General features: G+C 72.4%; 172 protein-coding genes, 2 tRNA genes, 2 pseudogenes and 1 riboswitch (1 of these 177 only partly in view). Of the genes and pseudogenes, 81 read left to right on the top strand and 95 right to left on the bottom strand.

Annotated elements, in window-relative coordinates:
- Window positions 1-102: 102 nt before the first annotated feature.
- A complete protein-coding gene (locus ACIGW4_RS05625; RefSeq protein WP_359586797.1) occupies window positions 103-2,340 on the top strand; it encodes a transglycosylase domain-containing protein in 2,238 nt (745 codons plus the stop codon).
- A 225-nt stretch (window positions 2,341-2,565) separates the two neighbouring features.
- Here the strand turns inward: ACIGW4_RS05625 and ACIGW4_RS05620 are convergent, their stop codons facing one another.
- A complete protein-coding gene (locus ACIGW4_RS05620) occupies window positions 2,566-3,030 on the bottom strand; it encodes a GatB/YqeY domain-containing protein (RefSeq protein ID WP_123453154.1) in 465 nt (154 codons plus the stop codon).
- Window positions 3,031-3,104: 74 nt separating this feature from the next.
- On the opposite strand from ACIGW4_RS05620, the gene ACIGW4_RS05615 reads away from it, so the two are divergent.
- The 3 genes from ACIGW4_RS05615 to ACIGW4_RS05605 all read left to right on the top strand — a co-directional run bounded on the left by ACIGW4_RS05615 (window position 3,105) and on the right by ACIGW4_RS05605 (window position 4,907).
- A complete protein-coding gene (locus ACIGW4_RS05615; RefSeq protein WP_398708264.1) occupies window positions 3,105-4,043 on the top strand; it encodes a metallophosphoesterase in 939 nt (312 codons plus the stop codon).
- A gap of 17 nt (window positions 4,044-4,060) precedes the next feature.
- The gene (locus ACIGW4_RS05610) at window positions 4,061-4,795 is read left to right on the top strand and encodes a Pr6Pr family membrane protein (RefSeq protein ID WP_399578668.1); all 735 of its coding nucleotides are present in this window, start codon (window positions 4,061-4,063) and stop codon (window positions 4,793-4,795) included.
- A 38-nt stretch (window positions 4,796-4,833) separates the two neighbouring features.
- A tRNA-Pro gene (locus tag ACIGW4_RS05605) sits at window positions 4,834-4,907 on the top strand.
- A gap of 200 nt (window positions 4,908-5,107) precedes the next feature.
- On the opposite strand, the gene ACIGW4_RS05600 is transcribed toward ACIGW4_RS05605, so the two are convergent.
- A complete protein-coding gene (locus tag ACIGW4_RS05600; RefSeq protein ID WP_359586794.1) occupies window positions 5,108-5,986 on the bottom strand; it encodes a glycosyltransferase family 2 protein in 879 nt (292 codons plus the stop codon).
- A 210-nt stretch (window positions 5,987-6,196) separates the two neighbouring features.
- Between ACIGW4_RS05600 and ACIGW4_RS05595 the strand changes: the two genes are divergently transcribed.
- Window positions 6,197-7,354, top strand: coding sequence for a serine/threonine-protein kinase (locus ACIGW4_RS05595; RefSeq protein ID WP_123453162.1), 1,158 nt, complete (start codon window positions 6,197-6,199; stop codon window positions 7,352-7,354).
- A 97-nt stretch (window positions 7,355-7,451) separates the two neighbouring features.
- Here the strand turns inward: ACIGW4_RS05595 and ACIGW4_RS05590 are convergent, their stop codons facing one another.
- Window positions 7,452-7,622 carry a hypothetical protein gene (locus tag ACIGW4_RS05590; RefSeq protein WP_399578664.1) on the bottom strand — a complete coding sequence of 57 codons (171 nt, stop codon included), beginning with the start codon at window positions 7,620-7,622 and terminating at the stop codon, window positions 7,452-7,454.
- Between the two features lie 116 nt (window positions 7,623-7,738).
- Complete coding sequence (locus ACIGW4_RS05585) at window positions 7,739-9,151, bottom strand: tetratricopeptide repeat protein (protein WP_399578663.1); 1,413 nt, start codon at window positions 9,149-9,151, stop codon at window positions 7,739-7,741.
- A gap of 142 nt (window positions 9,152-9,293) precedes the next feature.
- Here ACIGW4_RS05585 and ACIGW4_RS05580 point away from each other — a divergent pair, with 142 nt between their 5' ends.
- A complete protein-coding gene (locus tag ACIGW4_RS05580) occupies window positions 9,294-10,328 on the top strand; it encodes an Lrp/AsnC family transcriptional regulator (protein WP_398708254.1) in 1,035 nt (344 codons plus the stop codon).
- Between the two features lie 19 nt (window positions 10,329-10,347).
- On the top strand, window positions 10,348-10,647 hold the full coding sequence (locus ACIGW4_RS05575) for a DUF6191 domain-containing protein (protein WP_398708252.1): 300 nt from the start codon (window positions 10,348-10,350) through the stop codon (window positions 10,645-10,647).
- Between the two features lie 93 nt (window positions 10,648-10,740).
- Here the strand turns inward: ACIGW4_RS05575 and ACIGW4_RS05570 are convergent, their stop codons facing one another.
- Window positions 10,741-11,571 carry a bifunctional 2-polyprenyl-6-hydroxyphenol methylase/3-demethylubiquinol 3-O-methyltransferase UbiG gene (locus ACIGW4_RS05570; protein ID WP_123453170.1) on the bottom strand — a complete coding sequence of 277 codons (831 nt, stop codon included), beginning with the start codon at window positions 11,569-11,571 and terminating at the stop codon, window positions 10,741-10,743.
- 62 nt (window positions 11,572-11,633) lie between these two features.
- Here ACIGW4_RS05570 and ACIGW4_RS05565 point away from each other — a divergent pair, with 62 nt between their 5' ends.
- On the top strand, window positions 11,634-13,481 hold the full coding sequence (locus ACIGW4_RS05565) for a prolyl oligopeptidase family serine peptidase (protein WP_399578661.1): 1,848 nt from the start codon (window positions 11,634-11,636) through the stop codon (window positions 13,479-13,481).
- Between the two features lie 153 nt (window positions 13,482-13,634).
- On the top strand, window positions 13,635-14,375 hold the full coding sequence (locus ACIGW4_RS05560; RefSeq protein WP_123453174.1) for an SURF1 family protein: 741 nt from the start codon (window positions 13,635-13,637) through the stop codon (window positions 14,373-14,375).
- Window positions 14,376-14,540: 165 nt separating this feature from the next.
- Here the strand turns inward: ACIGW4_RS05560 and ACIGW4_RS05555 are convergent, their stop codons facing one another.
- The 7 genes from ACIGW4_RS05555 to ACIGW4_RS05525 form a co-directional block, all read right to left on the bottom strand.
- Window positions 14,541-15,815 carry a hypothetical protein gene (locus tag ACIGW4_RS05555; RefSeq protein WP_398708245.1) on the bottom strand — a complete coding sequence of 425 codons (1,275 nt, stop codon included), beginning with the start codon at window positions 15,813-15,815 and terminating at the stop codon, window positions 14,541-14,543.
- Window positions 15,812-16,540 (bottom strand): SigE family RNA polymerase sigma factor, encoded by a 729-nt coding sequence (locus tag ACIGW4_RS05550; protein ID WP_399578658.1) that lies wholly within the window; start codon window positions 16,538-16,540, stop codon window positions 15,812-15,814. The genes ACIGW4_RS05555 and ACIGW4_RS05550 overlap by 4 nt, the downstream gene beginning before the upstream one ends.
- Window positions 16,541-16,792: 252 nt before the next feature.
- A complete protein-coding gene (locus tag ACIGW4_RS05545) occupies window positions 16,793-17,860 on the bottom strand; it encodes an aspartate-semialdehyde dehydrogenase (RefSeq protein ID WP_123453178.1) in 1,068 nt (355 codons plus the stop codon).
- A gap of 7 nt (window positions 17,861-17,867) precedes the next feature.
- A complete protein-coding gene (locus tag ACIGW4_RS05540; RefSeq protein WP_123453180.1) occupies window positions 17,868-19,139 on the bottom strand; it encodes an aspartate kinase in 1,272 nt (423 codons plus the stop codon).
- Between the two features lie 158 nt (window positions 19,140-19,297).
- Window positions 19,298-19,966 (bottom strand): DUF5063 domain-containing protein, encoded by a 669-nt coding sequence (locus ACIGW4_RS05535; RefSeq protein ID WP_123453182.1) that lies wholly within the window; start codon window positions 19,964-19,966, stop codon window positions 19,298-19,300.
- Between the two features lie 47 nt (window positions 19,967-20,013).
- Window positions 20,014-20,613: a recombination mediator RecR gene (recR, locus tag ACIGW4_RS05530; protein WP_123453184.1), complete on the bottom strand. Its 600-nt coding sequence runs from the start codon at window positions 20,611-20,613 to the stop codon at window positions 20,014-20,016.
- A 100-nt stretch (window positions 20,614-20,713) separates the two neighbouring features.
- Entirely contained in the window at window positions 20,714-21,049 is a 336-nt protein-coding gene (locus ACIGW4_RS05525) for a YbaB/EbfC family nucleoid-associated protein (RefSeq protein WP_093878766.1), read from the bottom strand.
- 260 nt (window positions 21,050-21,309) lie between these two features.
- Between ACIGW4_RS05525 and ACIGW4_RS05520 the strand changes: the two genes are divergently transcribed.
- Window positions 21,310-22,014, top strand: coding sequence for an SLATT domain-containing protein (locus tag ACIGW4_RS05520; RefSeq protein WP_260174647.1), 705 nt, complete (start codon window positions 21,310-21,312; stop codon window positions 22,012-22,014).
- Between the two features lie 30 nt (window positions 22,015-22,044).
- Here the strand turns inward: ACIGW4_RS05520 and ACIGW4_RS05515 are convergent, their stop codons facing one another.
- The 6 genes from ACIGW4_RS05515 to ACIGW4_RS05490 all read right to left on the bottom strand — a co-directional run bounded on the left by ACIGW4_RS05515 (window position 22,045) and on the right by ACIGW4_RS05490 (window position 26,249).
- Complete coding sequence (locus ACIGW4_RS05515; RefSeq protein WP_123453188.1) at window positions 22,045-22,695, bottom strand: hypothetical protein; 651 nt, start codon at window positions 22,693-22,695, stop codon at window positions 22,045-22,047.
- Between the two features lie 121 nt (window positions 22,696-22,816).
- Window positions 22,817-23,527, bottom strand: a complete 711-nt coding sequence (locus ACIGW4_RS05510) for a GntR family transcriptional regulator (protein ID WP_123453189.1) — start codon at window positions 23,525-23,527, stop codon at window positions 22,817-22,819.
- Between the two features lie 69 nt (window positions 23,528-23,596).
- Window positions 23,597-24,958: an aspartate aminotransferase family protein gene (locus ACIGW4_RS05505; RefSeq protein ID WP_123453191.1), complete on the bottom strand. Its 1,362-nt coding sequence runs from the start codon at window positions 24,956-24,958 to the stop codon at window positions 23,597-23,599.
- A gap of 103 nt (window positions 24,959-25,061) precedes the next feature.
- The gene (locus tag ACIGW4_RS05500) at window positions 25,062-25,460 is read right to left on the bottom strand and encodes a type II toxin-antitoxin system VapC family toxin (RefSeq protein ID WP_398708238.1); all 399 of its coding nucleotides are present in this window, start codon (window positions 25,458-25,460) and stop codon (window positions 25,062-25,064) included.
- Window positions 25,457-25,735, bottom strand: coding sequence for a hypothetical protein (locus ACIGW4_RS05495; protein ID WP_398708236.1), 279 nt, complete (start codon window positions 25,733-25,735; stop codon window positions 25,457-25,459). Before ACIGW4_RS05495 ends, ACIGW4_RS05500 begins: the two co-directional genes overlap by 4 nt.
- Before the next feature lie 82 nt (window positions 25,736-25,817).
- Window positions 25,818-26,249, bottom strand: coding sequence for a hypothetical protein (locus tag ACIGW4_RS05490; RefSeq protein WP_399578650.1), 432 nt, complete (start codon window positions 26,247-26,249; stop codon window positions 25,818-25,820).
- 157 nt (window positions 26,250-26,406) lie between these two features.
- Here ACIGW4_RS05490 and ACIGW4_RS05485 point away from each other — a divergent pair, with 157 nt between their 5' ends.
- The 3 genes from ACIGW4_RS05485 (at window position 26,407) to ACIGW4_RS05475 (ending at window position 27,922) form a co-directional block, all read left to right on the top strand.
- Window positions 26,407-27,243 (top strand): helix-turn-helix domain-containing protein, encoded by an 837-nt coding sequence (locus ACIGW4_RS05485; protein WP_399578648.1) that lies wholly within the window; start codon window positions 26,407-26,409, stop codon window positions 27,241-27,243.
- On the top strand, window positions 27,240-27,476 hold the full coding sequence (locus ACIGW4_RS05480) for a DUF397 domain-containing protein (RefSeq protein WP_399578647.1): 237 nt from the start codon (window positions 27,240-27,242) through the stop codon (window positions 27,474-27,476). Before ACIGW4_RS05485 ends, ACIGW4_RS05480 begins: the two co-directional genes overlap by 4 nt.
- 149 nt (window positions 27,477-27,625) lie before the next feature.
- The gene (locus ACIGW4_RS05475; RefSeq protein WP_399578646.1) at window positions 27,626-27,922 is read left to right on the top strand and encodes a hypothetical protein; all 297 of its coding nucleotides are present in this window, start codon (window positions 27,626-27,628) and stop codon (window positions 27,920-27,922) included.
- A 22-nt stretch (window positions 27,923-27,944) separates the two neighbouring features.
- Here the strand turns inward: ACIGW4_RS05475 and ACIGW4_RS05470 are convergent, their stop codons facing one another.
- Together ACIGW4_RS05470 and ACIGW4_RS05465 are read right to left on the bottom strand one after the other, a co-directional pair.
- A complete protein-coding gene (locus tag ACIGW4_RS05470; RefSeq protein ID WP_123453205.1) occupies window positions 27,945-28,595 on the bottom strand; it encodes an FMN-dependent NADH-azoreductase in 651 nt (216 codons plus the stop codon).
- A 101-nt stretch (window positions 28,596-28,696) separates the two neighbouring features.
- The gene (locus tag ACIGW4_RS05465) at window positions 28,697-29,647 is read right to left on the bottom strand and encodes an NADP-dependent oxidoreductase (RefSeq protein WP_260174392.1); all 951 of its coding nucleotides are present in this window, start codon (window positions 29,645-29,647) and stop codon (window positions 28,697-28,699) included.
- Between the two features lie 225 nt (window positions 29,648-29,872).
- On the opposite strand from ACIGW4_RS05465, the gene ACIGW4_RS05460 reads away from it, so the two are divergent.
- On the top strand, window positions 29,873-31,402 hold the full coding sequence (locus tag ACIGW4_RS05460; protein WP_399578644.1) for a substrate-binding domain-containing protein: 1,530 nt from the start codon (window positions 29,873-29,875) through the stop codon (window positions 31,400-31,402).
- Between the two features lie 60 nt (window positions 31,403-31,462).
- Window positions 31,463-33,343 carry a serine/threonine-protein kinase gene (locus ACIGW4_RS05455; protein ID WP_399578641.1) on the top strand — a complete coding sequence of 627 codons (1,881 nt, stop codon included), beginning with the start codon at window positions 31,463-31,465 and terminating at the stop codon, window positions 33,341-33,343.
- Between the two features lie 104 nt (window positions 33,344-33,447).
- On the opposite strand, the gene ACIGW4_RS05450 is transcribed toward ACIGW4_RS05455, so the two are convergent.
- The gene (locus ACIGW4_RS05450; RefSeq protein ID WP_399578639.1) at window positions 33,448-34,353 is read right to left on the bottom strand and encodes a LysR family transcriptional regulator; all 906 of its coding nucleotides are present in this window, start codon (window positions 34,351-34,353) and stop codon (window positions 33,448-33,450) included.
- A 101-nt stretch (window positions 34,354-34,454) separates the two neighbouring features.
- On the opposite strand from ACIGW4_RS05450, the gene ACIGW4_RS05445 reads away from it, so the two are divergent.
- Window positions 34,455-35,285: an oxidoreductase gene (locus ACIGW4_RS05445; RefSeq protein WP_123453212.1), complete on the top strand. Its 831-nt coding sequence runs from the start codon at window positions 34,455-34,457 to the stop codon at window positions 35,283-35,285.
- A 52-nt stretch (window positions 35,286-35,337) separates the two neighbouring features.
- On the opposite strand, the gene ACIGW4_RS05440 is transcribed toward ACIGW4_RS05445, so the two are convergent.
- Entirely contained in the window at window positions 35,338-36,621 is a 1,284-nt protein-coding gene (locus ACIGW4_RS05440) for an adenylosuccinate synthase (RefSeq protein WP_093875340.1), read from the bottom strand.
- A 110-nt stretch (window positions 36,622-36,731) separates the two neighbouring features.
- On the opposite strand from ACIGW4_RS05440, the gene ACIGW4_RS05435 reads away from it, so the two are divergent.
- Both ACIGW4_RS05435 and ACIGW4_RS05430 read left to right on the top strand, forming a co-directional pair.
- Window positions 36,732-37,556, top strand: coding sequence for a diacylglycerol kinase (locus tag ACIGW4_RS05435; RefSeq protein WP_123453214.1), 825 nt, complete (start codon window positions 36,732-36,734; stop codon window positions 37,554-37,556).
- 148 nt (window positions 37,557-37,704) lie between these two features.
- Window positions 37,705-39,015: a hypothetical protein gene (locus ACIGW4_RS05430; RefSeq protein WP_399578635.1), complete on the top strand. Its 1,311-nt coding sequence runs from the start codon at window positions 37,705-37,707 to the stop codon at window positions 39,013-39,015.
- Here the strand turns inward: ACIGW4_RS05430 and ACIGW4_RS05425 are convergent, their stop codons facing one another.
- Complete coding sequence (locus ACIGW4_RS05425; RefSeq protein WP_123453217.1) at window positions 39,016-39,519, bottom strand: GbsR/MarR family transcriptional regulator; 504 nt, start codon at window positions 39,517-39,519, stop codon at window positions 39,016-39,018. It lies immediately after the preceding gene.
- 62 nt (window positions 39,520-39,581) lie between these two features.
- Here ACIGW4_RS05425 and ACIGW4_RS05420 point away from each other — a divergent pair, with 62 nt between their 5' ends.
- Both ACIGW4_RS05420 and ACIGW4_RS05415 read left to right on the top strand, forming a co-directional pair.
- Window positions 39,582-40,481, top strand: a complete 900-nt coding sequence (locus tag ACIGW4_RS05420) for an ATP-binding cassette domain-containing protein (protein ID WP_398708221.1) — start codon at window positions 39,582-39,584, stop codon at window positions 40,479-40,481.
- Complete coding sequence (locus ACIGW4_RS05415; protein WP_399578632.1) at window positions 40,478-42,079, top strand: ABC transporter permease; 1,602 nt, start codon at window positions 40,478-40,480, stop codon at window positions 42,077-42,079. Before ACIGW4_RS05420 ends, ACIGW4_RS05415 begins: the two co-directional genes overlap by 4 nt.
- 3 nt (window positions 42,080-42,082) lie before the next feature.
- Here ACIGW4_RS05415 and ACIGW4_RS05410 read toward each other — a convergent pair whose 3' ends face one another.
- From ACIGW4_RS05410 to ACIGW4_RS05320, 19 genes are all read right to left on the bottom strand, one after another.
- Complete coding sequence (locus tag ACIGW4_RS05410) at window positions 42,083-43,279, bottom strand: cytochrome P450 (RefSeq protein WP_399578630.1); 1,197 nt, start codon at window positions 43,277-43,279, stop codon at window positions 42,083-42,085.
- 111 nt (window positions 43,280-43,390) lie between these two features.
- A complete protein-coding gene (locus ACIGW4_RS05405; RefSeq protein ID WP_123453225.1) occupies window positions 43,391-44,053 on the bottom strand; it encodes a response regulator transcription factor in 663 nt (220 codons plus the stop codon).
- Window positions 44,050-45,363, bottom strand: a complete 1,314-nt coding sequence (locus ACIGW4_RS05400) for a sensor histidine kinase (RefSeq protein WP_123453227.1) — start codon at window positions 45,361-45,363, stop codon at window positions 44,050-44,052. Before ACIGW4_RS05400 ends, ACIGW4_RS05405 begins: the two co-directional genes overlap by 4 nt.
- A gap of 83 nt (window positions 45,364-45,446) precedes the next feature.
- Window positions 45,447-47,663, bottom strand: coding sequence for an FG-GAP repeat domain-containing protein (locus ACIGW4_RS05395; RefSeq protein ID WP_399578627.1), 2,217 nt, complete (start codon window positions 47,661-47,663; stop codon window positions 45,447-45,449).
- 98 nt (window positions 47,664-47,761) lie between these two features.
- Window positions 47,762-48,631 carry an alpha/beta hydrolase gene (locus ACIGW4_RS05390; RefSeq protein WP_359586771.1) on the bottom strand — a complete coding sequence of 290 codons (870 nt, stop codon included), beginning with the start codon at window positions 48,629-48,631 and terminating at the stop codon, window positions 47,762-47,764.
- Between the two features lie 93 nt (window positions 48,632-48,724).
- Window positions 48,725-49,963, bottom strand: a complete 1,239-nt coding sequence (gene kynU, locus ACIGW4_RS05385) for a kynureninase (RefSeq protein ID WP_399578624.1) — start codon at window positions 49,961-49,963, stop codon at window positions 48,725-48,727.
- The gene (locus ACIGW4_RS05380; protein ID WP_123453233.1) at window positions 49,956-50,807 is read right to left on the bottom strand and encodes a tryptophan 2,3-dioxygenase; all 852 of its coding nucleotides are present in this window, start codon (window positions 50,805-50,807) and stop codon (window positions 49,956-49,958) included. Before ACIGW4_RS05380 ends, kynU begins: the two co-directional genes overlap by 8 nt.
- 121 nt (window positions 50,808-50,928) lie before the next feature.
- On the bottom strand, window positions 50,929-51,792 hold the full coding sequence (locus tag ACIGW4_RS05375) for a DUF3152 domain-containing protein (RefSeq protein WP_399578621.1): 864 nt from the start codon (window positions 51,790-51,792) through the stop codon (window positions 50,929-50,931).
- A gap of 75 nt (window positions 51,793-51,867) precedes the next feature.
- On the bottom strand, window positions 51,868-52,281 hold the full coding sequence (locus tag ACIGW4_RS05370) for a DUF3151 domain-containing protein (RefSeq protein ID WP_041129967.1): 414 nt from the start codon (window positions 52,279-52,281) through the stop codon (window positions 51,868-51,870).
- A 14-nt stretch (window positions 52,282-52,295) separates the two neighbouring features.
- The gene (locus tag ACIGW4_RS05365) at window positions 52,296-53,771 is read right to left on the bottom strand and encodes an MFS transporter (protein ID WP_359586767.1); all 1,476 of its coding nucleotides are present in this window, start codon (window positions 53,769-53,771) and stop codon (window positions 52,296-52,298) included.
- Between the two features lie 87 nt (window positions 53,772-53,858).
- Complete coding sequence (locus ACIGW4_RS05360; RefSeq protein ID WP_399578618.1) at window positions 53,859-55,835, bottom strand: YncE family protein; 1,977 nt, start codon at window positions 55,833-55,835, stop codon at window positions 53,859-53,861.
- A gap of 107 nt (window positions 55,836-55,942) precedes the next feature.
- A complete protein-coding gene (locus ACIGW4_RS05355) occupies window positions 55,943-57,103 on the bottom strand; it encodes a MalY/PatB family protein (RefSeq protein WP_123453242.1) in 1,161 nt (386 codons plus the stop codon).
- Between the two features lie 72 nt (window positions 57,104-57,175).
- Complete coding sequence (gene fbaA, locus ACIGW4_RS05350) at window positions 57,176-58,198, bottom strand: class II fructose-bisphosphate aldolase (RefSeq protein ID WP_123453244.1); 1,023 nt, start codon at window positions 58,196-58,198, stop codon at window positions 57,176-57,178.
- Window positions 58,199-58,420: 222 nt separating this feature from the next.
- Window positions 58,421-58,969 (bottom strand): orotate phosphoribosyltransferase, encoded by a 549-nt coding sequence (gene pyrE / locus ACIGW4_RS05345; protein WP_041129971.1) that lies wholly within the window; start codon window positions 58,967-58,969, stop codon window positions 58,421-58,423.
- 10 nt (window positions 58,970-58,979) lie between these two features.
- Window positions 58,980-59,765 (bottom strand): aldose 1-epimerase, encoded by a 786-nt coding sequence (locus ACIGW4_RS05340; RefSeq protein ID WP_398708442.1) that lies wholly within the window; start codon window positions 59,763-59,765, stop codon window positions 58,980-58,982.
- Window positions 59,766-59,799: 34 nt separating this feature from the next.
- Window positions 59,800-60,678, bottom strand: coding sequence for an SRPBCC family protein (locus tag ACIGW4_RS05335; RefSeq protein ID WP_399578613.1), 879 nt, complete (start codon window positions 60,676-60,678; stop codon window positions 59,800-59,802).
- Window positions 60,679-60,739: 61 nt separating this feature from the next.
- Window positions 60,740-62,422 carry a polyamine aminopropyltransferase gene (locus ACIGW4_RS05330; RefSeq protein WP_359586763.1) on the bottom strand — a complete coding sequence of 561 codons (1,683 nt, stop codon included), beginning with the start codon at window positions 62,420-62,422 and terminating at the stop codon, window positions 60,740-60,742.
- A 75-nt stretch (window positions 62,423-62,497) separates the two neighbouring features.
- On the bottom strand, window positions 62,498-63,016 hold the full coding sequence (locus tag ACIGW4_RS05325) for a DUF2617 family protein (RefSeq protein WP_123453251.1): 519 nt from the start codon (window positions 63,014-63,016) through the stop codon (window positions 62,498-62,500).
- Between the two features lie 491 nt (window positions 63,017-63,507).
- Window positions 63,508-63,708, bottom strand: a complete 201-nt coding sequence (locus ACIGW4_RS05320; RefSeq protein WP_399578611.1) for a hypothetical protein — start codon at window positions 63,706-63,708, stop codon at window positions 63,508-63,510.
- 190 nt (window positions 63,709-63,898) lie between these two features.
- Here ACIGW4_RS05320 and ACIGW4_RS05315 point away from each other — a divergent pair, with 190 nt between their 5' ends.
- Window positions 63,899-65,077, top strand: a complete 1,179-nt coding sequence (locus ACIGW4_RS05315) for a pyridoxal phosphate-dependent aminotransferase (RefSeq protein ID WP_123453255.1) — start codon at window positions 63,899-63,901, stop codon at window positions 65,075-65,077.
- 84 nt (window positions 65,078-65,161) lie between these two features.
- On the opposite strand, the gene ACIGW4_RS05310 is transcribed toward ACIGW4_RS05315, so the two are convergent.
- On the bottom strand, window positions 65,162-65,710 hold the full coding sequence (locus tag ACIGW4_RS05310) for a YbjN domain-containing protein (protein WP_190155587.1): 549 nt from the start codon (window positions 65,708-65,710) through the stop codon (window positions 65,162-65,164).
- A 150-nt stretch (window positions 65,711-65,860) separates the two neighbouring features.
- On the opposite strand from ACIGW4_RS05310, the gene ACIGW4_RS05305 reads away from it, so the two are divergent.
- On the top strand, window positions 65,861-66,280 hold the full coding sequence (locus ACIGW4_RS05305; RefSeq protein WP_398708199.1) for a hypothetical protein: 420 nt from the start codon (window positions 65,861-65,863) through the stop codon (window positions 66,278-66,280).
- A gap of 1 nt (window position 66,281) precedes the next feature.
- On the opposite strand, the gene clpB is transcribed toward ACIGW4_RS05305, so the two are convergent.
- Entirely contained in the window at window positions 66,282-68,873 is a 2,592-nt protein-coding gene (gene clpB / locus ACIGW4_RS05300) for an ATP-dependent chaperone ClpB (protein WP_399578607.1), read from the bottom strand.
- Between the two features lie 122 nt (window positions 68,874-68,995).
- On the opposite strand from clpB, the gene ACIGW4_RS05295 reads away from it, so the two are divergent.
- Window positions 68,996-69,400: a pyridoxamine 5'-phosphate oxidase family protein gene (locus tag ACIGW4_RS05295; protein ID WP_123453262.1), complete on the top strand. Its 405-nt coding sequence runs from the start codon at window positions 68,996-68,998 to the stop codon at window positions 69,398-69,400.
- Between the two features lie 120 nt (window positions 69,401-69,520).
- Here the strand turns inward: ACIGW4_RS05295 and ACIGW4_RS05290 are convergent, their stop codons facing one another.
- Both ACIGW4_RS05290 and ACIGW4_RS05285 read right to left on the bottom strand, forming a co-directional pair.
- The gene (locus tag ACIGW4_RS05290; RefSeq protein ID WP_041129982.1) at window positions 69,521-69,838 is read right to left on the bottom strand and encodes a (2Fe-2S)-binding protein; all 318 of its coding nucleotides are present in this window, start codon (window positions 69,836-69,838) and stop codon (window positions 69,521-69,523) included.
- Window positions 69,839-69,845: 7 nt separating this feature from the next.
- Window positions 69,846-70,058 (bottom strand): hypothetical protein, encoded by a 213-nt coding sequence (locus ACIGW4_RS05285; protein ID WP_123453264.1) that lies wholly within the window; start codon window positions 70,056-70,058, stop codon window positions 69,846-69,848.
- A 133-nt stretch (window positions 70,059-70,191) separates the two neighbouring features.
- Between ACIGW4_RS05285 and ACIGW4_RS05280 the strand changes: the two genes are divergently transcribed.
- Complete coding sequence (locus tag ACIGW4_RS05280; RefSeq protein ID WP_123453266.1) at window positions 70,192-71,172, top strand: helix-turn-helix transcriptional regulator; 981 nt, start codon at window positions 70,192-70,194, stop codon at window positions 71,170-71,172.
- Between the two features lie 147 nt (window positions 71,173-71,319).
- Here the strand turns inward: ACIGW4_RS05280 and ACIGW4_RS05275 are convergent, their stop codons facing one another.
- Genes ACIGW4_RS05275 through dnaK form a run of 4 tightly spaced genes read right to left on the bottom strand, consistent with a single transcriptional unit; the run spans window position 71,320 to window position 75,441 of the window.
- The gene (locus tag ACIGW4_RS05275; RefSeq protein ID WP_123453268.1) at window positions 71,320-71,766 is read right to left on the bottom strand and encodes a heat shock protein transcriptional repressor HspR; all 447 of its coding nucleotides are present in this window, start codon (window positions 71,764-71,766) and stop codon (window positions 71,320-71,322) included.
- 4 nt (window positions 71,767-71,770) lie between these two features.
- Window positions 71,771-72,940, bottom strand: coding sequence for a molecular chaperone DnaJ (gene dnaJ, locus ACIGW4_RS05270; RefSeq protein WP_123453270.1), 1,170 nt, complete (start codon window positions 72,938-72,940; stop codon window positions 71,771-71,773).
- Between the two features lie 33 nt (window positions 72,941-72,973).
- Complete coding sequence (gene grpE / locus ACIGW4_RS05265) at window positions 72,974-73,600, bottom strand: nucleotide exchange factor GrpE (RefSeq protein ID WP_123453272.1); 627 nt, start codon at window positions 73,598-73,600, stop codon at window positions 72,974-72,976.
- On the bottom strand, window positions 73,600-75,441 hold the full coding sequence (gene dnaK, locus ACIGW4_RS05260; RefSeq protein WP_123453274.1) for a molecular chaperone DnaK: 1,842 nt from the start codon (window positions 75,439-75,441) through the stop codon (window positions 73,600-73,602). The genes grpE and dnaK overlap by 1 nt, the downstream gene beginning before the upstream one ends.
- Window positions 75,442-75,700: 259 nt before the next feature.
- On the opposite strand from dnaK, the gene ACIGW4_RS05255 reads away from it, so the two are divergent.
- Together ACIGW4_RS05255 and ACIGW4_RS05250 are read left to right on the top strand one after the other, a co-directional pair.
- Window positions 75,701-76,315 (top strand): sugar transferase, encoded by a 615-nt coding sequence (locus tag ACIGW4_RS05255; RefSeq protein WP_399578601.1) that lies wholly within the window; start codon window positions 75,701-75,703, stop codon window positions 76,313-76,315.
- A gap of 107 nt (window positions 76,316-76,422) precedes the next feature.
- Entirely contained in the window at window positions 76,423-78,681 is a 2,259-nt protein-coding gene (locus tag ACIGW4_RS05250; RefSeq protein ID WP_359586759.1) for a (Fe-S)-binding protein, read from the top strand.
- Between the two features lie 70 nt (window positions 78,682-78,751).
- Here ACIGW4_RS05250 and ACIGW4_RS05245 read toward each other — a convergent pair whose 3' ends face one another.
- Window positions 78,752-78,952, bottom strand: coding sequence for a hypothetical protein (locus tag ACIGW4_RS05245; RefSeq protein ID WP_398708189.1), 201 nt, complete (start codon window positions 78,950-78,952; stop codon window positions 78,752-78,754).
- Between the two features lie 180 nt (window positions 78,953-79,132).
- On the opposite strand from ACIGW4_RS05245, the gene ACIGW4_RS05240 reads away from it, so the two are divergent.
- Window positions 79,133-79,987: a Yip1 family protein gene (locus ACIGW4_RS05240; RefSeq protein WP_359586758.1), complete on the top strand. Its 855-nt coding sequence runs from the start codon at window positions 79,133-79,135 to the stop codon at window positions 79,985-79,987.
- Between the two features lie 77 nt (window positions 79,988-80,064).
- Here ACIGW4_RS05240 and ACIGW4_RS05235 read toward each other — a convergent pair whose 3' ends face one another.
- Entirely contained in the window at window positions 80,065-80,562 is a 498-nt protein-coding gene (locus tag ACIGW4_RS05235; protein ID WP_123453282.1) for a phosphoribosyltransferase, read from the bottom strand.
- Between the two features lie 13 nt (window positions 80,563-80,575).
- A complete protein-coding gene (gene dcd, locus ACIGW4_RS05230) occupies window positions 80,576-81,151 on the bottom strand; it encodes a dCTP deaminase (RefSeq protein WP_030690788.1) in 576 nt (191 codons plus the stop codon).
- A gap of 443 nt (window positions 81,152-81,594) precedes the next feature.
- Here dcd and ACIGW4_RS05225 point away from each other — a divergent pair.
- From ACIGW4_RS05225 to ACIGW4_RS05210, 4 genes are all read left to right on the top strand, one after another.
- Window positions 81,595-81,665 (top strand) — tRNA-Gly (locus ACIGW4_RS05225).
- 223 nt (window positions 81,666-81,888) lie between these two features.
- Window positions 81,889-82,629 carry a hypothetical protein gene (locus ACIGW4_RS05220; RefSeq protein ID WP_399578595.1) on the top strand — a complete coding sequence of 247 codons (741 nt, stop codon included), beginning with the start codon at window positions 81,889-81,891 and terminating at the stop codon, window positions 82,627-82,629.
- A 46-nt stretch (window positions 82,630-82,675) separates the two neighbouring features.
- Window positions 82,676-82,861, top strand: coding sequence for a hypothetical protein (locus tag ACIGW4_RS05215; protein WP_399578592.1), 186 nt, complete (start codon window positions 82,676-82,678; stop codon window positions 82,859-82,861).
- A gap of 115 nt (window positions 82,862-82,976) precedes the next feature.
- Window positions 82,977-83,351 carry a DUF6896 domain-containing protein gene (locus tag ACIGW4_RS05210; RefSeq protein WP_399578589.1) on the top strand — a complete coding sequence of 125 codons (375 nt, stop codon included), beginning with the start codon at window positions 82,977-82,979 and terminating at the stop codon, window positions 83,349-83,351.
- Between the two features lie 5 nt (window positions 83,352-83,356).
- Here the strand turns inward: ACIGW4_RS05210 and ACIGW4_RS05205 are convergent.
- A protein-coding gene (locus ACIGW4_RS05205) for an IS5 family transposase (protein WP_399578586.1) occupies window positions 83,357-84,165 on the bottom strand; the annotation gives its coding sequence in 2 pieces (ribosomal slippage) (window positions 83,357-83,826 and window positions 83,826-84,165; 810 coding nt in all).
- Window positions 84,166-84,250: 85 nt separating this feature from the next.
- A complete protein-coding gene (locus tag ACIGW4_RS05200) occupies window positions 84,251-84,679 on the bottom strand; it encodes a hypothetical protein (RefSeq protein ID WP_399578583.1) in 429 nt (142 codons plus the stop codon).
- Window positions 84,680-85,149: 470 nt separating this feature from the next.
- Between ACIGW4_RS05200 and ACIGW4_RS05195 the strand changes: the two genes are divergently transcribed.
- From ACIGW4_RS05195 to ACIGW4_RS05185, 3 genes are all read left to right on the top strand, one after another.
- Window positions 85,150-86,403 carry an esterase/lipase family protein gene (locus ACIGW4_RS05195; protein WP_399578581.1) on the top strand — a complete coding sequence of 418 codons (1,254 nt, stop codon included), beginning with the start codon at window positions 85,150-85,152 and terminating at the stop codon, window positions 86,401-86,403.
- A gap of 609 nt (window positions 86,404-87,012) precedes the next feature.
- Window positions 87,013-87,684: a nucleotidyl transferase AbiEii/AbiGii toxin family protein gene (locus ACIGW4_RS05190; protein ID WP_399578579.1), complete on the top strand. Its 672-nt coding sequence runs from the start codon at window positions 87,013-87,015 to the stop codon at window positions 87,682-87,684.
- A gap of 145 nt (window positions 87,685-87,829) precedes the next feature.
- On the top strand, window positions 87,830-89,806 hold the full coding sequence (locus tag ACIGW4_RS05185) for a hypothetical protein (protein ID WP_399578577.1): 1,977 nt from the start codon (window positions 87,830-87,832) through the stop codon (window positions 89,804-89,806).
- Between the two features lie 171 nt (window positions 89,807-89,977).
- On the opposite strand, the gene ACIGW4_RS05180 is transcribed toward ACIGW4_RS05185, so the two are convergent.
- Both ACIGW4_RS05180 and ACIGW4_RS05175 read right to left on the bottom strand, forming a co-directional pair.
- Entirely contained in the window at window positions 89,978-91,252 is a 1,275-nt protein-coding gene (locus ACIGW4_RS05180; RefSeq protein WP_399578574.1) for a M23 family metallopeptidase, read from the bottom strand.
- A 490-nt stretch (window positions 91,253-91,742) separates the two neighbouring features.
- Entirely contained in the window at window positions 91,743-92,132 is a 390-nt protein-coding gene (locus tag ACIGW4_RS05175) for a VOC family protein (RefSeq protein ID WP_398708169.1), read from the bottom strand.
- A 609-nt stretch (window positions 92,133-92,741) separates the two neighbouring features.
- Between ACIGW4_RS05175 and ACIGW4_RS05170 the strand changes: the two genes are divergently transcribed.
- The 5 genes from ACIGW4_RS05170 to ACIGW4_RS05150 all read left to right on the top strand — a co-directional run bounded on the left by ACIGW4_RS05170 (window position 92,742) and on the right by ACIGW4_RS05150 (window position 96,507).
- On the top strand, window positions 92,742-92,945 hold the full coding sequence (locus tag ACIGW4_RS05170; protein WP_335939352.1) for a cold-shock protein: 204 nt from the start codon (window positions 92,742-92,744) through the stop codon (window positions 92,943-92,945).
- 250 nt (window positions 92,946-93,195) lie between these two features.
- Complete coding sequence (locus ACIGW4_RS05165) at window positions 93,196-94,704, top strand: DEAD/DEAH box helicase (protein ID WP_399578570.1); 1,509 nt, start codon at window positions 93,196-93,198, stop codon at window positions 94,702-94,704.
- 109 nt (window positions 94,705-94,813) lie between these two features.
- On the top strand, window positions 94,814-95,143 hold the full coding sequence (locus ACIGW4_RS05160) for a CBS domain-containing protein (RefSeq protein WP_399578567.1): 330 nt from the start codon (window positions 94,814-94,816) through the stop codon (window positions 95,141-95,143).
- 51 nt (window positions 95,144-95,194) lie between these two features.
- Window positions 95,195-95,506, top strand: coding sequence for an SCO5918 family protein (locus tag ACIGW4_RS05155; RefSeq protein WP_398708163.1), 312 nt, complete (start codon window positions 95,195-95,197; stop codon window positions 95,504-95,506).
- A 659-nt stretch (window positions 95,507-96,165) separates the two neighbouring features.
- Entirely contained in the window at window positions 96,166-96,507 is a 342-nt protein-coding gene (locus tag ACIGW4_RS05150; protein WP_123453311.1) for a MerR family transcriptional regulator, read from the top strand.
- A 402-nt stretch (window positions 96,508-96,909) separates the two neighbouring features.
- Here the strand turns inward: ACIGW4_RS05150 and ACIGW4_RS05145 are convergent, their stop codons facing one another.
- Window positions 96,910-97,764: an MOSC domain-containing protein gene (locus ACIGW4_RS05145; RefSeq protein ID WP_399578564.1), complete on the bottom strand. Its 855-nt coding sequence runs from the start codon at window positions 97,762-97,764 to the stop codon at window positions 96,910-96,912.
- Between the two features lie 591 nt (window positions 97,765-98,355).
- Window positions 98,356-98,856, bottom strand: coding sequence for a hypothetical protein (locus ACIGW4_RS05140; protein ID WP_399578562.1), 501 nt, complete (start codon window positions 98,854-98,856; stop codon window positions 98,356-98,358).
- 507 nt (window positions 98,857-99,363) lie between these two features.
- On the opposite strand from ACIGW4_RS05140, the gene ACIGW4_RS05135 reads away from it, so the two are divergent.
- The 3 genes from ACIGW4_RS05135 (at window position 99,364) to ACIGW4_RS05125 (ending at window position 102,586) form a co-directional block, all read left to right on the top strand.
- Window positions 99,364-100,374 (top strand): aldo/keto reductase, encoded by a 1,011-nt coding sequence (locus tag ACIGW4_RS05135; RefSeq protein ID WP_399578560.1) that lies wholly within the window; start codon window positions 99,364-99,366, stop codon window positions 100,372-100,374.
- 54 nt (window positions 100,375-100,428) lie between these two features.
- Window positions 100,429-100,848 (top strand): SRPBCC family protein, encoded by a 420-nt coding sequence (locus ACIGW4_RS05130; RefSeq protein WP_398708154.1) that lies wholly within the window; start codon window positions 100,429-100,431, stop codon window positions 100,846-100,848.
- Between the two features lie 574 nt (window positions 100,849-101,422).
- A complete protein-coding gene (locus tag ACIGW4_RS05125) occupies window positions 101,423-102,586 on the top strand; it encodes a low temperature requirement protein A (RefSeq protein ID WP_399578557.1) in 1,164 nt (387 codons plus the stop codon).
- Between the two features lie 72 nt (window positions 102,587-102,658).
- Here the strand turns inward: ACIGW4_RS05125 and ACIGW4_RS05120 are convergent, their stop codons facing one another.
- The 4 genes from ACIGW4_RS05120 to ACIGW4_RS05105 form a co-directional block, all read right to left on the bottom strand.
- Window positions 102,659-102,871 carry a DUF4287 domain-containing protein gene (locus ACIGW4_RS05120; RefSeq protein ID WP_398708150.1) on the bottom strand — a complete coding sequence of 71 codons (213 nt, stop codon included), beginning with the start codon at window positions 102,869-102,871 and terminating at the stop codon, window positions 102,659-102,661.
- A gap of 65 nt (window positions 102,872-102,936) precedes the next feature.
- Window positions 102,937-103,605, bottom strand: a complete 669-nt coding sequence (locus ACIGW4_RS05115) for a DUF998 domain-containing protein (protein ID WP_399578554.1) — start codon at window positions 103,603-103,605, stop codon at window positions 102,937-102,939.
- A gap of 187 nt (window positions 103,606-103,792) precedes the next feature.
- The gene (locus tag ACIGW4_RS05110; protein ID WP_123453324.1) at window positions 103,793-104,008 is read right to left on the bottom strand and encodes a DUF6243 family protein; all 216 of its coding nucleotides are present in this window, start codon (window positions 104,006-104,008) and stop codon (window positions 103,793-103,795) included.
- Window positions 104,009-104,274: 266 nt separating this feature from the next.
- Window positions 104,275-104,832, bottom strand: coding sequence for a GNAT family N-acetyltransferase (locus tag ACIGW4_RS05105; protein WP_399578552.1), 558 nt, complete (start codon window positions 104,830-104,832; stop codon window positions 104,275-104,277).
- 36 nt (window positions 104,833-104,868) lie between these two features.
- Between ACIGW4_RS05105 and ACIGW4_RS05100 the strand changes: the two genes are divergently transcribed.
- Window positions 104,869-105,081: a hypothetical protein gene (locus ACIGW4_RS05100; RefSeq protein WP_398708146.1), complete on the top strand. Its 213-nt coding sequence runs from the start codon at window positions 104,869-104,871 to the stop codon at window positions 105,079-105,081.
- Window positions 105,082-105,119: 38 nt separating this feature from the next.
- On the opposite strand, the gene ACIGW4_RS05095 is transcribed toward ACIGW4_RS05100, so the two are convergent.
- Entirely contained in the window at window positions 105,120-105,893 is a 774-nt protein-coding gene (locus ACIGW4_RS05095) for a GNAT family N-acetyltransferase (RefSeq protein ID WP_399578548.1), read from the bottom strand.
- A gap of 393 nt (window positions 105,894-106,286) precedes the next feature.
- On the bottom strand, window positions 106,287-107,033 hold the full coding sequence (locus ACIGW4_RS05090) for a CGNR zinc finger domain-containing protein (protein WP_399578545.1): 747 nt from the start codon (window positions 107,031-107,033) through the stop codon (window positions 106,287-106,289).
- A gap of 112 nt (window positions 107,034-107,145) precedes the next feature.
- Here ACIGW4_RS05090 and ACIGW4_RS05085 point away from each other — a divergent pair, with 112 nt between their 5' ends.
- The 3 genes from ACIGW4_RS05085 (at window position 107,146) to ACIGW4_RS05075 (ending at window position 109,308) form a co-directional block, all read left to right on the top strand.
- Window positions 107,146-108,054, top strand: coding sequence for an arginase family protein (locus ACIGW4_RS05085; RefSeq protein WP_399578543.1), 909 nt, complete (start codon window positions 107,146-107,148; stop codon window positions 108,052-108,054).
- A complete protein-coding gene (locus ACIGW4_RS05080) occupies window positions 108,051-108,560 on the top strand; it encodes a hypothetical protein (protein WP_399578539.1) in 510 nt (169 codons plus the stop codon). Before ACIGW4_RS05085 ends, ACIGW4_RS05080 begins: the two co-directional genes overlap by 4 nt.
- 91 nt (window positions 108,561-108,651) lie before the next feature.
- The gene (locus ACIGW4_RS05075; protein ID WP_399578536.1) at window positions 108,652-109,308 is read left to right on the top strand and encodes a VOC family protein; all 657 of its coding nucleotides are present in this window, start codon (window positions 108,652-108,654) and stop codon (window positions 109,306-109,308) included.
- Here ACIGW4_RS05075 and ACIGW4_RS05070 read toward each other — a convergent pair.
- Entirely contained in the window at window positions 109,292-110,197 is a 906-nt protein-coding gene (locus ACIGW4_RS05070) for a LysR family transcriptional regulator (protein WP_398708137.1), read from the bottom strand. The genes ACIGW4_RS05075 and ACIGW4_RS05070 overlap by 17 nt on opposite strands.
- Window positions 110,198-110,363: 166 nt before the next feature.
- Here ACIGW4_RS05070 and ACIGW4_RS05065 point away from each other — a divergent pair, with 166 nt between their 5' ends.
- Entirely contained in the window at window positions 110,364-111,458 is a 1,095-nt protein-coding gene (locus ACIGW4_RS05065) for an alkene reductase (RefSeq protein ID WP_398708135.1), read from the top strand.
- Between the two features lie 106 nt (window positions 111,459-111,564).
- Here ACIGW4_RS05065 and ACIGW4_RS05060 read toward each other — a convergent pair whose 3' ends face one another.
- From ACIGW4_RS05060 to ACIGW4_RS05045, 4 genes are all read right to left on the bottom strand, one after another.
- Window positions 111,565-112,002 carry an iron chaperone gene (locus ACIGW4_RS05060; RefSeq protein ID WP_123453341.1) on the bottom strand — a complete coding sequence of 146 codons (438 nt, stop codon included), beginning with the start codon at window positions 112,000-112,002 and terminating at the stop codon, window positions 111,565-111,567.
- Window positions 112,003-112,031: 29 nt separating this feature from the next.
- Entirely contained in the window at window positions 112,032-112,295 is a 264-nt protein-coding gene (locus ACIGW4_RS05055) for a hypothetical protein (RefSeq protein ID WP_398708133.1), read from the bottom strand.
- Window positions 112,296-112,706, bottom strand: coding sequence for a VOC family protein (locus ACIGW4_RS05050; protein WP_123457366.1), 411 nt, complete (start codon window positions 112,704-112,706; stop codon window positions 112,296-112,298).
- Window positions 112,707-112,775: 69 nt separating this feature from the next.
- Complete coding sequence (locus tag ACIGW4_RS05045) at window positions 112,776-114,173, bottom strand: glutamate decarboxylase (RefSeq protein ID WP_398708131.1); 1,398 nt, start codon at window positions 114,171-114,173, stop codon at window positions 112,776-112,778.
- Between the two features lie 183 nt (window positions 114,174-114,356).
- Here ACIGW4_RS05045 and ACIGW4_RS05040 point away from each other — a divergent pair, with 183 nt between their 5' ends.
- A complete protein-coding gene (locus tag ACIGW4_RS05040; RefSeq protein ID WP_399578532.1) occupies window positions 114,357-115,193 on the top strand; it encodes a class I SAM-dependent methyltransferase in 837 nt (278 codons plus the stop codon).
- A 23-nt stretch (window positions 115,194-115,216) separates the two neighbouring features.
- On the opposite strand, the gene ACIGW4_RS05035 is transcribed toward ACIGW4_RS05040, so the two are convergent.
- Window positions 115,217-115,588, bottom strand: coding sequence for a hypothetical protein (locus ACIGW4_RS05035; RefSeq protein WP_123453345.1), 372 nt, complete (start codon window positions 115,586-115,588; stop codon window positions 115,217-115,219).
- Between the two features lie 137 nt (window positions 115,589-115,725).
- A pseudogene (locus tag ACIGW4_RS05030) lies at window positions 115,726-115,944 on the bottom strand (MBL fold metallo-hydrolase); the annotation flags it as partial.
- Window positions 115,945-116,332: 388 nt separating this feature from the next.
- On the opposite strand from ACIGW4_RS05030, the gene ACIGW4_RS05025 reads away from it, so the two are divergent.
- Genes ACIGW4_RS05025 through ACIGW4_RS05015 form a run of 3 tightly spaced genes read left to right on the top strand, consistent with a single transcriptional unit; the run spans window position 116,333 to window position 119,399 of the window.
- On the top strand, window positions 116,333-117,727 hold the full coding sequence (locus tag ACIGW4_RS05025; RefSeq protein ID WP_399578688.1) for an APC family permease: 1,395 nt from the start codon (window positions 116,333-116,335) through the stop codon (window positions 117,725-117,727).
- Window positions 117,724-118,161, top strand: a complete 438-nt coding sequence (locus ACIGW4_RS05020) for a hypothetical protein (RefSeq protein ID WP_123453346.1) — start codon at window positions 117,724-117,726, stop codon at window positions 118,159-118,161. Before ACIGW4_RS05025 ends, ACIGW4_RS05020 begins: the two co-directional genes overlap by 4 nt.
- Window positions 118,158-119,399 (top strand): threonine/serine exporter ThrE family protein, encoded by a 1,242-nt coding sequence (locus ACIGW4_RS05015; RefSeq protein WP_399578529.1) that lies wholly within the window; start codon window positions 118,158-118,160, stop codon window positions 119,397-119,399. Before ACIGW4_RS05020 ends, ACIGW4_RS05015 begins: the two co-directional genes overlap by 4 nt.
- Here the strand turns inward: ACIGW4_RS05015 and ACIGW4_RS05010 are convergent.
- Window positions 119,390-120,694 carry a hypothetical protein gene (locus tag ACIGW4_RS05010; RefSeq protein ID WP_398708126.1) on the bottom strand — a complete coding sequence of 435 codons (1,305 nt, stop codon included), beginning with the start codon at window positions 120,692-120,694 and terminating at the stop codon, window positions 119,390-119,392. The genes ACIGW4_RS05015 and ACIGW4_RS05010 overlap by 10 nt on opposite strands.
- Window positions 120,695-120,812: 118 nt before the next feature.
- Between ACIGW4_RS05010 and ACIGW4_RS05005 the strand changes: the two genes are divergently transcribed.
- Complete coding sequence (locus ACIGW4_RS05005) at window positions 120,813-121,772, top strand: D-2-hydroxyacid dehydrogenase family protein (RefSeq protein ID WP_398708125.1); 960 nt, start codon at window positions 120,813-120,815, stop codon at window positions 121,770-121,772.
- Between the two features lie 147 nt (window positions 121,773-121,919).
- Here ACIGW4_RS05005 and ACIGW4_RS05000 read toward each other — a convergent pair whose 3' ends face one another.
- From ACIGW4_RS05000 to ACIGW4_RS04985, 4 genes are all read right to left on the bottom strand, one after another.
- Window positions 121,920-122,276 carry a GntR family transcriptional regulator gene (locus ACIGW4_RS05000; RefSeq protein ID WP_398708123.1) on the bottom strand — a complete coding sequence of 119 codons (357 nt, stop codon included), beginning with the start codon at window positions 122,274-122,276 and terminating at the stop codon, window positions 121,920-121,922.
- A 2-nt stretch (window positions 122,277-122,278) separates the two neighbouring features.
- Window positions 122,279-123,238, bottom strand: coding sequence for a DUF1648 domain-containing protein (locus ACIGW4_RS04995; protein WP_399578527.1), 960 nt, complete (start codon window positions 123,236-123,238; stop codon window positions 122,279-122,281).
- A 109-nt stretch (window positions 123,239-123,347) separates the two neighbouring features.
- Window positions 123,348-124,223: an alpha/beta fold hydrolase gene (locus tag ACIGW4_RS04990; protein ID WP_399578525.1), complete on the bottom strand. Its 876-nt coding sequence runs from the start codon at window positions 124,221-124,223 to the stop codon at window positions 123,348-123,350.
- Between the two features lie 96 nt (window positions 124,224-124,319).
- A complete protein-coding gene (locus ACIGW4_RS04985; protein ID WP_359586730.1) occupies window positions 124,320-124,760 on the bottom strand; it encodes a MarR family transcriptional regulator in 441 nt (146 codons plus the stop codon).
- A gap of 92 nt (window positions 124,761-124,852) precedes the next feature.
- On the opposite strand from ACIGW4_RS04985, the gene ACIGW4_RS04980 reads away from it, so the two are divergent.
- Window positions 124,853-125,200 carry a DoxX family protein gene (locus tag ACIGW4_RS04980; protein ID WP_359586729.1) on the top strand — a complete coding sequence of 116 codons (348 nt, stop codon included), beginning with the start codon at window positions 124,853-124,855 and terminating at the stop codon, window positions 125,198-125,200.
- Window positions 125,201-125,317: 117 nt separating this feature from the next.
- Window positions 125,318-126,913 (top strand): annotated as a pseudogene (gene abc-f, locus ACIGW4_RS04975) (ribosomal protection-like ABC-F family protein); the annotation flags it as partial.
- A 550-nt stretch (window positions 126,914-127,463) separates the two neighbouring features.
- On the opposite strand, the gene cobN reads toward abc-f, so the two are convergent.
- The gene (cobN, locus tag ACIGW4_RS04970) at window positions 127,464-131,069 is read right to left on the bottom strand and encodes a cobaltochelatase subunit CobN (RefSeq protein ID WP_399578522.1); all 3,606 of its coding nucleotides are present in this window, start codon (window positions 131,067-131,069) and stop codon (window positions 127,464-127,466) included.
- A gap of 40 nt (window positions 131,070-131,109) precedes the next feature.
- Window positions 131,110-131,245: riboswitch (cobalamin riboswitch) on the bottom strand.
- Window positions 131,246-131,324: 79 nt separating this feature from the next.
- Between cobN and ACIGW4_RS04965 the strand changes: the two genes are divergently transcribed.
- Genes ACIGW4_RS04965 through cobJ form a run of 3 tightly spaced genes read left to right on the top strand, consistent with a single transcriptional unit; the run spans window position 131,325 to window position 134,796 of the window.
- The gene (locus ACIGW4_RS04965) at window positions 131,325-132,644 is read left to right on the top strand and encodes a cobalamin biosynthesis protein CobG (protein ID WP_399578685.1); all 1,320 of its coding nucleotides are present in this window, start codon (window positions 131,325-131,327) and stop codon (window positions 132,642-132,644) included.
- Window positions 132,641-133,303 (top strand): precorrin-8X methylmutase, encoded by a 663-nt coding sequence (locus ACIGW4_RS04960; RefSeq protein WP_398708118.1) that lies wholly within the window; start codon window positions 132,641-132,643, stop codon window positions 133,301-133,303. The genes ACIGW4_RS04965 and ACIGW4_RS04960 overlap by 4 nt, the downstream gene beginning before the upstream one ends.
- Window positions 133,300-134,796: a precorrin-3B C(17)-methyltransferase gene (cobJ, locus tag ACIGW4_RS04955; RefSeq protein ID WP_359586726.1), complete on the top strand. Its 1,497-nt coding sequence runs from the start codon at window positions 133,300-133,302 to the stop codon at window positions 134,794-134,796. Before ACIGW4_RS04960 ends, cobJ begins: the two co-directional genes overlap by 4 nt.
- Window positions 134,797-134,905: 109 nt before the next feature.
- Here the strand turns inward: cobJ and ACIGW4_RS04950 are convergent, their stop codons facing one another.
- Window positions 134,906-135,631: a cobalt-precorrin-6A reductase gene (locus tag ACIGW4_RS04950; protein ID WP_398708116.1), complete on the bottom strand. Its 726-nt coding sequence runs from the start codon at window positions 135,629-135,631 to the stop codon at window positions 134,906-134,908.
- 12 nt (window positions 135,632-135,643) lie between these two features.
- Here ACIGW4_RS04950 and ACIGW4_RS04945 point away from each other — a divergent pair, with 12 nt between their 5' ends.
- Together ACIGW4_RS04945 and ACIGW4_RS04940 are read left to right on the top strand one after the other, a co-directional pair.
- The gene (locus tag ACIGW4_RS04945; RefSeq protein ID WP_398708114.1) at window positions 135,644-136,771 is read left to right on the top strand and encodes a cobalt-precorrin-5B (C(1))-methyltransferase; all 1,128 of its coding nucleotides are present in this window, start codon (window positions 135,644-135,646) and stop codon (window positions 136,769-136,771) included.
- A 41-nt stretch (window positions 136,772-136,812) separates the two neighbouring features.
- Window positions 136,813-137,379, top strand: coding sequence for a GNAT family N-acetyltransferase (locus tag ACIGW4_RS04940; protein ID WP_399578519.1), 567 nt, complete (start codon window positions 136,813-136,815; stop codon window positions 137,377-137,379).
- On the opposite strand, the gene ACIGW4_RS04935 is transcribed toward ACIGW4_RS04940, so the two are convergent.
- On the bottom strand, window positions 137,364-138,044 hold the full coding sequence (locus ACIGW4_RS04935; RefSeq protein ID WP_398708110.1) for a hypothetical protein: 681 nt from the start codon (window positions 138,042-138,044) through the stop codon (window positions 137,364-137,366). The genes ACIGW4_RS04940 and ACIGW4_RS04935 overlap by 16 nt on opposite strands.
- Window positions 138,045-138,137: 93 nt before the next feature.
- Between ACIGW4_RS04935 and ACIGW4_RS04930 the strand changes: the two genes are divergently transcribed.
- Window positions 138,138-138,212, top strand: coding sequence for a 50S ribosomal protein bL37 (locus ACIGW4_RS04930; protein ID WP_099895366.1), 75 nt, complete (start codon window positions 138,138-138,140; stop codon window positions 138,210-138,212).
- A gap of 63 nt (window positions 138,213-138,275) precedes the next feature.
- Here ACIGW4_RS04930 and cobM read toward each other — a convergent pair whose 3' ends face one another.
- The 4 genes from cobM to ACIGW4_RS04910 form a co-directional block, all read right to left on the bottom strand.
- Window positions 138,276-139,025 carry a precorrin-4 C(11)-methyltransferase gene (cobM, locus tag ACIGW4_RS04925; protein ID WP_399578516.1) on the bottom strand — a complete coding sequence of 250 codons (750 nt, stop codon included), beginning with the start codon at window positions 139,023-139,025 and terminating at the stop codon, window positions 138,276-138,278.
- Window positions 139,022-140,257: a precorrin-6y C5,15-methyltransferase (decarboxylating) subunit CbiE gene (cbiE, locus tag ACIGW4_RS04920; protein ID WP_399578514.1), complete on the bottom strand. Its 1,236-nt coding sequence runs from the start codon at window positions 140,255-140,257 to the stop codon at window positions 139,022-139,024. The genes cobM and cbiE overlap by 4 nt, the downstream gene beginning before the upstream one ends.
- 52 nt (window positions 140,258-140,309) lie before the next feature.
- Window positions 140,310-141,515, bottom strand: coding sequence for an RNA-guided endonuclease InsQ/TnpB family protein (locus tag ACIGW4_RS04915; protein ID WP_399578683.1), 1,206 nt, complete (start codon window positions 141,513-141,515; stop codon window positions 140,310-140,312).
- A gap of 203 nt (window positions 141,516-141,718) precedes the next feature.
- The gene (locus ACIGW4_RS04910; protein ID WP_398708106.1) at window positions 141,719-141,859 is read right to left on the bottom strand and encodes a DUF6126 family protein; all 141 of its coding nucleotides are present in this window, start codon (window positions 141,857-141,859) and stop codon (window positions 141,719-141,721) included.
- A 122-nt stretch (window positions 141,860-141,981) separates the two neighbouring features.
- On the opposite strand from ACIGW4_RS04910, the gene ACIGW4_RS04905 reads away from it, so the two are divergent.
- Both ACIGW4_RS04905 and ACIGW4_RS04900 read left to right on the top strand, forming a co-directional pair.
- The gene (locus tag ACIGW4_RS04905; protein ID WP_399578681.1) at window positions 141,982-143,085 is read left to right on the top strand and encodes an LLM class flavin-dependent oxidoreductase; all 1,104 of its coding nucleotides are present in this window, start codon (window positions 141,982-141,984) and stop codon (window positions 143,083-143,085) included.
- Window positions 143,086-143,089: 4 nt separating this feature from the next.
- The gene (locus tag ACIGW4_RS04900; RefSeq protein WP_123453381.1) at window positions 143,090-143,713 is read left to right on the top strand and encodes an FMN reductase; all 624 of its coding nucleotides are present in this window, start codon (window positions 143,090-143,092) and stop codon (window positions 143,711-143,713) included.
- A 393-nt stretch (window positions 143,714-144,106) separates the two neighbouring features.
- On the opposite strand, the gene ACIGW4_RS04895 is transcribed toward ACIGW4_RS04900, so the two are convergent.
- Window positions 144,107-144,511, bottom strand: a complete 405-nt coding sequence (locus tag ACIGW4_RS04895; RefSeq protein WP_123453383.1) for a hypothetical protein — start codon at window positions 144,509-144,511, stop codon at window positions 144,107-144,109.
- A gap of 86 nt (window positions 144,512-144,597) precedes the next feature.
- Entirely contained in the window at window positions 144,598-145,929 is a 1,332-nt protein-coding gene (locus ACIGW4_RS04890) for a PLP-dependent aminotransferase family protein (RefSeq protein ID WP_399578511.1), read from the bottom strand.
- Window positions 145,930-146,007: 78 nt separating this feature from the next.
- Between ACIGW4_RS04890 and ACIGW4_RS04885 the strand changes: the two genes are divergently transcribed.
- The 7 genes from ACIGW4_RS04885 to ACIGW4_RS04855 all read left to right on the top strand — a co-directional run bounded on the left by ACIGW4_RS04885 (window position 146,008) and on the right by ACIGW4_RS04855 (window position 153,308).
- Entirely contained in the window at window positions 146,008-146,784 is a 777-nt protein-coding gene (locus ACIGW4_RS04885) for an alpha/beta fold hydrolase (protein WP_399578510.1), read from the top strand.
- Between the two features lie 37 nt (window positions 146,785-146,821).
- On the top strand, window positions 146,822-147,259 hold the full coding sequence (locus tag ACIGW4_RS04880; protein WP_398708101.1) for a hypothetical protein: 438 nt from the start codon (window positions 146,822-146,824) through the stop codon (window positions 147,257-147,259).
- 10 nt (window positions 147,260-147,269) lie between these two features.
- Window positions 147,270-147,731 (top strand): hypothetical protein, encoded by a 462-nt coding sequence (locus ACIGW4_RS04875; protein ID WP_398708100.1) that lies wholly within the window; start codon window positions 147,270-147,272, stop codon window positions 147,729-147,731.
- A 55-nt stretch (window positions 147,732-147,786) separates the two neighbouring features.
- A complete protein-coding gene (locus ACIGW4_RS04870) occupies window positions 147,787-148,023 on the top strand; it encodes a DUF2630 family protein (RefSeq protein WP_123453390.1) in 237 nt (78 codons plus the stop codon).
- Between the two features lie 523 nt (window positions 148,024-148,546).
- Entirely contained in the window at window positions 148,547-150,502 is a 1,956-nt protein-coding gene (locus ACIGW4_RS04865) for an FUSC family protein (RefSeq protein ID WP_399578507.1), read from the top strand.
- Between the two features lie 249 nt (window positions 150,503-150,751).
- Window positions 150,752-152,227 carry an APC family permease gene (locus ACIGW4_RS04860; protein ID WP_123453393.1) on the top strand — a complete coding sequence of 492 codons (1,476 nt, stop codon included), beginning with the start codon at window positions 150,752-150,754 and terminating at the stop codon, window positions 152,225-152,227.
- 91 nt (window positions 152,228-152,318) lie between these two features.
- On the top strand, window positions 152,319-153,308 hold the full coding sequence (locus tag ACIGW4_RS04855; protein ID WP_123453395.1) for a hypothetical protein: 990 nt from the start codon (window positions 152,319-152,321) through the stop codon (window positions 153,306-153,308).
- Between the two features lie 73 nt (window positions 153,309-153,381).
- Here ACIGW4_RS04855 and ACIGW4_RS04850 read toward each other — a convergent pair whose 3' ends face one another.
- Window positions 153,382-155,442 (bottom strand): PhoX family protein, encoded by a 2,061-nt coding sequence (locus tag ACIGW4_RS04850; RefSeq protein WP_399578505.1) that lies wholly within the window; start codon window positions 155,440-155,442, stop codon window positions 153,382-153,384.
- A gap of 258 nt (window positions 155,443-155,700) precedes the next feature.
- Between ACIGW4_RS04850 and ACIGW4_RS04845 the strand changes: the two genes are divergently transcribed.
- A complete protein-coding gene (locus ACIGW4_RS04845; protein WP_399578502.1) occupies window positions 155,701-157,335 on the top strand; it encodes a VWA domain-containing protein in 1,635 nt (544 codons plus the stop codon).
- Here ACIGW4_RS04845 and ACIGW4_RS04840 read toward each other — a convergent pair.
- Both ACIGW4_RS04840 and ACIGW4_RS04835 read right to left on the bottom strand, forming a co-directional pair.
- Complete coding sequence (locus ACIGW4_RS04840; RefSeq protein ID WP_399578501.1) at window positions 157,332-158,480, bottom strand: sensor histidine kinase; 1,149 nt, start codon at window positions 158,478-158,480, stop codon at window positions 157,332-157,334. The two genes, ACIGW4_RS04845 and ACIGW4_RS04840, sit on opposite strands and share 4 nt — an antisense overlap.
- Window positions 158,477-159,178 carry a response regulator transcription factor gene (locus tag ACIGW4_RS04835; RefSeq protein ID WP_399578499.1) on the bottom strand — a complete coding sequence of 234 codons (702 nt, stop codon included), beginning with the start codon at window positions 159,176-159,178 and terminating at the stop codon, window positions 158,477-158,479. Before ACIGW4_RS04835 ends, ACIGW4_RS04840 begins: the two co-directional genes overlap by 4 nt.
- Before the next feature lie 71 nt (window positions 159,179-159,249).
- Between ACIGW4_RS04835 and metG the strand changes: the two genes are divergently transcribed.
- Entirely contained in the window at window positions 159,250-160,857 is a 1,608-nt protein-coding gene (gene metG, locus ACIGW4_RS04830; protein ID WP_398708088.1) for a methionine--tRNA ligase, read from the top strand.
- 81 nt (window positions 160,858-160,938) lie between these two features.
- Here the strand turns inward: metG and ACIGW4_RS04825 are convergent, their stop codons facing one another.
- A complete protein-coding gene (locus ACIGW4_RS04825) occupies window positions 160,939-161,292 on the bottom strand; it encodes a DoxX family protein (protein ID WP_399578496.1) in 354 nt (117 codons plus the stop codon).
- Between the two features lie 125 nt (window positions 161,293-161,417).
- Between ACIGW4_RS04825 and ACIGW4_RS04820 the strand changes: the two genes are divergently transcribed.
- Entirely contained in the window at window positions 161,418-162,266 is an 849-nt protein-coding gene (locus tag ACIGW4_RS04820) for a hypothetical protein (RefSeq protein ID WP_399578493.1), read from the top strand.
- Between the two features lie 147 nt (window positions 162,267-162,413).
- Here ACIGW4_RS04820 and ACIGW4_RS04815 read toward each other — a convergent pair whose 3' ends face one another.
- Window positions 162,414-162,623 carry a DUF397 domain-containing protein gene (locus ACIGW4_RS04815; RefSeq protein ID WP_399578491.1) on the bottom strand — a complete coding sequence of 70 codons (210 nt, stop codon included), beginning with the start codon at window positions 162,621-162,623 and terminating at the stop codon, window positions 162,414-162,416.
- On the bottom strand, window positions 162,620-163,495 hold the full coding sequence (locus ACIGW4_RS04810; protein ID WP_399578489.1) for a helix-turn-helix domain-containing protein: 876 nt from the start codon (window positions 163,493-163,495) through the stop codon (window positions 162,620-162,622). The genes ACIGW4_RS04815 and ACIGW4_RS04810 overlap by 4 nt, the downstream gene beginning before the upstream one ends.
- A gap of 156 nt (window positions 163,496-163,651) precedes the next feature.
- Here ACIGW4_RS04810 and ACIGW4_RS04805 point away from each other — a divergent pair, with 156 nt between their 5' ends.
- The 6 genes from ACIGW4_RS04805 to ACIGW4_RS04780 all read left to right on the top strand — a co-directional run bounded on the left by ACIGW4_RS04805 (window position 163,652) and on the right by ACIGW4_RS04780 (window position 171,611).
- Window positions 163,652-164,083 carry an ATP-binding protein gene (locus tag ACIGW4_RS04805; protein WP_399578486.1) on the top strand — a complete coding sequence of 144 codons (432 nt, stop codon included), beginning with the start codon at window positions 163,652-163,654 and terminating at the stop codon, window positions 164,081-164,083.
- Between the two features lie 289 nt (window positions 164,084-164,372).
- A complete protein-coding gene (locus ACIGW4_RS04800; protein WP_398708080.1) occupies window positions 164,373-165,224 on the top strand; it encodes a helix-turn-helix domain-containing protein in 852 nt (283 codons plus the stop codon).
- 205 nt (window positions 165,225-165,429) lie between these two features.
- Entirely contained in the window at window positions 165,430-165,915 is a 486-nt protein-coding gene (locus tag ACIGW4_RS04795) for an SseB family protein (protein WP_399578484.1), read from the top strand.
- The gene (locus ACIGW4_RS04790) at window positions 165,912-166,556 is read left to right on the top strand and encodes a hypothetical protein (protein ID WP_399578482.1); all 645 of its coding nucleotides are present in this window, start codon (window positions 165,912-165,914) and stop codon (window positions 166,554-166,556) included. The genes ACIGW4_RS04795 and ACIGW4_RS04790 overlap by 4 nt, the downstream gene beginning before the upstream one ends.
- Before the next feature lie 3 nt (window positions 166,557-166,559).
- Window positions 166,560-171,200: a putative T7SS-secreted protein gene (locus ACIGW4_RS04785; protein ID WP_399578481.1), complete on the top strand. Its 4,641-nt coding sequence runs from the start codon at window positions 166,560-166,562 to the stop codon at window positions 171,198-171,200.
- Between the two features lie 45 nt (window positions 171,201-171,245).
- Window positions 171,246-171,611 (top strand): hypothetical protein, encoded by a 366-nt coding sequence (locus ACIGW4_RS04780; protein WP_123453416.1) that lies wholly within the window; start codon window positions 171,246-171,248, stop codon window positions 171,609-171,611.
- 230 nt (window positions 171,612-171,841) lie between these two features.
- On the opposite strand, the gene aspS is transcribed toward ACIGW4_RS04780, so the two are convergent.
- Window positions 171,842-173,662 (bottom strand): aspartate--tRNA ligase, encoded by a 1,821-nt coding sequence (gene aspS / locus ACIGW4_RS04775; protein WP_123453418.1) that lies wholly within the window; start codon window positions 173,660-173,662, stop codon window positions 171,842-171,844.
- Between the two features lie 171 nt (window positions 173,663-173,833).
- On the opposite strand from aspS, the gene ACIGW4_RS04770 reads away from it, so the two are divergent.
- Window positions 173,834-176,029, top strand: a complete 2,196-nt coding sequence (locus ACIGW4_RS04770; protein ID WP_399578479.1) for a SpoIIE family protein phosphatase — start codon at window positions 173,834-173,836, stop codon at window positions 176,027-176,029.
- Window positions 176,030-176,160: 131 nt separating this feature from the next.
- Window positions 176,161-176,976 (top strand): MBL fold metallo-hydrolase, encoded by an 816-nt coding sequence (locus tag ACIGW4_RS04765; protein WP_399578476.1) that lies wholly within the window; start codon window positions 176,161-176,163, stop codon window positions 176,974-176,976.
- Here ACIGW4_RS04765 and ACIGW4_RS04760 read toward each other — a convergent pair.
- Together ACIGW4_RS04760 and ACIGW4_RS04755 are read right to left on the bottom strand one after the other, a co-directional pair.
- On the bottom strand, window positions 176,973-178,049 hold the full coding sequence (locus ACIGW4_RS04760; RefSeq protein ID WP_123453424.1) for an AI-2E family transporter: 1,077 nt from the start codon (window positions 178,047-178,049) through the stop codon (window positions 176,973-176,975). The genes ACIGW4_RS04765 and ACIGW4_RS04760 overlap by 4 nt on opposite strands.
- 222 nt (window positions 178,050-178,271) lie before the next feature.
- Window positions 178,272-179,234, bottom strand: a complete 963-nt coding sequence (locus ACIGW4_RS04755; RefSeq protein WP_123453426.1) for a pirin family protein — start codon at window positions 179,232-179,234, stop codon at window positions 178,272-178,274.
- A gap of 230 nt (window positions 179,235-179,464) precedes the next feature.
- Between ACIGW4_RS04755 and gcvH the strand changes: the two genes are divergently transcribed.
- Window positions 179,465-179,663, top strand: the 5' portion of a protein-coding gene (gene gcvH / locus ACIGW4_RS04750) for a glycine cleavage system protein GcvH (RefSeq protein WP_398708070.1). It continues 197 nt past the right edge of the window; only the first 199 of its 396 coding nucleotides appear in the window; it begins with the start codon at window positions 179,465-179,467; its stop codon lies off the right edge, out of view.

Raw genomic sequence — 179,663 nt, 5'->3', positions numbered from 1 at the left:
TCGACAGCCCGGCTGCACCTGGATGTCACGGTCTGGTACTCGAACGCTCCGAGAAGCACCCGCGTCTGCGGAACGCTCATAACTACGGATTAGGCTGCCCCCATGGCAAAGAAGCGCTCGGGCGGTGGTCTGACCGGGACCCAGCAGGCCGCCAAGTTCCTCGGTGTCAGTGTGCTCGCCGGAACCGTGCTGGCGGGCATCGCCCTGCCCGCCGCCGGGGCACTCGGACTGGCCGCGAAGGGCACGGTCGAGGGGTTCGACGAGATCCCCTCCAACCTGAAGACCCCACCGCTGAGTCAGCGCACCACGATCCTGGACGCCGAGGGCGGTCTGATCGCCACGGTGTACTCGCGGGACCGGAAGGTCGTGCCGATCGACAAGATCTCCCCGTACATGCAGAAGGCGATCGTCGCGATCGAGGACGGGCGCTTCTACGAGCACGGGGCGATCGACCTCAAGGGCGTGCTGCGCGCCATCAACCGGAACGCGCAGTCGGGCGGGGTCTCGCAGGGCGCGTCCACCCTGACCCAGCAGTACGTGAAGAACGTCTTCGTCGAGGAGGCCGGTGACGACCCCGAGAAGGTCGCGCAGGCCACCCAGCAGACCATCGGCCGCAAGGTCCGCGAGCTGAAGTTCGCGATCCAGGTCGAGGAGGAGCTGGGCAAGAAGAAGATCCTGGAGAACTACCTCAACATCACGTTCTTCGGGCAGCAGGCCTACGGCATCGAGGCCGCCTCCCAGCGGTACTTCTCCAAGCCCGCGGCCGACCTGGACCTGGGCGAGGCGGCGATGATGGCCGGTCTCGTCCAGTCGCCGAGCCGCTACGACCCGATCAACGACATCCAGGAAGCCACCAAGCGCCGCAACGTGGTCCTCCAGCGGATGGCCGACGTGAAGGACATCAGCCAGGCCGAGGCGGACGCCGCCAAGGCCAAGCCGATCAAGCTGAAGGTGAAGACCCCGAAGAACGGCTGCATCACCGCCGTCGACGGCGCCGGCTTCTTCTGCGACTACGTCCGCAAGACGATCCTCAACGACCCGGTCTTCGGCAAGACCTCCGAGGAGCGGACGAAGCTGTGGAACCTGGGCGGTCTCACCATCAAGACCACGCTCGACCCGCGCGCGCAGGCCGCCGCCAACGAGGCCGCCGTCGCGAAGGTCGACAAGGACGACCCGGTCGCCGCCTCGGTGGTGCAGGTCCAGCCCAAGACCGGCCGCATCCTGTCGATGGGCCAGTCCCGCCCGTACGGACTGGACCAGAAGCAGCACCAGACGACGCTGAACCTCGCCGTCGGCAGCAAGATGGGCGGCACCACGTACGGCTTCCAGGTCGGCTCGACCTTCAAGCCGATCACGGCCGCCGCCGCGCTGGAGAAGGGCCTGAGCCCGGCGCAGAGCTTCGACACCCCGGCGCAGATCAACATCAACGAGAGCGACTTCACCCGTTGTGACGGCAAGCCCGCGGGCTACGCCAACTGGGAGGTCAACAACGAGATGAAGACGGAGAAGGGCGTCTTCGACATGACGAGCGCCCTCGGCAAGTCCATCAACACGTACTTCGCCAAGCTGGAGCAGATGGCCGGCCTGTGCGAGACGCTGACGATGGCGAAGAACGTCGGCTACGAGCGCGAGCTGGGCAAGCCCCTCAAGCAGATCCCGTCCGCCACCCTCGGCAGCGCGGAGAGCACCCCGCTCGACATGGCGTCCGTCTACGCGACCTTCGCCAACCGCGGCATCTACTGCACCCCGGTCGCCATCGAGTCGATCAAGGCCGCCAACGGCGACAAGCTGAACGTGCCGCAGACCAAGTGCACGCGGGCCATGAGCGACCGGACCGCCGACACCATCAACCAGATGCTGAAGGGCGTCGTCGAGGACGGCACCGGTACGAAGGCCGGTCTCAGCGACCGCGACAACGCGGGCAAGACCGGTACGACCAACGACCGCAAGGACGCCTGGTTCGTCGGCTACACCCCGAACCTGTCCACCGCCGTCTGGGTCGGTGACGACGTCGGCGAGAAGAAGTCGATGTACGACATCACCATCGGCGGCGAGTACTACGACAAGGTCTGCGGCGGTTGCCTCCCCGGCCCGATCTGGAAGATCGCGATGACGGGCGCCCTGGACGCCGGTCAGACGCCGGGCTTCGTCCCCGTCTCCGTGCCGCGGGCCCAGCAGCCCAAGGACCCGGAGAAGGGCGGCGACGAGGGCCCGAACAAGCCCCGCAAGCCGGCCGACAACAAGCCGGGCGGCACGGAGCCGAACCCCGGCTTCACGTTCCCCACGGACCTGCTCGGCGGCGGGGACGGACGCAACAAGCCGCGCGGCGGGAACCACTGACGCGGTGATACGAGGAAGGGCGCCCCACCTGATGGTGGGGCGCCCTTCCTCGTATCCGCTCCGTGGGTGCGGTGTGCTCTGCGGGACCGGCCCGCGGGGGCTCCGCGGATCAGCCCGTGAGTGCTTCACGGGATCGGGACGCGGATGCTCCCCGGATCAGCCCGTGAGAGCTCCCCGGATCAGCCCGTGAGTGCTTCACGGATCAACCCGCAGGTGCCCCGCCGATCAGCCCGCGAGCCGCTTCTTCACCGCGGCGGCGACACGGCCGCCCTCGGCCTGGCCGGCCACCTTCGGGTTCACGATCTTCATGACGGCGCCCATGGCCCGCGGCCCCTCGGCACCCGCCGCCTTCGCCTCCTCGACGGCCGCCGCGACGATGGAGTCGAGCTCCTCGTCGCTGAGCTGCTTCGGCAGGTACGCGTCGAGGATGAGGCCCTCGGCCTTCTCACGCTCGGCGGACTCGTGGCGACCGCCCTTGGCGAAGGCGTCCGCGGCCTCGCGGCGCTTCTTCGCCTCCTTCGCGATCACCTTCTGCACCTCGTCGTCGGAGAGTTCGCGCTTCGTCGTGCCCGCGACCTCCTCCTTCGTGATCGCGGTGATGGTCAGCCGCAGGGTCGAGGAGCGCAGTTCGTCGCGCTCCCGGATCGCGGCGTTGAGGTCGTCCTGGAGCTTCGCCTTGAGCGTGGTCATGGGGCCCAGTGTCGCAGGTGCCTCCCCCGTACCGCCCGCGCATTTAGGAGCGGCGGGTCTGCGACGATGGGGGGATGCGCGCACGGTACGGCATCCCCCTGAAGATCACGGCAGGCCTCACGGCGACGGCGGCGGTCGGAGTCGCCTACGCGGCCGGCATCGAGGCCCGCTCCTTCCGACTCCGCCGGGTGACGGTCCCGGTCCTCCCGCGCGGCATGCGCGACCTGCGGGTCCTCCAGGTCTCCGACATCCACATGGTGAGCGGCCAGCGCAAGAAGCGCGCCTGGCTGCAGTCCCTCGCGGGGCTCCGCCCGGACTTCGTCGTCAACACCGGCGACAACCTCTCCGACACGGACGCCGTGCCGGAGGTCCTCGACGCGCTCGGACCGCTGATGGAGTTCCCCGGCGTCTACGTCTTCGGCTCCAACGACTACTACGGTCCCCGGCTGCGCAATCCCGCCCTCTATCTGCTGGAGAAGGTGCAGGGTCGCCACGGCCTCAACGGCAACCCGCCGGTGGTCGGCGCCATCCACAACCCGTGGGAGGACCTCCGGGACGCCTTCGACGCGGCCGGCTGGGTCAACCTCACCAACACCCGCGGCCGGCTGAAGCTGCCGCAGGCCGAGCTGGCCTTCACCGGCCTGGACGACCCGCACATCAAGCGCGACCGGTACGACAAGGTGTCCGGCGGCCCCGACGCGGGGGCCGACTTCACGGTGGGCGTCGTGCACGCCCCGTACCTGCGCTCGCTCGACGCCTTCACGGCCGACGGGTACGAGCTGATCCTCGCCGGGCACACCCACGGCGGCCAGCTGTGCATCCCCTTCTACGGGGCGCTCGTCACCAACTGCGACCTGGACACGGACCGGGTGAAGGGCCTCTCCACGCACACGGTGGACGACCGCACCTCGTACCTCCACGTCTCGGCGGGCTGCGGCACCAACCGGTTCACCCCCGTCCGCTTCGCCTGCCCGCCCGAGGCCACCCTGCTCACCCTGACGGCGCGCGCCTGAACGCTTACGGTGAGGGCATGATCACGCCCCGCACCGAGGCCGCGCCGGCCCCCGCCGACATACCCGCCCGCCGCCGCCCCTGGGCGGCGGCCTTCAGGGGCCTCGTCGCCCTCTCCGCCGCCACGGGCCTGGTCATCGAGTGCGTGTACGGCGACGTGCTCGTCGTCCTGAGCTTCTTCACCGTCTGGTCCAACGTCCTGGCCGCCGCCGTCCTCGGCCTCGGCGCCGTCCGCGCCTGGACCCGCCGCCCGCCGCTGCCCGCGCTGTGGACCGGCGGGACGCTGCTCTGCGTCTCCGTGGTCGGCCTCGTGTTCCACCTGGTCCTCGACAACGAGGCGAGCGAGTTCAACGCCGCCGCCGAGATCGCCCGCCTCGGCGGCGGCAGGGCCGTCGCCAACCAGCTCCTCCACACCGTGACCCCGATCGGCGCGGCCCTGGACTTCCTCCTGCTCACGGCGCCCGGCGCCCTCCGGTGGCGCCACGCCGCCCAGTGGCCGGCGGCTCCGGCCCTCTACTTCGCCTTCGCCCTGGTCCGTGGCGCCCTGTTCTCCCCCGGCGCGCCCACCCGCTACACGTACCCGTTCCTCGACGTCACCGCCCACGGCTACGGCGGGGTCCTCGCCAACGCCGTCGCCCTCGGCGCGGCCTTCTACGCCCTCGGTCTGGCGATCATCGGCCTGGACCGCATCCGACCTGCGCCGAGGCCCTCCGAATACCGGATTTCGTCTGAGCGCGCGCGTGGGCTAAAGTAATCGATGTCGCCGCGAAGGAAAGAACACAGCAGCGACATCGGGGTGTAGCGCAGCTTGGCAGCGCGCTTCGTTCGGGACGAAGAGGTCGTGGGTTCAAATCCCGCCACCCCGACAGCCGCAGGACCACTCAGGGGCCTGATCCGCGAAAGCGGGTCGGGCCCCTGAGTGCGTTCGACCCTGAGCGGTTTTCCCCTGATCGCACTGCCCCTGAGTGCTTCCTGGTCGGAAGTTCTCCGGCGGGGCCGTCCCCGCCCCCTGCCTCTCGGGCAGGGGGTCCCGGACGAGCTGTGTGCGGAGGCCGCCGGGCGGGTCCTAGATCACCGGCGGGCGGCCCAGGCGGGTCATGTGGAGGACCGTGGTCCAGCGCATCGGGGAGCGGGGGCCGCCGGAGCGGCGGACGCCCTCCGCGAAGCCGCCGAACCAGGCCTTCAGGCCCGGCAGCGAGCGGGTGCGGGCCAGGGTCAGCAGGGTCCACACGCCGAGGTAGACGGGGACGAGCGGGACCGGCAGGTTGCGCTTGGCCAGCCAGACGCGGTTGCGGGCCGTCATCCGGTAGTAGACGGCGTGCCGGGCCGGGCTGGTCCTGGGGTGCTGGAGGAGGAGTTCCGGCGCGTACAGGACCTTCCAGCCCGCGTCGAGGGCCCGCCAGGCGAGGTCGGTCTCCTCGTGGGTGAAGAAGAAGTCCTCCGGCCAGCCGCCGATCCGGTCGAGCATCGGCATCGACAGACCGTGGCCGCCGCCGAGGAAGGTGGTCACCTCGCCGCCGCGCAGCGGATCCTTCGCCCCGAGGCGCGGGACGTGCCGGCGCTGGGTCTCGCCGGTCTCGTCCGCGATCCGGAACGAGACGATGCCGAGGCGCGGGTCCGCCTCGTACAGGTCGACGAGGCGGCGGAAGACGTCCGTGTCGACGAGCAGGCCGTCGTCGTCGAGGTCCACCACGATGTCGACGTCGCCGAAGGAGCGCAGCGTCTCGATCGCGACGTTCCGGCCGCCGGAGACGCCTCGGTTCTCGGGGAGTTCGACCCCGGTGACGCCCTCGGGCAGGGCCGGGAGCGACCCCGTGCCGTTGCCGACGACGACAATCCGGGACGCGGGCTCGTCCTGCCTCGCCACGGCGTCGAGCAGCGCCCGCAGCTCGGCGGGGCGCGTGCCCATCGTCAGTACCGCCACACCCACACGAGGTCGCGCCACGCCCCACTCCGTCCCATGAACCCTGTGCACCCGAACCTGCTCCGGGCCGCGATGCTAACCGCCCGGGGACACCTTCCGTTCACCCGGACCACGGATGTCGTGCACCCCGGGGAGGCGCAGAGGGGGGAGCGCGGCGAGAGGCAGGGGCGCGCGGCTCTACGCTGGTTCCCTTCCGTCAGGTTGATCGATCTTCGAAAGGGTGGTCTCCAGGTGCTGGTCGCGGACCGATATCGGCTTCATGTGTGTATCGGCCGGGGCGGCATGGGCGAGGTGTGGCAGGCCACCGACGAGGTCCTGGGCCGGCCCGTGGCCGTGAAGCTGATGCTGGCACAGTCGACCGACCCCTCCGCCGGCGACCGCTTCCGCCTGGAGGCGCAGACCGCCGCGCGGCTGAGCCACCCGCACGTGGTGGGCGTCTTCGACTTCGGCACCTGGGACGGAAAGCTGTTCCTGGTCATGGAGTTGGTGGAGGGCGACAGTCTCCAGGGGAACCCGTCCGACCCGCTGGTCCTGCCCGCCGAGCGCGTCGCGGTCGTCGCCGCGCACGCCGCCGCCGGGCTCGCGGCCGCGCACCGGCAGGGCGTGGTGCACCGGGACATCAAGCCGGGGAACCTGCTCGTCGACGCCGAGGGCACGGTCAAGCTGGCCGACTTCGGCATCGCGCGGTTCGTCGACGACCCCTCGGCCGCGCTCACGACGACCGGTCAGATCGTGGGCACGGGGCTGTACCTCGCGCCCGAGCGGGCCCTCGGACAGCCCGCGTCGCCCGCCTCCGACGTGTACTCGCTGGGCTGCGTGCTGTACCAACTGATCACCGGAAGACCCCCGTTCCGCGCGGACACCGCGACCGCCCTGCTGTACCAGCACATCGACACCGCTCCGGTGCCGCCGAGCCGGCTCGGGGCCGCGCTGCCGCCCGACTTCGAGACCTACCTGCTGAGCCTGCTCGCCAAGCAGCCGGAGCAGCGGCCCTCGGCGCAGGCGATCGCGGACTGGTTCTCCTCCGGCGCCTGGCGGGGATCCGGATACCCCGGGGCCGCCCCCGTCGCGGGCCGACCGCCCGTGCCCCACCAGCCCGCCGGTCCCGGGCCCGTCCTGACCCACGCGCCCCACGGCTCCCACCAGCCGACCGGAGCCGCCCCCATGCCCCTGCCCGCGCCGGTGCACACGCCCGCGCCGACCCCGCCGCCGATGAACCGTCCGCCGGTGACCCGCCCCGCGCCCGCCGCCCGGCGCCGCCAGGCCCCGGCGAGCAGCGGCGGCGGGCTCGCGGAGCTCTCCCGGCGCCGTCCGCGCAAGACGGCCGCGGTGGCCGGTGCCATCGCCTTCGTCGTCTTCCTGATCATCGGGATGGCCTGGCTGTCCTGACGGCGTCCGGGGCCGGTTCGGTACGAGCCGGCCGTCCTGACGGCGTCCGGGGCCGGTTCGGTACGGGCCGGCCGTCCTGACGAAGCCGCGGGTCGGCTCAGTACGGTCTCGGTGCCATCACCTGCGCCTCCTCGTCCGCCGCCCCGAGCAGCAGGCAGCGCGGTACGCCGGGCCCCGGGGCCGCGCGTACGGTCACCGGCGTCGGCGGGTCGGTGGGCAGCTCGATCGGGACGGTGACCGGGCGGTCGTCCCGGCCCGTGGCGTGCATGGGGGGCGCGAAGGAGTTCTCCGACCTCGAAAAGGGTGCTCAGGCCTCGAAAGGGGTCCTCAGGCTCCGGGAGGGCCTCAGACCTCGGAAGGGGCCTCAGGCCCCGGAAGGGGCCCTCAGACCTCGCCCGACAGCGTGAACAGGCCTCTCCTCGCGCCCTCTTCGTAGGCCTCCCGCAGGGCCGGGTCGCCGAGTGGCGCCCCGAGCGCCTCCTCTCCACGCGCGCGCGTGACCACGCAGTGCTCCGCCGGGCGGTACGAGGAGTCGAAGGCCGAGGTCCGCAACAGGTCGACCGCACCCAGGAGATGGGCCGCCGCGTCGCGCTGCCCGTCCATCGCCCGCATCTGGGCGAGGAGTTCCGCCGCGCAGGCCGCGCCCACCGCGGAGCCGAGCCGCAGGTGCTCGCGCAGGGCCCGCCTGGCGTACTCCGCGGCGCGCCCCGGGTCCCCGTCCCAGGCGCCGAGTTCGGCCCGCACGTGGTACGCCCAGGCCTCGGCGAACACGTCGCGGCCCACCCACGCCCGCCGGCTCTCCCGGTCCGAATCCGCCTGGTCCAGGGCCTCCTGCGCGCCCTCCGGGTCGGAGCGGCACAGGGAGAGCGCGAGCCCGACCCAGCACGCCCGCCGGCTCGGCCCGAACTCCGGGTGCTCCTCCATCAGCGCGAGGGCCTCCCGGAACTCGTCCGCCGCCGCGCGCGTACGCCCCTGGTGGAGGGCCGTGGCGCCGCGCAGATGGGCCAGGAGCGACAGGCAGCGCTCGTCCCCGTCCCGTACGGCCGCCGCCCAGGCCTGCGCGAGGAGCGGGTCGGCGTCCTCGGGGCGGCCCGACTCCAGCTCCAGGAAGGCCGCCAGCCACAGGGCGCGGGCGGGCGGCGGTCCGTCGTGCAGGCTGAGGGCGTGCCGCAGCCGGGCACGGCCCTCGGCGATCCGTCCGCAGGCCACCCACAGGAACCACAGGGAGACCGCGATCTCGACGGACGTCTCGGCCTCGGCGTTCGACGACAGCGGTGCGGTCGTCGGGTCCATGGCGGCCGCCAGGTCGGGGAGTTCGCGCAGCGCGAGGTCCCGGGCGTCGAGCTGCCGGCCCCGCTGCCACCAGTCGGAGGCCCGCCGGGCCACCTTCGCGCACCACCGGCGGTGGTGCAGGAGGACGGCCCAGCGGTCGCCGCGCGCGGTGAGCCTGCGGGCGCCGACGGCCCGCATCGGGTGCGGCATCCAGTAGCGGGGCAGGCCGTCCTCGCCGTCGAAGAGGTCGTCGACGGGGAGGAGGGCGAGGGGCGCGAGCCGGTCCAGGACCTTCTGGATCGCCCCGGCGGGCAGCGTTCCGGAGGCGCAGACCTCGCGGACGGCCTCCCTGCCGAAGGCCCCCTCGAAGACGGACAGCCGCTCCCACAGGAGCCGTTCGGCCGGGCCGCAGCTCTCGTAGCCGCGCTCGGCCGCCGCGATCTGGTCAAGGGCGACGTGTTCGCCCCACAGGAGTTCGGTCTCCGGTGGTTCTCCAGCCCACATGTGCTCCAGCCCCCGTGTCACTTCTCCGCTCTCTCCTGTGATTCAGGACGGATTCGATGGAAAACGGCCGACGCCGCGGCTTGAATGCCTTTGCCCCGGTCCACATCCTGGGGCCTTCCCGTGCCCGCGCCCAGGGTTTCCCCGGGATCGACCAAGGAGGCACATGCACAGCAGGGAATCCGTCCTGGGAGAGGTGGATCTGGCACTGATCCACGCACTGCAGCTCGCGCCGCGGGCCAGCTGGACGCAGCTCTCCGGCGTGCTCGCGGTGAGCCCGGACACGCTCGCCCGGCGCTGGGAGACCCTCACCGCCGGGGGCTACGCCTGGAGTTCGCTGCTCGCCGCCCGGCGCGGCACGGAGGCCACCCTGTACGCGTGGGTGGAGCTGGAGTGCGTCGCCGGGTCCACCGAGGCCACCGCGCTCGAGGTCGCGGGCGATCCGTGCACCCTCGGCGTCCACCAGGTGACCGGCGAGGCCGATCTGGTGCTGCTGGTCAACTGTCCGGACCTCCACGCCCTCGACGGCTACCTCGCCGGCCGGGTGCGACGGCTCCCCGGGGTGCTCAGGGCCCGCACGCAGGTCGTCACCCAGCTGCACAACCGCCCGTACCGCTCACGGATCGAGCAGCTCACCCCGGCGCAGACGCAGCACCTCACCGAGCTCACCGGCGGCGACCGGCGGGCCCGGTCCTCCACGCGCGCGTACCCGCCCGTCACGGAGCTCGACCAGCGGATCGTCGCGGAGCTGGCGGGGGACGCCCGGCGCAGCGCCGCCGAACTGGCCCGGCAGTGCGGCACCAGCGAGTCGACCGTACGCCGCAGGCTGGACGTCCTCGGCGCGGCCGGCGCCGTCCACCACCACTGCCTGCCGGCCCCGCGCTTCTCCGGGCGGCCGGTGTGGGCGCTGGTCACGGCGGACGTGCCGCCCCTGGAGGTGGCCGAATCGGTGGCCTCGCTGACCCGGCTCCGCCAGACCCGCGTGATCACCTCGGTCACCGGTCCGCACAACCTGGCCCTGGCGATGTGGCTCCGTACGGTCGAGGAGCTCCACGACGTGACGGCGGCGCTGGTGCGGGCCGCGCCGGCGCTGCGGATCACGGGCACCGCGGTGTCCCTGCGCACCCACAAGATCGGCGCGCAGGTCCTCGGGCCGGACGGCCGGCGCACCCACCACATACGTCCTGACGCGCCCGCGTGAGGCGTGTTCTGATGGGCGCATGGAGTTCGCCGTGTTCGTCACGCTGCCCGGCCTGGTCATCCTGCTGACCGTGATCGCCTTCGCCGATCAGTTCCTGCGCATGACCGGTCGCGGCAAGCGCTCCGGGCAGGTCTCCTCGACGGGCTTCGAGCAGCTGCACGCCACCTTCTCGCAGGGCAAGCAGAACGAGCTCAAGGAGCGGCAGAGCGCCCTGGTGCTGCGCGACGACGAGGAGGACGGTGCCCCGCCGCGCCACTCGACGGTGGACCTCGGCGGCGGACGGGCCGTCATCAGGATCGGGCCGGGCGGGACGACCTGATCGACTGCGTCGGGGGCGGTCGGGACGGGACGCCTTGTCCTCCGCGCACCGGCGTCAGGCCGGGCGGGACGCCTCGCCCTCCGCGTACCGGCGTCAGGCCGGACGGGACGCCTTGACCGAGTACATCAGGGGGATGCGGGGGCGGTCCGCGGGGAAGCGGTAGTAGCCGTCCTCGTGCCGGTCGAGGGCGCCGTAGCGGGGGAAGAGCGAGGCGTCGTGCTCGTGCAGGAACTCGATGCGCAGCCCGGCCTTCGCGAGGGCCGTGACGACCTCGCCGACCGGGTGCACCCACTCCACGCTGCGGTTGTGGACGGTGACGGCGTCGAGGTCGGCGTACGTCCCCGGGGTGGTGTCCACCCACGGGTCGCGGACGAAGTAGTCGTGCACGACCCGGCTGCCGGTCTCGTCGTCGAGCGAGTCGGTCAGCGGATGGAACTCGGCCACGTAGAGGAAGCCGCCCGGGGCGACGAGGGAGGCGGCGGTCTCCGCCCAGCGCTCGATGTCGGGCAGCCAGCACAGCGCGCCGCTGCCGGTGTAGACGACGTCGTACGACCGGTCCGGGACGGCCTCGGCGGCGTCGTACACGTCGGCGGCGACGAAGGCGGCCCGCTCCTGCGAGAGGCCCAGGTCGGCGGCGAGCGAGCGAGCGGTCTCGACGGCCGGCTCGGAGAAGTCCAGGCCGACGACGTGCGAGGCGCCGTGCCGGGCCCAGGAGAGGGTGTCCAGGCCGATGTGGCACTGGAGGTGGAGCAGGGAGCGCCCGGTGACGTCGCCGACCTCCGCGAGCTCGAAGTCCCGCAGGGCGTCCTTGCCCGCGCGGAAGGCGTCGAGGTCGTAGAACTCGCTGGCGGCGTGGATCGGGACGCGCTCGTCCCACCTCGCGCGGTTGGTCTCGTGCCAGTCCTCGGGGGTCGGAGAGTACATGTCGGCGAGGTTATCCACAGGCTGCGGGCGACGCGACCCGATTGTCGGCGGCGCGGAGCATGATGGATGCCATGACTACCGAGAGCAAGCACATCGACACCCCTGCCTGGGAGCAGCGCTTCCGGGCGCCCCGGGTCTCCCTGCCCGACTGGGCCGAGGAGGCCCCGGACCGCTCACTCTTCGTGTCCAACGCGACGGGGACGTACGAGCTGTACGCCTGGGACCGGGCGAGCGGCGAGCAGCGGCAGGTCACGGACCGGCCGAACGGGACGACGGACGGGGCGCTGTCGCCGGACGGCACCTCGATCTGGTGGTTCGCGGACACCGACGGGGACGAGTTCGGGGTGTGGATGCGCCAGCCGTTCGCGGGCGGTGAGGACGAGCCGGCCGTGCCCGGCCTCGGTCCGTCCTACCCCGCGGGGCTCGCCATCGGCCGGGAGGGCACGGTCGTGGTGGGCCGGTCCACGGACGAGGAGGGGTCGACGGTCCATCTCGTACGGCCCGGGGGCGGTGCCCCGGTCGAGATCTACCGGCACCGGGAGTCGGCCGGCGTCGGCGACCTGTCCCACGACGGCTCGCTGATCGCGATCGAGCACACCGAGCACGGCGACGCGATGCACTCGGCGCTGCGCGTGCTGCGCGCCTCGGACGCGGGCGTGGTGGCCGAGCTCGACGACACCAAGGGCGGCACGGAGGAGCTGGGACTCACGGTCCTCGGCTTCGCCCCGCTGGCCGGGGACACCCGGCTGCTCGTCGGCCACCAGCGGCGCGGCCGCTGGGAGCCGATGCTCTGGGACGTGGCGACGGGCACCGAGACCGACCTGCGGCTCGATCTGCCGGGCGACGTGTCGGCGGAGTGGTATCCGGACGGCTCCGGTCTGCTGATCGTGCACGGCTTCGAGGCCCGCAGCGAGCTGTGGCGGTACGAGATCGCGACCGGCGCCCTGGTCCGGGTGGAGACCCCGGCCGGTTCGGTGTCGAGCGCGACGGCGCGGCCCGACGGCTCCGTGGAGTACCTGTGGTCCTCGGCCGCCGAGCCGCCGGTGGTGCGCTCCACGGCCGGCGGCGTCGTCCTCGATCCGCCCGGCCCGAAGGCGCCGCCGTCGGTGCCTGTGGAGGACGTGTGGGTGGACGGCCCCGGCGGCAGGGTCCACGCGCTCGTGCAGCGCCCGACGGAGGGCGAGGGCCCCTTCCCGACGGTCTTCGAGGTGCACGGCGGCCCGGCCTGGCACGACAGCGACGCCTTCGCGTCGGGCCCGGCGGCCTGGGTGGACCACGGGTACGCGGTGGTGCGGGTCAACTACCGGGGCTCCACGGGATACGGCCGGGAGTGGACGGACGCGCTCAAGCACCGGGTCGGTCTGATCGAGCTGGAGGACATCGCGGCGGTCCGCTCCTGGGCCGTGGAGAGCGGCCTCGCGGACCCGGCGCGGCTCGTGCTGGCCGGCGGTTCCTGGGGCGGCTACCTGACGCTGCTCGGTCTGGGCACCCAGCCGGACGACTGGGCGGTCGGTCTCGCGGCCGTTCCCGTCGCGGACTACGTCACGGCGTACGAGGACGAGATGGAGGCCCTGAAGGCGCTGGACCGGACGCTCCTGGGCGGTTCCCCGGAGGAGGTGCCCGAGCGGTACGCGGCCTCGTCGCCGCTGACGTACGTGGACGCGGTGAAGGCCCCGGTGCACGTGTCGGCCGGCGTCAACGACCCGCGCTGCCCGATCCGGCAGATCGACAACTACGTCGACCGGCTGGCGGCCCGGGGCGCGGTCCACGAGGTGTACCGGTACGACGCGGGCCACGGCTCCCTGGTGGTGGAGGAGCGGATCAAGCAGGTCGCCCTGGACCTGGACTTCGCGGCGAGACACCTGGGGACCACCCCGCCGCTCCGGGGAGGCGCGACGGGCACGGCCTGACCGGGCGGGGCCGGGGGGGCCGGGGCCGGGGTCAAGGACCAGGGCCACGGCCAGGGACCGGGACCGGGACCGGGGCCGGGTCCGGGGCGTCCAGGGGCGGTCGTCGAAGGGGGTCGTCGTCGGGGGGCCGGGCCGCTTGCGTACCGTGGGGGCGTGTACCGGTTCCTGAGAACGCCCCGCTGGTGGGGGATCAACGTCTTCGTCCTCCTCGCGATCCCGTTCTGCGTCTTCATGGGGACCTGGCAGCTCGGCAAGTTCGAGGACCGCGTCGACTCCCACCGGGAGGCCGAGCGACGGCCCGCCGCGAGCGCGGAGAAGGCCGCGCCGCTGGAATCCCTGCTGCCGGTGGACAAGGAGACCTCGGGCCGCTCGGCGCAGGCGCGCGGCCGGTTCGGGGAGCAGTTCCTCGTGCCGGACCGCGAGCTGGACGGGCGCACCGGCTCGTACGTCCTGACGCTGCTCAGGACCGACGGCGGCCGGTCGCTGCCGGTGGTCCGGGGCTGGCTCCCCACGGGCGCGAAGGCCCCCGCCCCGCCGTCGGGCGAGGTGACGGTGGTGGGTGCGCTCCAGGCCTCGGAGAACCCGGGCACGAAGGGCGTCCACGCGGCGGGCGGGCTGCCCGAGGGGCAGCTCGGCATGATCAGCGCGGCGTCCCTGGTGAACGTGGTCACGGACGACGTCTACGACGCCTGGATCACCCTCGCGGACTCCCCCGCCGGGCTCACGCCGGTCCCGGCGGTGGCCGCGGCGGGCACGGGCCTGGACGCGAAGGCCTTCCAGAACCTCGGCTACACGGCGGAGTGGTTCGTCTTCGCGGGCTTCGTCGTCTTCATGTGGTTCCGCCTCGTACGCCGAGAGGCGGAGGCCTCCCGCGACGAGGCCCTGGGCCTGTAGGACGCGGGCGGGCGGGCCGCCCCGCCTCTGCCCCGCCCAGGGCCCGGTGGCCGGCAGGCCACCCGGCCCCCCTGATTGCCCGGCCTCCCGGTCGCCCAGCCGCCCGGTCACCCCGGCTACCCGGCCTCCCGGTCACCCCGGCCGCCCGGTCGCCCGGCAGTCGGCTCAGGAGCTCGGCAGGGCGCCGGTGCGGTAGAGGGTGCCGGCGCAGGCGTTCGGGATGACGGCCGAGGCCGTGGGGCCGCCCGGCTCCGCGGTGTGGGTGACCACGATGCTGCCGTCCGCCGGGGCGCCGTCCTCGCGGAGCAGCTGGGGCGCCATGCCCGTGTCCGTACCCGCCTCCGTACCGGTGCCGGAGCCGCCGGTGTCGGTGCCGCCCGCTCCGCTCGTCGGGTCGTCCGTCGGGCGGGGCTGCGTCGGGGTCGGGGTCGGGTCCGGCGTGGCGGGCGGTTCGGTCGGGGTGGTCGGCGTGGGCGTCGGGGTGCCGCCGGTCGTCGGGCAGGAGTCGCTCGGCACCCAGACGAACTTCACCTCGTAGCTGCCGCTCGGCTTCAGGGCGATCGCGGACGACTCCTGCGAGGGGTCGGGCAGTCCGCTGCCGTCGCCCGAGGTGTGCCGGAGCACCGTGATCCGGCCCGGGTCCGCCGCTCCCCTGGCCTCGAAGCCGACGAGGCCCGCGCCGTCCACCACGCAGGTCCGGCCGGAGACGTTGGCGATGCGGAAGGCGCCGTAGACCTTGCCCTCGGCGTCGGCCCCGCCCGCTCCTCCGCCGGCGACGCCGAGCTGGTCGGCGGTGCACCGCGGGGCGGAGCCGGGGTCGGCGCCCACTGTCTGGTGGGAGCCGTCGCCGGAGGAGCCGTCGCCCGGCCGCTGCGGCTTGCCGGAGGCGCCGTCGGTCCCGTCGGGGCTCGGGGAGACGCCGGCGGCGGGGGCCTTGGAGCTCTGGCCGCCCTCGACGCCGGTCTCGGTGCCGGTGCCGCCCTGGGACTGCTCGCCGTGGCCGGCGTTCACCGGGTTGGCGGCGGAGAGGCCGCCCGAGGAGGCGACGTGCACGAAGGCGGGGACGGCCGTGCCGATGAGGACGGCGGCGGCTGCGGCGCCGACGATGGCCTGCCGCTTGCGGGCGCGCCGCGCGGGCACGGCACGGCGCAGGTGCTCCAGCGAGCCGTGGGAGGGCTCCAGGCCGCCCACGGCGTCCTGGAAGAGCCTCCGCAGCGCGAGCTCGTCGTCGCCCTCGCCGGATCCGGGCTCGATGTTCACCATGCGCTGTCCACTCAGCTCGTCACGTTCATCCAGGGCGTCGGGATTCTCCGAGGCGGAGGCCGGGGCGACGGGGACGGTGTCGTCCTCGCGCGCCGCCGAGGCGGCACGCCTCTCGGGGACGTCGTCGCCGTCACGGTTCTCGTGGGCCACGCCGTCCCCGCGGGGTGCCTCGCTCATGTCGTCGCTCCCATCGCGACGCGCAGCGCCGCGATGCCCCGCGAACCGTACGCCTTCACCGAGCCCAGCGAGATTCCGAGCGTCTCGGCGACCTGGACCTCGGTCATGTCGGAGAAGTACCGCAGGGCGAGCACCTCGCGCTGGCGCCGCTGGAGTCCGCGCATCGCCTTGATCAGGTCCTCGCGCTCCAGCTGCTCGTACGCCCCCTCCTCCGCGCTGGCCATGTCCGGCATCGGCTTGGACAGCAGCTTCAGGCCGAGGATGCGGCGGCGGAGCGCGGAGCGGGAGAGGTTCACCACGGTCTGGCGCAGGTAGGCGAGCGTCTTCTCGGGCTCGCGCACCCGCTTGCGGGCCGAGTGGACGCGGATGAAGGCCTCCTGGACGACGTCCTCACAGGAGGCCGTGTCGTCGAGGAGCAGCGCGGCGAGACCGAGCAGCGACCGGTAGTGGGCGCGGTAGGTCTCGGTGAGGTGGTCGACGGTGGTGCCGGCGGCCGGGGCGCTCTCGGTGCTCCGGCGGGGCGACGGGATGCCGTCCACGCCGCCGGCACGGGATCCGGTGGGCACGGGGGCGATCACCGGCATGCCGCCGAGCGCGCGCGGACGCCTGGGCGGACGGACCGCGGAGCCGCGCACGGGGACGACGGCGCCGCTCCGCACGGGGAGCACCGCCGTGCCCGCGCCGCGCAGCGGGGCGATGGTTGCGATGTCGAGTACCTCTGCCACGCTTGTTGGACACACTGCCCCCCGGCAGGGTTGTACGCGTACGCCGCCTTTTTCGACGGCGCCCTGTTCGTCCTCATGCGTAACCGTTCTCCCCCGATGCCCCGCTCTCAGCGTGTCCCGCGCCACACGGTCGTGGGTGCACGCAGAGACGCGCCCCGCCCAACTCTGGTTGCAGTACGGGGGAAGTGCATCGTCGACCACGACATCGTCGCAGTTCAAGGGATATCTGACGCCTTTTTGCTCACAGGAAGTTCACAGAACGCGCAAATCCGCGACAAGCGATTCCGCGATCTGAAGCGCGTTCAGGGCCGCGCCCTTGCGGAGGTTGTCGGCGCAGACGAAGAAGTCGAGCGCGTGCTCGTCGTCGAGGGAGCGCCGGACGCGGCCGACCCAGGCGGGGTCGGTGCCGACGACGTCGGCGGGGGTGGGGAAGTCGCCGGCGGCCGGGTCGTCGCAGAGCACGACCCCCGGCGCGGTGGCCAGGACCTCATGGGCGCGGGCGACGGGGACGGGGCGTTCGAAGCGCGCGTGCACGGAGACGGAGTGCCCGGTGACGACGGGGACGCGGACGCAGGTGGCGGAGATCCTGAGGCCGGGGAGGCCGAGGACGCGGCGGGTCTCGTCGCGGACGCGCTCCTCCTCGGAGGAGGCTCCGTCGGCGCCGGGGGTGCCCGACCAGGGCAGGACGTTGAGCGCGAGGGGGCCGGGGAAGGGGCCGGTGTTCTCGCCGACGGCGCGCCGTACGTCTCCGGGGCGGGTGCCCAGGTCGCCGGCGGCGGCCACCAGGCCGAGCTGGGCGCGGAGCGCGTCGACGCCCGCCTGCCCGGCCTCGTCGCCACTGGCGGCCTGCTGGGCGGTGACGACGAGTTCGGCGAGCCCGAACTCGGCGTGCAGGGAGCCCACGGCGACGATCAGCGCGAGGGTGGTGGAGCCGGGACCGGCGACGACGCCCCGGGGGCGCAGCCGTGCGGCGGGCGCGTTGAGTTCGGGGACGACGAGCGGCACGTCGGGGTCGGCGCGGAAGGCGGCGGAGGTGTCCACGACGACGGCGCCCTTGGAGACGGCGATCGGCGCCCAGCGGGCGGCGACGGTCTCGGGCACGAGGAAGAGGGCCAGGTCGACGCCCTCGAAGGCCTCCTCGTCGAGTGCGAGGATCTCGCACTCCTCCCCCCGGACGGCGGTCTTGCGACCGGCCGAGCGGGGGGAGGCGAGAAGGCGGATCTCGCCCCAGACGTCCGCGTGGTGCGTGAGCATCTGGAGCATCACCGAGCCGACCGCCCCGGTCGCTCCCACGACCGCCAGCGTCGGCTTCGGTGTCACGGGCGGATCACCGTCCGGTGCCGCCGTAGACGACGGCCTCGTCCGAGTCGCTGTCCAGGCCGAAGGCGGTGTGGACGGCGCGCACGGCCTCGTTGACGTCGTCGGCGCGGGTGACGACCGAGATGCGGATCTCGGAGGTCGAGATGAGCTCGATGTTCACGCCCGCGTCGGACAGGGCCTTGAAGAAGTCGGCGGTGACGCCCGGGTTCGTCTTCATGCCCGCGCCGACCAGGGAGATCTTGCCGATCTGGTCGTCGTAGCGCAGCGAGTCGAAGCCGATCGCGGCCTTCGCCTTCTCCAGCTCGTCGATGGCCTTGCGGCCCTCGGCCTTGGGGAGGGTGAAGGAGATGTCCGTGAGGCCGGTGGAGGCCGCGGACACGTTCTGCACGATCATGTCGATGTTGATCTCGGCGTCCGCGACGGCGCGGAAGATGGCCGCGGCCTCGCCCGGCTTGTCCGGCACGCCGACGACGGTGATCTTCGCCTCGGAGGTGTCGTGGGCGACGCCCGAGATGATGGCCTGCTCCACCTTGCGGTCCCCTTGCGGCTCGTTGCTGACCCAGGTGCCCCGCAGCCCCGAGAAGGACGAGCGGACGTGGATCGGGATGTTGTAACGGCGTGCGTACTCGACGCAGCGGTGCAGCAGCACCTTGGAGCCGGAGGCGGCGAGCTCCAGCATGTCCTCGAAGGAGATCCAGTCGATCTTCTTCGCCTTCTTCACGACGCGCGGGTCGGCCGTGAAGACGCCGTCGACGTCGGTGTAGATCTCGCAGACCTCGGCGTCGAGCGCGGCGGCCAGGGCGACGGCGGTCGTGTCGGACCCGCCGCGGCCGAGCGTGGTGATGTCCTTCTTGTCCTGGCTGACGCCCTGGAAGCCGGCGACGATGGCGATGTTGCCCTCGTCGAGGGCGGTACGGATCCGGCCCGGCGTGACATCGATGATGCGCGCTTTGTTGTGGACCGAGTCGGTGATGACGCCTGCCTGGCTGCCCGTGAACGACTGGGCCTCGTGGCCCAGGTTTTTGATCGCCATGGCCAGCAGGGCCATGGAGATCCGCTCTCCGGCGGTCAGCAGCATGTCGAACTCGCGTCCGGCAGGGATCGGGGATACCTGCTCGGCGAGATCGATCAGCTCGTCCGTCGTGTCGCCCATCGCGGAAACCACGACGACCACCTGGTGGCCGTTCTTCTTGGCGTCCACGATCCGCTTGGCGACGCGCTTGATGCCTTCGGCATCGGCAACGGAGGAGCCTCCGTACTTCTGCACGACAAGGCCCACGTGCGCTCCTCGCTCAGTCTGTGCCGCAGCCGGCGCTGCGATCGCCTCAGTTTATCGGGGGACCCGGAAACGCCAGCGTGATATCGCATGGTGAGACGCGCTGCTCGCGGAGTGATCAACCGGCCCTGTCGGCGGCCGACCGGCCGCCGGCCGCCGCGCTACTTCCTGAGCGACCGGCTCCGCAGCCCCAGCGGGTTCGCGATCTCCTCCAGCATCACGCGGCCCGCCTCCTCCGCGAGGTCGTCCTCGGTGAGGTCCTCGTCGGTGTCGAGGCCGTCGAGGGCGGCGAGGGGCTGGTCGAGGCGGACGTGGGCGACGAGCGACTGGAGGGCGCGGAGGGTGGCCGACGCGGTCGGGCCCCAGTTGGAGAAGTAGGAGAACTGCCACCACCAGAGGGCTTCGCTGGTGCGGCCGGCCCGGTAGTGGGCGAGGCCGTGGCGCAGGTCGGTGACGATGTCGGCGAGGTTGTCGGAGATCCGGGCCGGCACCGGGGCCTTGCGCGGCTCGTACGGGTCGAAGACCTCGGAGAAGACGTCGACCGGCTCCAGCATCACCGCGAACCGCTCGCGCAGCTCGTCGACGTCCGGCTCGGGGCCCGTGTCCGGCTCGTACCGCTCGTCCGGGACGATGTCCTCGTGCGCGCCGAGCCGGCCGCCCGCCAGGAGGAGCTGGGAGATCTCCAGGAGCAGGAAGGGCACCGCGCTGTCCGGCTCGTCGCCCTTGGCGACCTCGGTCGTCGCGACGATGAAGCTCTCGATCGAGTCGGCGATCTGGACCGCGAAGTCGTCCGGGTCCTGCGTGACGGAGTGCAGTGTGGGATCAGACATCGAGCAGCCTCCCTGAGAGCGCTCGGGCGAGCGCGCCGGCCCTGTCGTCATACATCTAGCAGCCGCCGTCCCTCGAAGGCACGGCCGAGGGTCACCTCGTCGGCGTACTCCAGGTCGCCGCCGACCGGGAGGCCGCTGGCGAGCCGGGTCACCTTGAGTCCCATGGGCTTGATCATCCGCGCCAGGTACGTCGCGGTGGCCTCGCCCTCCAGGTTCGGGTCGGTCGCGAGGATCAGCTCGGTGACGGTGCCGTCCGCGAGCCGCGCGAGCAGCTCGCGGATGCGCAGGTCGTCCGGGCCGACCCCCTCGATGGGGCTGATCGCGCCGCCGAGGACGTGGTACCGGCCGCGGAACTCGCGCGTCCGCTCGATCGCCACGACGTCCTTGGGCTCCTCGACCACGCAGATGACGGTCAGGTCGCGGCGCGTGTCGCGGCAGATGTTGCACTGCTCCTGCTGCGCCACGTTCCCGCAGACCGCGCAGAACCTGACCTTCTCCTTGACCTCCAGCAGGGCGTGCGCGAGACGCCGGACGTCCGTGGGCTCCGCCTGGAGGACGTGGAAGGCGATCCGCTGCGCGCTCTTGGGACCGACGCCGGGCAGCCTGCCCAGTTCGTCGATGAGGTCCTGAACCACGCCTTCGTACAACGGAACGCCTCTCTCGGAGTGCTTGATTCTTACGGTAGTGGCTGGAAGCGAGCCTTAGAAGGGGCTCGGAGGGGACTCGGGCGGGGCCCCGGGAGGGGCTTCAGAAGCCGAGGCCCGGCATGCCGCCCATGCCCTGGGCGAGCGGGCCGAGCTTGGTCTGCTGGAGCTGCTGGGCGTTGTCGTTGGCGGCCTGCACCGCGGCGACGATCAGGTCGGCCAGCGTCTCGGTGTCCTCGGGGTCGACCGCCTTGGGGTCGATCTCCAGGGCGCGCAGCTCGCCGGCGCCGGTGACGGTCGCCTTGACCAGGCCGCCGCCCGCCTGCCCGTCGACCAGGGTCGCCGCGAGCTCCTGCTGGGCCCGTGCGAGGTCCTGCTGCATCTTCTGGGCCTGCTGGAGAAGCTGCTGCATGTTGGGCTGGCCACCACCGGGGATCACGGTCACTCCTCAGGTTCGATATGTCGGTATGCCGAGCCTACGTGGTCGCGGACCGGGGCGCCGACGCAACTCTTTCGAGTGAGAAACTGCGGGCTCCTCTACCTGATCAACACCCTCTTGCGGGCGGAAATCCCGGGATTCCGGGCCCATCGCCCACCATTCGGCGGTAGGAAGGGCAGGCACCACGTGCACCGCACGTCACAGAAGGACACGAGCGCTGAGCTGAACAGAGGAGTCCCCCGGTGAGCCAGCAGCCGGAGATGCAGCCACCGGGGCCCCCCGGGGGAGACGTCCACCGCGATCTGACCGGTACGCCCTTCCCCCTGGGCGACTGGGGCGAGCCGGCCGAGCGGCTCGACGAGCTGTACCGCTGGGTCGAGAACAACGCCCTGCGCACCGCCGAGTGGTACCTCTCCGACCGCGTGTGGAAGCGCCGGGCCGCCCGGATCCTGCGGATCGGCACGGCCGCGGGGGTGATCGCGGGCGCCGCGCTCCCGCTGCTCGACCTGACCGGGGTCGCCGAGGGCACCGCGGGCTGGGGCTATCTGTCGCTGCTGCTCGGCGCCGCCTGCATCGCCTGCGACCGGTACTTCGGGCTGACGTCCGGCTGGATAAGGGACGTGGCGACGGCGCAGGCCGTGCAGCGCAGGCTGCAGGCGCTGCAGTTCGACTGGGCCTCGGAGAGCGTGCGGGAGGTGCTCGGGCCGACGGAGGGGACCGCGAGCGAGGCCGCCGAGCGGTGTCTCGGGGTGCTGCGGCGCTTCTCGGAGGACGTCACGGAGCTGGTACGGGCGGAGACCGCCGACTGGATGGTCGAGTTCCGCTCGGGCCCGGCGCCGCTGGCGCTCCAGTCGGTCGGGGTCGTGCCGGCCAGGCCGGAGGCGGCCCAGCCCTCCGGTCGTTTCCCGCTGCCGCCGGGCACCCGGCCGAACATGCCGCGCCAGCGCCCCCCGGAGACCCGCTGACCGCAGGTCTCCGGAGCGGGCGGACGGCCCTCAGCTCAGGATGATCATCGAGCCCTGGGCGAGGCTGCGGGTCGCCGCCGCGTGCAGCCCCAGCCACACGTGCCGCTCCCGGGCGAAGGGGTGGCCGTCGTACGGCACGGCCGCGGCCGGCTCCTCCAGGGTGGTGGGCCGCTCCGGCGGCTGCGGGGCCGCCGGCGGGTTCGCCGGGTCGATGCCGAGGGAGGGCGCCACGAACTCCAGCTCCCGCAGCAGCCCGTACGAGGAGCCGAGCGGGCCGCCGCCCTCCAGGAGCTCGTCGTTGGCGAGCGGCACGGGGAAGTCCACCGGCACGTACGCGCCCGCGTGGTCGTAGTGCCAGACCAGGTGGGACTGCTGGGCGGTCGTCTCGAACATCTCCAGGAGCTGTTCGTAGTCCCCGCCGAGCTCGTCGACGGGCTCGACCGGCAGCCCGCACATCCGGAGCAGATAAGCGCGGCGCAGGAAGTGCAGGGCCGTGTAGTCGAAGCCGGCGACCGGGGCGACGTCGCCGGAGAGCCCCGGCATGTACGCGTAGACGGGCACGGTCGGCATGCCCGAGGCGGTCAGCACGGCGTCGTAGGCGGCTATCTCTTCGGCGAAGGGATTGTCGGGGCTGTGGCACAGCACGTCGACGAGGGGGACCAGCCACAGGTCACAGGCCAAGGGAGGCTCGCTCTCCGTCAGTTGCAGGGACGGCCAGGGTAGTCGGCCGCGCCGACGACGCCCACCCGCCGGTGACCTGCCCCCGGATGCCCGTCCTCAACCCGACCCGGCCGTTCCGCGGTCATCGGCGGAGGGCCCGCGCCTCCAGGCGGTCGGCCCATTCCAGCGAGTGCGCGTTGTAGGCCCGTACGAGCTCGACGGCCGCCTCCGCGTCGTTGCGGGTGATCGCGTCGACCAGGTCCACGTGGCCGCTCCACAGCCAGCCGAGGACGTCCCGCTCGGAGCGCAGGTAGGGCACGGAGAAGACCCAGGCCTGGACCCGGAGCCGGTGCAGGAAGTCGGCGATGTAGTCGTTGGCGGAGATGAGGCGGCCCAGCTCGCGCCAGTAGCGGATGTCGTAGCCGATGAGGATGTCGAGGTCCCCGGCGCGGGCGGCGCGGGCGGCGGCCTCGCCCCGGCGGCGCACGGAGACGAGCGCGACGCCGAGGCCGAGGTCGGGCTCCGGGGCGGGGGGCGGCGGGGTCGTCGAGTCGTGGCGGCGGAAGATGCCGTCGACGACGAGCATCCGGGCCTCGACCATGCGCCGGTAGTCGGCGATCGAGTACTGGTGGACGCGGAAGCCGCGGTGCTGGTCGGAGTCGAGGAGGCCCTGGGCGCAGAGGTCGACGAGGGCTTCGCGGACGGGCGTCGCGGAGACGCCGTACTGCTCGGCGATCTGCTTGACGGTGAATTCCTCGCCGGGCTGGAGACGGCCCGCGAGCACTTCGTCACGGAGCGCGTCCGCGATCTGCTGTCGCAAGGTGCTGCGGGTGACAGCTCCGCTCGCGGGCATGTGGTCGGTCCCCTCCGTCAGGTTCCGGACACCCTAGTCCAGACGGAGGAGACCTCCTCGTACCAGCTGTTACGCGGTGTGCTCGTCGGCGACCGTGAGGGCCGCGTCCAGGGCCGCCAGGCCTTCCTTGACCTCGGCCTCGGAGACGTTGCAGGCGGGAACGGCGTGGGTGCGGTTCATGTTGATGAAGGGCCACAGGCCGTTCTTCTTGGCCGCCGCGCCGAAGGCGGCCATCGGCGCGTTGGCCTCGCCGGCCGCGTTGTACGGGACGAGCGGCTCGCGGGTCTCCTTGTTCTTGACCAGGTCGAGCGCCCAGAAGACGCCCGTGCCGCGGACCTCGCCGACGGACGGGTGGCGCTCGGCGAGCTCGCGCAGGCCCGGTCCGAGGACGTTCTCGCCGATGTGGGCGGCGTGCTCGACGACCTTCTCGTCCTCCATCACCTGGAGGGTGGCGACGGCGGCGGCGCAGGCCAGCGGGTGACCGGAGTAGGTCAGGCCGCCGGGGTAGGGGCGCTTGTCGAAGGTGGCGGCGATCTCGGCGTTGATGGCGACGCCGCCGAGCGGCACGTAGCCCGAGTTCACGCCCTTGGCGAAGGTCATCAGGTCGGGGACGACGTCGAAGTGCTCGGCGGCGAACCACTTGCCGGTGCGGCCGAAGCCGGCCATGACCTCGTCGAGGATGAAGACGATGCCGTACTTGTCGCAGATCTCGCGGACGCCGGCGAGGTAGCCGGGCGGCGGGGTCATGATGCCGGCGGTGCCGGGCACGGTCTCCAGGATGATCGCGGCGATCGTCGCCGGACCCTCGAAGGCGATCGTGTCCTCCAGGTGCTGGAGGGCCCGCGCGCTCTCCTCCGCCTCGGTGGCGGCGTAGAAGGGCGAGCGGTAGAGGAACGGCGCCCAGAAGTGCACGACGCCCGCGGAGGCGGTGTCGGAGGCCCAGCGGCGCGGGTCGCCGGTCAGGTTGATCGCGGTGGAGGTGGCGCCGTGGTACGAGCGGTAGGCGGAGAGCAGCTTCGTGCGGCCGGTGTGCAGCCGGGCCATGCGGACGGCGTTCTCGACGGCCTCGGCGCCGCCGTTGGTGAAGAAGATCTTGTCCAGGTCGCCCGGGGTGCGCTCGGCGATGAGGCGTGCGGCCTCGGAGCGGACGTCCACGGCGAAGGCGGGCGCGAAGGTCGCGAGCTTCCCGGCCTGCTCCTGGATGGCGGCGACGACCTTGGGGTGCTGGTAGCCGATGTTGGTGTAGACGAGGCCGCTGGTGAAGTCGAGGTAGCGGTTGCCGTCGTAGTCCCAGAAGTACGAACCCTCCGCGCCGGCCACGGCGAGCGGGTCGATCAGGCCCTGGGCGGACCAGGAGTGGAAGACGTGCGCGCGGTCGGCGGCCTTGACGGCGGCGCCGGCCCGGGGATCGGGTTCGACATGAGGGGTCATGGGGTCGAGGGTAAGGAACCGCAGGTGGGACGGGCCATGACCATCTTGTCCATCGAGACCGTGGCGGACCCGACACGTTGCGGGGTGGGGCGGAGCGGGCGGTTCAGCCGCCGATCACGTCCACGGGGCAGCGGATGCCGGACGCACGGGCCAGGCGGCCGTCCGCCGTGACCAGCGCACAGCCGTACAGCTCCGCCGCCGCGACGTAGGCCGCGTCGTAGGCGGTGAGGTTTCCCCGCAGCTCCCAGACGCGGGGCAGGAGCACGCGTGAGCGCGGTACGACGGGCTCCAGCCGAGCGAGGGCGGAGACGGCGTCCTCCGCGTGTTCCTGGGAGATCTTCCCTCCGAGCAGGTTCCCCCGAATCACCGAGAGCACCTCGATCATCCAGTGCTCCGGCGCGATCCATCTGCTGTCCGCAGCGAGTGCGGCACGACTCCGGTCCCCGATGGCGCCCTCGTCGAGCAGCGAGAACGCGAAGACCGACGCGTCGACGACGATCACTCCTCGCCCCCCGGCAGATCTCCGGGTGCTCCGAGCCCCGCGTCCCGCTCGGCGCGACCGGCCCTCAGCACGTCCAGTACATCGGCGGCGGCGAGCCGCGTCTCGTACCGGCCGGCCGAAAACCTCTGGAGTACGGCCAGGTTGTCGCGGCGTCGTACCTCGTCGGCGAGCACGTCGAAGAGGTACGCCTGCAAGGACAGTCCACGCTCACCCGCTATGGCCGCCAGCCGGTCTCGCATCTCCTCGGGCACGTCACGAATCTGCAGTGCAACCATGCATGCAAGTTTGCATGCACAGGTGGGCGCGCGCAACCGAACAGGTCGGAGGAGGAGGTCGCCGGGGAGACACACCTCGGCTTCACCGCGCCCCGGCGGCGTACGGGTCCGCGAACAGTTCCGTCACCGTGCTCCGCAGGAGCAGCGGGTGCACGAAGCGGTCCGGGGTGGTCGGCGGGCAGCGCCAGGCCAGGGGCCAGGTCCGACCGGTGAGTGCCGGGACCGGTACGTAGCTGATGTGCGCCGGGCCCGCGTTGAAGCGCGTCACTCCGCGCGGCCAGGACTTGTGCGCCGTGGTGCCGGGCGGTACGAGGAAGTACACCCCGCGCCGGCCGTTCGCCTCGATGACCACCGGCCCCGGGTCTCCCCCGGTGAGCACCTCCATCCAGTCGGCCAGCCGGCGCCCTTCGTCGCCGTCCACCCGAACGGCGTCGAATTGTACGCCCGCCTTACGGAGTTGGAATCCGGAAACAGGAATCCAATCCACGTTCACTTCCCGATTCTCTTCATTCACGCGACCATGTTCCCGCGTCGGCGCTAGCGTTTTCCACGACTGAGGCGGGCGCGTCGGCAACCCCTTGACCTGCGTCAACGCGGCCCGTGCGCAGTCGAATTCGGCGGGGAGCAGTTGAGACCGGTTGAGATCGGTTGAGTCCGGATGGGGAGCGTGAATGGCACGATCGGAAAACAGGGAAACGGTCGGCCCTGCGGCCCGCATGGCGGCCGCCGTGGCGAAGCGATTGCGTCAGAAGAAGGGCTGGACGCAGGAGTACGAGGGCGCCCAGATGGGCTTCACGGGCGCGGCCGTCAGTGCGATGGAACGGCTCATCCATCCGGTGAGCGACGAGATACTGGTCCAGCTCGAACGGGTCCTGGGCGGCGGCACGGGCATCTTCGAGGAGATGCGGGAGCTCGTACGGCTGGAGAAGCTGCCGGAGCAGTTCCGGGGGTACGCGCCGATTGAGCAGAAGGCGGTGGGCCTTTGCCTGTACGCGAACCACGTGGTGCACGGGCTGTTCCAGACGGAGGCGTACGCACGGGCGTTGATCGCGGGCGGGCATCCGGAGCCGACGCCGGAGCGGGTCGACGAGCTGGTCGCCGGGCGGATGGCGCGGAAGGCGCTCTTCGACCGGAAGCAGGTGTGCGAGATCGAGCTGGTCCTCGACGAGTCGGTGCTGCGGCGGCCGATCGGTGACGAGCAAGTCATGTGCGAGCAGTTGGCGCACTTGGCGGAGTGTGCCCGGAGGAGCAACGTGAACCTTCAGGTGCTGCCGCTGGACGCGGGGTTGGGTGGGGAGTACTCGGGTGACCGAGGCATGATGAACCTCGTCGAGACCCCGGCCCACGACCACGTGACCTTCCTGGAGATCCAGGGGGAGAGCCTGCTGATCTCCGACCGGGCGAAGGTCAGTACGCACCGGCAGCGGTATGCGAAGATCCGGGCACAAGCCCTAGATCCGCGCAGGTCGCTGGGCCTCATCGAGGAGTTGGCGGGAGCACGGAGATGAACGACACCCTGCACTGGTTCAAGTCCAGCTACAGCGACAGCGGCGGCGGGGACTGCGTCGAGGTCGCCTTCGACTGGCACAAGTCCTCGTACAGCAGCGACAGCGGCGGCAACTGCGTAGAAGTCGCCGCCTGCCCCCACGCCGTCCACCTCCGCGACTCCAAGGTCCAGGACGGCCCCACCTTCGCCGTGGAGCCGTCCGCCTGGGCGGCCTTCCTGACCTGGCAGGACTGAGTCTCCGGGGCGCGTCCCGGACAGGATCAGGCCCGTCCGGGACGTGTCCGGGACGGGCCTGATCCTTCCGTCATCGCGGCGGGCGCGACCAGAGTGGCGCCCCGTCGGGACCCGGAGCCCCGGGGCCCTCGAACGACGGAGGATCCATCATGCGTTTCCGTATGCTCGCCGCGGCCGGTGTCCTGGCCGGTGCCGTGATGTCCGCGACGGCCGTGGCGCCCGCCCAGGCGGCCCCCACGGGAGCCACCGGCGAATGGGCGATGTCCCTCGGCGGGCCCATCAGGAGCTGCGCGGCCGCCAGTTGCGGCGTCAAGTACCAGACGTCGTACGGACAGGACGTCTACTGGACGTCCAGCAAGGTCAACTCCGCCGGGAACCGCTGGTACTACGTGACCTCGCCGGCGTCCGGCTGGATCTACTGCGGGAACATCAGCGCCCCCTGCTAGCGCACCCTGCCAGGCCTCCCGGCTACGCGGCCGGCTGAACCGCCAGTTCCTTCGCCAGGGACTCCGCCGTCGCGAGGGACTCCGTGCGGGAGGCCTCGTGCAGCGGGATCAGGTCGGCCATCGCCGGGACGTGCGGGGCGAGGGTCAGCTCGGGGACGATGAAGCTGACGTCCAGGCCGAAGCCGGTGCCGAGGGCCATCCGCAGGTAGCTCTCGACGTAGTCGTTGCCGTGCATCGGCGTGCCCTCGCGGTAGGAGCCGCCGCGGCTGGCGACGACCACGGCCTTCTTGCCGGCGAGCGAGGGGTGCTCGGTCACCGAGGTGCGGCCCACCAGGAAGACGTGGTCGATCCAGGCCTTCAGCGTCGAGGGGATCGTGTAGTTGTACATCGGGGCGCCGAGCAGGATCACGTCCGCCCGCTCGGCCTCCTCGATCAGTTCGGCGCGCAGGGCGAAGGCCGCGCGCTGCTCGGGCGACTGCTCGGCGGGGGCGGTGTTGCCCGCGTAGTAGGCGGCGGCCTCCAGGTGGGGGATCGGTTCCGCCGCGAGGTCGCGGTAGATCACCGTCCCCCCGGGGTGTTCCGCCTCCCAGACCTCGCGGAAGGCGGCGGTGACGGCGCGGGAGTGGGAGTGGTCGCCGTTGAAGGACGTGTCGATGTGGAGCAGCGTGGCCATGGGGATCGTCTCCTGAGTCACAGGGGCTGGTGGGAGAGATCCTTCTTCCTCAACCAAAGTTGAGGTCCAGTCCCACCCGGCCCCTGTGACCCGGATCACTCTCAGATCATCAGGATCATCCGGCCCGGCCTGTGGCCCGCCTCCGCCCTGCGGTGCGCCTCCGCGACCTCCTCCAGGGGCATGACGTCGGCCACCCGGGTGGTCAGCTCCCGGTCCGCCACCTTCCGCAGGCTCTCCGTGAGCCGGGCGGCGTCCGGCCTGGCCCGTACGGTCTCGACGCGGATGCCCCGCTCGGCGGCCGGCACCCGGTCGGGGGCGAGCGCGGCGAACGCGCCGCCGTCCTTGACCACCGGGAGCAGTTCGGCGCCGACGAGCGCCCCGTCGAAGACCGCGTCCACCCCGTCCGGGTCGCCCGCGCGCACCTTCGCGACCACGTCCTCGGGGACGCCGCGCGTGACGACGTGGTCCGCGCCGAGGACCCGCAGCTCGGGCTCGTCGCCCTCGTGGGCGACGGCCACCACGCGCAGTCCGGCGGCATGGGCGTACTGGACGGCCAGGCGGCCCACCACCGCGCTCGCGCCGGTCACGAGCAGCGTCGCCCCCGGCGGGAGGTCGAGCCGGTCGAGGGCCTGCTGGGCGGTGGCCGAGGCCAGCGGGAGGGAGGCGGCCACCGTGAAGTCCACGTCGTCCGGGATCGGGGACAGCCACTCCGGGTCGGCCCAGATGATCTCGGCGTACGTGCCGTCGCCCGTCAGCATCTCGAACCAGGGCACGAAGCCGGCCACCCGGGCGCCGGGCTCCATGCCGGCCACGGGGTCGAGGAGCTTGCCCGCGAAGTCCGTCCCCAGGACGAACGGGGGCCTGAGGTCGCCGACCGCGTCGGCGTACCGGCCCGCGCGGATCCGCAGGTCCGCCTGGTTCACTCCGGCCGCCTTCAGGCGCACCCGCACCTTGCCCGGGACGGACCCGGCCTCCGGCTCGGGCCGGCGGGCCATCCTGAGGACCTCGGGTCCTCCGTAGGCGGTCACTTCGACGACACGCATCGAGCGCATGGGGTACTCCTCACACGGAAGGCCCCCTCGTGGCCATTACACCCACGCTCCAGACCCCCGGCAACCCATGTCCGTCCACCCGGGTGGGCCTCCCTGCGGGCCTCGCCGCAGGTCTCCCCGCAGCCGCAGGTCTCCTCGCGGCCCTCCCTGAACGAAGGGCGAAGTCCAGGTGGCGGCCCGCTACACCGCCCCCGCACTCGTACAGACGTCCGTACCGTCCCGGCCATGGAGTGGATAACCGCAGAGAACGTCATCGCCGTGGGGACGGCCCTCGTCGGTGTCCTGGTCACGCTCGCCGTCGTCTGGATCGACCGGTTCTCGCCGCAGCGCAAGCGGCTCGGCTTCCGCGTGCAGCTCAACACCCCGCTCCATCGCGAGGGGAACCAGGCCAGCGAGGTCATGACCGTGCGGGAGGGCGAGGTGAACGGCATCGCCACGCCCTCCGACGGCTCCACTCTCGTCCTCCTCCGCATCGAGAACGACCGGGAACTCGACATCAGCTCCGAGGACTACGGCTCTGCCGCCGAACCCCACGGACTGAAGATCAATTTCGGTGACCGGGTGGAGGTCCAGGGCGTCGTCGCGACCGTCCCGGCCGGCTGGGACTCCGTACGGGACGACCTGGCACGCGCCCCCCGGCTGGGCCGCCGCGGAAGCGCCGTCCTCGTCCCCAAGACGGCCCTGGAGCGCGGGCAGTACTTCAAGCTGCTCGTCCAGCTCTCCGGCGGCGTCTCCGACGGGGACGTGGAGATCGTCGGCAGCCTCCAGGGCGGCTCCATCCGGCGCAACCGGAGCACCACCCCCGACGAGAAGCCGCCCAGGTTCAGCCCGACCGCCCGCAACGTCACCGTCGTCCTGACCGCCTGCGTCGTGGCCCTGGCCGCGATCATCGTCCGCGAGCAGACCCCGCCGCCCATCGGCTGCGCCCGGGGCGCCCTCGCCCTCACCGGCTCGACGGCCTTCGCCCCCGCCCTGCGGGAGGCGGCCCGGCAGTACGAGAAGGACTGCGAGGGCTCCACCGTGACCGTGGACGTGCACGGCTCGACCGCCGGGATCCGGGAGCTCGCCCAGGCCGGCCCCGGGAAGAAGGCGGTCATCGCCTTCTCCGACGGGCGCAAGCCCGGCGGCTTCCCCGAACTGCGGGAGAACATGGTCGCCGTCTCCCTGTTCACCCTCGTCGTGAACGACGGGATCCCCGTCGACGACCTCACCCTGGACCAGGTCCGCCGCGTCTACCGGGGCGAGATCCGCAACTGGGACCAGCTCGTCCCCGGCCTCGACCGACCGGTCCTCCTCGTCAGCCGGGACGCCAACTCCGGCACCCGGCAGGTCTTCCAGCGCCGGGTCCTCGACCGCAACGAGCCCGCCAACTCCTCGCAGGACTGCCGGACCTCCGACGACCCCGAGTCGAAGGTCGTCCGCTGCGAACTCGACTCCACCGAACAGGTCCTCGCCACCGTCGCCGAACTCCCCGGCGCCCTCGGCTACTCCGAACTCCGCGCCACCGAAGGGCGCAAGGGCCTGCACCGGGTGGCCGTCGACGGACGGCGGCCCCTCGTGGACGAGCTGGGCGAGTCCGGCTATCCGTACCGGGAGACCGAGTACGCCTACACCTGGGGCCTGCCCCCGGCCGACTCCCCGGCCTCCAGCTTCCTCACGTACCTCCGGTCGGGGCGCGGCCAGGACGTCATCCGCGCGCACGGACACCTGCCGTGCGCGACGCCGAAGGGGCTGGTGGTGTGCGGAGAGGGCTGATCTCCGATCTCGTCGTCTCCCCGGTACGGCCGATCTGCTCGTCTGGCATGCTCTGGCGACGTGGAGTCATTGCACGCGGAAGATCCGGTCAGCGTCGGCCCGTTCCGCCTGATCGGCCGCCTCGGGGTCGGCGGGATGGGCCGGGTGTTCCTGGCGCGCTCGGCCGGCGGGCGGACCGTCGCGGTCAAGGTGGTGCACGCGGAGCTGGCCGCCCATGACGAGTTCCGGCGCCGCTTCGCCCGCGAGGTCGCCGCCCTGGAACGGGTCGGCGGCACCGGCACCGCGCCCGTCCTCGGCTCGGACACCACCGCCGACTCGCCGTGGGTCGCCATCGGGTACGTACCGGGACCCTCGCTGCGGACCGTCGTCGGCGACGAGTTCGGGCCGCTGCCGCCCGCGACCGTACGGGCCCTTGGGTCCGGGCTCGCCCGCGCCCTCGACCACATCCACGCCGCCGGGCTCGTCCACCGCGACCTCAAGCCGTCCAACGTGCTGCTGACCGTCGACGGGCCGCGGATCATCGACTTCGGCATCGCCCGCGCCGTCGACACGGTCGACACCGGCGGCAACCTGACCACCACCGGGGCGGTCGTCGGCTCCCCCGGCTTCATGTCGCCCGAACAGGTCCGCGGCGACCACGTCGGCCCCGCGTCGGACGTCTTCTGCCTCGGGTCCGTGCTCGCGTACGCGGCGACCGGCCGCGCCCCCTTCGGCACGGCGGACAGCGGCGTCCACGCCACCATGTTCCGCATCGCCCACGACGAGCCCGACCTGACGGACCTCCCGCCCGAGCTCTCCGGACTCATCCGGGCCTGCCTCGCCAAGGACCCGGCGGCCCGCCCCACGGCGACCGAGATCGTCGAGACCCTCCCGGTCGCCGACCCCTGGCTCCCGGCGGACGTCCTGGCGCGGCTCGGCCGGCACGCGGCGCGGCTCCTCGAAGCGGAGGGGTCCGCCCCGGCGCAGGGCGCCCCGGCCGCCTCCGACACTCCCCCGCCGGCCGGTGGCGCGCCCGGCACCGCCCCCACCGGGCCCGCGGCGCCCGCGCCCCGGCGCCGGGGCCGTACCGCCCTCCTCGCCGCCGTCACGGCCCTCGCCGTCGCGGCGGCGGCCACCGTCGCGTACGCCTACTGGCCCGGCCGGGGCGACGACGGCACCGTCCGCACCCCGGGCGGCAACGGAAAGGGCACCGGCGCCCGCCCCGCCGGGATCGTCCCCGCCGCCTTCCTCGGCGCCTGGGAGGGCGTCCTCAAGGGCACGGCCAACGCGCCCTACGAGACCAGCCGGATCGAGATCACCCAGGGCCCCGCGGGCGCCAAGACCGCCGTCTACACCCATGTCACCGGCGAACTGCTGTGCATCGGCCGGGCCACCCTGATCTCCGCCACCGACGGCGAACTCGTCCTCGGCGAGGCCGAGATCACCGAGAGCGTCCCCGCCCGGCGCTGCACCCCGGCCGCCCGCCAGACCCTCAGGCTGCGCTCGACCGACGTCGTCGAATGGGGCTCCGGCGTCGCCAGGAGCACCTTCCAGCGGGTCAAGGCCGGTCCGGACGTCGTCCCCGCCGCCTACGTCGGCACCTGGAAGCAGGCGCCGGACACGGTGACCCAGCCCGAGCCCGACCGCTGGTCCTACCAGGTCACGATCGTCCAGGGCCCGGTCGGCGCCCCGCTCGTCCGCTTCGAGCAGGCGTACCCGCGCATGGACGACCAGGGGAACCTGCTCGCCGACGACGTCCGCTGCGCGACCACCGCCGTCGTCGGCGGCGCGGGCTCCCTCCTCGTCATCGGCCCGGAGACCCGCGACCCGGACAGCTGGGACCCGGACTGCGCCGAGAACGGCTCCAGCAACCTCCGCATCACCCACTGGCAGGGCAAGGAGCGGCTCCAGGTGTACGGGATGACCAGCGACGGCGAACCGGCCGAGTTCGTCAGGGAGTAGCTCCCGGCCGAGTTCGTACGGGAGTAGCCCCCGGGGCCGGTCGACGGCGCCGGCGGTGGCGGCGTTCCCACAAGCGCCCGACGCCCCGTCGGTGCGAGGCGGGTTCAGGCCTCGCGGGAGACGACTTCGGACGCCGCGCGGGCGTAGTCGTGGACCAGGGGGCGGGGGTCGGTCGCGCGCCAGGCGAGGGCGAAGCGGCTCGGGGCGACGCCGTGGACGGGGCGGGTGACGACGCCGCCGCGGGTGAGGAGCGAGGCGTTCCCGGCGGCGACCAGGCAGACGCCGAGGCCGTCGACCAGCGCCTCGTACGCCTCGTCCGCGCTGGCGATCTCGGCGCCGACGACCGGCGGCCGGCCGCCCCGGGCCTCCACGGCCAGCCAGTGGTCGCGGAGTTCGGGCCCGGTGGCGGGGAGGGCGAGGAAGGGCTCGTCGAGGAGCTCGGCGAAGTCCAGGCACTCGCGGGCCGCCAGCGGATGCGCCTCCGGGAGGGCGACGAGCCGGGGCTCGGTCGCGACGACGACCCAGCGGAAACGGTCCGCCCCGGCCAGCGGCAGCCACACAAAGGCCACGTCGCTGTCGCCGTCCGCGAGGCCCGCCGTCGGGTCCTCCCAGCCCACCTGGCGCAGCCTGAGCCGGGCCTCCGGGTGCGCCTCGGTGAACCGGGACCGGATCGCGGGCAGCAGCCCGCCGCGGCCGGGGCTGGTGCTCATGCCGACGACCAGGGTGCCGTCGGCGGCCGCCCTCGCCCGCCGTAACGCCTCCCGGCCCTCCTCCCACGCGGCGAGCACGGCCCGCGCGTGCGGCAGCAGGGCCGTGCCGACGGGGGTGAGGGCCACGCCCTGCCGGCCGCGGTCGAAGAGGGGCGCGCCGAGCTGCCGCTCCAGGGCCCGGATCTGTTTGCTGAGCGCGGGCTGCGAGACGTACAGCCGCTCGGCGGCCCGCGTGAAGTGGAGCTCTTCGGCGACCGCGAGGAAGTAGCGGAGGTCCCGCCCGTGCACATCCATAACCATGGGCTATCACGCCGGATCTTGGACGGACAACATCCTTCCGTCCCAAGCTTGTTGGGACAGCGAGCTGCCACCGGGCAGCACCCACGAGGGGGAGTACGGACATGAGCAAGGTCTGGCTGATCACGGGCGCCAACAGCGGCTTCGGGCGCGCCTTCGCCGAGGCCGCGATCGCCGCCGGCGACGTCGTCGTCGCCGCGGCCCGCCGCACCGGGACCCTGGACGACCTGGTCGCCGCGCACCCGGATCAGGTGGATCCGGTCGCCCTGGACGTGACGGACCACGCGGCCGTCGACCGGGTGGTCGCCGAGCTCGTCGAGCGCCACGGCCGCGTCGACGTCCTCGTCAACAACGCGGGCCGCACCCACGTCGGCTCGGTCGAGGAGACCACCGACGAGGAGCTCCGCTCCCTCTTCGACGTGCACGTCTTCGGCCCCGCCGCCCTCACCCGCGCCGTCCTGCCCCACATGCGGGCCCGCCGCTCGGGCGCGATCGTGCAGATCAGCAGCATGGGCGGCCAGATGTCGCTGCCCGGCTTCGGCGCCTACAGCGCGACCAAGTTCGCCCTGGAGGGCCTCTCCGAGGCCCTCGCCGCCGAGGTCCGGCCGCTCGGCATCGACGTCCTCGTCGTCGAGCCCGGCGCCTTCCGCACCAGCCTCCTCGGGAGCGGCGGCGTCAGCGGGGGCGCCATCGAGGACTACGCCGACACGGTGGGCGCCACCCGCGCCTACGTCGAGACGGGCAGCGGCACGGAGGAGGGCGACCCGGCGAAGGCCGCGGCGGCGGTCCTCGCGGCCCTGAACGCCGACGAGACCCCGCTCCGCCTCGCCCTCGGCTCCGACTCGATCGACGCGATCCACGCCCACCTGGACCAGGTCCGCTCGGACCTGAACGCCTGGGACAAGGTCGGCCGGGACACGAAGGTGGACGGCTGACGGACACACGGAAGGGCCCGCACCCCCAGGGGTGCGGGCCCTTCCGGCGTTCCTACAGGAACGAGTTGATCTCGATCGTCTCCGTGCGGCCGGGGCCCACGCCGATCGCGGAGATCGGCGCGCCCGACATCTCCTCCAGCGCCTTCACGTACGCCTGCGCGTTCTTCGGCAGGTCCGCGAAGGTCTTCGCCTTGGTGATGTCCTCGGACCAGCCCGGCAGCATCTCGTAGATCGGCTTCGCGTGGTGGAAGTCGGTCTGCGAGTACGGCAGCTCCTCGACGCGCTTGCCGTCGATCTCGTACGCGACGCAGACCGGGATCTGCTCCCAGCCCGTCAGCACGTCGAGCTTGGTGAGGAAGAAGTCCGTCAGGCCGTTGACCCGGGTCGCGTAGCGGGCGATGACCGCGTCGAACCAGCCGCAGCGGCGGTCACGGCCGGTGGTGACACCGCGCTCGCCGCCGATGCGGCGCAGCGCCTCGCCGTCCTCGTCGAACAGCTCCGTCGGGAACGGGCCGGCGCCGACGCGGGTCGTGTACGCCTTGAGGATGCCGATGACACGGGAGATCTTCGTCGGGCCCACGCCCGCGCCCGTGCAGGCGCCGCCCGCGGTCGGGTTCGAGGAGGTGACGAAGGGGTACGTGCCGTGGTCGACGTCGAGGAGCGTGCCCTGGCCGCCCTCGAAGAGCACGACCTTGTCCTCGTCGAGCGCGTTGTTGAGGATCAGGGTGGTGTCCGCGACGTACGGCTTGATCTGCTCCGCGTACTGGAGCATCTCCTCGACGATCTGCGCGGCGTCGATCGCGCGGCGGTTGTACAGCTTTGCGAGGAGCTGGTTCTTCCCCTCCAGGGCCGCTTCGACCTTCTGGGTGAGGATCGACTCGTCGTACAGGTCCTGGACCCGGATGCCGACGCGGTTGATCTTGTCGGCGTAGGTCGGGCCGATGCCGCGACCCGTGGTGCCGATCTTGCGCTTGCCGAGGAACCGTTCCGTCACCTTGTCGAGGGTGACGTTGTACGGGGTGATCAGGTGGGCGTTGCCGCTGATCAGGAGCTTCGACGTGTCGACGCCGCGCTCGTTCAGTCCGCTCAGCTCGGAGAGCAGGACCGCCGGGTCGACGACGACACCGTTTCCGATCACCGGGGTGCACCCCGGGGAGAGGATTCCGGAAGGGAGGAGATGCAGCGCGTACTTCTGGTCGCCGACGACGACCGTGTGGCCGGCATTGTTGCCGCCCTGGTAACGCACCACGTAGTCCACGGATCCACCGAGCAGGTCGGTGGCCTTTCCCTTGCCCTCGTCACCCCACTGAGCACCGAGCAGCACAAGTGCGGGCACAGGCGTACACCCCTTCCGGGTGGGGCATGTCCAAGGTCAGGGGGCGTACGCCGCCTCACCGGTGTGCCCCGGAATAGACGAAGCCCCTGGCGCAATAGCGCAAGGGGCTCTTGCACAAAGATGCTACCCGAGGAAGGACCGAGGTGTCGGATCACGACCAGCTGCTGGTCATCGTCGACCCGGTCGCCCGCCGAAATGACGGCGAGTCCGTACGGATCGCGAAAGACGTGCTGTCCGCGGGCGCGGAGGCGAAGATCTGCCTGCCGGACGGCCCCGAGGAATTCTGCCGGGCCCTGGCCCGGCGCGGCTCCCGGCGCCCCGTCGTCCTCGGCGACGACCGCGCGCTGCTCCGCACGGTGGCCCTGCTGCACCGCGAGCGGGAGCTCGCCGAGGGGGCCCTCTCGCTCGTCCCGATCGGCGCCCCGGACGATCTCGCGGTGGCCCACGCGCTCGGCGTGCCGCGCTCCACTCCGACGGCGGCGCGGACGGTCCTGCACGGCGCCGTGCGCCGTCTCGACCTGCTCGTCGACGACAGCGACGGCGTCGTCCTCGGCGACCTCCTGGTGCCCGGCCTCCCCGTCCTCGTCCCGGCGGCGCCGTCCGTCTGGGGCACCTGCCGCTCCCTCGTCCGTACGCTGGTCCGCCCGGCGCCCGTGGCCGCGACCCGGCTGCGCGTCGAGGCCGACGGCGTGCTCCTCGCCGACGTCGACACGCCCGTGGAGGGCCTGTCGGTCCGCTCCACGGGCGGTACGGCGGAGGTGACCGTCCGCCCGTCGGCGGCCCCGCCGCGCCGCGCGACCGCCCGCACCCTCACGGTCTCGGGCCCGGACTTCCGCTACCGCGCGGACGGGCGGGTCGCGGGGCCGGTGCGGCGGCGGACGTGGACGGTCAGGGCGGGGGCGTGGGGGCTGACCCTGCCCCGGGACGCCGCCTAGGGAGCGTCTTCTGGACAGTGCCGGGCGCGCGGGGCCGGCCCGAAGGGGCAGCTCCCGGACCGCCCTCGCTCCGATTGCCGCTGGCGCGTCGCTCTCCTCAGGCCCTAGCGTCGACGCAGGGTGACCAGAGGGGCGGGGGAGACGCGCGATGACGTGTGCGCTGGACGTCGAGGAGACGGCGGCCGAGCTGGGGCGGTACCGGCGAAGAGCGGAGCGGCTGGTCGTCGGGGGCGGCGTGACGGTGGCCCTGGCCGTCGGTCTCGGGGCCCTCGGTGCCTCCGGGCCGGTCCTCGCGGTCCTCGCGCTCGGGATCGTCGCGATGGGCGCCGGGGCCGGCTCGCTGGTCCTCGCGCGGCGGATGCGCCGGACCCTCGGCGCGGGCGTCTGGTCGGCGCACCCCGCCGTGGCGGTCGGCCAGAGCCGGTACGCGACGAGCGTCGTGCTGCGCTCCCCGGGCGGTGCCGAGACGTGGCCGCTGACGGTGATCGCGACCCGGGAGCGCTACGAGCTGCTGCGGCCGGGCCCGGACGGCGTGCTGTGGTGGTGCGGCGACCCGCGCGCGGGCGGGGTCCTCGCCGCGCCCGGCGGCGGGCCGCTGATCTGGGCGAAGCCGATGCGCGGCGCGCGCGTGCGCCGCCGGATCGTGGCGCACGCGGAGGCGGAGGGCCTGATGCGCCGGGCCGCCCCGAAGCAGCCGCAGGGGCCCGTGGACGTCACCGAGCACATCACCGTGGACGGCCTTTCCGTACGCCTCGACGGACTGCCCCGCGCGGCCGGACCGGCGTACGCGGATCTCGCCGCGCACGCCCGGCGGCAGGCCGCGCCGCAGGGCAAGGCGCTCCGCCCGGAGGCGGACGTGCGCCGGGTGGCCTGGTGGCGGGTGCGGGGTCTGCGGAGGGTCGCCGGGGTGCCCCGCGTGCTGATCGCGCTCGCGTTCTGCGCGGCCGTCGGCGCGGCCGCGCTGACCGGGCCGCCGAAGGGGGACGTCCCGATGCTGTACGGCATCGGCCTGCTGGTCCTGGGCGCTCTCGCGCACTCCTGCCACCGGCTGCTGGTCGCCGGCAGGCCCGCGGCGCGGCTGATGGCCCGGGCCGCGTCCGCCGCCCCGCCGACCCCGCGCCGGTACGTCCTGCTGTACGACCCGCACGGCGGCGGCCCCGTCCTGGTGCTGTTCCCCGTCCACGGCGGCCCGTACGTCCAGCCCGAGGGGCTGCTCCCGCTGATCCCTCCCGGCCCGCCGAAGAGGCCGCGCCGCGGGCTGCCGGCCCGGCCCGTCGGCACCGCCTGGCTGCACGGCCTGCGGGACTTCGCCCCCGGCGGCCGCACGCCGTTCGTCGTGCCCTGGATCGACGGGCGCCCGCTGTGGCCGGCGGAGCCGTACCGGAAGAGCGACGGGGGGCCGGAGTTCACCGCGCTCCTGGAACGGCTCGCCCCGCCGCTGGAGACCCGAGTCCCCTGATCAGCCCGCCCGCGCCTCCTTGTGGGCACGCCAGCGGCCCATGATCCCGGCCATCTCGCCGTGCAGGAAGGCGAAGAACTCGGCCGTCTCCGCGATGCGGCGGCCCGCCGCGCTGTCCGCGCCGAGGGTCGTGGCGCCCTCGTCGAGGACCTTCTCCCAGCGGACCAGGACCTGGTCGCGGCGGGTGAAGGTCTCGTACCAGAGCTCGTTGTGGAGGACGTACCGGTCGCGGCGCGTGCCGGGGTCGCGCTCGCGGCTGACCATGCCCACCCGGGTGAGGTAGCCGATCGCGCCGGAGACGGCGGCGGGGCTGATCCGCAGCTGTTCGGCCAGCTCGGCCGAGGTCATGGAGGCCGTCTCGGAGGCGAGGAGGGCCGCGAAGACGCGGCTCGCCATCCGCTGCATCCCGGCGGCGGTCATCTCGGCGGCGAAGCGCTCCACGAAGCGGGAGACCGCCTCGTCGCCGGTCCCGTCGGTCTTCGTCGTCATCTCGCTCTCACCCATCCTCTGACTTTATACGGTTCCTTAACTTCACAAATTTGTGAAACTACCGTACGTTCAGAAGCATGACGAAGGCAATCAGCGTCGTCGGACTCCACAAGTCCTTCGGGCGCACCCACGCCCTCGACGGCCTCGACCTCACCGTCGAGACCGGCGAGGTCCACGGCTTCCTCGGCCCCAACGGCGCCGGGAAGTCCACCGCCATCCGGGTCCTCCTGGGCCTCCTCCGCGCCGACTCCGGCGCCGCGCAACTCCTCGGCCGCGACCCCTGGGCCGACGCCGTCGAGCTGCACCGCCGCATCGCGTACGTCCCCGGCGACGTGACGCTCTGGCGCAACCTCTCCGGCGGCGAGGTCATCGACCTGTACGGCAGGCTGCGCGGGAGCGGCCGCCTCGACAGGTCCCGGCGGGCCGAGCTGATCGAACGCTTCGAGCTCGACCCCACCAAGAAGGGCCGCACCTACTCCAAGGGCAACCGGCAGAAGGTCGCCCTGGTCGCCGCCTTCGCCGCCGACGTCGACCTGCTCGTCCTCGACGAACCGACCAGCGGCCTCGACCCGCTGATGGAGGAGGTCTTCCAGAGCTGCGTCGAGGAGGCCCGCGACCTGGGCCGGACCGTCCTGCTGTCGAGCCACATCCTCAGCGAGGTCGAGGCGCTCTGCGACCGGATCAGCATCGTCCGCAAGGGCCGCACCGTCGAGTCGGGTTCGCTCGCGCAGCTGCGGCACCTGACCCGCACCAGCGTCACCGCCGAACTCGCCGGACCGCCCAACGGCCTCGCCCACCTGCCGGGCGTCCACGGCCTGGACACGCAGGGCAGCCGCGTGCGGTTCCAGGTCGACACCGACAAGCTCGACGCCGTCCTCCGCTCCCTGACCGCCTCGGGCGTACGGAGCCTGACCTCCACCCCGCCCACCCTGGAGGAGCTCTTCCTCCGGCACTACACGGACGAGGTGGCGTCATGACCCTCGCCGGCACCGCCGTCCCCACCCGGAGCGGGCCCCTCACCGGCACCGGCGCCCTCACCCGGCTCGCGCTCCGCCGCGACCGGCTGACGCTCCCCGTCTGGGCGCTCGTCACCGGCGGCCTGGTCGCGAGCGGCGCCGGCTCCCTGGACGGGCTGTACTCCACGGCCGCCCAACGGGCCGAGCTCGCCGCCTCCATGACCGCCAACAGCTCGATGCGCGCGCTGTACGGGCCGGTCTTCGGCGACTCCCTCGGCGGGCTCGTCGCCTGGCGCTTCGGCACCTTCGGCGCGGTCCTCGCCGCCGTCGCGAGCCTGATCGTGGTGGTCCGGCACACCCGCGAGGAGGAGGAGACGGGCCGTCAGGAGATGCTCTCCGCGGGGGCGGTGGGCCGCCGGGCCCCGCTGACGGCGGCGCTCCTCTCCGCCCTCGTCCTCAACACGGCCGTCGCCCTCCTCGTCACCGCCGGCCTCGCCGGGCAGGGCGCGGCCGGGGCGCTCGCGCTCGGTCTGGCGATCGGCGGCACCGGCATGGTCTTCGCGGCCACGGCCGCGCTCGCCGCCCAGTTCACGGAGAGCGCCCGGCTCGCCAAGGGCCTGGCGGCGGCCGTCCTGGGCCTGGCGTTCGTCCTGCGGGCGGCCGGCGACTCCGGCACGGCGGACGGCGGTTCGGTCCTGACCTGGCTCTCGCCGGTCGGCTGGGCCGAACACGTCCGCGCCTTCGCCGGCGAACGCTGGTGGGTGCTGCTCCTGATCCTCGCCGCCGTCCTGGCGCAGACGGCGGCGGCGTACGCGCTGACCGCCCGCCGGGACGTCGGCGCGAGCTTCCTCCCGACCCGGCCGGGCCCGGCGGAGGGGCGGCTCGCGACGGCCGGGGCGCTCGCGTGGCGGCTCCAGCGCGGCACGCTCCTCGGCTGGTCCCTCGGCTTCCTGCTCGGCGGGCTCGTCTTCGGCGGGATGGTCGAGGGCGCGGCCGACATCGTCGGCGACAACGAACAGGCCCGGGAGATCTTCGAGCGGATGGGCGGCCAGAGCGCGCTGACCGACGCCTTCCTCGCCACCATGGTCTCCCTCCTCGGGATGCTCGCTGCGCTGTACGCGGTCGGGTCCGTGCTGCGGGCGCACGGGGAGGAGACCTCGGGCCGGGCCGAACCGCTCCTCGCGGGCTCCCTCGGCCGGCTCCGCTGGGCCGCCGGGCACCTGGTGACCGCCTTCGGCGGCTCGGTCCTGATCCTGGTCCTCGGCGGGCTCGGCCTGACCCTCTCCTACGGGCACGGGCCCGGCCCGATCCTGGGTGCCGCGCTCGTCCAGCTCCCGGCCGTCTGGACGCTCGCCGGCCTCGCGGTCCTGCTCTGGGGCGCCGTCCCCAAGGCCGCGACCGCCGCGTGGGGCGTGGCCGGGCTCTGCCTGGCCCTCGGCTGGATCGGCCCCGCGCTCGACCTGCCGCAGGCCGTCCTGGACGCCTCCCCCTTCGGGCACCTGCCAAGGCTGCCGGGCCCGGACATGGCCTGGCCCCCGGTCCTGGTCCTGACGGCCCTGGCGGCGGCCCTGACGGCGGCGGGCCTGGCGGGGCTGCGCCGCCGGGACGTCAACGGCTGAGCGTCACACCTCCACGAGCAGCTCCTCGAAGCCCCGGATGACGTACCCCGGCTTCCACACCGGTTCCGCCGCGAGCCTCAGCCCCGGCGCCTGCCTCAGCAACTCGCCGAAGACGGCGGTCAGTTCGAGGCGGGCGAGCGGGGCTCCGAGGCAGTAGTGGATGCCGGCGCCGAAGGTGACGTGCGGGTTGTCGGCCCGTTCGAGGTCGAGGACGTCGGCGGTGGGGCCGAAGCGGGCGGGGTCGCGGTTGGCGGAGCCGAAGAGGAGGGCGACCTCGGAGCCGCGCGGAAGGGTGACGCCGCCGAGCTCGATGTCGTCGAGGACCCAGCGCTCGAACATCTGGAGCGGCGTGTCGTAGCGCAGAAGTTCTTCCACAGCTGTGGACAACTTTTCGGGATCCGGCCGGACGCCCTCCCTGAGCAGCGTCCACCAGCCGTTGACCGTGGTGTTGACGGTGGCCTCGTGGCCCGCGTTGAGGAGCAGGACGCAGGTGGAGATCATCTCCTGCTCCGTCAGCTCCTCCACCGCGACCAGGGACGAGATCAGGTCGTCTCCCGGGCTCTTCCGCCGCCGCGCGATCAGCTCCCGCAGGTAGTCCGAGAACTCCACCGAGGCCTCGACCGCCCGCCGGGCCGTCTCCTCCGAGGGATTCAGCTCGAACATCCCGCAGATCGCCGCCGACCAGGGCCGCAGCCGCGCCCGCTCCTCGTCCTCGGCCGGGACGCCGAGCATCTCGGCGATCACCGCGACCGGCAGCGGCTCGGCGACCCGCGCGAGCAGATCGCCGCCGCCGTCGGCGACCAGTTCCCCGACCAGGTCCGCGGCCAGCCTCCGTACCGTCGGCGCCAGGTTCTCCACCGTCCTCGGCGTGAACGCCTTCGAGACGAGCCGCCGGATCCGGCTGTGGTCGGCCGCCTCCAGATCGAGCAGCCCGTGGTCGTTGAGCGTGTGGAACGGCTCGTACGCGGCGTCCGGCGCCTCCCGCCCGAACTCCTCGTGCGTGAAGCGATGGGTGTACGTCCGGCCCAGGCGCCGGTCCCGGAGGAGCGCGGACACGTCCTCGTGGTGCGGGATCAGCCACTGGCGGGTGGGGGCGTGCCAGTGGGCGCGCCCGGCGGCGCGCAGCTCGGCGTAGGCGGGATACGGGTCGGCGACGAACTCCGCGGACCAGGGGTCGTACACAGCGTCAACAGCGTCCATGCCCGGACGCTACTCCCGGACCGGGGCACCGTCTCCGTACCGGAGCCTCGCCCGTACCGGCGCCGCCCTCGTACCGGAGCCTCGACCGTACCGCCGCCCCGTGCCGGCGCCTCACCCGCCGACCCGCACCAGCCCCGCCTCGTACGCGAAGACCGCCGCCTGCGTGCGGTCGCGCAGGCCCAGCTTCACCAGGATCCGGCTGACGTGCGTCTTGATCGTGGACTCGGCGACGACGAGGTGGTCGGCGATCTCGGCGTTCGACAGGCCCTGCGCGATGAGGACGAGGACCTCCGTCTCCCGCTCGGTCAGCTCCCCGATCTGCGCCGTCGCCGGCGGGCGCGCAGACGTCCCCGGCGCCTTCGCGAACTCGGTGATCAGCCGCTTGGTGACCGTCGGCGCGAGCAGCGCCTCACCGGCCGCGACCACCCGGACGCCGTCCGCGAGCTGCCGGGCCGAGGCGTCCTTGAGGAGGAAGCCGGATGCTCCGGCGCGCAGCGCCTGGTACACGTACTCGTCGAGGTCGAAGGTGGTCAGGACCAGCACCTTCGCGTCCGCGTCGGCGGCGACGATCTCCCGGGTGGCCTCGATGCCGTTCAGCTCGGGCATCCGGATGTCCATGAGGACCACGTCGGGCCGGAGGGCCGCGACCTGCGCGATCGCCTCCCGGCCGTTGACCGCCTCGCCGACGACCTCGATGTCCGGCATCGCGCCGAGCAGCACCGAGAAGCCCTCGCGGACCATCATCTGGTCGTCGACGATCAGTACGCGGATCACTGCACGGCCTCCTCACGGCTCACGGGGACGAAGGCCGTCACCTCGTAGCCGCCGTCGTCGGTGGCCTCGGCCGTCATCTCCCCGCCCAGCATCGTCACACGCTCCCGCATCCCGGTGATGCCGTGGCCCGCGCCCGGCGAGGGCTTCACCAAGCCCCGGGCGGGACCGTTGGCGATCCGCAGCCCGAGGCCGCCCAGGACATAGCTGACCTCGACCTTCGCCGCCGCGCCCGGCGCGTGCCGCAACACGTTCGACAGGGCCTCCTGGACGATCCGGTACGCGGAGAGCTCCACGCCCTGCGGCAGCTCGCGCACCGCGCCGGTCACCGTCTTCTCCACGTCGAGCCCGGCCTCCCGCACGTTGCGGACCAGCGCGTCCAGGTCGGCGAGGGTCGGCTGCGGCGCGTCGGGCGCCTCGTAGTCCTCGGCCCGGACGACCCCGAGGATGCGGCGCAGCTCGGTCAGCGCGGCGACGGCGTTCTCCCGGATGGTGAGGAACGCCTGCTCCAGCTCCGGCGGCGGGTTCTCCACCCGGTACGGCGCGGCCTCCGCCTGAATGGCGACCACCGACATGTGGTGGGCGACGACGTCGTGCAGCTCCCGCGCGATGGTCGTCCGCTCCTCCAGGAGGGTCCGCTTCGAACGCTCCTGCGCGGTGACGGTCTGCTGGGCGGTGACCTCGCGGGTCGCCTGGCGGCGGACCTGGAAGACGGTGACGGTGAGGAGGGCGAGGGCGGCGACGAACAGCAGCGGCACCGAGTCGGAGGTGACGCCGATGCCGAGGAACATCTCGGCGAAGAAGCAGTAGCCCGCCGTCACCAGCCACATCCACGCGGCGGTACGGGGCCGGGTGCGGGCGGCGACGACGACGAGGACCACGAGGTGCGCGGCCAGCGAGTTCGCCGCCCAGGGCCAGCCGACCTCGTAGCTGGCGAGGTACCCCACGAAGGGCGTCGTGCCGAGCGAGGCCCAGAAGGCGAGGACCGGCCGGACCAGGGTGAGCAGCACGATCGCGGCCGGCACGAGGGCGGTCAGGAGCCCGAACGGACCGATGGCGCCGTGGTAGCGCTCCATGCCGATGATGAAGACGATCATCGCCGCGAAGGCGACGACCGCGTGCGGCAGCAGCCCCGCGTACACCCGTATCCGCTCCGGCAGGAAGCGCGTCGGACCGCCGTGCACGTCCATGCGCGGCAGCGGCCGGTAGGCGAAGGCGTCGTGGAAGAGTTCCTGGCGCAGCCCGCCGAGCGCCACCTGCACCAGGCGGAACTCGGGGCTGCGGCTCGTCTCGGGGGACTGTGTCTGGGTCACACCGAAAACGGTACGGGGGGCGGGGGGCCCGGTCGTCCCGCTGGATGCGGATCCTTCCGGGTCCCCCTTGAGGACTAGAGCTCTTACAGGACGTTGTTGAACTTGGAGCCCTCGCCCGCGTACAGCGACGTCGCCTGGCGAGCGGCGAAGGGGGCGGTGGCGTTGCCCGTCGAGCGGTAGACGTACGTGCCGGCCGACCCGTACGCGATCAGGTCGCGGCGGCCGTCGTTGTCGAGGTCGCCGGCGCCGACGAGCTGGGAGTAGGCGCCCCAGCCCCCGCCGATCTTCACGCGGAGGGAGAAGCCGCCGGTGCCGTTGCCCTGGTAGAGCCAGAGGGTGCCGGCGGTGTCGCGGGCGACCATGTCCCCGGCGGCCGTGCCGGCGATGTTCCCGACGGCGGTGAGCTGGTTGTAGCCCTGCCAGTTGCCGCCGAGGCTCACCCGGGGCGCGTACGGCTTGGCGTAGCTGCCGGTGCCCTTGTAGAACCACAGGGCGCCGGCGCCGTCCGTGGCCACCAGGTCGGGGCGGCCGTCGCCGTCGAGGTCCGAACCGGCGGCGATCTTGTTGTAGATCTGCCAGCCCGTGCCGACCTTGACCCGGGGGGCGAACGTGCCGTCGCCCTTGCCGAGGTAGAGCCACTGCACGCCGGAGCCGTCGACCGCGATCAGGTCGCCGGGGGCGGCGCCGCCGGCGTTGCCGACGGCCTCGATCTGCTTGTACACCCCCCAGCCCGAGCCGATCTTCGCCCGCTGCGCCGACTTGACCTGGCCGTTCACCGGGCGGTCCCGCAGGTCGTCGCGCCACAGCACGCCGGAGGCGTCCCGGGCGAGGACGTCGGTGGAGCCGTTGTCGGTGTAGTCGTGCGGGTCGGCCGTGCGGACGACGTTCATCTTCCAGCCCTGGTAGGCGGGCTCGCCGATGCCGTCCAGCGGCGTCGCCTCGGCCTCCACGGCGTACGTGCCGTTCGGCGCGTCCACGCCCGCGATGACACCGTCCCAGTCGAAGGAGAACAGGGTGCCGGTGGCCGGCGCGGTCACGCGCTTCGTGAACTCCTTGCCGGTCGCGATGTGCGTGAGCGTGACGTCCAGGTAGGCGTCGGCGCGCGACAGCGTCCAGCCCAGGGTGACCTTGCCGCCGGTCTTGTCGAGCTCGGCCGTGTCGGGCACGTGGACCTGCTGGATCTCCAGCGGCTCCCAGATCACCGGCGTGCCCGTCTCCGCGAGCTTGGTGACGGCCGGGGTGCCGTCCTGGGCGACCGCGACGCGGAACAGCCCGCTGCCGTCGGCGGCCCGGCTGCCCTGCAGCACCGCGCTGCCGTCGGCCGAGGACGCCCAGGCCGAAGCGGTGATGCCGAGCTCGCGGATCTCGCCGCTGGTCAGGGAGACGGCGCGGGCGGGCGTCCCGGGGTTGCCGTAGACCAGCCACTCGCCCACGAGCGCGCTGTACCACTGGGCGGTGTGGGCGCCCAGGACGGTCTTCTTCTCCGCGCCCGTCCTGCGGTCGACGGACGTGATGAAGTCGCCGGTGCCGGACTCGTAGCCGAACCAGGTCACGTGGGAGGCGGAGAAGTCCAGGCCGCCGTAGCCGATCCCGCCCTCCGGGGCGGCGTACGTCGCGGTGACCGTCCCGGCCGCCACGTCGACCAGGGCCCGGCCGCCGGTCCGCTTCTCCGCCGGTCCCGTCTCGTACCCGACGAGGACGGAGCCGTCGTGGAGCGGCGAGCCGAAGAAGTCGGAGGCGTCCGTCGGCAGGCCCGCGATCTTGCGGCTGGTCGTCGTGGCGCCGTCCTTGGTGACGACGCGCAGTTCCTTCGTGCCGTCCGTGTTCGTGATCTGCGCGAGGACGCTCGTCGGGCTCAGCACGGCCACGTAGTTGCCGTTCAGCGCGGCGAGGTCGATGTCGACGCCCGGGGCGAACGGCGTGGCCATGTTCCGCAGGGTGAGCGCACGCATGTTGGCGGTCCAGGAGGCGTCACCGAGGACGACCACGTCGCCGCCCGTCGTGAAGCCGCCTCCCTCGGGCTGCTGGAGCCGGACGGACTTCCCGCCGTCGTTCGGCGTCCAGAGCAGGTTCCTCGTGCCGTCCTGGGCGAAGGAGTAGGTGAGGAAACCGGTGGCGCCCACGCCCCCGAGCCGGGAGCCCTCGGCGACGACGGGCAGGGTCGCGTCGGCCGAGACCGCGGCCGGCGTCGCGGCGAAGGCGGCCGGCGCGGTGGCGAGCGTGCCGGCGCCGAGGGCGGTGACGGCGAGGACGACCGTGACGGCGGTGGCGAGACGGGCGCCGGTGGAACGGATCTGCAAGGTGAAACCCCCACGAGGAAGATCGGACACGGGAAGGCCGTGCCTGATGAGACTCGTGACCCGTTCGAAGGGTTGTACGGGAATCCGGAGTTCCGGGCTCACCACGCCAGCTGGGCGATCTCCTCCGCCACCACCGCGCACGCGTCCGCCGCCGGGTCGATCAGCGGGAAGTGGCCGATGCCCTCCAGGAGCGTCAGGCCGACCTCCTCGCCCGCCTTCGCCGCCGCCTCCGCGTACGCGTCGGCCACCGCGTACGGCACGACGACGTCCTCACGGCCCTGGACGAGGGTCGTCGCGATGCCGGTCGGCAGGAGGACGGCGGGGTCCGCGGACGCCGCCCTCGCCGCGTACTCCGCCTCGCCGCCCAGGAGTTCCGTGACCGCGCCGCCGCACACCCCGAGCTCCACCGCCCGCCCGAAGTGGGCGATCGGGGCGAGGGCGACGACGCCGCGGAGCTCCGGCGGGGCCGGCAGGCGCCAGCGCGAGTCCGCGGGCAGGACGTGCCGGGCGGCGGCCCACAACGCGAGGTGGCCGCCCGCCGAGTGGCCGGTGAGGACGGTCCGCCGCGGGTCGGCCTGCGGGAGGTGCGCGGCGGCCAGGTCCGTCACGGCGTCGAGCGCCGCCGCCACGTCGTCGAAGGTCTCCGGCCAGCGTCCGGCGACCGGGGCCGTGCCGCCCTGGTGGGGGAGGCCGGGGCCGCGCCGGTACTCGACGTTGGCCACGGCGAAGCCCCGGCGGGCCAGGAAGTCCACGAAGGGGGTCAGGTGCTGCCGGTCGTACGGCGCCCGCCAGGCGCCGCCGTGCAGGGCGACGACGAGCGGGGCCCGGGTGCGCCCGTCGCGCGGGGCGTAGAAGTCGACCACCTGGTCCGGGTGGTCGCCGTACGCGGCGGTGGCGTCCGGGGCGACGGCCGGGTGCGAGAAGGCCGACGCCTCTTCGGCGGCATCGCGCGCGGCGGGGTCCGGCATGCTGTTCCAACCTCTCGGGTGCGGGGCCGAATTGGCCTGACCTGCGGGGACGGTACCAGCACCGGGACCCCCGCAGATCAGGCGATCATCCGATCAGCCGCCGAGGCCCCCGAGGACGTCCGCGAGGGTCCGGGCCGCCCGCTCCGCGTCCGCGAAGCCCACGTACAGCGGGGTGAAGCCGAACCGCAGGACGTCCGGGCGGCGCAGGTCGCCCACGACCCCGCGCTTGATCAGCTCCGTCATGACGGCGGGCGCGTCCGCGCAGCTCAGCGCCACCTGGCTGCCGCGCTCACCGTGCGCCGCGGGGGTCACGGAGGTGACCCGGCCCTCGGGGACGTACGCCTCGACGCACTCCAGGAAGAAGTCCGTCAGCGCCAGCGACTTGGCCCGGACGTCCTCGACCGCGACGCCGTCCCAGACGTCGAGCGCCGCTTCGAGGGCCAGCATGGACAGGATGTCGGGCGTGCCGACCCGGCCCCGGAGCGCGCCGTCCGCCGCCTCGTAGCCGGGGGTCATGCCGAACGGGTCGGCGTGCGAGTTCCAGCCGGGCAGCGGCGAGTCGAAGGCGGCCTGGTGGCGCTCGGCGACGTACAGGTACGCGGGCGAACCGGGGCCGCCGTTCAGGTACTTGTAGGTGCAGCCGACGGCCAGGTCGACCCCGTGGGCGTCCAGGCCGACGGGCAGGGCGCCCGCGCTGTGGCACAGGTCCCAGACCGCGAGCGCGCCCGCCGCGTGGAGCGCGGCGGTGAGTCCGGGCAGGTCCTGGAGCCGGCCCGTGCGGTAGTCGACGTGGTTGACGAGCGCGAGGGCCGTGCGGTCGCTCACCGCGGCCGCCATGTCGGCCGGGTCGCATGCCACGATCTCGTGACCCGTCATCCGTGCCGCGGACCGCGCGATGTACCCGTCCGTGGGAAAGGTCGTCGCGTCGACGAGGATCTCGTCGCGGTCTCCGCCGTTCAGCCGGGCGGCGGCGACGACCGCCTTGAAGACGTTCACGCTCGTCGAGTCGCCGACCACGATCTGCCCCGGGGCGGCGCCGACGATCGGGGCGATCCGGTCGCCGATCCGCTCGGGCGCGGTCCACCAGCCGGACTCGTCCCAGGAGCGGATGCGCAGCTCGCCCCACTCGCGGGTGATGACGTCGGCCATGCGGGCCGGGACGTGCGCGGGCAGCGCTCCGAGGGAGTTCCCGTCGAGGTAGACGGTCTCCTCGTCGAGGGCGAACTTCGCGCGGTGCCCGGCGAGGGCGTCGGCGGCGTCGAGCTCCCGGGCCCGCTCGCGAAGGGCGTCGGCGTCGGATTCCGGGGCCCGCTTCAGGAGGTCGTCAGACATGGCTGCGGGCCGTCCAGAGCTCGGGGAACACGTTCTTCTGGGCCCGCTTCTCCAGCCAGGCCACGCCCGCGGAGCCGCCGGTGCCGGTCTTCGCGCCCATCGCGCGCCGGGTCGCCACCAGGTGGTCGTTGCGCCAGCGCCAGACCAGTTCGGCGACGTCGCTCAGGGCCTCGCCGAGCCGGACGAGCTCGCCGTTCTGGTCGGCGTCCGCGTAGATGCCGGCCCAGACCGCCTCGACCTCGGGCGAGGGCTCGTACCGCTGCGCCAGGTCACGGCCGAGGACTTCCTGCGGTACGGGCAGGCCGCGCCGGGCGAGGAGGCCGAGGACCTCGTCGTACAGGCTGGGCTCGTGCAGGGCCTTCTCCAGCTCGGCGTGGACGCGGGGCGCGCCCCGGTGCGGGACGAGCATGGACGCGGACTTCTCGCCGAGCAGGAACTCCATCCGCCGGTACATCGCCGACTGGAAGCCGGAGCCCTCGCCGAGCGCCGCCCGGTAGGCGTTGAACTGGCCGGGGGTGAGCTGGGCGAGCGGCCGCCAGGAGTGGTTGAGGGCCTCCAGCTCGCGCACCGAGCGCTTGAGCGCGTCCATCGCGACGGGCACCCGGTCCTCGCGCAGGGCGCGGCTCGCGGTCTCCCACTCGTGGACGATCACCGTGAACCACAGCTCCATGACCTGGGTCGTGACCAGGAAGACCATCTCGCCGGGGTCGTCCGAGCGGAGGTGCTGGAGGTGGGTGAGGACGTCCGCCTGGACGTAGTCCTCGTACGGCGTCGTGCCCGCGAAGTCGAGGTTCGGGTCGTCGACGACCGAGCCGGCTCCGGAGGCATCGGGGAAGGTGGACATTTCTGTCTCCTCGATACGGGCTACCGGGTAGCGGTCCGCTCCACCGTGCGCGCTCTGCTGGGCGCCACGGGAGCTCCGGTCCCCTCGGGAGGCGCGCCTCTTCGCGCGCGTCCCAAGCGCATCATGACACGATCGGGCCCGTGATGTAGATCCCCTCTTCGTCATACGGAAAAGCGTTCGAACGGCAGCCGTTCAGGCCCTTGATCTGCTGCATCATCGCGGGCGCGAGCCTGCCCGGCCCCGGGCAGCCCAGGTGCGAGCGGATGCCGATCTCGTGTCCCACCTCGTGGTTGATGATCAGGTGCCGGTACTCGGCGGGCTCCCCCGCGAAGGTCGGCGAGCCGAGCATCCACCGCTTGAGGTTCACCACGACGCCGTCGGCGGTCTCGCAGTTCAGCTCGCCGTGGGTGCGGTAGCCCTGCCGCGCGCAGAGGGCGTCGGCGGTGTCCGGGGTGGCGATCCTGATGACGAAGTCGGCGTCCTCCGAGACCAGCTGGAACCGGCCCCGGCCGTGCGCGGCCCAGCCGCGCGGATGGGCCAGGATCCGCTGGATCTCCTCGGCCGTCCCGCGCGCCGAGAGCGCGATGCCGTCCTCGACCTGGACCCGGTAGCGGCGCAGGGTGCCGCCGTGGCCGACGGGCTCGCCCGAGGCCTGCGCGGTGGTGAAGGTGCCGGAGCCGGACTGCGGGACGGTGGTCCTCTTCGGTGTGGGCCCGGGTGCGGGGAGCCGTGTCCTCCCGGGAGCCGGTTCCGGCTTCGGCTTCGGCTTCGCCGCCGTGGGCCGGGGACGCGGCGCGGTCGCCGTCGACGCGGTCGCCGCCGGTGCCGCCGCCCCGGGTGCGGGCCCGCTCTGGAGGTGCGCGAGAGAGGCCCCGAGACCGAGCGAGACCGTCACCAGGGCCAGGACCGGGAGGCTGAGGCGGGTCCCCGACGCGCGTTTCCTCCTCGTTCCCCGGCGTCCTGCGGGTAAGGCACGTTTCCCCACGACAGACTTCCCCCCCTGAGTTCGAACGCCCTTTCCCCATGACGGGGAAAGGGCGTCCCTCAGTTCCGGGAAACGTCAGCCGAGCGTCTCCGCCGCCGTCTCCGAGGAGTCGCGCAGGAAGGTCGTGCAGCGCTCGTACTCGTCCTTCTCGCCGATGTCGCCGGCCGCCCGGGCCAGGGCGTGCAGCGCGCGCAGGAAGCCGCGGTTCGGCTCGTGCTCCCACGGCACCGGGCCGTGGCCCTTCCAGCCGTTGCGGCGCAGCGCGTCCAGGCCGCGGTGGTAGCCGGTACGGGCGTAGGCGTACGACTCGACGACCGCGCCGCGCTCGTAGGCGTCGTCGGCGAGCCGGGCCCAGGCGAGCGAGGAGGTCGGGTACTTCGCGGCGACGTCCGCCGGCGCCGTGCCGTTCGCGAGCAGTTCGCGCGGGCCCGGGTCGTCGGGCAGGTGGGTGGGGGCCGGTCCCCCCAGGAGGTTCTCGTGGATGGCCATGGGGCCAGTCTGCCTCAGGACCCCGCCCCGCCGTCCGCCCCGTGGACGGGGAGGTCCCGCCGCCCCGGGTCCAGGGGCGGCGCCTGCACCCCGCAGTGGACCCTGCACCCCGGGTGGCAGCCCGCCGGCGCGGCCGGGGTCCGCATGGTCGTCCAGGCGAGGACCGCGCCCGCCACCAGGACCCCCGCGCACATCGGCATCGCCCGCCGGAACGTCTCCCCGAACTCGTCCGCCGAGCGGTACGCCTCCGGCCCCATCCCGGCCAGCAGCGGCAGCGCGGCCACCGCGATCAGCCCGGCCGCGCGGGCGGCCGCGTTGTTGATGCCGCTCGCGAGGCCCGCCCTGGACACGTCCACCGAGGCGAGGACGGTCGCGGTCAGCGGGGCGACCAGGGCCGTCATGCCGAGCCCGAGGACGAGCATCGCCGGCAGCACGTCCGTCACGTACGAGGCGTCCTCCCCGACCCGCAGCATCAGCAGCATCCCGCCGGCGCACAGCAGCGGCCCCACCGTGAGCGGGATCCGGGGCCCGATCCTCTCCCCCAGCTCCCCGGACTTCGCCGACAGCAGCAGCATGAGCACGGTCGTCGGCAGCAGCGCCACACCGGCGCCGAGCGCCGAGTAGCCGGCGACCACCTGGAGCTGGAGGGCCGCCAGGAAGAAGAAGCCGCCGAAGGCCGCGTACACGCACAGGGTGACCAGGTTGACCACCGTGAAGAGGCGGGAGCGGAAGATCGACGGGGGCACCATCGCCCGCTCCCCGCGCCGCCGCTCCACCACCACGAACCCCGCCCCGACCAGCACCCCGGCCGCCCCCGCCCACCAGGCCGCGCCGATCAGCGCATACGTGACGAGGGCGAGCGCCGCCGCGCCCAGGACCGCGCCGAGCACGTCGAAGCGGCCGTGCGCCGTCTCGTCCCGCGACTCCGGCACGTGCCGCAGGGCGACCGGCACGCAGACGGCGGCGAGCGGCACGTTCAGCAGGAACACCCACCGCCAGCCGGGCCCGTCCACCAGCCAGCCGCCCACGAACGGCCCGATCGCCGCGCCCACGCCGCCGAAGCCCGACCAGAGCCCGACGGCCCGCGCCCGGTCGTCCTCGTGGAAGCTCGCCTGGATCAGCGCGAGGGAGCCGGGCGTGAGCAGCGCCCCGCCCACCCCCTGGAGGGCGCGGGCCGCGATCAGCACCCCGGCGTTCGGGGCGAGGCCGCAGAGCAGCGAGGCGAGCGCGAACCACACCACCCCGACGACGAACACCTTCCGCCGCCCGAAGCGGTCGCCGAGCGAGCCGCCGAGGAGGATCAGCCCGGCCAGGGTCAGCATGTAGGCGTTGACCGTCCACTGGAGGACGGCGAGGTCGGCGCCCAGGTCCTCGCCGATGTGCGGCAGGGCGACGTTGACGACGGTCGAGTCGAGCAGCGCCATCCCGGACCCGAGCACCGTGGTGAACACGATCCAGCGGCCCGTCCCGGAGCTCATCCGGATGTCCATGCCTGCATGATCCCGCGAACGACGGAGCCCCGCCCACCGTGTCCGGGGAAACGGTGGACGGGGCTCCTTCCGGACGGGCTCCGGCGGTCAGCGGGTGAAGGTGAAGTACTTCCACGCCCCGAAGGACGTGGTGTTCACGTTGTCGCCGGACGTGCCGTCCACGTACCCCGTGCGGACCCGGGCGCGGATGCCGGCGGCTCCGTCGCCGTCGAACGCGATGTACGCCATGCCGCCGCCGTTCAGCGTCACGTAGTCCTCGCCGCCGGTGCGCCAGGCGCCCTGGTACCAGACCTGGATCTCGTACTTGGTCCGGCGGCCCGGGTACGGGTTGTTCCACGCGGTGACCAGCGGGTCGGTGGTCTGGTGGTACGTCTGGTACCAGATGGTGCCGATCTTGGACCACTTGTAGTGCCGGGACAGCGTGGTCGTCACGCCGGCCTTCGTGTACACGGTGGAGCCGACGTGGGCCCGGCCGGAGCGGGTGTCACCGGCGAAGTCCGCGGTCACCCAGGTGTCCCGGGTCATCCTCGTCGTCACCGACAGCCTGCCCGCCGAGTCGACCGTGCCGCGCTTGAGCAGCCGCTTGGGCTCCGAGCCGTACGGGTCCGCCCAGATCTCCACGGTCCGGTTCCGGTACGTCCAGCCGAGGGAGGCCGTGTACGTCACGTCGGTGCCGTAGGCGACCGTGCGGCGGTTCTGGTCCAGCCTCAGGTGCGTCGGGAAGGGCGCCACCTGCACGGCGGCCGTCCCGGTGGAGTACGCGTGCTTGGCGTCGCCCGGGTACGCCACCTTGTACGAGACCTTCCCGGCCGCGGCCGGGGTGTCCGGGAACGAGAACGTGCCGTTCGTCGCGAGCTTCCGCGTCCCGAGCGCCTTGCCACCGGGGTTCTCGGCGTCGTACCGCGTCACGGTGAGCGGAGTGCCGGCCGGCAGCCCCAGCGTGGAGGCGACCGAGCCGGAGACGGTGAGCGGCTTGTTGATCGGCGCGGTGGCCGGGGCCTTCACCGTCACGGAGACGGTGTGGAGCTTCGGCGACGTGTAGACCCGGAGCGAGTACGCCGACCGGCCCGGCTCCTGCACCGGCACGAAGAGCCGGGTGCTGTCGGGGGCCCACTCGATCCCGCCGTACATGATCGTGCCGTACGCCGCCCAGGCCTTCGTGTCCCGGACGCTCGGCGGGGTCGCGGAGCCGCCCGCGAAGACGAAGGTGTCACCGACGTCGTCGCTGTCCCACGTCTGGCCGGCCACGGTGCCGTCCGGGGCGACGGCCACCTTCTCCGCGGACCCGGACACCGGGAAGTGCTCCTGCTCGGAGAGGTCGGTCAGGCTGAGCCGGGTGAGCGAGGTGACCCGGTCCGCCGCGACGACGCTCTTGCCGTCGGGGGCGATCTCGATGTCCTTCACGAACCCGTCGCGTTTCGTGGACGTGCGGACGACCGGCGTGCCCGAACCGGTGTCGTACACGACGATCGGGCCCGAGCTGATGGTGCCGTCGGCGGCGACGAGCGTGTCCGGCGCAGCCGGGTCGGTGCGGAGGGTGGGCGGACTCGACCAGTCGGCGCCCGTCGTGAGCGCCAGGGTCACGGTCGGCGTGGGCGTGGTCAGGTCGACGGACCCCAGCTCCGAGTCCCAGTTCTCGCCGTAGCCGAACCAGAGCTTCCCGGCGGCGGCCGCGAGGGTCGAGGGCACGGTGCCCTCGCCCGTGGGGTACTCGGCGGTGACGGCCTGCTGCGCCGTGTCGATGGCGACGACCTTGTCCGCGCCCGACACCGCCGCGTACAGCGTGGCCGAGTCGGCGGAGAGATCGAGGTCGCGGACGTAGGGCAGGTTGCCGACGGTCCTGACGAGGTGGCCCGCGAAGTCGGTGACGACCACGCGGCTGTTGTACGTGTCGCTGATGAACAGGCGCTGGTGGGCGCCGTCGACGACCAGGTCGCCGATGGTTCCGACGTTCAGCGGGACGATCGAGTCGGCAGCGGCCGGGGCGACCGTACCGGTGACGATCGCCGCCGAGCCGAACAGGACCGCGAGCGAGGTCGCGGCGGAGAGAGTGCGCTTGCGCACGATGAAGAGACCCCCCAGAAAGCATGGTCTCCGGCCCTCAGAGCGGGGCACGGTGCACGCAGACTAGAACACGTCACCGACTCCGGCCCCGCCGGTATCGCTCTCCGTCAGGCACGGCGCAGCCGGTTCGCCGCCCTGACCAGCGCGTCCACACCCCGCTCGGCCTTGCTCCGGGGGCAGCCGACGTTCAGGCGGACGAAGCCGGGGGTGCCGTACACCCCGCCCGGCATGATCGCGACCTTCTCCACCGCCACCAGCTCCTCCTGGAGCCGGGTCTCCTCGATGCCGAGCGGGCGCAGGTCGATCCAGGCCAGGTAGCCGGCCTGCGGGGGCGTCCAGTCGACCTCCGGAAGGCCTTCCGCGAGGCGCTCCCGGACCACGTCCATCGTCCCCGCCACGTATCCGCGCAGCTCGTCCAGCCAGGCCGCGCCCCGCCGGTACGCGGCGATGTGCGCGGTCAGGGAGAGCACCGCGGGCGAGGCGAGCCCCTCGCCGGTCTCCATGCGCCGGACGAACGCCTCGCGCTCGTCGGGATCGCCGACCACGCCGTACGAGCCGGAGAGCGCCGGAAAGTTGAAGGCCTTCGTGCCGGAGGTGATCAGGGCCCAGCGGCGCCCCCGCCCCGGCTCGGCGATCCGGGTCCAGGGGACGTGCCGGTGGCCCTCGGCCGTCAGGTCGGCGTGGATCTCGTCGCTGACGACGGCCGCGCCGTACCGCTCGGCCAGCTCGGCGAAGACGGTGAGCTCCTCCTCCGTCCACACCCGGCCGGTCGGGTTGTGCGGGGAGCAGAGCAGCAGCATCCGGCTGTCCGGCCGGGCGAGCTCCCGCTCCAGGGCCGCCGGGTCGTCGAGCGGGACGCCCCGCAGCTCGCGGCCGAGGCCGGTGACGGCCTTGCGGAAGCCGTCGTACGTGGGGGTGTGGACGACCACGCCGTCGCCGGGTTCCGTCCACATCCGGAGGAGCTGCGAGAGCTGGGAGAGCACGGAGGGCGCGTACACCAGCGCCCCGGGGTCGATCTCGGCGCCGTACCGGCTCGCGTACCAGTGGCGGATCGCCTCCCGGAACTCGCCGAGGCGCCAGTCGGTGTAGCCGAAGACCCCGTGGTCGACGCGCTCGCGCAGGGCCGCGAGGACCTCCGGCGGGGAGGCGAAGTCCATGTCGGAGATGGTGAAGGGCAGCAGGTCGGGGACGCCGAAGCGATCCGCGATCCCGTCCCACTGGACCGACCAGGTTCCGTGCCGGTCTATCTGCCGGTCGAAGTCGTACATCGGGCCCTCCCGTCGACGGACAACACGACGGGCCCGGCACCTCGGGAGGTACCGGGCCCGTCGGTCACAGGCTTACTTCAGCTTCGTGCCGGCCGAGCGCAGCGCGACACAGGCCTCGCCGACGCGGGCGGCCATGCCGGCCTCGGCCAGCTTGCCCCAGGTGCGCGGGTCGTAGGTGGACTTCTTGCCGACCTCGCCGTCGACCTTCAGGACACCGTCGTAGTTGCGGAACATGTGGTCCACGACCGGGCGGGTGAAGGCGTACTGGGTGTCGGTGTCGAGGTTCATCTTCACGACGCCGTTCTCCAGCGCGGTGGCGATCTCCTCGGCCGTCGAGCCCGAGCCGCCGTGGAAGACGAAGTCGAACGGGTCGGCCTTGCCGAACTTGGCGGCGACGCCCGCCTGGAGGTCCTTGAGGAGCTCGGGGCGGAGCACGACGTTGCCCGGCTTGTAGACGCCGTGGACGTTGCCGAAGGACGCGGCGAGCAGGTAGCGGCCCTTCTCGCCCAGGCCGAGGGCCTCGGCGGTGCGGATGGCGTCGTCGACGGTGGTGTACAGCTCGTCGTTGATCTCGTGGCTGACGCCGTCCTCCTCGCCACCGGTCGGGGTGATCTCGACCTCAAGGATGATCTTGGCGGCGGCGGCCTTCGCGAGCAGCTCCTGGCCGATGGCCAGGTTGTCGGCGAGGGTCTCGGCGGAGCCGTCCCACATGTGCGACTGGAACAGCGGGTTCTCGCCACGGGCGACGCGCTCGGCGGAGACGTCGAGCAGCGGACGGACGTAGCCGTCCAGCTTGTCCTTCGGGCAGTGGTCGGTGTGGAGGGCGACCGTGATGTCGTACTTCGCGGCGACGATGTGCGCGAACTCGGCCAGGGCGACGGCGCCGGTGACCATGTCCTTGTTGTACTGACCGCCCAGGAACTCGGCACCGCCGGTCGAGATCTGGATGATGCCGTCGCTCTCGGCCTCCGCGAAGCCGCGCAGCGCAGCGTGCAGGGTCTGGGACGAGGTCACGTTGATGGCCGGGTAGGCGAACTTGCCTGCCTTCGCCCGGTCGAGCATCTCGTTGTAGACCTCGGGGGTTGCGATGGGCATTCGTCCGCTCCTTGTGATGTGCGGGGTGTGTGCGTTGCTGTCCCTGACCTAGGGGCGACGTCATCGTCGCGGCCCATCTTTCCAGACTCTTGTCCGGGCTCCCACGGGCGTGACATGCCAAGGGGCGGGGTGTTTCACGTGAAACACCCCGCCCCTCAACAAAAGACCAGGTCAGGACGGTTTTTCCGGGCGTCCTGGCCCTAAGTCACGACTTCGCGGCGGTTACGCCAGGCCGAGCTCGTCCAGCGCGTACGCGTAGAGGTACGGAACGCCCGCCGTGCCGCTGATCTTCTCGCCCGCGCCGGTGGCACGGTCGACGATCGTGGCGACCGCGACCACCTCGGCACCGGCCGCGCGCGCCGCCTCGACGGCGGTCAGCGGCGAACCGCCGGTGGTGGAGGTGTCCTCGACGATCAGGACGCGACGGCCCTTGATGTCCGGGCCCTCGACCTGGCGCTGCATCCCGTGGGCCTTGGCGGCCTTGCGGACGACGAAGGCGTCGAGGCGCTCGCCCCGCGCGGCGGCGGCGTGCAGCATCGACGTCGCGACCGGGTCGGCACCCAGCGTCAGACCGCCGACCGCGTCGAAGTCGAGGTCCTTGGTCAGTTCGAGCATGACCTGGCCGACCAGCGGCGAAGCCGCACCGTCCAGCGTGATCCGGCGCAGGTCCACGTAGTAGTCGGCTTCCAGACCCGAGGAGAGGGTCACCTTGCCGTGCACCACGGCCTTGTCCTTGATCTGCTGGAGCAGCTCAGCGCGTACGTCAGTCATGCCCACGAGCTTAAAGCCGCCGCCAGCTCCAGACGCTCTCGACCTCCAGGGGGTCGATCGGGGTGACCAGGCGCGGATGGGTGTTGAGGCCGTTCGGCGGGCCGGACTGCGGCTCGACGCAGACCGCCTCCTCCGGCTCGTCGTAGATCACGACCCACTCGGCGCGGCTCGCCACCTTCAGCTCCAGCTCCTCCGGCCAGGTGAGGGTGACGTCGACGCCGCCGGGCATGCCGAAGCAGTCGTCCCAGGGGCCGGGGAGGGGGTCGATGCGGCGGCCGGTGGGGAGGTGGTTCTCACCGCGCTCCTCCTGCCAGGCGGGCGTGAAGTCGAGCCGTACGTCCTGACCGCCCCGGCCCAGGTTGCGCAGGAACCAGGGGTGCCAGCCGGCCTGCGCCGGGAAGGAGTCGTCGTAGGTCTCGACGCCGAAGCGGAGGGTGAGGGAGTCCTCGGCCAGCTCGAAGACCTGGGTGACCCGGCCCTTGTACGGCCAGGGGTCGCCGAGCTCGCAGGTGAAGACCGCCTCGGCCGCGGAGGTCCGGGCGGTCTTCCAGGCGAGGTCGCGGACGGTGCCGTGGATGGCGTGCGGGGCGGCGTTGATCGGCAGCTGGTGCGTGGTGGCGCCGTTGCGGAAGCGGCCGTTCTCGGTCCGCCCGCACCAGGGCGCCATCGGGAAGCTTCCGTACCGCTCGCCCTGGCGCAGCAGTTCGGTGCCGCCGATGCGCAGGCTCCCGATCCGGCAGCCGTGTTCGGGGTCGATGGTCAACTCGGCGTCGCCCGCCGTCAGTCGCGTCTGCATGCTCACGTCCCGACCCTAGCCCGCGGGGGCCGTTTCAGCGGCGGCGGCGCAGGGCCCGGCCGACGACGACGGCCGAGGCGAGGGCGAGGGCCGCGGCCGGTGCGATCCAGCGCAGGGTGGCGCCTGCGCTCGTCGCCTCGGGGGCGGGGACGGGGGCGTACCGGCCGCGCGGCGGCGCGTGGTCGACCTCCTCGGCGGACCGCCCGATCATGGTCCGGCGGGCGTGGGCGGCCTCGGCGGCGGGCTGCGGGGAGGGGAACTCGATCGGGGCGTCGCCGAAGTCCTCGTCGAGGAGCGGGTCGAGGGAGGAGGGCGGCAGCGGCGCGTCGTAGGCGGAGCCCCGCTCGGGGGACTCCTCCGCCCCGTCGTCGACCCCGTCGTCGTCGGCCTCCTCCTGAACCGGGCTCTCCTCCGAAGCCGGGCTCTCCTCCGGTGCCGCGGCCCCTTCCGGGGCCGTGTCCGGCCGTTCCGGTGCCTCGGAGGGCTCGTCCGCCAGCGCGGCCACCGCCTCCACGAACTTGTCGAGGAGCCTGGTGCCCGCCGTGGCGCGTGCCTCGTCCGTCGCGTCGGCGAGCCGGCCGACCGCCGTGAGGGCGCCGGTGAAGCTCATGCTGGTCCCCTCGGCCACCGGGGTGAGGACGACGGTGAGGGACAGCTCGGCCGAGCCCTTGCCCCGCACCTCGGTGCCCTCCCCCTCGTAGGTGATGGCCCCGTCCCGCTCGACGACCTTGAGGGCACCCCGGTAGGTGATGGTGTTGCCGCCGACCCGCACCTTCAGCCGGCCCGTGAGGGGTCCGGCCTCCTCGTCGGCGTCCCGCTGGAGACCGGGCACGCAGCGCACCACGCGGGCCGGGTCCGTGAGCGTCGCGCGCAGGGCTTCGGCCGGGACGGGGACGAACACCTCATGCTCCATGGAAGCCGAGCCTACTCAGGCGGGGGCCCGGCGTCGCCTGTTCGCCCCGAGGGGTCCTCCGTCAGGCCCCGTACCGGGGGTGCACCAGGGTCGAGGGCGGCGGCGTGGCGCCCCGGGTCCGCTCGGCGCGGCGCGCGGCGGCCTCCAGGGTCCCGGGGCCGAGCGAGCGCAGCCGGGGCGCGTCGGGGGCGAGGCCGAGGGCGGGGGGCCGGTCGCCCCGTACGGCCAGGAGGAAGCCCCAGTCGCGCGGCCCCCGCCCCGTACGGCCGGCGCGGTCGGCGCGGTCGGGTCCGGCGGCGAAGCCGGGGGTGCGGCCGGCCGCGCTGAACGGGCTGGTCGCGAAGCCGGCGGCGCGCAGGGTGGCGTCGACCGTCCAGTAGGTGCGGGGCCGGTCGGTGGCCGATCCGGCGTGCACGGCGAACCGTCCGCCGGTGGCGAGGACCCGGGCCACCAGGCCGTAGAACTCCTCCGAGTAGAGCTTGGTGCTGGGGGTGATCCCCGGGTCGGGCAGGTCGGAGATCACCACGTCGTACCGTTCCTGCAGACGATCGGCGGCGCCCCTCAGCCAGTTGAACGCGTCCGCGTAGGCCACCTGGACGCGGGGGTCGCGGAAGGCCTGCTCGTTGAGCCCGGAGAGCGCCGGGTCCGTGCGGGCGAGGCGGACGATCCCCGGGTCGAGCTCGACGACGGTGACGGTCCGGACCCCGGCGTAGCGCAGGGCCTCGCGGGCGGCCATCCCGTCGCCGCCGCCGACGATCAGCACGCGCGCGTGCGGGCCGTTCATCGCGGGGTGCACGAGCGCCTCGTGGTAGCGGTACTCGTCCCGGCCGGCCACCCGCAGCCGCCCGTCGAGGAACAGGTCGGGAGGCTCCTCGCGGCCCCCGGTCACCACGACCTCCTGGAGGTCGGTGTGGACGGCGACCCGTACCGGTTCCCCGTACACGGCGCGGCGCGCGGCCTGTTCGAAGTCGTCGACGAGCACGGTCGCGGTGGCGAGGGCCGTCAGGACGCACAGGTTCACGGCGACGAGCAGGGCCCGGGAACGGCGGGTCAGGTCGTGGCGGAACACCCAGAGGACCAGGCCGCCGCCCGCGACCGCGTTGACCGCGCCGGTGACGAGCGCGCCGGTGAGCTGGCCGAGCCAGGGCAGCAGCAGGAAGGGAAAGGCGAGGCCGCCGACGAGCGCGCCGACGTAGTCGGCGGCGAAGAGGTCGGCGACCGTCCCGGCGGCGTCGTCCTGCTCCCCGAGCGCGGCCTGCCGCCCGGCGCGCCCGGCGTGCTCCCGTGCCGGCCGCTGTATGAGCGCCATCAGGAGCGGGATCTCGGCACCGATGAGCACCCCGATGGCGAGCGAGAACGCCACCAGGACGTGCCGCGATTCGCCCAGCCAGGCGAAGGCCGCGTACAGCACCATCGCCGAGCAGCCGCCGATCAGCGCGAGCCCGGCCTCGACCAGACCGAAGCCGACGGCGGCGCGGCAGCGCAGCCGCTTGGCGAGGAGCGAGCCCACTCCCATCGCGAAGACCATCACGGAGAGCACGACGGAGGCCTGGGTGACCGAGTCGCCGATCAAGTACGAGGCGAGGGCGACCAGTTCGAGCTCGTAGACCAGGCCGCAGGCGGCGCAGACGAAGACGACCGCGAGGACCGGGAACCGTACCGCCTCGCGCGGCGGCCGCACGGACCGCCGCACAGGCGGCCGGCGCACCCTCTTGGGTGGCATGGTCACGGTCGGCTCGATCATGAGCGTAACGCTACGTCACGGCAGACGCACCCCTTGTCACCCACACGAGTGCACATGGAGCTCCAGGAGGGCGCATCAGAGCGTGGCGGGCATACGTTCACCGATGTGGGTCCTGGTCACCACCAGCTGCCCCTCCTGCGGGTAGGCGTGCCAGGTGCGCCACCGCACCTGGCCCTCGTGACGCTGCGCCAGCATCGCCGTGAAGGCGTGCGGGGAGCCGGGGAAGGTCCCCGCGAGTCCGTTGGGGTGATCGGCGACGAGCGCGAGCAGTTCCTGCGCACGGCCCGCGAAGGAGCCGTTCGTGAGCGTCTCGACGCGCGCCGAGAATTCGTACTCCCATTCGCCGACGCGCTTGGACACGCCGAGCGGGAGCGGGGTGCTGCTGCCCGGCATGCAGGCCACGGTCTCCGAGCAGTGGCGCCCCTCCTCCTCCAGGAGGACCTGATGGGACGCGCCGAGCAGCCTCAACTGCAGCTTGGCACCGGAGAGTTCGAGATCGAGCACGGCGAGCGCGGGCAGCGGCTCGCGCCCGAGGGCCCAGGCCAGATCGGACGCGCGCGTATCGGTATAGGAGGTCTTCAGGGTGGTGAGCATGGGTCGGCTCCGCAAACACGGTTTGACGGGTGGGCCGGGGGCGCCCCGGAGAAGGGTTCTACGGGAGTGGGGAATCGCCGGCTCGGGTCCACACACGGTCCGAGGGCTGTCTCTGTCAGGAGCGAGAGAACCACGTGCGTCGGGCGACTCGCAGCGTTTTTACCCAACTTGCTGTGTTTTCCAACCCCTTCGGGGACCCAACAGCTCACTTGTTCAATCAGCTGCCGCCGCAGCCCCCACCACCGCAACCGGACCCGCACGAGCTGCCGGAGCCACAGGAGCTGCCGCCACCACAGCCGCCGCCCCCGCCCCCGTCGGCCCAGCTGCTCCCGCTCCCGCTCCGGCGCCCTCCGCGCCGCTTGCCCCCGCCCTTCTTCCGGGTGCCGGAGAACAGTCCGATCACCACCAGCGCGAAGACGATGAAGATCACGAATTCCATCGGTACTACCCCCGTTCTTCTGTGCGAGGGGGATGCCCGGTCCGACACCCCGTCAAAGCCGAATTGAGCGAGTCCAGAGCTTCAGCTGCACGAGGACGAGCTGGAGCAGCTGGAGCACGAGGACGACGAGCAGGAGGAGCTCGAACACGACGAGCCGGAGCAGGAGGAAGAGGAGGAGGACGAGCAGGAGGAGGAAGAAGACGAGGACGACGAGCAGGAGGAGGAAGAGGAGGAGGACGACGAGTCGGCCCACCAGCTGTCACCACCGCCGCCACCGCGGCTCGCCCGCGTCGTCCCGCTCAGCACGCTCGCGACGACCCCCACCACGACCGCGATCACGACCGCGATCCCGGCGATGAAGAATGCTATGTCCATGCCAGGGCGATCCCCGTCCCGGACGCCCCCCAAAGCGCACTTGAGCAAGTCCAGAGCTTGGCTCCAGGATGGCGGTCATGACACGACCGCTGCTCAATCGCCGTCTCGCCGAGTTCGGGACGACGATCTTCGCCGAGATGTCCGCGCTCGCCGCCAGGACCGGGTCGATCAACCTCGGCCAGGGCTTCCCCGACACCGACGGCCCGGAGGAGATCCGGGAGGCGGCGGTCCGCGCGCTGCGGGACGGCCGCGGCAACCAGTACCCGCCCGGCCCCGGCGTCCCCGAGCTGCGCTCGGCGATCGCCGACCACCAGCGGGAACGGTACGGCCTCGCGTACGACCCCGACACCGAGGTCCTCGTCACGGCGGGCGCCACCGAGGCGATCGCGGCGGCCCTGCTCGCCCTGGTCGAGCCGGGCGACGAGGTGATCGCCCTGGAGCCGTACTACGACTCGTACGCCGCCTGCATCGCGATGGCCGGCGGCACCAGGGTCCCCGTCACCCTCCGCCCCCACGAGGGCGCCTACGCCCTCGACCTCGACGAACTGCGGGCCGCCGTCACCGACCGCACCCGGCTGATCCTGCTCAACACCCCGCACAACCCCACCGGCACGGTCCTCACCCGGGCCGAGCTGACCGCCGTCGCCGAGCTGGCGGTCGAGCGGGACCTGCTGGTCGTCACGGACGAGGTCTACGAGCACCTGGTCTTCGACGGGGCCGAGCACCTGCCGATCGCGAGCCTGCCCGGCATGCGGGAGCGCACGGTCACCATCGGTTCGAGCGGCAAGACGTTCTCGTTCACGGGCTGGAAGGTCGGCTGGATCACCGCGAGCCCCGAGCTGACCACGGCCGTCCGCTCGGCCAAGCAGTTCCTCACGTACGTCTCCTCGGGCCCCTTCCAGTACGCGATCGCCGAGGCCCTCCGCCTTCCCGCCGCCTACTTCGACGGCCTGCGCGCCGACCTGGGCGCCAAGCGGGACCTGCTGAGCGAGGGCCTGGCCCAGGCGGGCTTCGAGGTCTACCGCCCGGCCGGCACCTACTTCGTCACCACCGACATCCGGCCCCTCGGCGCCACCGACGGCTTCGCCTTCTGCCGCTCCCTCCCGGAGCGCGCGGGCGTCGTCGCCATCCCCAACGCGGTCTTCTACGACCACCGCGAGGAGGGCGCCCCCTTCGTCCGCTTCGCCTTCTGCAAGAAGACCGAGGTCCTGGAGGAGGCCGTCTCCCGCCTCAAGCGCCTCGCCTGAGTCGGCGCGCCCCGGACGCGCGAGGGCCCGGACCCCGCGGAGGGGATCCGGGCCCTCGTGGGCGCCCGGCGCGGGACGGGAGGCTCAGGCCTCCTCGTCACCGCCCTCGGCACCCTCGGCCTTGGCCTCCGGGGACTCCAGGCCGAACTGCTCGACGATCCACTTGTCGAACTCGATCGACGCGCGGACCCAGCTGACCGTGGAGGACACGAAGTGCTCCAGGGCGACGCCGGTGCCGATCAGCATCTGGGCCTCGCCGATGAGGCGGAGGGTGGCGGAGCCGTCCTCCTCCTCGTGGAGGTGGGTGTAGACCTTGGGCCACAGGGTGCGGCGGTTCCAGTCGTCGATCGCGTCGAGGATCTTCGCGCGGTCGTCGGCCGAGTGCGGACGGTCGTAGAACGTCCGCACCGAGAAGACCTGCTGCTCGGCCTCGCCGCGGAACATGAAGTACGTGCGGAACTCCTCCCACGGCGCCGCGAGGTCACCCTCGTCGTCGACGACGTACTTGAGTTCCATCTGCTCGAGGAGCTGCTTGACGAGGTCCTGGTCGGGGACGACGGGGCCCGCCGGTCCTGCTGCCTGAGGCTGGGGCTGGCCCCCGAAATTCGGAATCGAGGACGGGTCGATGCTCACCGTGTATTTCCCTTCGTACGGATGCTCGCCATCCTCCCCCATGGCGGGCGGTGCGTGGCAAGCCCCGCCGCGCCGGAAGCGGCAAGATCCGCTGCCGGCTGACATGATCTCGTGCCCATGGGGGAGGAAACGAAGACGAGGAACCGCCCGGTGAAGCCGCGCCCGTGGACCTGGGTCTGGGTGTCGGCCCTGGTGACCCTGTTCTGCGGCGGCCCGATCGCCGTCCTGGTCTGGGGCGCCATGGCGTGGAGCGAGATCGGCGAGACGAAGCAGGTCGACTGCGCCGAGATGATGACGTTCGCCCGGGGAAGCCTCCCGGCGAGCGCCGGGGACGCCCGCTGCACGGCGGCCCACTGGCAGGACACCCGGGCCACGGCCGAGTTCCGGATGCCGCGCGCCGAGGTCGCGGGATGGCTGGAAGCGACCTATCCGACCGGGGAGCCCGCCTTCGGCTGCGAGCAGGACCGGTGCGTGGACGTGTCGTACGACGAGACGCTGTACGTGCGCGTCCGGGTCGCGTACGAGGACGGGGTCACCGCCCTCGTACGCGTGGAGGCCTTCGACACCTGAGCTACTGCGCCGCCCCCACGATCAGCCCGCCCTCGACGCGGTCCACCCGGACCGTGTCGCCGTCCACGACCTCGCCCGCCAGGATCTCCTTGGCGAGCCGGTCGCCGATCGCCGTCTGGATCAGACGGCGCAGCGGCCGTGCGCCGTACGCGGGGTCGTTGCCCTCCTCGGCGAGCCACTCCAGGGCCTCCGGGGTGACGTCCAGGGTGAGGCGCCGGTCGGCGAGGCGCCTGGCGAGCCGGTCGATCTGGAGCTTCGCGATCCGCCCCAGCTCGGCCCGGTCGAGCGCGGAGAAGACGACCAGGTCGTCCAGCCGGTTGAGGAACTCGGGCTTGAAGCTCGCCCGCACGACCTCCAGGACCTGCTCCTTCTTCACCTCCTCCGAGGTCAGCGGCTCGACCAGGTACTGGCTGCCCAGGTTCGAGGTCAGGATCAGGATGGTGTTGCGGAAGTCCACCGTCCGGCCCTGCCCGTCGGTCAGGCGTCCGTCGTCCAGGACCTGGAGCAGGACGTCGAAGACCTCCGGGTGCGCCTTCTCCACCTCGTCGAGCAGGACCACGCTGTACGGGCGGCGGCGGACCGCCTCCGTGAGCTGGCCGCCCTCCTCGTAGCCGACGTAGCCGGGGGGCGCGCCGACCAGACGGGCGACGGAGTGCTTCTCGCCGTACTCCGACATGTCGATGCGGACCATGGCCCGCTCGTCGTCGAAGAGGAAGTCGGCGAGCGCCTTCGCCAGCTCGGTCTTGCCGACGCCGGTGGGGCCGAGGAAGAGGAAGGAGCCGGTGGGCCGGTCGGGGTCGGCGATCCCGGCGCGGGTGCGGCGCACCGCGTCGGAGACGGCCCGGACGGCCTCGGACTGGCCGATCAGCCGCTTGCCGAGCTCGTCCTCCATGCGGAGCAGCTTCTGCGTCTCGCCCTCCAGGAGGCGGCCGGCGGGGATGCCGGTCCAGGAGCCGACCACGTCCGCGATGTCGTCGGGGCCGACCTCGTCCTTGACCATGCTGTCCTTGGCCGCCTCCTGCTGGGCCTCCGCCTCGGTGGCGGCCTCCAGCTCCCGCTCCAGGCCCGGGATCTCCCCGTACAGCAGCTTGGAGGCGGTGTCGAAGTCGCCGTCGCGCTGGGCGCGCTCGGCGCGGCCGCGGGTCTCGTCGAGGCGTTCCTTCAGCTCGCCGACCCGGTTGAGGGACTGCTTCTCCTTCTCCCAGCGGGCGGTGAGGCCGCGCAGCTCCTCCTCGCGGTCGGCGAGGTCGCGCCGCAGCTTCTCCAGGCGCTGCCTGCTCGCCGCGTCCGTCTCGTTCTTCAGGGCCAGCTCCTCCATGCGGAGCCGGTCCACGGAGCGCTGGAGCTCGTCGATCTCGACGGGCGAGGAGTCGATCTCCATGCGGAGCCGGGAGGCGGCCTCGTCGACGAGGTCGATGGCCTTGTCGGGGAGGAAGCGGGAGGTGATGTACCGGTCGGAGAGGGTCGCGGCGGCCACCAGGGCGGAGTCGTTGATCTGCACCTTGTGGTGGGCCTCGTACCGGCCCTTGAGGCCGCGGAGGATCGCGATGGTGTCCTCGACGGTCGGCTCGGCGACCAGGACCTGCTGGAAGCGGCGCTCCAGGGCGGGGTCCTTCTCGATCCGCTCGCGGTACTCGTCGAGGGTGGTCGCGCCGACCATGCGGAGCTCGCCGCGGGCCAGCATCGGCTTGAGCATGTTGCCGGCGTCCATGGCGGAGTCGCCTCCGGCGCCCGCGCCGACGACCGTGTGCAGCTCGTCGATGAAGGTGATGATCTGGCCGTCGCTCTCCTTGATCTCGGAGAGGACGGTCTTCAGGCGCTCCTCGAACTCGCCGCGGTACTTCGCGCCGGCGACCATCGCGCCGAGGTCGAGCGCGACGAGCCGCTTGTTCTTCAGGGACTCGGGGACGTCGCCCTTCACGATCCGCTGGGCGAGGCCCTCGACGACGGCGGTCTTGCCGACGCCGGGCTCGCCGATGAGGACCGGGTTGTTCTTGGTGCGGCGGGACAGCACCTGGACGACGCGCCGGATCTCGTGGTCGCGGCCGATGACCGGGTCCAGCTTGCCCTCGCGCGCGGCGGCGGTGAAGTCCGTGCCGAACTTCTCCAGCGCCTTGTACTGCCCCTCCGGGTCGGGCGTGGTCACCCGGCGTCCTCCCCTGCTCGTCTCGAAGGCGTCGAGCAGCTTCTTCGCGCTCGCGCCCTGCCGGTCGAGGATCTCACCGGCCTGGCCGCCCTTGGCGGCGATCCCGATGAGCAGGTGCTCGGTCGAGAGGAAGTCGTCGCCGAGCTCCTTGGCGCGCCTGTCGGCGTCGGCGAGGACGGCGAGGAAGTCGCGGTTGGGCTGCGGGGGCGCGACCGTGGACCCCGTGATGCTCGGCAGGCCGGCGAGGAGCCGTTCCGCACCGGCGCGGACGAGCGCCTGGTCGGCCTCGGCGGCGGCGAGCAGGTCGGTGATGTTCTCGTTGTCCTGACCGGTCAGCAGCGCGAGCAGCAGATGGGCCGGGGTCAGGTCGGCGTGTCCGTCCGACACGGCGCGGCTGCTCGCCGCGTTGATCGCGTCCCGGCTCCTGTTGGTCAGTTCGGCGTCCACGTGCGGTGCTCCTTCTGGGTTCTCGTGGGTCCTCTCCTTCTATGACCTCTCCAGGGTACACAAAGTTGAGTCGACTCCGCTCAAGGTGTCGGAGGGCGCCCTCCCGCGGGTAGTTTCCGGGCATGGCCACAGACCCCAGGAACCCCTCCGACTCGTACCTGAGCTTCTGGCGCGAGTACCACATGTGCACCCTGACCACCCCGCGCCCGGACGGCACCCCGCACGTCGTCGCGGTCGGCGTCACGTACGACCCCGAGGGCGGGTACGCGCGCGTGATCACCAACAAGAACAGCCGGAAGGTCGCCAACGTCCTGGCGGCGGGCGCGGAGGGCGCGCGGGTCGCGGTCTGCCAGGTCGACAAGGGGCGCTGGGCCACCCTGGAGGGCGTCGCCCGGATCCGTACGGAGGCGGAGGTCGTCGAGGACGCCGTCGCCCGCTACGCCGAGCGCTACGGCCGCACGCCGAGCCCGAACCCGGACCGGGTCGTCATCGAGATCGCCCTCACCCGGGCCATGGGCCGCGCCTGAGGGGGCGGGAAGGGCGCGGCGGGCAGGGAAAAGCACAGCGGCGCCATCGCGTTTCAGGTCCGCGATGGCGCCGCTGTGTGGGGGAAGTGCCGGAGCGATCTACAACGACGGGGGAATCGCTCAGGCACTGCGGGGGGTGGCGGTGATGGCCTCCGGTTCGATCAGCTGGTGGTCCCGCTGATCGAGGTTGACGAAGATCATGCCGTACCGGATGGCACAGCGGATGGGCTGCGGAGCGCCGCGGGGACGGCGCAGACAGCGGTACGCGCGGACGTCTTCGTCCTGCTCACGGGCGACGACGATCGGCTCTCCGAAGAGGGTGACCTTCAGCGAGTCGCCACGGTGGGGGATTGCCGTGGCGAGATCGACGAAGTGCCAGCCGGAGCGATAGGCCGAGGCCATCTCCCGGCGGAACCTGGGGTCATCGGGAACATTCATGTCCCGACTAGCTCCAGCCGGGGTCCTGCTGGGGGGCCACGCTCCAGCCCGGGTCATAGACGAGCGTGGCGTCGGCCAGGTGCCAACCGGGGTCGAGCTGAGCGGCCTGCACCTGCGCCGGCTCCGAGTGCCAGCCCGGGTCGAGGGCCACTCCCGCGCCCACTGTGGCGGCCGCGATGAAGGCGAATCCGGCCGCCGCGCGTATGAGCTTCTTCATCATCACCGAGCAACCTCACTTGAAGGCAACGTCTCTTTTCCAACCCCCGCGAGTAAGACGATGGCTTACTCTCTGCGCCTGCACCACCAAACCCAGGCATCATGTTCCTGAGATGCAGGAGCCTGGGGGTGTACATATGCGGAAACAAGCGGACGAAACAGGTCACCCTCATTCGCACGCCGAACTGTGCGAAGCGGGCTCCGAGCTGTACGCGGCCGCTCTGCGCACCGGCCGAATACCCCGGTCAGAGGCGGTCGAGGCACCCTGCCTCCTCGACCTGTCCCTGCTCCACCCCGACCCCGACGACGCCCAGTGGCTGCGTCCGGTTCCCCCCTCCGCGGCCCTCGCCCAGCTGCTCCAGCCGATCGAACGCGAGATCCTCGACCGCCGCCGGCGCACCGTCGCCCTGTCGGACGCCTTCGAGCCGTTCATGGCCATCAGCGCCCACGACTCCCTCTCCACCCACGCCATCACCGTCCTCGAGGGCATCGACCGCATCAACTCGACCCTCGACCGCGTCGTGGCCAACTGCCGCCAGGAGCTCCTCACCGTCCAGCCGGGCGGCGGGCGGCCCGCCCAGGCCCTCAGCGAGGCCCTCGACCGCGTCTCCCCGCTCCTGGGGCGCGGCATCAGCATGCGCACGCTCTACCAGCACACCGCGCGCCACACCGAGCTCACGCTGACCTATCTGGAGCACGTCGGCCCCGAGGTCCAGGTCCGCACCCTCGAAGAGATCATCGACCGGCTGATCATCGTGGACCGCGAGGTCGCCTTCATCCCGGCCCGCAGCGACCGCCAGGTCGCCCTGGAGCTGCGCCACCCCGGTCTGGTCGCCTACCTCGGCGGCGTCTTCGACCAGTTCTGGCAGCTGGCGGTGCCGATACGGGAGGAGATCCCGTACGACATCAAGACGGACGGCATCGGCGGCGTCCAGCGCTCCATCGCCCGGCTCCTCGTCGAGGGGCACGTCGACGAGGCCATCGCCCGCCGGCTCGGGATGAACGTGCGGACCTGCCGGGCGCACATCGCCAAGCTCGCCGCCGCCCTCGGCAGCGGCAGCCGCGCGCAGCTCGGCTATCTGATCGCCCAGTCCGGCATCCTCGAACGGGACAGCTGAACGACCGACGGGCCGTCCGAAGGACCGACGGGCCGTCGGAACGACCCACGGGACATCGGAACGACCGACGGGACACCCGAACGGCCCCGGACACGGCGGAGGCCCCCTCCACCGGGGAGGGGGCCTCTGCCGTGACGAGGTGAAGGGCTACTCGCCGCGCTGCTTGGGACGCCACACCACGAGGGCGCTCGTCTGCTGCACATCGGTGTACGGAACCAGGTCCCGGCGGTACGAGGCGTGCACCTGGGCCTCGCGCTGGCGCAGCGTCGCCGCCGCGCCCTCGACCGCCGCCGACAGCTCGGACACGCGGGCCTGGAGCGCCGCGACCTGGTTCTCCAGTTCGATGATCCGCTTGATTCCGGCCAGGTTGATGCCCTCGTCCTGCGACAGCTGCTGCACCTGGCGGAGCAGCTCGATGTCACGGGCCGAGTAGCGGCGGCCCCGCCCGGCCGTGCGGTCCGGGGAGACCAGGCCGAGGCGGTCGTACTGCCGGAGGGTCTGCGGGTGCAGCCCGGAGAGCTGGGCCGCCACCGAGATGACGTACACCGGAGACTCGTCGGTCAGTTCGAACGGATTACGCCTGCGCCCTTCCACCGGGTCACGCTCCCTTCGCGGCCTGGAACAGCTCGGCCCGCGGATCCTCGGAGGCGGTCGCCTCGCGGAAGGTCTCCAGGGCCTCTCGTGCCTTGTCGTCCAGCTCCTTCGGCACCGCCACCTCGACCGTCACCAGGAGGTCGCCGCGCGTGCCGTCCTTGCGGACCGCGCCCTTGCCCCGGGCGCGCATGGTCCGGCCGTTCGGGGTGCCCGCGGGCAGCTTGAGGGTGACCGCGGGGCCGCCGAGGGTCGGCACCTTGATCTCGCCGCCGAGCGCCGCCTCCGAGAAGGAGACCGGCACCGTGACGGTGAGGTTGTCGTCCTTGCGACCGAAGACCGGGTGGTCGTCGACGTGCACGACGACGTACAGGTCGCCGTTCTGCCCGCCGCGCTCGCCCGGCGCTCCCTTGCCGCGCAGACGGATCTTCTGGTTGTCGCTGACACCCGCCGGGATGCGGACCTGCATGGTGCGGGAGGACTTGGCCCGCCCGCTGCCCTTGCAGACCTCGCAGGGGTTCTCGGCGATGAGGCCGCGGCCCTTGCAGTCCACGCACGGGTCGGTGAGCGAGAAGCCGCCGCCGCTGCCGCGGGAGACCTGCCCGGTGCCGACGCAGGTCGGGCACACCCGGGGCGTGCCGTTCTTGTCGCCGGTGCCCGAGCACGCCGTGCACGGCTGCTGGCTGGACATCCGCAGCGGCACGGTCGCGCCCTCGATGGCCTCGGTGAAGCTGAGCGTCACCTCGGACTCGATGTCCTGGCCGCGCCGCGGCTGGGTGCGACCGGCGCCCCCGCCGCGGTTGAACAGTCCACCGAAGACGTCGCCGAGTCCGCCGCCGCCGAAGCCGCCCGCCCCGCCCTGGGCGCCCCCGAAGAGGTCGCCCAGGTCGAAGTTGAACGAACCTCCGGCGCCGGGACCGCCGGCTCTGAAACCGCCGTTCCCGAAGAGGGCGCGGGCGTCGTCGTACTCCTTGCGCTTCTTGGGGTCGCCGAGGACGTCGTTCGCCTCGGAGATCTCCTTGAAGCGCGCCTCGGCGCTCGCGTCACCCTTGTTGGCGTCCGGATGGTTCTCGCGGGCGAGCTTCCGGTACGCCTTCTTGATCTCGGCCTCGGTGGCGTCCTTGGGGACGCCGAGAACCTTGTAGTAGTCCTTCTCGACGAAGTCCTTCGTGCTCATCGACGTCCCTCCTCCCGCGTGCGGGTACGGCTGTTACTCGCTGTCCTTCTCGGAGTCATCCGACTCCTCCGCCTTCGCCTGGGCGCCCGGCTGGGGCTCGGCGACGGCCACGCGGGCGGGACGGATGGTCCGCTCGCCGATCCGATACCCGGGCTGCAGGATCGCCACGCAGGTCGTCTCGGTGACGTCCGGCGCGTACGAGTGCATCAGGGCCTCGTGGATCGTCGGGTCGAAGGGCTCGCCCTCCTTGCCGAACTGCTGCAGACCCATCTTGGCGACGACGGTCTCCAGCGATTCGGCCACCGACTTGAACCCGCCCACGAGTTCGCCGTGGTCCCGGGCCCGGCCGACGTCGTCGAGCACGGGCAGGAGCTCGGACAGGAGGCTCGCGACGGCGATCTCCTTGACCGTGACCCGGTCCCGCTCCACGCGGCGGCGGTAGTTCTGGTACTCGGCCTGGAGCCGCTGGAGGTCGCCGGTGCGCTCGGTGAGCGCCGTGCGGGCCTGGTCCAGCTGCGCCAGCAGAGCCACGTCAGTGGCGTCCCCGGCCGGGGCCGCCCCCTCCGCCTGGTCGGCGGAGTCGGCGGCCTCGGTCTCCTCGGGCGTGCCGTCGGCGGGGACGTCGGGCTTCTCCTCGAAGCCCGGGGTCTCCTCCGACATCAGGCAGCGCCACCCTTCGGCTTGTCCTCGTCGACGATCTCGGCGTCGACGACGTCGTCGTCCTGCGCCTGGGCCTGACCGGCGTCGCCGCCGGCGGCCTGGGCGGCCTGGGCGTCGGCGTACAGGGCCTGGCCGAGCTTCTGCGAGACGGCCGCGACCTTCTCGGTGGCGGTGCGGATCTCGGCGGTGTCCTCGCCCTTGAGCTTCTCCTTCAGCTCGCCGAGCGCGGCCTCGACCTCGGACTTGACGTCGCCGGGGACCTTGTCCTCGTTGTCCTTGAGGAACTTCTCCGTCTGGTAGACGAGCTGCTCGCCCTGGTTGCGGGTCTCGGCGGCCTCGCGGCGGCGGTGGTCCTCCTCCGCGTACTGCTCGGCCTCCTGGCGCATCCGGTCGACCTCGTCCTTCGGCAGCGAGGAGCCGCCGGTGACGGTCATCTTCTGCTCCTTGCCCGTGCCCAGGTCCTTCGCGGTCACGTGCATGATGCCGTTGGCGTCGATGTCGAAGGCGACCTCGATCTGCGGGACGCCACGGGGGGCCGGCGGCAGACCGGTCAGCTCGAACATGCCGAGCTTCTTGTTGTACGCCGCGATCTCGCGCTCGCCCTGGTAGACCTGGATCTGCACGGACGGCTGGTTGTCCTCGGCCGTCGTGAAGATCTCGGACCGCTTGGTCGGGATCGTGGTGTTGCGCTCGATGAGCTTGGTCATGATGCCGCCCTTGGTCTCGATGCCGAGGGACAGCGGGGTCACGTCGAGGAGCAGGACGTCCTTGACCTCACCCTTGAGGACACCGGCCTGGAGCGCGGCGCCGATGGCGACGACCTCGTCCGGGTTGACGCCCTTGTTGGCCTCCTGGCCGCCGGTCAGCTCCTTGACGAGCTCGGCGACGGCCGGCATGCGGGTCGAGCCACCGACGAGGACGACGTGGTCGATCTCGGAGAGCTGGATGCCCGCGTCCTTGATGACGTTGTGGAACGGCACCTTGCAGCGCTCGAGCAGGTCGGAGGTGAGCTGCTGGAACTGGGCGCGCGTGAGCTTCTCGTCCAGGTGCAGCGGGCCCTCGGCGGAGGCCGTGATGTAGGGCAGGTTGATCGTGGTCTCGGTCGAGGACGAGAGCTCGATCTTCGCCTTCTCGGCGGCCTCGCGCAGACGCTGGAGGGCCATCTTGTCCTTGGCCAGGTCCACGCCGTGGCCGTTCTGGAACTGCGTCACCAGGTAGTCGACGACGCGCTGGTCCCAGTCGTCACCACCGAGGTGGTTGTCACCGTTGGTGGCCTTCACCTCGACGACGCCGTCGCCGATCTCCAGCAGGGACACGTCGAAGGTGCCGCCACCGAGGTCGAAGACGAGGATCGTCTGGTCGTCCTTGTCCAGGCCGTAGGCCAGGGCGGCCGCGGTCGGCTCGTTGACGATGCGCAGGACGTTGAGGCCCGCGATCTCACCGGCCTCCTTGGTGGCCTGACGCTCGGAGTCGTTGAAGTACGCCGGGACGGTGATGACCGCGTCGACGACCTTCTCGCCCAGGTACGCCTCGGCGTCGCGCTTGAGCTTCTGCAGGATGAAGGCGCTCATCTGCTGCGGGTTGAAGGACTTGCCGTCGATGTCGATCTTCCAGTCGGTGCCCATGTGGCGCTTGACCGACCGGATGGTCCTGTCGACGTTGGTGACGGCCTGGCGCTTGGCCACCTCGCCGACGAGCACCTCGCCGTTCTTCGCGAAGGCGACGACGGACGGCGTGGTCCTGGCGCCCTCGGCGTTGGTGATGACGGTGGGCTCGCCGCCTTCCAGAACGCTGACGACGGAGTTAGTCGTGCCCAGGTCGATGCCGACCGCACGTGCCATTTCGGTTCCTCCAGCTGACTGACTTGAGTGGATCTGACTCAAGGATGCACGAGGAACCCGACCGCGTCAACAGACCTGAGTCCGGTCGACTCAACTCTTCGCCGGTCGGGACACTCAAAGGGCGCGTCGCTCCCGGATTTGACCGGGTCCGCGTGAGAGAGTCCGGACATATCCCTATCCCGTTCCCCATCCGTCCCAGGATTCCCGCCGGAGGGTGTGACCGCATGACGGCGAGGCCCGCGACGACGGGAGGCGTGCGATGACGGAGCAGCGAGCGACGCCGGAGAAGCCCGGGACGACGGAGAAGCCCGGGGCGACGGAGAAGCCCGGGGCGACAGAGCGGCGAGCGACGGCGGGAAAACCTGCGACGACGGCCAAACGCGCGATGACGGCCAAGCGCGCCCTCGACGTGACGGTCGGGACGCTCCTGCTCCTCGTCCTCTCGCCGCTGGTCGTCGGCACCGCCCTGTCCGTGGCCCTCGGCGGCGGGGGCGGTACGGGCGGGCTGCTGCGCCGCCGGACCGTGGCGGGTCTCGACGGGCGGCCCTTCACGATGCTCACCTTCCGCACGAAGAGCCCGCTGGCCGCACTGCCGCTGCTGCTGCACGTCGTCACGGGCCGGATGTCGCTCGTCGGACCGTGCCCGCTGGCCCCGACCCACCGGGAGTGCGCGGGCGAGGGCCGGCGCCGGCTCTCCGTACGCCCCGGGCTCACCGGACCGTGGCAGATCAGCGGTCGTTCGGACCTGCCGTGGGAGGAGCGCGAGCTCCTCGACCTCCACTATGTGGACCACCACTGGCTGGGGATGGATCTGCTGGTCCTTGCGCGTACGCTTCCAGCAGTACGCAGGCGTCGCGCGGCAAGGTTTGCCTGAGCGACACATATCACCGCGAGCGCCGCTACAGCGCGGCGCCGTGACCGGGTAATCTCAGCAGGAACTCAATAAGTTACCGCTTAGTAGGCCCGCCCGAGGAGCCCGTCATGCAACTCGCCGCGATCATCGTGTCGATCGCCATCACGGTGGTGGCCGTCGCGCTGTTCGGCCGCGCCACCGTGCAGATCTACCGCTTCGTGCGGCTCGGTCAGCCGGTCCCCGCCGGCACGCGCACCGGTGACCCCAAGCAGCGCACCATCACGCTGGTCAAGGAATTCCTCGGCCACACGCGCATGAACCGCTGGGGCATCGTCGGCTTCGCGCACTGGTTCGTGGCGGTGGGCTTCTTCTCGCTGCTCCTCACCATCGTGAACGCCTTCGGCCAGCTCTTCCAGGCCGACTGGCTGATCCCGTTCATCGGCGACTGGCTGCCGTACGAGATCTTCACCGAGTTCCTCGGCCTCATGACGGTCCTCGGCATCGTGACCCTCATCGTCATCCGCCAGCTGAGCAAGCCGACCAAGGCGGGCCGCAAGTCCCGCTTCGCCGGCTCCAAGACCGGCCAGGCGTACTTCGTCGAGGCCGTCATCCTGATCGTCGGCGTCTGCATCATGACGCTCCGCGCCCTCGAAGGCGTCCAGCACCACGTGACGAGCTGGGAGCCGGGCTTCTTCGCCTCGTACCCGCTGATCGCCCTGCTCGACGGCCTGGACCTGAGCACGATCCAGTACCTCACCTACTTCTTCGCGTGCCTCAAGATCGTCACGTCCTTCACCTGGATGATCACGGTCTCGCTCAACACCAACATGGGCGTCGCCTGGCACCGCTTCCTCGGCTTCCCGAACATCTGGTTCAAGCGCAACGCCGACGGCTCCACCGCCCTGGGCGCGCTCCAGCCGATGACCACGGCCGGCAAGGAGATCGACTGGGAGGATCCGGCCGAGGACGCCGTCTTCGGCGTCTCCCAGGTCGAGCAGTTCTCCTGGAAGGGCATCCTCGACTTCTCCACCTGCACCGAGTGCGGCCGCTGCCAGTCGCAGTGCCCCGCCTGGAACACCGGCAAGCCCCTCTCCCCCAAGCTCCTCATCATGTCGCTGCGCGACCACGCGCACGCCAAGGCGCCGTACCTGCTCGCGGGCGGCGGCAAGACCATGGAGGGCGACGAGAAGGCGACCGAGGAGCAGCTCAAGGACGTCCCCGCCGCCGCCCTGGCCGAGGCCGAGCGCCCCCTCGTCGGCACCGCCGAGGAGAACGGCGTCATCGACCCCGACGTCCTGTGGTCCTGCACCACCTGCGGCGCCTGCGTCGAGCAGTGCCCGGTCGACATCGAGCACATCGACCACATCGTCGACATGCGCCGCTACCAGGTGATGATCGAGTCCGCGTTCCCGTCCGAGGCGGGCACGATGCTCAAGAACCTGGAGAAGAAGGGCAACCCCTGGGGCCTGGCCAAGAAGCAGCGCGTCGAGTGGACCAAGGAGGTCGACTTCGAGGTCCCGATCGTCGGCAAGGACGTCGAGGACCTCACCGAGGTCGACTACCTCTACTGGGTCGGCTGCGCCGGCGCCCTCGAAGACCGCGCCAAGAAGACGACGAAGGCCTTCGCCGAACTCCTCCACATCGCGGGCGTCAAGTTCGCGATCATGGGCGGCGAGGAGAAGTGCACCGGTGACTCCCCGCGCCGTCTGGGCAACGAGCCGCTGTTCCAGCAGCTCGGCGCCGAGAACGTCGCCATGCTGAACATGGCGTTCGGCGAGGACGACGAGGACGAGTCGACCAAGAAGCCGAAGTCGGCCAAGAAGATCGTCTCGACCTGCCCGCACTGCTTCAACACCATCGCCAACGAGTACCCGCAGCTCGGCGGCGAGTACGAGGTCATCCACCACACCCAGCTGCTCCAGCACCTCATCGACGAGGGCAAGCTGATCCCGGTGACCCCGGTCGAGGGCCTCATCACCTACCACGACCCCTGCTACCTGGGCCGGCACAACAAGGTCTACACGCCGCCGCGCGAGATCATGTCCGCCGTCCCCGGCCTGCGCCAGCAGGAGATGCACCGCCACAAGGAGCGCGGCTTCTGCTGCGGCGCCGGCGGCGCGCGGATGTGGATGGAGGAGCGGATCGGCAAGCGCATCAACAACGAGCGCGTCGACGAGGCCCTGTCCCTCAACCCGGACATCGTCTCCACCGCCTGCCCGTTCTGCCTCGTCATGCTCACGGACTCCGTGAACGGCAAGAAGAACGAGGGCAAGGCCAAGGAGTCCGTCACGGTCGTGGACGTCGCCCAGCTGCTCCTGGACTCGGTGAAGACCCCGGTCGAGCCGGAGGAGGAGCCGGCGGCCGAGGAGCCGGAGCCGGCGGTCTGATCCCGGACGCACGAGGGGGCCGCCCCGCGCCGTTGAAGGCGCGGGGCGGCCCTTTTCACGCGCCCGCGTCTCAGCGGTGGCGGGCGACGAGGTTCCCGTGGAGGTCGCGGGTCCAGCTCTTGCCGCCGGGGACGGAGAGCTTGTCACAGGGCCGCCCGCCCTTGCCGGCGAAGAAGGTGGCGGAGAAGCGGCCGGGCCCGCCCCGGTGGCGACGGCGGCGGTACGGACGGAACGACGGGTGAGAAGCATCGGAAAAGCTCCTTGCTCGCATCACTGGCATCTCCGGAGCCACGAGTACGACATCGAGGCGATACGTCGGATTCGTAACAGCGTCCCGGCGCCCCCTTCACGACCGCGTCACGCCCCCCGGGCCCCCTAGGGGATGTCACAGGTCAGTGGCAAGGCCAGGCCCGGGGCACGACCACACGGTGAAAACGGGTACGTTCGAGGCGTGGCTGGATTCAGGAACGGACGCGGCCGGGACAACCGCCCCCCGCAACAACAACCGCAGCAGGCGCCGTACGGGTACAACGCGGCCCCGCCGCCCTACCCGCAGCAGCAGTGGCAGCAGCCGCCGCAGGGGCGGTCGTACGGGCAGCAGGGGCAGGCCTACGGGGAGCCGGAGTACTTCGGCGACCCGCAGAACCACCATCACCAGCAGCACGCGGCGGCGAACAACCCGGGCCACACCCAGATGTTCAGCGTCGACGACCCGTACGGCGACGCGGCGACGTACGACGCGGGCGCGGCCCCCGTGCCCACGGGTCCCCGGCTCCCCTGGCAGCAGCTCCTGACCGGCATCGTGGTCCGTCCGGCGGACACGTTCCTGCGGATGCGGGACCACTCCGTCTGGGGACCGGCGCTGATCGTCACCTTCCTCTACGGGCTCCTCGCGATCTTCGGCTTCGACCAGGCCCGCGAAGAGGCGCTCAACGCGACGATCTCCAGCACGATCCCGTACGTCCTGATGACGGCCCTCGGCTTCGTGGCCGGCGGTCTGATCCTGGGCGCGGTCACCCACACCCTCGCGCGCCAGCTGGGCGGCGACGGCGCCTGGCAGCCGACGGTCGGCCTCTCGATGCTGATCATGTCGATCACGGACGCGCCGCGCCTGCTCTTCGCGCTCTTCCTGGGCGGCGAGAACGGCCTGGTGCAGGTCCTCGGCTGGGCGACCTGGCTGGCCCTCGGCGCGCTCCTCACCGTCATGGTGAGCCGCTCCCACGACCTGCCGTGGCCGAAGGCGCTGGGCGCGTCGGCGATCCAGCTGGTGGCGCTGCTGAGCCTGATCAAGCTGGGCACGCTGTAACGGCGTACGAGGACGCCCGCACACGAAAAGGAGAAGCCCCCACCGAGACCGGTGGGGGCTCTCCCGTGTCCGGGGACTCAGGCGTCGAGGACCTGGCCCTCGCGCTTCACGACGGGCGGCTCGACCGACCACGGGAAGTTGATCCACTCGTCGGTCTTCTTCCACACGTACTCGCACTTCACGAGGGAGTGGGACTTCTCGTAGATGACGGCGGAGCGGACCTCGGCGACGTGGTCGACGCAGAAGTCGTGGACGAGCTTGAGCGTCTTGCCGGTGTCGGCGACGTCGTCGGTGATCAGCACCTTCTTGTCGCTGAAGTCGATCGCGTCCGGGACGGGCGCCAGCATGACCGGCATCTCCAGGGTGGTCCCGACCCCGGTGTAGAACTCGACGTTCACCAGGTGGATGTTCTTGCAGTCCAGGGCGTAGGCCAGGCCGCCGGCGACGAAGACGCCGCCGCGGGCGATGGAGAGCACGATGTCGGGCTCGTAGCCGTCGTCGGCGATGGTCTGCGCCAGCTCGCGGACGGCGACGCCGAAGCCCTCGTACGTCAGGTTCTCGCGTACTTCACTCATGCCTGCGACCGCCTCACACCTGGGTCCGATGGAAGTTCATGTAGGAGCGGGAGGCCGTCGGCCCCCGCTGGCCCTGGTACCGCGAGCCGTACCGCTCGCTCCCGTACGGGAACTCGGCGGGCGAGCTCAGCCGGAACATGCACAGCTGGCCGATCTTCATCCCCGGCCAGAGCTTGATCGGCAGGGTGGCGAGGTTCGACAGCTCCAGGGTCACGTGCCCCGAGAAACCGGGGTCGATGAACCCGGCGGTCGAGTGCGTGACGAGCCCCAGCCGCCCCAGGGAACTCTTCCCCTCCAGCCGCGAGGCGATGTCGTCCGGCAGGGTGATGACCTCGTAGGTCGAGGCGAGCACGAACTCGCCCGGGTGCAGGATGAACGCCTCGTCGCCCTCCGGCTCGACCTCGCGCGTCAGGTCGAGCTGCTCGACGGCGGGGTCGATGTGCGGATAGCGGTGGTTCTCGAACACCCGGAAGAAGCGGTCAAGCCTCACGTCGATGCTCGAGGGCTGCACCATGGATTCGTCGTACGGGTCGATGCGCACCCGTCCGGCATCGATCTCGGCCCGGATGTCCTTGTCTGAGAGAAGCACGCCCCCACGATACGCAGAGGGCGCGGACCTGCCCCAATCGGCAGGCGCCCGCGCCCCGGCACCTCACGGCTCAGCGCCGCCCGGCCTCCACCGGCACCGCGTGCCGCAACCGCGCACACCGCGGACACCGGATGAGCCGCCCGGGCCCGATCCGCCCCGCACCGAGCTGCTGAAGCGGGAACGAGGCGGTACTGAACACATGCCCTTCGGCACAACGGACGACGGTGCGCTCCATCGAAGCCATCAAGTCCCTTCCCCTACACATGTGGTGGACGATCAGCCACATTAGGGGATGAAGAGGGTGCCCTCCCACGCGGCACTCCGCACCACACCCCGCGCGGCGCTCCTCACGACTCTCCGCACGACCGGAGCAGGGAGCTTCGCCTCAAGTGGCACATGGGGTACAGTGTGCAACGATGCGGCACGGACCACCCGGCCGCTGCGCGGATGTAGTTTAATGGTAGAACATGAGCTTCCCAAGCTTATAGCGCGGGTTCGATTCCCGTCATCCGCTCGTGAAAGAAGGCCCAGGTCAGCGACCTGGGCCTTCTTCGTTGTCTAGACCTCTCAGGGGTCACCGTGCCCTCCGCGTGCCCCATCTCACGGGAATGCCCAGCTCGAAGGGCACGCGGCGCACCACCTCGCACCACCTGCGCCGAAACGGCTGCCGCGAGGATGACCATCGGTCTCGGGAATCGCCCCATCCGAGGCCGGCCGCGTGGCTAGCGTGTGGCCTTATGACCGACGCCGCACCCTCCGGGGCGGACCTCCTGACGTATCTGAACCGTCTGGAGTTACGTTTCGACTCGTCCGCTTCCCTGGTCGCATCCGATGCCCACGACGATCCCGCAACGCTGGAATGGCACTGCCGTGCCGTCCTGCCCCTGTGGGAGCCGGACGACGAGGAGACCGAGGCAGAGAACACACGGCTCCTGGCCCCTGGCGTATCACTGGCTCAGACGTCCCATGGCGAGGGCCAAGATCTGACGATCCTCTCGATGTCTGGTCTCACGGTGGACCTATGGCGCGTCGGAAGCATCTCCGTGTCGCTGGACGCGCGCGACGCCGACTACGCGCACTTCATGCCGCTCTTCGAGAATGCGGGAGAACTCGGTCTGCACCCCGACCTGGAGGAGGGCCTGGTGAGCGGCGACCAGGTCGTCATCATCGACCGGGTTCGGATCGCACCGGCGTGGCGCGGGTTGGGCGGGGTCGGCCGGTTGTTGATCGGCCGACTGCTCCGCTGGGTGGCCGGCCAAGCGGCGCTCGTGGCGACACATCCGTACCCGATCGACATCCCTGTCGACGAACGGGAGAACACGGCCCGGGAAGCGCGGGAGAAGGCGGTGGTGCAACGCACCTGGCGATCCTTGGGGTTCGAGCCCTTCCGTGAGGACGTATGGGTGATGCAGCCGCATCTGAGCGCCCATGGAGCCGCCGTCGAGCGCCTGGAGACCGTATTCGCTCAGCACCTCTGAGCCCACCCGTACGGCCACACCAGAAGAGAGGACGGACAGGACCGCAATGCGCGAGTTCACCAACCACAGGGCGCGATCCACGCTCAACGCTCTTTGCCGCTTCTACCTGGAGACCCAGGACTTCTCAGAAGCGCATCCCGGGGCAACACTGGACGACTTCGAGCGGCACCTGCTTCAACAGATCGACGACTTGAAGGCGGAACTGGAAGCCGGTGAAGAGGCGGCTAACTGATCGTTTCAGAATGCCGCCCTGTGGAGACGCTTGCGGCCCGTGGAACAATCCCCTTCAACCACGGGCTCAGGGGGAATGACGACGTATGGAACGGGTTGGGGATGCGCGGGGGCTCGTGCTTGGTTACGTCGACGCTCTGAATGCGGTTGACGCGGCCATGAGGGCGGCGATCCCATCGCTTGAGCGACTCGCAGATGTCCTCGCCCTGGTCCGTTCGCACCGGATCATCAACCGGAGTGGGCAGGTCGGCACCTACTCCTACTCGGTTCATGGGGCCGGGTGCCGCTTCGTCAGCGACAACGGCATCGAGGTCGACGTCGACTTCGCACCCGACGGGAGCGAGATCTTCGACCTCTGGCGGCTGCGCTGGTACGGGCTGAGCCTGCCTGAGCCTCTTGACGTCACGGATCAGGACCTGCGGACCGCCGTGCGGTCCCTGCAACCGCTTCTGACCGAGGTGCGACCGGGGTGGTTCGGTGTCGCCAGCTGATCGCTTCAGGATGAGGTGCGCAGGCGGCGCAGGCATATGAGGCTGCAGGCAAGTTCGAGCAGTCCCTGGTGGAGATCAGCGCGTCGCTCGTAGCGGGTGCGGAGCCGTTTGAACTGGTGCAGCCAGGCGAAGGCACGCTCGACGACCCAGCGCACCTTGCCCAGTCCTGAGCCGTGAGCGACGCCGCGTCGGGCGATCATCGGCTTGATGCCGCGCTTCCACAACAGGCGGCGGTACTTGTCGAAGTCGTAGCCCCGGTCGGCATACAGACGCCGGGGCTTGCGACGGGGACGCCCCCGCAGACCCCGGATCGACGGAACGGCGTCGAGCAGGGGCAGGAGCTGGGTGACGTCGTGCCGGTTGGCACCGGTGAGCGTGACGGCGAGCGGGGTTCCGTGACGGTCGACGATCAGGTGGTGCTTCGAGCCAGAGCGGGCCCGATCCACGGGCGAGGGCCCGACGTGGTCCCCCCTTTCAGCGCCCGGACGTGCGATCCGTCCACGGAGCAGTCGTCCAGGTCCAGCAGGCTGGCGCGACGAAGGTCGGTCAACAGGGCGGCGTGCAGGCGCGGCCAGACGCCGGCCTCGGTCCAGTCCCGCAGTCGGCGCCAGGCCGTCACACCGGAACAGCCCACTGCCTCCGCGGGGACGTCACGCCACGCGACACCGGTCCGCAGCACGTACATGACGTCGGCGAGCGCCACTCGATCGGGGACACGCAGCCGCCCTGGGTGTCGATGGCGCCGTTCGGGGGCGGGCGGCAGCAGGGGGGCCACCCGCTCCCACAGGTCATCCGGAACAAGATCAACACGCACGCCGGACACCCTGCCGACCAAGATTGTCGAGCGCAAGCCCCACGGCTCAACTCATTCTGAAACGATCAGTAAGGAGTTGGAAAGCCTACTTCCGGCTGGCCTCTGTGAGAGCGAAGAACGCATTGGAGACCATCTCAAGCTGCGACCTCGGAGGGTCAGAGAGGCCGGCGGTGAGTCCTGCCACGGCGTCTTTGGCGGCCGCCACGGTGTCAGGGGCGGGGACGGGTGCGGCGTGGGCAGCCGGAGCGGCCAGGCCGAGGCCGGCGGCGGCGAGCGCGGCGGCTGAAATGATCTTCTTCATGTTCTGCAAACGAACCCTGCGGGTGGAGGACACGGGCAGACTGCCGTCCGGAGCGTCAAACGCCTGCCTGGCTCCGTTCCTGGCCGAAGACGCGGTGGTGGCGGAGTCGACCATGCCCTTGCCGTCGCCGGACCGGTTGGAACGCCGCCCCTTGATCCGCGAAGACGTCGGGAAGCCCGGATGCGGCGAGGGCCGCGCCGAGGAAGACGTCACCGACCAGGCCGAGGCCGGCCACGGCCGAACGCCTGGCGCGGACCGTACGCTGCGAGCGCGGGCACGAACAGCATCGAGACCGTCCCGGATCGTCCGCCCGCCGAGGAACTGACAGTCCTGCTGGAGGGCGTGCCTGTGAACTGACGCGATCAACCTCTCCATCGACGACGCCGCTGGACAAGAAGGGAAGTAACCCCTTCGAGTGAGGCGAATTCGAGGCAATACGCACGACGATGCGGACAGTCCGGCCCGTGTTCCCGGGGTGGGACGGACGAAACGCCCGTGGGCTTCCGGCCAAGCTGGTCTCAGGTCGGTTCGATCGGCGCGAGGCGGGGCGATGCTCAGCCGTGGAGCTGGAGCCCGGCCGCCCTCCGGGCGGTGTTCACCGGACTCCGGCGTCCCCCCACACGCAGTAGGCGAGGGCAGCCGTGCCCTCGCGTTGCGCCGACCGCACAGGAGTTGTGCTGAACATGTCCGCACCCGTCGTCGACGTCTGGGGCCCGGTCGCCCCCGGTACCCGCTCCTCGATTCCCTCCGCGCCGGAGTCGCATGACACGTGGTCCCTCTTCGGTGGAACGGCCTGGGTCTACTACAGCCCGCTGAACCGCAGGCAGCTCGTCCGGCCCGTCATCCTCTCCGACGGCTTCTCCGCCGGGTCGAGCAACCTCGACCAGCTCTGGCAGGGCCTGGAGGAGAACGGCAAGTTCCGCTTCATCTCCGAACTCCACGCGGCAGGCCGGGACGTGATCATCCTCGGCTACAACGACCGCACGGCGTCAATCACGGACAACGCCGAAACCGCCATCGAATGCATCCGACGGGCCATCGCCGAGCGGGTGGGCGCGGCGAAGCTGGTCGTGGGCGGATTCAGCATGGGCGGCCTCATCACCCGCTACGCGCTGGCCAAGATGGAGAGGGAGGCTTCCGCCCACGAGACGGGCGTCTACTTCTCCTTCGACACCCCGCACCAGGGCGCCTGGTTCCCCGTCGCCCTCCAGGCGTTCACCCACTTCGCGACGGACAACTGGGGAGACAACCCCACTCTGGGACCCGTCCTGCGCCAGTTCTCCGGGCTGCTCAACAGCCCGGCCGCCAAGCAGATGGCGCGCTGGCACATCGACAAGGCCGGCGGCACCGCGAAGGAGGCGCCGGAGCGGGTGGAGTTCCTCCGGGCGCTCGACGAGGTCGGCGGCTGGCCGCGGAACCTCTACAAGATCGCCGTCGCCAACGGCGTGGACACCGGCACGGGCAACGGCGTCAAGGCCGACGCGACCGCGGTGCGCGCCAACGGTGAGACGCTGAACGACACGTGGCTCAAGACCCAGGCCCAGGGCGACCAGGAAGTCGCCCGCCTGCAGAAGACCGGCGGCGAGCCGGTCACGGTCCGCACCAGCGGACTGCCCGAGATCGACGGCGCCCCCGGCGGCCTGTTCACCATGCCGTCCACCCCCGGCGACCCGGGCAGCTTCGGCCTGGCCGGCCTCCTCATGAGCCTTCTCGGCAACACCGTGGACCCGGACACCATCACCACGTCCTGCTTCATCCCGTCCATCAGCGCCCTCGCCGTCGCCGACATCGACGACCCGAAGGCCCTCTACCAGGAGATCACGCGGGACAACACCGCGTTCGACGCCTTCAACTGCGCCAGCCGCAACGAAGGACACACCACCATGACCGAAGAACTCGGCTCGTGGATCGTGAACGAGATCGTCAGTAGCGAGTGACCACCATGGGTGGGCGGGCCTCGGACGATGCCCGCCCACCCATGTGGGGTGCCCTCTGGGCGGCCGTGCCACACCCTGCTGACAGGACCGGTGTGCGAAGCGGCGGGCGGACCGCAGCCGCGCGGGGCTCTGGCCCCGCGCCGACGGCCACAGATCGGCCGGCGCCCCTGCACCCGTGGGGCGCGTGCCCCATCCGTGCCCTTCGGGGCGGTGAACAGCGGTCAAGGCGGGTGTACCGGAGTCGTCGAGAACCATCGCACGCGAGGACGTTTTCGCAGGTCAGGCACCAGATGATCGAGATGGGCGCCGGTGATTCCCAAGCTTATAGCGCGGGTTCGATTCCCGTCATCCGCTCTTCTACGAAGCCCCAGGTCAGCGACTTGGGGCTTCGTTGTCAGGGCCTCTCGGGGCGGGTGTCGTCTCCGGCGGGTGGCGGGGCTCTGTGCCGGGGCCCCTGGCCGAGGGGCGGCATGACGACCTGGTTCGCCATCTCAACCGGGAACTGCTCGTCACCATGTGGCCTGTCCTGCGCACGCTGATCAGCCGGGACATCCGTGACGTCTGGGAGAACGCCTTCGACGAACTGCCTCGCGACGCCCGGGCCGCTGCGTGAATCTCACGGAACTGCACCGGCGGCTCCTCGCGGACGTCCTCGCCGTGGGCGACGTCTACCCGCTCGTGCTCACGGGTGGCTACGCCGTCCAGGCGCACGGACTGGTCGACCGGCTCAGCAAGGACCTCCACGTCGCCACCGAGACCCCGGAGCCGATGGAGGAGATCGCCGCCACCGTACGCGCCGGGCTGGAACAACGCGGTTGGCAGGTGCGGGGGTCGGAAACCGACCCGCTGTCCGCGCGGCTGATCGTCACCGACACCGCCACCGGCGAGGAGTGCGAGGTCGACGTCCTCAAGGAAGCGCTCTGGCGTCCGCCGGTGAAGACCGAGCACGGCCTGGTGCTCTCGCTGGAAGACGTGGTCGGCACGAAGGTCCGCGCGCTGGCGGACCGCGGCCTTGCCCGTGACCTGATCGACGTCCGTGCGGCAGCCGATCGCCGGAGCCACATCAAGCTCGAAGAGCTCGGCCGCCGCCACGCCCGTGACAGCTTCGACCTCTCCGACCTCCAGGCCCGGCTCGCCGGGGCGGACTGGATCGATGACACCGAATTCGCCGCGTACGGACTCGACGACCACCAGACCATCGAGCTGCGCCGGTGGGCTCAGGAGTGGACCGATGACATCGCCGAAAGGCTCCAGGAAGCGGAAGACCCGCCCGACGACTGATCACCCAGCACCGAACACGGCGAGAGAGCGTCGCACCTCCGGGGAAGCCGGTCGTGCCCCGCTCGCCGGGCTGCCTCCGCTCCTCCGGCGCGGGCTCGGGGACGGACCGAGCAGCGGGGTCGGCCGGGTCGGTAGGGTCGCGCGCATGCGGGTGGGACTGAACGCGGTCGAATGGAACGGGCTGGAGCACAACTACGGTTCTGCCAAGGACGTTCCGGAGCTGCTCCGCCGGTGTTCCGGTCCGGATCCGGCCGATGCCGGCGAAGCCTCGTCCGAACTGCTCAACCTGCTGTTTCATCAGGGCGGCTGGATCTGCTCGGCCGCATCGGCGGCGCTGCCCTTCATGCTGCGCCTGGCAGCGACACCACGGGTGCCGAGCCGCTGCGCGATGCTGGAACTGGTGGCGATGCTGGCGGCGGAAGCCGGGCGGGTCGAAGCGCGGTTCCTCGATCCAGGCTGGGCACCGGCGTGGGAGCGAGCCCTGCCCGGGCTGCTGCGGCTGCTGGACGATCCCGAGCCGGAGATCCGGCGGGCCGCGGCCGACGTGCTCGGAGCCTGCGGCAGCCCCGGTGAACTGATCCTTCCCGGGTTGCTCCGGTCCTGGGAGGCAGAGGCCGATCCGGCGACTCGCCTCGAGTTGGTTCTCGCCCTGGGCCACTCCTCTCTGCGTGCACCGGTCGGCGCACGCGGCGCCGAGGTGTTCGACCTGCTCCATGGACTGCTCGACGCTCCTCAGCCGCAGATCCGCCTGGCGGCGGTGCACGCGCTGGCCCCGACCGATCCCGGCCTTCCCGCCCGGCGGCTGGACGACGTGCTCGAAGCGGTCCGGGACCCGAGCGTCGAGCTGTGGCGCCACACCAGCTCGGTGCGGACCGGAGTACTGGGTGTCCACCACTGGGCCTCGGAACTGTTCACGGGGCCGGCCCCCGACTTCGCGCTCGGGGTGCTGGCGGACCATCACGACGACGAACAGCGGGTCGCCGCCCTGGCCCAGGCGGGTGGACTGCTGTCCCGGTGGCGCTCACCGGGGGCTCCCCTTCTGCCACGTCTCGTCGGGCGGCTGGACGATCCCGTCGCCGAGGTCCGTTTCCGGGCCGTCGAGTTGCTGGCCTGCCTCGGCCCGGAGGCGGCCGCCCACACGGACGAGGTCGCCTCCCTGCTGACCGACGGCGCGGTCCGCACCACACGGCGGCGGGAGAGCGTGGGCGAGGCGGCCTTGTGGGCGCTGGCCCGGATGAACGATCCGCGCTGTCTGCCGGGTCTGATCGAGCTCATCGCCGGCGCGCGATCCGGCTTCGCGTCGAACTCCGCCCACCACCCCGCGACCGACCGGCATCGCGTCGGCCTCCCTTCGCTCCCTGAGGCGCTGCGCCACCTCCCGGACCACGCCGAACTGCTCCTTCCGGTGATCTGCGACCGGATCGGCACCGTCACGGACGGCCGTCTGCTTCACCGGATCTGCGAGACACTCGCCGAGTGGGGACCCGTGGCAGAGGCGGCCGTTCCACGACTGCTCGGTCTGCTGGAGGACGACCGGACCTGGACCGCGGCAGCAACAGCCCTGGCCGGAATCGGAAGAGGCGGGGCCGAAGCAGGGAGCCTTCTGCTGTCCCGAGCGCGTGCCGACGGGCCGCACAGAAAGCTCGCGGCGTGGGCGTACTGGGGAGTCTGCGGCCAACCCGAACCAGCCCTGGAGATCCTCGGCCACAGCCTTGCCGAACAGCGCTTCCGGCACCCGGACCTGCGAAAGCTCGCCGGTCTCGGAGTCCATGCCGCACCTCATGCGGACCGGCTCAGGGCGTTGACCGCCGACACCGACCCCTGGACCCGCGTCGAGGCCGCGCACGCGCTGTGGGCCGTCACCGGTGACACCGAGACCACCGTTCCCGTCCTGACGGCGGTCGTACGCAAGCTGACCGAGGGAACCCACCTACCGGTCATGCTCCCCGCAGTGCGGTACCTGGCCCGGATCGGGCCCGCGGCCCGGCCTGCCGCGGACCTCCTGCGCGGCATACCCGCCCACGACCGGCGGCTGCGTTCCGACGGCGGCTGGCGAGGCTTCACCCAGGACGAGGACGTCCGCTCCGCCGTGCAGGAGCTGCTCAGCGCGTCATCCACCTGAGGCGAGCGCCTCGGCCGGCCCCGCCCCGGGGAGTGGTCGCTCGTGCGGCGGTCATCGCCCTCGCGCAGCATCCTGCCCGTCGGAGACTTCGATGACGCTCGTGAGCGAAGGCCCCGGTCAGAGACCAGGGCCTTCGTCGTCGTCTCGATCGCCGGCCCGACCGGGATCCGGTCAGAACTCCAGCACCTCGCGGTCCAGCGGATACCGCGCGCGGTGGGGGCCGTCGTACGGCGAGGGCGTGATCGGGAGGACGCCGGTCGGCTGCAGGCCCAGGTTGTCGTCCCAGATGCGGGGTTCGACCTGTCCGACGACGCGGAACTCCCGGAAGGTGAACGGCGGGCTGTCGGTCGGGAAGAACTCGGGCGTGGTCATCACCTGGAAGTGCAGGTGCGGCGTGGTCGAGTTGCCGCTGTTGCCGATCAGCCCGAGGGTCCGGCCGGGTTCGACGCGGTCGCCTTCCCGGACCCTGAGCGAGCCGGGCGTCAGGTGGGCGTAGAGCAGGTAGCGGCCGGGCGCGACCTCCACGGTGACGTGGTTGCCGACGGTCTGCTCGATCGGCGGGACCGGCGGCGTGACGGGCGGCGTGTTGTCCGGGATCCCGTCCTGGACCTCCACCACCCTGCCGCCGGCCGCCGCCACGACCGGCTGCCGGTAGCTCAGGTAGCTGGTGAGCCGCGCGGGGTCGCCTTCCCAGGTCTGTCCCCGCTCGCCCACCTTGTACCAGTCGATCGCGAAGCGCTGCGGTACGGAGAAGCGGCCGTTGATCGGGGCGAGGCCGCGGCGGTGGTGGGTGTTGCCGCAGCACGACTCGCTGGAGTACCAGGTGCCGGGGCGGACCGGCGCGTCCAGGTCCAGCGGAGCGGTGCGGTCGGTCGGGGTGATCTGGACCGTCTCCTCGAACGGGGAGGGGCCGGAGGCGGTGAGGACGGCGCCCGAGAGGTGGTGTTCGAGGACCTTGGGCACCCGTCGGCCGCGGTCGAGGGCCAGGTCGAGCCAGACCACCCACTGCTGGGAGCCCGGGATCACGGTCGGCGTCGGCCCCGGCGGCGCCGGCGTGTACCCGTCCGCACCCGGCAGGGGGTCGCCCACCGGGTTGGCGGCGTCGGCCAGCGCCTGCCCGCTCAGCGAGCCCACCACCCGGTGCGTTCGCGCGTCCCGGACCTCGACGCGGTCCAACCGCACCCGTGCGCTGCTGGGCAGCGCGTTCGTGGTGAGCAGTTCGTACGAGAGGTGCGTCTTGCCGTCCGTCGCGCGGAACGGCGCCGGTTCGGTCATCACGGCCGCCGTCAACGGCGTGAACTGGGGGCCGGGCGCCGGCGTGGCCGCGCCGGCGCCGTATCCGGGTGCCGTCGAAGCTGTCAGCATGCCGACCGCGAGCACGGCGGCGGCGAGCCCGCGACGTAGCGGACTGCGGCCGGTGCGGTTGCGAGGGTGGCGCTCTGCCATGGTGCTCTTCCAGTCGTCGGGTCCGGGGCCGCGAAGGGCACCGGCACGCCCCGCGCCGAGGCGCAGGCTCATGTAATCCGGCCGGGCGGCGCTCCCGGCGAACGGCGCCGGAGTCGGGCGCCGAACTACACCCGTCCAGCCGCACCGGGCCGCCGGGGAGCCGGTACGTGTTCCATCCGTGCCCTCCAGGACGGTGAACAGCGGTCACCACGGGGGTGAGCAGAGCCTCCCGGCAGGACCCTCGAAGAGACCTGTCCGCAGGTCAGAGCCCATGTGGGCGGCCGAAGCAGCGGTGATTCCCCGGCTTGTGGCACGGGTTCGACTCCCGTCGTCCGCTCTTGCGAGAAGGCCCAGGTCAGTGACCTGGGCCTTCGTCATCGCCCCGATCTCTCGGGGCCGGTGACGCAGGGCGTCGACGGCGATCGCACGGGCACGAGCAGTGGTCGAGGACCGCGTTCCGCGCTCGGAGTGCGGCCCTCGGCGCGTGCGGTTACGAGGGCCAGCCGCCGTACGGCACGGTGATGAGTTCCATGGCGTGGCCCGCCGGGTCCATGAAGTACACGCCGCGGCCACCGTCGTTGTGGTTGATCGTGCCGGGCCGCTTCCGGTGGGGGTCGGCGTAGTGCTCGATGCCGCGTTGCCTGATCTGCGCGTACGCCGCGTCGAACTCCTCCTCGGAGATCAGGAAGGCGTAGTGCTGGGGGGTGATGCTGTCCGCGGGGACGGTGGCGAAGTCCAGGGTGACGCCGTTGCCCAGGCCGATCGCGACGAACGGGCCCCATTCGGCGGTGATCTCAAGGCTGAGCAGGCTCGCGAAGAATTCCGCGGACTCCCGGTTGTCCCGGGCGTGGACGATCGTGTGGTTCAACTCGACTGACAAGGAATGCCTCCGAAGGCATGTCCCGACACCTCCATGCCTCACCCAGCCGGTGACCGACACGCGATGTCGCCGTAAACCGTAGTCCTGTCCACGCAGGGGGTCAACGGTGGTTGACGCAGGACACCGCTCTTCCGAAGACCCGGCGACGGGGCCCGGCCGGGAGCGGACGGGCGGGATCCCGCGCACCAGCGGCTTCAGCCCGGGACAGCCGTGCACGTCGGTGCCGGAGACGCCCCGTGACGGGGGCGGTCCGTTCCGGTCGGCGCTCAGGTGGATCCTCGATCCCGGTCCGCCGCGGTCGGTCGGGGAACGCTTCGTTCGGAGTGAACGAATACCTGCATTCGCGAACCGAGGTTTTAGCTGCCCCCGCTCGGAGAGTTTTTACCGGCAACACGCGGGGGAAAATATCGGTCGCGCACAGGCCGCAGCGACGTGCTACTGTCGAAATCAGTTGCAGTTTTGGTACCCGAAGACTCCAAGCGCCTCCCGCCGGCCGCATGCCGCACGGAAGCGCTTTGTATTTCCGGTCATTTCCGGGCAGGGCATCATCGCGGCGACACGGCGTCCGTAGGGTACGGATTCCGGCGTAATGCCCCAAGGAGATATGACATGGCTACTGGCACCGTGAAGTGGTTCAACGCGGAAAAGGGCTTCGGCTTCATCGAGCAGGACGGTGGCGGCCCTGACGTGTTCGCCCACTACTCCAACATCGCCAGCCAGGGCTTCCGCGAGCTCCAGGAGGGCCAGAAGGTCTCCTTCGACATCGCGCAGGGCCAGAAGGGCCCGACGGCCGAGAACATCGTTTCCGCCTGACGCCGACGCGTAAGACGTAGCTGGGGCCCGCATCCCTCGGGGTGCGGGCCCCAGCTGCATGCATTTCGCAGGGTTCTCGCGTACACCCGCGCCTGTCGTGTCTCTTTTCCCGCCCCGGTGCACCGTAATCCCTCGCCCTGGGCCGCACCGCCTGCCGGTCGCATTTCATTCGGCCCGTGCCTGTGATTCCCGATGCCGCTCATCCGCTGCCGGAATTCCTCGATACGCGCCGCATCAAGGAAGGTTCTGAATGAACCCCACACGCACGAACGGCCGCTCCTCCCGCACCCGCCGCAACGGCGGCCGCGCGTACGGCTCCACCGTCGGTTCGGGACTGAGCAGCCGCTTCGGTTCGTCCGCCCCGAGCCGATCGGGGGCTCCGGGACGCTTCGGCGGAGGCGGTCGGCGTGCCGCCCCGGCGCAGGGCGAGTTCGCCCTGCCGAAGACGGTCACCCCGGCGCTGCCCTCCGTCGAGGCGTTCGCCGACCTGGCCCTGGACCGCCGCCTCCTGACCGTGCTCACCGCGCAGGGCCTGTCCGTCCCGTTCCCCATCCAGGGCGCGACGCTGCCGAACTCCCTGGCCGGCCGTGACGTCCTCGGCCGCGGCCGGACCGGCTCCGGCAAGACCCTCGCCTTCGGTCTGTCCCTGCTCGCCCGCACCGCCGGGCAGCTCGCCGAGCCCCGCCGGCCGCTGGCGCTCGTCCTGGTCCCCACCCGGGAACTCGCACAGCAGGTCACCGAGGCCCTCGCCCCCTACGCCCGCGCCGTGGAGCTGCGCCTGGCCACCGTCGTCGGCGGCATGCCGATCCGTCGGCAGGCGAACGCGCTGCGCGGGGGCGTCGAGGTCGTCGTGGCCACCCCCGGCCGCCTCAAGGACCTCATCGACCGCGGTGACTGCCGGCTGGACCGGGTCTCGATCACCGTCCTGGACGAGGCCGACCAGATGGCCGACATGGGGTTCATGCCCCAGGTCACGGCACTCCTGGACCAGGTCCGCCCCGAGGGCCAGCGGATGCTGTTCTCCGCGACGCTGGACCGCAACGTCGACCTCCTGGTCCGCCGCTACCTCACCGATCCCGTCGTCCACTCCGTGGACCCCTCCCGGGGCGCGGTCACCACGATGGAGCACCACGTCCTCCACGTGCACGGTGCCGACAAGCACCGGCTGACGACCGAGATCGCGGCGCGCGACGGCCGGGTGATCATGTTCCTGGACACCAAGCACGCCGTGGACCGCCTCACCGAGGACCTCCTCGACTGCGGTGTCCGGGCCGCCGCCCTGCACGGCGGGAAGTCACAGCCCCAACGCACCCGCACCCTCTCCCGGTTCAGGACCGGGCACGTCACCGTCCTGGTCGCGACGAACGTCGCCGCACGCGGCATCCACGTCGACCACCTCGACCTCGTCGTCAACGTGGACCCGCCGACCGACCACAAGGACTACCTCCACCGCGGCGGCCGTACCGCCCGGGCCGGCGAGTCCGGCAGCGTCGTCACCCTGGTCACCGCCGGCCAGCGCCGCGACATGGCCCGCCTCATGGCGACCGCCGGCATCGTGCCCGAGACCACCCAGGTCCGCTCGGGCGAGGAGGCACTCGCCCGGATCACCGGCGCGCGGACCCCGTCCGGAGTCCCCGTGACGATCACCGCGCCGCCCGCCGAGCAGCGCAAGCGGGACACGACCTCCCGCGGCCGACGCCGTCCCGCCTCGGCAGCGCGGCGCGCCGACGCACGGCGTTCCGCCGACTCGGCGGCCTGAACTCCACGTGATCCGGAAGCCGAAGCCGTCTCGTTCCCCCAGGAGGCACGTTGTGACACCGGTCCAGACGCAGCCCCGCTCGGTCTCTGTCCTCCCCGCGGCCAGGACGGTGACCGACACCGTGGACAGGGGAGGGCTCCAGGTCGGGGACCACATGACCGTCGAGGTGGCCCTCGCCGTCATGGCCGGTGCCCGCGCCGGACGCCTGCTCGTCTGTGACGACGACGGGCTGTGCACCGGGCTGGTCACCCCGGCCCAGCTCACCGCCGTCCGTGACAGCCCCGCCTATACGGACCGCCTCCGGCTGCGCGACCTCCCCGGCGGCGGCGTGCCGCCCGCCGGGCACGCCGGAAACCATGTCCGGCCTCCCGTCCCGTGCGTCGTGGACGAACGGGACGGCGGCCCGGGCACCTCCGGCCCTGCCCTCGCCGTCGCCTGAATCCCCACGTCCCCGCGGAAACCGACTCCTTCCTCTCATCTGTGAGGCATCGTGCGCTGTGTCATCGCCCGCTTCCCCTTCGAGCTCACCAAGAGCGGTGTCCTGGACTCCATGAAGGGCGTCAAGCCCGAGGAGATCACCAGCGAGTCCGTGATCATCGGTCGCCGCGCCTACCCCGTCAAGCAGGTCGGCCAGGTCATCACCCGCCAGGACCGCCGCGACTTCACCGCCGGTGAGGTCCTCCGGGCCATGACCAAGCTCGGCTTCACCTGCCACGTCCTTCCCCGGTCGCCCGCACCGCTCCCCGCCTCCGACCCTCTCCAGCACGCCTCCGCCGCGCTCGGGGCCCCGACGGGGGCCTGACCCCGCACACGGACGAACGTGAGGCCGGCATCGGACGGCCATAAGGGCCCGGCCGAGACCGGGCGCGCCTCTCCGGGACGCCTTCGCCCCGCCGGTCATCCGGCGGGGCGAAGTGCTGTCGGGCGGGCCTTCCGTACGCGGAGTGTGGGCGGCGAGTCGTGGGACGGCCGGGTCACGGGCGGTGAGGTGTGTCGTCGTGCCCGCCGTACAGCCGACCGGGATCGACGACCTCACTGCCGGACACCCGAAAATCTATTGCGGCCGCAGTAGACATCAGGCGTTGACGTGGGTATGTTTTTTCTCGTAACCCACAGAGACAAATGGGGCCTGGCAGAGATGGACTGCCGGCCGGCAACACACGGGGTCGCGGTAGACGGACCCCGGGACAAGTGGTCGATCGCCGAGGAAGAACGGAGGAACCCGCGCCATCAGGATCGCCCGGGCGGAGCTTTCGAGTCCGGGTACCGCAGGACATCGATAGTGAGGTGGTCTCCGGTCAGGCAACCGCGATCCCCGCGCCCCCGACAGCAGCCGGGTCGGGGCGACGGACACAGGAGGCCGGCGCGATATCAGGGCCGGCAGATGGTGTAGTAGTTCCTTCGGGGCCCTGGTGCCGTACGGCACCAGGGCCCCTCAACGCGTTCCGCAGAGAGGTGCAAATGACAGCAGGCGACTCGTACGACCGTCTCGACGACGACGACTACCCCGCCTACACGATGGGCCGGGCCGCCGAAATGATCGGCACCACCCAGGGCTTCCTCCGCGCCATCGGAGAAGCACGCCTGATCACCCCGCTGCGCTCCGAGGGCGGCCACCGCCGCTACTCCCGTTACCAGCTGCGCATCGCCGCTCGCGCCCGGGAACTCGTCGACCAGGGAACCCCGATCGAGGCCGCCTGTCGCATCATCGTCCTGGAAGACCAGCTCGAAGAAGCCCAGCGCATCAACGCCGAGTACCGCCGCGCAGCGGCTCAGCAGTCCGCTCACCCCGCTGCCGACTGAAGCGGTTCCGGGCGATAGCGGTTCCGGGCGATCGACGGACACGGCGCCGCACGAGAGGTCACGCGGCCGGCACCGGGCCGCGAACGGACGAACGCTGCGGAAGGCCGGCCCGACTGCTGACCGCCGAGCACCGGACAGCAGGGAAGTGCCGCGCCCGAGGAAGCGTTCGGGCCCCAGGCGTGCCCTTCAGAGCGGACAACAGCGGTCGGCCAGGGACGTCCACGTGCCTGCGCGCGTCTGCCATCGGAGCACGTTTCCGCAGGTCAGAGCCCCATCGGTCGAGCCGATAGCCGGTGATTCCCCAGCTTGTGGCGCGGGTTCGATTCCCGTCGTCCGCCCTGCGCACGAAGCCCCGGGTCGGCGACCCGGGGCTTCGTCGTCGCCCAGACCTGTCCGACCCGGTCACATGGTCGTCACCGCGCTGTCGGCGTGGAGTTCGGACGCTCCCCACGAGCTGACCGTCACGTCGTCGCCGACGGACAGCCGGCCGGGGCGGACCACGGCCAGCTTCACGCCGAAGGCGACGCCGCCCTGGGCGGCCCGCCGGTAGGTGGCGAGGGTGCGGATCGGTTCCCGCCCGCTCCGGCACCCGGACCGCTGGTCGACCAAGGTGACGGCGCAGCGGATGGCGAGCTTCGCGTACGCCAACTCCACCGAGCCGACGGTGATGCGGCGCGCGAGGTCCTCGGTGTGGGGATCGTCCCATCCGTCGACGACGATGTTGGGGCGGAACCGGCTGATCGGCAGCGGTTCCGCGCCGTCGGAGACGAGGCGCTCGTTGAGGGCGGCCATGGACGAGCGGGAGACGACGTGCACCGCGCAGCTGTCGGCGTAGCCCGATGTGCCCGCGACGAGTCCGTCGGTTATCCGCTCGTGCTCGGGCGGCACCCGCACGAGTCGGCTCGGGCCTCCTGTCACCGCGGAGAGCCAGGCTGCCGCCTCGTCGCCCTGGTCGATGCCGGTGAACGCGGCTCCGAACAGTTCCACCGGACGTCGCTCGGACGACGAGTCCACCGGGACGGTGACCGTGCCGAAACCCGGGGCCTCCAGGGTCAGTCGCGTTCCGTCGGCCTCGACGCTCGGGCGGATCAGCGCCAGCCGGGGATCGCGCCGCTGGCTGCGGAAGACTCCGTTCTCGTCGACGACCATGAACGAGCGATCGTGCGGGAGCCCCGCCGGGGTCATGGAGGCCTCCTGCACGGAGAGGCCCGCACAGCCTTTGACCGGGAAATAGGTGAGTTCAACGACCTTGGCCACAGGGCCTCCTGGTTCCTCTCGGCTTCCGGATCCTTCTCGGCTCCGGTGCATGTCGGTCTCTGTCGCCTGAGTCTGCGGGACGGCGGCAATGGAACGTCAACGACCCGACTTCGGCGCCGGCCGTGATCAGCGCGGTGGTGTGCCGGGGGATCGCGGGACGGTGGGGACGAGGTGCGGTCTGCTGGGCTCGCTGACCGTACATGACGCCGGTGGCGGGCCCCTCGCCGTTCCCCCTCCGAAGAGCAGGGCCCTGCCGGCCGCGCTGCTTCCCGAGCCGAACCGCCTCGTCGGACGCCCTGGTGGCCATCGGGCGGACCCACGCGCACTTCGGCGAAACCGCTGCTGCTCAGGCCTGCTTCGACGAGGCCGAAGAACTCAGCGGCAAGGACCGGTCGCCCCGGCGGTCGACCGGGACGAGTGCGGGATCGGAACCGTGGTGCCGAGGGTGGTCGATGGACGAATGGACCGTCCCGTCGTCCGCTCGTGAACGAGGATCCGGGTCAGCGACCTGCGGCTTCGTCGTCGAGGTCCTCCCACGGTCCGAAGGACACGACCGTCGACGGGCGCGGGCGATCGATCAGTTGTCTGCGGTCACCGCCCACTCGGGGCTGTACGGCCCGTACGAGACGCTCTCCTGCTCGTCGCCGTCCGTACCGGCGCCGTCCGCGTCGGAGGTCCGGAAGGTGACGCGGTAGCCGCCACCTCGCGCACCTGCCCCGCCCGTTGCCGTGCTTCGCTCGGGGCGGCCTTCACGTTCTCCTCGTCCGCCGCCGCTTCCGGAACGGCTTCCTCACGGCCGGAGAGGAGTCCGCCGACCGACAGACCGGCGCCCGCGCACGCCAGCAGCACGGCACCGGCGACCGCCGCGCGGGCGGGGGCCCGGCGGGGCCGGGCGGGGCCGGAGACGGGCGGGTGCGAGTCGTCGATCCGGGGCAGGGGCCTGGTCGACGTCACCTCGTCGGGCAGAGCGGCGGACGCCCCGGCCGGCACCGGGTGCGGGAAGCGCGGGATGACCTCGGTGGCCTCCGGATCGCTCCCCTGCGACCACTGGCCCTGGCCCTGTTCCTGGCCCGTGCCGTACCGGAACTCCATCGCCGAACCCCCCGCACCACTGGATCACGTCAAAACGCCGGGGAGCGTAACCGACGGTCACACCGGCGTGATCCACGTGACCATCCTTCGGACCCGGGACGCGCGGCCAGGCCCTCCACCACCGTTCCGCAGCCGTTTCCGCAGCTGTCCCGCAGCCGTTTCCACAGTTGTCCCGCAGCCGTCCCGCTCAGAGCCGTGGACAGCCGTCCCCAGCGGCCTGACCGAACGTGTGCGGACCTGAGGCACCCGAGTACCGGGTGATTCCCGAGCCTGTGGCGCGGGATCGATCCCCGTCGTCCGCTCTTCCTGCGAAGCCCCGGGTCGGAGGCCTGGAGCTTCGCACGGAGGGCTAGGCCCCATTAACAAAGCGAACGCACATATCCAGCTCTTGCATTAGCCAGCGCGCGCAAGTATTGTCTTCACATGTAAGGCGTACTCGCATCCAGATGCGAGTGCTCGTACGGGGCCCTTCCGGCCCTCCCCCCACCCCTCGCAAAGGCTCCTTCCATGTCGCTCAAGAACATCCTTCCCGGCCGCCTCGGCTTCGGCACCGCCCCGCTCGGCAACATGTTCCGCGCCATCCCCGACGACGAGGCCCGCGCCACCGTCGAGGCCGCCTGGGACCACGGCATCCGCTTCTACGACACCGCCCCCTTCTACGGCGCCGGCCTGGCCGAGGAGCGGCTCGGCGAGGTCCTGGCCGGCAAGCCCCGCGACGAGTACGTCCTCTCCACCAAGGTCGGCCGGGTCGTCCTCGACGAGCAGGAGACGGACGTCCCCGACTTCGGCGAGAAGGGCGGCCTGTTCGAGCACGGCAACCCGAACAAGATCCTCCACGAGTGGACCGCCGAGGCCACCGAGCGCTCCATCGAGGGCAGCCTCAAGCGCCTGGGCACCGACCGGCTCGACATCGTCTGGGTCCACGACATCGCCCAGGACTTCCACGGCGACGCCTGGCTGGCCAAGTTCGAAGAGGCCCGCACCGGCGCCTTCCGCGTCCTGTCCCGGCTGCGCGACGAGGGCGTCATCAAGGCCTGGGGCCTCGGTGTCAACAAGACCGAGCCCATCGAGCTGACCCTCGCCCTCGACGAGCCGAAGCCCGACGGCTTCCTCCTCGCCGGCCGCTACACCCTCCTCGACCACGAGCACGCCCTCACCCGGCTGCTGCCCATGGCGCAGGAGCAGGGCGTCGACATGGTCGTCGGCGGTCCGTACAGCTCCGGCATCCTCGCCGGCGGCACCCACTTCGAGTACCAGCAGGCCCCGGACGAGATCGTCGAGCGCGTCGGGAGGCTGAAGGCCCTGGCCGCCGACCACGGCGTCGGCATCAAGGCCGCCGCGCTGCAGTTCTCCCTCGCCCACCCCGCGTCCGCCGCCGTCATCCCCGGCGCCACCCGGCCCAGCCGGATCGCCGAGGACACCGCGGCCCTGAACGAGACCGTCCCGGCCGCGTTCTGGACCGACCTCCGGGCCGCCGGCCTGGTCAGCCCGGCCGCCCCGCTCCCCAACAACGCCTGACCCCCGTCCCCGCGCCCCACCCCACTCCCCCCACACAGCAACAGGAGCACGACCATGGCATCCACGTCCGTCTCCCGCGTCGTCCCCGCCTCACCCCAGCAGGTCTGGAACCTCATCGGCGGCTTCGACGCCCTCCCGGACTGGCTCCCCTACATCCCCGAGAGCACCGCTCTCGAAGGCGGCCGGGTCCGCCGCCTGACCAACCCCGACGGCGACGTCATCATCGAGCGCCTGGTCGGCTTCGACGAGGCGGAGCGCCACTACAGCTACGCCATCCTCGAAGCGCCGTTCCCCGTCGACGGCTACGTCTCCACCCTCCGCGTCCACACGGTCCCCGGCCGCGACGACGTCGCCGAGGTCCAGTGGTCCGGCCGCTTCAACCCCAAGGGCGCCACCGAGCAGGAAGTCGTCGACCTGTTCACCGGCATCTACGCCGACGGCCTCGACGCCCTGCACAAGACCCTCGCCGCCTGAGCCGCCTGACCCGGACGGCCCCTCCGCTCGGCCCGGACACGCCCCCGCGTGCCCGGGCCGCGGTCCGTTCCCGAGGCCTTCCGCCCTTCCGCCCTTCCCGAGGCCTTTCCATCATCCCCGGGCCCCTTACGCCGTCCCCGAGCCCTTACGCCGTCCCCGAGCCCTTTGCCGTCCCCGAGCCCTTTCCGCCGTCCGCCGCAGCTGCCGCCGCCGCTGCCGCTGCCGCTACCCCAAGGAGACACCGAGTCCCATGACCGCCACCGATCCCGCGCTCACCGCCCTCGCCGCCGCATGAAGCACACGACCCCGCCCACCCCGTGAGCACGGCCTCCCCCTGCCGACGGCCAGAGGCCCGGCCGGTGAGCGATCCCGCGAAGGTCCTGCTGACGGGGGCGGTCGCCTTCCTGGTCGTCGCCCTGTTCGTCGCCGTCCTCCACCACGCCTACGGGGCATGACCCGCCCGGTCGGCCACCGCCGTCTCAGGGGAACGGACCCAGAAATTGCGCGTCGCGCCGGAGGACCCGATCGTGAAAATCATGCAGAGCCGCCCCGGACCCCGCAGCGACGTGCCGGCATGAGCAGCGCGTCGTTCGCCTCCGTGCGCCGCAGCGTCGCCCCGCTGGAGCTGTTCTTCGACCTGGTCTTCGTCTTCGCGATCGGCCAGCTGGCGGAGCACCTGCTCCACGAACTGTCCTGGCGCGGGGCCGCCGAGACCGCGGTGATGCTCGTCGCCGTCCTCAGCACCTGGGCACTGACCAGCTTCGACGCCACCTTCCTCGACGTGGCCAGAGCCAGGACCCGGTGGCTGGTCCTGGCGGTGATGGGCCTGGGACTGTTCATGAACGCCCAGATCCCGCACGCCTTCGCCGGCCGGCCCTGGGCGTTCGCGGTCCCGTTGGTCGTCATCCTCCTGCTGGTCGACCTCGCAGCCGCCGTGACCGCCCCGACCCCCGTCCTGCGCCGGCACTACCGCCGCGTGACGGCCTGGGCCGTCGTGTCGGTGCCGCTGTGGCTGATCGGCGCGGCCATGGACCACGGACCGCGACTGGTCTGGTGGGCGGTGGCGGCGGCCGTCGACATGCTGGGCGTCTGGCTGGCCCATCCCCTGCCCCGCGACCGGCTCTCCTCCCGGGACCTGGTCTTCGACGCCGAGCACATGGTGGAGCGGATCCGCCTGTTCATCATCATCCAGCTCGGCGAGACGGTCCTCACCATCGGCACCGCGATCTCGGGAGCCCCGGTGGACGCGGCGACCGTGACGGCCGGCCTCGGCGTCTTCGTCGCCCTCGTCTGCCTGTGCGCCAGCTACTTCCAGGGCGGCGAGGACATCCTCGCCCGGCACGTCGCGGCCACGGCCGACAAGCTGCTGCCGGTCCGCCGCGCCGTCAGCGGCCAGTACCCGACGCTGGCCGGCCTGGTCGCCCTCGCCGTGGGTGCCGAGCTCGCCATCAGCCACCCCACCGGCCACGGCAGCACCACCCTCGGCCTGCTCCTCTTCGGCGGCCCGATCCTCTACGTCATCACCCAGGCCTGGTGGTACCGCGCCTCCACCGGGCAGGCGTGGGGCGTCCGCCTCCTGGCCTGCCTGGCCCTGGCCCTCGCCGGTGCCGTCACCCTCCGGCTCCCCCCGCTGGTCTCGGTCCTCGTCCTGGACCTCGTCCTCGTCGCCCTCGTCATCGCCCTGAGGGGGGTGCACCACCGGGTCCTCACGGGAATGGCCTCCGGAACGCGCGCCTAGGGCCTGGCCGGAAGGTCCAGTCCCGTCGGGGCCGTCACGCCCTACGGCCGCTCCCTCGGCGCCCCCGCCCGATCACCTGCCGTCGCCCTCGGCGAGGGTGTGGGCGACGAGGGCGTTGGCGTGGCCGTGGCCGAGGCCGTGCTCGGACTTGAGCCAGCTGACCAGCTCCATGTGCCTGGTCAGCGGGGAGGAGCGGATGAGGCCCTTCCATTCGGCGATCGGGCGGCCGTACTTCTTCTCGATGGACGGGAAGTAGCTGGCGGGACCCTTCACTGCGTCGGTCATGGATACCCCGTTTCGTATCGTGATGATCTTGGTCGTGTCGATGATGCCGGAAGGACGGCGGTCGGTTAGCGGTCGGCCGGGACATCGGCCAGGCGGGCCGTCACCGCACTCAGCCACAGCAGGCCGAGGCCGGCGCCGACGGTGAACGCCAGGACGGAGGCGGCCGAGGCCATGAAACCGGCGAGGACGACCACGGGCACGATGCGAGACGCGACCGCCCAGCGGTGAAGGCCCCGGGCGGCGAGCGGACGGGCCAGCACGACGAACGCGGCGCACAGGGCGAGGTAGCCGACCATCCCGCCGAACATGTGGACGGCGCCGTGCCCGCTCATCACGGTCGCCTCGGGCGCCCCGGCCGGAAAGCCGGTCCCCGCGTCGGCCGGGAAGGCGCCCGCGATCCAGAAGGAGACGCCGAACACGCCGACCAGCGCCGGACCCCACGTCCCGCCGGGGCCACCGCGCAGCACCCGCCGCAGGCCGGTCGCGCCGGCGATCAGCAGCGCGCCGGTGAGCACGAAGCCCGCCGTCTGGACCCAGCCCGCCTCGCCGAGGGCGAGCTGGCTGATCGCGTTCCGCGTGAAGTCGAAGCCGTCCCGCGTGAAGCCCTGGGCGAGTCCGGCCGCCAGGAACAGCGGACCCGCCACCACACCGCCGGTCACGAGCCGGCGCGCGGCGGACCGCGACGCGGCCGCGTCGGAGAGGACGCGGCGGGGTGCGGTGAGCATCTCGGTCATGGCAGGGCCTTCCTCGCTTCGATGTCGTTCGCCTGTATGACCGGCGACGCGGAGGAGAGTCATCGCTCCCGTCGATGTGCACTGGATCACACGTCGGTCGGGGCGGCCTCCCGCTCGTGGACGAAGGCCCGGGTCAGGGACCCGGGCCTTCGTCGTCGTCCAGAGGCCGCCCCGCGGCGGCGGTGTGTCAGTTCTGTGCGGTGTCGTCGTCCGTCTGCCCGGCGCCCTCCGACGCGTGAGTCTTCTCCCGCATCTTGCGCACCAGCTCCGCCTTCCGGTCGGCGGCACCCTGGCGGTCGAGGTTGCGGTGCGGACCGTTGTTCTGCCGTTCGGCGCGGGACAGCCTCTTGCGCTGGCCGCCGCCCTGACCCACGGGGTTGTTGATGTTCTTGCTGTCGGTCACGGGTTCTCCCGGTGGTGATGTGAAGTGGTCTGGGGATTCACGGTGGGGACGGGCACGGCGACGCAAGGCGTCGGCGGGGGCCCGTCACGCTCTCACCCGTGGATCGGCGCCTGGAAGAACATGACAAAGACGTTACCCGGTCCTCCCGGCCCCGCGTTTCAAGCCCTTCTTCCCTCTGGCGGCGGCCGGTCTTCGGCGAGCGCCCGGCCGTGCCATGAGGGCCCGCACCCTCGCGGGGGTGTCCGGGGGCGGCCCCCGGAGACCGTCTACGCCGTCGCGCGGGGTCCCGTCCACTCCTCGCGGAGCATTCCGAAGAGCACGCTGTCGTAGCGCTTCCCGTCCAGTGGCACGGCCGACCGGCGGCGGCCCTCCTCCCGGAAGCCCAGCCCGGTGAAGGCGCGCACGGCGCGCTCGTTGCCGCTCCAGGTGTCCAGTTCCAGCCGGCTGAGACCGTACGCGCCGAACAGGTGGTCCACGAGCAGCCGCAGCGCGTCACTGCCGTGGCCGCGGCCCCAGAACTCCCGCTCGCCGATGGTGACTCCCAGCGTGGCCACGCCCGCGTACGGGTCCAGGTCCCGGTAGTCGGCCATGCCGATCACGCTTCCGCCCGCCAGGTCCTCGACCGTGAACACGGCCGACTCCCTCGGGTTCAGGCGCAGCATGGTCTCGAAGCCGAGACCGACCGCCTCCGCCGTGACCGGGCCGAAACACGGGTCGCCGGCCGTGGCCCAGCGCACCACCTCCGGGTCGTTGCGCCACCGGAGGTGATGCTCCGCGTCCTCGCAGCGCAGCGCACGCAGTCTGACCAGCTTTCCTTCGAACATCGTGCCACTTTAATCGGCCACCGCCGCCTGAGGCAGATGAAGTTGACGACGCCGGCCGGGCGGCGGCCCGGGCCAGGCTGGCCGCCCGGCAGCGGCAGCGGGAGTTCGACCGGGCTTCGCGAGGCCGTCATGATCGGCGCGCCGTACGAAGGCGGCGAGCCGGCCTTCCTCACCCGGCGCGCCGACGGGACGCCCGTGGTGGCCCGCGCCGCCGGCCCCGTCCGGATGCCCCGGCCGACCGGCGGCTGAGCCGGCGACTGGGTCGCCGCCGGTCGCTCGGGGCGGTGTCACGGGAGCGGCGGGCCCCACCAGGTCGAGGGGGCCGCGACGGTGTAGCCCAGCGACTCGTACAGCGGCCTGCCCAGTTTCGAGGCGGTGAGGGTGACCGGCAGGTCCGCCAGGTGGGCGAGGGAGCCGAGCATGACGGCCCGGCCCACGCCGCGCGACCGGAACGCCGACGACGTGCCGACCCAGTAGTGGCTGCCGATCCCGTCGTCCACGACGCTGACGGCGGCGCCCGCGGGCACGCCGTCGTGCAGGGCGAGGAACACGTCCACGCCCGGCTGCTCGATCAGCGTCGCCGGGAACAGTTCGCCGGGGCGGTGGGGCGTGAATCCGTCCAGTTCGAAGCCCTCGATCACGATCCGCTCGGCGGCCTGGAGGTCCTCGGGCCGCCGTACCCGGATCACGTCGAGCGCCGGTTCCCCGACGGGTCCGGGCGTGCGCAGCATGACCGGCATCTGCCAGTCGCGCAGGCCCAGGTGGCTCAGGTCGGTCGAGCTGAAGGGATCCTCGGCGTACACCGGGCCCGCGGCTCGGCGCACCAGCTCGCTCAACTCGTCCACCTCGCCCGGGTCGAGGTCCGGCTCCTGGATCAGGATCCGCAGTCCGGCGCGCTCGTCGCCGTCGACCGCGACGAATCCGCGGCGCCGGACGACCTCGTGCCCCCGGCACCGGCCGGTCGCGGTCCAGAGAACGGCGGAGTTGCGGGCCTGGAGCCTCGGCGCCTGGGCCGGGGCCACGGACCCGGTCCGGTCGGCCGAAGTGGATCTTGTCGTCATGGGGCCAACGGTACTGCCCAACTGCCCGCTCACACAGGCCGATTCCTCGTCACAGGCGGGCCGCCAGGCCGTCGAGGAGGGACCGGCGTCCGAAGCCGGACGTGCCGTCCGGCGCCCCGGCGTAGTCGGTGACGGCCGCGGCGTCGATCCGGGACCGCAGGCGGGGGAAGCGGGCGGCGACTTCCCGGGACGACGGTCGGTGACTTCTACGCCGCAGGCACGCAGGCGTACGTCTGCGACCGCGGCGACGACCAACGCTGGGGCGACTGCCCGGGCACCGCCCGTGACCCCGGCAACTCCCAGGACGTGTGGACGGCCCGGACGAATCCCCGGGGCGAGGGCCCGGATCGACGATCCGGGCCCTCGTCGTGCGGATCCGCACGACCGGATCCGTCAGGGCGCGCCGTGGCCTTCGCCGGCGCGCCTGCGCTCGTAGTGCGTCCGGCCCTTGGCGGCGTTGCCGCAGGTGGCCATGGAGCACCAGCGGCGGCGGCCGGCCCGGGAGGTGTCGAGGAACAGCCAGCCGCACCGTCGGCCGGGGCAGACGCGTGTGCGGTCGGCCGGGAGCGCGCGGAGCAGGTCGAGGGCCTGGAGGGCGAGTTCGTGGCGGAGGAGGTCGAGGCCCGACGCCTCGACGGTGGTACGGAGGCGGGGCGTTGCCCCGTCGACGACGAGGCCGGCGTGGGCGACCGCGTCCTTCCAGTGGTCCTCCACCCGGGCGACCGCGTCGGCGGGGGCCGGGGCTCCGTGGGCGAGGGCCGCGATCAGGTCGTGGAGGGCCTCGCGCAGCTCGCGGACGCGGGCCAGGGCGCGTGCGGCCCGGGCGGGCCCGCTCTCGGAATCGGTCCCGGGCGCGGACTCGGTCTCGGGCGCGGTCTCGGGCGCGGACGTCTCGGTCCCGGGCGCGGACTCGGTCTCGGGCGCGGTATCGGACGCGGCGAGCCGCCGCAGGGCCGTGAGGTCGACGGGGGTGAAGTGGCCGGTGAGGGCAGCCCATTCCAGCAGGCGGGGGTACGCGTCGAGCCAGTCGACCGGGTCCGCCGCGTTCCGCGCCGTGACCGTGTTCAGGAGGTCGATGACGGGGTGCCCGCCGACCAGGTCACGGGGGTGGAAGGGGTGCGGCCTGGTGGTTCCCGTCATGTGCGGCCGCCTTTCGTGCGCCTGCTCGGGCTTGCCCCGTCGATCCAACCAGTGTACTGATGTTATCCGGTTGGAATCCGGTCGGAGTCCGGTTCGGACGCGAGGAGCGCTCATGACCGCCGTCGAGATCGTCACCGCCCCCTGGAACCTCGGGCTGCGACCCCCCGCGCCGGGGCACGAGCCCGGCGCCTGGCGGGCCCCGGACGCGCTCCTCGCGGCGGGCCTGGCGGAACGGCTGCGGCCGGCCCGGGTGGTGGAACTCGACCGCCCGCCGTACGAGTTCGACCCGCAGCCCGCGACCCGCGTCCGCAACGGCGTGACCCTCCGCGAGCACACGCTGCTGCTCGGCGACGCGGTACGGGCCGCGCTGACCGCCTCCCGGTTCCCGGTCGTGGTCGGCGGCGACTGCAGCGTCCTGCTCGGATGCCTCCTGGGCGCCCGGCACCGAGGGCGCTGCGGCCTGGTCCACCTCGACGGGCACAGCGACTTCCGGCACCCCGGCAACCACGACATGAGCACGTCCCTCGGGTCGGCCGCCGGAATGGACCTCGCCCTGGCCACCGGCCGGGGCGAACTCCTCCTCACCCACTGGCCCGGGGTGGGCCGCCCCCTGGTCCCCGACGAGGACGTGATCCAGATCGGCGACCGGGAGGACGAGCAGACGCCACCGGTCGTCCGCTTCACCGCCCGGGAGATCCTGCGGATCGGGATCGCCGAGCTGGGCGAGCGGGTCGCCCGGCGCCTGGAGGCGCGCGGCCTCGACCGCGTCTGGCTCCACCTCGACCTCGACGTGCTCGACGAGCGCGTCCTGCCCGCCGTGGACTCCCCCGGCCGCCCCGGCCTGGACCTCGCCCAGCTCGCCGCACTCGTCGCGGGCCTCGTCCGCACCGGCCGCGTGGTGGGCCTCGACGTCACCGTCTACGACCCCGAGCTCGACCCGGACGGCGTCCACGCCGCGCCCCTCGTCGACTGCCTCGGCACCGCCCTGACCCCGCTCACGACCACGGAGACGCCCGTATGAAGACGCTGCTCGCCGACGGGCCCGCCGGCCCGTACGCCGCCGAGATCGAGCAGTTCGGGTGCCTGGCCGGGCGGTGGAAGACCCTGATCACGTACCACCCCGCCGACGGCTCACCGGTCCGCCGCGTCACCGGCGCGTGGGAGTTCGGCTACGCCCTGGAGGGCCGGGCGGTCCTGGACGTCTGGCGGTGGCCCGGGGACGAGGACCTTCCGGAGGGGGGACGCGCCCCGGACCAGGAATGCGGCCTGTGCGTACGCGTCTGGGACCCGCGCCTGCGCCTGTGGCGGTTCACCTTCCACGGCACCGCCCGCGGCGACCTGGTGCACATGTACGCCCGCCGGGTCGGCGACGAGATCGTCATGGAACGCGCCACCGGCCGCGACCTCGTCCGCTGGACCTTCTCCGACATCGGCGCCGACGCCTTCCGCTGGCGCAACGAGCGCTCGGCCGACGGCGGAGCCACCTGGCGGCTCGACCAGGAGGTCGACGCCCACCGCCTGCGATGAGGGCCCCCGGGAAGGGCGTCGGAGGACGTCGGAGGGCATCGGTCAGGATTCGAGAAGCACCGGCCGGCCCCCCGGAACTAGCGTCGTCGACATGACCTCACTCACGCACCTCACCCTCGAAGTCACCGACCTGACGGCCGCCGAGACCTTCTACGCCGCCTCCGGCCTCGGCGCCCACGTGCGGCTGCGCGCCGCCTCGGACGAGCCCTCGGACGGGTTCCGCGGCTTCTCCGTGTCCCTCACGGTGGAGCGGCCGGCCGACGTCCGTGCCCTCGTCGAGGCCGCCGTCGACGCCGGGGCCACCGTCCTGAAGCCGGCCACGAAGTCCTTCTGGGGCTACGGCGGCGTCGTGCGGGCCCCGGACGGGACGATCTGGAAGTTCGCGTCCTCGGAGAAGAAGGACACCGGTCCCGCCACCGGCCGGGTCGACCGGGTCGTGCTCCTCCTGGGTACGACGGACATGGCCGCCACCAGGGAGTTCTACGTCGGGCAGGGGCTCACCGTGGCGAAGAGCTTCGGCCGCAAGTACGTGGAGTTCGCCGGTTCCGAGACGCCCGGGGGCTCCGAGGGCTCCGGGAGCGGCGTCACGCTCGCCCTGTACCCCCGCAAGGGGCTCGCCAAGGACGTCGGCGTCCCCGTCGACGGCAGCGGTGCCCACCGGATCGTGCTCGGCGGCAGCGGCGACGGCTCGTTCACCGACCCCGACGGGTTCGCCTGGGAGCCCGCGGCGCTCACGACCCCGCGCTGACCCCCCGTCCCAGCGTCCGGAAGGCGTCCACGAAGGCGCGGACCCGGGCGCACTCCCCGGCCGTCGGCCAGACGAAGCCGTACTCGATGGGCGGGGCGTCGTCGAAGGGGACCCAGACCACGTCGGGGCGGGCGTAGTAGCGCTCCGCGTCCACGCAGGCCGGCGAGACGCCCCGGCCGAGACCGACGAGGTTCAGGACCTCCGTCCAGTACGTCGGGGCCGGGCCGTGCGCGACGGGCGCGCCCCCCGGCGTCCACCGGGGGTAGTGGTGGTCGAGCCAGTACGGCGGCACGGCTTCCCCGTCCACGGCGATGAGCGTCGCCTCCGCCAGGTCCTCCAGGGACACGGTCGCGCGGCGGGCGAAGGGGTGTCCGGCCGGGACCATCAGCACCCGGGGCGAGGACAGGACGAGGGGGCCGACGGTGAGGTCGGGTTCGTCCACCGGGAACTCGGTGACCTGGACGTCGAGCTGACCGGACCTGAGCGGCCCGAAGGGGTCGTAGAGCTGCACCTCCCGGATCTCGACCTCGCAGTCCGGGTGGCGCCGGCGGAACACCTCGGCGACCTCCAGCAGCGCCTCGGCGATCATCGAGCCCGAATAGCCGACGCGGAGCAGGCCCGTCATGCCCCGGCCCATCGCCATCGCGCGGTCGACGGCGCGCAGCAACTGTTCCTGGGCCGGGAGCAGGTCGTCCCGCAGCTGCTGCCCGACCGCGGTCAGGGCGACGTGCCGGCTGGTGCGCTCGAACAGCGGCACCCCGAAGCGGCGTTCGAGCTTCTTGATGGTCTGGCTGACGCGTCCCTGGGCCAGACCGAGCCGCTCCGAGGTGCGTCGGAAGTGCAGCTCCTCGGCCAGCGCCAGGAAGACCTCGATCTCGTGTCGCTCCACCGCGACGAGCCCCCCTGCCTTCGTCGGTGAGTCCGGCTCACCGGCACCGGTGAGTCCAGCTCACCGATCGTAGACGAGATCGATCTTGTTCGGCCGGAGCGTCCGTCCGAGAGTGGTGACACCCCCACGGATCCCCAACCCTCCTTCTTCGTATGGGACGTTCACCATGACCACCGTCTTCGACCCCTTCCGTCTCGGCGACCTCGACCTGCCCAACCGCCTGGTGATGGCGCCGATGACCCGCAACCGCGCCGACGCCGACGGCGTTCCGACCCCGCTCATGGCCGCGTACTACGCGCAGCGCGCCTCCGCCGGCCTGATCGTCGCCGAGGCCTCGACGCCGAACGCGGTCGGGCAGACGTACCCGAACATCACCGCCATCCACACCGACGCGCACGTCGACGGCTGGCGGGCCGTCACCGACGCCGTGCGAGCCGAGGGCGGCCGGATGTTCCTCCAGATCCAGCACGGCGGGCGGATCGGGCACCCCGACAACAGCGGCGGCCTGCACCCCCTCGCGCCCTCGCCGGTGCCCCTCCCGGACACGATCTTCACGCCGAACGGGCACCAGACCGCCGTCGTGCCCGTCGAGATGAGCCACGACGACATCCGCACCACCGTCGCCGACTTCGCCGCCGCCGCGCGCCGGGCCGTCGACGCCGGATTCGCCGGCGTGGAGGTGCACGGCGGGAACGGCTACCTCCTCCACCAGTTCCTGGCCTCCGGCACCAACCACCGCACCGACGCCTACGGCGGCCCGGCGGCCCACCGCATCCGGTTCGTGGTGGAGGTGGTGCGGGCCGTCGCGGAGGCCGTCGGCCCCGAGCGGGTCGGCCTGCGGATCGCGCCCGGCGTCACCGCCAACGGCATGCACGAGGACGACGTCGAGAGCGTCTACCCGGCGCTCGTCGACGCCCTCGCGGACACCGGACTCGCCTATCTGCACGTCGTCTTCGCCGACCCGGACCAGCCCCTCTTCCAGCACATCCGCAAGCACTGGGCGGGCACCCTGATCGCCAACCCCGTGCTGCCCTGGCCCGGCCCCCTCCCCGCCGACGGCGGCCGGCGGGAGGGCGAGCGGCTCCTGGCGGCGGGGGCGGACCTGGTCTCCCTCGGCCGTGCCTTCCTCGCCAACCCCGACCTGGTCGAACGGCTCCGGCGCGGCGCACCGCTCAACCCGCTGCGGGACAGGGGTCTGATGTACGTGGGCGGGGCGGAGGGCTACACCGACTACCCCGCGCTCGCCGACGCGGGCGAATAGGACCGACCCCGGCGAACGGGGCCGGCAGCGGCGGACAGAGCCGGCCCCGGCGGACAGGGCCGGACCCGCCGAACAGCGCCGACCCCGGCGGACAGCGCCGCGCCCGTCAGCCCGCCGCCTGCGCGATGAGCGCCGCGATCCGCTTCTCCGTGGCCGGGGTCATGGCCGTGAGGGCGTACGAGGTGGGCCACAGGGTGTCCTCGTCGAGGGCGGCCTGGTCGCTGAAACCGAGCGTGGCGTAGCGGGACTTGAACTTCTGGGCACTCTGGAAGAAGCAGACGACCTTGCCGTCCCGGGCGTACGCGGGCATCCCGTACCAGAGCTTCGCGGTGAGCGCCGGGGCGTTCTCCTTGACGAGGGCGTGCACGCGCTCGGCGAGGACGCGGTCCGCGTCCTCCATCTCGGCGATCTTCGCGAGCACCTCGGGCTCGGTGTCCGCCTTCGCCCCGCGCCGCGTCTTCGCCTTCAGCTCCTTGGCGCGCTCCTTCATCGCGTCCCGTTCCTCGTCCGTGAAGCCGTCGTAGGACTTGTCGTTCGCGGTCATGGCGGTTTCCCCTCGATGTCGTTCGGTGGTCAGGACCGCGCGCCGTACAGCCGCAGCGTCCTCGCGCGTTCCGCGCGGCGGGTCAGGAGGTAGTCGTACGGGGAGGCCCCGTACGCGAGGCGGAACCGGCGGCTCAGGAGGGCCGGCGGCAGGTTCGCGGCCCGTGCCAGTTCCAGGACGTCCAGCGGGCGCGCGTACTCACGGTCGATGCGGTCGCGGACGCGGCGCATGCGGGTGAGGTCGCGCAGGCGCCGGTCCGCGACGCGCGCCTGCGCCCAGCCCGGGCGGCACATCTAGCGGACTTCCTGGATGCGGATCAGGTTGCCCGCCGGGTCGCGGAACGCGCAGTCGCGGATGCCGTACGGCTGCTCCGTCGGCTCCTGCACGACCTCGGCGTCGGCGGCCCGGACCTTCTCGAAGACGGCGTCGAGGTTCGGGGTGGCGAGCAGGATCCAGCCGTACGTGCCCTTGGCCATCATCTCGGCGATGGTCCGGCGCTCGTCCTCGGTGATGCCGGGGTCGACGGCCGGCGGCGCCAGGAGGATGGACGTGCCCGGCTGCCCCACGGGGCCGACCGTGATCCACCGCATCCGGCCCTGGCCGACGTCGCTGCGGACCTCGAAGCCGAGGGCGTCCCGGTAGAAGGCCAGGGAGGCGTCCGGGTCGTCGTGCGGAAGGGCGCTGGTGTGAATGGTGATGTCCATGGCCTTCACGCTAGTTCCGGGCCCCGGTTCCGCGCTTCTCGAATCCTGACCGGTGTCGGACGAAGTCCCTCAGTGGTGGAAGCCCGCGCGGTCCGCGTCCGCCGGCACGCCCTTCGTCAGGCGCTCCAGGGAGTGGCGGATGTCCCGGGCCAGCAGGTCGATCTCGTCGCGGCCGATGCCGTGGCGGATCAGGACGCGCTGGATGACGGTCTCCTGCCGGTCGGCGGGCAGCGGGTAGGAGGGGACCTGCCAGCCGCGCATCCGGAGCTGGTCGGAGAGGTCGTACAGGCTGAAGCCCGCGCCCACCGGGTCGGTGAGGGTGTACGAGACGGCGGGCAGCGCGCCCTGCCCGTCGTAGAGCAGGGTGAACGGGCCCATCGCCGCGACCTGTTCGGCGAGGTACTGGGCGGTCAGCGCGCAGGCCTCCTGGACGCGCCGGTAACCGACCCGCCCCAACCGCAGGAAGTTGTAGTACTGGGCGACGATCTCTCCGCCGGGCCGGGAGAAGTTCAGGGCGAACGTCGGCATGTCGCCGCCCAGGTAGTTCACCCGGAAGACGAGGTCCTCCGGCAGCAGGTCGGCGGTGCGCCAGACCGCCCAGCCCACGCCGAGGGGCGCGAGGCCGAACTTGTGGCCGGAGGCGTTGATGGAGGACACCCTCGGCAGCCGGAAGTCCCAGACGACGTCCTCGTGGAGGAAGGGCGCGACGAAGCCGCCGCTCGCCGCGTCGACGTGGATCGGGACGTCGAGGCCGGTCTCCTGCTGGATCCGGTCGAGTTCGGCGGCGAGCTCGGCGACCGGCTCGTAGTCGCAGGTGTAGGTGACGCCGAGGATCGCGACGACCCCGATGGTGTTCTCGTCGACGTACTCCCTCAGCTGGTGCGGGCGCAGGCCCGTGGCGCCCGGCTCCAGCGGCACCTGGCGCAGCTCCACGTCGAAGTAGCGGGCGAACTTGTCCCAGCAGATCTGCACGGGCCCGGCGACGATGTTCGGCCGGTCGGCCGGCTTGCCCTCGGCCCGGCGCCGCTCCCGCCACCGCCACTTCAGGGCGAGGCCGCCGAGCATGGCGGCCTCGCTGGAGCCGGTGGTGGAGCAGCCGATCGCCGTGCCCTCGCCGGTCGCGCTCCCGGGGGCGTTCCACAGGTCGGCCAGGATGTTCACGCAGCGCGACTCGATCTCGGCGGTCTGCGGGTACTCGTCCTTGTCGATCATGTTCTTGTCGAGGCACTCGTTCATCAGCCGGCGGACCTCGTCGTCCGTCCACGTCGTGCAGAACGTCGCCAGGTTCTGCGCCGCGTTGCCGTCGAGCAGCAGCTCGTCGTGGAGCATCGCGTAGACGACCGAGGGGAGGTTCGGCTCCTCCGGCATCCGGTGCTTCGGCAGGACGCGCTCGCTGAGGGCCGAGGCGAACACGTCCGTCACCGCATCGGCGACCCTCTTCGGGGCCTTCATCTCGTGGAGCGCCACAGTTTCCCCTTCGATCAGCGGACTCGTCGACAGTCCTCTCATCAACCCACGGGGCCGGGCGGGGCGCCCGGCGGTGGCCGGGACCGTTGACCCACCCGGGTGAGCGGGACGCCCAGGCCCTGTCCCGCGGCTCCCCCGACCAGTACGTTCCGGACGAAGTGGATCATTACCGGAAGGCCCCACATGACCCCTCGCACGACCTCGCACCCGATCAGCGCCCTCGGCGACGCAGGCCCGCTCGACGCCGGTGACACGGCCCGGCTCGACATCAGCGCCGCGGACCGGCTCGACGCCGACGGTGCGGCCCGGCTCGACGCCGAGGCCTTCGACGCCTACGACGACCTCCCCGAGCGGCTCATCGGCTACCCGGCCGTCTTCCACGCCCTCGGCATCGGCTCCTGCGCCGTCCGCACGGTCCTGGACTACGGCTGCGGGCCGGGCAAGGTCGCCACCCGCGTCGTCGAGGCCTCCGACGCGCGCGTGGTGGCCGTCGACGTCTCGCCCCCCATGCTGGAGATCGCCCGCGAGCGGCGCCCGCACCCGAGGATCGACTACCGGCTCACCGACGACGGCGGGCTCGGCTTCCTCGCCGACGGCTCCGTCGACGCCGCCATGGCCTGCTTCGTCTTCGTCACCACCGGGGACATCGACGACCTGCACGACATCGCCGCCGAGACGCACCGGGTGCTGCGGCCCGGCGGCCGGTTCGCCGTACTGGACGCCAACCCCCGCACCACGGGCATCCGGTTCTCCACCTTCCGCCGCGGCGAACCCGGCCGCGTCTACACCAAGGGCGAGCGGCGCCGGTCGCGCCTGGAGCGCCCGGACGGCGGGGCCCCGCTGGAGCCGGTCGACCACCACTGGCCGTGCCAGACGTACCTCGACGTGCTCGGCAAGGCCGGGTTCACCGACCTGGACGTCCACGAGCCCGTCCTCACCCACCGGTCGGCGCTCCTCGGCCACGATCCGGCGGAGGCCGGACACCCGCCGTTCCTCGTGGTGTCGGGGGTCAAGCAGTAGCCGGCCGTCAGCCGTCGGAGCCGTCAGCTGTCGGAGTAGCTGAAGTCCCCCACGGTCCAGGCGCTGACGTCCGCGATGGCGACGCGGTACATCCCGCCGGTCTCGGGCATGCCCACGGTCCCCTGGAGGATGCGGGCGAGGTGGAAGTGGAGGTGGGTGGGGGACTCCGTGCCCTTCTCCTTCTCCCCCGTGCCGGGGGCGAAGACGCCGGAGAACTCGGACAGCCGGGTCGAGTCCGTCAGGACCTCCGACACGCGCTGTCTCCACAGGGCCTCGGGCGCCAGCCGCCCGGTGATGACCACTCCCCCCGCGACCACGGTCAGGGACATCTGGTTGCTCCGCCCGGATTCCACGGTGGCGGCGACGTCGACGAGCAGTTCGTCAGGGATCGACATGGAAGTCGATTCTAGGGGTGCGGGCCCGCGGGGTGGAGGCCCCGGGGGCAGTGCGGTGCCCGTGTGGCGCGGAGCCGGTGCACCACGGCGCCTCTGTGGCTCGCGGTGTTCGTGTGACATCGCAGTGTGACGAGCCGTCAGTGCGGCGCGGTGTCGTCCGCGGGGAAGGCGGGGCCGTGGCCGGGGGCGATGACGTCGGCGGCGGCCAGGACGCGGAGGCGCGAGGAGCGCAGCACCGCCCGGTCCGGGGAGACCGGTTCCTCGACGGGGCCGTTCGGCCGCCACCAGAGGTCGCCCACGAAGGCGACGACGCCCTCGTCGGCGCCCGCGAGGAGGGTGATGTCCTCGGGGCAGTGCTCCGCGCCCCGTTCGTCCGCCGCCGGGGCGTTCCCCCGCGCGCGTACCGCCGCTCCTTCGGCCGTACCCCCTGACGGGGCCCCACGAAGGGTCGGGCTCCGCGCGGGGGCCGCCCCGCGCGAGTACGGCCCCCGCGCGGGAGTCGCCCCACGAAGGGACGGCCTCGCGCAGGGTCCACCCCGCGCAGGTACCACTCCCCGAAGGCACCGCCCCGCACAGGCGCGCTCCGTCCCCCGTACGGCCGACCCCCGCTTGCCGGGGTCTCCCGGCCGTCCGAGCGTGAGGTGATCATCCGACGTGTGGGAGGGCTCCTTGAGCAGCATCGAAACCCCGGCCGAAGTGCCCCGCCCGCGGGTGGCGGCCGCACGGCCCTCCGCCCCCACGACCATGACCTGGGTGACGCTCGCCCTGATGACGACCGCGTCGGTCGCGAGCCTGCGGGCCGCGCCCACGATGGCCGTCTACGGCCTGGCCTGCGTGTTCCTCTACCTCGTCCCGGCGATCGTGTTCCTGCTGCCGACCGCCTTGGTCTCCGCGGAGCTCGCCTCCGGCTGGAGCGGCGGCGTCTACCGCTGGGTCGCCGAGGGACTGTCCAAGCCGCTCGGATTCCTCGCGGTCTGGTGCCAGTTCGCCATGACGATCTTCTACTACCCGAGCCTGCTGGCCTTCGTCGCCTCGACCATCGCGTACGTCATCGACCCGTCCCTCGCCTCGAACGGCGTCTACACCGCGATCGTCATCATGGTCCTGTACTGGACCGGCGTCTGGGTCTCCTCGCGCGGCACCAAGGCCCTCGCGGGCCTGTCCAGTTGGGGCCTGGTCATCGGCACGCTCGTGCCCGGCACGGTGCTCGTCGTCCTCGGCATGGTCTTCCTCGCCGAGGGCAACCCCTCGGCCGCGCCCATGGACGGGAGCCACCTCCTGCCGCAGTGGACGGGCCTCGCCAGCCTGGTCCTGATCGTCAACAACTTCCTGTCGTACTCCGGCATGGAGATGAACGCGGTCCACGTCTCCTCGCTGAAGGACCCGGCGAAGGAGTACCCGAAGTCCATGTTCCTGGCGATGGGGCTCGTCCTGCTGATCTTCATCCTGCCCGCCCTGGCCATCAGCTGGGTCGTGCCGGCCGATCAGCTCAGCCTGACCGCCGGCGTGATGCAGGCCTTCGACGCCTTCTTCGCGTACTTCGATGTCGGCTGGATGACCCCGATCGCCGCCGTCATGCTGATCTCCGCCTCCCTGGCGGGCATGCTGACCTGGCTCGCCGGCCCGTCCAAGGGCCTCCTGGAGATCTCCCGCAACGAGGGCTACCTGCCGCCGTTCCTGCAGAAGCTCAACAAGTTCGGCATCCAGCAGAACATCCTGGTCACCCAGGGCGTCGTGACCTCGGTCATCGCCCTGATGTACGCGCTCATCCCGAACGTGTCGAGCGTCTACTGGATCTTCTCCACGATCACCACGCAGGTGTACCTCATCGTGTACCTGCTGATGTTCGCCGCCGCGATGCGGCTGCGGAAGAACCAGCCCGACCACCCCCGCGGCTACCGGGTGCCCGCCCTGGGACTGGTGTGCACGGTCGGCCTGCTCGCCTCGCTCGCGGCGCTCGCCATCGGCTTCGTACCGCCCTCCCAGTTCGGCGGCAGCAGCGTCCTGTCGTACGTCCTCTTCATCGGCGGCGGCCTGGTCGTCCTGGGCCTGCTGATCCCGTGGCTCTTCCTGAAGTTCCGCAAGCCGGACTGGCGCACCGCCGCCGTCGACACTCCGAGCGAGGGAGACCGGGCATGAGTCCCACCCGCTTCGCCTCCGAGCACAAGTGGATCTACTGGGGCGCGATCGTGATCCTCGTCGGCCTCGTCGTCACCGGCATCGTCCGCTACGAGAGCGTGAAGACGGGCAACGAGACGCTCTCCAAGGCCAACCGGCTCCAGGAGGAGCTGGTGAAGGCCGGATACCCCTCCCCCGACACCGACACCGTCGAGCGGCTGCTCGGCACCGACGGCGGCAAGGTCTGCGAGGAGCCGGGCAACGCCCTCAAGACGGCGCTGTGGAAGATCCAGCAGGCCAACGGCGCCGCGGGGCCCGGGATGCGGCCCGTCATCTCCGACACCAAGGCCGTCGAGGCCGAGCGGATCGTCCTCCAGGTCTACTGCCCGGACAAGGTCGAGGACTTCCAGAACGAGGTGGAGGACCTCGAGACCGACGACACCGTCCGCCGGTGAGACGCGGACCCCACGAGTCCGAGCTCGACGCCCTCCACGACTTCCTGCGTGAACTGGCCCGGTTCATGCTGTCGTTCAGCGGGGAGGGCGCCGAAGGGGTCGCCCGGGGCGTCCGGAGCGTCGCCGGGGCCTACGGCGCGCGGGCCGAGACGGTGCTCGTCGCCGACGGCGCCGTGCTCTCCGTGACCGTCGGGGACCGCACCCTCACCTCGACCGTCACCGCCTTCCCCGACGTCGCCCGGCTCGACCGGGCGGTCGCCCTCAAGGAGTTCGTCGAGCGCGTACGGGACACCCGGCCGGCCCTGCCCGAGGCGGCGGCCGGGCTGCGGCGGATCGAGACCCTGCCGGCCACGGTGCCGCGCTGGGCCCGTGGCGCGGGCATCGTGCTGTTCTCCGTCGGGTTCGCGCCGGCCGTCCAGCCGACCTGGTACGAGATCGGCACCACCGTCCTCCTCGCCGCCCTGGTCGCCACCCTGACCGTCCTGTCGGACCGGCGGCCGCGCCTCGCCCGCGTCCTGCCGCTGCTCGCCGCCGTCCTGGTCTCCCTCGTGACCCTGGGCCTGCTCCGGCCGGGCCACGACCACGGCGGCCCGGTGCTGATCATGCTTCCGGCGCTGTTCTTCTTCGTGCCCGGCGACCTGCTCAGCGCGGCCGCCGCCGAACTCGTCGGCGGCTTCCTGACGACCGGCGCCGTCCGCCTCGTCTACGCCCTGGTCCTGCTCCTCCAGCTGTACGTGGGCGTGCTCCTCGGCGTGGCCGTCACCGGCACGCCGACCGGGGCGCTCTTCGACACCGCGCAGGACGCCGACCTGTCCCGGTGGGTGCTCGTCGCGAGCTGGGCCGTCTTCACGGTGGGCCTGGTCCTCGCCTTCGGGGTGCCGTGGCGGGCCGCGGGCTGGGTGACCGCCCTGGTCTACCTGTCGCTCGGCGTGCAGGCGGCGGGCACGGCCCTGGTCGGGGAGGTCGCCGGCACCTTCGTCGCCGCCACGGCCCTCGCCGTCGCGGCGGACCTGCTGTCCCGGCCGGCCGGGCGCCCGCCCCGGCTCGTCCTCTTCCTGGGCGGGTTCTTCACCCTCACCGTCGGCTCGCTGGGCCTGCGGGCGCTCACCTCCCTGGCGGGCGGTCACGTCCTGCACGGCTTCCACGACCTCATGGACCTCGTCACGATCGTCACGGCGATCGCGGTCGGGCTCCTCGCGGGCGCGGCGCTCGTACCGGCGCGGGGCGATCAGACCTGAGGCGCGCCCCGCGGGGGTGTCTCCGCCCCGGCCGGCTCCTCCGCCAGGAAGGCCAGCACCGCCAGGGCGAAGAGCAGGCCGAGGGCGACGCCGACGACGACCCAGGCGGTGGGGTGGGGCCAGAACACGACGGCGGCGGCCGCCCCGACGACGAGGATCCAGGTGATCCAGGTGCGGTGGCGGTGGACGAACGGGCCCACCGGGCCGAGGCGCATGCCCGCGTGGTCGGCGGTGGACCGGGTCGCGGTGATGCCGGAGCGCCAGAGGCGGCGGACGAGGACGGCGGGGCGGCTCGGGCCGGAGAGCCAGGCGGCGAGGGCGATCAGGATGCCGAGGGTCGCGAAGACCCGGACCGAGGTGCGGAGGAAGCGGACCAGGGCGTCGTAGACGGAGCCCGCGGCGGCCGGGGAGACGGTGGCGGGCAGGGCGTTCAGGTAGACCGTGCGGAAGACGGTGAGGCCGACGCCGAGGACGATCGCCGCCACGGCGACGCCGAGGGCCGCCGCGACCAGGGTGCGGCGCCGGTGCACGGCGAGGAGCACACCGCCGGCGACGAGCAGGACGGCGATCACCGGCAGCCACATGCCCATGGCCTGGAGCAGCGAGAACGCGGTCTTCACCTTGCCGATGTCGTCCGACTTGACCACCGTGAAGTCGGTGTGGATCTCGGGGATCTTGGCCGCGACGTCGAACCCGGACGCCACGAGCCGCTCCTTCACGCGTTCGATCACGGGCGCCAGGTCGATGGTGACGGTGTTCGTCTCGATCTTCACGGCGCCCTCGTCGCTGCCGGTCAGGGCCCGGTCGAGGGAGGTGTGGATCGCCCGGTTGGCGTTGGTCCAGATCGTCTCGAACTCCGGTGAGGCGACGATGTCCTGCGCCCGGTCGTGGACGAAGCTGGCGACCGCGCTCTGCAGGGAGCCGCCCAGTTTGCCGAGGGCCTTCGCCGCCAGCGGCCGCTGGTCGGGGGCGACGCCCTCCAGGAGGGAGGGCAGGTCGATGTGTTCCATGACCGCGTTCGTCACCCGGTTGGCGACGGCCGCCTGGACGTCCGGGTCCGAGGCGAGCGGCTTGACCGTCTGCACGTACCGGTCGGTGTCGCCGACGATGTCCGAGGTCCAGGAAGCCACGAGGCCCAGCGGGACGAGGACGCAGCCGATGACGATGAGCAGGGCGGCGAAGAAGGAGCGGATGCGGTGGTGGGGCGGCCGGGCGGACGCCTTGTCCGCTTCCAGTGCGGCCACCCGGGCCCGGAGCACCGCGAGTTCGTCGTCACTGGCACCGGCAGCGTCCATGACACCAGCCTTCCCGAAAGGAACAATTCGGGAAAATTCTCCGCGAGGCGGGTGTCCTTGTCGCCCGGGGCGTGGCATACGGGCCGGGGGCGCGGATCCGATCGGCGATCATGCGGTCATGAAGCTGCGCTGCGCCGTACTCGACGACTACCAGGGCGTCGCCCTCTCCTCCGCCGACTGGAGCCCGCTCGCGGACCGCGTGGACGTCCGCGTGCTGCGCGAGCACCTCACCGACCGGGACGCGCTCGTCGCCGCCGTCGAGGACTGCGAGATCCTCGTCGTCATGCGCGAGCGGACCCCGGTCGACGCCGGACTCCTCGCCCGGCTCCCCCGGCTGCGGCTCCTGATCACCTCCGGGATGCGCAACGCCTCGATCGACCTGGCGGCCTGCCGGGCGCGGGGCGTCACCGTCTGCGGCACCGCCAGCAGCTCCGAGCCGCCCACCGAACTGACCTGGGCCCTCCTCCTGGGCCTCGCCCGGCACGTGCCGGCGGAGGCGCGGGCCCTGCGCGAGGGCGGGCCGTGGCAGTCGACCGTCGGCGCCGACCTCTCCGGCCGGACGCTCGGCCTCGTCGGCCTCGGCAAGATCGGCGCCCGGGTGGCCCGGATCGGTCTCGCCTTCGGCATGGAGGTGACCGCCTGGAGCCCGAACCTGACGGAGGAGCGGGCCGCCGAGCACGGCGCCCGGCTCGCGAAGGACAAGCGGGACCTGTTCGCCGGCGGCGACTTCGTCTCACTGCACATGGTGCTGTCGGACCGCACCCGGGGCCTGGTCGGGGAGCCGGAGCTGCGGGCGATGCGCCCGTCCGCGTACCTCGTCAACACCTCGCGCGCGGGTCTCGTCGACGGCGGGGCGCTGCTGCGGGCGCTGCGCGAGGGCTGGATCGCGGGGGCGGGCCTCGACGTGTACGAGACGGAGCCGCTGCCCGCCGACGACCCGCTGCGGACGCTGCCGAACGTCCTGGCCCTTCCCCATCTGGGCTATGTGACGGAGGGGAACTACGGGCGCTACTTCGGTCAGGCGGTCGAGGACGTCGAGGCCTTCCTGGCGGGGGCGCCGGTCCGCGAGCTGTCCTGAACGCCTGAGGGGGCGGGCGCGGCACCCGGCCGAGTCCTGTACGGAGGACGGCCCGTACGCAAGGCAGCCCGTACGCAAGGCAGCCCGTACGGAGGACGGCCCGTACGGAGGACAGGTCCTGGTCGAGGCTCGCGCCGGGGACCGGACCTAGCCGAGGCTCGTGCGGGCCAGGGACAGGAACTCCTCGTCCGTGAGGCCCAGTTCGCGGGCCTCGGCCGCCGCCTCGCGGAGGCGGGAGACGAGGCGGGCGCGGTCGGGGGCGGTGGCGCCGGGGACGATCAGGGCGCCCCGGCCCCGGCGGAGTTCGATCAGGCCCTCCTCGCGGAGCCGCTGGTAGCCGCGGAGGACGGTGTGGACGTTGACGCCGAGGGAGTCGGCGAGTTCCCGGGCGGCCGGGAGCCGCTCGCCGGGGGCCGCCGAGCCGTCGGCGAGGGCGCCCCGGACGCAGGCGGCGATCTGGTCGCCGAGGGGCACGGCGGAGGCCGGGTCGACACGGAAGAGCACGGTCAGACCTTCCCATGCCGCTCGGCGAGCGTGTTGAGAAGGGCGGCGGCGGTCCGCGCGTCGGGCACGGTGACGGCGAACTCGCGGCCGCCGGACCGCCGCACGACGAGGGTCTCGCCGCTTCGGACGATCACGCCCGTGCGGTGGGCCCGGACCCGGTAGCCCCAGCCGCCGAACTCGGCGAGGACGGCCGCCGTGTCGAGGTCCCGGACGCTCGCGCCCGCGACCTCGTCGAGCGGGATCCGGGTGCGGGGCCGGGAGGCCAGCGCGGGGCGCACGGTGACGCCGCGCCGGTCGACGGTGACCCTGACCCGGGCGAGGGCGAGCCCCGGGAGGCCGATGACGAGGCCGAGGAGGCCGAGCAGGGCGGCCGGCCAGGGCGCGAGGAGCAGGACGGCCGGGGTGGCGGCGAGGGCGAGCACCGCGAGGGCGGTGAGCGGCCGGGAGGCGGTGGCGCGGGTCCAGCCGGCGACCTCGCTCGCGCCGAGCGGGAGCCGGGGGGCGTCGGGCAGGCCGGGGCCCTCGGCCGGTTCCTCGCGGGGGACGAGCCGGGTCAGCCCCCGGCCCACGAGGGCGAGCAGGGCGCCGGTCGCCACCGCGACCAGGAGGTTGGTGAGGGGGGACTCGACCCGCGCCGGGTCGGCGGCGTCCAGGTTGTCCCGTACGAGGAGGACGAGCAGGGCGCCGGTGAAGCCGGCGGTCGCCCAGGCGCCCCAGAGGGAGCCGCGGCGGGCCAGGTGGGTCCAGCCGGCGCCGAGCACGAGGAGCAGGCCGGTGCTGACGGCGGTGAAGGCGGTGCGGCCGGTGAAGCCGTCGGCACGGCCGCCGTCGGGGCCGAAGTGGGTGGCGAGGGGGTCGGGCAGCCGGTCGTACGAGAGGGCGAGGAGCGCCAGGTGGACGGCGAGGGCGAGGGCGAAGGGGAGCGCGGCGAGCGCGCGGAGACGGGGTGCGGAACGGTTCACGGGACCTCCCTTGTTCGCACCACCATAGAACAACTTGTTCGTACTCCGCTAGAACAATGCAATCGCCGCGCCGCCGGCCCGCTCCCTTTCCCTTCTCCGGAGGAACGCCTCAGACCCGCTCGCCGTCCAGGGCGGCGCGCAGGGCCTCGGCGAACTCCGCCGGGGCGCCGTGCTGTCCGAACTCGCCGCCCAGGAAGCCGCCGTGGTGGCTCGGGAAGACGGCGAGCGGGCTGCCGAGTCCCTCGGCGATGGCGACGGCGGCGCGCGCGGCGAACGTCCCCTCGGACTCCTTCCCCGCGGCGACGACGATCCGGGTCGGCGCGGCGCGCAGGGCGGTGAAGTCGGGGCGGTAGGAGGTGCAGCCGCGCATGTTCTGCCCGAGCAGCGGGTCGCCGCGCGAGCCGTCGTCCTCGGCCGGCAGGCCGAACGCGGCCGGGTCGGGCGCGGGCTCCTCGGCCCAGTCCGCCGGGATCTCGCCCGTCCGCATCGTCAGCGCCAGGAACTTGGCCATCGCGGGCCCCCAGCCCTCCCGCAGATAGGTCGCGTGGACGTCGGCGCAGACCCCGAGGGCCGCCTCCCGGTCCGGGACGACCTGGGCGGTCGGCGGCTCGTGCGCGACGAGGGTGTGCACGAGGTCGCCGCGGCGGGCCACCAGGGCGAGGGCGTTGACGGCGCCGCCGCTGCTGGCGAAGACGTCCACGGAGCCGGCGCCGAGCGCCTCGATCAGCCGGGCCAGGTCGTCGGCGTGCTCCTCGGGGAGCGTCTCCGCGGCGCCGTCGGTGCGCTCGCTGCGGCCCACTCCGCGCGGGTCGTACGTCACGACGGTCCGGTCGGCGAAGTGGGAGGCGAGCGTGGTGAAACCGCTCGCGTCCATGGGGGAGCCGATCAGCAGCAGGGGTCGCTCGTCGGGCCCGGTGCCGGGACGCACGTCGTAGCGCAGGGTCGCGCCGACGGTCTCCAGGGTGCGGGTCTCGGTCTCGGCCATGGTTCTCTCCTCCGGGGTGGAACGGTCATGGGGTAGACCGCCCGCACTCTCGGAAGTCATCGCCGAGGACGAACCTTTTTTCTTTTCTCCTGGCGACTACTCGCCACACTCGTGGACGGCCGGGTCCACGACGACACGGTTCAACAGGCCGCGCAGGAGGGCCTGTTCCGTCTCGGTGAGGTCGCCGAAGAGCTCCCGCTCGGCCTCGCGCACGGCCTCGTCGACGCGCTCCAGGGCGGCGGCGCCGGCCGGGGTGATCTCGACGATGTGGCGGCGCCGGTCGGCCGGGTCACGGCGGCGCTCGGCGAGCCCGGCCGCCTCCAACTCGTTCAGGATCGCGACCAGTTGGCTCGGGTCGATCTCCATCGCGACGGCGAGCTCGCGCTGGCTCGTGGCGCCGGGGGCGAGCTGCATCAGCGTCATCGCGTTGCGGGGGTGCAGTCCGGCGACGCCCAGGGCGGCGCGGATGCGCGCGCCGGTGAGCTCTCCGCGGAAGGAGAGGAGGAAGCCGAGGCGGTCGGTCGGAAGAGCTGCCATGTCGTCCACCGTAACAACAAGCCAATTGTGGAGCGAGATAAATCGTTGTTACCCTTCAACGGTTGTCGTCCCCAGACCATTGGAGCACCTCCATGTTCATCGCCTACGCCGTCGTGGCGGGCCTGCTCGCCCTCGCCTCCCTCGGCTCCGCCTTCATGACCTTCACCAAGAACCCGCAGGTCGTCGGCAACATGACCAAGGTGGGCGTCTCGGAGGGAGCGCTGCCGTGGCTCGCGACCGCGAAGGCGGCGGGCGCGCTCGGCCTGGTCGCGGGGCTCTTCGTTCCGGCGCTCGGCCAGGCCGCGGCGGCGGGCCTGGTGCTCTACTTCGCCGGCGCCGTCATCTCCCACCTGCGCGTGAAGGACTTCGAGCTGGCACCGGCGGCGGTCCTCACCCTGGTCTCGGCGGCGGCCCTGGTCCTGCGCATAGCCTCCGCCTGACACCCCCCTCCGACAAAACGAGACGTCTCGTCTTGCAAGGCCTCCCGCCATGCCGTACTCTCACCGAAACGAGACGCCACGTCTCGCGACTGTGTCCCCGACGGCAGGAGGTCGCCCTTGTTCCGTGCCCGATTCATCGACGTCACCCGGCGGTACGACGACCGGCACGTCCACCGCCGGACCGTCCTCGACCGCGTCTCGTTCACCGTCCGCCCCGGCGAACGCCTCGGCGTCGTCGGCGACAACGGCTCGGGCAAGTCCACCCTCCTCCGGCTCCTCGCCGGCCTGGAGACCCCGGACAACGGCACGGTGACCGTCGAAGCCCCCGGCGGACTCGGCCACCTCGCCCAGACCCTCGACCTCCCCGCGGACGCGACCGTCGGCGACGCCGTCGACCACGCGCTCGTGGAGATACGGGAGCTGGAGCGGGCGATCCGTACGGCGGAGGCGGAACTGTCCGCCACGGACACCGGCACCGGCACCGCTCCGGACGCCGCCCTCGCCTCGTACGCGGAACTGCTCGCCGCCTACGAGGCGCGGGCCGGCGCCGAGGCCGACCGGCGCGTCGAGACCGTCCTGCGGCGACTCGGCGAGCCCGGCCCGCTCGACCGGGACCGGCCGCTCGGAACGCTCTCCGGCGGGCAGCGGTCCCGGCTCGCCCTCGCCGGCGTCCTCGCCGCCGACCCCGAACTGCTGCTGCTCGACGAGCCGACGAACGACCTCGACGACGAGGCCGTGACCTGGCTGGAGGAACGGCTGCGCACCCACCGGGGCACGGTCGTCGCCGTCTCCCACGACCGCGCCTTCCTCGACCGCGTCACCACCGCCGTCCTGGAGGTCGACGAGGACCGCCACACCGTGCGGCGGTACGGCGACGGCTACCGCGGATACCTCACCGGGCGCGCCGCCGAACGGGCCCGCCGACAGCGGGAGTACGAGGAGTGGAAGGAGGAGCTCGCCCGGTACCGGGCCCTGGCCGACACGAACATCGACCGGTTCTCGGCGATCCCCCGCAAGGCCCCGGCGGCGTTCAGCGGGGCGGGCGCCTTCCGGGCCCGGTCACGGGCGCACGGCGCGATGAGCAGGATCCGGGCCGCCCGCGAGCGGCTCGCCCGGCTCGCCGAGCACCCCGTGCCACCGCCGCCCGAGCCGCTCCGCTTCCGCGCGGACCTGGCGGGCGAGGGCGCGGCGGTCGACCTGACCGGCATACGGGTCGACGGACGGCTCCACCTGGACGCCCTGCACCTGGAGCCGGGCGGACGGCTCCTCGTGACCGGCCCCAACGGCGCCGGCAAGACCACCCTCCTGAAGGTGCTCGCGGGCGAACTCGCCCCGGACGCCGGCACGGTGCGGGCACCCGCCCGGGTGGGGCTGCTCCGGCAGGACATGGCCCCGCCCACCGACCCCCGTACGGTGAGCGAGGCCTTCGGCGAGGAGCGCGCGGAGGAGTTGCTCTCCCTCGGACTCTTCGCCGCCCGGGACCTGACGGTCCCGGTGTCCCGCCTGTCGGCCGGCCAGCGCCGCAGGCTCGAACTGGCGCGGCTCGTGACCGCGCCGGCCGACCTGCTGCTCCTGGACGAGCCGACCAACCACCTGGCGCCGGGGCTGGTGGAAGAACTGGAGGCGGCGCTGGCGGGCTATCGGGGCACGTTGGTGATCGTCAGCCACGACCGCCGCCTGCGCTCCGGCTTCCGGGGCCACCGCCTCGAACTCCGCCCGCCCACCGAGCGGTGCCCCACCGTTGTGACCGCGCCCGCGGGGCGGTGCCCCACCGTTGTGGCCGCGCCCGCCGGGGCGGCGCCCCCCGTTGTGGGCAGTCGCTCCGCCGGGACGGCGCCCACCCCCGCGCCCCCCGTTGTGGGCTGCGCCCGCCGGTGCGGTGCCCCCGCCCACCCCGTTGTGGGCAGTCGTTCCGCTGGGGCGGAACGGGTGGGCACAACGGACCCGCGCCCTTGCCGGGCCTAGGCTCCCGCGCCCTGACCCGCGCCTCAGGTGCACCGCGCTCGTGGTGCGGGTCCAGGCGCGGAACGCGGAGGCGCCGCTGAGGGCGCCGTCCCGTGTGCCCACCCGTCCCGCCCCAGCGGGACGATTGCCCACACGGCGGGTGGGAACCGCCCCGCCGGACGCGGCCCGCACGGGCAGGGGGCAACGCCCAGCACGGGCGCGGGCCCCACACGCGGGGGCACCGCCCCGGCGGGCGCGGGCGCAGCCCGCACGGGCGTGGCGGGGCGCCGTCCCGCAGGGCTCGGCCCGGGTGTGGGGACTAGTCGTCGGACTCCAAGTCGCCCTCCGTCTCCAGGAACACCCGCCGCAGCTCCGCCAGCGTCTCCGGATCCGGCTTCTCCCACATGCCCCGCGACTCCGCCTCCAGGAGGCGTTCCGCGATGCCGTGCAGGGCCCACGGGTTGGCCTCCTTGAGGAAGGCCTGGTTCGTCTCGTCGAGGACGTACTCCTGGGTGAGCTTGTCGTACATCCAGTCGGCGACGACACCCGTCGTGGCGTCGTACCCGAAGAGGTAGTCGACGGTCGCCGCCAGCTCGAACGCGCCCTTGTAGCCGTGGCGGCGCATCGCCTCGATCCAGCGCGGGTTGACCACGCGCGCCCGGAAGACCCGGGAGGTCTCCTCGACCAGCGTCCGGGTGCGGACGGTCTCGGGGCGGGTCGAGTCGCCGATGTACGCCTCGGGGGCGGTGCCCGTCAGCGCGCGGACGGTCGCGACCATGCCGCCGTGGTACTGGAAGTAGTCGTCGGAGTCGGCGATGTCGTGCTCGCGCGTGTCCGTGTTCTTCGCGGCGACCGCGATCCGCTTGTACGCGGTCTCCATCTCGGCCCGCGCCGGCCGGCCTTCGAGGCCCCGGCCGTAGGCGTAGCCGCCCCAGACGGTGTAGACCTCCGCCAGGTCCGCGTCCGTGCGCCAGTCGCGCGAGTCGATCAGCTGGAGGATGCCCGCGCCGTACGTGCCGGGGCGGGAGCCGAAGATGCGGGTGGTGGCGCGCCGTTCGTCGCCGTGCTCGGCGAGGTCGGCCTGCGCGTGGGCGCGGACGTGGTTGTCCGCGGCGGACTCGTCCTCCAGGCCCGCCACCAGCCGTACGGCGTCGTCGAGGAGGCCGATGACGTGCGGGAACGCGTCGCGGAAGAAGCCCGAGATGCGCAGCGTCACGTCGACGCGCGGGCGGCCGAGCTCGGCGAGCGGGATGGGCTCCAGGCCGTTGACCCGGCGGGAGGCCTCGTCCCACAGCGGGCGGACGCCGAGGAGGGCGAGCGCCTCGGCGACGTCGTCGCCGGCGGTGCGCATCGCGCTGGTGCCCCACAGGGAGAGGCCGACGGAGGTCGGCCACGAGCCGTTGTCCTCGCGGTAGCGCGTCAGCAGCGAGTCCGCGAGCGCCTGGCCGGTCTCCCAGGCGAGCCGGGACGGCACGGCCTTCGGGTCGACCGAGTAGAAGTTGCGGCCGGTCGGCAGGACGTTGACCAGGCCCCGGAGCGGGGAGCCGGACGGGCCGGCGGGCACGAAGCCGCCGTTCAGGGCGTGCACGGCGTGGGCCAGCTCGTCGGTGGTGGCGGCGAGGCGCGGCACGACCTGGAGGGCGGCGAAGGACAGCACCTCGCGGACCTCGGGGCCGTACGCGGCGGCGACCGTGTCGATCGCGTCCACCGCCCAGTCGGCGGCCTCCATCGCCTCGACCAGCTCGCGCGCCTTCGCCTCCGCCTCGTCGGCGGTGGTGCGGGTCGCGGCCGACTCGTCGAGGCCGAGGGCCTCGCGCAGGCCGGGCAGCGCCTGCGTGCCGCCCCAGATCTGGCGGGCGCGGAGGATGGAGAGGACCAGGTTGACCCGGGCCTCGCCCTCCGGCGCGCCGCCGAGAACGTGCAGGCCGTCGCGGATCTGGGCGTCCTTGACCTCGCACAGCCAGCCGTCGACGTGCAGCAGGAAGTCGTCGAAGCCGTCGTCCTCGGGCCGCTCTTCGAGCCCCAGGTCGTGGTCGAGCCTGGCGGCCTGGATCAGGGTCCAGATCTGGGCGCGGATGGCCGGGAGCTTCGCCGGGTCCATCGAGCTGATCTGCGCGTACTCGTCGAGCAGCTGCTCCAGGCGGGCGATGTCGCCGTACGAGTCGGCGCGGGCCATCGGCGGCACCAGGTGGTCGACGAGGGTGGCGTGGACGCGCCGCTTGGCCTGGGTGCCCTCGCCCGGGTCGTTGACGAGGAACGGGTAGATCAGCGGGATGTCGCCGAGGGCCGCGTCGGGGCCGCAGGCGGCGGACAGGCCGGCGTTCTTGCCGGGCAGCCACTCCAGGTTGCCGTGCTTGCCGAGGTGGACCATGGCGTCGGCGCCGAAGCCGCCGTCCTCGGCGCGGGCGGCGATCCAGCGGTAGGCGGCCAGGTAGTGGTGGGACGGCGGGAGATCGGGGTCGTGGTAGATCGCGATCGGGTTCTCGCCGAAGCCGCGCGGCGGCTGGATGAGGATCAGGAGGTTCCCGCGCCGCAGGGCGGCGAGGACGATGTCGCCCTCCGGGTTGCGGGAGCGGTCGAGGAACATCTCGCCGGGCGCGGGGCCCCAGTGCTCCTCCACCTGCTCGCGGAGTTCGGCGGGCAGCGTCGCGTACCAGCGCTTGTAGTCGGCGGCCGGGATGCGGACCGGGTTCTTCGCGAGCTGCTCCTCGGTCAGCCAGTCCTGGTCGTGGCCGCCGGCCTCGATGAGGGCGTAGATCAGCTCGTCGCCGTCGCCGGAGACCAGGCCGGGGAGGTCTTCGACGGGCCCGAAGTCGTAGCCCTCGGCGATCAGACGGCGCAGGAGCGCGACGGCGGAGGCGGGGGTGTCGAGGCCGACGGCGTTGCCGATGCGGGAGTGCTTCGTCGGGTACGCGGAGAGGACGAGCGCCAGCTTCTTCTCGGCGTTCGGGATGTGGCGGAGCCGGGCGTGCCGGACGGCGATCCCGGCGACGCGGGCCGCGCGCTCGGCGTCGGCGACGTACGCGGGCAGACCGTCCTCGTCGATCTCCTTGAAGGAGAAGGGGACGGTGATGAGCCGGCCGTCGAACTCGGGCACGGCGACCTGGCTGGCGGCGTCCAGCGGGGAGAGGCCCTCGTCGTTCTCCTCCCACGCGGACCGCGAACCGGTCAGGCACAGGGCCTGGAGGATCGGCACGTCGAGCGCGGCGAGCGCGCCCGCGTCCCAGGCCTCCTCGTCGCCGCCGGCCTGGGCCTCGGCGGGCTTGGTGCCGCCGGCGGCGAGGACGGTGGTGACGATCGCGTCGGCCGTACGGAGGCGGTCGAGCAGCTCCGGCTCCGGGGCGCGCAGGGACGCCACGTACAGCGGGAGGGCCCGGGCGCCGGCGTCCTCGATCGCCCCGCAGAGGGCGTCGACGAAGGCGGTGTTCCCGCTCATGTGGTGGGCGCGGTAGTAGAGCACGGCGACGGTCGGGCCGGTCGCGTCGGCCCCGGGGGTCCGCTCCAGGGGGCCCCAGGTGGGGGCGGCGGCCGGGGTGTCGAAGCCGTGGCCGGTGAGCAGGACGGTGTCGGAGAGGAAGCGGGCCAGCTGCTCCAGGTTGGCCGGGCCGCCGTGCGCCAGATAGGCGTGGGCCTCGGTGGCGACGCCGATCGGGACGGTGGAGGCCTCCATGAGCTGGGCGTCGGGGGCCTGCTCGCCGCTGAGGACGACGACCGGCTTTCCGGCGGCGAGGACCGTGTCCAGGCCCTCCTGCCAGGAGCGGACGCCGCCGAGGAGGCGGACGACGACCAGGTCGGCGCCGTCGAGGAGGGCCGGGAGGTCGGCGAGGGGGAGGCGGGCGGGGTTGGCGAAGCGGTACTCCACCGGACCTCCGGCCGCGCGGGCGCTGAGCAGGTCGGTGTCGGAGTGCGACAGCAGCAGGAGCATGGCGAGCTCAGGCCCTTCCTCGGGGTTGTCCGCGCCCCGGGTGGTCGTGTGGACGGCGGGAGTTCCTGACTCACCGCCCCCGAACGGACGGGGGCAGCTCACAGTGGCGGGACCGCGCCGGATTCTCACCGGGCTTCCTCCCCGGGGTCCTGGGACCCCATGCCGATCTGCATCCTAGATCGTGCCGTCTCCGGGCCGGGGGGAACCGGGGAGTCGGCCGGATCACACCCGGTGGTCAGCCGGTTCCCCGTGGGTATGCTCGCCGCCATGCCGCCCACCCCACCCCCGACGCCCGAACCGGGCGAAGCTCGCATACGGGACCGTGGCGACGCCTGCCCCGGGGCGCTGCGCCTGCACCCCGCCGACGACGGCCGCCTCGCCCGACTGCGCCTGCCCGCAGGCAGGTTGACGGCGCGTCAGGCCGATCTCCTGGCCCATGCCGCCGAGTCCCTCGGCGACGGGCGGATCAGCATCACCTCGCGCGGCAACGCGGAGCTGCGCGGTCTCGGCGAGGGCTGCGGGGCGGACCTGGCGGCTCTCCTGGCCGGGGCCGGCCTGCTGCCCTCCCCCACCCACGAGCGCGTCCGCAACATCGTGGCCTCGCCCGGCGCGGGACTCGACGGACTCGGCCACGCGGACGTGCAGTTGTGGGCGCGGGCCCTGGACGCCGCCCTGTGCGCCGAGCCCCGGGCCGCGTCCCTTTCGGGACGTTTCCTGTTCGTCCTCGACGACGGACGCGGGGACGTCGCCGGACTCGGCGGCGATGTGAGCTTGATCGCAGGACCGGAGGGATCGGTCCTGCTGCGGCTCGGCCCGGAGGCCTTCCGCCTCGCCGCCGAAGACGACGACACCGCCGACGGCGACACCGCAGCCGACACCGCCGTCGTCCCCGCGTCCGCCGGCGTCCCCGCGACCGCCGTCGCCGTACGGGCCGCCCTCACCGCCGCCCTCGCGTTCCTCGACGCCGCCGAGGCCGCCGGAAACGGGGCCTGGCGGCCGCGCGAACTGCCCGACGGGCACGTTCCCGACTGGGCCGGGGCCCTCGCGCGGGCCGGGATCACGGCGGAGCCCGTACCCGTACCGCCGCTTCCCGCCTCCCCGCCGCCCGCGCCCGGACCGCTCGGCGAGCGCGCCCTGCACGTCCTCGCCCCCCTCGGCCGGCTGACCGCGGCGCAGCTGCGGGCCCTGGCCGACGGCGCCGACGAGCTGCGGTTCACGCCCTGGCGCGGAGTGGTCGCCGTCGGGGCCCGCGCCGACCGGCTGCCCGACCTGGAGGCGCACGGCCTGGTCACCCGGCCCGACCTGCCCTCCGTCGGGGTCAGCGCCTGCACCGGGAGGCCCGGCTGCGCCAAGTCCCTCGCCGACGTCAGGACCGACGCCCTCGCCGCACCCGCGGGGCCGCTGCCCGTGCACTTCTCCGGGTGCGAGCGCCGCTGCGGGCACCCGCACGGCACCTGGGTCGACGTCCTCGCCACCGGCGACGACACCTACCTGGTGGACGGCGTCCCCACCCCCCGTACCTCCCTGCCCGAAGCAGTGACCACGGCCCGCAGCCTGCCGACCCACACGAGATGAGCGAGAGCAACAGGATGTTCGACTACGAGAAGGACGGGACGGAGATCTACCGCCGGTCCTTTGCCACGATCCGCGCCGAGGCGGACCTCGCGGGCCTGCCCGCCGACGTCGCCCAGGTGGCGGTCCGGATGATCCACGCCTGCGGCATGACCGACCTCGTGCAGGACATCGCGTACTCGCCGCAGGTCGTCGCGAACGCCCGCGCCGCCCTCCGCGACGGCGCGCCCATCCTCTGCGACGCGCAGATGGTGGCCAGCGGCGTCACCCGCAAGCGGCTGCCCGCCGACAACGAGGTGCTCTGCGCCCTCTCCGACCCGGCCGTGCCGGGCCTCGCCGCCGAGCTGGGCACCACCCGCTCCGCCGCCGCGCTCGAACTGTGGCGGGACCGCCTCGAAGGCTCCGTCGTCGCCATCGGCAACGCCCCGACCGCCCTCTTCCACCTCCTGGAGATGATCGCGAAGGGCGCGGGGAAGCCCGCCGCCGTCCTCGGCATCCCGGTCGGCTTCATCGGCGCCGCCGAGTCGAAGGACGCGCTCGCCGAGAACACCCTCGGCCTCGACTACCTGGTCGTACGGGGCCGGCGCGGCGGCAGCGCGATGACGGCCGCCGCGATCAACGCCCTCGCCCACGAAGCGGAGATCCAGGAGATCCAGGCATGACCACCGTGACGCCCGGCAAGCTGTACGGCGTGGGCCTCGGCCCCGGCGACCCGAACCTGATGACCGTCGCCGCCGTGAAGGCGATCGCCGAGGCCGACGTCATCGCCTACCACTCGGCCCGCCACGGCCGCTCGATAGCCCGCTCCATCGCCGCCGAGCACATCCGCGAGGACCACGTCGAGGAGCGGCTGATGTACCCGCTCACGGTGGAGACCACGGACCACCCGGGCGGCTACCGGGGCGCCCTGAACGACTTCTACGAGGAGGCCTCGGCCCGCCTCGCCGCCCACCTCGACGCCGGCCGCACCGTCGCCGTCCTCGCCGAGGGCGACCCGCTCTTCTACGGCTCGTACCAGCACATGCACAAGCGGCTCGCCGACCGCTACGACACGACCGTCATCCCCGGCGTCACCTCGGTGAGCGCCGCCGCCGCCCGGCTCGGCGAGCCGCTGTGCGAGGCGGAGGAGGTCCTCACGATCATCCCCGGCACCCTGCCGGAGGACGAGCTGACGGCCCGCCTCGCGGGCACCGACTCGGCGGTCGTGATGAAGCTGGGCCGCACGTTCCCGACGGTGAAGCGGGCCCTGGAGCGGGCGGGCCGCCTGGACGACGCGCGCTACGTGGAGCGGGCGTTCATGACGGGCGAGCGGACGGAGCGGCTGGCGGAGGTCGACCCCGGCTCCGTCCCGTACTTCTCGGTGGCCGTCCTCCCCTCCCGCATCGACCAGGAGCCTCCCGTACGGGAACGGGGCGAGGTCACCGTCGTCGGCACCGGGCCCGCCGGGGCACCCTGGCTCACCCCCGAGTCGCGCGGCGCGCTCGTCAACGCCGACGTCCTCGTCGGCTACACCACCTACCTCGACCGGGTCCCCGTCCTGCGCCCCGGCCAGATCCGGCACGGCTCCGACAACAAGGTCGAGTCCGAGCGCGCCGAGTTCGCCCTCGACCTGGCCCGGCGCGGCCGGAAGGTCGCGGTCGTCTCCGGCGGCGACCCGGGGGTCTTCGCCATGGCGACGGCGGTCCTGGAGGTCGCCTGCGAACCGGAGTACGCGGACGTGCCCGTACGGGTCCTCCCGGGGGTGACCGCGGCGAACGCGGCGGCAGCGGCGGCGGGCGCCCCGCTCGGCCACGACTACGCCACGATCTCCCTCTCCGACCGCCTCAAGCCCTGGGACGTCATCGAGGCCCGCCTCCGCGCCGCCGCGTCCGCCGACCTGGTCATCGCCCTCTACAACCCGGGCTCCAGGTCCCGCACCCACCAGGTGGCCGCCGCCCGCGACCTCCTCCTCGAACTCCGCGCCCCCGAGACCCCGGTGGTCGTCGCCCGCGACGTCGGCGGCCCGGAGCAGTCGGTCCGCGTCCTCACCCTCAAGGCCCTGGACCCCTCCGAGGTCGACATGCGCACCCTCCTCCTGATCGGCTCCTCGCAGACGCGCGCGGTCGAACGGGGCGACGGGCGCACGATCGCGTGGACGCCGCGGCGGTACGGCTGAGCACCGAGCGTCCTCCGCACCGTGATCGCCGTCGCCACCTCGAACGACCGGATCCGCTGGGACGACCCGAAGCCGAACCGGGTCGAGACCACCGGGCCCGGCACGCCCGTCACCGGGTAGCGACCCAGGCGGCGGCCTCCTCCGGGGTCGCCGCCACCGGGACGCCGGACGGGACCGGCGGGCGGCGGACCACCACGACCGGGAGGCCCGCCTCGCGGGCCGCCGTCAGTTTCGGGGCGGTCGCCGCGCCGCCGCTGTCCTTCGTCACCACCACGTCGATCCGGTGCCGGGCCAGGAGTTCGCGTTCGCCGTCCAGGGTGAAGGGGCCCCGGTCGAGGAGGACCTCGGTGCGGGACGGCACGGGGGCGTCCGGGGCGTCCACCGAGCGGACCAGGAACCACTGCGGACAGGCGGCGAAGGCCGCGAGGCCCATCCGGCCGGTCGTCAGGAAGACGCGGTCGCCCAGACCGTCCAGGGCCGTCGCGGCCTCCTCCAGGGAGCCCACCGAACGCCAGTCGTCGCCCTCCCCCGGGGCCCAGCCGGGACGGCGCAGCGCCAACAGGGGAACATGGGCGGTGGCGGCCGCCCGGGCCGCGTTGAAACTGATCCGCTCGGCGAAGGGATGGGTGGCGTCGATGACCGCGTCCACGGCGTGCCCCGCCATCCACTCCACGAGGCCGTCGACCCCGCCGAACCCGCCGATCCGGACCTCCCCGGCCGGCAGCCGGGGGCTCGCCACCCGGCCCGCGAGGGAGCTGGTGACCCGGACCCGGCCGTGCAGCAGTCCGGCGAGGGCGCGGGCCTCGGTGGTCCCGCCGAGAACGAGTACGTGCACAGGAGCCCCTTCGTGACGTCAGGCGGCGGGCGTGAGGCCCAACTCAAGCACACCGGTCTCCGCCCGGGATGGACGACCGGTGCCTGCGCGACGGCGGCCACCACCGCCGCGTACACCGCGCTGCTCACCGGCGACTTCCCGGACCCGGTGACCATCACGCTCCCGAAGGGGCAGACGCCGTCCTTCGCGCTGACCGCCGAGTCCCTGACGGCCGGTGCCGCCATGGCCGCCGTCGTCAAGGACGCCGGCGACGACCCGGACGTCACCCACGGGGCCGTGATCCGCTCGACGGTACGGCTCCTGCCGCCCGGCTCCGGCGTCGTGTTCCGGGCCGGGGAGGGCGTCGGGACCGTCACCCTGCCCGGCCTCCCCCTGGACGTCGGCGAACCCGCCATCAACCCCGTGCCCCGGCGGCTGATGCGCGAGCACGTCGCCGCGGTGGCGGCCGCGCACCACGCCCCCGGCGACGTCGAGATCACGATCTCCGTCGACGACGGCGCCGAGATCGCCCGCTCCACCTGGAACCCGCGCATCGGCATCCTCGGCGGCCTGTCGATCCTCGGCACGACCGGCGTCGTCGTCCCGTACTCCTGTTCCGCCTGGATCGACTCCATCCGCCGGGGCGTCGACGTGGCCCGCGCGGGCGGCCTCACCCACGTCGCCGGCTGCACGGGATCGACGTCCGAGCGGACCGTCACCGGGATCTACGACCTCCCGGAGATCGCCCTCCTCGACATGGGCGACTTCGCGGGCGCCGTCCTCAAGTACATCCGCCGTCACCCCGTCGACCGGCTCACCATCTGCGGCGGCTTCGCCAAGCTCTCCAAGCTGGCCGCCGGCCACCTGGACCTCCACTCGGCCCGCTCCCAGGTCGACAAGGCCTTCCTCGCCGACCTGGCCCGCACGGGCGGCGCCTCCGAGGCCCTCGCCGCCGAGATCGCCGACGCCAACACCGGCCTCGCCGCCCTCCGCCTCTGCGAGGCCGCCGGCGTACCCCTGGGCGACCTCGTCGCCGCCCGCGCCCGCGACGAGGCCCTGTCCGTCCTGCGGGGCGCGCCGGTCGCGGTGGACGTGATCTGCATCGACCGGGCGGGGACGGTCGTGGGGCGGTCGGAGCCCAAGGGCCCGGCGGGGTCGTAATCCGGGCGACAGCGCGGCGGTCGCCCGCCGAGAATCCGGGGATGACCGACTTCTCGCACAAGCCCACCCTCACCGGTGACCTGGTGGTCCTCCGCCCCGTCACCGAGGCGGACGTGCCCGCGCTGCTGCCGCTGTTCGAGGACCCGGAGGTCACCCGGCTGACCGGCGGCCACGTCTCGCACGACGAGGCGGCGCTCCTGAAGTGGTACGGCTCCCGGGGCGCGCAGGACGACCGGCTCGACCTCGCCGTGGTCGAGCGAGCCACGGGGAAGGTCGTCGGCGAGGCCGTCCTCAACGAGTGGGACCCGGACAACGAGAGCTGCGCCTTCCGGATCGCCTTCGTCCCCGACGCCGTCGGCCGGGGCCTCGGCACGGAGGCGACCCGGCTGATCGTCGGCCACGGCTTCGAGGCGCTCGGCCTCTACCGGATCTGGCTGGAGGTCTACGCCTTCAACCCCCGCGCCCGCCGCGCCTACGAGAAGGCGGGCTTCCGCGCGGAGGGCGTCCTGCGGGGCGCGCTGCTGTGGGAGGGGGAGCGGGTGGACGCGACGGTGATGTCGGTGCTGGCGCCGGAGTGGGCGGCCGCGAACCGTCAGGCCGTCGGGTAGCCGATCTCCGCGATGTCCTCGGCCAGGTCGGCGAGCTCCACCTCCGGGTTGAGGGTCGCGACGACCTCGGGCGTGAGGGGGCGCAGGGCCAGGACGTGGCGTACGGCTTCCAGGTCGACCGGGGTCTCGTAGTAGTCCGACGCCCATTCGGCGTACGCCTCCGCCGAGCGGTCCACGAGCAGGTGGAGGAGGCGGCCGGAGCCGTCCGGGTCCTCGCGGTCGTCGCCCGCGTCGGGGTACTCGACCGTGCCCGTGTGCCAGGCCGTGTCCGCCGGCTCGCGCCACAGGCAGGCCGTGGTCACGTGCACCCCGTCCTCGTCCGTGAACGCGGGCTCCGTCAGGTACTCGGCGAACGCCTCCGGCACCCCGTCGAGCACCCCCGGCCAGGTCTGCCCGTCCGCGAGCTCCCCGAACGGGCTCAGCATCGACTCGTGGGCGAAGACGCGGGCGAACGCCCCCGCCTGCGAGAGGACGATCGTGTACTCGTCTCCCTGACCGTCCTTCATGGACGCCAGCTGTTCGCGCTCCGACCAGTGCGCGTCGAAGGAGTAGTAACGGCTCTCCCACTCCGGGCAGAGCACGGCGTCCAGCATCGCGAGCCCTCGGCTGTGGTCGCGCAGTTCCTCGATGCCCGGCAGCGCCCGGGCCACGTCGTAAACGGTCACGGGGCCATTCAAGCCCTTGGCACCGACATGCGGCCCCGCGGCCCCGAACCTAGGCTCTTGCCCAGACAGAGTCCCCGAGCGAGAGGGAGTCCCATGGCGAAGCGCGGCAACAAGAAGCGGGCCCGCAAGAAGAAGAAGGCGAACCACGGCAAGCGGCCCAACGCCTGAGCCGTAGCGACTGCACGGAGGCCGGACCCCCGTAAGGGTCCGGCCTCCGTCGTGTCGTGCGCGTCAGCAGGTGTGGCGGTCCCGCGCCGGGTCGTACAGGTGGCTGTCGCGGAACTCCGACGCCCCCAGCGTGCGGCCCACGATGATGACGGCCGTCTTCGTGATGCCCGCCGCCTTCGTCTGCTCCGCGATGTCCTCCAGGGTGCCCCGCAGGACCACCTCGTCCGGGCGGCTGGCCATCGCGACGACGGCGGCCGGGCAGTCGGCGCCGTAGTGGGGGACGAGTTCGCCGACGACCCGGTCGACGTACCGCGCGGCGAGGTGGAGGACGAGCAGGGCGCCGCTGCGGCCGAGGGTGGCGAGGTCCTCGCCCTCCGGCATGGGGGTGGCCTGCTGGGCGATGCGGGTGAGGATGACGGTCTGGCCGACCGTGGGGACGGTGAGCTCCCGCTTCAGGGCGGCGGCGGCCGCCGCGAAGGCCGGGACGCCGGGCACGACCTCGTACGGGATGCCGGCCGTGTCCAGGCGGCGCATCTGTTCGGCCATGGCGCTGAAGACGGACGGGTCGCCGGAGTGCAGCCGGGCCACGTCCTGGCCGGCCTCGTGGGCGGCGGTGATCTCGGCGACGATCTGGTCGAGGTCCATCTTCGCCGTGTCGACGAGCTTCGCGTCCGGCGGGCACTCGGCGAGCAGCTCGGTGGGGACGAGGGAGCCGGCGTAGAGGCAGACCCCGCACCCGGCGAGGGTCCGCGCGCCGCGCACGGTGATCAGGTCGGCCGCGCCGGGGCCCGCGCCGATGAAGTAGACGGTCATTGCTGTGGAGAACCCTTCGTTACGGACCACTGGGTGACGGGCATGGCCTGGCGCCAGCCGGTGAAGCCGCCCACGGGCACGGCGGTGGAGACGGCGAGCCGGACGAGTTCGCCGCCGTGGCGGCCGTACCACCGGGCGAGGAGCGCCTCGGACTCCAGCGTCACGGTGTTGGCGACGAGCCGGCCGCCGGACGGCAGGGCCTCCCAGCAGGCGTCGAGCAGGCCGGGGGCGGTGAGGCCGCCGCCGATGAAGATCGCGTCGGGGGTCGGGAGCCCGGTGAGCGAGGCGGGGGCGGGGCCGGTGACGACGCGCAGGCCCGGTACGCCGAGGGTCTCGGCGTTGCGGGTGATGCGGGCGGCCCGCTCGGAGGACCTCTCGACGGCGACGGCCCGGCAGGAGCGGTGGGTCCGCATCCATTCGACGCCGATGGAGCCGGAGCCGCCGCCGACGTCCCAGAGGAGTTCGCCGGGGGCGGGGGCGAGGGCGGCGAGGGTGGCGGCGCGCACGTACCGCTTGGTGAGCTGGCCGTCGTGCTCGTACGCCTCGTCGGGGAGTCCGGGCACGGCGCCGAGCCGGAGGGTGCCGGGGTCGCGGGCGCAGTCGAGGGCGAGGACGTTGAGGGGGTCGGTGCGCTCGTGCGGCCAGTCGGCGGCGGTGCCGTCGAGGATCCGCTCGGCGGGGCCGCCGAGCTGTTCGAGGACGCGGACGCGGGTGCCGCCCCAGCCGGTCGTGCGCAGCAGTTCGGCGACCCGCGCGGCGGTGTCGGCGCCTTCGCTGAGCACGAGGAGGCGGCGGCCCTCGTGCAGGGCGGCGGAGAGCGCGGCGAGCGGCCTGGCGACGACGGAGAGGGTCTCGACGGCTTCGAGGGGCCAGCCGAGGCGGGCGCAGGCGTACGAGACGGAGGACGGGTGCGGATGGACGCGGAGGTGGTCGGCGCCGACGGTCTCCGCGAGGGTGCGGGCGATGCCGTAGAAGGAGGGGTCGCCGCTGGCGAGGACGGCGATCGCGCGGCCCCGGTGGGCGGCGAGCAGTCCGGGGACGGCGGGGCGGAGGGGGGAGGGCCAGGCGATCCGCTCGCCGGGGCATTCGTCCTCCGGGAGGAGGCCGAGCTGGCGGGGGGCGCCGAGGAGGACCTCGGCGGCGCGCAGGGCGCGGCGGGCGGTCCCGGGGAGCCCGTCCCAGCCGTCCGCGCCGATCCCCACGACCGACACCACCGATATCGCAGCGTTCACGTCGGGGACTCTACTTGACTGCTTCCCTCCTTGAACGGAGGCAATTCCTGGCTCAGGCGGCCTGGTGGGGCAGCGCCTCACCAGGTCTTATGCCCTCGACGCCAGCAGGGCACAGCCCAGCCCTGACGAGCATCACGCGTGCGGAGTTCTTGTCCCTCGGGGACGATGCTCCGCATGCGGTGCAGGTGTACGTGCGTTCTCCCAGCGGCAGTGCGTGCTTGGCTCTCGCTCCGCACTGCGCGCAGTCCATCGTGGTGTACGCGGGGTGGACAAGGTGCACGGCACGGCCGTGCTTGCGGCCCATCTCGATCAGGGCCTGCTTGGTGGCGCCGATGGCGGCGTCAGCGGCTTTCCTGGCCATGGTCGTCTTGGCGAGGAACTTCGGCCGGAAGTCCTCCACAGCGATCGCGTCGTGGTCACGGACCACACACTTGGCCCACTTGCGTGCAGTATCTTCTCGCCGACGGGCGGCCTTCTTGTACTGCTTGGCACGCAGTTGTTTCGCCTCGCGGTATCCCTTCGAGGCGGCCCGGCCCTTCTTCGGCTTGCGCCGGGCCATCATCCGGTCGTACTGCGCCAACCTCGGCCGGGCCTTCTTGCCGTGCTCGGCGTGCACCAGATCGTGCGCATCGGACGTAGTGGTCGCTGTCTCCGTCACGCCCCAGTCGACACCGATCATCCGACCGGTCGTCGGCAGCGGTTCAACCTGGGCGGGGACGACGAACGAGCAGTACCAGTGCCCGATACCGTCGCGGTACACCCGCACGCTGGACGGATCGGCCGGAAGATCCCTCGACCACACCACCCTCAGCACGATCCCGCCCGCCAGGCGCAGACGGCCGTTCTTGATACGGAATCCACGTCGGGTGTAGTTCAGACTCGGGTCGGTATCCCGCTTCCTCTTGTATCCGGGCATCCCGGCTCGCCGCTGTGTCGGCAGCCGGTCCTTGACGTCCTTCTGTGCTTTGGCGCGGGAGGCGCCGAAGTCACGGATGGTCTGCTGCTGTGGGACCGAAGACCCCTCGCGCAGCCAAGGAGTACGCCGGCGGGCCTGCGTCAGCATCCTGTCGAGCTGCGCTGGACCGCACGTCCCCCTCTCGCCCGTGGCCTTGTTGCGCTCGTACACGTGCTTGGACTTGGCGACGCACTCGTTCCAGACCCAGCGGCACCGGTCCCACTCCGCCAGCAACGCGGCCAGTGCGGTGGACGAAACGCGAAGCCGGTACGTGTACCGGGCCACATCCATGATCGCCCCCATCCCGCAGGTACCCGCCTGACTCGGCCCGTGCGAGACCACGGCCGAGCGTTCCGCGAGCACCGTACGTACGATCACCGCACGCCCGTACTCCGATCACCCCGCCACCACCCCGCTCGGCGACCAGGGGAACATGCGTTCACATCGCGTCACCGATCGGGCACCGCAAGCAAGCCGGTTTCGCGCGGGACGAGGTCGAGTCCGCCTCACCTCTGGGCGTTCTGCCCCACGTAGAAGAGGAGCCAGACGAAGCCGGCGAAGGCGTGGGTGGCGAAGACGTACACGAAGACGCGGAGCATCACGCCCCGCTCCTTCCAGCGCTCACTGTCGTGGGTCTTCTCGGTCACGGGGCCGTCTTCTCGGTCATGCGCTCCAGGGTACGGCGGGCGGAATACGGCGGGGGGTCGCGCCGTTCGAAGTAATAGTTTAAGCTTCAACCACTAGCAAGGAACCGCGAGAGGTGAGCACGATGCAGTTCGGGATCTTCACCGTCGGCGACGTGACGACCGACCCCACCACCGGCCGCACCCCCACCGAGCACGAGCGCATCAAGAACACCGTCGCGATCGCGCTCAAGGCCGAGGAGGTCGGGCTCGACGTCTTCGCGACCGGCGAGCACCACAACCCGCCGTTCGTCCCGTCCTCCCCGACGACGCTCCTCGGGCACATAGCCGCCCGCACGGAGAACCTGATCCTGTCGACCTCCACCACCCTGATCACCACCAACGACCCGGTGAAGATCGCCGAGGACTACGCCACCCTCCAGCACCTCGCCGACGGCCGCGTGGACCTGATGATGGGCCGCGGCAACACCGGCCCGGTCTACCCGTGGTTCGGCCAGGACATCCGCCAGGGCATCCCGCTCGCCATCGAGAACTACGCGCTCCTCCACAAGCTGTGGAGGGAGGACGTGGTCGACTGGGAGGGCAAGTTCCGCAGCGCCCTCCAGGGCTTCACGTCCACCCCGCGCCCCCTCGACGGCGTCCCGCCGTTCGTCTGGCACGGCTCCATCCGCTCCCCCGAGATCGCCGAACAGGCCGCCTACTACGGCGACGGCTTCTTCGCGAACCACATCTTCTGGCCCAAGCAGCACACCGAGAAGATGGTCCGGCTCTACCGGCAGCGGTACGCGCACTACGGCCACGGCACCCCCGAGCAGGCCATCGTCGGCCTCGGCGGCCAGGTCTTCCTGCGGAAGAACTCGCAGGTCGCGGTACGGGAGTTCCGCCCGTACTTCGACAACGCTCCGGTCTACGGCCACGGCCCGAGCCTGGAGGAGTTCAGCCGCGAGACCCCGCTGACCGTCGGCTCCCCGCAGGAGGTCATCGAACGCACGCTGTCCTTCCGCGAGTACGTGGGCGACTACCAGCGCCAGCTGTTCCTGGTCGACCACGCCGGACTGCCCCTGAAGACGGTCCTGGAGCAGCTCGACATCCTCGGCGAGGAGGTCGTCCCGGTGCTGCGCAAGGAGTTCGCGAACCTGCGGCCGGCCGGAGTGCCGGAGACCGCCCCGCTCCACCCCGCGGTCGTCTCGAACGCCTCGAACGCCTCGAACGCCTCGAAGGAGGTCTGACGTCATGCAGACGTTGAAGCTGGTCGCCGTGTCCGCCGGACTCAGCGCGCCCTCGTCCACCCGGCTGCTCGCCGACCGGCTTCTCCAGTCGGCCCGGTACCGGCTGGCCGAGCAGGAGTACGCCGTCGACGTCGAGGTCGTCGAACTGCGCGACCTGGCCGTCGACATCGCGAAGAACTTCGTGACGGGATTCCCGTCGGCGGCGCTGGAGGAGGCCATCGAGAAGGTGACGTCGGCGGACGGCGTCATCGCGGTGACGCCCGTCTTCACCGCCTCCTACAGCGGCCTGTTCAAGTCCTTCTTCGACCTGATCGACCCGGCGGCGCTGACCGGGACCCCGGTCCTCATCGGCGCGACGGGCGGCACGGCCCGCCACTCCCTGGTCCTGGACCACGCCCTGCGCCCCCTCTTCGCCTACCTCCGCGCCTCCGTCTCCCCCACCGCGGTCTACGCGGCCTCGGAGGACTGGGGCACCGGCGGCGACGAGTACACGGAGGGCCTGCCGGCCAGGATCACCCGCGCGGGGAACGAGTTCGCGGACGTGGTGGCGGGGAGGCCGGCCCGTCGCCCCGAGGACGACGAGATCGTCCCCTTCGAGCAGCAGCTGGCGGACTTGCGCCTGAACTGAGGGACACCCCACCGGGTCGGTGCGGGCCGGCGGCCCGCCCGCCGCGCGGGCCGCGCCCGGCGGGGCGGTGCCCCCGCCCACCCCCGTGCGGGCCGCGCCCGGGTGGGCGGCTCCCCCTGCCCGTGTGGGCAATCGTCCCGCTGGGGCGGGACGGGTGGGCACACGGGACGGCGCCCTCAGCGGCGCCTCCGCGTTCCGCGCCTGAACCCGCACCGAAAGCGGCGGTGCACACCTGGTGCGGGTTCAGGCACGGGAGCCTCGGGCGCCGGCAGGGCGCGGGTCCGTTGTGCCCACCCGTTCCGCCCCAGCGGAACGACTGCCCACAACGGGGGTGGGCGCGGGCACCGCCCGGCGGGCGCGCCCACAACGGGGGGCGCCGTAGGGCAGGGGAGGTCACCACGGGGCCGGGTGGCCCGCCGCGTCCTCGTGCGTGTAGAAGAGGTAGAACGCCGCGCCCGCGGTCACCACCCCCACGATCAACCCCAACAGCGCCGACGAGTAGACGCTCGCGTTCGAGAGGCTGTACAGGAAGCCGACCGCGATGCCGGCCAACGCGCCCCACGCGACGGCGCGACCCTCGCGCGGCAGGGCGCGCCCGTACCGCCGGAGGGCGTACAGGGCGACGGCGAGGACGACCGCGGAGACGAGGCCCAGCCAGAACTGTCCCCAGCTGAGCCCACCGCCGTGGCGGGCGTTCACCTCCGCGTAGAACCCGTACAGGACGCCGATCGTGACCGGGAGTCCCCAGCCGTTCGTGCTGACGCGGCGCCGCGTGGGCACCGCTGCGTGTGCGGCCATGGCAGGAGCTCCTTCGTGTCCGGCCCCCCTGGTTCCGGTTCCCGCACCCTCCAGGGCACACCCCCGCCCGGCGGCCCGCAAGTGGATCACGGTCCCTCGGCCGCCACCGCCGCCAGCCGGGCGAGGGCCTCGTCCAGTACCGCGACCGGCGGTGACGCGAGGCCCAGCCGGACGGCGTCGGGGGCGCCGGCGCGACCGGCCGCGAAGGCGCTGCCGGGGGTGACCGCCACGCCCGCGCGTGCGGCGGCGGCCGCCGTGAAGGTCTCCGCGCGCCAGGGCGCGGGCAGCTCCCACCAGCAGTAGTAGGCGTGCGGGGAGGTCCGGAGCGCGTGCCCGGCGAGCCGCCGCAGGAGGAGCGCGTGCCGGGCCCCGGCGTCGGCCCGTTTGGCGGCGACGGCCTCGGCGACCGTGCCGTCGCCGGTCCAGCGGGTGGCGGCGGCGAGGGCGAGTCCGCCGGCCGTCCAGGCGCCGGAGCGCAGGGCGTCGGCCACCGCCGTACGGAGCCTTCCCGGCGCCACCACGTAGCCGACCGTCAGACCGGGGACGAGCCGCTTCGAGAGGCTGTCGACCAGGAGGACCCGCTCCGGCGCGTGCGCGGCGAGCGGCGCGGGCGCGCCGGGGTCGAGGAAGGCCCAGGTGGTGTCCTCGACGGCGGTGAGGTCCAGGTGGCGGAGGAGTTCGGCGAGTTCGGCCCGCCGCGCCTCGCCGAGGGTCGTGGAGAGCGGGTTGTGCAGGGTGGGCTGGAGGTAGACGGCGGAGAGCGGTGCGGTCCGGTGGGCGGCGGCCAGCGCCTCCGGCCGTACCCCTTCCGCGTCGAGGGCGAGGGGGACGAGCCGGATGCCGAGCCGTTCGGCGACCGCTTTGACCAGGGGGTACGTGAGGGCTTCGACGCCGACGCGGCCGCCGGGCGGCACGAGGGCGGAGAACGCGGCGGCGATGGCCTGGCGGGCGTTCCCGGCGAAGAGGACGTTCTCGGGGTCCGGCGCCCAGCCGGGCCGGGCGAGCACGGTCGCCGCCGCCTCCCGGGCCTCGGCCGTACCGGTCGCGGCGGCCGGGCGGGAGACGGCCTCGGCGAGCACGTCGGGCCGGGCGAGCGCCGCGAGCGCGCGGGCCATCAGCTCCGACTGCTCCTCGGCGACCGGGTAGTTGAGCTGGAGGTCGACGGGCGCGGCGCCGGTCGCCTCGGCGAGGGCGGGCCCGGGCAGCGGGGGTGCGGCGCGGACGAAGGTGCCGCGGCCGACCTCGCCGACGACGAGGCCGCGGCGGGCCAGCTCCCCGTACACCCGGATCGCCGTCGAGTTCGCGATCCCGTGGCGGCGGGCGAACACCCGCTGCGGCGGCAGCCGGTCGCCGGGACGCAACCGCCCGTCCCGTACGGCGGCCTCGACCCGGTCCGCGATCCTCCGGTACTCCTCCACCCGGTCCGCCCCCTCCCCATTGCACCGAGAGCAAAGATCTTATTGCACCGAGCAGTTGGGGCTGCCTAGCCTGCGTCCATGCCCACCTTCCACGAGGACCGGGGCACCGGCCCCGCCCTTCTCCTCATCCACGGCCACCCCTTCGACCACACCATGTGGCAGCCGCAGATCGACCGCTTCTCCCGCGCCGGACACCGCGTGATCGCCCCCGACCTGCGGGGATACGGCGCCACGCCCCTGGGCGCGACGACCGGTGCCACCGGCCTCGACGACTTCGCCGAGGACCTCGTCGCCCTCCTCGACGAACTCGGCATCGACGACTGCGTCGTCGCCGGCCTCTCCATGGGCGGCCAGATCGCCATGGAACTCGTCCGCCGTCACCCCGAACGGGTCCGGGGCCTCGTCCTCGCCGACACCTTCCCCGCCGCCGAGACCGAGGACGGCAAGAAGACCCGGAACGCCATGGCCGACCGGCTCCTGCGGGAGGGCATGCGCGGATACGCCGACGAGGTCCTCGACCGGATGGTCGCCCCGTACAACACGCACGCCGCGCCGCACGTCCACCGCATGATGTGCGCCACCGACCCGGTCGCCGCGGCGGCCGCCCTGCGCGGGCGGGCCGAGCGCCCCGACCACCGGGAGACGCTCGCCGCCGTCACCGTCCCCGCACTCGTCATCGTCGGCCGCGACGACACGTACACCCCGGTGGAGGACGCGGAGGAGATGCACGCCCTGCTCCCCCACTCGACGCTCACCGTGATCGAACGGGCCGCGCACCTGCCCAATCTGGAACGGCCCGAGGAGTTCGACGCGGCCCTCGACGCCTTCCTTCGCTCACTCGTTCGGACCAGCTGAAGGTTCGGAGCCGTACGAACGCGCCGACGATGGGGCCATGAGCCAGAACACCGCGCCCCGCAAGACGGGCACCCAGCCGAGCACCGCCGGATCCTGGGCCGCCGGCGGCACCCTCTTCGCCGGCGTCCTCATGCTGGTCACCGGCTTCATGGACGTCTTCCAGGGCATCGCCGGCATCGCCGAGGACGACGTCTACACCCGCATCGGTGACTACGTCTTCAAGTTCAACCTGACCACCTGGGGATGGATCCACCTGATCCTCGGCGTCATCGTCGCCATCACCGGCGTCGGCATCCTCAAGGGCGCCGAGTGGGGCCGGGTCGCCGGCATCTCGCTGGCCTCCCTCAACCTCCTCCTCCAGTTCCTCTTCCTGCCCTACCAGCCGTGGTGGGCGCTCTTCTCCATGGCCATCTCGATCTTCGTGATCTGGGCGCTGGCGACGGACGAGACGTACGGCCCGAACGAGCGGTTCTGAGACGCCGACCATGAAACGAGACGAACGAGGAGGACGGGGAGACCGGAGAACCGGAATCGTCCTCACCACCGCCACCGCCACTGTGCTCCTCGCCCTCACCGGCTGCGACACCGCCAAGGACAAGGCCGGCCAGATCGTCTCCTCCGCCACGGCGGCCGTCGCCTCGGCCGCCCAGGAGAAGATGAACCAGGTCAAGGACGGGGTGAACGCCACCGGAGACGTACGGGCCGGAGCCACGCGCACGGACGGGGACCGCACGGTCGCCGAGATCACCGCGACCAACCCCAAGGACCAGAACGCCGACTACACGATCATGGTCAACTTCCGTGACACGGACGGGAACTTCCTCGACTCCGTCGTCCTGAACATCAACGACGTCGAACCCGGGAAGTCCAAGACCGGTACCGCGCGCAGCAACCGGACCCTCTCGGGCGAGACGAAGGCGGAGATCGCGCAGGCGCTCCGCCACTGAACCGCGGGCCCTCCTCGACCTGCGCGCCCGGCGCCGATCCGCCACGCTGGAAGGCATGGACAACGACGAGATCCTGGACGACATCGGCGCCCTCGTCGAGGAGGAGCGCGCCCTGCGGCAGCGCACCGGCGGACTCCTCCCCGAGGAACGCACCCGCCTCGCGGAACTCGAGGTACGCCTCGACCAGTGCTGGGACCTGTTGCGGCAGCGGCGCGCGAAGGCGGAGTTCGGGGAGGATCCGGACACGGCGGCCCTCCGCCCGGCCGCAGAGGTCGAGTCCTACCGCAACTGACCCCCACCCACCGAGCCGGCACCCCGCCCGCGCGGGGCCCACGCTCTGCGGGACGGCGCCCCCGCCCACCCGCCGTGTGGGCAATCGTCCCGCTGGGGCGGGACGGGTGGGCACACGGGACGGCGCCCTTCAGCGGCGCCTCCGCGTTCCGCGCCTGGACCCGCACCGAAAGCAGCGGTGCACGGGGTGCGGGTCCAGGCACATGAGCCTCGGGCGCCGGCAAGGGCGCTGGTCCGTTGTGCCCACCCGTTCCGCCCCAGCGGAACGACTGCCCACAACGGGGGGCGCGGGGGTGGGCACCGCCCGGCGGGCGCGCGTCCACAACGGGGGCGCGGGGTGGGCCACCGCCCCGGCGGGGCGCAGGTCCTACACGGGGGTGGGCACCGCCCGGTGGGCGCAACCCACAACGGGGGCGCGGGGGCGGGCCCCGCCTGACGGGCGCAGCCCGCGGCGTGGGGGTGTCGTCCCGTGGGGTGGGTGTTCAAGGCGAGGGTTCAAGGGCCTCGCGGCGTACGTTGGTCGCATGGCTCGGCCCCCGCGGATCACCCCGCCCACCTGGCTCACCGCCGGCCTGAGGCCGGCCCCCGCACCGATCCCCTGGGCCGCCGCCGCCCGCGCCTCCGTCGCCCTGTCCGTGCCGCTCGCCGCCGGCCTGGCGGCAGGGCAGCCGGCGTACGGGGCGCTGGTCTCGATGGGCGCGCTCTCCGGCGTGATCGGGGACACCGCCGACGCCTACCGGATGCGGGTCTTCAACATCGCGGTGCCGCAGGCGTTCGGCGCCCTCGGGGTCACCCTGGGGACCCTCGTCTTCGGGCACGGGTGGGCCGCCGTCGCCACCCTCACCCTCGTGGCCCTGGTCTCCGGGATGATCTCCTCGATCGGCGCGGTCGCCTCCGTCTCCGGTCTGCTGCTCCTCCTCAACGCGGTCGTCGGCGCGGGCCTGCCGATGCCCGACCCGTGGTGGAAGGCGCCCGTCCTCCTCGGTCTCGGCGGCCTGTTCGTCCTCGTCCTCACGCTCCTCGGCTGGCCGATGCGCCGCGCCGCCCCCGAGCGGGAGGCCGTGGCGGCGACGTACCGGACCGTCGCCGAGCTGTACGAGGCGACCGGCACGGCCGCGTACGACGAGAAGCGGCAGGCCGTCACCGCCTCCCTCAACCAGTCGTACGACCTGGTCCTCGCCCGCCGGGCCCGCCAGCACGGCCGCGCCGCCCCGCTGGTGCGGATCCTGGCCCAGCTCAACGTGGTCATCCCGCTCGTGGAGGCCGCCCCCGCCGCGCATCTGCGGGCCCGCCTGGTCGGCCCGCTGTCCCCGGCGATCCCGGCGGCGGTGCGGGGACTCGCGGACGCCGTCGAGGAGGGCCGCACCGGCACCCCCGCCCTGGACGGCCTGCCGGCGCCCGAGCGGCCGGCCGAGAGGGCCGTCGACCACGCCCTGCGGCACGCGGCGGCCGTCGTCCACGAGGCGGACCCCGATCCGTACGGCGTCGACGACCGCCTCGGCCGGCCCGCCGCGCTCCGGGTCCGGGCCCGCCGGGCGGCCCGCGCGGTCCTGCTCTCCGAGGCGTCCTGGCGGTACGGCCTGCGGCTGGCGCTCTGCGTCGGCCTCGCGCAGGCCCTGGTCTCGCTGATCCCCGTGCCCCGCTCGTACTGGGTGGCGCTCACCGTCACGTTCGTCATGAAGCCGGACTTCGGCTCGGTCTTCTCGCGGGCCGTGCTCCGCGCCGCCGGCACGGCCGCCGGGCTGGTCCTGGCCGCCCTGGTCCTGTCCGAGGTGCCGCGCGGCTGGTGGGACGTGCCGGTGATGATGGTGCTCGCGGCGCTCATCCCGGCCTTCTCCGCGAAGGGGTACGCCTTCCAGACCGCGGCCATCACCCCGGTCATCCTGCTGCTCTCCGACATCCTCAACCACCAGGGCTTCGACCTCGTCCTGCCGCGGCTGTACGACTCGCTCATCGGCTGCGGGATCGCGCTGGTCGCCGGCTACCTGCTCTGGCCGGAGTCCTGGCACGCCCGGATCGGGGACCGGCTCGCGGACGCGGTCGCGGACACCGCCGCGTACGTGGAACGGGCCTTCGGCACCGGAGCGGACCACGCCGAACGGCTCCGGGCCCGCCGGAAGCTCTACCGGGACCTGTCGACCGTCCGCTCGGAGTTCCAGCGGGCCCTGACCGAGCCGCCGCCGACGGGCGCCCGGGCCGCCGCCTGGTGGCCGCTCGTCGTCGCCGTGGAGCGGATCGTGGACGCGACGACCGCCGCCCGGATCCGGGTCGATCACGGCGCCCCGGCGCCCGACCCGGCGGAGGTCGCCGCCGTGGAGCGGGAGTTGCGGGAGCTCGCGGACGGACTGCGCGACACCGACACCCTCGTGGAGGTCCGCGCGGAGCTCCCCGGCGACGAGAACGACGAGAACGGAGTCCTCGCACCGCTCCGCCGGGAGGTGAGCGCGGCCCGCGCCGTCGCCGGTCCCGACCTGCGGTAAACCCTCCTCGGGGGGCGTGCGGGAGAACTTACCGGCGGTCACGGAACGGAACCCTCCCCACCACCGTTACCGGAAGCCACCCGGGCGACTACGATGCGCTCGATTGACCGTGATCCGCGCCCGTCGCCGCCGGAAACCGGCCCGACGGGCGTGCCGCTCAGTCCTGCCACAGCCCTGCCGAACCCAGCCCCGCCAAGCCCGGCCCCGCCGAATCCCCGCCTCAGCCCCCGCGCCCCCCGAGGACCCGCCATGCGCACCACCACGAACAGAGGGCTCCAGCCCAACGTCCTCGGCACCTTCGACACGATCGTGATGGCCGTCGCCGGCAGCGCCCCCGCCTACTCGCTGGCCGCGACCACCGCCGTCCTCTTCGGCGCGGTCGGCCTCGCCGGGCCCGCCGCGCTGCTCTACTGCGCGATACCGATGCTCGGCATCGTCCTCGCGTACGCCCGCCTCGGCCGCATCGACGTCAACGCCGGTGCCGGGTACTCCTGGGTGGGCCGCACCCTCCACCCCTTCCTCGGCTTCCTCTCCGGCTGGGCGCTCGTCTTCGCCGCCACCGTGTTCATGGTGGCCGGCTCGCTGCCCGCCGGCTCCCTCACGCTCTCCCTGTTCGACCGGGACCTCGCCGCGAACACCCCGCTCGCCGCGGCCGTCGGCGCCGGCTGGTTCCTGATGATGCTGCTCGTCGTCCTGGGCGGCGCCCGGCTGACCGTACGGGCGCAACTCGTGATGTCCGGGGTCGAGATGCTGATCCTGCTCGCCTTCGTCCTGGCCGCCGTCGCGCACCGGGGCCGGGCCACCGCCTTCGACTGGTCCTGGTTCGCGCTCGACCACTTCCACGGGCCGGACACCTTCGCCGCCGGGGCGCTGATCGCCGCGTTCTACTACTGGGGCTGGGACGTCACCAGCAACCTCAGCGAGGAGACCCGCGACAGCCGCCGGACCGCCGGGCTCGCCGCGCTCGTCGGCGTCGGCTTCGTCTTCCTCCTCTTCGAGGCCTTCACCGTCGCCGTCAACGTCCTGCTGAGCGCCGAGGAGATCCGCGCCGCCGGACCGAACGTCCTCGCCGTCCTCGGCCAGGAGATCTGGCCCGGCGTCGGCGGCAAACTGCTCGTCGTGGCGGTCCTGCTGTCCACCGTCGCCACCCTGGAGACCACGCTCCTCCAGGTCACCCGCTCGCTCTTCGCGATGGGCCGCGACCGGACCCTGCCGGCCGCGCTCGGTCTCGTGCACCGCCGCTGGAACACCCCGTGGGTCGCGATCGCCGCCGTCGGCGGTGCCGCGCTCCTGATGTTCTGCGCGGCCGCGGCGGCCGGCTCGGTGCAGCGGATCCTCAGCGACGCCGTGGCCGCGATCGGCCTCCAGATCGCCTTCTACTACGGCCTGGCGGGCATCGCCGCCGTCGTCGCGTACAAGGCGGTCCTGTTCCGCTCCGTACGGAACCTGGTCCTCGGCGGCCTCTGGCCGCTGCTCGGCTCCGCGTTCATGCTCTGGGCCTTCGTCGAGTCCCTCGGCGAACTCTCCACGACCGCCCTCACCATCGGCCTGGGCGGACTGCTCCTCGGCGTGGTCCCGCTCCTCGTCTACTGGCGGAAGGGCAGCGACTACTACCGCCCGGCCCGTCTCGACGCGGTCCGCGCGCTCGCGGCGGCGGAGGGCTCGGCCCCGGTCGGCCGCCCGCGCACGGGCACCCGCGACAAGAGCTACGCGACGGACTTCTGACGCGCCCCTCGCACGCCCCAGCCGCTTCCGACCCGCACGAACCTCCGCGACAGCGACTTCTGACGGCAGCCGAACCCGAAGGAGGCCCCCGATGGCCGTACGACGCCGCTCCGTACGCCCGGCGCGTCCGGAGCGCTTCGCGCCCGACTTCGACCCGGACTTCGGGGACCGGGCGCTGACCGAGGCGCGCCACGACATCGTCATCGGCCGCTGGCAGGGCGTACGGGACCTGCTCGCCGCCACCGGCACGGACTGGGCGCGCCGCACCCACCGGCTGCGGCTCCTCTCGCACGCCGCCGCCGGCAGCTCCACCGTCGAGACCTGGCGGGCCGCCGAGCCCGGCAACCCCGACGCCGCCGTGCTGCGGGCCGCGACCGAGGTGGTCCGGGTCTTCGACGCGGCCATCGCGGCCGGCCGGGGCGCCACCATCGAGCGGGGCCGGATCGACGCCGCCGTCGACGCCTGCCGGAGCGCGGCCGAGGCCGCGCCGGCCGACCCGATGCCCTGGGTGTCGCTGCTCTCGGTGGCCCGGCTGTACGAGGGCGGGGTGCCGCGCCGCGAACTGCGCCACTGGTTCGACGAGTTGCGCCGCCGCGATCCGTACAACACCGAGGGCCACATCCAGGTGCTCCGCTACTGGTCGGCGCGGTGGCACGGCACGCACGGCAGCATGTACGACTTCGCCCGTGACGCGGCGGGCGTGGCCCCGCCCGGCTCGCCGCTGCCGGTCCTGGTGCAGGTGGCGCGGGTCGAGGAGTACCGGTACGTCGCGGACGGGGCGCTCGGCCGGGGCCCGGTGCGCGGCTTCGACCAGCACTGGAAGCACGAACTGGCGGTGACCGAGCTGCGCCGTACCCACGCGCGCTGGATCGGCGGGCGGGACCCGGAGCTCCCGGTGGCGCCGGAAGAGGTGGGCGACCTCAACTTCCTGGCGCACGCGGCCTGTTACGCCGGGCAGGTGGAGATCGCCCGGGAGCTGATGGGGATGCTGGGCGCGCGGGCGGCGTGGGTGCCGTGGTCGTACACGGGCGACCCGGAGGAGCAGTTCACGAGGTTCAGGGAGGGCCTGGGAGTGGGATGACCCCCCTCCCAGGCCCGGGGGCCCAGGTCCCGGGAACCTGTCGGCCCCCGGAGGCCCAGGCCCCGGGAACCTCCTAGACGCCGATGTCGCGGCCGTCCGTGCGCCACACGGAGACGACGGCCGGGCGGACGATCCTGCCCGGCCCGTCGGGCCAGACGGAGGCGGGCTTCTCGACGGAGGCGCCGTCGACCTCGCCCGGGTGCTGCACGGAGACGAGGACGCGGCGGTCCTGGACGAGCGGGCCGCAGGTCTCGGCGCCGGTCGGGACGGTCAGGAACTGCTTGAGCTCACCGCGCCGCTCGCCGCGCGTGGCGACGCCGAACAGGCCGTCGTGCGAGCCGAGCTGGTTGCCGTCGGTGGAGATCCACAGGTTGCCGTGCGGGTCGAAGGCGACGTTGTCCGGGCAGGAGATCGGGGAGACCTTCTCCTTGGGGAAGCCGGCGAAGTAGGTGGCCGGGTCGGAGGGGTCTCCGGCGACGAGGAACAGCCGCCAGGCGAAGCCGTCGCTCGACGGGTCGTCCCAGTGCTCGGAGAGCTCCAGGACGTGGCCGTGCTTGTTGACGTTGCGCGGGTTGGCCTCGTCGGCGGGGGCGTTGCCCGTGGTGCCGCGCTTGGAGTTGTTGGTGAGCGCGACGTAGACGCGGCCGCTGCGCGGGGACGGCTCGACGTCCTCGGGACGGTCCATCTTCGTCGCGCCGACCTTGTCGCCGGCGAGGCGGGTGAAGACGTACACCTCCTCGGCGGTCATGCCGGGGACGTGCGAGACGGCGCCGTCGGGACCGGCCGTGGCGAGCGGGATCCACACGCCGGAACCGTCGAACTCGCCGTCGGAGGGCAGCTTGCCGGTGCCGTCGATCTCGGCGGCGGGCGAGTCGCCGGTGAACTTGGCGACGTACAGGGTGCCCTCGTCGAGGAGGGTGAGGTTGTGCTCGTGGGCGGAGCGGGAGGACCCCTTCTTCATCCGCTTGGACGAGACGAACTTGTAGAGGTAGTCGAACCGCTCGTCGTCGCCCATGTAGACGACCGGACGGCCGTCCTCGGTGAGCCGGGGCTGAGCGGCCTCGTGCTTGAAGCGGCCGAGCGCGGTGCGCTTGCGGGGCGTGGACTCCGGGTCGTACGGGTCGAGCTCGACGACCCAGCCGAAGCGGTGCACCTCGTTGGGCTCCTGCTTGAGGTCGAAACGCTTGTCGAAGCGCTCCCACTTCCGCTCGGAGGCCCCGGTGCCGACGCCGTACCGCTTGTCGGTGGCGCTCGACCCGTTGGCGAAGTACTGGTTGATGTTCTCCTCGCCGTGGAGCGTGGTGCCCCACGGGGTGGTGCCGCCGGAGCAGTTGTTGAGCGTGCCGAGGACGGTACGGCCGTCCGGGTCGGCGGAGGTCCTGACGAGGGCGCTGCCGGCCGCCGGACCGGTGAGCTCGAACTCGCTGGTGGCGGTCAGGCGCCGGTTGAGCCGGTGCCGGGTGACGGCGGTGAGCCTGCCGGTGCGGTGCTCCTCCTGGACCACGACGACGCCGAGGCCGTGCGCGGCCCAGGCGATCTCGACCTGCTCGCGGGTCGGGTTCTCGGGGTCGTACCCCCGGAACATCAGCACCTCGTCGGTGTACTCGTGGTTGGCGACGAGGACCTGGCGGTGCGGCTCGTGGCGCAGCGGCAGGAGGGAGAGGAAGTCGTTGTTGTAACCGAACTGGCCGGCCTGGGCGGCGGCGGTCTGGTTCTCGGAGTCGAAGGCGGGCGCGCCGCGGAGGATGGGATCGCCCCAGCGTACGACCACGTTCTGGCCGTACCCGGCGGGGACGGTGACCCGGTCGTCGGTGTTGGGCGCGACGGGGGTGAACCGGAGCCCGCGGGCGCCGTCGGCGGGCTCCGCCTTCTGCGGCTGCGGCTGGGCGACGGCCTCCTGGGCGTTCCCGAGGGTAGCGGCCCCGCCGACGGCGGAGGCGACGGTCACGACGGCGGCGGCGCGCAGCGCGGAACGGCGGGAGAGCGCGCCGGCGATGACGTCGCCGACGTACTCGTTGTCGCTGGTGTTGGGGACGTCATGGAAGCAGGCGTCACCGCAGCGGAACCGGCAGGTGAGGGCGGAACGACCGCCTCCGTGCGGGTTCGTGCTCAGCAGCGGCAGCAGTTTGCGCACTTCGTCCTCCTCCGGCGCGGACCGCGCCGACGTGGTGTCGGGATTGCTTCGGCGGCGACGCTATGGGCGTAGATCTGCACGGGGACGGCGCCGGAGTGAACGCCGCATGAATGCACGGCAACCGGCGGCGACCGGGTCATCGGAGGCGGGAGGGGCGGCCGCTAACCTTACGTATCCGCCCTGGCCAGGGATGAACGTCCCGAAACGCCCAGTACGGACATTCACACTGCACCCCCACTCATGCGAAAGGGTTCGCCCATGGGTATTCGGAGCATGCTGCGCAAGGTGTTCGGCCGGGACCGCGAGGAGTCCCCGGCAACCTCCGTCCCGCCCCAGACGCGTGAGACCCCGGAGGCCGTGGAGACGGCGGAGACGGTGGCCCCGGAGGCACCGGCGGGCTCGGCGGAGACCGGGGGCTCGACGGAGACCGGGGAGGCCGTGGAGCCCCGGGAAACGGCGGAGCCCCGGGAGGCCCCGGAGACGGCGGCCCGCCGGGCGGCGGACGACCTGGTGGCGGCGGCCTTCGACAACCCGCAGATCCCGAGGGCGCGGACGGCCGACGACGGGGAGACGGGGAGGACGACCACGGCTTCCGAGCCGTCCGCCGCCGCGGAGCCGGTGGCCGAGGCCTCTGCGGAGCCGGCTGTGGAGCCGGTTGCCGAGGAGCCGGCCGAGGCCGTGGACGCGGCGACGCCGGAGGCCGAAGAGGCGACGGCGGACGCGGCGGCCGAGACGACGGTCACCGGTGAGCGACAGGAGACGGCGGAGCCGGAGGAGGCCGCTGCCGACGAGGCGCGGGCCGAGGCGGACGTTCCGGCGACGCCGGAGGCGGCCGTCGCCACGGACGCCGACACGGAGGCGTCCGACACCGCCGTCGAGGCGGAGGCGGAGATCGCCGACGAGCCGCAGACCGAGGCCGCCGCCCCGGCGGAGCCGGAGACGCAGGCGCAGGATGTCGAGGTCGCGACCGACGAGGCCCGGACGGAGGCGGTGGTCGTCGCGGACGACACGGACCCGGCGGAGCCGGAAGCGGACGAGCCGCAGGCCGAAGCCGCCGCCCCGGCGGAGCCGGAGGCCGTCGAGGCCGCGGACGAGTCCACCGCCCCGGCCGATCCGGTCGCCGCGGCGGCCGAGCCGGAGGCCCAGGCCGTCGAGACCCAGGCCGTCGAAGTCGCGGCCGCCGACGCCCCGGCCGAAGAAGCCCGGGCCCAGGACACCGCCCCCGCTCCCACCCCCGCCCTCCCCCTCGCCGCAGTCAAGGCCGCCGCCCCGCATCTCGCGGACGCGTACAAGGCCGCCGGGGCGCAGCTCAAGAAGCAGGGGCTGACGGGCGCGCGGGCGGCCGTGTACCTCGTGGTGGACCGGTCGGGTTCGATGCGCGGGTACTTCAAGGACGGTTCCGTGCAGCGGCTCGCCGAGCAGGTCACCGCGCTCGCGGCGCACCTCGACGAGGACGCCACGGTCACGACCGTGTTCTTCTCGACGGACATCGACGGCACGGTCGACCTGACCCCCGCCGACCTCACCCCCACCCGGATCGAGGAGATCAACGGCACCCTCGGCCGCCTGGGCCGCACCAACTACCACCGCGCCGTGGAGGAGGTCCTCGCCCACCACGAGAAGGCGGACCCGGCCCGCCCGGCCCTGGTGGTGTTCCAGACGGACGGCGCGCCGGAGTCGAGGACGGCGGCGACGCAGGCCCTCGCCGAGGCGGCGGAGAAGCCTCTGAACTGGCGGTTCGTGGTCTGGGGCGAGGAGGACAACAAGGCCTTCGACTACCTCCGGAAGCTCGACGGCACCCCCCGTACGTCGGCGTACTTCGCGGGTGTGACCCCCGTCGAGGCGACGCACGCGGCGTTCTTCAAGGGCCTGCTGGCCGGCCTGGAGCTCTAGGCGCGAGAGGTACGAGAAGCGCGAGAGGCACGCGAGGCAGGCGAGGCACGAGAGGTACGAGAGTCGGTGGCGGTGACCGGCAGGGTCACCGTCACCACCAGCCCGCCGCCCTCCGCGGCGGACCGCGCCACGGCCCGTACGGTCCCGCCGTGCGCGACGGCGATCGACCGCACGATGGAGAGCCCGAGCCCCGCGCCGGGCCCCATCCGGTCCCGCCCCTCCCCCCGCCGGAAGGGTTCGAAGAGCCCGTCGACGTCCCCGGCTGGAACGACCGGCCCGGTGTTGACGACGGTGAGGACCCCGTCCTCGGCCCGTACGCCCACCTCGCCCCCCGGCACGTTGTAGGCGACGGCGTTCGCGACGAGGTTCCGTACGAGCTGCGCGAGCAGCACCCGGTTCCCCCGTACGACACCGCCGTCGGCGACCACGCGCGCGTCCGGGTGCTCCTCGGCGACGACCTCCCCGAGCGGCACGTCCTCCTGTTCGGCGAGCCCCCGCTCGCTCCGCGCGAGGAGCAGCAGCCCGTCGATGAGGCGCTCGCTGCGCCGGTTGGCGTCGAGGAGGACCTGCCGGACGTCGCAGTCGTCGTCGAGCCCGATCTGGATCGCGGCGCGCTGGGTGGCGAGCGGGGTGCGCAGTTCGTGGGAGGCGTTGGCGATGAACCGGCGCTGGCTGTCGAAGGCGGTCTCCAGGCGCCCGAGCAGTGCGTCGATCGTGTCGCCGAGTTCCTTGAGCTCGTCGTCGGGCCCGCGCACGGCCAGCCGGTCGCCGAGGTTCCGCTCGGAGAGCAGGCGGGCGCGGGCGGTCATCTCGTGGACGGGCCGCAGGACGCGTCCGGCGGTCCACCAGCCGACGACGACGGCGCCGCAGGCCATGACGAGCAGGCCCAGGGAGGACCACATGAGCATCTGCTCGCCGGCGGCACGGCTGACGTCGTCGCCGATGCGGTAGGCCTCGGCGACGGCGACGTCGTCGTCCGCCCGTGCGACGATCACCTCGGCGTCGGCGTCCGTACCGGCCCTGACCAGCAGGTTCACCAGGAGCAGCAGCACCGCGCCGAGAACGAGGAAGACGCCTCCGTAGACGAGGGCGATGCGGGTGCGGATGGTGGACCCGGCGCCGAGGAGCCCGGGGCGGCCGCTCATAGCGCGTACCCCACGCCCTGCACGGTCCGGATGAGGCCCGGCTCGCCCAGCTTGGCCCGCAGCTTGCTCATGCACACCCTCACGGCCCCGGTGAAGGGATCGGCGTGGGCGTCCCAGGCGCGTTCGAGGAGTTCCTCGGCGGAGACGACGGCGCCGTCGGCCTCCAGGAGGAGCTGGAGGACGGAGAACTCCTTGGGGGAGAGGTCGAGGTCCCGCCCGTCGCGGACGGCGGTCCGCCGGACGGTATCCATGAGGAGGCCGTCGCGTTCCAGGAGCGGGGGCAGGGCGGGGCGGGCGGAGCGGCGCCGGAGGGCGCGGACGCGGGAGACGAGCTCGGGGAAGTCGAAGGGCTTGCCGAGGTAGTCGTCGGCACCGAGGTCGAGGCCGTCGACGCGGTCCTCGACGGCGGAGGAGGCGGTGAGCATGAGGATCCGGGTGGGGGACCCGGCGGCGACGAGCCGCCGGGCCACGTCGTCGCCGTGGACGCGGGGCAGGTCTCGGTCGAGGACGAGCACGTCGTACGGCCCGGGGGCGCCGTACGGACCGGGGGTGCCGGCACCGCCGTACGAGGGCAGCCCGAGCGCCTCCAGTGCGTCGTCCCCGGCGTGGACGGTGTCGACGGCGAAGCCGGCCCGCCGCAGGCCGGTGGCGAGGAGGGCGGCGAGGTCGAGCTCGTCCTCGGCTACGAGTACACGCATGCCGCTCATCATCCACATCCCCCGGTTCACGGATGTGAGTGGATCTTCGTACGACGGTTAGGATTTCGACCATGGCGGCCACTGGATCCGAGAAGCAGGGGACGAAGGCGTACTACGTCACGACCCCCATCTACTACGTCAACGACGCTCCTCACCTGGGCCACGCCTATACGACCGTCGCAGGCGACGTGCTCACGCGCTGGCACCGTCAGCGCGGCGAGAAGGTGTGGTACCTCACCGGCACGGACGAGCACGGTCAGAAGATCATGCGCACGGCCGAGGCGAACAACGTCACGCCCCAGGCCTGGTGCGACAAGCTCGTCGAGGAGGCGTGGAAGCCCCTCTGGGAGCACCTGAACATCGCGAACGACGACTTCATCCGTACGACGCAGAAGCGTCACACGGACCGCGTCCAGGAGTTCGTGCAGGACCTGTACGACAAGGGCGAGATCTACAAGGGCGGGTACGAGGGCCCGTACTGCGTGGGCTGCGAGGAGTACAAACTCCCCGGTGACCTCATCGAGGCGGAGGACGGCACCAAGCTGTGCCCGATCCACAAGAAGCCGGTGGAGATCCTCAAGGAGGAGAACTACTTCTTCAAGCTGAGCGAGTACGGCCCGAAGCTGCTGGAGTTCTACGAGGCGAACCCGGGCTTCATCCAGCCGGAGTCGGCCCGCAACGAGGTCGTGAACTTCGTCAAGCAGGGCCTCCAGGACCTCTCGATCTCGCGCTCGACGTTCGACTGGGGCATTCCGATCCCGTGGGACGAGAAGCACGTCATCTACGTGTGGGTCGACGCGCTCCTGAACTACGCCACGGCCGTCGGCTACAACGAGAACCCGGCGAAGTTCGAGGAGACGTTCCCGGCGGACGTGCACCTGGTCGGCAAGGACATCCTGCGGTTCCACGCAGTGATCTGGCCGGCGATGCTGATGGCGCAGGGCCTGCCGGTCCCGGGCCGGGTCGCGGCCAACGGCTGGCTGATGGTCGGCGGCGAGAAGATGTCGAAGTCGAACCTGACGGGCATCAAGCCGCAGGACCTGACCTCGCACTTCGGCGTGGACGCGTACCGCTGGTACTTCCTGCGCGCCATCGCCTTCGGCAGCGACGGCTCGTTCTCGTGGGAGGACTTCACCGCCCGCTACACGAGCGAGCTGGCGAACGACTACGGCAACCTCGCCTCGCGCGTGGCGGCGATGGTCGGCAAGTACTTCGGCGGCGAACTGCCGGCGTCGACGGCCGACGGCGACGCGGAGAAGGCGATCCACGAGGGCCTGGCCAAGGCCGTCGCGACGGCCGACGCGAAGATCGGCGAGGAGCTGGACTTCCAGGCCGGCATCCTGGCGATCTTCGACTTCGTGAAGCAGGTCAACGGCTACATCACGGAGCAGGAGCCGTGGAAGGTGGCCAAGGACGACTCTCCGGAGGGCAAGGCCCGCCTGGCGACGATCCTCTACACGGCCGCCGAGTCCCTCCGCGCCGTCGCCGTCCTCCTCAACCCGATCATGCCGGAGACCTCGCAGGCCCTCTGGGAGTCGCTGGGCGCCGAGGCGTCCCTGGGCGCCCTGGCGGACCAGCCGGTCCAGGACGCGGGCACGTGGGGCAAGCTCCCGGCCGGCGCGACGGTGACGAAGGGCGCGGTCCTGTTCCCGCGCCTGGAGGACCCGAAGAAGGACTGACGTCCGGCTTCTCGCGTACGAAGAAGGCCGCCGTCCCGGTGTGGATCCGGGGCGGCGGCCTTTTCGATGCCGTACGGGGGGTCACCAGGTCAGAGCCAGGGCGGCGACGGCGGGCGCCATGTAGACGAGCGGGAAGGGGGCGTGGCCGTAGGCGCGGGCCCGCAGGACGGTGATCACCGCTCCGGTGAAGTACAGGATGAGCCCGATGGCGGCGAGGGTGCCGATGACGGGGACGTAGAACCCGACGACGAGCCCGACGGCCCCGGCGACCTTGGCGGCCCCGAGCCAGTTCCACATCGCCCGCGGCACCCCGTACTCGGCCAGCGGCTCGACGACGAACTTGGCCCTGACGAAGATCGACACTCCGGAGAACCCGGCCATGAAGGCGGCGACGGCGGTGACGACGACGGCGGTGGTGGACATCTCGGCGAACATCTCGGGCTCCTTCAGCTGCCTTCCGTATCCGCCTCGACCGAGCCGGACACTGCACTGACGGAGGCGGGACGAGGTGTGTGACAGCCACGGAGAAATTTCTTTCCGGCGGCCCACGGGGCCGGGACGTGACGCACCACGGGGAAAGGCTTTGCGAGCCCTCGCGGCCTGACGCCAGTCTGGTGACGACCACAGCCGGGACGCCCAGACGGGAGGACGACGTGCCCGTGTCCGAGACCCTCGACCTTTTCAGCAGGCTCCAGGTCCACTCGGTGGTGGGGGGCGACGACTCCGACGGAGGAATCTGCACGGTCCGATGCATCGCCGGCGTCGCCCGGGTCGGGCAGGTCTTCGTTCCGGAGCGGGATCAGGGCACGGCGGAGCCCGAAGGCGCGGCGCTCACCTTGGAGGACATCGACAAGTACGGGCGGTCTCCGGAATCCATCGACCCTCCGCACAGCGCCGCCGTTCTCCTCTCGGGCGGGTCGCTCGACCGGCTGCGGGAAGGGGACGTCCTCGTGTCCCACCCGGTGCCCGACTGGCACCGGAAGCTCGAAGCGTGCGGCCTGCAGGTCCTGGACCTCGACAGATCACCCCTCTTGCCCGAAGTCCGCCGGGCCCACATCGCCTGGGCGGGGTACGAGGTGAAACCGACCGCTACGGTCAGCCTCGCGCGACCCGGTGTCGCAACAGAACTGGACCGCCAGTGGAATTCCCTGACTGCCTCCGTTCGACTCATGACGGAGGCGGGGGAGTTCTGCATGCCGTGGCCGGGCCGGGGCCTTTTCGAGATCGGCTGGATCCGCGTCAAGGACCTCGTCGGGGTCGACCTGCCCTCCCGCCTCCTGGCAGGCGCCGGCCTCACGGAGTTCCTGGCCGTTTCGGTGGACGGGCGGATCATGTGCGCCGTGTCCGACGAGGAGTACGACAAGTGGATCATCGTGCACCGGTTCGATGAAGAGCACCGTGGAACCTGACCGTCGGCCCGTCGTCCCGGTGCCGGTGGGCGGGCGTCTGGGCGCCACGGCGGCGCGCAGGTGCGCGGCGGGCTGCCGGGCGGTGGGCGCGGACCGAATCTCGACGCCCTCGACCCGCGGCTACGGGGCTGCGGGTTCCCGTGTGCGTCAGCCGCCGAGGGCGTACGCCACGAACCCGGACCACGCGGCGGGCGTGAGCGCGAGCTGCGGGCCGCCGAGGTTCTTGGAGTCCCGGACGTGGACGGCGCCGGGGGCGGTGGCGACCTCGATGCAGGAGTCGCCCTCGCTGCCACTGCTGTAACTGCTCTTGAACCACGCCAGTTCGGAGGCGTCCCCGGCCGAGGTGTTGCGGATCATGTCTCTCCCAGCAGTTGCTCGATGAGGGCCGTCGACTCACGGGGAGTGAGAGCCTGAGCCCGGATGATGCCATACCGCAACTCAAGGATATGGAGCTGTTTCCGCTCGGTCACCGGCCGGCCGTTGGCCACCACAGGAGACCGGCCGACCGCCGATCCGTCCCCGAACTTCAGCACCTCGATCCCGCCATCGATCCCGGCGTGCTCCTCCCGACTCATCGGCATGACCTGAAGCTCGACGTTCCGCAGTCGTCCGACCTCCAGCAGGTGCTCCAGCTGGTTGCGCAGCAGCGCCCGTCCGCCCAGCGGGCGTCGGAGCGTCCACTCCTCCAGGACGAAGCTGAGCTCGGGCACCGGGTCCTTCTCGAAGACGGTCTGCCGGGCCACACGGCCGGCCACCATCCGCTCCACGTCGTCCTGCGTGTACGCCGGGCGCCGCATGAGGAGCAGTCCGCGCGCGTACTCCGGGGTCTGCAGGAGGCCGTGGATGTTGAGCGGGTCGTAGAGCTGGAGCTCCACCGCCCTCGCCTCCAGGTTCGCGAGGTCACGGACCTTCTTCGGGTACCGCACCTTCGCGACGTCGTCCTTCATCGCCGCGATCAGCCCGCTCGCGTCCAGGACCTCGTCGGCCTTGTCCAGGTACTCGGGCCGGGGAATCCGCTTCCCGCCCTCGATCTTGTAGACGAGGTCCTCGCCGTAACCGACGGCGATCCCGAAGTCGGCGGCCCGCATCCCCACCGCTTCCCTCCGCAGCCTCAACTGCCGTCCCACGGTGGCGATGACGGCCAGTCCCCAGTCGTCGTCCGGGTCGACCTCCCACCCCGGCTCGTCCGCCTCGCTCTTGAGCTTCCGCACGCCGTCGTCCACCGACATACCGCACCCTTCCCTGGCCCCGCTTCATGGCGCGACACCCCTACCCTCCACAGAGGTCCGGACAGGCCGGACAGCAGTGGACAAGCCCCGGACAGTGACCCTACGCATCGGAGTCGTCACTGTTCACGGTAGCCAGGGGCGGCCACGCTCGGTGATGTGAATCAGCAGAACACCACCCAACTCCTTTTTCCTGCGCGCCACTTCAGCGTGCTCCTGTCATCCACGCCACGCGGGGCCCGGCTCGCCCGGCTGCTCGCCGTCGAGTGGATGCGGGATCACGAGGTCCCGTACCGCGTGGCCGAGACCGCCGCCCACGTCGTCGCGGAGCTCGCGGCGAACGCGGCGACGCACGGCCGGGTCGCCGGCCGGAGCTTCCGGCTCGGGCTCCTGGCGCAGGGGGAGGGACTTCGGATCGAGGTGACGGACACCCGGGGCGAGGACCTGCCCCGCGTCCAACACCCAGCCCCTGACGGGGACTCCGGGCGCGGGCTGCTGCTCATCGAGGCATTGGCGGACCGATGGGGTGTGGAGACCGGCCCCTCACCCAGGAAGACCGTATGGGCAGAAATCGATCTACCGCAACCCTGACCTGCGGAAACGGCCCACTCTGCCGAACTCCGGGAATGCGGCGTTCGGCTGGGCGGGACGTCTTCCAAAGCAACGACCCGAGAGAAAGAACCCCCACCAAACCCCACCCTTTCCCTCCCGCATCGAAAGCTCACTCATGCGAGTGAACAACGCCAACTGGGCTGGATTCGGGAGGGGTTGCCTGCTTTACGCTCGGCTCGACCGGCATATGCCAACAGACATGCGTCGGCCCTCGCCGGGACGGCAATCCCAGGGCGAGGGCCTGACCATCAAGGAAGGCCACTTCCCGATGGGTACTCGGAACCCTAGCGCGCGCACCTCCGCCCCGTCTCGTAACGGCGCGAAAACCCACCCCAAGGCGCGTACATGCGCCCGCCCCGGAGGCGTCATGCACGACAACGGCCGCCACACCCGACGCTTCACGGTGATCGGCAACCACCTCGCCCAGCACTCCGAGCTGTCGTTGACCGCCATCGGCCTCGCCGCGCACATCCAGTCGCTGCCCACCGGGTCCTGCGTCAGCATCAAGACCCTCGAAGGGAAGTTCCCGGAGGGGAGGAAGCGGATCAGCGACGCGCTGAACGAGCTGGAGGCGCACGGCTATCTGAGCCGGACGCGAGAGCGCCTGGCGGACGGGCGGATGGTCACTCGCACGGTCTCGCACAACATGCCGGGCCGGAAGACCGTCGAAGAACCGCCGGCGAAGCCCGAGCTGCCCGCCCGCCGCCCGGACCCCCAGCGCAAGGCGCTCCCCGCCGTCCCGCAGCCCGCCTACCCGGCCCCGGACCTCCTGGTGACGGCACGCGCGACGCTCATCGACCTGCGCCGTGACGACCCGCGCCTGTACCTCTCCGCCACCGACGTGGACCACCTCGCCCCGGGCGTCGCCACCTGGCTGGAACGCCAGGTCACCCCGGAATCCGTACGCCGGATCCTGACCTTCGCCCTGCCCCAGGAACAGCTCCGTCGCCCGGCCGCTCTCCTGGCGCACCGCCTGAACGCGCATCTCCCACCTCTGCCGTCGTTCCGCACAGCGGCCCCGGGCGTCCGGCACCCCCTCCAGAACTGCGACACCTGTGACCGCGCCTACAGAGCCCCGGAACCGGGCGACTGCGACGCCTGCCGAGCGGGGAACCACTGACCCTCAGGGAATCCCCCCGGCGACCTGACAAAGACGCCCCGAACCACGCGCGATGCCGCGAGGGTGTGTTCTACCGACTTCATGGCCCAAGTCCCCACTCACCAGCGGAGTTCGCACGGGACCGGGCTGTCGTCCGCCGGCAGGCGCGGCCAGATCGGACTTATGTTCGTTGCTGGTGTGAATGACCGCATGCCAGCATGCGTGAGTGGACGAGACCGGGGGCGACGAAGCGCTGGAGACCCAACAGTTCTCCAGACTGGCGGAGTTGGCAGAGGCAGCGGAGGCGTACGCTCCCGCGCGGACAGCGCCCGAGGCGGCAACCGTCGACGAAGCTGCCGTGGCCCGCAGGGAGTTTGCTCGGTTGCTCGGTGAATTCCGGCGTACCGCCGTCCTGGTGCCGTTCGACGAGCACGGAAGCCTGTGGACCGCCGACTTCAACGGCGTCCGGTGGATCTGCGCGTTCTCCGACGAGGAGGCGCTGGCCCGGTTCGCCGTCGCGCGGGGTGACGCCGAGCGGGAGTGGACGTACCGGACGATCCTCGGCGCGCGGCTGCTCGACGTGATGGTGCCGGCGCTGCCCGGCCCCGGCGGGGTCGCGCTGGACGCGGGCAGCACGGACGGCATGTTGTTTCCGCCGGTCGCGGGGGTCGTCCCGGCGCCGGTGGCCATCGATCTCGGGGGTGAACGGTGACGGGGAACGATCCGGACCTGGCGGTGTCGGAGGCGGCGCTCCAGCAGATAGTCCGGGGCATCGACAAGGCGCACGGCGAACTGAAGGACCTCACGGTCGGCCAGCAGGCCGTCACCGGGCGAGGCTTCTCCGAACTCGCGCTCTCGGGCATGCAGTTGGGCAACCAGGATCTCGCCGCGCAGTTCGAGACCTTCTGCGACCGCTGGGGCTGGGGCGTGCGGGACCTCATGCAGAAGGCGAACCTGTTCACGGCGGCGCTGGGGGCGTCGGCGGGCGCGTTCGGCGACCAGGAGCGGTACATCAAGGACACCTTCAAGATCGCGACGAACTCCGTCAACGGCAACCCCCACCTGTCCGAGGACGAGGTGAAGAAGAAGAGCTGGGACGAGATCAGCTCGCAGAGCCCGTACGACGGGGCCGACTGGAGTCCGGAGTCGTTCCTCCGGGCACAGGACCAGGTCGAGCAGACCTGGAGGGACACCGGTTACGACGTCCAGGACGGTCTCCTCGACTCGATGCGGAACTCGGGCGCCCTGAGCCCCGAGCAGCGTGAGGCCCTCGACCGGGAGATGCGCGAACGGCTCGATCCGTCCCAGGAGGCGGTCAGACAAGCACAGGAACCGAACTGGGGGGATCGCTGAGCCATGCCGGACTGGGGGGATCTCGTCGACGGCGGCAAGCGGCTGATCGGCAAGGGCGTCGACGTCACCACGGACGTCATCGGCGGCGGCCTGGAGTACGCGGGCGCGGAGGGCGTCGCGGACAAGGTCGAGGACTGGGGCGACCGGACCGCCTCGTCGCTCGGCGCGGAGGTCGACGAGGCACGGCTCGGGCAGACCGAGGACCCGGACGAACTCGTCCACGGCGACCCGGGCGAGATCACCGCCACGGTGAAGAACCTCCGCGACTTCGCGTCGGCCTTCGGCGGCGTCGCACGGGGGCTGAAGGCCGTGGAGGACGGCGGCCGGTGGAAGGGCGAGGCCGCGAAGGCCTTCCAGGAGAAGTTCCAGGCCCTGCCGACGACGTGGCTGCACGCGGCGGACGCCTTCGGGGCCGCCGCGGGAGCCCTGGAGGCGTACGGCACCACGGTCACCTGGGCGCAGGGCAAGGCCCGCGAGGCGATCGCCCTGTACAAGGAGGGCGACGCCTCCTCCAGGACGGCGAAGGCCGCCTACGAGAAGGAGTTCGCCGCCTACGAGGCGTCCCTCACCGGCCCCGACCCGCGGCCCTGCCCCGCGCCCGGCACGGATCCCGGCGACGCCCGGCGGGCCCGCGCCGAGGAACTCCTCGCCGACGCCCGCCGCCAGCGGGACGAGGCCGCCGAGACGGCACGGAAGGCGATCGCGGCCGCCCTCGCCCACGCACCGGCCGAACCCTCGCTCGGCGAGCGGCTCAAGCTCGACGCGACGGACTACGTCCTGGGCATGGGCGCCGAGCAGATGCACATGGCCGGGGGCGCGGTGAAGGGCCTCGCCGGCCTGGTCACCTTCGTCCGCTCGGTCAATCCCCAGGACCCGTACAACCTCACGCACCCCGCCGAGTACTACCAGAGCGTCAACATGACGCTGGCCGGTCTCGCCTCGACGGCCGCCCACCCCGACCGCGCCCTCCAGGGCGCCTGGGAGGCGGCGAAGAGCGACCCGAGCGAGTTCGGGGGGCGGATGCTGCCGGAGCTCTTCGGCACGAAGGGCCTGGGCGGCGCGAAGGCCCTGGAGCGCGTGGCGGGCGCCGCCGACGACGCCAAGAAGGTGGGCAAGGGGCGCGCCGGTCATACGAAGGCTCCGGAGGAGACGAGCCGCTCCCACGGGGAGAAGAAGTGCGCCAACGACCCCGTCGACATGGCCACGGGCCGCATGGTGCTGCCGCAGACCGACATCACCCTGCCCGCCGCCCTGCCCCTGGTCCTGACCCGCACCTTCGAGTCGTCCTACCGGGCCGGCCGCTGGTTCGGTCCGTCCTGGGCGAGCACGTTGGACCAGCGCCTCGAGATCGACGCCGAGGGCGTCGTCCTCCTCTGCGAGGACACGAGTCTGCTCGCGTACCCGCACCCCGCCCCGGGCGTCCCCGTGCTGCCCACGCACGGCAGCCGCCGCTGGACGCTGGACCGCGACGGAGACACGTACACGGTCACGGACCCGGCCACGGGCCGCGTCCTGCACTTCACGCCGCACGCGGACGATGTCGCCCTTCTCTCCCAGGTCGACGACCGCAACGGCAACCGGATCACCTTCGAGTACGACGAGGAGGGGGCCCCGACCTCGGTCGTCCACCACGGCGGCTACCACCTGAAGCTCACCACGAGCGAAGACCGCGTGACCGCCCTCCGCCTCGCGGGAGCGGCGCCGGACGGGTCGGACCAGGAGATCCTGCGTTACGGCTACACCGGCGGCCACCTCACCGAGGTCGTGAACTCCTCGGGCCGCCCCCTGCGCTTCGGCTGTGACGAGCGCGGCCGCATCACCTCCTGGACCGACACCAACGGAAGCCGCTACGACTACGTCTACGACGACCAGGACCGCTGCACCTATCAGTCGGGGGCGAACGGACACCTCGAAGCCACCTTCACCTGGGACGGCGTCGATCCCGAGACCGGGCTCCGCGTCACCACCCTCACCGACGGCCTGGGGCACACCGAGCGCTACCTGATCGACGACCGCCACCGGGTCGTCGCCGAGATCGACGCGTTGGGGGCGGTCACCCGCTTCGCGTACGACCGCCACAACCGGCTGCTGTCCCGGACGGACCCGCTGGGCCATGTCACCCGCACCACCTACGACGAAGACGGCCGGCCGACCACGACGGAGCGCCCGGACGGGCGCCGGGCACGAGTCGAGTACGACGAGCGCGGATTCCCGGTGCGCATCACCGGCACCGACGGCAACGTCACCCACCAGACCTTCGACGAACGCGGCAACCGCACGTCGGTGACGGTCCCTTCGGGCGCCCGGACGGAGTTCACGTACGACGATTCGGGCCGGCTGACGTCGGTGACGGACCCGCTCGGCGCCACGACCCGGCTGGTCCTGGACGACCGGGGGCTGCCCGTCGAGATCACCGACCCCCTGGGCGCGACGACCCGCTACGAGCACGACGCCTTCGGCCGTACGGTCACGGTCACCGACCCCCTCGACGCGGTCACGCGACTGGAGTGGACGGTCGAGGGCCGGCCGTCCCGGCGCGTCGCACCCGATGGGACGTCGGAGTCCTGGACGTACGACGGCGAGGGCAACTGCCTCAGCCACACGGACGCGCTGGGCGGCACGACCCGCTTCACGTACACCGACTTCGACCTGCTGACCTCCCGCACGGACCCGGACGGGGTGCGGTACGAGTTCGCCCACGACACGAGCCTGCGGTTGACCCGGGTGACGGCGCCGCAGGGCCTGACGTGGGATTACACGTACGACCCGGCGGGTCGGCTGCTCGCGGAGACGGACTTCGACGGCCGGACGCTGAGTTACGACTACGACGCGGCGGGCCGACTGACGTCCCGGGCGAACGGTCTCGGGCAGGCGATCCGGTTCGACCGTGACGTGCTCGGGCGGATCGTCCGCAAGGAGGTCGAAGGAGCGGTCAGCACCTATGAGTACGACCTCTTCGACCAACTCGCGGCAGCGACCGGGCCGGACGCGACGCTGACACGCCTTCGGGACCGCTACGGCCGCCTCCTCTCGGAGACCGTGAACGGCCGCACCCTCTCGTTCACGCACGACGCCGCCGGCCGGCGGACGGGACGTACGACGCCGGGCGGTTCGACGAGCACCTGGTCGTACGACGCGGCGGGCCGTCGTACGGAGCTGACCTCCTCGGGCCGGATGCTGTTCTTCACCCACGACGCCCTCGGCCGTGAAACCACCCGTCACATCTCCGATTTCGCCGTCCTGAGCTCCTCGTTCGACGCGATGGGACGTCTCACCGATCAGGAGGTCACCGGCGATTCAGGTCGCCGTCTCCAGCACCGCGCGTACGCCTACCGCGCGGACGGGGGACTCGTCGGCATCGCCGACGCGCTCTCCGGTGCCCGCCGCTTCGACCTGGACCCGGCAGGCCGTGTCACGGCCGTCCACGCGCGGGACTGGACCGAGCGGTACACCTACGACGACGCCGGAAACCAGACGGAGGCGTCCTGGCCATCGACGCACCCGGCCCACGCCGCGACGGGCACACGCACGTACGCGGGCACGCGCATCACGTCCGCGGGGTCGGTCCGCTACGAACACGACGCCCAGGGCCGGGTCGTCCTGCGCCAGAAGACGCGCCTCTCCCGGAAGCCCGACACCTGGCGCTATGCGTGGGACGCGGAGGACCGCCTCACCGCGGTGACGACACCGGACGGCACGGTGTGGCGGTACGCGTACGACCCGCTGGGCCGCCGCATAGCGAAGCAGTCCCCTTCCGAGACGGTCCACTTCACGTGGGACGGCACGACCCTCTGCGAGCAGACGGCCGAGGACATCACCCTCACCTGGGACCACGCGGGCCTGCGGCCCCTGGCCCAGACGGAGCGCCGCACAGGCCCGGACTCCCTCGACGAACGCTTCTTCGCCATCGTCACCGACTTGATCGGCACCCCGACGGAACTCGTCGACGAGTCGGGCGAACTGGCCTGGCGCACCCGCACGACCCTCTGGGGAACAACCACCTGGAACAAGTCGGCCACCGCCTACACCCCGCTCCGTTTCCCGGGCCAGTACTTCGACCCCGAATCGGGCCTCCACTACAACCACTTCCGCTACTACGACCCGGCGAGCGCCCGCTACCTCTCTCCGGACCCCTTGGGCCTCCACCCCTCTCCCAATGCGTCGGCCTACGTCCACAATCCCCACACGTGGTCGGATCCGCTGGGACTCTCGCCCTGCCCGGACGAAGAAGGGATCGAGCCTACGGGCGGCAATGTTCCCGGAGATCCCAGGGGGTACACGAAACCCTCGATCGGTCGCTACGACTACTCGTGGTCCAGTTACGACGAGGCGATAGCCGCTGCCCGAGAACACGCTGGCGGGGACCTGGGCCCCGACTCGATCCAGATGTACGACCGGAGCATCAGCCGAAACGAGGGCACAGGCACTCTGATCGGCGAACAGACCGCCGACCGCACACGCGGCTGGCGAATCGACGGAGCGGACGGTCACGTGAACTTCTGGGACTGGTCCACCGGCAAGAAGGGCAAGGGCGGGGTGTACGGTCACGACTGGTTCCCCACGGATCCGAGCACCCCTGGCTCTCGGTACATCGGTTGGGCTCCCTGGCAGGACCGCAATGGGAACATCCTCGAAGGAAACTGACGGAGCGTACTCATGCCACCGAAACTGACATCGACACTCGCGGCCATGGGGGCTGAGCACGACCCGGAGCTCCTGGAAGAAGCGTTGCGGGTCATGGGAGGTTCCTGGGCGGAGCTGCCCCGGGTGAGGCGTTCGGCGGAGGCGGCCACCGATGTCTCCGAGATGACGGAGTCCGCTCTACAGGTATGTCTGGCGGAGGCCCTCGGGGACCTCCCGTCCACGCTGATCGCGGTCTGGCCCGCCGACCGGGTGGCGGCCGGACTCACCTCGGAAGAACTGATCACGGCCATCGACGACCTCTGGTACCCCTCGATGGACGATCTCGTGGTGATCTCCACTGCGGGCGATCACACGACCGTGCTGGTGCTGGACCACGAGGAACAGCTGACGGTCACCCGGCTGCCACGGTAGACGAGCCGTGAGTACAGTGCGGCGATCGTGCTGCGGCATGCCATCGAACCGTGGAGCGGGAGACGACCTTGCCCGCCCCTGAGAACCACCCTTCTCTCGGCGGACTTCAGCGCCACTGAGTCCCGCTGGCTCGGCGCGGTCTGACGACGAGACGCGCTGTCGGCGCCCTCATGACGGAAAGGGCCCGGAATCCGTCAGGATTCCGGGCCCTTCCTCTATGAGCGGGAGGCTTACCGCGCCGCGTCCGGGTGGACCGACTCCGTGATCGGGCGGTCCTCCGTGGCGGTCTTCTTCTCGACCGGCTTGCGGAGCTGGATGTTCAGCTCGCGCAGGCGGGACTCGTCCAGCTCGGTCGGGGCGCCCATCAGGAGGTCCTGGCCGTTGCCGTTGAGCGGGAAGGCGATGATCTCGCGGATGTTGGGCTCGTCGGCGAGGAGCATCACGATGCGGTCGACGCCCGGGGCGATGCCGCCGTGCGGCGGGGCGCCGTACTCGAAGGCGCGGAGCATGCCCGCGAACTCGGTCTCGACGGTCTCGCGGCTGTAGCCGGCGATCTCGAAGGCCTTGAACATGATCTCGGGCTCGTGGTTCCGGATGGCGCCGGAGGAGAGCTCGATGCCGTTGCAGACGATGTCGTACTGCCAGCCGAGGACGTCCAGCGGGTCCTGGGTCTCCAGGGCCTCCAGGCCGCCCTGCGGCATGGAGAACGGGTTGTGCGAGAAGTCGATCTTGCCGGTCTCCTCGTCCCGCTCGTACATCGGGAAGTCGACGATCCACGCGAAGCGGAAGACGTTCTCCTCGAACTGGCCGGCGCGCTTGGCGGCCTCGACCCGGACCGGGCCCATGATCTTGGAGACCTCGTCGAACTCGCCGGCGCCGAAGAAGACGGCGTGGCCGGGCTGGAGGCCCAGGCGCTCGGTGAGGACCTTGACGTTCTCCTCGGTGAGGAACTTGGCGATCGGGCCGGTCAGGGCGTTGCCCTCGCCGACGCGGACCCAGGCCAGGCCCTTCGCGCCCAGGGAGACCGCGAAGTCGCCGAGGGAGTCGAAGAACTTGCGCGGCTGGTCGCCGGTGTCCGGGACGGCCAGGGCGCGGACGTGCTTGCCGGCGAAGGCCTTGAACTCGGAGTTCTCGAAGACGTCGGTGAGGTCGACGAGCTCCAGGGACGTCCGCAGGTCCGGCTTGTCGTTGCCGTACTTCAGCATCGACTCGCGGAACGGGATCCGCGGGAACGGGGAGGTGACGTGGCGGCCGCCGCCGAACTCCTCGAAGAGCTCCGTCATGAGCTTCTCGATCGGCTGGAAGACGTCCTCCTGCTCGACGAAGCTCATCTCGACGTCGAGCTGGTAGAACTCGCCGGGCGAGCGGTCGGCGCGGGCGTCCTCGTCGCGGAAGCAGGGCGCGATCTGGAAGTACCGGTCGAAGCCGGAGATCATCAGCAGCTGCTTGAACTGCTGCGGCGCCTGCGGCAGCGCGTAGAACTTGCCCGGGTTCAGGCGGGACGGGACGACGAAGTCGCGGGCGCCCTCGGGGGAGGTCGCGGCGAGGATCGGGGTCGCCATCTCGTTGAAGCCGAGGGCCGTCATCTTGGAGCGGATGGCGGCGATGACGGCGGAGCGCAGCATGATGTTGCGGTGCATGCGCTCGCGGCGCAGGTCGAGGAAGCGGTACTCCAGGCGCCGCTCCTCGTTCACACCGTCGTCGGTGTTGATGGTGAAGGGGATCTGCTTGGCGGCGCCCAGGACCTCGACCTCGGCGGCCTCGATCTCGATCTCGCCGGTCGGCAGCTCGGGGTTGACGTTCTCCGCGCCGCGGGAGACGACCTTGCCGTCCACGCGGACGACGGTCTCCTTGGTGAGCTTGTCGAGGACCTCGGCGGCGGGGGTGCCGGGCCGGGCGACGAGCTGCGTGATGCCGTAGTGGTCGCGCAGATCGATGAAGAGGATGCCGCCCAGGTCGCGCCGATTGTGCAGCCAGCCGCTCAGCCGGACGTCGGTGCCGACGTCAGAGGCGCGGAGCTCGCCGCAGGTGTGGGACCTGTACCGATGCATCGTCGTTCATCCAGTCTTCGGGATCTTGGGGTGGGTCGCCGCCGGCCGTGACCGCTGTCACAGATGTCACAGGACACGAGGGCAGACCCACCCAGAGTACCGGCCGGGCCAAGATCGCATCTCGAATACCCTCGGTGGCGGCCCGCTGTCCGACATTCATAAAGTGGGGCAATGCGCACCGAGGACGTCCTGGCCGCGATCGCGACCGGCCTGTGGCGCTGGAACAACGCGTCCGGGATCGTCTCGCTCGACGCCGAGGCCGCCCGGCTGCTCGGGCTGCCCGCCGAGCCCGTGCGGCTCACCGAGGCGGCCGTACGGTCCCGTTTTCATCCGGTCGACTGGAACGAGATCGACGGGGTGGTCAACCTCGCCGTCGCCGAGGGCACCCTCGCCGAGGCCCGGCTGCGGATCATGGACGAGCACGGGCGGGTGATCCGTACCGTACGGAGCAGGTCGAAGCCGCTCATCGAGGGGAACGACTACCAGCTGGTCGGCACCCTCCAGGAGGTCGCCGAGCAGTTGCCGGGCACCGCCGCCCGCACCCCCGTCACCGGCGACTGGCGCCGCTCCCGCGAGGCGTTCCTCCTCGACGCGGGGCGGGCGCTCGCCGAGGCGCGGTCCACGGCCGAGGTGCTGCGGGTGGCGGCCTCGCTGTCGATGCCCGGCTTCTCGCCGGACGGGCTCGCCGTCTTCGGCGTGGCGGGCGACCGGCTGACGGTCATCGGCCACCACGGGCACAGCGAGGGCGACGAGGGGCCGTTCTCGTCGATGTCGCTGGACACGGACTATCCGGCGGCCGAGGTCGTGCGGACCGGGCGGGCGATCTACCTGCCGACTCCGGAGGAGTACCTGCGGCGCTTCCCCACGACCTGGCCGCTCGCGCAGCGCTTCGGGCGCCGCTCGTGGGCCTTCGTGCCGCTCGTCGTCGCCGGGCGCACGATGGGCGCCTGGATGGCGGCCTTCAAGCATCCGGTGGCGTTCACGCCCGACGAGCGTTCCGTGCTGACGACCGTCGCGCGGATGCTCGCGCAGGCCCTCGCACGCGCGGGCGTGGCCGAGTCCGAGCGCGAGCTGTCCCTCGGACTCCAGCGGACGATGATGCCGGTCCTCGGCCCCGGCATCCCCGGCATCCAGGTCGCCGCGCGGTACGTGCCGACCGGCGGCGGGCTCCAGGTCGGCGGCGACTGGTACGACATGATCCGGCTGCCCGGCGGCTCCACCCGCGCCGGCGGGCGCGGTCCGGGCCGGATCGCCCTCGTCATCGGCGACGTGCAGGGCCACGACGTGCGGGCCGCCGGCCTGATGGGGCAACTGCGGATCGCCCTGCGCGCGTACGCCTCCGAGGGCCACCGGCCGGACGCGGTCCTCTCCCGCGCCTCCCGCTTCCTCTACGGGATCACCGACGGTGACGACGAGGGGGGCGGGGTCGGGGGCGGGAACGGCGGCGGTCCGCGGTTCGCGACCTGCCTCTACCTGGAGGTCGACCTGGAGACGGGGACGGTCGACATCGCGCGCGCGGGGCATCCGGATCCGGCGGTACGGACGAACGACGGAACGGTTCTCCTCAGGCCCACGGCCGGCGGGCTGCCCCTCGGCATCGACCCCGACACCGACTACCCCACCACCCGGCTCACCCTCGACCCCGGCGAGACCCTGATGATCTGCACCGACGGCCTCCTGGAGACCGGCGGGCACGACCTGGACAGCGGCTGGGAGCGCGTGCGGAAGCTCCTGGAGGCCCACGACGGCGACGACCTGGAACGGCTCGCCGACGCGCTCGTGGAGGCCGTCCACGGGCCCGGCTCGCACCACACGACGGGGCCGCTCGCCGACCGCCGCGAGGACGACATCGCGGTGCTGCTGCTCTCCCGTCGGCCCGCCGGCGCCGTCCGGGAGGCCCCGCGCCGCACCCTGATGACGATCGCCCAGGCGGAGCCGGAACGGATCGCCGAGGCGCGCGAGCAGGTCCGGCAGCTGCTGCACGACTGGTCGGACGGGGACCAGCTCGACGCGGCGGTCCTGATGGTCTCCGAGATGGTCACGAACGTCCTCGTCCACACCGACGGCGACGCGCTCCTGGTCGCGGAGGTCGCCTGCGGCGAGAAGGCGCGGCGGCTGCGCGTGGAGGTCTCCGACGGCAGCGACGAACTGCCGCACAAACGGCATCCGGGCGAGATGGCGTCGAGCGGGCGCGGGCTGGTGCTGATGGAGATGCTGGCGGATGCGTGGGGGGTGGATCCGCGGGGCGAGGGCAAGGCGATCTGGTTCGAACTGAACGAGCCGGAGGCGGGGGCGGGGCCGGGACAGGAGCCGGGGCCGGGGCCGGGGTCGGGGACAGGGCCGGGGTCGGGGGGCGGCTGCGGCTAGCCTCCGGCGGGCGCGGGCTCCGCGCCGTGGTGGGTGGGGCCCGTGTGGAGGGCCGGTCCGCGCGCGGGCCCCCTCCCCCCGGCGCAGACTGGTGTCGTACGGCCGCCACCGGGGGGACCACGGAGCGCGTCATGGACACCCACAAGGTCGGCAGCGACACCACGGTGATCGCCGACAGTCTCGAAGTCCTGGGCGTCGGGCACATCCCCGCCAACGCCTACGTCGTCACCGCCACCGAGCCCGTGGTCGTCGACACCGGGCTCTCGGTCGAAGACCGCGACTTCGTCGCCGCGCTCGGCGGGGTCGTGGACCCGGCCGACGTCCGCTGGATCTGGCTGACCCACCCCGACCGGGACCACACCGGCGGGATCTTCGACCTGCTCGAAGCCGCCCCACACGCGCGCGTGGTCACGACGTTCCTCGGCTTCGGCATCATGTCGACCGAGCGGGCGCTGCCCGTGGACCGGGTGTACTTCCTCAATCCGGGCCAGTCCCTCGACGTCGGCGACCGGACGCTGCACGCCTTCCGGCCGCCGCTCTTCGACAACCCGGCCACCGTCGGCTTCTACGACGACCGGACCCGGATCTGCTTCAGCTCGGACTGCTTCGGCGGCCCGATGCCGAGTGCCGAGCTCGCCGAGAGCGGGCACGCGAGCGACCTGAAGCCGGAGGAGCTGCGGCGGACGCAGCTGCTCTGGGCGACGATCGACAGCCCGTGGGTGCACCTGGTGGACGCGGAGAAGTACCGGGCGTCGCTCGCGCCGCTGGCCGAGATGAACCCGGAGATCGTGCTGTGCACGCATCTGCCGCCGGCCGTGCGGATGACGGACCGGATGCTGGAGACGATCGCGTCGGCCCCGGACTCGGACCCGTTCGTGGGCCCGGACCAGATGGCTCTGGAGCAGCTCCTGGCCTCGTTCGAGCGGGGCGGGCTGACCCCGGCCTAGTCCGCCGCCTCGGAAGGGGTTCCGTACCGCGTCCGCAGCACCCCCAGGACCCCCGTCCCGGCGGCCGTCAGCGGGACGGCGAGCAGCATCCCCAGGACGCCCGCGACGGACGCGCCGGCCGTGATCGCCAGCATGACCACGGCCGGGTGCATCTGCACGGTCCTGCTCTGGACGAGGGGCTGGAGGAGGTGGCCCTCGACGACCTGGACGGCCAGGACGACGCCGAGCACCCACAGCGCGATGACGAAGCCGCGGTCGGCGAGGGCGACGAGGACGGCGATCGCGCCGGAGAGGAAGGCCCCGAGGTACGGGATGTAGGCGGTGACGAAGACGAGCGCGGCGAGCCCCACGGCGCCGGGCACGTCGAGGACGACCAGGCCGATGCCGATGAGGACGGCGTCGACGAGGGCGATGAAGGTGGTGCCGCGCATGAAGCCCTCGACGGCTTCGAAGGCGCGGCGCGCCATGGCCTCGACGAGGTCGCCGGTGCCGCGGGGGGCGAGCGAGCGCAGGGTGCCGGCGGCCCGGTCGGAGTCCTTGAGGAAGAAGAAGATGAGGAAGAGGGCGAGGACGCCGGTGGCGAGCATCTGGCCGACGACGCTGAGGCCGCTGATGACGCCGGAGGCGGCGGTGCCGCCGAACTCCTTGAGGAGCTTCTCGGCGTTCCCGGCGAGGTCGTCGAGGGAGGTGCCGGCGGCGCCGAGGTGGTCGGCGATGTCGGAGGCGGCCTGCCGGAGCGAGGCGACGATCTGGTCGCCGGTCTCGATGAGGGCGGCGACGACGATGTACGTGGCGCCGCCGACGACCACGAGGACGGCGACGACGGTGAGCATGGCGGCGAGGCCCCTGCGCACCTTCATCCGCAGCAGGCGCCGGTGGAGCGGGCCGAGGAGGGCGGCGCCGAGGATCGCGAGGAGGACGGGGGTGACGGCCGTCTTGAAGACGACGCAGAGCCAGACGAAGACGGCGGCGACCCCGGCGGCGAGCAGCAGGACGACGCACCAGGCGGCGAACCGGCGGGCGGATTCGGGGAGCAGGGGCTCGGGAGGGAGAGGTGCTGGGCTCGGCTGCACCCGACCACCGGACCACGTCCGCCGGCGTGTCGTCGTGTGCTGACGGGCCGTCCGGGTGACGGCCCGTCAATCGACGGCGCGTACCGATCCACGCCGATCGGCGACGCGCACCGGTCGGCGGCGCGTACCGGTACACGATGCGTACGGCCCGTACCAGGTGCGTACGGCGCGTACGACCCGTACCCGGTGCGTGCGGCTTGCGCCGGGCGCGTACCGCGCGTCCTACTCGCCCATGCCGTGGACCGCCGGGATCGTGCCGAGGCGGCCCGCCTGGAAGTCCTCGAAGGCCTGGCGCAGTTCGGCCTGGGTGTTCATGACGAACGGGCCGTAGTGGGCCATCGGCTCGCGGATCGGCTGCCCGCCGAGGAGGACGACCTCCAGGTCCGGGGTGTTGCCGTCCTGCTTCTCGTCGGCGCGGACGGTGAGCGAGCCGCCCTTCCCGAAGACGGCGGTCTGGCCGGTGTGGATCGGGCGCCGGTCGGTGCCGACGGTGCCGCGGCCGGCGAGCACGTACGCGAGGCCGTTGAAGTCCTCGCGCCAGGGCAGGCTGATCTCGGCGCCGGGGCGCAGGGTGGCGTGGATCATCGTGATCGGGGTGTGGGTGATGCCGGGACCCTCGTGGCCGTCGAGCTCGCCGGCGATGACGCGGAGCAGCGCGCCGCCGTCGGGGGTGGTGAGCAGCTGGACCTGGCCGCCGCGGATGTCCTGGTAGCGGGGGGCCATCATCTTGTCGGAGGCGGGCAGGTTCACCCACAGCTGGAGGCCGTGGAAGAGGCCGCCGCTGACGACGAGGGACTCCGGCGGGGCCTCGATGTGGAGGAGGCCGGATCCGGCGGTCATCCACTGGGTGTCGCCGTTGGTGATGGTGCCGCCGCCGCCGTTGGAGTCCTGGTGGTCGAAGGTCCCGTCGATGATGTAGGTGACGGTCTCGAAGCCGCGGTGGGGGTGCCAGGGCGTGCCCTTGGGCTCTCCGGGCGCGTACTCCACCTCACCCATCTGGTCCATCATGATGAACGGGTCGAGGTACTGGTAGTTGATCCCGGCGAACGCACGGCGCACCGGGAAGCCCTCGCCCTCGAAGCCCGAGGGGGCCGTGGTGACGGCGAGCACGGGGCGGGAGACGGCGTCGGCGGTGGCGACGACGCGCGGCAGGGTGAGCGGGTTCTCGACAGTCACAGCGGGCATGACCGGACCTCCTAGGTGCGACCTTGTACGACCACTTTAGTTGAACGCTGAACTTTCTGCCACCCAGAACGCGGAACCGTTCCGCGCCATTCCCGAGCGCCCTGCCCGGACGGCCGAAAGTCGCCCGCCCGTCCGAGTGAGCCACGTCCCCGCGCCTCCGGCCACTCGGGCACGCTGTCCCCGCCGGGCGGCCGACCCCCGGCACCCCGACGGCCCGCGAAGGAGCCCGCATGTCGTACTGCCCGGAGCACCTGAAGTACACGAAGGACCACGAGTGGGTGGAGAAGACGGGCGACCGGCGCGTCCGCGTCGGCATCACCGACTTCGCACAGAAGCAGCTCGGCGACCTCGTCTTCGTGGACGTCCCGACCGTGGGCCGCACCCTCGAGGCGGGAGAGCTGATCGGCACCGTGGAGTCGGTCAAGTCGG

Origin of the sequence: Streptomyces sp. NPDC053513 (assembly GCF_044544765.1) — a bacterium.
GTDB lineage: Bacteria > Actinomycetota > Actinomycetes > Streptomycetales > Streptomycetaceae > Streptomyces > Streptomyces litmocidini.
Note: the sequence above shows the minus strand (reverse complement) of the source record. Positions and strands in the feature narration are given on the sequence as shown.

Bases quoted from the DNA above. Each gene is read 5' to 3' on its own strand.
- ACIGW4_RS05130 (WP_398708154.1), top strand. From the start codon at position 100,429: ATGGCATCCACGTCCGTCTCCCGCGTCGTCCCCGCCTCACCCCAGCAG.
- ACIGW4_RS04785 (WP_399578481.1), top strand. From the start codon at position 166,560: ATGCCGGACTGGGGGGATCTCGTCGACGGCGGCAAGCGGCTGATCGGC.
- ACIGW4_RS04985 (WP_359586730.1), bottom strand. From the start codon at position 124,760: ATGGCAGCTCTTCCGACCGACCGCCTCGGCTTCCTCCTCTCCTTCCGC.
- ACIGW4_RS05235 (WP_123453282.1), bottom strand. From the start codon at position 80,562: ATGAGTGAAGTACGCGAGAACCTGACGTACGAGGGCTTCGGCGTCGCC.
- grpE (WP_123453272.1), bottom strand. From the start codon at position 73,600: ATGTCGGAGGAGACCCCGGGCTTCGAGGAGAAGCCCGACGTCCCCGCC.
- ACIGW4_RS05335 (WP_399578613.1), bottom strand. From the start codon at position 60,678: ATGGAGCATGAGGTGTTCGTCCCCGTCCCGGCCGAAGCCCTGCGCGCG.
- ACIGW4_RS05100 (WP_398708146.1), top strand. From the start codon at position 104,869: ATGAAGTTGACGACGCCGGCCGGGCGGCGGCCCGGGCCAGGCTGGCCG.
- ACIGW4_RS05120 (WP_398708150.1), bottom strand. From the start codon at position 102,871: ATGACCGACGCAGTGAAGGGTCCCGCCAGCTACTTCCCGTCCATCGAG.
- ACIGW4_RS05195 (WP_399578581.1), top strand. From the start codon at position 85,150: ATGTCCGCACCCGTCGTCGACGTCTGGGGCCCGGTCGCCCCCGGTACC.
- ACIGW4_RS05005 (WP_398708125.1), top strand. From the start codon at position 120,813: ATGAAGCTGCGCTGCGCCGTACTCGACGACTACCAGGGCGTCGCCCTC.
- ACIGW4_RS05590 (WP_399578664.1), bottom strand. From the start codon at position 7,622: ATGCACGCCACGGGCCGGGACGACCGCCCGGTCACCGTCCCGATCGAG.
- ACIGW4_RS05430 (WP_399578635.1), top strand. From the start codon at position 37,705: ATGACGTGTGCGCTGGACGTCGAGGAGACGGCGGCCGAGCTGGGGCGG.
- ACIGW4_RS05315 (WP_123453255.1), top strand. From the start codon at position 63,899: ATGGCGGTCATGACACGACCGCTGCTCAATCGCCGTCTCGCCGAGTTC.
- ACIGW4_RS05215 (WP_399578592.1), top strand. From the start codon at position 82,676: ATGCGCGAGTTCACCAACCACAGGGCGCGATCCACGCTCAACGCTCTT.
- ACIGW4_RS05025 (WP_399578688.1), top strand. From the start codon at position 116,333: ATGACCTGGGTGACGCTCGCCCTGATGACGACCGCGTCGGTCGCGAGC.
- ACIGW4_RS05615 (WP_398708264.1), top strand. From the start codon at position 3,105: ATGCGCGCACGGTACGGCATCCCCCTGAAGATCACGGCAGGCCTCACG.
- ACIGW4_RS04835 (WP_399578499.1), bottom strand. From the start codon at position 159,178: ATGCGTGTACTCGTAGCCGAGGACGAGCTCGACCTCGCCGCCCTCCTC.
- ACIGW4_RS05150 (WP_123453311.1), top strand. From the start codon at position 96,166: ATGACAGCAGGCGACTCGTACGACCGTCTCGACGACGACGACTACCCC.
- ACIGW4_RS04865 (WP_399578507.1), top strand. From the start codon at position 148,547: ATGGCTCGGCCCCCGCGGATCACCCCGCCCACCTGGCTCACCGCCGGC.
- ACIGW4_RS05505 (WP_123453191.1), bottom strand. From the start codon at position 24,958: ATGACCCCTCATGTCGAACCCGATCCCCGGGCCGGCGCCGCCGTCAAG.
- ACIGW4_RS05340 (WP_398708442.1), bottom strand. From the start codon at position 59,765: ATGCAGACGCGACTGACGGCGGGCGACGCCGAGTTGACCATCGACCCC.
- ACIGW4_RS05075 (WP_399578536.1), top strand. From the start codon at position 108,652: ATGACCTCACTCACGCACCTCACCCTCGAAGTCACCGACCTGACGGCC.
- ACIGW4_RS05090 (WP_399578545.1), bottom strand. From the start codon at position 107,033: ATGACGGGAACCACCAGGCCGCACCCCTTCCACCCCCGTGACCTGGTC.
- ACIGW4_RS05465 (WP_260174392.1), bottom strand. From the start codon at position 29,647: ATGCGCTCGATGCGTGTCGTCGAAGTGACCGCCTACGGAGGACCCGAG.
- ACIGW4_RS05250 (WP_359586759.1), top strand. From the start codon at position 76,423: ATGCAACTCGCCGCGATCATCGTGTCGATCGCCATCACGGTGGTGGCC.
- ACIGW4_RS05035 (WP_123453345.1), bottom strand. From the start codon at position 115,588: ATGTCGATCCCTGACGAACTGCTCGTCGACGTCGCCGCCACCGTGGAA.
- ACIGW4_RS04755 (WP_123453426.1), bottom strand. From the start codon at position 179,234: ATGCCCGCTGTGACTGTCGAGAACCCGCTCACCCTGCCGCGCGTCGTC.
- ACIGW4_RS05095 (WP_399578548.1), bottom strand. From the start codon at position 105,893: ATGACGACAAGATCCACTTCGGCCGACCGGACCGGGTCCGTGGCCCCG.
- ACIGW4_RS05485 (WP_399578648.1), top strand. From the start codon at position 26,407: ATGGCACGATCGGAAAACAGGGAAACGGTCGGCCCTGCGGCCCGCATG.
- ACIGW4_RS05450 (WP_399578639.1), bottom strand. From the start codon at position 34,353: ATGGTTATGGATGTGCACGGGCGGGACCTCCGCTACTTCCTCGCGGTC.
- ACIGW4_RS05125 (WP_399578557.1), top strand. From the start codon at position 101,423: ATGAGCAGCGCGTCGTTCGCCTCCGTGCGCCGCAGCGTCGCCCCGCTG.
- ACIGW4_RS04900 (WP_123453381.1), top strand. From the start codon at position 143,090: ATGCAGACGTTGAAGCTGGTCGCCGTGTCCGCCGGACTCAGCGCGCCC.
- dnaJ (WP_123453270.1), bottom strand. From the start codon at position 72,940: ATGAGCACGAAGGACTTCGTCGAGAAGGACTACTACAAGGTTCTCGGC.
- ACIGW4_RS04770 (WP_399578479.1), top strand. From the start codon at position 173,834: ATGCGCACCGAGGACGTCCTGGCCGCGATCGCGACCGGCCTGTGGCGC.
- ACIGW4_RS05420 (WP_398708221.1), top strand. From the start codon at position 39,582: ATGACGAAGGCAATCAGCGTCGTCGGACTCCACAAGTCCTTCGGGCGC.
- ACIGW4_RS05520 (WP_260174647.1), top strand. From the start codon at position 21,310: ATGCAGCCACCGGGGCCCCCCGGGGGAGACGTCCACCGCGATCTGACC.
- ACIGW4_RS05170 (WP_335939352.1), top strand. From the start codon at position 92,742: ATGGCTACTGGCACCGTGAAGTGGTTCAACGCGGAAAAGGGCTTCGGC.
- ACIGW4_RS04765 (WP_399578476.1), top strand. From the start codon at position 176,161: ATGGACACCCACAAGGTCGGCAGCGACACCACGGTGATCGCCGACAGT.
- ACIGW4_RS04780 (WP_123453416.1), top strand. From the start codon at position 171,246: ATGGGGGCTGAGCACGACCCGGAGCTCCTGGAAGAAGCGTTGCGGGTC.
- ACIGW4_RS05355 (WP_123453242.1), bottom strand. From the start codon at position 57,103: ATGTACGACTTCGACCGGCAGATAGACCGGCACGGAACCTGGTCGGTC.
- ACIGW4_RS05085 (WP_399578543.1), top strand. From the start codon at position 107,146: ATGACCGCCGTCGAGATCGTCACCGCCCCCTGGAACCTCGGGCTGCGA.
- ACIGW4_RS05295 (WP_123453262.1), top strand. From the start codon at position 68,996: ATGGCCACAGACCCCAGGAACCCCTCCGACTCGTACCTGAGCTTCTGG.
- ACIGW4_RS04905 (WP_399578681.1), top strand. From the start codon at position 141,982: ATGCAGTTCGGGATCTTCACCGTCGGCGACGTGACGACCGACCCCACC.
- ACIGW4_RS05570 (WP_123453170.1), bottom strand. From the start codon at position 11,571: ATGTACTCTCCGACCCCCGAGGACTGGCACGAGACCAACCGCGCGAGG.
- ACIGW4_RS05115 (WP_399578554.1), bottom strand. From the start codon at position 103,605: ATGACCGAGATGCTCACCGCACCCCGCCGCGTCCTCTCCGACGCGGCC.
- ACIGW4_RS04980 (WP_359586729.1), top strand. From the start codon at position 124,853: ATGTTCATCGCCTACGCCGTCGTGGCGGGCCTGCTCGCCCTCGCCTCC.
- ACIGW4_RS05580 (WP_398708254.1), top strand. From the start codon at position 9,294: ATGCACAGCAGGGAATCCGTCCTGGGAGAGGTGGATCTGGCACTGATC.
- ACIGW4_RS04960 (WP_398708118.1), top strand. From the start codon at position 132,641: ATGAGCGAGAGCAACAGGATGTTCGACTACGAGAAGGACGGGACGGAG.
- ACIGW4_RS05380 (WP_123453233.1), bottom strand. From the start codon at position 50,807: ATGTCCACCTTCCCCGATGCCTCCGGAGCCGGCTCGGTCGTCGACGAC.
- ACIGW4_RS05390 (WP_359586771.1), bottom strand. From the start codon at position 48,631: ATGCCGGACCCCGCCGCGCGCGATGCCGCCGAAGAGGCGTCGGCCTTC.
- ACIGW4_RS04990 (WP_399578525.1), bottom strand. From the start codon at position 124,223: ATGGCCGAGACCGAGACCCGCACCCTGGAGACCGTCGGCGCGACCCTG.
- ACIGW4_RS05625 (WP_359586797.1), top strand. From the start codon at position 103: ATGGCAAAGAAGCGCTCGGGCGGTGGTCTGACCGGGACCCAGCAGGCC.
- ACIGW4_RS04885 (WP_399578510.1), top strand. From the start codon at position 146,008: ATGCCCACCTTCCACGAGGACCGGGGCACCGGCCCCGCCCTTCTCCTC.
- aspS (WP_123453418.1), bottom strand. From the start codon at position 173,662: ATGCATCGGTACAGGTCCCACACCTGCGGCGAGCTCCGCGCCTCTGAC.
- ACIGW4_RS05425 (WP_123453217.1), bottom strand. From the start codon at position 39,519: ATGGGTGAGAGCGAGATGACGACGAAGACCGACGGGACCGGCGACGAG.
- ACIGW4_RS05555 (WP_398708245.1), bottom strand. From the start codon at position 15,815: ATGAGCGAGGCACCCCGCGGGGACGGCGTGGCCCACGAGAACCGTGAC.
- ACIGW4_RS05480 (WP_399578647.1), top strand. From the start codon at position 27,240: ATGAACGACACCCTGCACTGGTTCAAGTCCAGCTACAGCGACAGCGGC.
- ACIGW4_RS05475 (WP_399578646.1), top strand. From the start codon at position 27,626: ATGCGTTTCCGTATGCTCGCCGCGGCCGGTGTCCTGGCCGGTGCCGTG.
- ACIGW4_RS05280 (WP_123453266.1), top strand. From the start codon at position 70,192: ATGCGGAAACAAGCGGACGAAACAGGTCACCCTCATTCGCACGCCGAA.
- ACIGW4_RS05105 (WP_399578552.1), bottom strand. From the start codon at position 104,832: ATGTTCGAAGGAAAGCTGGTCAGACTGCGTGCGCTGCGCTGCGAGGAC.
- ACIGW4_RS04875 (WP_398708100.1), top strand. From the start codon at position 147,270: ATGAAACGAGACGAACGAGGAGGACGGGGAGACCGGAGAACCGGAATC.
- ACIGW4_RS05185 (WP_399578577.1), top strand. From the start codon at position 87,830: ATGCGGGTGGGACTGAACGCGGTCGAATGGAACGGGCTGGAGCACAAC.
- ACIGW4_RS04855 (WP_123453395.1), top strand. From the start codon at position 152,319: ATGGCCGTACGACGCCGCTCCGTACGCCCGGCGCGTCCGGAGCGCTTC.
- ACIGW4_RS05620 (WP_123453154.1), bottom strand. From the start codon at position 3,030: ATGACCACGCTCAAGGCGAAGCTCCAGGACGACCTCAACGCCGCGATC.
- ACIGW4_RS04800 (WP_398708080.1), top strand. From the start codon at position 164,373: ATGGGTACTCGGAACCCTAGCGCGCGCACCTCCGCCCCGTCTCGTAAC.
- cobN (WP_399578522.1), bottom strand. From the start codon at position 131,069: ATGCTCCTGCTGCTGTCGCACTCCGACACCGACCTGCTCAGCGCCCGC.
- ACIGW4_RS05020 (WP_123453346.1), top strand. From the start codon at position 117,724: ATGAGTCCCACCCGCTTCGCCTCCGAGCACAAGTGGATCTACTGGGGC.
- ACIGW4_RS05040 (WP_399578532.1), top strand. From the start codon at position 114,357: ATGACCCCTCGCACGACCTCGCACCCGATCAGCGCCCTCGGCGACGCA.
- ACIGW4_RS04815 (WP_399578491.1), bottom strand. From the start codon at position 162,623: ATGATCCGCAACACCTCGGCCGGGGACGCCTCCGAACTGGCGTGGTTC.
- ACIGW4_RS04860 (WP_123453393.1), top strand. From the start codon at position 150,752: ATGCGCACCACCACGAACAGAGGGCTCCAGCCCAACGTCCTCGGCACC.
- ACIGW4_RS05370 (WP_041129967.1), bottom strand. From the start codon at position 52,281: ATGGCCATCCACGAGAACCTCCTGGGGGGACCGGCCCCCACCCACCTG.
- fbaA (WP_123453244.1), bottom strand. From the start codon at position 58,198: ATGCCCATCGCAACCCCCGAGGTCTACAACGAGATGCTCGACCGGGCG.
- ACIGW4_RS05165 (WP_399578570.1), top strand. From the start codon at position 93,196: ATGAACCCCACACGCACGAACGGCCGCTCCTCCCGCACCCGCCGCAAC.
- ACIGW4_RS05470 (WP_123453205.1), bottom strand. From the start codon at position 28,595: ATGGCCACGCTGCTCCACATCGACACGTCCTTCAACGGCGACCACTCC.
- ACIGW4_RS04895 (WP_123453383.1), bottom strand. From the start codon at position 144,511: ATGGCCGCACACGCAGCGGTGCCCACGCGGCGCCGCGTCAGCACGAAC.
- ACIGW4_RS04915 (WP_399578683.1), bottom strand. From the start codon at position 141,515: ATGGGGGCGATCATGGATGTGGCCCGGTACACGTACCGGCTTCGCGTT.
- cobM (WP_399578516.1), bottom strand. From the start codon at position 139,025: ATGACCGTCTACTTCATCGGCGCGGGCCCCGGCGCGGCCGACCTGATC.
- ACIGW4_RS05575 (WP_398708252.1), top strand. From the start codon at position 10,348: ATGGAGTTCGCCGTGTTCGTCACGCTGCCCGGCCTGGTCATCCTGCTG.
- ACIGW4_RS05325 (WP_123453251.1), bottom strand. From the start codon at position 63,016: ATGCTCACCACCCTGAAGACCTCCTATACCGATACGCGCGCGTCCGAT.
- ACIGW4_RS05535 (WP_123453182.1), bottom strand. From the start codon at position 19,966: ATGTCTGATCCCACACTGCACTCCGTCACGCAGGACCCGGACGACTTC.
- ACIGW4_RS05055 (WP_398708133.1), bottom strand. From the start codon at position 112,295: ATGTGCCGCCCGGGCTGGGCGCAGGCGCGCGTCGCGGACCGGCGCCTG.
- ACIGW4_RS05410 (WP_399578630.1), bottom strand. From the start codon at position 43,279: ATGGACGCTGTTGACGCTGTGTACGACCCCTGGTCCGCGGAGTTCGTC.
- ACIGW4_RS05510 (WP_123453189.1), bottom strand. From the start codon at position 23,527: ATGCCCGCGAGCGGAGCTGTCACCCGCAGCACCTTGCGACAGCAGATC.
- kynU (WP_399578624.1), bottom strand. From the start codon at position 49,963: ATGTCTGACGACCTCCTGAAGCGGGCCCCGGAATCCGACGCCGACGCC.
- ACIGW4_RS05050 (WP_123457366.1), bottom strand. From the start codon at position 112,706: ATGGACATCACCATTCACACCAGCGCCCTTCCGCACGACGACCCGGAC.
- ACIGW4_RS05285 (WP_123453264.1), bottom strand. From the start codon at position 70,058: ATGATGAAGAAGCTCATACGCGCGGCGGCCGGATTCGCCTTCATCGCG.
- ACIGW4_RS05565 (WP_399578661.1), top strand. From the start codon at position 11,634: ATGGATGCCATGACTACCGAGAGCAAGCACATCGACACCCCTGCCTGG.
- ACIGW4_RS05010 (WP_398708126.1), bottom strand. From the start codon at position 120,694: ATGGACGCTGCCGGTGCCAGTGACGACGAACTCGCGGTGCTCCGGGCC.
- ACIGW4_RS05290 (WP_041129982.1), bottom strand. From the start codon at position 69,838: ATGAATGTTCCCGATGACCCCAGGTTCCGCCGGGAGATGGCCTCGGCC.
- ACIGW4_RS05610 (WP_399578668.1), top strand. From the start codon at position 4,061: ATGATCACGCCCCGCACCGAGGCCGCGCCGGCCCCCGCCGACATACCC.
- cobJ (WP_359586726.1), top strand. From the start codon at position 133,300: ATGACCACCGTGACGCCCGGCAAGCTGTACGGCGTGGGCCTCGGCCCC.
- ACIGW4_RS05135 (WP_399578560.1), top strand. From the start codon at position 99,364: ATGTCGCTCAAGAACATCCTTCCCGGCCGCCTCGGCTTCGGCACCGCC.
- ACIGW4_RS05495 (WP_398708236.1), bottom strand. From the start codon at position 25,735: ATGGTTGCACTGCAGATTCGTGACGTGCCCGAGGAGATGCGAGACCGG.
- ACIGW4_RS04825 (WP_399578496.1), bottom strand. From the start codon at position 161,292: ATGTTCGCCGAGATGTCCACCACCGCCGTCGTCGTCACCGCCGTCGCC.
- ACIGW4_RS05445 (WP_123453212.1), top strand. From the start codon at position 34,455: ATGAGCAAGGTCTGGCTGATCACGGGCGCCAACAGCGGCTTCGGGCGC.
- ACIGW4_RS05060 (WP_123453341.1), bottom strand. From the start codon at position 112,002: ATGACCGCGAACGACAAGTCCTACGACGGCTTCACGGACGAGGAACGG.
- ACIGW4_RS05460 (WP_399578644.1), top strand. From the start codon at position 29,873: ATGGAGTGGATAACCGCAGAGAACGTCATCGCCGTGGGGACGGCCCTC.
- ACIGW4_RS05365 (WP_359586767.1), bottom strand. From the start codon at position 53,771: ATGGACATCCGGATGAGCTCCGGGACGGGCCGCTGGATCGTGTTCACC.
- ACIGW4_RS05330 (WP_359586763.1), bottom strand. From the start codon at position 62,422: ATGATCGAGCCGACCGTGACCATGCCACCCAAGAGGGTGCGCCGGCCG.
- ACIGW4_RS05140 (WP_399578562.1), bottom strand. From the start codon at position 98,856: ATGGAGTTCCGGTACGGCACGGGCCAGGAACAGGGCCAGGGCCAGTGG.
- ACIGW4_RS05180 (WP_399578574.1), bottom strand. From the start codon at position 91,252: ATGGCAGAGCGCCACCCTCGCAACCGCACCGGCCGCAGTCCGCTACGT.
- ACIGW4_RS05220 (WP_399578595.1), top strand. From the start codon at position 81,889: ATGACCGACGCCGCACCCTCCGGGGCGGACCTCCTGACGTATCTGAAC.
- ACIGW4_RS04840 (WP_399578501.1), bottom strand. From the start codon at position 158,480: ATGAGCGGCCGCCCCGGGCTCCTCGGCGCCGGGTCCACCATCCGCACC.
- ACIGW4_RS04810 (WP_399578489.1), bottom strand. From the start codon at position 163,495: ATGTCGGTGGACGACGGCGTGCGGAAGCTCAAGAGCGAGGCGGACGAG.
- ACIGW4_RS04940 (WP_399578519.1), top strand. From the start codon at position 136,813: ATGACCGACTTCTCGCACAAGCCCACCCTCACCGGTGACCTGGTGGTC.
- ACIGW4_RS05245 (WP_398708189.1), bottom strand. From the start codon at position 78,952: ATGCGAGCAAGGAGCTTTTCCGATGCTTCTCACCCGTCGTTCCGTCCG.
- ACIGW4_RS04845 (WP_399578502.1), top strand. From the start codon at position 155,701: ATGGGTATTCGGAGCATGCTGCGCAAGGTGTTCGGCCGGGACCGCGAG.
- pyrE (WP_041129971.1), bottom strand. From the start codon at position 58,969: ATGACTGACGTACGCGCTGAGCTGCTCCAGCAGATCAAGGACAAGGCC.
- ACIGW4_RS05415 (WP_399578632.1), top strand. From the start codon at position 40,478: ATGACCCTCGCCGGCACCGCCGTCCCCACCCGGAGCGGGCCCCTCACC.
- ACIGW4_RS05255 (WP_399578601.1), top strand. From the start codon at position 75,701: ATGACGGAGCAGCGAGCGACGCCGGAGAAGCCCGGGACGACGGAGAAG.
- ACIGW4_RS05080 (WP_399578539.1), top strand. From the start codon at position 108,051: ATGAAGACGCTGCTCGCCGACGGGCCCGCCGGCCCGTACGCCGCCGAG.
- ACIGW4_RS05065 (WP_398708135.1), top strand. From the start codon at position 110,364: ATGACCACCGTCTTCGACCCCTTCCGTCTCGGCGACCTCGACCTGCCC.
- ACIGW4_RS04965 (WP_399578685.1), top strand. From the start codon at position 131,325: ATGCTCGCCGCCATGCCGCCCACCCCACCCCCGACGCCCGAACCGGGC.
- ACIGW4_RS04880 (WP_398708101.1), top strand. From the start codon at position 146,822: ATGAGCCAGAACACCGCGCCCCGCAAGACGGGCACCCAGCCGAGCACC.
- metG (WP_398708088.1), top strand. From the start codon at position 159,250: ATGGCGGCCACTGGATCCGAGAAGCAGGGGACGAAGGCGTACTACGTC.
- ACIGW4_RS04870 (WP_123453390.1), top strand. From the start codon at position 147,787: ATGGACAACGACGAGATCCTGGACGACATCGGCGCCCTCGTCGAGGAG.
- dnaK (WP_123453274.1), bottom strand. From the start codon at position 75,441: ATGGCACGTGCGGTCGGCATCGACCTGGGCACGACTAACTCCGTCGTC.